This is a genomic window from Nocardia sp. NPDC004068, assembly GCF_042874315.1.
Classification (GTDB): domain Bacteria; phylum Actinomycetota; class Actinomycetes; order Mycobacteriales; family Mycobacteriaceae; genus Nocardia.
In genome coordinates, this window is sequence record NZ_JBIAMW010000005.1 from 385,160 (window position 1) to 565,058 (window position 179,899).

The 179,899-nt window shown below is 70.2% G+C and carries 175 protein-coding genes, 2 pseudogenes and 1 riboswitch (1 of these 178 only partly in view); of the genes and pseudogenes, 80 read left to right on the plus strand and 97 right to left on the minus strand.

Translation table 11 applies throughout. From position 1 onward, the window contains the following. From ACFYTQ_RS15290 to ACFYTQ_RS15305, 4 genes are all read right to left on the minus strand, one after another. Window positions 1–168: the 5' portion of a substrate-binding domain-containing protein gene (locus ACFYTQ_RS15290; RefSeq protein WP_387360950.1), read on the minus strand. Its footprint begins 1,494 nt before the window's first position; the window shows 168 of its 1,662 coding nt (coding positions 1–168); it begins with the start codon at window positions 166–168; the stop codon falls past the left edge of the window. Between the two features lie 19 nt (window positions 169–187). Beyond that, window positions 188–448, minus strand: a complete 261-nt coding sequence (locus ACFYTQ_RS15295) for a WhiB family transcriptional regulator (RefSeq protein WP_387360952.1) — start codon at window positions 446–448, stop codon at window positions 188–190. Window positions 449–473: 25 nt separating this feature from the next. After that, entirely contained in the window at window positions 474–1,007 is a 534-nt protein-coding gene (locus tag ACFYTQ_RS15300) for an HNH endonuclease (RefSeq protein WP_387360954.1), read from the minus strand. 334 nt (window positions 1,008–1,341) lie between these two features. Then, the gene (locus ACFYTQ_RS15305; RefSeq protein ID WP_387361312.1) at window positions 1,342–2,100 is read right to left on the minus strand and encodes an NAD(P)H-dependent oxidoreductase; all 759 of its coding nucleotides are present in this window, start codon (window positions 2,098–2,100) and stop codon (window positions 1,342–1,344) included. 106 nt (window positions 2,101–2,206) lie between these two features. Between ACFYTQ_RS15305 and ACFYTQ_RS15310 the strand changes: the two genes are divergently transcribed. Genes ACFYTQ_RS15310 through ACFYTQ_RS15320 form a run of 3 tightly spaced genes read left to right on the plus strand, consistent with a single transcriptional unit; the run spans window position 2,207 to window position 4,022 of the window. Then, window positions 2,207–3,400 carry an anion permease gene (locus ACFYTQ_RS15310; protein WP_387360956.1) on the plus strand — a complete coding sequence of 398 codons (1,194 nt, stop codon included), beginning with the start codon at window positions 2,207–2,209 and terminating at the stop codon, window positions 3,398–3,400. 8 nt (window positions 3,401–3,408) lie between these two features. Then, window positions 3,409–3,702, plus strand: a complete 294-nt coding sequence (locus ACFYTQ_RS15315; RefSeq protein ID WP_387360958.1) for a hypothetical protein — start codon at window positions 3,409–3,411, stop codon at window positions 3,700–3,702. Window positions 3,703–3,710: 8 nt separating this feature from the next. Next, window positions 3,711–4,022 (plus strand): DUF3349 domain-containing protein, encoded by a 312-nt coding sequence (locus tag ACFYTQ_RS15320; protein ID WP_387360960.1) that lies wholly within the window; start codon window positions 3,711–3,713, stop codon window positions 4,020–4,022. 29 nt (window positions 4,023–4,051) lie between these two features. On the opposite strand, the gene ACFYTQ_RS15325 is transcribed toward ACFYTQ_RS15320, so the two are convergent. The 4 genes from ACFYTQ_RS15325 to ACFYTQ_RS15340 form a co-directional block, all read right to left on the minus strand. Continuing rightward, window positions 4,052–4,981, minus strand: coding sequence for an aminoglycoside phosphotransferase family protein (locus ACFYTQ_RS15325; protein ID WP_387360962.1), 930 nt, complete (start codon window positions 4,979–4,981; stop codon window positions 4,052–4,054). Then, window positions 4,978–6,108, minus strand: coding sequence for an aminotransferase class V-fold PLP-dependent enzyme (locus ACFYTQ_RS15330; protein ID WP_387360964.1), 1,131 nt, complete (start codon window positions 6,106–6,108; stop codon window positions 4,978–4,980). The genes ACFYTQ_RS15325 and ACFYTQ_RS15330 overlap by 4 nt, the downstream gene beginning before the upstream one ends. Further along, window positions 6,105–8,507, minus strand: coding sequence for an AAA family ATPase (locus ACFYTQ_RS15335; protein WP_387360966.1), 2,403 nt, complete (start codon window positions 8,505–8,507; stop codon window positions 6,105–6,107). The genes ACFYTQ_RS15330 and ACFYTQ_RS15335 overlap by 4 nt, the downstream gene beginning before the upstream one ends. Window positions 8,508–8,645: 138 nt before the next feature. Beyond that, window positions 8,646–10,829, minus strand: a complete 2,184-nt coding sequence (locus ACFYTQ_RS15340) for a malate synthase G (RefSeq protein WP_387360968.1) — start codon at window positions 10,827–10,829, stop codon at window positions 8,646–8,648. A gap of 145 nt (window positions 10,830–10,974) precedes the next feature. Between ACFYTQ_RS15340 and ACFYTQ_RS15345 the strand changes: the two genes are divergently transcribed. Genes ACFYTQ_RS15345 through ACFYTQ_RS15355 form a run of 3 tightly spaced genes read left to right on the plus strand, consistent with a single transcriptional unit; the run spans window position 10,975 to window position 13,660 of the window. Beyond that, window positions 10,975–11,718: an SDR family NAD(P)-dependent oxidoreductase gene (locus tag ACFYTQ_RS15345; protein WP_387361313.1), complete on the plus strand. Its 744-nt coding sequence runs from the start codon at window positions 10,975–10,977 to the stop codon at window positions 11,716–11,718. Beyond that, complete coding sequence (locus tag ACFYTQ_RS15350) at window positions 11,715–12,368, plus strand: TetR/AcrR family transcriptional regulator (protein WP_387360970.1); 654 nt, start codon at window positions 11,715–11,717, stop codon at window positions 12,366–12,368. The genes ACFYTQ_RS15345 and ACFYTQ_RS15350 overlap by 4 nt, the downstream gene beginning before the upstream one ends. 2 nt (window positions 12,369–12,370) lie before the next feature. Further along, window positions 12,371–13,660: an acyl-CoA dehydrogenase family protein gene (locus ACFYTQ_RS15355; protein ID WP_387360972.1), complete on the plus strand. Its 1,290-nt coding sequence runs from the start codon at window positions 12,371–12,373 to the stop codon at window positions 13,658–13,660. Window positions 13,661–13,869: 209 nt separating this feature from the next. On the opposite strand, the gene ACFYTQ_RS15360 is transcribed toward ACFYTQ_RS15355, so the two are convergent. Continuing rightward, on the minus strand, window positions 13,870–14,085 hold the full coding sequence (locus tag ACFYTQ_RS15360) for a hypothetical protein (protein ID WP_387360974.1): 216 nt from the start codon (window positions 14,083–14,085) through the stop codon (window positions 13,870–13,872). A gap of 75 nt (window positions 14,086–14,160) precedes the next feature. Beyond that, the gene (locus ACFYTQ_RS15365; RefSeq protein WP_387360976.1) at window positions 14,161–14,730 is read right to left on the minus strand and encodes a dihydrofolate reductase family protein; all 570 of its coding nucleotides are present in this window, start codon (window positions 14,728–14,730) and stop codon (window positions 14,161–14,163) included. Window positions 14,731–14,828: 98 nt separating this feature from the next. Between ACFYTQ_RS15365 and ACFYTQ_RS15370 the strand changes: the two genes are divergently transcribed. Further along, window positions 14,829–15,281, plus strand: a complete 453-nt coding sequence (locus tag ACFYTQ_RS15370; RefSeq protein ID WP_387360978.1) for a MerR family transcriptional regulator — start codon at window positions 14,829–14,831, stop codon at window positions 15,279–15,281. Beyond that, entirely contained in the window at window positions 15,278–16,228 is a 951-nt protein-coding gene (locus tag ACFYTQ_RS15375) for an SDR family NAD(P)-dependent oxidoreductase (protein WP_387360980.1), read from the plus strand. Before ACFYTQ_RS15370 ends, ACFYTQ_RS15375 begins: the two co-directional genes overlap by 4 nt. Window positions 16,229–16,259: 31 nt before the next feature. Here the strand turns inward: ACFYTQ_RS15375 and ACFYTQ_RS15380 are convergent, their stop codons facing one another. The 3 genes from ACFYTQ_RS15380 to ACFYTQ_RS15390 form a co-directional block, all read right to left on the minus strand. Further along, window positions 16,260–17,144, minus strand: coding sequence for a Scr1 family TA system antitoxin-like transcriptional regulator (locus tag ACFYTQ_RS15380; protein WP_387360982.1), 885 nt, complete (start codon window positions 17,142–17,144; stop codon window positions 16,260–16,262). A 127-nt stretch (window positions 17,145–17,271) separates the two neighbouring features. Beyond that, on the minus strand, window positions 17,272–17,529 hold the full coding sequence (locus tag ACFYTQ_RS15385; protein WP_387360984.1) for a hypothetical protein: 258 nt from the start codon (window positions 17,527–17,529) through the stop codon (window positions 17,272–17,274). Window positions 17,530–17,616: 87 nt separating this feature from the next. Next, a complete protein-coding gene (locus ACFYTQ_RS15390) occupies window positions 17,617–18,072 on the minus strand; it encodes a hypothetical protein (RefSeq protein WP_387360986.1) in 456 nt (151 codons plus the stop codon). 62 nt (window positions 18,073–18,134) lie between these two features. Between ACFYTQ_RS15390 and ACFYTQ_RS15395 the strand changes: the two genes are divergently transcribed. Then, window positions 18,135–19,406 carry a hypothetical protein gene (locus ACFYTQ_RS15395; RefSeq protein ID WP_387360988.1) on the plus strand — a complete coding sequence of 424 codons (1,272 nt, stop codon included), beginning with the start codon at window positions 18,135–18,137 and terminating at the stop codon, window positions 19,404–19,406. On the opposite strand, the gene ACFYTQ_RS15400 is transcribed toward ACFYTQ_RS15395, so the two are convergent. The 14 genes from ACFYTQ_RS15400 to ACFYTQ_RS15465 form a co-directional block, all read right to left on the minus strand. Then, the gene (locus ACFYTQ_RS15400) at window positions 19,392–20,057 is read right to left on the minus strand and encodes an HAD family hydrolase (protein ID WP_387360990.1); all 666 of its coding nucleotides are present in this window, start codon (window positions 20,055–20,057) and stop codon (window positions 19,392–19,394) included. The genes ACFYTQ_RS15395 and ACFYTQ_RS15400 overlap by 15 nt on opposite strands. A gap of 178 nt (window positions 20,058–20,235) precedes the next feature. Beyond that, complete coding sequence (locus ACFYTQ_RS15405; RefSeq protein WP_387360992.1) at window positions 20,236–21,390, minus strand: helix-turn-helix domain-containing protein; 1,155 nt, start codon at window positions 21,388–21,390, stop codon at window positions 20,236–20,238. A 59-nt stretch (window positions 21,391–21,449) separates the two neighbouring features. Next, complete coding sequence (locus ACFYTQ_RS15410; RefSeq protein ID WP_387360994.1) at window positions 21,450–22,124, minus strand: HAD family hydrolase; 675 nt, start codon at window positions 22,122–22,124, stop codon at window positions 21,450–21,452. A 31-nt stretch (window positions 22,125–22,155) separates the two neighbouring features. Then, entirely contained in the window at window positions 22,156–22,869 is a 714-nt protein-coding gene (locus tag ACFYTQ_RS15415) for a PaaI family thioesterase (protein ID WP_387360996.1), read from the minus strand. Further along, the gene (locus ACFYTQ_RS15420) at window positions 22,866–23,633 is read right to left on the minus strand and encodes an SDR family NAD(P)-dependent oxidoreductase (protein WP_387360998.1); all 768 of its coding nucleotides are present in this window, start codon (window positions 23,631–23,633) and stop codon (window positions 22,866–22,868) included. Before ACFYTQ_RS15420 ends, ACFYTQ_RS15415 begins: the two co-directional genes overlap by 4 nt. Window positions 23,634–23,687: 54 nt before the next feature. Further along, a complete protein-coding gene (locus ACFYTQ_RS15425) occupies window positions 23,688–24,317 on the minus strand; it encodes a DUF305 domain-containing protein (protein ID WP_387361315.1) in 630 nt (209 codons plus the stop codon). Then, window positions 24,317–25,891, minus strand: a complete 1,575-nt coding sequence (locus tag ACFYTQ_RS15430) for an LVIVD repeat-containing protein (RefSeq protein ID WP_387361000.1) — start codon at window positions 25,889–25,891, stop codon at window positions 24,317–24,319. Before ACFYTQ_RS15430 ends, ACFYTQ_RS15425 begins: the two co-directional genes overlap by 1 nt. Window positions 25,892–26,012: 121 nt before the next feature. Next, a complete protein-coding gene (locus ACFYTQ_RS15435; RefSeq protein WP_387361001.1) occupies window positions 26,013–26,882 on the minus strand; it encodes a 3-methyladenine DNA glycosylase in 870 nt (289 codons plus the stop codon). Further along, window positions 26,879–27,943, minus strand: a complete 1,065-nt coding sequence (locus tag ACFYTQ_RS15440) for a hemolysin family protein (protein ID WP_387361003.1) — start codon at window positions 27,941–27,943, stop codon at window positions 26,879–26,881. Before ACFYTQ_RS15440 ends, ACFYTQ_RS15435 begins: the two co-directional genes overlap by 4 nt. After that, complete coding sequence (locus ACFYTQ_RS15445; protein ID WP_387361317.1) at window positions 27,936–29,318, minus strand: hemolysin family protein; 1,383 nt, start codon at window positions 29,316–29,318, stop codon at window positions 27,936–27,938. The genes ACFYTQ_RS15440 and ACFYTQ_RS15445 overlap by 8 nt, the downstream gene beginning before the upstream one ends. 219 nt (window positions 29,319–29,537) lie before the next feature. Then, window positions 29,538–30,974, minus strand: coding sequence for a GuaB1 family IMP dehydrogenase-related protein (locus tag ACFYTQ_RS15450; RefSeq protein ID WP_387361005.1), 1,437 nt, complete (start codon window positions 30,972–30,974; stop codon window positions 29,538–29,540). Window positions 30,975–31,046: 72 nt separating this feature from the next. Then, window positions 31,047–31,532 carry a DUF1992 domain-containing protein gene (locus tag ACFYTQ_RS15455; RefSeq protein WP_387361007.1) on the minus strand — a complete coding sequence of 162 codons (486 nt, stop codon included), beginning with the start codon at window positions 31,530–31,532 and terminating at the stop codon, window positions 31,047–31,049. 11 nt (window positions 31,533–31,543) lie between these two features. Next, window positions 31,544–32,494 (minus strand): M56 family metallopeptidase, encoded by a 951-nt coding sequence (locus ACFYTQ_RS15460; RefSeq protein WP_387361009.1) that lies wholly within the window; start codon window positions 32,492–32,494, stop codon window positions 31,544–31,546. A gap of 46 nt (window positions 32,495–32,540) precedes the next feature. Beyond that, window positions 32,541–32,960: a BlaI/MecI/CopY family transcriptional regulator gene (locus ACFYTQ_RS15465; RefSeq protein WP_387361011.1), complete on the minus strand. Its 420-nt coding sequence runs from the start codon at window positions 32,958–32,960 to the stop codon at window positions 32,541–32,543. 159 nt (window positions 32,961–33,119) lie between these two features. On the opposite strand from ACFYTQ_RS15465, the gene ACFYTQ_RS15470 reads away from it, so the two are divergent. Next, window positions 33,120–33,827: a hypothetical protein gene (locus ACFYTQ_RS15470; RefSeq protein ID WP_387361013.1), complete on the plus strand. Its 708-nt coding sequence runs from the start codon at window positions 33,120–33,122 to the stop codon at window positions 33,825–33,827. A 118-nt stretch (window positions 33,828–33,945) separates the two neighbouring features. Here ACFYTQ_RS15470 and ACFYTQ_RS15475 read toward each other — a convergent pair whose 3' ends face one another. Beyond that, entirely contained in the window at window positions 33,946–35,088 is a 1,143-nt protein-coding gene (locus ACFYTQ_RS15475; RefSeq protein WP_387361015.1) for a hypothetical protein, read from the minus strand. A gap of 141 nt (window positions 35,089–35,229) precedes the next feature. On the opposite strand from ACFYTQ_RS15475, the gene ACFYTQ_RS15480 reads away from it, so the two are divergent. From ACFYTQ_RS15480 to ACFYTQ_RS15500, 5 genes are all read left to right on the plus strand, one after another. Then, window positions 35,230–35,631 carry a PaaI family thioesterase gene (locus tag ACFYTQ_RS15480; RefSeq protein WP_387361319.1) on the plus strand — a complete coding sequence of 134 codons (402 nt, stop codon included), beginning with the start codon at window positions 35,230–35,232 and terminating at the stop codon, window positions 35,629–35,631. A 138-nt stretch (window positions 35,632–35,769) separates the two neighbouring features. Continuing rightward, the gene (locus ACFYTQ_RS15485; protein ID WP_387361017.1) at window positions 35,770–36,072 is read left to right on the plus strand and encodes an urease subunit gamma; all 303 of its coding nucleotides are present in this window, start codon (window positions 35,770–35,772) and stop codon (window positions 36,070–36,072) included. 9 nt (window positions 36,073–36,081) lie between these two features. Next, window positions 36,082–36,393, plus strand: coding sequence for an urease subunit beta (locus tag ACFYTQ_RS15490; RefSeq protein ID WP_387361019.1), 312 nt, complete (start codon window positions 36,082–36,084; stop codon window positions 36,391–36,393). Then, a complete protein-coding gene (locus ACFYTQ_RS15495) occupies window positions 36,393–38,114 on the plus strand; it encodes an urease subunit alpha (RefSeq protein ID WP_387361021.1) in 1,722 nt (573 codons plus the stop codon). Before ACFYTQ_RS15490 ends, ACFYTQ_RS15495 begins: the two co-directional genes overlap by 1 nt. Before the next feature lie 22 nt (window positions 38,115–38,136). Further along, window positions 38,137–38,799 (plus strand): O-methyltransferase, encoded by a 663-nt coding sequence (locus ACFYTQ_RS15500; protein ID WP_387361023.1) that lies wholly within the window; start codon window positions 38,137–38,139, stop codon window positions 38,797–38,799. A gap of 9 nt (window positions 38,800–38,808) precedes the next feature. Here the strand turns inward: ACFYTQ_RS15500 and ACFYTQ_RS15505 are convergent, their stop codons facing one another. Together ACFYTQ_RS15505 and ACFYTQ_RS15510 are read right to left on the minus strand one after the other, a co-directional pair. Beyond that, entirely contained in the window at window positions 38,809–39,591 is a 783-nt protein-coding gene (locus ACFYTQ_RS15505; protein ID WP_387361025.1) for a VOC family protein, read from the minus strand. A gap of 96 nt (window positions 39,592–39,687) precedes the next feature. Then, window positions 39,688–40,344 (minus strand): TetR/AcrR family transcriptional regulator, encoded by a 657-nt coding sequence (locus ACFYTQ_RS15510; RefSeq protein WP_387361027.1) that lies wholly within the window; start codon window positions 40,342–40,344, stop codon window positions 39,688–39,690. Window positions 40,345–40,437: 93 nt separating this feature from the next. Here ACFYTQ_RS15510 and ACFYTQ_RS15515 point away from each other — a divergent pair, with 93 nt between their 5' ends. The 4 genes from ACFYTQ_RS15515 to ACFYTQ_RS15530 are packed head-to-tail and all read left to right on the plus strand — an operon-like array spanning window position 40,438 to window position 43,960. After that, window positions 40,438–41,910 carry an MFS transporter gene (locus ACFYTQ_RS15515; protein WP_387361029.1) on the plus strand — a complete coding sequence of 491 codons (1,473 nt, stop codon included), beginning with the start codon at window positions 40,438–40,440 and terminating at the stop codon, window positions 41,908–41,910. Window positions 41,911–41,942: 32 nt separating this feature from the next. Continuing rightward, window positions 41,943–42,575, plus strand: coding sequence for an urease accessory protein UreF (locus tag ACFYTQ_RS15520; protein WP_387361321.1), 633 nt, complete (start codon window positions 41,943–41,945; stop codon window positions 42,573–42,575). Between the two features lie 22 nt (window positions 42,576–42,597). Beyond that, complete coding sequence (gene ureG, locus ACFYTQ_RS15525) at window positions 42,598–43,320, plus strand: urease accessory protein UreG (RefSeq protein ID WP_387361031.1); 723 nt, start codon at window positions 42,598–42,600, stop codon at window positions 43,318–43,320. Continuing rightward, the gene (locus ACFYTQ_RS15530; protein ID WP_387361033.1) at window positions 43,310–43,960 is read left to right on the plus strand and encodes an urease accessory protein UreD; all 651 of its coding nucleotides are present in this window, start codon (window positions 43,310–43,312) and stop codon (window positions 43,958–43,960) included. Before ureG ends, ACFYTQ_RS15530 begins: the two co-directional genes overlap by 11 nt. Before the next feature lie 70 nt (window positions 43,961–44,030). On the opposite strand, the gene ACFYTQ_RS15535 is transcribed toward ACFYTQ_RS15530, so the two are convergent. From ACFYTQ_RS15535 to ACFYTQ_RS15545, 3 genes are all read right to left on the minus strand, one after another. Further along, window positions 44,031–44,759 carry a hypothetical protein gene (locus ACFYTQ_RS15535; protein ID WP_387361035.1) on the minus strand — a complete coding sequence of 243 codons (729 nt, stop codon included), beginning with the start codon at window positions 44,757–44,759 and terminating at the stop codon, window positions 44,031–44,033. Window positions 44,760–44,994: 235 nt separating this feature from the next. Beyond that, window positions 44,995–46,443 (minus strand): NAD(P)/FAD-dependent oxidoreductase, encoded by a 1,449-nt coding sequence (locus ACFYTQ_RS15540; protein WP_387361037.1) that lies wholly within the window; start codon window positions 46,441–46,443, stop codon window positions 44,995–44,997. A 68-nt stretch (window positions 46,444–46,511) separates the two neighbouring features. Continuing rightward, entirely contained in the window at window positions 46,512–47,174 is a 663-nt protein-coding gene (locus ACFYTQ_RS15545) for a TetR/AcrR family transcriptional regulator (RefSeq protein WP_387361039.1), read from the minus strand. A gap of 55 nt (window positions 47,175–47,229) precedes the next feature. Between ACFYTQ_RS15545 and ACFYTQ_RS15550 the strand changes: the two genes are divergently transcribed. Then, on the plus strand, window positions 47,230–48,681 hold the full coding sequence (locus tag ACFYTQ_RS15550; protein ID WP_387361042.1) for a cytochrome P450: 1,452 nt from the start codon (window positions 47,230–47,232) through the stop codon (window positions 48,679–48,681). Window positions 48,682–48,734: 53 nt separating this feature from the next. Here ACFYTQ_RS15550 and ACFYTQ_RS15555 read toward each other — a convergent pair whose 3' ends face one another. After that, window positions 48,735–49,577, minus strand: coding sequence for a tat pathway signal sequence (locus ACFYTQ_RS15555; protein ID WP_387361323.1), 843 nt, complete (start codon window positions 49,575–49,577; stop codon window positions 48,735–48,737). 164 nt (window positions 49,578–49,741) lie between these two features. Beyond that, window positions 49,742–49,948, minus strand: coding sequence for a hypothetical protein (locus tag ACFYTQ_RS15560; protein ID WP_387361044.1), 207 nt, complete (start codon window positions 49,946–49,948; stop codon window positions 49,742–49,744). Window positions 49,949–50,312: 364 nt separating this feature from the next. Between ACFYTQ_RS15560 and recC the strand changes: the two genes are divergently transcribed. The 3 genes from recC to recD all read left to right on the plus strand — a co-directional run bounded on the left by recC (window position 50,313) and on the right by recD (window position 58,953). Beyond that, the gene (gene recC, locus ACFYTQ_RS15565; protein ID WP_387361046.1) at window positions 50,313–53,666 is read left to right on the plus strand and encodes an exodeoxyribonuclease V subunit gamma; all 3,354 of its coding nucleotides are present in this window, start codon (window positions 50,313–50,315) and stop codon (window positions 53,664–53,666) included. Window positions 53,667–53,770: 104 nt separating this feature from the next. Then, complete coding sequence (locus ACFYTQ_RS15570; protein WP_387361325.1) at window positions 53,771–57,076, plus strand: UvrD-helicase domain-containing protein; 3,306 nt, start codon at window positions 53,771–53,773, stop codon at window positions 57,074–57,076. Further along, on the plus strand, window positions 57,073–58,953 hold the full coding sequence (recD, locus tag ACFYTQ_RS15575) for an exodeoxyribonuclease V subunit alpha (protein ID WP_387361048.1): 1,881 nt from the start codon (window positions 57,073–57,075) through the stop codon (window positions 58,951–58,953). Before ACFYTQ_RS15570 ends, recD begins: the two co-directional genes overlap by 4 nt. 6 nt (window positions 58,954–58,959) lie before the next feature. Here the strand turns inward: recD and ACFYTQ_RS15580 are convergent, their stop codons facing one another. Next, on the minus strand, window positions 58,960–59,640 hold the full coding sequence (locus tag ACFYTQ_RS15580; RefSeq protein ID WP_387361050.1) for a TetR/AcrR family transcriptional regulator: 681 nt from the start codon (window positions 59,638–59,640) through the stop codon (window positions 58,960–58,962). A 120-nt stretch (window positions 59,641–59,760) separates the two neighbouring features. On the opposite strand from ACFYTQ_RS15580, the gene ACFYTQ_RS15585 reads away from it, so the two are divergent. The 3 genes from ACFYTQ_RS15585 to ACFYTQ_RS15595 all read left to right on the plus strand — a co-directional run bounded on the left by ACFYTQ_RS15585 (window position 59,761) and on the right by ACFYTQ_RS15595 (window position 62,954). Continuing rightward, on the plus strand, window positions 59,761–61,329 hold the full coding sequence (locus ACFYTQ_RS15585) for a succinic semialdehyde dehydrogenase (protein WP_387361052.1): 1,569 nt from the start codon (window positions 59,761–59,763) through the stop codon (window positions 61,327–61,329). A 17-nt stretch (window positions 61,330–61,346) separates the two neighbouring features. Next, complete coding sequence (locus ACFYTQ_RS15590) at window positions 61,347–62,168, plus strand: SDR family NAD(P)-dependent oxidoreductase (RefSeq protein WP_387361054.1); 822 nt, start codon at window positions 61,347–61,349, stop codon at window positions 62,166–62,168. An 84-nt stretch (window positions 62,169–62,252) separates the two neighbouring features. Further along, complete coding sequence (locus ACFYTQ_RS15595) at window positions 62,253–62,954, plus strand: GntR family transcriptional regulator (protein WP_387361056.1); 702 nt, start codon at window positions 62,253–62,255, stop codon at window positions 62,952–62,954. A gap of 9 nt (window positions 62,955–62,963) precedes the next feature. On the opposite strand, the gene ACFYTQ_RS15600 is transcribed toward ACFYTQ_RS15595, so the two are convergent. The 4 genes from ACFYTQ_RS15600 to ACFYTQ_RS15615 form a co-directional block, all read right to left on the minus strand. Beyond that, on the minus strand, window positions 62,964–64,514 hold the full coding sequence (locus ACFYTQ_RS15600; protein ID WP_387361058.1) for a bifunctional 3-(3-hydroxy-phenyl)propionate/3-hydroxycinnamic acid hydroxylase: 1,551 nt from the start codon (window positions 64,512–64,514) through the stop codon (window positions 62,964–62,966). An 11-nt stretch (window positions 64,515–64,525) separates the two neighbouring features. Then, window positions 64,526–65,449: a VOC family protein gene (locus ACFYTQ_RS15605; protein ID WP_387361060.1), complete on the minus strand. Its 924-nt coding sequence runs from the start codon at window positions 65,447–65,449 to the stop codon at window positions 64,526–64,528. Window positions 65,450–65,480: 31 nt separating this feature from the next. Further along, entirely contained in the window at window positions 65,481–66,335 is an 855-nt protein-coding gene (locus tag ACFYTQ_RS15610; protein ID WP_387361327.1) for a fumarylacetoacetate hydrolase family protein, read from the minus strand. Between the two features lie 140 nt (window positions 66,336–66,475). Beyond that, entirely contained in the window at window positions 66,476–66,844 is a 369-nt protein-coding gene (locus tag ACFYTQ_RS15615; protein ID WP_387361062.1) for an antibiotic biosynthesis monooxygenase family protein, read from the minus strand. A gap of 46 nt (window positions 66,845–66,890) precedes the next feature. On the opposite strand from ACFYTQ_RS15615, the gene ACFYTQ_RS15620 reads away from it, so the two are divergent. The 4 genes from ACFYTQ_RS15620 to ACFYTQ_RS15635 all read left to right on the plus strand — a co-directional run bounded on the left by ACFYTQ_RS15620 (window position 66,891) and on the right by ACFYTQ_RS15635 (window position 70,920). Next, window positions 66,891–67,424, plus strand: coding sequence for a MarR family winged helix-turn-helix transcriptional regulator (locus tag ACFYTQ_RS15620; RefSeq protein ID WP_387361064.1), 534 nt, complete (start codon window positions 66,891–66,893; stop codon window positions 67,422–67,424). Between the two features lie 95 nt (window positions 67,425–67,519). Next, entirely contained in the window at window positions 67,520–68,659 is a 1,140-nt protein-coding gene (locus ACFYTQ_RS15625; protein WP_387361066.1) for an SPFH domain-containing protein, read from the plus strand. Window positions 68,660–69,121: 462 nt separating this feature from the next. Next, window positions 69,122–70,366, plus strand: a complete 1,245-nt coding sequence (locus ACFYTQ_RS15630) for a hypothetical protein (RefSeq protein WP_387361068.1) — start codon at window positions 69,122–69,124, stop codon at window positions 70,364–70,366. 65 nt (window positions 70,367–70,431) lie between these two features. Next, a complete protein-coding gene (locus ACFYTQ_RS15635) occupies window positions 70,432–70,920 on the plus strand; it encodes a hypothetical protein (protein WP_387361070.1) in 489 nt (162 codons plus the stop codon). A gap of 221 nt (window positions 70,921–71,141) precedes the next feature. On the opposite strand, the gene ACFYTQ_RS15640 is transcribed toward ACFYTQ_RS15635, so the two are convergent. Beyond that, window positions 71,142–71,933 (minus strand): putative protein N(5)-glutamine methyltransferase, encoded by a 792-nt coding sequence (locus ACFYTQ_RS15640; RefSeq protein ID WP_387361072.1) that lies wholly within the window; start codon window positions 71,931–71,933, stop codon window positions 71,142–71,144. A gap of 39 nt (window positions 71,934–71,972) precedes the next feature. Next, window positions 71,973–72,842: a YdcF family protein gene (locus ACFYTQ_RS15645; RefSeq protein WP_387361074.1), complete on the minus strand. Its 870-nt coding sequence runs from the start codon at window positions 72,840–72,842 to the stop codon at window positions 71,973–71,975. Window positions 72,843–73,068: 226 nt separating this feature from the next. On the opposite strand from ACFYTQ_RS15645, the gene ACFYTQ_RS15650 reads away from it, so the two are divergent. Then, entirely contained in the window at window positions 73,069–73,920 is an 852-nt protein-coding gene (locus ACFYTQ_RS15650) for a bifunctional 5,10-methylenetetrahydrofolate dehydrogenase/5,10-methenyltetrahydrofolate cyclohydrolase (RefSeq protein ID WP_387361076.1), read from the plus strand. A 1-nt stretch (window position 73,921) separates the two neighbouring features. On the opposite strand, the pseudogene ACFYTQ_RS15655 reads toward ACFYTQ_RS15650, so the two are convergent. After that, window positions 73,922–74,284, minus strand: a pseudogene (locus ACFYTQ_RS15655) (L,D-transpeptidase); the annotation flags it as partial. A 586-nt stretch (window positions 74,285–74,870) separates the two neighbouring features. On the opposite strand from ACFYTQ_RS15655, the gene ACFYTQ_RS15660 reads away from it, so the two are divergent. Further along, window positions 74,871–76,061, plus strand: coding sequence for an alpha/beta hydrolase (locus ACFYTQ_RS15660; RefSeq protein ID WP_387361078.1), 1,191 nt, complete (start codon window positions 74,871–74,873; stop codon window positions 76,059–76,061). A gap of 8 nt (window positions 76,062–76,069) precedes the next feature. On the opposite strand, the gene ACFYTQ_RS15665 is transcribed toward ACFYTQ_RS15660, so the two are convergent. Next, the gene (locus ACFYTQ_RS15665) at window positions 76,070–76,693 is read right to left on the minus strand and encodes a cyclodeaminase/cyclohydrolase family protein (RefSeq protein WP_387361080.1); all 624 of its coding nucleotides are present in this window, start codon (window positions 76,691–76,693) and stop codon (window positions 76,070–76,072) included. 109 nt (window positions 76,694–76,802) lie between these two features. Here ACFYTQ_RS15665 and ACFYTQ_RS15670 point away from each other — a divergent pair, with 109 nt between their 5' ends. Continuing rightward, window positions 76,803–77,840: an LLM class F420-dependent oxidoreductase gene (locus tag ACFYTQ_RS15670; RefSeq protein WP_387361082.1), complete on the plus strand. Its 1,038-nt coding sequence runs from the start codon at window positions 76,803–76,805 to the stop codon at window positions 77,838–77,840. A 1-nt stretch (window position 77,841) separates the two neighbouring features. Here ACFYTQ_RS15670 and ACFYTQ_RS15675 read toward each other — a convergent pair whose 3' ends face one another. The 7 genes from ACFYTQ_RS15675 to ACFYTQ_RS15705 form a co-directional block, all read right to left on the minus strand. Further along, on the minus strand, window positions 77,842–78,177 hold the full coding sequence (locus ACFYTQ_RS15675) for an STAS domain-containing protein (RefSeq protein WP_387361329.1): 336 nt from the start codon (window positions 78,175–78,177) through the stop codon (window positions 77,842–77,844). 124 nt (window positions 78,178–78,301) lie between these two features. Continuing rightward, a complete protein-coding gene (locus ACFYTQ_RS15680) occupies window positions 78,302–80,527 on the minus strand; it encodes a SpoIIE family protein phosphatase (protein WP_387361084.1) in 2,226 nt (741 codons plus the stop codon). Further along, the gene (locus ACFYTQ_RS15685; protein WP_387361086.1) at window positions 80,524–81,165 is read right to left on the minus strand and encodes a SpoIIE family protein phosphatase; all 642 of its coding nucleotides are present in this window, start codon (window positions 81,163–81,165) and stop codon (window positions 80,524–80,526) included. The genes ACFYTQ_RS15680 and ACFYTQ_RS15685 overlap by 4 nt, the downstream gene beginning before the upstream one ends. Continuing rightward, the gene (locus ACFYTQ_RS15690; protein WP_387361331.1) at window positions 81,158–81,571 is read right to left on the minus strand and encodes an ATP-binding protein; all 414 of its coding nucleotides are present in this window, start codon (window positions 81,569–81,571) and stop codon (window positions 81,158–81,160) included. Before ACFYTQ_RS15690 ends, ACFYTQ_RS15685 begins: the two co-directional genes overlap by 8 nt. Continuing rightward, on the minus strand, window positions 81,561–81,950 hold the full coding sequence (locus tag ACFYTQ_RS15695) for an STAS domain-containing protein (protein ID WP_387361088.1): 390 nt from the start codon (window positions 81,948–81,950) through the stop codon (window positions 81,561–81,563). The genes ACFYTQ_RS15690 and ACFYTQ_RS15695 overlap by 11 nt, the downstream gene beginning before the upstream one ends. Before the next feature lie 14 nt (window positions 81,951–81,964). Further along, on the minus strand, window positions 81,965–82,858 hold the full coding sequence (locus ACFYTQ_RS15700) for an STAS domain-containing protein (protein WP_387361090.1): 894 nt from the start codon (window positions 82,856–82,858) through the stop codon (window positions 81,965–81,967). A gap of 135 nt (window positions 82,859–82,993) precedes the next feature. After that, window positions 82,994–83,488, minus strand: coding sequence for a MarR family winged helix-turn-helix transcriptional regulator (locus ACFYTQ_RS15705; RefSeq protein ID WP_387361092.1), 495 nt, complete (start codon window positions 83,486–83,488; stop codon window positions 82,994–82,996). A 207-nt stretch (window positions 83,489–83,695) separates the two neighbouring features. Between ACFYTQ_RS15705 and ACFYTQ_RS15710 the strand changes: the two genes are divergently transcribed. After that, complete coding sequence (locus tag ACFYTQ_RS15710; RefSeq protein ID WP_387361094.1) at window positions 83,696–85,372, plus strand: fumarate hydratase; 1,677 nt, start codon at window positions 83,696–83,698, stop codon at window positions 85,370–85,372. A gap of 1 nt (window position 85,373) precedes the next feature. Here ACFYTQ_RS15710 and ACFYTQ_RS15715 read toward each other — a convergent pair whose 3' ends face one another. The 4 genes from ACFYTQ_RS15715 to ACFYTQ_RS15730 all read right to left on the minus strand — a co-directional run bounded on the left by ACFYTQ_RS15715 (window position 85,374) and on the right by ACFYTQ_RS15730 (window position 88,782). Next, window positions 85,374–86,801 carry an FAD-binding oxidoreductase gene (locus ACFYTQ_RS15715; RefSeq protein ID WP_387361096.1) on the minus strand — a complete coding sequence of 476 codons (1,428 nt, stop codon included), beginning with the start codon at window positions 86,799–86,801 and terminating at the stop codon, window positions 85,374–85,376. A gap of 216 nt (window positions 86,802–87,017) precedes the next feature. Continuing rightward, window positions 87,018–87,872: a helix-turn-helix transcriptional regulator gene (locus ACFYTQ_RS15720; protein WP_387361098.1), complete on the minus strand. Its 855-nt coding sequence runs from the start codon at window positions 87,870–87,872 to the stop codon at window positions 87,018–87,020. Window positions 87,873–87,900: 28 nt separating this feature from the next. Beyond that, window positions 87,901–88,182 carry a hypothetical protein gene (locus ACFYTQ_RS15725; protein ID WP_387361100.1) on the minus strand — a complete coding sequence of 94 codons (282 nt, stop codon included), beginning with the start codon at window positions 88,180–88,182 and terminating at the stop codon, window positions 87,901–87,903. 102 nt (window positions 88,183–88,284) lie between these two features. After that, window positions 88,285–88,782, minus strand: a complete 498-nt coding sequence (locus ACFYTQ_RS15730; protein ID WP_387361102.1) for a phenolic acid decarboxylase — start codon at window positions 88,780–88,782, stop codon at window positions 88,285–88,287. A gap of 273 nt (window positions 88,783–89,055) precedes the next feature. Here ACFYTQ_RS15730 and ACFYTQ_RS15735 point away from each other — a divergent pair, with 273 nt between their 5' ends. Genes ACFYTQ_RS15735 through ACFYTQ_RS15755 form a run of 5 tightly spaced genes read left to right on the plus strand, consistent with a single transcriptional unit; the run spans window position 89,056 to window position 94,498 of the window. Further along, a complete protein-coding gene (locus ACFYTQ_RS15735) occupies window positions 89,056–90,084 on the plus strand; it encodes a BMP family ABC transporter substrate-binding protein (RefSeq protein ID WP_387361104.1) in 1,029 nt (342 codons plus the stop codon). Between the two features lie 10 nt (window positions 90,085–90,094). Next, window positions 90,095–91,612: an ABC transporter ATP-binding protein gene (locus tag ACFYTQ_RS15740; protein WP_387361106.1), complete on the plus strand. Its 1,518-nt coding sequence runs from the start codon at window positions 90,095–90,097 to the stop codon at window positions 91,610–91,612. Beyond that, window positions 91,609–92,760, plus strand: a complete 1,152-nt coding sequence (locus ACFYTQ_RS15745) for an ABC transporter permease (RefSeq protein ID WP_387361108.1) — start codon at window positions 91,609–91,611, stop codon at window positions 92,758–92,760. Before ACFYTQ_RS15740 ends, ACFYTQ_RS15745 begins: the two co-directional genes overlap by 4 nt. Next, a complete protein-coding gene (locus tag ACFYTQ_RS15750; RefSeq protein ID WP_387361110.1) occupies window positions 92,757–93,665 on the plus strand; it encodes a hypothetical protein in 909 nt (302 codons plus the stop codon). Before ACFYTQ_RS15745 ends, ACFYTQ_RS15750 begins: the two co-directional genes overlap by 4 nt. A 29-nt stretch (window positions 93,666–93,694) precedes the next feature. Next, window positions 93,695–94,498: an adenylate/guanylate cyclase domain-containing protein gene (locus ACFYTQ_RS15755; RefSeq protein ID WP_387361112.1), complete on the plus strand. Its 804-nt coding sequence runs from the start codon at window positions 93,695–93,697 to the stop codon at window positions 94,496–94,498. Here ACFYTQ_RS15755 and ACFYTQ_RS15760 read toward each other — a convergent pair. The 4 genes from ACFYTQ_RS15760 to ACFYTQ_RS15775 all read right to left on the minus strand — a co-directional run bounded on the left by ACFYTQ_RS15760 (window position 94,483) and on the right by ACFYTQ_RS15775 (window position 98,745). Beyond that, window positions 94,483–94,953, minus strand: a complete 471-nt coding sequence (locus ACFYTQ_RS15760) for a MarR family winged helix-turn-helix transcriptional regulator (RefSeq protein ID WP_387361114.1) — start codon at window positions 94,951–94,953, stop codon at window positions 94,483–94,485. The two genes, ACFYTQ_RS15755 and ACFYTQ_RS15760, sit on opposite strands and share 16 nt — an antisense overlap. Next, window positions 94,950–96,041, minus strand: a complete 1,092-nt coding sequence (locus ACFYTQ_RS15765; protein WP_387361116.1) for an LLM class flavin-dependent oxidoreductase — start codon at window positions 96,039–96,041, stop codon at window positions 94,950–94,952. The genes ACFYTQ_RS15760 and ACFYTQ_RS15765 overlap by 4 nt, the downstream gene beginning before the upstream one ends. Before the next feature lie 157 nt (window positions 96,042–96,198). Beyond that, entirely contained in the window at window positions 96,199–96,621 is a 423-nt protein-coding gene (locus ACFYTQ_RS15770; protein WP_387361118.1) for a hypothetical protein, read from the minus strand. A 9-nt stretch (window positions 96,622–96,630) separates the two neighbouring features. After that, window positions 96,631–98,745, minus strand: a complete 2,115-nt coding sequence (locus tag ACFYTQ_RS15775; RefSeq protein ID WP_387361120.1) for a hypothetical protein — start codon at window positions 98,743–98,745, stop codon at window positions 96,631–96,633. 480 nt (window positions 98,746–99,225) lie between these two features. Between ACFYTQ_RS15775 and ACFYTQ_RS15780 the strand changes: the two genes are divergently transcribed. Beyond that, window positions 99,226–99,705 (plus strand): Ltp family lipoprotein, encoded by a 480-nt coding sequence (locus ACFYTQ_RS15780; protein ID WP_387361122.1) that lies wholly within the window; start codon window positions 99,226–99,228, stop codon window positions 99,703–99,705. Here ACFYTQ_RS15780 and ACFYTQ_RS15785 read toward each other — a convergent pair. Continuing rightward, the gene (locus tag ACFYTQ_RS15785) at window positions 99,699–100,265 is read right to left on the minus strand and encodes a cupin domain-containing protein (protein ID WP_387361124.1); all 567 of its coding nucleotides are present in this window, start codon (window positions 100,263–100,265) and stop codon (window positions 99,699–99,701) included. The genes ACFYTQ_RS15780 and ACFYTQ_RS15785 overlap by 7 nt on opposite strands. A gap of 87 nt (window positions 100,266–100,352) precedes the next feature. Between ACFYTQ_RS15785 and ACFYTQ_RS15790 the strand changes: the two genes are divergently transcribed. From ACFYTQ_RS15790 to ACFYTQ_RS15810, 5 genes are all read left to right on the plus strand, one after another. Continuing rightward, on the plus strand, window positions 100,353–100,910 hold the full coding sequence (locus ACFYTQ_RS15790) for a TetR/AcrR family transcriptional regulator (protein WP_387361126.1): 558 nt from the start codon (window positions 100,353–100,355) through the stop codon (window positions 100,908–100,910). Window positions 100,911–100,983: 73 nt separating this feature from the next. Beyond that, window positions 100,984–102,351 carry an MFS transporter gene (locus tag ACFYTQ_RS15795; protein WP_387361128.1) on the plus strand — a complete coding sequence of 456 codons (1,368 nt, stop codon included), beginning with the start codon at window positions 100,984–100,986 and terminating at the stop codon, window positions 102,349–102,351. A 150-nt stretch (window positions 102,352–102,501) separates the two neighbouring features. Further along, the gene (locus tag ACFYTQ_RS15800; protein ID WP_387361130.1) at window positions 102,502–102,975 is read left to right on the plus strand and encodes a M15 family metallopeptidase; all 474 of its coding nucleotides are present in this window, start codon (window positions 102,502–102,504) and stop codon (window positions 102,973–102,975) included. Window positions 102,976–103,104: 129 nt separating this feature from the next. Next, window positions 103,105–103,365, plus strand: a complete 261-nt coding sequence (locus ACFYTQ_RS15805; RefSeq protein WP_387361132.1) for a hypothetical protein — start codon at window positions 103,105–103,107, stop codon at window positions 103,363–103,365. 66 nt (window positions 103,366–103,431) lie between these two features. After that, window positions 103,432–103,965, plus strand: coding sequence for a DUF2165 domain-containing protein (locus ACFYTQ_RS15810; protein WP_387361134.1), 534 nt, complete (start codon window positions 103,432–103,434; stop codon window positions 103,963–103,965). 104 nt (window positions 103,966–104,069) lie between these two features. Here the strand turns inward: ACFYTQ_RS15810 and ACFYTQ_RS15815 are convergent, their stop codons facing one another. The 7 genes from ACFYTQ_RS15815 to ACFYTQ_RS15845 form a co-directional block, all read right to left on the minus strand. After that, window positions 104,070–104,480: a hypothetical protein gene (locus ACFYTQ_RS15815; RefSeq protein ID WP_387361136.1), complete on the minus strand. Its 411-nt coding sequence runs from the start codon at window positions 104,478–104,480 to the stop codon at window positions 104,070–104,072. A gap of 20 nt (window positions 104,481–104,500) precedes the next feature. Continuing rightward, complete coding sequence (locus ACFYTQ_RS15820) at window positions 104,501–104,941, minus strand: hypothetical protein (protein WP_387361138.1); 441 nt, start codon at window positions 104,939–104,941, stop codon at window positions 104,501–104,503. Between the two features lie 176 nt (window positions 104,942–105,117). After that, entirely contained in the window at window positions 105,118–106,452 is a 1,335-nt protein-coding gene (locus ACFYTQ_RS15825) for an FAD-binding oxidoreductase (protein ID WP_387361140.1), read from the minus strand. After that, complete coding sequence (locus ACFYTQ_RS15830; protein ID WP_387361142.1) at window positions 106,449–107,453, minus strand: hypothetical protein; 1,005 nt, start codon at window positions 107,451–107,453, stop codon at window positions 106,449–106,451. The genes ACFYTQ_RS15825 and ACFYTQ_RS15830 overlap by 4 nt, the downstream gene beginning before the upstream one ends. Beyond that, window positions 107,450–107,815, minus strand: a complete 366-nt coding sequence (locus tag ACFYTQ_RS15835) for a RidA family protein (protein WP_387361144.1) — start codon at window positions 107,813–107,815, stop codon at window positions 107,450–107,452. The genes ACFYTQ_RS15830 and ACFYTQ_RS15835 overlap by 4 nt, the downstream gene beginning before the upstream one ends. 361 nt (window positions 107,816–108,176) lie before the next feature. Further along, entirely contained in the window at window positions 108,177–109,274 is a 1,098-nt protein-coding gene (locus ACFYTQ_RS15840) for an alpha-hydroxy acid oxidase (protein ID WP_387361146.1), read from the minus strand. Further along, the gene (locus tag ACFYTQ_RS15845) at window positions 109,271–110,638 is read right to left on the minus strand and encodes an amino acid permease (protein ID WP_387361148.1); all 1,368 of its coding nucleotides are present in this window, start codon (window positions 110,636–110,638) and stop codon (window positions 109,271–109,273) included. The genes ACFYTQ_RS15840 and ACFYTQ_RS15845 overlap by 4 nt, the downstream gene beginning before the upstream one ends. On the opposite strand from ACFYTQ_RS15845, the gene ACFYTQ_RS15850 reads away from it, so the two are divergent. Then, window positions 110,613–110,873 (plus strand): hypothetical protein, encoded by a 261-nt coding sequence (locus ACFYTQ_RS15850; protein WP_387361150.1) that lies wholly within the window; start codon window positions 110,613–110,615, stop codon window positions 110,871–110,873. The genes ACFYTQ_RS15845 and ACFYTQ_RS15850 overlap by 26 nt on opposite strands. A gap of 118 nt (window positions 110,874–110,991) precedes the next feature. On the opposite strand, the gene ACFYTQ_RS15855 is transcribed toward ACFYTQ_RS15850, so the two are convergent. Then, window positions 110,992–112,158 carry a hypothetical protein gene (locus ACFYTQ_RS15855; protein ID WP_387361152.1) on the minus strand — a complete coding sequence of 389 codons (1,167 nt, stop codon included), beginning with the start codon at window positions 112,156–112,158 and terminating at the stop codon, window positions 110,992–110,994. A 128-nt stretch (window positions 112,159–112,286) separates the two neighbouring features. Between ACFYTQ_RS15855 and ACFYTQ_RS15860 the strand changes: the two genes are divergently transcribed. Continuing rightward, window positions 112,287–112,868, plus strand: a complete 582-nt coding sequence (locus ACFYTQ_RS15860) for a TetR/AcrR family transcriptional regulator (RefSeq protein WP_387361154.1) — start codon at window positions 112,287–112,289, stop codon at window positions 112,866–112,868. A 339-nt stretch (window positions 112,869–113,207) separates the two neighbouring features. Here ACFYTQ_RS15860 and ACFYTQ_RS15865 read toward each other — a convergent pair whose 3' ends face one another. Beyond that, window positions 113,208–113,714, minus strand: coding sequence for a flavin reductase family protein (locus tag ACFYTQ_RS15865; protein ID WP_387361156.1), 507 nt, complete (start codon window positions 113,712–113,714; stop codon window positions 113,208–113,210). 149 nt (window positions 113,715–113,863) lie between these two features. On the opposite strand from ACFYTQ_RS15865, the gene ACFYTQ_RS15870 reads away from it, so the two are divergent. Together ACFYTQ_RS15870 and ACFYTQ_RS15875 are read left to right on the plus strand one after the other, a co-directional pair. Beyond that, window positions 113,864–114,877, plus strand: a complete 1,014-nt coding sequence (locus tag ACFYTQ_RS15870; protein ID WP_387361158.1) for a DNA topoisomerase IB — start codon at window positions 113,864–113,866, stop codon at window positions 114,875–114,877. A 205-nt stretch (window positions 114,878–115,082) separates the two neighbouring features. Then, on the plus strand, window positions 115,083–116,423 hold the full coding sequence (locus tag ACFYTQ_RS15875; protein ID WP_387361160.1) for an aldehyde dehydrogenase family protein: 1,341 nt from the start codon (window positions 115,083–115,085) through the stop codon (window positions 116,421–116,423). A gap of 26 nt (window positions 116,424–116,449) precedes the next feature. Here the strand turns inward: ACFYTQ_RS15875 and ACFYTQ_RS15880 are convergent, their stop codons facing one another. Beyond that, window positions 116,450–117,193: a S1 family peptidase gene (locus ACFYTQ_RS15880; RefSeq protein WP_387361162.1), complete on the minus strand. Its 744-nt coding sequence runs from the start codon at window positions 117,191–117,193 to the stop codon at window positions 116,450–116,452. A 43-nt stretch (window positions 117,194–117,236) separates the two neighbouring features. On the opposite strand from ACFYTQ_RS15880, the gene ACFYTQ_RS15885 reads away from it, so the two are divergent. Next, window positions 117,237–117,728, plus strand: coding sequence for a pyridoxamine 5'-phosphate oxidase family protein (locus tag ACFYTQ_RS15885; protein WP_387361164.1), 492 nt, complete (start codon window positions 117,237–117,239; stop codon window positions 117,726–117,728). Between the two features lie 427 nt (window positions 117,729–118,155). Here ACFYTQ_RS15885 and ACFYTQ_RS15890 read toward each other — a convergent pair whose 3' ends face one another. Together ACFYTQ_RS15890 and ACFYTQ_RS15895 are read right to left on the minus strand one after the other, a co-directional pair. Then, entirely contained in the window at window positions 118,156–118,962 is an 807-nt protein-coding gene (locus ACFYTQ_RS15890) for a hypothetical protein (protein WP_387361166.1), read from the minus strand. A 52-nt stretch (window positions 118,963–119,014) separates the two neighbouring features. Next, window positions 119,015–119,836 (minus strand): DUF3097 domain-containing protein, encoded by an 822-nt coding sequence (locus ACFYTQ_RS15895; protein ID WP_387361168.1) that lies wholly within the window; start codon window positions 119,834–119,836, stop codon window positions 119,015–119,017. Window positions 119,837–119,953: 117 nt separating this feature from the next. Between ACFYTQ_RS15895 and ACFYTQ_RS15900 the strand changes: the two genes are divergently transcribed. From ACFYTQ_RS15900 to ACFYTQ_RS15925, 6 genes and pseudogenes are all read left to right on the plus strand, one after another. Beyond that, a complete protein-coding gene (locus ACFYTQ_RS15900; RefSeq protein ID WP_387361170.1) occupies window positions 119,954–120,385 on the plus strand; it encodes an NfeD family protein in 432 nt (143 codons plus the stop codon). Next, window positions 120,385–121,692: an SPFH domain-containing protein gene (locus ACFYTQ_RS15905; RefSeq protein ID WP_387361172.1), complete on the plus strand. Its 1,308-nt coding sequence runs from the start codon at window positions 120,385–120,387 to the stop codon at window positions 121,690–121,692. The genes ACFYTQ_RS15900 and ACFYTQ_RS15905 overlap by 1 nt, the downstream gene beginning before the upstream one ends. Before the next feature lie 171 nt (window positions 121,693–121,863). Next, entirely contained in the window at window positions 121,864–123,237 is a 1,374-nt protein-coding gene (locus tag ACFYTQ_RS15910) for an ABC transporter substrate-binding protein (RefSeq protein WP_387361174.1), read from the plus strand. Further along, complete coding sequence (locus tag ACFYTQ_RS15915) at window positions 123,234–125,567, plus strand: hypothetical protein (RefSeq protein WP_387361176.1); 2,334 nt, start codon at window positions 123,234–123,236, stop codon at window positions 125,565–125,567. Before ACFYTQ_RS15910 ends, ACFYTQ_RS15915 begins: the two co-directional genes overlap by 4 nt. Further along, window positions 125,564–127,294, plus strand: a complete 1,731-nt coding sequence (locus ACFYTQ_RS15920) for a hypothetical protein (protein WP_387361178.1) — start codon at window positions 125,564–125,566, stop codon at window positions 127,292–127,294. Before ACFYTQ_RS15915 ends, ACFYTQ_RS15920 begins: the two co-directional genes overlap by 4 nt. 350 nt (window positions 127,295–127,644) lie before the next feature. Beyond that, window positions 127,645–127,977, plus strand: a pseudogene (locus ACFYTQ_RS15925) (transglycosylase family protein); the annotation flags it as partial. A 96-nt stretch (window positions 127,978–128,073) separates the two neighbouring features. Here ACFYTQ_RS15925 and ACFYTQ_RS15930 read toward each other — a convergent pair. Genes ACFYTQ_RS15930 through ACFYTQ_RS15945 form a run of 4 tightly spaced genes read right to left on the minus strand, consistent with a single transcriptional unit; the run spans window position 128,074 to window position 132,166 of the window. Continuing rightward, window positions 128,074–129,414, minus strand: a complete 1,341-nt coding sequence (locus ACFYTQ_RS15930) for an LLM class flavin-dependent oxidoreductase (protein ID WP_387361180.1) — start codon at window positions 129,412–129,414, stop codon at window positions 128,074–128,076. A 10-nt stretch (window positions 129,415–129,424) separates the two neighbouring features. Continuing rightward, the gene (locus ACFYTQ_RS15935; RefSeq protein ID WP_387361182.1) at window positions 129,425–130,267 is read right to left on the minus strand and encodes an ABC transporter permease; all 843 of its coding nucleotides are present in this window, start codon (window positions 130,265–130,267) and stop codon (window positions 129,425–129,427) included. Next, the gene (locus tag ACFYTQ_RS15940) at window positions 130,260–131,096 is read right to left on the minus strand and encodes an ABC transporter ATP-binding protein (protein ID WP_387361184.1); all 837 of its coding nucleotides are present in this window, start codon (window positions 131,094–131,096) and stop codon (window positions 130,260–130,262) included. The genes ACFYTQ_RS15935 and ACFYTQ_RS15940 overlap by 8 nt, the downstream gene beginning before the upstream one ends. Further along, complete coding sequence (locus ACFYTQ_RS15945; protein WP_387361186.1) at window positions 131,093–132,166, minus strand: ABC transporter substrate-binding protein; 1,074 nt, start codon at window positions 132,164–132,166, stop codon at window positions 131,093–131,095. The genes ACFYTQ_RS15940 and ACFYTQ_RS15945 overlap by 4 nt, the downstream gene beginning before the upstream one ends. Before the next feature lie 249 nt (window positions 132,167–132,415). After that, window positions 132,416–132,550: riboswitch (cobalamin riboswitch) on the plus strand. Between the two features lie 41 nt (window positions 132,551–132,591). Between ACFYTQ_RS15945 and ACFYTQ_RS15950 the strand changes: the two genes are divergently transcribed. From ACFYTQ_RS15950 to ACFYTQ_RS15965, 4 genes are all read left to right on the plus strand, one after another. After that, window positions 132,592–132,807 (plus strand): CbtB-domain containing protein, encoded by a 216-nt coding sequence (locus ACFYTQ_RS15950; RefSeq protein WP_387361188.1) that lies wholly within the window; start codon window positions 132,592–132,594, stop codon window positions 132,805–132,807. Window positions 132,808–132,829: 22 nt separating this feature from the next. Next, on the plus strand, window positions 132,830–133,675 hold the full coding sequence (locus ACFYTQ_RS15955) for a CbtA family protein (protein ID WP_387361190.1): 846 nt from the start codon (window positions 132,830–132,832) through the stop codon (window positions 133,673–133,675). Next, window positions 133,672–134,346 (plus strand): histidine phosphatase family protein, encoded by a 675-nt coding sequence (locus ACFYTQ_RS15960; RefSeq protein WP_387361192.1) that lies wholly within the window; start codon window positions 133,672–133,674, stop codon window positions 134,344–134,346. The genes ACFYTQ_RS15955 and ACFYTQ_RS15960 overlap by 4 nt, the downstream gene beginning before the upstream one ends. Window positions 134,347–134,436: 90 nt before the next feature. Then, window positions 134,437–135,282, plus strand: a complete 846-nt coding sequence (locus ACFYTQ_RS15965; RefSeq protein WP_387361194.1) for a hypothetical protein — start codon at window positions 134,437–134,439, stop codon at window positions 135,280–135,282. A gap of 112 nt (window positions 135,283–135,394) precedes the next feature. Here ACFYTQ_RS15965 and ACFYTQ_RS15970 read toward each other — a convergent pair whose 3' ends face one another. Further along, entirely contained in the window at window positions 135,395–136,111 is a 717-nt protein-coding gene (locus ACFYTQ_RS15970) for a TVP38/TMEM64 family protein (RefSeq protein WP_387361196.1), read from the minus strand. A gap of 297 nt (window positions 136,112–136,408) precedes the next feature. Between ACFYTQ_RS15970 and ACFYTQ_RS15975 the strand changes: the two genes are divergently transcribed. The 4 genes from ACFYTQ_RS15975 to ACFYTQ_RS15990 are packed head-to-tail and all read left to right on the plus strand — an operon-like array spanning window position 136,409 to window position 143,133. Continuing rightward, window positions 136,409–138,271 carry a methylmalonyl-CoA mutase family protein gene (locus tag ACFYTQ_RS15975; protein WP_387361198.1) on the plus strand — a complete coding sequence of 621 codons (1,863 nt, stop codon included), beginning with the start codon at window positions 136,409–136,411 and terminating at the stop codon, window positions 138,269–138,271. Next, complete coding sequence (gene scpA / locus ACFYTQ_RS15980; protein WP_387361200.1) at window positions 138,272–140,533, plus strand: methylmalonyl-CoA mutase; 2,262 nt, start codon at window positions 138,272–138,274, stop codon at window positions 140,531–140,533. Then, on the plus strand, window positions 140,530–141,540 hold the full coding sequence (gene meaB / locus ACFYTQ_RS15985; protein WP_387361202.1) for a methylmalonyl Co-A mutase-associated GTPase MeaB: 1,011 nt from the start codon (window positions 140,530–140,532) through the stop codon (window positions 141,538–141,540). The genes scpA and meaB overlap by 4 nt, the downstream gene beginning before the upstream one ends. 36 nt (window positions 141,541–141,576) lie before the next feature. Then, entirely contained in the window at window positions 141,577–143,133 is a 1,557-nt protein-coding gene (locus ACFYTQ_RS15990) for an adenylate/guanylate cyclase domain-containing protein (protein WP_387361204.1), read from the plus strand. A 15-nt stretch (window positions 143,134–143,148) separates the two neighbouring features. Here the strand turns inward: ACFYTQ_RS15990 and ACFYTQ_RS15995 are convergent, their stop codons facing one another. Genes ACFYTQ_RS15995 through ACFYTQ_RS16005 form a run of 3 tightly spaced genes read right to left on the minus strand, consistent with a single transcriptional unit; the run spans window position 143,149 to window position 146,363 of the window. Then, window positions 143,149–144,045 (minus strand): amidohydrolase family protein, encoded by an 897-nt coding sequence (locus ACFYTQ_RS15995; protein WP_387361332.1) that lies wholly within the window; start codon window positions 144,043–144,045, stop codon window positions 143,149–143,151. Between the two features lie 41 nt (window positions 144,046–144,086). Continuing rightward, window positions 144,087–145,115 (minus strand): nucleoside hydrolase, encoded by a 1,029-nt coding sequence (locus ACFYTQ_RS16000; protein ID WP_387361334.1) that lies wholly within the window; start codon window positions 145,113–145,115, stop codon window positions 144,087–144,089. 45 nt (window positions 145,116–145,160) lie between these two features. Next, window positions 145,161–146,363, minus strand: a complete 1,203-nt coding sequence (locus ACFYTQ_RS16005; RefSeq protein WP_387361206.1) for an FAD-dependent monooxygenase — start codon at window positions 146,361–146,363, stop codon at window positions 145,161–145,163. 101 nt (window positions 146,364–146,464) lie between these two features. On the opposite strand from ACFYTQ_RS16005, the gene ACFYTQ_RS16010 reads away from it, so the two are divergent. The 4 genes from ACFYTQ_RS16010 to ACFYTQ_RS16025 all read left to right on the plus strand — a co-directional run bounded on the left by ACFYTQ_RS16010 (window position 146,465) and on the right by ACFYTQ_RS16025 (window position 148,580). Then, window positions 146,465–147,037: a TetR/AcrR family transcriptional regulator gene (locus ACFYTQ_RS16010; protein WP_387361208.1), complete on the plus strand. Its 573-nt coding sequence runs from the start codon at window positions 146,465–146,467 to the stop codon at window positions 147,035–147,037. A gap of 35 nt (window positions 147,038–147,072) precedes the next feature. Beyond that, the gene (locus tag ACFYTQ_RS16015) at window positions 147,073–147,828 is read left to right on the plus strand and encodes a thioesterase II family protein (RefSeq protein WP_387361210.1); all 756 of its coding nucleotides are present in this window, start codon (window positions 147,073–147,075) and stop codon (window positions 147,826–147,828) included. Between the two features lie 147 nt (window positions 147,829–147,975). Beyond that, window positions 147,976–148,251, plus strand: a complete 276-nt coding sequence (locus ACFYTQ_RS16020) for a hypothetical protein (protein WP_387361212.1) — start codon at window positions 147,976–147,978, stop codon at window positions 148,249–148,251. Next, window positions 148,248–148,580 (plus strand): hypothetical protein, encoded by a 333-nt coding sequence (locus ACFYTQ_RS16025; RefSeq protein ID WP_387361214.1) that lies wholly within the window; start codon window positions 148,248–148,250, stop codon window positions 148,578–148,580. Before ACFYTQ_RS16020 ends, ACFYTQ_RS16025 begins: the two co-directional genes overlap by 4 nt. A 165-nt stretch (window positions 148,581–148,745) precedes the next feature. On the opposite strand, the gene ACFYTQ_RS16030 is transcribed toward ACFYTQ_RS16025, so the two are convergent. After that, window positions 148,746–150,203 carry an SDR family NAD(P)-dependent oxidoreductase gene (locus tag ACFYTQ_RS16030; RefSeq protein WP_387361336.1) on the minus strand — a complete coding sequence of 486 codons (1,458 nt, stop codon included), beginning with the start codon at window positions 150,201–150,203 and terminating at the stop codon, window positions 148,746–148,748. A 117-nt stretch (window positions 150,204–150,320) separates the two neighbouring features. On the opposite strand from ACFYTQ_RS16030, the gene ACFYTQ_RS16035 reads away from it, so the two are divergent. Next, on the plus strand, window positions 150,321–150,617 hold the full coding sequence (locus tag ACFYTQ_RS16035; RefSeq protein WP_387361216.1) for a putative quinol monooxygenase: 297 nt from the start codon (window positions 150,321–150,323) through the stop codon (window positions 150,615–150,617). A 9-nt stretch (window positions 150,618–150,626) separates the two neighbouring features. Here ACFYTQ_RS16035 and ACFYTQ_RS16040 read toward each other — a convergent pair whose 3' ends face one another. The 3 genes from ACFYTQ_RS16040 to ACFYTQ_RS16050 form a co-directional block, all read right to left on the minus strand. Then, complete coding sequence (locus ACFYTQ_RS16040) at window positions 150,627–152,573, minus strand: hypothetical protein (protein ID WP_387361218.1); 1,947 nt, start codon at window positions 152,571–152,573, stop codon at window positions 150,627–150,629. Continuing rightward, window positions 152,570–152,779: a hypothetical protein gene (locus ACFYTQ_RS16045; RefSeq protein ID WP_387361220.1), complete on the minus strand. Its 210-nt coding sequence runs from the start codon at window positions 152,777–152,779 to the stop codon at window positions 152,570–152,572. The genes ACFYTQ_RS16040 and ACFYTQ_RS16045 overlap by 4 nt, the downstream gene beginning before the upstream one ends. A gap of 173 nt (window positions 152,780–152,952) precedes the next feature. Then, the gene (locus tag ACFYTQ_RS16050) at window positions 152,953–153,789 is read right to left on the minus strand and encodes an alpha/beta fold hydrolase (RefSeq protein WP_387361222.1); all 837 of its coding nucleotides are present in this window, start codon (window positions 153,787–153,789) and stop codon (window positions 152,953–152,955) included. 236 nt (window positions 153,790–154,025) lie between these two features. Here ACFYTQ_RS16050 and ACFYTQ_RS16055 point away from each other — a divergent pair, with 236 nt between their 5' ends. From ACFYTQ_RS16055 to ACFYTQ_RS16065, 3 genes are all read left to right on the plus strand, one after another. Then, on the plus strand, window positions 154,026–154,709 hold the full coding sequence (locus tag ACFYTQ_RS16055) for a TetR/AcrR family transcriptional regulator (RefSeq protein ID WP_387361224.1): 684 nt from the start codon (window positions 154,026–154,028) through the stop codon (window positions 154,707–154,709). 79 nt (window positions 154,710–154,788) lie between these two features. Continuing rightward, the gene (locus tag ACFYTQ_RS16060; protein ID WP_387361226.1) at window positions 154,789–155,934 is read left to right on the plus strand and encodes an acyl-CoA dehydrogenase family protein; all 1,146 of its coding nucleotides are present in this window, start codon (window positions 154,789–154,791) and stop codon (window positions 155,932–155,934) included. Further along, on the plus strand, window positions 155,918–156,565 hold the full coding sequence (locus ACFYTQ_RS16065; RefSeq protein WP_387361228.1) for a TetR/AcrR family transcriptional regulator: 648 nt from the start codon (window positions 155,918–155,920) through the stop codon (window positions 156,563–156,565). Before ACFYTQ_RS16060 ends, ACFYTQ_RS16065 begins: the two co-directional genes overlap by 17 nt. Window position 156,566: 1 nt before the next feature. Here ACFYTQ_RS16065 and ACFYTQ_RS16070 read toward each other — a convergent pair whose 3' ends face one another. After that, window positions 156,567–158,162 carry a serine/threonine-protein kinase gene (locus ACFYTQ_RS16070; RefSeq protein WP_387361230.1) on the minus strand — a complete coding sequence of 532 codons (1,596 nt, stop codon included), beginning with the start codon at window positions 158,160–158,162 and terminating at the stop codon, window positions 156,567–156,569. Window positions 158,163–158,285: 123 nt separating this feature from the next. Here ACFYTQ_RS16070 and ACFYTQ_RS16075 point away from each other — a divergent pair, with 123 nt between their 5' ends. Next, complete coding sequence (locus ACFYTQ_RS16075) at window positions 158,286–159,638, plus strand: serine/threonine-protein kinase (RefSeq protein ID WP_387361232.1); 1,353 nt, start codon at window positions 158,286–158,288, stop codon at window positions 159,636–159,638. 9 nt (window positions 159,639–159,647) lie between these two features. Here the strand turns inward: ACFYTQ_RS16075 and ACFYTQ_RS16080 are convergent, their stop codons facing one another. The 5 genes from ACFYTQ_RS16080 to ACFYTQ_RS16100 form a co-directional block, all read right to left on the minus strand. Then, on the minus strand, window positions 159,648–160,703 hold the full coding sequence (locus tag ACFYTQ_RS16080; RefSeq protein ID WP_387361234.1) for a DNA polymerase domain-containing protein: 1,056 nt from the start codon (window positions 160,701–160,703) through the stop codon (window positions 159,648–159,650). After that, window positions 160,700–161,791, minus strand: coding sequence for an ATP-dependent DNA ligase (locus ACFYTQ_RS16085; RefSeq protein ID WP_387361236.1), 1,092 nt, complete (start codon window positions 161,789–161,791; stop codon window positions 160,700–160,702). Before ACFYTQ_RS16085 ends, ACFYTQ_RS16080 begins: the two co-directional genes overlap by 4 nt. A gap of 96 nt (window positions 161,792–161,887) precedes the next feature. Further along, a complete protein-coding gene (locus ACFYTQ_RS16090; RefSeq protein ID WP_387361238.1) occupies window positions 161,888–162,274 on the minus strand; it encodes a cold-shock protein in 387 nt (128 codons plus the stop codon). 25 nt (window positions 162,275–162,299) lie between these two features. Further along, complete coding sequence (locus ACFYTQ_RS16095; RefSeq protein ID WP_387361240.1) at window positions 162,300–163,421, minus strand: SPFH domain-containing protein; 1,122 nt, start codon at window positions 163,419–163,421, stop codon at window positions 162,300–162,302. An 11-nt stretch (window positions 163,422–163,432) separates the two neighbouring features. Next, on the minus strand, window positions 163,433–163,675 hold the full coding sequence (locus tag ACFYTQ_RS16100) for a hypothetical protein (protein ID WP_387361242.1): 243 nt from the start codon (window positions 163,673–163,675) through the stop codon (window positions 163,433–163,435). Window positions 163,676–163,787: 112 nt separating this feature from the next. On the opposite strand from ACFYTQ_RS16100, the gene ACFYTQ_RS16105 reads away from it, so the two are divergent. Together ACFYTQ_RS16105 and ACFYTQ_RS16110 are read left to right on the plus strand one after the other, a co-directional pair. Further along, the gene (locus tag ACFYTQ_RS16105; RefSeq protein WP_387361244.1) at window positions 163,788–165,320 is read left to right on the plus strand and encodes a DHA2 family efflux MFS transporter permease subunit; all 1,533 of its coding nucleotides are present in this window, start codon (window positions 163,788–163,790) and stop codon (window positions 165,318–165,320) included. Between the two features lie 33 nt (window positions 165,321–165,353). Continuing rightward, window positions 165,354–165,740, plus strand: coding sequence for an avidin/streptavidin family protein (locus ACFYTQ_RS16110; RefSeq protein WP_387361246.1), 387 nt, complete (start codon window positions 165,354–165,356; stop codon window positions 165,738–165,740). 4 nt (window positions 165,741–165,744) lie between these two features. On the opposite strand, the gene ACFYTQ_RS16115 is transcribed toward ACFYTQ_RS16110, so the two are convergent. Further along, window positions 165,745–167,217 carry an MFS transporter gene (locus ACFYTQ_RS16115; protein WP_387361248.1) on the minus strand — a complete coding sequence of 491 codons (1,473 nt, stop codon included), beginning with the start codon at window positions 167,215–167,217 and terminating at the stop codon, window positions 165,745–165,747. A gap of 54 nt (window positions 167,218–167,271) precedes the next feature. Here ACFYTQ_RS16115 and ACFYTQ_RS16120 point away from each other — a divergent pair, with 54 nt between their 5' ends. Then, window positions 167,272–168,027: a TetR/AcrR family transcriptional regulator gene (locus tag ACFYTQ_RS16120; RefSeq protein WP_387361250.1), complete on the plus strand. Its 756-nt coding sequence runs from the start codon at window positions 167,272–167,274 to the stop codon at window positions 168,025–168,027. A gap of 4 nt (window positions 168,028–168,031) precedes the next feature. Here ACFYTQ_RS16120 and ACFYTQ_RS16125 read toward each other — a convergent pair whose 3' ends face one another. Beyond that, window positions 168,032–168,655, minus strand: coding sequence for a TetR/AcrR family transcriptional regulator (locus tag ACFYTQ_RS16125; protein ID WP_387361252.1), 624 nt, complete (start codon window positions 168,653–168,655; stop codon window positions 168,032–168,034). Window positions 168,656–168,763: 108 nt separating this feature from the next. Between ACFYTQ_RS16125 and ACFYTQ_RS16130 the strand changes: the two genes are divergently transcribed. Further along, entirely contained in the window at window positions 168,764–168,937 is a 174-nt protein-coding gene (locus ACFYTQ_RS16130) for a hypothetical protein (protein WP_387361253.1), read from the plus strand. On the opposite strand, the gene ACFYTQ_RS16135 is transcribed toward ACFYTQ_RS16130, so the two are convergent. Next, entirely contained in the window at window positions 168,913–170,778 is a 1,866-nt protein-coding gene (locus ACFYTQ_RS16135; protein WP_387361255.1) for a Na+/H+ antiporter, read from the minus strand. The genes ACFYTQ_RS16130 and ACFYTQ_RS16135 overlap by 25 nt on opposite strands. A gap of 148 nt (window positions 170,779–170,926) precedes the next feature. Here ACFYTQ_RS16135 and ACFYTQ_RS16140 point away from each other — a divergent pair, with 148 nt between their 5' ends. Both ACFYTQ_RS16140 and ACFYTQ_RS16145 read left to right on the plus strand, forming a co-directional pair. Beyond that, window positions 170,927–171,187 carry a hypothetical protein gene (locus tag ACFYTQ_RS16140; RefSeq protein ID WP_387361257.1) on the plus strand — a complete coding sequence of 87 codons (261 nt, stop codon included), beginning with the start codon at window positions 170,927–170,929 and terminating at the stop codon, window positions 171,185–171,187. 13 nt (window positions 171,188–171,200) lie between these two features. Further along, the gene (locus tag ACFYTQ_RS16145; RefSeq protein WP_387361338.1) at window positions 171,201–172,676 is read left to right on the plus strand and encodes an FtsW/RodA/SpoVE family cell cycle protein; all 1,476 of its coding nucleotides are present in this window, start codon (window positions 171,201–171,203) and stop codon (window positions 172,674–172,676) included. 172 nt (window positions 172,677–172,848) lie between these two features. Here the strand turns inward: ACFYTQ_RS16145 and ACFYTQ_RS16150 are convergent, their stop codons facing one another. The 4 genes from ACFYTQ_RS16150 to ACFYTQ_RS16165 are packed head-to-tail and all read right to left on the minus strand — an operon-like array spanning window position 172,849 to window position 178,149. Next, window positions 172,849–174,168: a pyridoxal-phosphate dependent enzyme gene (locus tag ACFYTQ_RS16150; protein WP_387361259.1), complete on the minus strand. Its 1,320-nt coding sequence runs from the start codon at window positions 174,166–174,168 to the stop codon at window positions 172,849–172,851. Further along, the gene (locus ACFYTQ_RS16155) at window positions 174,168–175,583 is read right to left on the minus strand and encodes an alanine racemase (protein WP_387361261.1); all 1,416 of its coding nucleotides are present in this window, start codon (window positions 175,581–175,583) and stop codon (window positions 174,168–174,170) included. Before ACFYTQ_RS16155 ends, ACFYTQ_RS16150 begins: the two co-directional genes overlap by 1 nt. Beyond that, the gene (locus tag ACFYTQ_RS16160; RefSeq protein ID WP_387361263.1) at window positions 175,580–176,839 is read right to left on the minus strand and encodes a heavy-metal-associated domain-containing protein; all 1,260 of its coding nucleotides are present in this window, start codon (window positions 176,837–176,839) and stop codon (window positions 175,580–175,582) included. The genes ACFYTQ_RS16155 and ACFYTQ_RS16160 overlap by 4 nt, the downstream gene beginning before the upstream one ends. Further along, a complete protein-coding gene (locus ACFYTQ_RS16165; RefSeq protein WP_387361265.1) occupies window positions 176,836–178,149 on the minus strand; it encodes an aminotransferase class V-fold PLP-dependent enzyme in 1,314 nt (437 codons plus the stop codon). Before ACFYTQ_RS16165 ends, ACFYTQ_RS16160 begins: the two co-directional genes overlap by 4 nt. Window positions 178,150–178,524: 375 nt before the next feature. Here ACFYTQ_RS16165 and ACFYTQ_RS16170 point away from each other — a divergent pair, with 375 nt between their 5' ends. Then, a complete protein-coding gene (locus ACFYTQ_RS16170) occupies window positions 178,525–179,265 on the plus strand; it encodes a hypothetical protein (RefSeq protein WP_387361267.1) in 741 nt (246 codons plus the stop codon). The last annotated feature ends 634 nt before the right edge of the window (window positions 179,266–179,899 follow it).

A 179,899-nucleotide genomic window follows, 5' to 3' on the forward strand; every position in this document is an offset into this window, starting at 1 on the left:
CTCGCCCTCGACGCATTCGGCGGCCGCGCTGCGACTTTCGTCGGCGGATCGGTGACTGAGCCAGAACCAGCCACCGATCCCCGCGATCACCAGCAGCACGGCCGCCACGGATATCACCAGCCCCTTGCTGACACCCCGTGAACCGTCCGCACTGCGATGTGTACCCACGGGTTGCCAGTGTAGAGAGCTACTCCCGGACCAACCGTCCGCGGTCGTACTCGTGCCCGCCCCACACACCGGTCTGACCGGTGTCGGCCGCGAACTGCCCGCACTGGCGGCGGATCGGGCAGCTCGCGCAGACGCTCCGCGCGTACGCGAAGTCCTGCGACGGATACGGGAACCACGCCTCGTGATTCGGATCACCCTTGCACGCGGCCTGTTCCCAGCTCTGCGAATCCGAGAGCGGGAGCAGATCCACCAGGGTGAGCTCCTGTACTGCGTTCGTCATATCGGATCCCCTCCTTTCTCGGGGTCTATCGGGTGGCGGACAGGTCCTTCCAGATCCGCCGTTGTCTGCGGGCCAGCTCGTCGGGCGCCTTCGGCTCCCACAGCAGCCGCATCCCGGCCTCCTCGGGGGTGCGGTCGGCCTTGCGGGTGTTGCACGGCCCGCACGCGGCGACGAGGTTGTTCCAGGTGTTCGTCCCGCCCCGGCTGCGCGGGACTATGTGGTCGACGGTCCGCGCGGGGCCCGCGCAGTACCCGCACCGCTGACCGTCGCGCCGCAGCACGCCCGCGAGCGTGGCGCGGCTGTGGTCGTGCCGCGCCACCCCGTGTTCGAGATAGACATAACGCAGCAGACGAATCGTCTCGGGCAGCGCTATTTCCAGATGCCGCGAACGGATGGGGACGTAAGGCTCGCGATCGGCGATGGTCTCGGCCACGCCGGAGACGAGCAGCACGATCGCCCGGTCCGCGCCGATCTCGCACAACGCCTCGTAGGAGGCGTTGAGCAGCAGCACACCGGTGTGTATCCAATTGTCGGGCGCGTCGGGAGGATCGAACAGCATGGGAGCCACCATGTTTCGTGGAGAGCGGAAGGGGAGATCGACGGGGCGGGTCAGGCCCGGCTCTGGAGGCGGCCGGACTCGCGTCGCTGCTCGGGACTCGAAAGTCGTTGTTCGCCTGCGGGATTCATTACCTTGTCGGGCATCGGCCACCTCCTCCTTCCTGCTGTTCGTGGCTGCGTCCGGCCCCGCTGCGGGGCCGGAGGGAACATCGCCAATGGTGACACAGCGTTACGCCGTTGTCGGTTGATTTTTCTCCCGGTGAGACGCGCTGCGCCGCACGGGAACCCCCTCGTCTCGCTGTTCAACGAGGGGGCCGCCGGATTTGTTCCCCGGTTCAGGACGTGATGTGCACCGCGAAGCCGGTCCGGCCGTCGCGTTCCAGCCCGGGTCGCAGCCGCAGGCTCCGGTCGTAGTCGCCGCCGTCCTGCGGGCGGTAGCGGATCGGCTCGATCGTCTCCAGTTTCGCCAGCCGTTCCCGCAGGTCCGCGGCGATCTCGGCGAACCGCGTGTCGTTCACGCGCAGGCTGCCGTGCACCAGGAACGGCGGCAGCACGTCCATGCCGGGGTAGTAGAGGATGCCGTGGTGGATGGGGAACAGCAGATCCTCGATCGGGCCGTTCACGCCGCGGTCGGAGTAGCCCGGCTCGCGCCCGCCGATCGTCACCACCAGCATCGCGCGGCGGCCGCTGAGAATGCCCGCGCCGTAACGGGGTAGCGCGCGCGAGCCCACGCCGTAGGCGAATCCGCAGGTGAACACTCGGTCCACCCAGCCCTTGAGGATCGCGGGCATCGAGAACCACCACAGCGGGAAATGCAGCAGCACGGTGTCGGCCCACAGGAGTTTCTCCTGTTCGGCGCGAATATCGGGGGTGAGCGAGCCGTTGGCGTACGCCTCGCCGGACGCGAGCATGAAATTCGTTTCCGCGACGTCGCCGAAATCCGCGGCGTCGGCGTGCGCCTTCCAGCCCATCGCGTACAGGTCGCTCACCCGGACGTCGTGACCGTCCTGTCGAAGCTGTTGCACCGCAACATCTTTCAATGATCCTGTCAGCGAATCCGGTTCGGGGTGCGCGTATACGATCAAGATGTTCACCTCGGCCGGTAACGGGTTCATCGGTGTTCGTATTCCCGGGCTGAACTTTCGGTGAATTGCTCGCCACGGCCGGAACCAAGCGCGGCAACGGGGGAAGATCTACCTCGTGACCGCAGAACTCATTGTGCTCACGATTGTGATAGTCACCGCGCTTGCCTTCGATTTCACCAATGGTTTCCACGACACCGCCAACGCGATGGCGACGTCGATTGCCACGGGTGCGCTCGGACCTCGTGTGGCGGTTGCACTTTCGGCAGTACTGAACCTTGTCGGAGCGTTCCTGTCGGTGGAGGTCGCCAAGACCGTCTCCGGCGGGCTGCTCAAGATCAACGACGTCCATCACATGGACCTGTTGCACATCGTGTTCGCCGGACTGGTCGGCGGCATCCTGTGGAACCTGCTGACCTGGCTGCTCGGCCTGCCGTCGAGCTCCACGCACGCGCTGTTCGGCGGCCTCATCGGCGCCGCGATGGCCGCGCTCGGGGCGAGCGGGGTGATCTGGACCGGCGACAAGAGCACCGGCCTGATCAACAAGATCATCGTGCCCGCACTGCTGGCGCCGTTCGTGGCGGCGCTCATAGCGGCGTTGAGCACGTTCGTGATCTATCGCCTCACCCGCGCGGCGAACGAGGGCAAGGTGCGCACCGGCTTCCGCTGGGGGCAGATCGGCTCGGCCTCGCTGGTGTCGCTCGCGCACGGCACCAACGACGCGCAGAAGACGATGGGCGTCATCTTCATGGCCCTGGTCGCGCACGGCACCTACACCAACAGCGACAGCATCCCGCTGTGGGTGAAGGTGTGTTGCGCGCTGGCCATCGCGCTGGGCACCTACCTCGGTGGCTGGCGGATCATCCGCACGCTCGGCAAGGGCCTGGTCGAGATCGACTCGCCGCAGGGCTTCGCGGCCGAATCGGCGTCGGCGTCGATCATCCTGACCTCCGCGCAGTTCGGACTGCCGCTGTCGACCACGCACACCGCGACCGGTTCGATCCTCGGCACGGGCCTGGGCAAGCCGGGAGCCGAGGTGCGCTGGTCGGTCATGGGCCGCATGGTCGTCGCCTGGTGTCTCACGCTGCCGCTGGCGGCCGTGGTCGGCGCGCTGTGCTGGGGGATCGCGGACCTGTTCGGCGGGCTGGCCGGTGTGCTGGTCGACTTCGTGATCCTGCTCGCGGTCTCCGGGTACATGTTCCTGCGGGCGCGGCGCAATCCGGTCGGCACCCACAACGTCAACGACGAGTGGGAGGGCGGCCTCACCCCGCCGTCCAACGTGTCGACCCCCACCACCGGCGCGTCGGTCTAGGAGGCAGCGTGCACACCTTCGTCTCCATCGTGAAATCGCTCGGCGAGGTCGTGGCCATCGGCATCGTCCTCGGCGCGGGCCTGCCGATCCTGTTCGGCGTCGGCATCCGCTTCTGGTCCCTCGAGACCGTCGGCGCGGACGGCTCGGTCGCCCGCCGCAACCCGGTCTACCAGGCCGTCGCCTACATCTGCTTCGCGATCGTCCTCGCCGCCATCGTGGCCGGAATCCTCTACGTCGCAAAGGATTTCATCAGCCACACCTTCGACGTCCAGCTGTTCGGCGCCAAACCTCCCAAGAAGTGAGCTCCCCCATGACAACCGAACACCGGTCGATCCTCACCTGCGTCCTGGACTGGCTCCGCGCGGGCTACCCCCAGGGCGTCCCCCGCGAAGACTACGTCGCCCTGTTCGCGGTCCTGCACCGCAAACTCACCGAGGAAGAGATCGCCGAGGTCGTCGAACGCCTTCTCACCGACGGGCATGTCACCGACATCGACCGCGCGGATATCGAGGCGGCCATCACCGGGCTGGCCCATGAGAAGCCGAGCGCGGAGGATGTGAACCGGGTGGCGTCCCGGTTGGCGGCGGGCGGGTGGCCGTTGGCGCATCCGTCGGAAGGCTGAGTGGGGGAAGGGGATTCGGCACGACGACCTCAGACAGCGCCGAGTCGACGCGCACAATCCGCCACATCCACAGCCGAGACGAACGTCGCCATCCGCTCGGCGGACGCCGGAAGGTAACTTCGGTATTCGGCCACCGCGAAGACGTAAGTCCAAGCGTGCAAACGACTCTCGTCGAGCAGCGGATGCTCGTTCAGCTGCGTCAGCCGCTCGGCGATCGTTGTCGGACCGTCCTGAATCGCCACCCACAGGGCCGCCTCGGCGTTGATATCGCCCAGTGCCCCGAGCGGATCGATCGTGTACCAGTGATCGGGGCCCCGGAGGATATTCTTCGCCTGTAGATCCGCGTGCAGGACGTGGCGTCGCGGCGTCGTGCGGAGCAGCCGGTCGAGGATCCGCTCGGCCGCGGGGAGATGACGGTCCGCGCCGAACGCGGCCATCGCCACGGCATAGCGGGGGTCGGCGAAACGCTCTCTGGCCCAGGCGATTCGCATGGCCGCGACCTCGGCCAGATCCTTCAGGGCGGGCGGTGCGGGGAGGTCGGCGGCGTTGAGCCGGGACAGGAGCGCACCGAATCGTTCGGCGTCGGCAGGGCCGTCGGTGGGCCAGACGATATCGCCGGGCACGATTCGGGTCATCAGGAAGACGCCGGAGTCGTCGTGTTCCAGAACCGCGGGGGTGGCTCCGGTGGCCGACCAATGGTCGAGCAGACCGATTTCCGTCGCTCCGGACTCCTGATCCACCGGAAGCTTCAGCACCACCGCGGTGCCGGTGGCCGTGGTGGCGTAGACGCAGCACGACATCGCACCGCTGTCCGCGACACTGTCCAGGTCGAGCCGCCATGCCCGGGCGTAGCGTTCGATTCGATCCGGGAGGGCGTCGAGCCATCGTCGGCCCTCGTCTTCCCCGCGGAGGAACAGGATCGCCCGTTCGAGGCGTTCGGGGATGGCGGGCACGGTCATCGGGTGAGAACCTCCTTGATCGTGCGGGCGAGCGTTTCGAGGTCGGGTTCGTCGTTGTAGATGTGGGTGGCGAAGCGAAGCAGGCATTCACCGCGCGGACCGGGGCCTGCCCAGATCCGTAGCGGCACGGCGCGGGTGGCCTCCTTCACCTGCCGGACCGTCACACCCTCGAGGACGAATGCCCGCAATCGCGGTGGCAGGTACGCGGTTTCGGCCGTGGGGTGGGCGCCGCAGTCGGCGAGCAGGCGGGAACCGGTGTCGGCCAGGGCCTCGCATTCGGCAAGCAGGTGGCGTGCCCGCCACTCGGCCCATTGCGCGAGCGCGGTATCGATCGTCAACCGCGGTACCGGATCGAATGTGCCCGGCCAGGAGTATCTTTCGATCAGGTCCGGTGCGTCCCAGGTGAGTGATACCTCGGCCGGGCGGACCCGGTCGACGAGATCCGCGGCGAGCCAGAGGAGCCCGACGGCGCGCAGCGCCGGGAGCCATTTGTGCAGGGTGCCGAACATCGCGGCGGCACCCCATGTCGACGGAGTCATCGGGACGTGGCCGGGGCCGTGGGCCGCGTCGACAATCAACCGGCCGCCGCGATCGCGCACCCACTCGGCGACCCGCTCGACCGGCATTCGAATCGCGGCCGAGGAGCTGACCAGGCTCATCTGGAGGTAACGGACGGAGCCCGGAACCGCTGTGTCGAGCGCGTCGAGCAGTTGCTCCGCGCTGTGGAACGGCAAGGACACCGGCACGACAACGAGATTCGCCGACGCGCGGGCCGCGGCGAGTTCCCATGCCCGGATGATCGAGGAGTACTCCGTGTCGAGGACGACCACGGTGTCGGCTCCGGTGAGCGGCAGCGAGGCGATGACGGCGGCCGCGGCCGAGGTCGCGTTGGCGCAGAACGTAATCCGCTCGGGCTCGAGCGCGAACGCCTCGGCGACTCGCGCGGTCCGGTCTCGGAGAAGATCGACCAACTCGGCTCCGAGTCGAATGTTCGGATCGGCCTCGATCCGGTCTCGGGCCGATTCGGCGGCGCACATCACCCGGCGGGACGTGACGCCGTACGAGGCGTGGTTGAGCTGCACCACACCCGGCGCGAATGGAAAGTTCTCGTAGGCAAGGTCTTTCACGATCCCGCACCGTGTCCGAGGAGCGATCGCAGTTTCGTGAGACTGGGGACGTCGAATCGGAAGATGGCGTCGGCGGCGAGAGCGTCGTCGGATGCGACACCGAGCCGAGCGATGGCGAATTCGACGGGGTCGGCCCCCGGAGCGCGGCCGTCGAGGGTGTCGAGCAGTCGAATCAGCCGCTCCCGTCGGTCCGCGGCGAGCAGATCCCGGTCACACACGACCCGGAGCTGGGCCAGCAACTCCGCGCCGGATTCCCGGCCGCGCAGGCCGTCCAACTCGATCACCTGACAGGTGAGGGTCGTGGCCACCTTGTCGAGCCCGGGGGAGAGGCTGACGTCGAGGTACCGTGCGAACGCCTCCGCCGCGCCCGCGTGGTTCCCCCGCAAGCCGAGCACCCGGCTCGAGTCCCGCAGATGCGGCGGATTGTCGCTCGCGACACCGGATGTCCGCGACATCCGGCCCAATTCCTCCAGCAGCGCCCAGGAGCGTTCCAGTTCGAGGCAGGCCATCGTCTTCTTGCTCAGCCAGTGCAGTGCCTCGTATCTGGCGTATGGATGGCCGGAGTCCTCGGCCGCCTCGATGGACCGCGTCAGCCACCGATCGGCCTCGAGCGGTTCGTAGGCGGCGAGGTGCGCGAGACCTCGATGCCCGAAGGCCCGCGACCGCAGCTCCGCCGCGGCGGTCATCGACGCGACCGACTCGCACAGGTCGATACATCCGGCCGTGTCCTGCACCGGACCGCACAACGCGACCTCGGCCTTCAGGATCAACGCCTCGGCGCGGATCTCGCCGGAGGTCAGGTGCTGGGCGAGCAACTCGTCGAGTACGCGGTCCACGTCGTCCCACCGGCAGGTCATCCGCAGGTTCCGCGCCCACAGCAACCGCACACCGGCGACCTGATCGGGTTCGAGCGGTTCCGCTCCGCTCAACGCCAGCGCCGCCGCGCACGATCGGGTGCCCGCGCTGTGATCGCCACTGACCGTTTGGGATTCGGCGAGCAGTGACCACGAGTGGAACGACGGTGCGTGCTCGACCGCGATGTCCGCGAGTTCGCGTGCCTTGGATACCGCGCCCAGCGCGAGCTGGCGGCGGGCGGCCGCCAGCGAGAGGGGCCCCGCCTTGGCCCGATCGCGGGCCGCGACCGCGACCGCCGCCGCCCGCACCTGCGTTTCGTCGTCCCAGTGCGGCTCGGCCTCGAGGATCTCCAGGAATCGGGCGTGCTGGCGACGCCACCGCGGCGCGTTCTGGGCCCCGCGTTCCCGCAGGATCTCGGCGAACAGCGGATGATGGATCAGATACCGGTCGAGGTCGCCGCGGGGTTCGGCGGGCCGCACCAACGCGTACTCCTCGAACAGCACGTGCAGACGGTCGTAGACATCGTCGATATCCAGGCGCGCGAGTCGCGCGAGGTAGTCGACCTCGAAGCTGTAACCGATCAGCGCGGCGGTCTCAAGCAGCCGTTGATCCTCGAGGGTGAGGTACGACAGCCGCTCCTCGAGGACCGCCGTGATCTGTTGTGGCGCAACGCGATCCGTCTGGTCGCCCAATCGCGCGAGGGATTCGGCGAACAGCGGGTTGCCCGCGCTCAGCCGCACGATGCGCGACATCGAATGCGCCGGGAGCACAGCGCCTTTCGTCGCTCGGCGGACCAGCAGCTCGGTGTCGGCGCTCGACAACCGCGGCAGTTCCATCACCATGGTTCCCGGCCGATACCGGCACAGGCGATACACCGCGCGTTGCAGGGGATGTGTCTGATCCTGTCCGCGCAGCTGATCGGGGCGGAACGCCAGCACCAGGATGAGCGGGCCGTCGATCCGCAGGGCGATCGTGGTGAGCAGATCGATGGTGGCGGTGTCGGCCCAGTGCAGGTCGTCGAGGATCATCAACACCGGACCGTCGGCGAGCAGGTCCTCGATGAAACGCAGTAGCTGATCGAGCCGACTGTCGATCTCCGCCTGATCGTGACCGGACGCGGCGAAGGTCCGGCCCGTGCGCACTCCGGCCGCCAGCAACTGACCGACCACCGGAACGGATTCGATCCAATCCGGAGCATGTTCGCCGAACGAGCGGGCCAACCGCTCGAGCCTCGATCGAGAGCCCGATCGTTCGGCCCACGAGGTCAGCGACCGCAGGCATTCCCGCACCGCTTGAAAGGAGTCGGACGCCAGGGAATTCAGCATGGCCTGCCCGTACCCGGCCAGCAGGCCCCGGTCGGCGTGACGCTGAACGGCGTGGTGCGCCAACGTTTCCAGCAGACTGGTCTTTCCGACTCCGGCCTCGCCCTGGACGACGAGCACGTCTCCCGCGCCGGTTTCGACAACCCGCTCGATGCGGCCGAGCAGTTCGGCGAGCTCGTCGACACGGTCCACCAAGGGCGCGGGTTCCGCGAGTCGTGACAAGATTCCCCCTCCGGTTCAGCCGACCGTGATGACGGAGCAGTCTAGTCGACAACCTCGTTGCAGCCCTGGAGGTTTGGTGATCGGCGAACGACGAGGCCCCGGGCGCAATGCGCTCGGGGCCTCTCTCGCTGTGCCGACTCAGTTCTTGTCGGCCAGAGCCTTCGCCTCGCGGCGGCGGCGGTGGAGGATGGGTTCGGTGTAGCCGTTGGGTTGGCGGGTGCCTTCCAGGATGAGGTCCTTGGCGGCCTGGAAGGCGACGCTGGCGTCGAAGTCGGGGGCCATGGGGCGGTAGTTGGGGTCGTTGGCGTTCTGGCGGTCGACGACGGGGGCCATGCGTTCGAGGCTGGCGATCACCTGGTCGGTGGTGACGATGCCGTGGCGCAGCCAATTGGCCATGAGCTGGCTCGAAATGCGCAGGGTGGCACGGTCTTCCATGAGGGCGACGTCGTGGATGTCGGGGACCTTGGAGCAGCCGACGCCGTGATCGATCCAGCGGACCACGTAGCCGAGGATGGACTGGGCGTTGTTGTCCAGCTCGCCCTGGATCTCCTCCGGGGTCCAGTTGGTGTCGGCGGCCAGCGGGATCTCGAGCAGCTGGTCGACGCTCGCGCGCAGGCCGCCCTTGGCGATCTCGGCCTGCCGCTTGAACACGTCCACGAGGTGGTAATGCGTCGCGTGCAGGGTGGCGGCGGTCGGCGAGGGGACCCACGCGGTGGTGGCGCCCGCGCGCGGGTGGCCGATCTTCTGCTCGAGCATGGCCTTCATCAGATCGGGCATGGCCCACATGCCCTTACCGATCTGCGCCTTGTGCGGCAGGCCGGTGGCCAGGCCGGTGTCGACGTTCCAGTCCTCGTAGGCCAGGATCCACTGCTGGGACTTCATGTCGGCCTTGCGGACCATCGGCCCGGCCTCCATGGAGGTGTGGATCTCGTCGCCGGTGCGGTCGAGGAAGCCGGTGTTGATGAACACCACGCGGTCCTTGGCGGCGGCGATGCACGCCTTGAGGTTGACCGTGGTGCGGCGCTCCTCGTCCATGATGCCGACCTTGAGGGTGTTGGTGGGCAGGCCCAGCACCTCTTCGACGCGGCCGAACAGCTCGTCGGTGAAGGCGACCTCGTCGGGGCCGTGCATCTTCGGCTTCACGATGTAGACCGAGCCGGTGCGCGAGTTCTTGAGCTTCGCGTCGTCGCGCAGCGAGTGGGTGGCGATGAGCGAGGTGATCAGGGCGTCGAGGATGCCCTCGGGCACCTCGTTGCCGTCGGCGTCGAGGATGGCGTCGGAGGTCATCAGGTGGCCGACGTTGCGCACGAACAGCAGCGAACGACCGTGCAGCACCAGCTCGGAACCGTCGAGCGCGGTGTAGACCCGGTCCGGGTTCATGGTGCGGGTGAAGGTCTTGCCGCCCTTGGAAACCTCTTCGGCCAGATCGCCTTTCATCAGGCCGAGCCAGTTGTGGTAGCAGAGCACCTTGTCCTCGGCGTCGACCGCGGCGACCGAGTCCTCGAAGTCCATGATGGTGGTGACCGCGGACTCGAGCACGACGTCCTTGACGCCCGCGTCGTCGGTCTTGCCGATGGGCGATTCCGGATCGATCTGGATCTCGATGTGCAGGCCGTTGTGCTTGAGCAGCACCGCGGTCGGATTCTCCGGCTCGCCGCGGTAGCCGACCAGCGCCTGCGGATCGCCGAGGCCGATGGTGGTCTCGTCCTCGAGGGTGACCTCGAGTTCGCCGTCGACGATGGCGTACTTCTTCGAGCCGACGTGCGAGCCGGTGATCAGCGGAACCGCGTCGTCGAGGAAGTTGCGGGCCCACTCGATGACCTTGTCGCCGCGGACCTTGTTGTAGCCGCTGCCCTTCTCCGCGCCGCCGGTCTCGGGAATGGCGTCGGTGCCGTAGAGGGCGTCGTAGAGCGAACCCCAGCGGGCGTTGGCGGCGTTGATGGCGAAGCGGGCGTTCATCACCGGGACGACCAGCTGCGGACCGGCGGTGGTGGCGATCTCGTCGTCGACGTTCTCGGTGCCGATCCGGAAGTCGGCGGGCTCCTCGCGCAGGTAGCCGATCTCGCTGAGGAACCGCTTGTAGGCGGCCTTGTCGTAGCCCGCGCCCGGGTTCTCGGCGTGCCAGGCGTCGAGCTTGCCCTGGATCTCGTCGCGTTCGGCCAGCAGCGCCCGGTTGCGCGGCGCGAGGTCGCTGATGACCCGCTCGGCACCCGACCAGAACGCGGCGGAGTCGATGCCGGTGCCGGGGAGCGCCTCGTTCTCGACGAAGTCGTGGAGAACCTTCGCCACCTGAAGCTCGCCGACCTGAATCCGCTCTGTCATCTACTGCCTCATTTCGAGAAGCCGGATGGAAAAAGTACGCCTGTCATGTTACTCGGCGGTAGAAGCCGGACCTCACACCCCTTGATCGTATCGCGCGCTGCCTTTAATGTACTGGATGGAACATTACGACGGAAGGGGCGCGGGGATGGGACTCACCGACAAGGTCGCCGTGGTCACCGGCGGCAGTCGCGGGCTCGGCCGGGAGATGGTGCTGGCCTTCGCCGCGGCCGGCGCCGACGTGGTGATCGCCAGTCGCAAGTTCGACGCGTGCGCCGAGCTGGCGAAGCGGGTGGCCGACGAATTCGGCAGGCGCGCACTGCCGGTCGCGTGCAACGTGAGCGTGTGGTCGCAGTGCGACGAGCTGGTCGAGGCCGCCTACGCGGAGTTCGGCCGGGTCGACGTCCTGGTCAACAACGCCGGGCTCTCCCCGCTGTATCCCAGCCTCGATCAGGTCAGCGAGGCCCTGTTCGACAAGGTCATCGGCGTGAATCTCAAAGGGCCGTTTCGGCTTTCGGCGCTGATCGGGGCGCGCATGGCCGCGGCCGGGGGCGGCTCGATCATCAACGTCTCCTCCCTCGAGGCGGTGCGTCCCGAGCCGTTCGCGGTGCCGTATTCGGCGGCCAAGGCGGGCCTGAACGCGCTCACCCTGGGTGTGGCGCAGACCTACGGACCGTCGGTGCGGGTCAACACGATCCAGTGCGGCCCGTTCGCCACCGACATCTCGGCGTCGTGGCCGGAGGAGTTGCGCGCGGAGCTGAGCAGACACAATGCCGCGGGCCGGGTCGGCGAGGCCGCGGAAATCGTCGGCGCCGCACTGTATTTCGCGGATCGGGAGGCGTCTGGGTTCTGCTCCGGCGCGACGCTGGCGCTCGACGGGGGCTGGCGATGACCACCACCCCCGAGCGCCGCCGGGGCAGACCCCCGGCCGCCACCGCCGAGCAGACGCGCTGGCGGATCACGCGCGTGGCCGTGGACCTGTTCGCCACCAAGGGATTTCACGGCACCGGCGTCGCGGAGATCGGCGACCGCGCCGACGTGCAGCGGGGCGCGCTCTACTACCACATCGGCTCCAAGGAGGAGCTGCTGTTCCAGATCCTGCGCGGCTACACCGAGGTGATGCTCGCCGAGGCCAGCGAGATCGAGGCGAGCGACGCGGATCCGATCGCCAAGCTGCGCAAGCTGATCCACAGTCATGTGCGGCTCATCATCGAGCATCGGCAGGAGGTCGCCATCCAGCTGCGCGACGTCTCGGCGCTCACCGGCGAGCGCGCCGACGACCTCCAGGACCTGCGCGACCGGGTGCAGGAGCGCTGGCAGCGAGTGATCGACGCCGGGCACGGCGAGGGGCTGCTGCGCACGGCCGACCACGTGGTCACCAACAGCGTGCTGGGAATGCTGAATTCGGTGACCCTGTGGTATCGGCCCGGCGGCGGGCGCACCCCCGAGGAGATCGGCGACATCGTCGCCACCACGGTTCTGGACGGAATGACCGCGCCCGGTGTGGACCGGGCGACGGCTCTCACTCACACGAAAGGCTGATCATGTCCTGGGATTTCGAGACCGACCCGGAGTACCAGCGCAAGCTGGACTGGGTCGCCGACTTCGTCCGCACGGAGGTCGAGCCCCTCGACCTGATCGGACTCAACCCGTACAACCGCGCCGACCCGCAGGTGCGGGCGCTGCTGCGGCCGTTGCAGGAGCGCGTCAAGGAGCAAGGACTGTGGGCCTGTCACCTCGGGCCCGAGTTGGGCGGCCCCGGTTACGGGCAGCTCAAGCTCGCGTTGCTCAACGAGATGCTCGGCACGTCGATGTGGGCGCCGCTCGTCTTCGGCAACCAGGCCCCCGATTCGGGGAACGCGGAGATCCTCGCCCACTTCGGCACCCCCGAGCAGAAGGAGCGCTATCTCGGCCCGCTGCTCGCCGGTGAGATCGGATCCTGTTATGTGATGACCGAACCCACCGGCGGTTCGGATCCCACCTCGTTCCAGGCGCGCGCGGTGCGGGACGGTGATTCGTGGGTCATCAACGGCGAGAAGTGGTTCAACACCGCCGCCGAGCACGCCGCCTTCCACATCGTGATGGTGGTGACCGCTCCCGACGCCGCGCCGCACGAGCGGCTGTCGATGTTCATCGTGCCCGCCGAGACGCCGGGGCTCGAGATCGTGAAGAACTTCCGCGTCCCCGGTTTCAGCGACCACGAGGCGCATCTGCGGTTCACCGACGTCCGGGTGCCCGCCGATCATCTGCTCGGTGCGGAGGGCGCGGGCTTCCTCGTGGCCCAGACCCGGCTCGGCGGCGGGCGGGTGCATCACGCCATGCGCACGGTTGCCATGGTGCGCAAGGCATTCGACATGATGTGCGAGCGCGCGGTGTCGCGGCCGATGGGCCGTGGTGTGCTCGGCGGCAAGCAGATGGCGCAGGAGGCCATCGCCGATTCCTGGATCGAGATGGAGCAGTTCCGCCTGCTCGTGCTGCGCACCGCGTGGCGCATCGACAAGGAACAGAACTATCGCAACGTCCGCAAGGACATCGCCGCCATCAAGGTCGCCATGCCGAAGGTCATGCACGATGTGGCCCGCCGCGCCCTGCACCTGCACGGCGCTCTCGGCGTCAGCGACGATCTGCCCTTCATGGACATGCTGGCCTACGCCGAGGTGATGGGCCTGGCCGACGGCCCCACCGAGGTCCACAAGATCACCCTCGCCAAGGAGGTTCTCAAGAAGTACGCCCCCGCCGACCCGGTCTACCCCAGCGGCTATCGTCCCGCCCTGCGCGAGCAGGCCCGCGACCTGGTCGCCCGCAAACTCGAACACGCCGTGGGCAATCTCTGACCCCCGCTACCCTGGGCCCTGCAAGTCATCACCTGATGTAAGGAACCCCATGGGTAGCACGGTTATCGATCTCGCCAACGTCCTCATCGCGCATGCGACGGCATTCTGGACCTGGGCCAGCACGGGTTCGGCGGGTTTCCCGCCCCTGTGACGGCCCGCAGCGACGCCCGAATGCCACGTGAGTTCACGTGGCATTCGTCGTTTCGGGGTCAGGCGTCGCGCCAGCGCAGCTTGCCGTCCGTCGCGGTGGTCGCGCAGATCATGGGTTTGCCGGTTTTGGTGACTCCGCGTTGGTTGGGGATGTCGCAGAACGCACCCGGGGTCACGTCGGTTACCGGCGGTGCGGCCGCACTCACTGTCGTACCGGCGGCGACGAGGATCGTGGCCCAGAGGGCCAGGACGAGGGAGGCTGCTGAGGTGCGCACGGCCTTGCTCCTGTCGGCGAGTGCGGAATTCGGGGGTGTATGAGGTGATCCGACTCGCCGGGGAGCAGTGTTACCTCAGGGTCGTCCCGATTCGTCTCGATCGGTGCGGTAGCGCAGCAGGACCACGCCGGACCGGAACCGCTTGGTCTCGACGAGCCGCAGCCGGGGCAGCCCGGTCGTGAACAGCCGCGCGCCCTCGCCGAGAACCACCGGGTAGACGAACAGCCGATACTCGTCCACGAGATTCTCGGCGATGAGCGAGTGCACGAGCCGAATGCTGCCGGTGGTGACAATGTCCTTGCCCGGCAAGGCTTTCAGCGCGTTGATCTCCTCGGCCAGCGGCCCGCGCAACACGACGCTGTTCTCCCACCCCGGGTCATCCAGACTCCGGGAGACGACGTACTTGCGCATCGCGTTCAGTTCGGCGGTGATGCCGGTCTCGTCGTCGATCTGCCGCGGCCAGTAGCCGCGCATCTCCTCGAAGGTGACCCGCCCGAACACCACGGCGTCGCACCGCTCGGTGTGCCGCATGGTCTCGGCGAGCACATCCGAGGTGTCCTCCTCGGCCGTGACGGTGAACCACCCCGCCGACGCGTCGATCACCCCGTCCAGGGTGATGTTCTCGGTGACCACGAGATCCCGCATCCGCACTCCTCGCTCTCGAATTCTCCTTACCGGAACAGACGAGACGGAGTCGGGAAATTCATTGACTTGAAGCGGTTCAGGGCTTCGATACTCGGAGCGTGACCGAGCGACAGTGGACGATCGCGCAGGCATCCGCCCTGACGGGCCTGCCGGAGAGCACGCTGCGGTACTGGGAACGGATCGGGCTCGTTCGTCCCGTTGAGCGTGACCTCTCCAGCGGTCATCGCCGCTACAGCGAGGACGATATCGACACTCTCGACACGCTCGGCAATCTCCGCGCGGTCGGCATGTCGGTCGCGGACATGCGCCGCTACCTCACCGGTCGGCAGCGCGGCGACGATGCCGCGGGCGAACAGCGAGCCCTGTTCGAGGCCCACGCGCAGCGCCTGGCCGAGGAGATCGACACGCTCGAGCTGCGTCGCCGCTACCTCGAACTCAAGGTCCGGTACTGGGCCGCCCGCGAGCGGGGCGATCTCGATGAGGCCACCGAGATCGCCGCGCTGATCCGGCCCCTGATCGACCGCGTCAACCCGAAGGAGACGACCACATGACCACCACATCCGCATCGTCCCGATTCGACTGGCATTCGACCGCCGCCGAGGTCGTCGAGGGCGTCGACCTCACCGGGCGCCGAGCGTTGATCACGGGCGCGGCGAGCGGTATCGGCGTCGAAACCGCCCGCGCGCTGGCCGCCGCGGGCGCCGAAACCATCCTCGCCGCAAGGGATCTCACCGCTGCCGCCGCCGTCGCGGACGACATCCGCGCGAGCACCGGCAACGACGAGGTTCACATCGCCCACCTCGACCTCCTCGACCGCGCGTCGATCGACTCGCTCGCGGCCGCCAGCATCGGCAGACCGCTGCACATCCTCATCGACAACGCGGGTGTGATGGCCATCCCCGAACTGCGGCGCAGCCCCGAAGGCCACGAGCTGCAATTCGCCACCAACCACCTCGGACACTTCCGACTCGCCACCGCTCTCCTGCCCGCATTGCGGGCGGCCGACGGCGCCCGCGTGGTGTCGGTCAGCTCACGCGCACACCTGAACTCGAACGTGGACTTCGACGACGTCGACTTCCGAACGCGCGCTTACGATCCCGCCCTGGCCTATGCGCAATCCAAGACCGCCAATGTGCTCTTCGCCGTCGAGGCCGCACGCCGCTGGGCCGAGGACGGCATCGAGGCCAATGCCGTGCACCCCGGGGCCATCCTCGACTCCAACCTCGTGCGCCACTACGACCAGGCCACCGTGGACCAGTTCCGCAACTCGGGCCGCTACACCTTCAAATCCCTCGCCCAAGGCGCGGCCACCAGCGTCTACGTCGCGACCGCACCCGAACTAGCCGGAATGGTCGGCCGCTACTTCGAGAACTGCCGAGAAGCCGATCCCGACGATCCGACGGCCGCCGGAATCGATGCCGCCGGGGTCGCCGCCTACGCCTTGGACCCGGACAACGCCCGCCGTCTGTGGGAGATTTCGGAACAGATGAACAAATGAATTTCGCTGGACCGCAGCGGAATTCACCCCACTATTCGTCCGATACCGCCAGAATCCGTGCGGCGGAATCGCTTTCGCTCAACGCGACCCGGCGGAGTTCGGTCAACGCGGCTTTGTAGCGCCCGACCTCCTCGGAACGCTCGAGGTAGAGATTCCCGACGTATTCCTCGATGTAGACGAGTGGCGGTTCGACGAACTTCGAGTGGGGGAGGAGCGGGAACTCCAGCAGCGAGAAGGGGCCGACCAAGGCTCCGATGTGATTGCGGGTGTTGAAGGGAACGAGGCGGATCGAGACGTTGGGGCGTTGGGTGAGTTCGGCGAGATGGCGGCGCTGCTCCGCCATGACGCTCGGCCCGCCCCATTCCTCGCGAACCGCCGCCTCGGAAAGGAAGATTTCGGCATCGAAGTTCGAATCATTCAGCCGCTCACGTTGTTTCAGTGAACGTTCCACGCTCGCCTCGATCTGCTCGGTGGGCGCGTTGGGGTGCGCGGTCCACGCGACCGCGCGGCAGTAGTCGGGCGTCTGCGCGATCTTCGGGAGCAGAACGACCGACCATGCGGTCAACCTCTTGACGGCGTCTTCGACCGCTGAATAGGGGTCGAAGGCGTCGTTCCTGCGGTCCATGTGCGGCCGCCACCACCCGCCCCCGTGCCTGACGGCGGCCCGAACGTCATGCGCGAGAGCCAATATCGTACGCCGCATCCCATCGGAGACCCCGTAGTGGTCGCACAACGCGTTCATATACAGATCGCGTGCCGAGGGAGCCGACAGCCCATCCTCCAGCCGCCCCATCGTCTGCGGTGATATTCCCAGTACCCGGGCAGCCTGAAACTGGCTGATGCCCGCCCGTTTCCGCAACGCCTCGAGTTGCCGACCGAGCGCCCGTCGGGCAAGCGTCGAACCCTCTGCGACCATGATCTTTTCCCTCGCTATCTTGGATTGTCGTAACAACGCGTCGAGAACTGCTGATTGCGACCACGCTCGTTCGAGACGAGCAATTACCCGAAGACTGACCGGAGACCGTTCATTCGGGTCGATTCCTCTAGAATTCGTGCTCGGTCGGGACCGCCGGGCCGCGGGTCCAAAAGTCATGGCGCACCGCATCCCACAGCCGCGACAGCTGAGGCCAGCGTTCGCGCGCTTCCACCAAATCAGGCGGGTCGCCGGATCCGAGCACGGCGACTATTTCCGGCCCGTCCTCGAGTCGATCGATGGCCAGCACCGTGATCTGTTGCCGTTGGTGGTCACGTCGCCACCTGACCCGGAAACCATCGCACTCGGTGTGGTGCTCCATGGTCATCGCCGCCGAGACGCCGAAAGCGCTTGCGTCCCAAAGCGCCTCGTGTAATCCGAGTCCGACGGGCCGTCTTCGGCATCCGTCATGACGTCAGTCGTCTCCCGCACGTACGCCGGGAGTCGCATAGCCCACGAAGGGGACCGTTTCGGTCGGGGTGATCAGGGCCGCGGCCCCTGTCACCGCCCGCGTCATTCCGCTGACGTGGTTACTGTCGAGCGCCACCACCGCGTAGGCGCGATGCATGTGCACCATCGCGAGCAGACGGAAGATCCAGCCTCCCTCTCCGGGTGAGTAGATCACGGTATCCGCCAGCTCCAGGTTGTGCTGACGAGCAAGCGCCCGCAGTGCCTCCTCAGGGGCAGCGGTGTCGGTCGGCTGTGGCAGACACACCAATCCGACAGCCGTGTGCTCTCGTTGCGAATCTTCCACTAGTGCCCTCCCTGATGCTTTGGACTGATCGGCTCCGCCCCCGTCGGTGCGGCAGATGCCCAGCACCAGAAGCATCGCCGATCGGAAACGCCAAAAGAAGGCCAAAGAAGAGGACATGCGTGGGACATTTCACGAGGAGGCAAGGACAAATCAGACTGGACCGAAGGTAAACTGGGGCCATGACGCAGTCGGGAAACGCCGCGCTACGCGCCGCTCGCCAGGCGCTCGGCTATCGGTCCCAGTCCGCACTGGCCGATGCTTTGAACGAAACGGCGCGCGACATCGGCCTACGCGTATCAATCAACAGTCGGACAGTTCGGCGGTGGGAATCGGCCGACCCGCCCTGGCCGCATCCCGAACACGCGAAGGCGATCGAGGCGCTGTTCAAGAGACCGATTGCCGCCCTCGGATTCACCCCGCCATGGTCGGAGCCCGACACCCAGTTCGTCAGCAGTCCAGGAGCCGTGGACTCCGGAAGGCCTTGGCCTCCAAGATATCTCGGAGCGCTCGCAGGCACCGTGCCCGCGTCGGTGGCTACCGACGTCATGTCGATCACGGTTTCTCATCGGCGCATGTATTGGACGGTGGCGCCGACCTGGCTGCATCGTGCTGTCGCTGAACACGCCGCCCTGGGGTCGGAGCTGCTGACCCGAATCGAGCCCTCCGTCAAACCGCTTCTGGCGCGGGCGGTCTCGGAGTCCAGCTTGCTTGCGGGACGCCTGGAGTTCTTCGATCTGCAAAAGCCTGAACTGGCACAGCCGAGTCTGGTACTAGCCCTGCAATCGGCTGGTGAAGCAGACGATGCCCTATTGGGCGCTGCGGCATTGGCGCACATGGCTTTCGCGCCGGCCTTCTCCGGGGACGAGACCAGAGCGGAGGAGGCACGCGATCGCATGCGTGCGGCCCGGGCCTTCGCCCGCCGCGGGCGCGCCAGTGGAGAGATGCTCGCGTGGCTCGACGCGGTGGAGGCCGAGGTCGAAACCCGCTTCGGCGACACACGTCGGGCTCTGAGTCTGATACACCACGCTGAAGACGTCTACGACGCTCACGACCCGGAGACCGATCCTTCTCCGGCATGGCTCGATTGGTTTTCCCCTACACGGCTGGCCGGATTCAAGGGAAATACGTTGCTGGTAGCCGGGCGGGGCCGTGAAGCCCGCGAGGCGCTCGAACGTGCACTGGCAGGTCTGCCGGAAGACGCGATCAAGCAGCGCTCGGTCTATCTCGCCGATCTCGCGGCAGCGGCGGTACTCGAACGCGACCCCGAGAAGGCGTGTGAGCGGCTGGACGAAGCCCTGGACTTGCTGGCCCAGCACTGGTACGCCACCGGCATGGACCGCGTGAAAGCGGTGCGCCAGTCGCTACGCGAGTGGGACTCGGTGCCCGCGGTGCGATCGCTCGACGACCGCTTGTACGACTGGCACACCACGATCAAATCACTGCTCGGCTGACGGATTATTCTCCCGCGCAACGATTTCCGGCAGTTCGGTGAGCTCGTGGATCACCCAGTCGGACCGCTCGGCGACCTCTGGCTTGTCGCGGAGGATCCATCCCCAAGGCCCTCGCTGGATGTAGGCCGTGCGCATCCCGGCTTGTTTCGCCGGACTGACATCGTTGTCTATCCGATCCCCGACGTAGACGATCTCGTGTGCCGGGCAGGGAGCTATCTCCACGATCTTGGTGAAGAACTCTGGCGCCGGTTTAGCCACGCCCCAATCGTCGGAGGTCGCGATGAAATCGGTTGGCAATTCCAGGCTTCGGAGGATGCGTCCTGAGCGCACGGTCTGGTTGCCGACGATGCCGACCCAGACGCCGAGGCTCTGGAGTTTCGCCAGGGCGGGTCGTGCGTCCGGGTACAGGTCGTCCTCTCCGTAGGTTTCCGGCTGTCCGGCGACCACTCGAGCTTGCCGTTCGCGATCCAGATCGAAGCCGGGGCGGAATACATGGAACGCCTCCCGGTAGTCCAGTCCGGTCGCGATGATCGCGCCGAAGACCGCCGAGAACGTATGCCGTGGCACTCCCAGCCAGTCGGCCCAGGTTCCGTACTCGCGTGTCTCGTCCACAAGCGTCTCGCCGACGTCGAACACAACAGCCGAAATCATGGCTTCACAGTACTGAACGCGTACTCCGTGCCGTGCTCCGCGGTTGAGCACGCCAACAAGCTGAATCTCGCATCCGTTACCTCGTGTGCTCGGCGTAGCTTCCACGAGACGGAGACCGGTCGGGCCTACCGTCTAATTGGCCGTCGCGCTCGATATTCCGGTGTGAGTGGCGGATACGTTATCGGAAGTCGAGCCGCAGGGTGTCGGCCAGTTGCCGCATGTCCGGTGTGAGCGTGCGGCGCTCGGCGATGATCCGGCCGAGGAGGTCTCGTGCCGAACGCTGTTCGGCCAGCCATGGTCGGGCGTCGCGGGCGAGGGAGGTCAGGACGTCGAATGCCGCCTCCGGGTCGCCCAATTCGAGATGGGCGGCCGCGATATCGATTCGGTGCCGGTTTCGGTTGTCGGAGGTCGGGCGGGGGTCGGCGGGGATGTCGCGGGCGAGGCGCAGGGCCAGGTCGGGCCGATTGTCGACGACGAGATTCTCGACGCGTTTCATGGCGACGGTGGCGGGGTCGAATGTCGTCCAATAGTGGTGGTAGGGAATGGGTTCCGGGCGGAGCGCGGCCGCGGCTGTGGTGGCGAGGCGCATCATGTCCTCGGCCTCGTCGGGGCGGTTGTCGCGGGCCGCGGCGGCGGACCCGCGGAGCAGGAGCCAGCCCCAGGTGGAGATCTCGCGGGTGGTCGCGGTCGAGAGGCGGGGCTCGATGCGGTCGGCCCAGTGGGTGGCGAGGGTGCGGACCGTGTCGAATCGGCGTTCCACGATCAGGAGCCAGCACAGCGTGACGACCGTCGAGGCGGCGTCGAGGGTATCGCCGGTGGATTCCGCGTCGGCGAGGGCTCGGTGCAGTGCGCGGCGGGCGGGGGCGGGTTGGCGGGTCTGAACCATCACCGAACCCGCGAGTTGCAGTGTGCGCGAACGCAGAAGCGGTGCGGCCGACGCGGCCTCTTCGATCAGAAGGGGGAGCACGCGGGCCAATCGTTCGTACTCGTTGTCGTGGTACAGCCTGGTGGCGTCCGACAGGGCCGCCTCGAGGCCGGGGGTCGGGGCCGATGCGGGCGTGTCGGGGAGCGATTGCAGCGCCGCGCGGGCGGGTGCCCAGAGGGTACTGCCGTCGTTCGTGTCGGGCGGTGCGGGATTCGGGCTGAGCAGCGTGGTCAGGGGGCATCCGAGTGCGATGGCGAAGCGGCGCAGGGTCGTCAGGCCGATGTCCTCGCGTTCGCCTCGTTCGATCTCGCGGATCAGCGACGGCGCGACTCCCGAGGACTCCGCGAGTTCGCGCCGAGTCAGTCCTCGCCGTCTTCGGACGGATTGGAGCCGCTCCCCGAGGTCCATATGTTCAGGTTACGACTCCGGATGCCCGGCCCGTCCACGTCGTGACGTGCGGGGTGTCATCACTCGGCGGCGTCGGATGGTGACGAGTTGTTCTCCCGCGCAACGATTTCCGCCAACTCGGTGAGTTCATGGATAACCCAGTCCGACCGCTCGGCGACCTCCGGCTTGTCGCGGAGGATCCATCCCCAAGGCCCCCGCTGGATGTAGGCCGTGCGCATCCCCGCTTGTTTCGCCGGACTGACATCGTTGTCAATCCGATCCCCGACGTAGACGATCTCGTGCGCCGGGCAGGGAGCCACCTCCACGATCTTGGTGAAGAACTCCGGTGCGGGTTTCGCCACACCCCAATCGTCGGAGGTCGCGATGAAATCGGTTGGCAATTCCAGACTTCGGAGGATGCGTCCCGAGCGCACGGTCTGATTGCCGACAATGCCGACCCAGACCCCGAGGCTTCGCAGCTTCGCCAGCGCGGGCCGCGCGTCCGGGTACAGATCGTCCTCCCCGTAGGTCTCCGGCTGCCCGGCGTCCACCCGCGCCTGCCGTTCGCGATCCAGATCGAAACCGGGGCGGAACACCTGGAACGCCTCCCGGTAGTCCAAGCCGGTGGCGATGATCGCGCCGAAGACTGCCGAGAACGTGTGTCGCGGCACTCCGAGCCAATCCGCCCAGGTTCCGTACTCGCGTGTCTCGTCCACGAGTGTCTCACCGACGTCGAACACCACGGCCGAAATCATGCGTCCACGGTACTGAAGGGACGGCAAGGTCTCAGCCCCGCGGCTCGATCCACAACGCCTCCGCCGTCGCACACGGCATGCCGTCGGCCGTCGAAACAGCCACCCCCACAGTGTATTTGCGCCCATCCACCGAGATCGGCCAGGCGTGGACGAGATGTTCCTCCCCCGCGCTGACAGGCTGATGCACCGTGACCCGCATGGCCGCCGTGAGACCGCCCGGCCGCATGCCGGAGGCGAGGATGGCCACCCACCCGCCGGGGCAGTCGAGGGCGGACCAGACGTTGGGGGAGGTGAGGGTACCGGTGGGGGCGGCGAGTTCGGGGTCGGGGATCCAGGCGGCGATGACCTGGTTGCGGGCGCGGAGGCCCCAGGGGTGGAGGCGGAGGCCGCGGCCGGGGGTGTTGGTGGTGCCGCAGCCGTAGCAGTCGGCGACCGCGCGGTCGGCGGTGGCGGAGGTGGCGCTCGCGGCCTTGGCTTCGGCGAGGGTGGGCGGCGGGGGGATCGAGAGGGCCGCGTCCGTGTCGGGTCCGGCCTCGGCGAGGAGGTTGCCGTCGGTGTCGAGTAGGGAACAGCCGGAAGCGGTTTCGGCCAGCAGGACCGGGGTGTCCACCGGGACGGCGCGGCGGAAGTCCACGCGCACGGATGAGCCGGAGGTCCGCTCCGCGAGCAGTCCGGCGACGTAACCGCCGAACGCCACCCCGGGATAGCCGTGCGCGTAGCCGGGAATGGTGATCGTCGTGGTCATCCCAGGCTCCGTCCGCCGCCGTCGACGTAGATCCGCTGGCCGCTGAGGTACTCGCCGCGGTCGGAGACCAGGAAGCGCACCACGTTCGCGACGTCGTCGGGTCGGCAGACCCGGCCGAAGGGGGAGGTCGCGTCGAGGCGGTGGATGTCGTCTTGGCCGGTGACCGCGCGGGCCAGGCGGCGGCCCATCTCGGTGTCGACCAGGCTGGGTGCGACGATGTTCACCCGAATCCCGTGGGGGCGTTCCTCTTTCGCCAGGGTGTGGGCCAGGGCCTCGAGGGCGGCCTTGCCCATGGCGTAGGGGGCGCCGCCGGGGAGGTGGTCGGCGGTGGCGATGCTGGAGATCATGATCACGTCGCCGCGCGGGCGGGTGCGCATACCGGGCAGGACCAGGCGGGTGACGTGGTGGGCGCCGATGGCGTGGGTGCCGAGGACGCGCAGGAGTTCGGCGGGGTCGGTGTCGGCGACGAAGCGGCCGCGGCTGGCGATTCCGGCGTTGTTGACCAGGATGTCGATCGGGCCGAGTTCCTCGGTCACCCGGGCCACCATGGCCTCGTCGTCGGCGAGCGAATCCACCGACGCCCGCACCGCGAGAGCGCGGCGGCCCAATGCCTCGATGGCGGTGACGGTTTCGGCGGCCGCCGCGTCGTCGGCGCGGTAGTTCACCGCGACATCGGCCCCGTCCTCGGCCAGGGCGAGGGCGATGGCGCGCCCGATTCCTCGTCCGCCGCCGGTCACCAGCGCGATACGTCCTGCAAGGCTCATTGCGCCGACGCTACCGAATGAGTCGATGAGACAGAAGTGCTGAGACTCTCGCTCCTACGAGAGGGGTTGCGCGCCACGCTGATTCAGCATCAACGCCATCAGGCCCAGCTCCTGGCTCTGATCGGTGACCATCCCGCGCGCGGCCTCCTTCACCGCGCCCGAGGTCAACTCCTGATCCGCCGCGCGGGCCATGGTGACCCCGCCCTGATGATGGCGGTACATCAATTGCAGGAACAGGATCTCCGCGTCCACGCCGCGCGCGGCCGACAGCCGGTCGAGTTCGGCCATCGTGGCCATGCCGGGCATGGTCGCCGGGGCGGCGGCCGCCTGCGAATGATGATGCGCCGCAACGGCGTCCGTGTCGTGCATCCAGGCCATCGGCACGGTCGCCGTCGGTGAGGCGTTGGCCAGCCGCAGCCACCCGAGCAGGGTGCCGATCTCGGTGCGCTGGGACTGGTCGATCTGCTCGGCCAGCCGCAGCACCATCGGATCGACGCCGCGATCGAGCCGCGACACCATGAGGATCGCCTGCTGGTGGTGGGCGGTCATGTCCTGGGCGAAGCCGATTTCGACATCGCTGAGCACGCGGGGCGCGGGGGTGTGCTCGGGCAGCACCAGCGGGCGCAGGGCCGCGCCGATCACGAGCAGGATGAGCGCCCCGCACAGGTAGGCGAGGACGCGCATCACGACCCCACGATCGAACGCTGGTCCGGCGGAGCCGAATACACGTCGTTGTCGAGGCTCAGCACCATGAAACCGTTGTCGTTGCAGGTGGTCCACAGCTGGTTGCCGTGCCATTCCGGCGGCGCGAAACACCAGTCGGTGGACACGTCGCCGAAGGCGAGCATGCCGGTGCGCGGCGAGAACGCCTGCGCCGGATCGAACTGCCCGTTGAGGATCGCCCGCGCCATCGAGAAGCCCTGCATGACCGGCGGCCCGATCAGCGACCCCAGCGCGTGCGGGGAGTTCCAGAGATCCAGGTTCTGGCCGGTGCGCGCGGGCGGGTTGTAGTAGGCGATCTCGCGGACGTGGAACGGGTCGCGCACGTCGAATACGCGGATGCCCGAGGACTCCCAGCCGCACGCCAGCGCCGTCGGATCGGTGGGGCGGTCGGCCGCGCAGTAGTGCGGATCGTAGGAGAACACCGAACCGCCCATGGCCGAGGCCAATTGGCTGTCGAGATTGGCGGGCAGGTCGATCTCGAGCTTGAGTTTGGCCGCGACGCGCGGATTGTTCTCGTCGGAGACGTCGATGAGTTTCACCCCGCCGGAGCCGCCCTCGTCGACGGTGAACAGGTACGGCTTGCCGTCGTAGGTCACCGGAATGCTGTGCTGGGTGGCCCAGCCGTCGGTCCAGAACACCCGGCCGATGTGGTTGACCTGCGGGTTGGGGTCGCGCCGCTGCACCGCGGAGATGTCGAGCACGGTGAATCCGCCCAGCGCCGACAGATACATCCGGTTGCCGTCGGGGCTGATGCCGAAGCCGTGCGCCTCGATGCCGGTGAGGCCCTGCCAGACGACGTGCGGGTTGGCGGGATCGGTGAGATCGACCGCGCTGACGAACCCGGGGGCGATGCCGGAGGCCCAGTAGGTGCGCCCGTCGGGGGAGAAGCCGCCCTCGTGGGTGGTGATCGGCAGCGGCATCGCGAGATTGGTGCCGGGGCCGGGATTGAGCAGGCGCGGGTGCGCGCAGTCGGAGATGTCGTAGACCGACAGGAAGCCGACGCCGGTGCCGACCGGAACCCCGGTGCCCACCAACAGCTTTCGCTCGGCGTTGACCTTCAGGCTCTCCCACGTCCCGGCGAGCATGGCCGGTTCGGTGAGCGATCCGGTCAGCACCGGATGCGCGGGATCGGACACGTCGAGCACCTGCACGCCCTGCGCCGGGTTGAGCAGGTTGCCCGGGAAGAACGACCCCGTGTAGGAGCAGTGGTCGTAGGTGGTGGAGGTGATGCCGCCGCCGTGCCCGGTGAAGCCGCCGACGAACGACATGTTGCAGCGGTAGCCGCGGGTGCTGCGACCGGTGTCGCGGTCGGCCGCGGGCACATCGCCCTGCATCCCGCTCTCCGGCATCGAGCCCGGCCCGCAGTCGGCGCGCGGCAGCGACACCTGCCCGATGTCGAGGAACTGCCGCACCTGATCGTTGATGTCGGAGCCCAGATCCGCCGACGCGCCGAGCGGCAGCGCGGCCGAGGCCAGCAGCGCGACCGCGAGCACCGCGAGCGGTCTGGACCGCCGAATTCCGTTGAACCGCACCATTGCGGCACCCCCAACTGTCGAACCGGTTGCGTACCGGCGGTTACGCCGATACGTCGGAACGGTAACCCATGCCCACCCTCCACAGAGGGGTTTTCGAAAACCGCCGGTACGCGGAGTGGGTTCAGGCGGCGAGCAATTCCTCGGCGGCGGTCCGCAACCGGGTGCGCAGCGGGGTCGCCCGATCCGCCAGCCGCGCCTGTCCGCGCACGTATTCGGCACGTCCGGCGGGTGTCTCGATGGGGACGGGGGAGTAGCCGAAGGCGGTCAGATCGTACGGGCTGGCCCGCATGTCGAGTTCGCGGGCGGCGCAGGCGAGTTCGAAGCAGTCCAGCAGCAGGCCGGAATCGATCAAGGGGACGAGCTTGAACGCCCACTTGTACAAATCCATGTTCGCGTGCAGGCAACCCGGCTGTTCGCGGTGGAGCTGATCGTCGCGGGTGAGGGGTTCGGCGTTGCGGGGGACGGCCTCGGGGGTGAAGAAGCGGAACGCGTCGAAATGGGTGCAGCGCAACGGCATCGACTCCACCACCGCGTCGGTGCCGGAGTGCCCGAGCCGCAGCGGGACCTGCTGGTGGCGGACATCGTCGGTGCGGTACACCATCGCCCATTCGTGCAGCCCGAAACAGGCCAGGTGGGTGGGCCGGGATGCCGTGGCGCGCAACAGGTCCGCGATGTAGGCGACGGTGTCGCGGCGGCGGGCCAGGAACGCCGGATCCGCGGTCCAGGCGCGCTCGCCGATGCGGTGGTAGCCGCGCGCTCCGTCGTACTCCGCGGCGTTGTCGAGGGCGACGCCGTAGCCGGGATGCCAGCGGCGCAGCTGGGCCGGTTTGTGGCCGTAGTAGGTGAACAGGAAATCGAACACCGGATGCGTCGCCCCGTCCGCGCGCCGCCGCAGATACGGCCCGGCCAGATCGGCGACGCGCTGCCGATGCGCCGCCGCCCGCGCCCGCCAGCGGTGTTCGGGCAGCAGGCGAGTGGCGGCGGTCGTCATTCCGCGATCCGGTGCGTCGCGTCGCGGACGGTGCCCACGAACTCCTCGACCAGATCCTCGAGCGCGACGATGCCCACGGTGTTGCCGCGGGTGTCGACCACGCGGCCGAGATGGCTGCTGGTGCGGCGCAATCGGGCCAGCGCCTCGTAGAGGGTGGTGGCGGTGCCGACCGTGGGCAGCGGGCGGATATCGCTGCGCGGGATCGGGGTGGCCGGGCCCGCGCTCGCGTCGGCGACCTTGTCGAGCACATCCTTGACGTGCAGGTAGCCGACCAGCGACCCGTCGGAGGCGCGGACGGGATAGCGGGAGAACCCGGTCTCGGCGACCGCGGTCTCGATGTCGCCGAGCGTGGTGCCGTCGCCGCGCAACGGCACGCAGCGCGTGGTGGCCAGGGGCACCATCACGTCGGCGACGACGCGATCGGTGGTGCCCAGCGCCTGGGTGAGGCGGCGGTGCTCCTCCTCGTCGAGCAGGCCCTCGGAGCGGGATTCGCCGATCATCTCGGCCAGCTCCACCGAGGACACCGTGGCGTCGAGTTCGTCCTTGGGCTCGATCCGCAACGCGCGCAGGGTGAGATTCGCGGCCATGTTGTAGAGGGTGATCAGCGGGCGCGCCAGGCGCAGGAACAGCAGCAGCACCGGAACCAGCAGCAGCGCAACGCGTTCGGGGCCCGCGAGGGCGATGTTCTTCGGGATCATCTCGCCCAGCAGCATGTGCAGCATCACCACCAGCGCGAGCGCCAGCGCGAACGCGATCGGGTGTAGCAGCTCGTCGGGCACGCCGAGCAGATCGAACGGGCGCTCCAGCAGATGCGCCAGCGCCGGTTCGCCGATGCGGCCCAGCAGCAGCGAGCAGATCGTCACGCCCAACTGCGCGGCGGCCAGCATCATCGACAGGTGCTCGCCCGCGCGGATGACCGTGTCCGCGCCCCGTTTGCCTTGCGCCGCAAGGGCTTCCAGGCGGTCTCGGCGGGCGGTGATGAGCGCGAACTCCGCGCCGACGAAGAAGGCGTTGCCGCCGAGCAGCGCCAGCGCGAGCACGATACCGAGCAGATCACCCATGGCCGAACTCCCAGTGCCGCAACGATTCCGCGTCGACCGGGCGCAGCAGCACGCGGTCGATGCGGCGGCCGTCCATCCGTTCGACGCGGGCCAGCCAGCCGCCGGTGGTCTGCGGATGGTTCGAATAGTTCGTGCCCGTCCCGGGATCCGGCAGCAGCACCTCGTCCCCGGCGACCGGGATGCGGCCCAGGCGGGTCAGCACCAGGCCGCCGAGGGTCTCGTATTCGCCCTCGGGGGCGTCGTATCCGGTGGTGCGGGCGACCTCGTCGATGCGCAGCAGGCCCGAGCAGTTCCAGCCCGCGGCGGTGCGGCGGACGTCGAGCTCCTCCTCGTCGTGCTCGTCGCGGACGTCGCCGAGGATCTCCTCGATGATGTCCTCCATGGTGACCAGGCCCGCGGTGCCGCCGTACTCGTCGACGACGAGCGCGACCTGCATACCGTCGGCGCGGACGCGTTCGAGCACGCTGTCGCCGTCGAGGCTGGCGGGCACGATCGGCACCTGATGCGCGATCGAGCGCAGGCTCACCCGGTCGCGGCGGGCGTCGGGATGGCCGAACGCCTGTTTGATGTGCACGACGCCCAGGGTGTTGTCCAGGTCGCCGTCGATGACGGGGAAGCGGGAGAAGCCGGTGCGGCTCGCGGCGTCGATGAGGTCGGCGATGGTGTCGTCCTGGTCGAGGGTCTCGATCTTGACGCGGGGGGTCATGAGCTCCTCCGCGCTGCGGTCGCCGAATTCCAGCGAGCGGTCCACCACGAGCGCGGTGCGCTGATCGAGCACGCCGCGCTGGGCCGACGTGCGCACCAGCGAGCCGAGTTCCTGCGGGGAGCGGGCCGAGCGCAGTTCCTCGGCCGGTTCGATGCCCAGGCGGCGGACCACCCAGTTGGCGCTGCCGTTGAGGAAACGGATCAGCCACGAGAAGATCGCGGAGAACACGATCATCGGCGGGGCGGTCCAGCGCGCGGTGGTCAGCGGCGCGGAGATGGCGATGTTCTTGGGGACCAGTTCGCCGTAGGTCATCGACAGCGAGGTCGCCAGGATCAGCGCCACCGCGAGCGAAATGCCTTGTGCGGTGCCCTCACTCGCGCCGAGCGCGGTGCACAGCGGGGTGATCAGCCGGGCCAGCACGGGTTCGGCGATGTAGCCGGTGACCAGCGTGGTGATGGTGATGCCGAGCTGCGCGCCGGACAGCTGGAACGACAGCGTGCGGTGCGCCTGGCGGACCTGGCGGGCGCGCAGGTCACCGTCGCGGGCGTGCGCCTCGACGGTGCTGCGTTCCAGGGCGGTGAGGGAGAATTCGGCGGCGACGAACAACGCGGTGCCCGCGGTGAGCGCGACGAAGCCCACGAGGCTGAGCACGGTGAGCACGACCGACATCGTCAGCACCACCTCGGCGAGGTGAGCGGTGGTGCGGGGTCAGGGGCGCCGGGTTTGTCACCCGGCTCGGTAGAGGAGCCCTCCTGAGCGGCGCCCTGGGACGCGGGTGACAACTGGTTCCTTTCGCAAATGGCCGTGAGGTACGTGCCACTGTATGTTACCGAGTTCGCCGCACGCCGCACGCATCCGCGTGGGTCGTGGCGGGCGTGGGCGAGCGCACTACCAGCCCGAAGGCAGCGGCCGTCCCTCCGCGAACCCGGCCGCCGACTGCACGCCCAGCACGGCCTTCTCGTGCAGTTCGGCCACGGTCCGCGCGCCCGCGTAGGTGCACGCGCTGCGCACGCCGGAGCAGATGTGGTCGATCAGGTCCTCCACGCCGGGCCGTTCGGGGTCCAGGCGCATCCGCGAGGTGGAGATGCCCTCCTCGAACAGGGCCTTGCGGGCGCGGTCGAAGGCGCTGTCGGAGGCGGTGCGGGCGGCGACCGCGCGCTTGGACGCCATGCCGAAGCTCTCCTTGTAGGCGTTGCCGTCGCGGTCGACGCGCAGGTCGCCGGGGGATTCGTAGGTGCCCGCGAACCAGGAGCCGATCATCACGTTGGACGCGCCCGCCGCGAGGGCCAGGGCCACGTCGCGGGGATGCCGCACGCCGCCGTCGGCCCAGATGTGGACGCCGAGTTCCCTTGCGGCCGTGGCACATTCGGCGACGGCGGAGAACTGGGGGCGGCCCACGCCGGTCATCATGCGGGTGGTGCACATCGCGCCCGGACCCACCCCGACCTTGACGATGTCGGCCCCGGCCGCCGCCAGATCGCGGGTGCCCTGCGCGGAGACGACATTGCCCGCGACCAGCGGCACACCCAGTTTCAGGTCGGCCACCGAGCGCAGCGCCTCGAGCATCTTGCGCTGATGGCCGTGCGCGGTGTCGACGACCAGCACGTCGGCGCCCGCGTCGACCAGCGCCTTGGCCTTGGCCGGGATGTCGCCGTTGACGCCGACGGCGGCCGCGACCCGCAGCTTGCCCCGGGCGTCGACGGCGGGGGCGTAGATGCCCGCGCGGACCGCGCCCTTGCGGGTCATCACCCCGGCCAGGGTGCCGTCCGCCTCGGTCAGCACGACCAGCCCGTGATGCTGGGATTCGAGGATGTCGAACAGCTCGCGCGGGGACGTGTCGGCGGGCGCGGTGCGGAAGTCGGTGGCCGCGACGGTGTGCAGGCGGGCGAAGCGGTCGACGTCGGCGCAGGACTCCTCGGTGACGACACCGACGGGTTTGCCGTCCTGGATCACCACGACCGCGCGGTGGGCGCGCTTGTGGACCAGCGCCAGCGCCTCGGAGACCGAATGGTCCGGACCCAGCGTCACGGGCGTCTCGGCGGTGAGCGAGCGGCTCTTGACGTAGGAGATCGTGGTCGAGACCGCGCTCATCGGCAGATCCTGCGGCAGCACCACGAGACCGCCGCGCCGCGCGACCGTCTCGGCCATCCGCTTGCCCGCGACCGCCGTCATATTCGCCACGACGATCGGGATGGTCGTGCCCGACCCGTCGGTGGTCGACAGGTCGACGTCGAAACGCGACGCCACATCGGTCTGGTTCGGGACCAGGAAGATGTCGTCGTAGGTCAGGTCGTACGGCGGCGTATGGCCCGGAAGAAAATGCACTTCGGCAAGTCTACGGGATGGGTTTCGCGCGGTTCGCCGCCGCGCCCTTCCGGTCGGAAGCACTTGTCCCGCTCACGGTTCGCGGCGCGGCCGTCGCCACCGGCGGCGCGGCGAATCGGCCTCGGCGGCAACGGGTTTCGCGGGCGGAGCGGGCTTGGCGCGGGTTTCGCGCCAGCGGCGGACCACCTCGTCCACGTCCACCGGCTCCACGTGCACGTACGGTCCGTGCGGCATCCGCAGCCACGCGGTGATGCGGTCGTTGAGTTCGGTCGCGTATTCGCGCACGCGGGCCGCGGAGTTCATCCGGGCGACGGTCGCGGGCAGGCGTTCGAGGTCGCGGCGCAGGATCAGCGAGGGCGGGAGCAGGCCGTCGCCGCCGACGTTCTCGCGCCGCAGGTAGTTCGTCAGCCACCAGTTCTCGTCGTAGGGCTGGCCCGCGCCGGGCAGGGGTTTGCCCTTGCCGGGCAGGTCGTCGAAGTCGCCGCGTTCGGTGGCCTCGCGGATCTGGCGTTCGAGCCACCATTCGTGGCTGACGCCGGGCGGTTTGCGTTCGGTCATGCCATTCCCCCTCACGCGCCGAACAGCCGGCCCAACTCCACCAGCCACGGGATCGCCACCGCGAGGGTCGGCACCACCAGGATGGCGGCGGCGGCCGCGTAGGCCGCCCCGGCGACGCGCAGATCGCCGAGCGGTCCGGCGAGTCGTTGGATGCGGATCAGGGTGGTGGGCCCGCCGACGGCCATGGCCCCTTGCGGCGCGGTCGAATTCGAGCAGGCCACCAGGGCGCGGGCCAGCGGGGTGGGGCCGGTGACCTTCACCGCGGAGTCGTCGGCGAGCAGTTCGATGAGCAGTTTCACCGAATCCAGCGCCGACTTGCTGCGCACGAACCGCGGGAACGCCTCGTGCGCGGCGGTGAACGCCTCGAGCACCAGATCGTGGCGGGCGCGCAGATGCGAACGCTCGTGGCTCACGATCGCGGTCAGTTCCGCGTCCGACAGATTCGCGAAGGTGCCCTGGCTCAACACGACTCGACGCCGCAGGCCGGGCAGGCAGTAGGCGATCGGCTCGGTCGCGGCGAGCACCCGGATGTCGGCGCCCTTGGGGTCGGTGTCGCGGTACTCACCGCCCTGATCGAGCAGGTCCACCAGCATCCGGTGCCGGGCGCGGCGGCGGCGGGTGTGCACGCCGACGCGAATCGAGGCGTAGATCAACCGGCCGCCGACCAGCAGGGTGAGGGCGAACACGATCACGTACGCCAGCCACAGCGGCAGGCCCAGCGCGTCGATCTCCCGGGTCGGGGAGGTGGTGGGCCGGCCGTCGGGTCCGGGGACCAGCAGCTGGCTCGCGATCGCGAGTCCGGAGCCGAACGCGCTCAGCACCGCGGCCAGCGCCACGGCCTGCCACAGCACGAGCGCCGCGCGGGGGGTGCGATAGGGCCAGGTGGCGCGAGCGAGCAGAGACGGTACCGGTCCCGCGAGAAGCAAAGCGAGACCGGCGAATACCGGCGCGGTTGCGTTCATGCTCAGCTCACTGCGTTGTGGGGCCAGGGGCGCCCGAGTCCGCGCGCTACTGCGGCGGTGCGACTCCCTTGTCGTCGTCGGACGCGGCGCGTGCGGCCTCGGCGTCTTCGAGCTTAGCGAGTGCCTCGCGCAACGCGGCAGCCTCGTCCTTGCCGACCTGTTCGACGAAGTGCACGAGCGCGGCCCGGCGGCTGCCGACCTCGTCGGCCTGTTGCAGCGCGTCGACCATCAGGCTGGCGACGAGTTCGTCGCGGCTGTGCACGGGGGCGTAGCGGTGCGCGCGGTCGTCGCGCTGCTGCACGACCAGATTCTTCTTCGCCAGTCGTTGCAGCACGGTCATGACCGTGGTGTACGCGAGCTCGCGACGTGCCGCGAGGGCCTCGTGGACCTGCCGGACCGTCTGGGGTTCGTCGGCCGACCACAACTGGTCCATGACCGCTTTCTCGAGTTCACCAAGACCTGCCATCCCACCAGCTTACGGAGGCAACGACACATATGCGTACTACTGGATGTCGTAACCGGCCGGTAGCTGTGTGGGATTTTTCATACCGGCGCGCCCGCGCGATGTGGTAAGGCTTACCTAAGTTCGCATATCCGCAGCATCACCGATCGACGAGGAGGTTCGATGGCCGAACCGATGACCGCCTGCCCGGCCCGCCGCGCCGAGGCGGCCTTCGACGGGGTGAGCGCGACCCTGCGCGCGCTGCAACCGGGGCATCCGCGGGTCTACGCCGTGGCCGTTATGGCCGAGCAGGGACGCCGCCGCTGGTGGCGGGTGGCCGAGGGCGCGCGCGAGGGCCGCGTGGAGGTCATGTACCGCCGCCACGCCGCGGAGATGACCAGCGCCGGCATCGCCGCCGAGGTGGTGGCGACCGCGTTGATCCACGCGATCGTGGGACGCGTTGCGGCGCTGTGGGTTTCGCAAGGGCGCGCCTGGGATCCGGGGCTCGAGAATCTGTGGGTGCACACCGACAACGACGGTGGCATCGACTGGGCGGGCCTGTCGGACACCACGATTCGCGTGGTGGCGGGCGATCGGCTCGCCGGGCAGCCGGGCGTGGTCGTGCTGCCCTGCGAGCGCGCGATGGCGGTGTGGCTGGCGCATCGCTGCGCGGCCGCGCTGAGCCTGGTGCGGCACAGCGTGTCCCGCTGCGCGGCGCTGAGCGCGCGACGGTTCTGGCAATTGGTCGCCGAGGCCGTGACCGGGGCGGCGACCTATGTGCCGGAGCTGGCGGGCACCTCGACCGTCGCGGGCGCGGAGCGGGGGCGGGCGTTGCTGGCGGCGATGCACGACCTCGGCATGCCGGTCCGTCGCCCTTGCTTTGTCAGGTAAGGCTGCCCTAAACTGATCTCGGCGTTCGGATCGTGTCGAGTCCCGAGGGCTGCGGTCGACTCCCGATCCTGTGCCGCGGCGGGTTCCACCTTCGTGGTGGGGCCCGCCGCATCGTCTCTCACACCTCCGGCCCCCGGTACTCCCGGCCCTGCGCCGCCGCCAGCTGCCGCCCGGCGTTCGCCTGGAACGGGCTGATGCCGCCGCGATCCCACGGCCCGACACTGCCCGCGCGCACGGCCGTGGCGTCCTTGGGCGGCAACTCGACCTCGCCGCGCACCACGTCCACCGGCCGATCGGCCAGCGCGAACCAGTCCAGCGCGAGGAAGTCGATACTGCCCCGGCACAACGCCCCGCGCCGCAGCGCGTCGGCCATGCGCACGGTCATGCCCGGCTGCGACAGGTGGCCGCGGTCGGCCTGGAACAGGCCCGCACCCGTGGCCAGCTGTCCGGTCTCGAACAGCCCGATCACCATGGCCAGCAACGAGAACGCGGGCAGGTCGTCGTTGGCGCGCGCGATGAAGGCGAACACCTCGATCTCCGACTCCACCCGCGTGCCGTAGTCGGCGAGCACGTGCACCCAGTCGTGCTGGGCCAGCAGCGGCGGCGCGGACCCGGGCGCGCCCGGGAAGGCGAACCCGCGCGCCCGATAGAAGTCGTGCACGCCGCGACCGAGGGTGCCGGAGGGCAACGCGCCCAACGACTCCCAGCGCGCCGCGAGGGCGGGATCGTTCTCCACCGGGGACCACGGTTCGTTCAGCGCGCTCGACACGTGCAGGTGCGGGGCGGTCGCCGGATCGAAATCGCGCAGGTAGCCGTTGCGGTCGAAATCCATGCCGACCAGGCGCCGACCCGTCTCGACCTGTTCGGCCAGCACCGCCTCGAGGTCGTCGTGCACCGACAGCTCGGCCGCGAACCGGGCCACCTGCCGGGCCACCTCGGGCACGGGCGGGTCGAGCACCAACTGCGCGAGCACCATGATCTGCACCGTCCGGCCGCGGTAGGCGAGATCGCGGCGGGCCAGGCCGTGGGCGAACGCCTCGGGCGTGAGGGGCGCGCGGGCGAGATCGGCCTCGAGGGCGGGCACGTCGAGTTCGCGGCCGGTGAGCGAGCGGATGACCGCGGCGATCAGCAACCGTTGCAGCTGCGTGAGACCGCCGGGTCCGGTGACCGCGGCGATGATCCCGCGGGTGGTCCACTCGACCTCGGCGTCGTCGGGCGGCACTCGCAGGGCGTGGCGGTCGTCGGGGAGGGGTACGGCCATGCCGACATTCTGGGCCGAATCCGTCCCGGGCGCAGCGCGTTTCGCTACCGGAGGACACCCGGGCAGGGCCGCCGCGACCTGCTGTGCGACTGTCTTGTCATGACAGCGCACGATCGGCCCGAGGTCCGCTCGCTGGCGGATATGACGCCCGAGCTCATGACCCGTCTCTCCGAGGGCACCTTCACCGACCTCATCGGATTGAAGTTCACCGAGCTCGGCCCGGACCGGGTGGCGGCGCAGTGGGCGGTCTCGCCGCAGCAGCATCAGCCCGCCGGGATCGTCAACGGCGGGGTGTACTGCACGGTGGTGGAGACGCTCGCCAGCGTCGGCGCGGGCGCCTGGTACGGCGAGCGCGGCACCGTCGTCGGGGTCAACAACAACACCGACTTCCTGCGCGCGGTCCGCGAGGGCGTGCTGCGCGGCGTCGCCGAACCCGTGCACCGCGGCCGCTCCCAGCAGCTGTGGCAGGTGGTGATCACCGACGAGCAGGATCGCGTCGTGGCCCGCGGGCAGGTGCGGTTGCAGAATCTCGCCGCGGGCTGAGTGGAAAGCGGAACGCGGTCGCGGAATCTCGCCGCGGGCCGAGCGGCACGAGTGCCCCCTGAGCGCGCTCGTCGCGCCCCGCCGGTGCGCGCGTGCCAGAATGTCGCGCACACCATTGCGAGAGCGTGAGGAGCGTGGATGCGACTGTCGCCGCACGAACAGGAACGGCTGATGCTCAGCTACGCGGCCGAACTCGCGCGACGGCGGCGGGCCCGCGGGCTCAAGCTCAATCACCCCGAGGCGATCGCGCTCATCACCGATCACGTGCTCGAGGGCGCGCGCGACGGCCGCACCGTCGCCGAGCTCATGGCCTCGGGGCGCACGGTGCTCACTCGCGCCGACGTCATGGACGGCGTGCCGGAGATGATTCCCGACGTCCAGGTGGAGGCGACCTTCCCGGACGGCACCAAACTCGTCACCGTCCACCATCCGATCGGCTAGGGCGCGACCATGATTCCCGGTGAGTACCTCTGCGGCGACGACCCGATCGAGATCAACCCCGGCGCCGACCGCCTCGAACTGGACGTGGTCAACACCGGCGACCGGCCCGTGCAGGTCGGCAGCCACGTGCACTTCCCGCAGGCCAACGCGGCGCTGCGGTTCGACCGCGCCGCCGCCCACGGCCGCCGCCTCGACATCCCCGCGGGCACCGCGGTGCGCTTCGAACCCGGTCTGGGACAACGGGTTTCGCTGGTCCCGCTGCGCGGCGCCCGCGAGGTGCACGGCATCTCCCTCGACCCTCCCGGAAAGCTGGACGCCTGATGGCCGAACTCTCCCGCGCCCGCTACGCCGAGCTGTTCGGCCCCACCGCCGGGGACCGCATCCGCCTGGCCGACACCGATCTGATCGTCGAGATCACCGAGGACCGCAGCGGCGGACCGGGTCTGGCGGGCGACGAGGCGGTCTTCGGCGGCGGCAAGGTGCTGCGCGAATCCATGGGCCAGGCCCGCGCCACCCGCGCCGAGGGCACCCCGGACACCGTCATCACCGGCGCGGTGATCATCGATCACTGGGGAATCATCAAGGCGGACATCGGGATTCGCGACGGGCGCATCGTCGCCATCGGCAAGGCCGGTAATCCGGACATCATGGACGGCGTGCACCCGGATCTGGTGGTGGGCCCGTCGACGGAGATCATCTCCGGCAACGGGCGCATCGTCACCGCGGGCGGCATCGACACCCATGTGCACTTCATCTGCCCGCAGCTGCTCGACGAGGCGCTCGCCGGGGGCATCACGACCATGATCGGCGGCGGCACCGGACCCGCCGAGGGCAGTAAGGCCACCACCGTCACCCCGGGCGCGTGGCATCTGGGCCGGATGCTCGAGGCCACCGACGGCTGGCCGGTGAACATCCTGCTGCTGGGCAAGGGCAACACCGTGCGGTCCGAGGCGCTGTGGGAGCAGTTGCGCGGCGGCGCGGGCGGATTCAAGCTGCACGAGGACTGGGGCACCACCCCCGCCGCCATCGACGCCTGCCTCACCGTCGCCGACGCGTCCGGGGTGCAGGTGGCGTTGCACTCGGACACCCTCAACGAGGCCGGCTTCGTCGAGGACACCCTCGCCGCGATCGGCGGGCGGGCCATCCACTCGTATCACACCGAGGGCGCGGGCGGCGGGCACGCACCCGACATCATCACCGTCGCCGCGCACCCGAACGTGCTGCCCTCCTCGACGAATCCGACCCGGCCGCACACGGTCAACACCCTGGACGAGCATCTGGACATGCTCATGGTGTGCCATCACCTCAACCCCGCGATCCCGGAGGATCTGGCCTTCGCCGAGAGCCGCATCCGGCCCTCGACGATCGCGGCCGAGGATCTGCTGCACGATCTGGGCGCGATCTCCATGATCGGCTCGGACTCGCAGGCGATGGGCCGCATCGGCGAGGTGATCATGCGGACCTGGCAGACCGCGCACGTGATGAAACGCCGCCGGGGTGCGCTGCCCGGCGACGGCCCGGCCGACAACAACCGGGTGCGGCGCTACGTCGCGAAGTACACCATCTGCCCGGCCGTCACCCACGGGCTCGACCACGAGGTCGGCTCGGTCGAGGTGGGCAAGCTCGCCGATCTGGTGTTGTGGGAGCCCGCCTTCTTCGGCGTCCGCCCGCACGCGGTGCTCAAGGGCGGCGCGATCGCGTGGGCCGCGATGGGCGACGCGAACGCCTCCATCCCCACCCCGCAGCCGGTGCTGCCGCGCCCGATGTTCGGGGCCGCCCCCCTCGTGGCCGCCTACACCTCGGTCCACTTCGTGTCCGAGCACGCCCTGGTGGCGGGCCTGGCCGACCGACTGCGCGTGAACCGCCGACTCGTGCCCGTGGCGAACGTGCGCAAGCGCGGCAAGGCCGACCTCCCGCTCAACGACGCCATGCCCCGCATCGAGGTCGACCCCGACACCTTCACCGTCCGCGTCGACGGCGAGGTGTGGGCCGAGGAACCCGCGACCGAACTGCCGATGGCACAGCGGTACTTCCTGTTCTGAGCGGGGTGGCAGACTCGACGGTATGACTGATGCCGCATGGACCGAGGTCGACGACTATCTGGTGGACACCCTCATCGGGGACGCGGATTCCGATGTGTTCCAAGCGAATTCGGCGGCCGGGCTGCCGCACATCGACGTCTCGCCCGCGCAGGGGAAGTTCCTGTCGCTGCTCGCGCGCTCGATCCGGGCCCGGCGGGTGCTCGAGATCGGGACGCTCGGCGGGTACAGCACGCTGTGGCTGGCGCGGGCGGTCGGGCCCGAGGGGCGGGTGGTGACGCTCGAGTTCGCGCCGCGGCACGCGGAGGTCGCGCGGGCGAACCTGGACCGCAAGGGCGTCGGGGATCGGGTGGAGATCCGGGTGGGCGCGGCGCTGGACACCCTGCCGGTGCTCGCCGACGAGCGACCCGAACCGTTCGATCTGGTGTTCATCGACGCCGACAAGGTCAACAACTCGCACTACGTGCGCTGGGCGCTGCGGCTGACCCGCCCGGGTTCGGTGATCGTCGTCGACAATGTGGTGCGGCACGGCGCGCTCGTCGACACCGCGAGCGACGATGCCGCCGCTGCCGCCAGCCGCGAGGTACTCGAACTGCTCGCCGCCGAACCGCGCCTGGACGCGAGCGCGGTGCAGACCGTGGGCGCGAAGGGCTGGGACGGTTTCGCCTTCGCGCTGGTCACCGAGTGAGCGCGGCGGTCAGCCGCCGAAGGCCATGAGCGCGAACGACGCCCCGTTCGGATCGGCGAGCACCGCCAGCCGCGACGGGCCCGGATTGTCGTGCGGCGCTTGGACGATCGTGCCGCCGAGGTCGACGGCGCGGGCGGCGGTGGCGTCGCAGTCGGTGACGTGGAAGGTGACCGCCCAGGCCGGGGCCGGTTCGCCGGGCCGCGCGGCCGCCGCGCCGCCGAATTCGCGACCGCCCGCGCTCGTGGTCAGGGCCTGATACGGCTTGTCGACCGAGGTCTCCCATGCGGCGTCGCGGTGGATCCAGCCCAGCACCCGGGCGTAGTGGGCCATCGCGTCGGCGGGCGCCCCGGTCGCGGTGTACTGCACCCACACCGGATTGCCCGGCGCGCCGAAGCGCTCGGTGCCGGGATGGGCGTCCAGACGCGACAGGCCGTAGGCCGCGCCCGCGGGGTCGGCGAGGATCGCGAACTCCAGCTCGCCGGGGATCTCGACGCGCTCGGCGAGAACCGTTGCGCCGTCGGCCGTCGCGGCCGCCACGGTCGGCCCGAGATCGGCGACCGAGAAGTAGGGCAGCCACGCCGACGGCTTGACGCCGCCATCGGGTGCGGTCGCGCACGCGATGCCCGCGACCCGCGCGCCGTCCTGGGTCAGCACGGCGTAATTACCCTGCGCGGGATCCGCGAGCCGGGCCGACCAGCCGAACAATTCCCCGTAGAACGCGGCGGCCGCCTCGATATCGGGGGCGGTGACGTCGAACCAGCAGGGCGCGCCGACGGCGAAGGCGTGGGACATCCGGGCATCTCCTTCAGGACAGCGGGGCGTGCGTGCGCGCAGAGGATGCGACGCCGCACGCGGTGCATCTCTACAGACCGTGCGGGACGGCCGAATTCATCGCTCCCGCGCGAATCCGTCGCACAGCGCGGCCAATCCGGAGTAGAGCAGCTGTTCGGGATCGAGCAGATCGCCGCGCCCGCTGCCCTCGAGCGGCAGCAGGGATTCGGGGGTGGGGAAGCGCGGGCGGCCGTCGAGCAGGGCGCGGAAACTCGACTCCTCCTGCTCGCCGTCGCGGCGGGCCAGCAGCGCGGCGCTGACCTGTTGCAGCGCGATGCCCGCGATGTAACTCCACACCGACAGCGACATCCGGGTCGCCTCGCGCGGATCCGCGGTGACCTCGCCGAACCCCTCCACCAGCCAGGCCAGGCACGCCAGGCTCGACGGGCCGAAGTTGTAGCGCGGCACCGCGAAGGTGAACAGCACCCACGGATGATGTTGGTAGAGCATCCAATCGATCTCCGCGGCCACCCGCACCCGATCGCGCCACGTCCAGCCCGCCTCGGGCGCCGGATAGGGATGCCGCCGCGCGATCTCGTCGGTCATCTCCGCCAGCAGGGTGTCCTTGTTCGGGACGTGCCGGTACAGCGACATCGCGCCCACCCCCATCCGCTCCGCGATGCGGCGCATCGACAGCGCGTCCAGCCCGGCCTCGTCGGCCAGCGCGATCGCCGTGTCGACGATCGCCGCGCGGGTGAGCTTCGGCTCGGTCATTCGGAACAACTCGCTTTCGTTTTCCCGCCGGGGGTGCGTACGCTGTACGAGCCCATCGTGCGTACGTTGTACGCGACTCGGAAAGGATAGGTGATGACGGGCATCGATACCCGCGAGATCGCGGTCCCTCGGCGCGCCCGGCTCGGTCTGGCCGTGCTGATCCTGCCCGTGCTGCTGGTGTCGATGGACATGTCGGTGCTGTTCCTGGCCATGCCTACGCTGACCTCCGCGCTGGATCCCACGGCGACCGAACAACTCTGGATCCTCGACATCTACGGCTTCCTCATCGCGGGCCTGCTCATCACCATGGGCAATCTCGGTGACCGGATCGGGCGGCGGACCATCCTGCTCGCGGGCGCGTCGGTGTTCGGGGCGGCCTCGGTGCTGGCGGCGTTCGCGCCGAATCCGGCGGTGCTCATCGCGGCGCGGGCGCTGATGGGGGTGGGCGGGGCGACCTTGCTGCCGTCGAGCCTGTCGCTGGTGTCGGTGCTGTTCCCGGAGCCGCGGGCGCGCGGGACGGCGATCGGGATCTGGACGGCGTTCTTCGCCGGGGGTTCGGCGGTCGGGCCGATTCTGGGTGGGCTGCTGCTGCACCAATTCTGGTGGGGCGCGGTGTTTTTGATCAATACACCGGTGCTGCTGGTGTTGCTGGTGCTGGGGCCGTTCGTGCTGCCGGAGCAGCGCTCGGGGCGCGGGCCGCTGGATCTGCCGAGCGTGGCGCTGTCGATCGGCGGCATCCTGCCGGTGGTGTACGGGGTGAAGCGGGCGGCGGCCTCGGGCGTCGATGTCGCGGCGGTGCTGGCGGCCGTGGTCGGGGTGGTCGTGCTCGTGGCGTTCGTGCGGCGGCAGCGGGTGCTCGACGAGCCACTGGTTGATCTGTCGCTGTTCCGGCGCGGGCTGTTCTCGGTGGCGATCGGATCCTCGACCGTGGGGATGATGTCGCTCGCGGGGATGAGCTATCTCACCAGCGTGTATCTGCAATCGGTGACCGGGCGCGACGCGCTGGCCGCGGCGGTGCTCGGGATTCCGCAGGCGGCGGTGGTGTTCGCGTGCTCGATGAGCGGGGCGCGGGTGGCGCGGCGGCTGGGGGCGCGGGCGGCGTTCGTGCTGGCGCTGGGCGCGGCGGCGCTCGGCAACCTGCTGCTGCTGGGGCTCGGCGTGGACGGCGGCGTCGGCTGGTACGTGGCCGGTTCGACGATCGCGGGGCTCGGGTACGGGGTGATGTTCACGCTCGTGTCGGAGGTCTCGGTGTCCTCGGTGCCCCCGGAGCGGGCGGGTTCGGCGGTGGGGATCTCCGAAACCAGTTTCGAACTGGGCAATGCGCTGGGGTTGTCGCTGCTGGGTTCGCTTGCGGCGCTGGTGTTCCGGTCCGGCGGGGAGTTCGCCTCGACGCTGGGGGAGACCGTGGAGCGGGCCGGATCCGACACCGGGCTGGTGCGCGCGGCGCGCGAGGCGTTCGTCACCGGCATGCACGCGGCCACGACGGTGGGCGCGGGCCTGCTGGCCGTGATGGCGGTGGTGGCGCTGGTCGCGCCCCGCTCGGCCGATGTCCGCCGAGCCGCTTAGGATCGGGGCGTGGGTGATCGGGTGTGGCGGCGATGAGTCTGGCGGTGTTGCTGACGCTGGCCGATTCGCGGTTGCCGATCGGGGGGCATGTGCATTCGGGCGGGGTGGAGGAGGCGATCGCGTCGGGGGTGGTGCGGGACGCGGCGTCGGTGGAGCTGTACCTCGCGCGGCGGGTGCGCACCGCCGGATTGGTCGCGGCCTCGCTGGCGGCGGCGGTGTGCGCGGGCGAGTTGGCGTGCGGGCGGGCCGAATCGGAGGCCGACGCGCGCACGCCCGCCCCGGCCGCGCGGGCGGCGTCGCGGGCCCAGGGGCGCGGGCTGGTGCGGTTGGCGAAACACGTATGGCCACACCATGATTGGCGCGTAGTGGGGGCGCGGCCGCATCTGTCCACGGTGTTCGGGGCGGTGGGGCGGGTCGCGGACGCGACGCCGGAGCAGATCGCGGGGGTGGTCGTCTACACCACCATGACCGGGGCGGCCACGGCCGCGCAGCGGTTGCTGGCCTTGGATCCCGCGGCCGTGGCCGCGAGCACCGTGCGCTTGGCCCCGCTGTGCGACGAGACCGCCGCGCTGGCGGTGAAAGGGCTTGCGGCCCTGTCGGATCCGTTGCAGGACGTGCTCGCCGAGCGGCACGTGCGCCGGGACATGCCGCTGTTCGCCTCGTGACACCTCGGAGAAAGGAACCCCCATGCCCCCCCATCTGATCGACGGCGAGCCGCACGACCACGCCCACGATCGGCCCAAGCGCGAGCGCATCCCCGGCGAGCCGCTGCGGATCGGGATCGGCGGCCCGGTCGGCTCGGGCAAGACCGCGCTCGTCGCCGCGCTGTGCCGGCAGCTGCGCGAAGAGCTGTCGCTGGCCGTGCTGACCAACGACATCTACACCACCGAGGACGCCGACTTCCTGCGCCGCCACGCCGTGCTGCCGGACGAGCGCATCACCGCCGTGCAGACCGGCGGCTGCCCGCACACCGCGATCCGCGACGACATCACCGCCAATCTGGACGCCATCGACGATCTCGTCGAGGCCAATCCGCCGCTGGATCTCATCCTGGTCGAATCCGGCGGCGACAACCTGACCGCCACCTTCTCCTCGGGCCTGATCGACGTGCAGATCTTCGTGGTCGACGTGGCGGGCGGCGACAAGGTGCCGCGCAAGGGCGGGCCGGGCGTCACCTATTCGGATCTGCTGGTCATCAACAAGACGGATCTGGCCCCGCTGGTGGGCGCGGATCTGGCTGTGATGGACCGGGATTCGTCGGCGGTGCGCGAGGGCCGCCCGTTCGTGTTCACCTCCCTGACCGAGGATCCGGCCGCCACCCCCGTCCTGGAGTGGGTCCGCGACCAGCTGCGCGTGGTCGCCGAACGCGACGCCGCCGGACCCGACGCGAGCGTCGCGGTTGCGCACTGACCTCCGCATCCACGCCCGCCCCGGCCTGCTGCCCGACATTCACGCCGCGGGCGGCCTGGCGGCCCGGCGCACCGGACCCGACACGGTGCACCTGATCGGCACGGCCGCGACCCCGCTCGGCGGCGACGAGGTGTTCGTCACCGTCGTCGTCGAGCCCGGGGCGCGCCTGATCGTCCGCTCGGTCGCCGCCACCCTCGCCCTCCCGGGACGGATCACGCGGAAGTCCGTGGCGCACTGGACCTTCGAGATCGGCGGCGAACTGGATTTCGATCCGGAACCGACGGTGGTCGCGGGCGGCGCGGACCATGAGAGCCGCACCCGCCTGACCCTCGCCGACCGCGCCCGCGTGCGCCTGCGCGAACGCGTCCAGATCGGCCGTTCCGGCGAGGAATCCGGTTGCTGGACAGGCGAATTCACCGCCGACATCGGCGACGTCCCGCTGCTCCGCCATCGCCTCGAACTGGGCGCGGACACCGCGACCGACGACCCCCTCGCCGCCCCTCGCGCCCTGGAGAGCGAACTCCGCTACCCGGACGACCGTCCCGCCGAGACCACGGGCCTCACGGCGGCCCGCCTGCCCCTCGCCGCCGGGGGGAGCCTCTACACGAGGACGTCCACCGCCCTGACCCCCGTCGGTTGACCCTCGGTCCCGAACACACGAAAGGCGGGAGGCCGCCGGAAACGCCGCCTCCCGCCCGTTCGTGCGTCGATCAGTCCCCGACCACGCGCGGGGGAGCGTTGAACGCGTTGACCGCGCCGACCACCGCACCCGCGGCGGCGCCCACCGCGGCGGCCGGGACGGCGATCACGCTCGCGCCCATGGCGGCCCCGAGGACCGGGCCCGCGACGACGCCGACCGGCATGAACGGCAGGCCGACGACGAGGCCGACCACACCGCCGACGAGCGCGCTGGTGGCCGCGATCGGGGTCGACATGGCCGCGCCCGCGATCGCGCCCTGGGCGGCCGTGCCGACGGTCTGACCCGCGATCCGGTCGGAGCGGCTGCGCTCCATGCCCATCGAGTCCAGGAACGTCGCGAGGTTGGCCTCGGTCTGCGCGGCCTGATCGTTGATCTCGATGGCCTGTTCGCGGTCCATGCCCGCGGGCACGTCGACCTGGACGTCGCCGAAGCGGAACTTGTTGGGCGGCGGCGCGATCGGCGGCACCGGAGCGACGGGCCCCGGCGGGTGCAGCACCCCGACGGGCGCCAGATACGAACGACTCGGCATGGCCCGCGCCGTCTGGAGAGAGCTGTAGGTGTCGTCCGGGATGTTCAGGCCCTCGTACGGCTGGACGTTGGGCGCCTCGACGGCGGGCCACTGCGCCGGGGCGTCCTGCGCCGCCGCCGCGTTCGACTCGGCGGGGGCGGCCTGCGCCGTCCCGCTGCCGACGATGGCCAAAACCAGCGGAACCGCACCCGCCGCGACGGCGGTGCTCACCCGTTGCCGGTGTGGATTCGGGGCTCTGTGCTTACCTGCGGCCATAACGACCTTTCTTACTGGGATGTGTCGACGCCATGCATTCGGATCCGTGGGGGCTCCGGATGGGTGGAAAGCCGAACCGGTCGAAATGTCTTGGTATAGCTGGCAATTAGCCACTGTCGGCGAACCGGGACACGAGAAAGGCCGGAGCCCTGCCTCGGGACTCCGGCCTCGCTCGCTGATGCTCGGGAAGTCAGACCGCGCGTCGGCCCGCAGACGGACTCGGCGTCTGGTTGGCGGCGGATTTGCTTGCCTCCGTGGCCCCTTCGCCCAACTCGTCGCGCACCTCGCGCTGATCGGACTCGTTGCCGTTGAGGGCCTCGAGCGCCAACCGCGCGAACACCCACTGTTCGGTGGCGGCCATCTGCCCGCGATTGCGGCCGAGGAAGGCCACGAACCACTGGAACACCGTGACCACCCGGCTGCGGTAGCCGATCAGGTAGTACAGATGCAGCACCAGCCACATCAGCCACGCGATGAACCCGCCGAACTCGAGCTTGCCGACCTGCGCCACCGCGGAGAACCGCGAGATGGTGGCCATGCTGCCCTTGTTGAAGTAGTGGAACGGCTTGCGCTGCTGCGGCGTCTGCTTGCCCTCGACCTCGGCCTTGATCTGCTTGGCCGCGTACGTCGCGCCCTGGATCGCGCCCTGCGCCTGACCGGGCACGCCCGGCACGGACATGAGGTCGCCGACCACGAAGACGTTCGGCTGGCCCTTCACCGTGAGATCCGGTTCGACGATCACCCGCCCGGCCCGGTCCACCTCGGCGCCGTCGGACTGATCCGCGATCAGCTTGCCCAGTTCGCTGGCCTGCACGCCGGCCGACCACACCTTGCACGCGGCCTCGATGCGGCGCTGGCTGCCGTCCTTGTCCTTGACGACCACCCCGCGCGCGTCGACGTCGGTGACCATGGCGTTGAGCTGGATCTCCACGCCCATCTTCTCGAGCCGGCGTTGCGCGATCCCGCCGAGCTTGGGGCCCATCGGCGCGAGCACCGCGCCCGCGCCCTCGAGCAGCACCACCCGGGCGTCGCGCGGATCGATGTTGCGGAAGCAGCCCACCAGGGTGCGGTCGGCGAGTTCGGCGATCTGCCCGGCCAATTCGACGCCGGTGGGGCCCGCGCCCACGACCACGAAGGTCATGAACCGGTCGCGTTCCTCCTGCGTCTTGGCGACCTCGGCCTCCTCGAACGAGCCGAGGATGCGCGCGCGCAACTCCAGCGCGTCGTCGATGGTCTTCATGCCCGGCGCGTAGGTGGCGAAGCGGTCGTTGCCGAAATAGGACTGCTGCGCGCCCGTGGCGACGATGAGGCTGTCGAACGGGGTGACGGTGTCCTCGTTGAGCAGCCGCGAGGTGACGGTCTTGGCCGTCAGGTCGATGCCGTACACCTCGCCCAGGATCACCTGCGTGTTCTGCTGCTTGCGCAGCACGATCCGGGTGGCGGGCGCGATCTCGCCCGTGGACAGGATGCCGGTGGCGACCTGGTACAGCAGCGGCTGGAACAGGTGCGTGGAGGTCTTCGAGATCAGCACGACGTCGACATCCGCGTGCCGCAGATGCTTGCACGCGAACAAACCGCCGAAGCCGGATCCGATCACCACCACGCGATGGCGCCGGTTCTCGACAGTCTGTGTGGCCATCTTCGCTCCTCTGCCCCACCATTTCGTTCCAGGACTCGTCCAACGGTAGTCGGCATACCCACTTCGAGTCATTTCGATCGGGGATCGGCGAGTCCGCCGAGCGGTCCCACGAAACGATCCAGCCCGACCCCGGCCAGCGGCGGCCACAGGAACGCGGTGAGCCGGTCGACGAACTCCGCCCGATCGCGGTCGCGATGCCGCCCCCATTCCTCGGCGGACATGGTGATCGCGCCGACCGTCGCGGTCGCCCACACCCGCGCGGGCGCGGGATCGGCGTCGATCGCGCGCAGCATCCGGTCGAACACGCCGGTGGCCCAGTCCGCGGACCGGGCGAAGAACGGGCGGCCGTGGCCGTCGTCGGATTGCAGCCGCTGCATCAGCAGGTGATGCAGCCCGGGATTGCGGTCCACGAAGTCGGAGATCAGTTCGACCAAGGCGCGCAACAACTCCCGGCCCGGCAGCGGACGGGCGAGGATCGCGTCGGCGGCGGCGATGATCGCCTCCATGTGCCGTTCGGCCAGCCCGTCGACGAGCGCGGGCAGATCGGGGAAGACCGCGTACACGGCCGTGCGCGCGTACCCGGCCTCGGTCGCCACCTCCGCGATGGTCAGGGAGGTCCCGGTGCGGGCGACGACCCGTTCGGCGGCGTCGAGGATCTCCGCGCGCCGGACCGCCGGATCCCGGGGCGGGCCCGGGGGCCGGCCGCGCTGCCGCGTTGTGTTGCTTGTCACAGCCCTCACCCTACCGGTAATGTACAAGCTGTACTTTTGACGGAGGGTGTTGGTCATGGTCATCGTGGACCCCGGTGCCGACCGGGAGAACATCGATCTGTTCGAGATCCCCGACCGGCATCCGATCGATCGCCTCCTGCGCCGGGTCCCGGTCCGCGAGCGCACCCTCGCCGCGCCGCCGCCCGGCAGCGCGCTGCGCGTGGTCCGCGGCGACGACGGCCTGCCCGTCGTCGGCCGCACGCTGCACTATCTGCGCTGGGGTCCGGCCGAGATGGTGGACCGCTACCGCCGCTACGGCCCGGTGAGCGTGAGCCGCGCGCTCGGCGTCGACCACGTCTTCGTCACCGGGCCGGAGGCCGTCGACGAGGTGATCGGCAAGCGCCGCAACGACTTCGGGCAGGGCTGGGACTACTACATCGGCTCGTTCTTCGGCCGCGGCCTGCTGCTGCTCGAGTTCGACGAGCACATGTTCCATCGGCGGATCATGCAGCAGGCGTTCACCCGCGACCGCCTCGAGGCGCATCTGGCCCACCTCGCGCCGGTCGTCGACGCGGCCATCGCGCGCTGGGTGCCCGGCACCGAACGCACGGTCCGGCTGTATCCCACGATCAAGGATCTGACCCTCGAGATCGCCGCGGAGACGTTCATGGGCGTGCACGCGGGTCCGGAGCGCAAGCGGCTGGGCGCGGCGTTCCTCGACTGCACGCACGCGGCCCTGGCACTGATCCGCCGGCCGGTGCCGGGCAGTGCGTGGCGGGCGGGGCTGCGCGGGCGCGCGGTGCTCGAGGAGTACTTCACCCGCATGATCCCGGCCAAGCGCGCGTCGGACGGTTCGGACTTCTTCTCCGCGCTGTGCCACGCCCGCACCGAGGACGGCGCGGTGTTCTCCGACGCCGACGTGGTCAACCACATGATCTTCCTGATCATGGCCGCGCACGACACGACGACGACCACCGCCACCACGGTCGCCTACTATCTGGGCCGTCATCCGGACTGGCAGCGGCGGGTGCGGGCCGAGGCGCTCGCGCTGGCCGAGGCGACCGACGGCGCGCCGACCATTGCGGATCTGGATCGGCTGCGCGATCTGGATCTGGTGATCAAGGAGTGCCTGCGCCTGGTGCCGCCGGTGCCGGGCCTGGTGCGCCGGGCGGTGCGCGACACCGAGATCGCCGGACATTTCGTGCCCGCGGGCGTGCAGGTCGACGTCTCCTACGGCATGAACCACCTGCTGCCCGAATTGTGGACGCGCCCACAGCGTTTCGATCCCGAACGGTTCGCCGAGTCGCGCCGCGAGGACAAGTCGCACCGGCTGGCCTGGATGCCGTTCGGCGCGGGCGCGCACAAGTGCATCGGCATGCACTTCGGCATGTTCGAGGTGAAGGCCGTCATCGCCGCCATGGTCCGCGACTACGAGTGGCGCGTCCCCGACGACTACCTCATGCCGTGGGGATTCACCACCATCCCGTTCCCGCGCGACGGCGCGCCGATGTCGTTGCGCCGCCGCTGAATCCGCTCAGCGGCCGGAGAACAGGATTTCCGCCGTCACGCATCCTGCACGGATCAGCGGCCGGAGAACAGGATCTCGGCCACCCGGGTGGTGGTCTGCTCGCCGTCGGTGTACCCGCCCTGGTCGCCCAGGAAGTTCATGATGCCCAGGGTGTAGCGCTCGTCGGGGCCCGCGAAGCCGACCGAGTTGACCACCCAGCCGCCCTGCTCGTCGGACCAGCCGTTCTTCAGGCCGGGCCGCATGCCCGCGCCCGCGCCCCACACGCCCCAGTGCTGGTTGGTGTCGACGTGGCGCATCCGGTCGAGCAGGTAGGAGCGGTCGTCGGGGTGCATGCGGTCGAGCACATTGTTCATCAGCCGGTCCAGATCGGCCGGGGTGCACTGCTGGAAACCCCAGTCCGGGAACGCGCGGCCGTTGGCCGGGGGGAACGGCGTCAGCGAGGTCATGCCGTTGGCGCGGAAGGCGTTGTTGAACGCCTGGTGGTCCGGGCCGGAGAACTTGTTCCACAGCACGTCGGCCGCGTTGTCGTTCGAGGTGGCGAGCATGGACTCCATGAGCCCGCGATCCTCCGGGGTCAGCACGATCGCGCCGACGCGGGCGCGGTTGAGCAGATCCTCGGCGATGGCCAGTTTGATGGTCGAGGCCGTCCAGAACGGGGTGTCGGCGTTGCCGTTGCTGTGCACGGCCCCGGTGACGCGGTCGCGGACCACGTAGCCGACGACGCCGGGACGCCCGGACAGGTAGGCGTCGACCCGTTGGATGCGGCTGGTCATATCGCAGTCGAAGCCCTCGGCGCACCCCTCGGTCCGCATCGGGACCGCACCGGCCGGACCGGCCTGGAGGGCGGGCGCGCCCGCGAGGAAGACGACGGCGGCGGCGCAGGCGCCGGCGGCCATGCGCGTGGGTCGGGTGGCGCGCGCGGCGCCGCGTGGATAACGCACGAAAAGTGACAATAGCAAAGGTTCCGGACCCGCACGCCCCGCCCCCCGATCCGGGATGAACCAAAGTTTGTTGCGGCACAGCGGTTTTCGGCCATCGGGGGCGCGAGGCGAACGGAACCTCAGCGGAAGGCGGCCTGGAGTTCCTCGACGCTGCGGCCGTTGAGCCGGTAGCAGTGCTCGAACGCCTCCGTGTGCCGATCCCGGGGCCAGGCGTGCAGGACGACGGTGCGGCCGTAGTGGCGGGAGTTCACCAGCTCCCAGCGCTCGCCGACTCTGCGGACCGTGAACCCGGATCGGGGCATCAGGGGTGTCACCGTCGCTGTCATGAACCGAACCAGCCTTTCGAAAACGCTTCTCCCGTTGCCTCGCAGAGCACTGTGGCACACGCTCGCCCGGCATTCGGGCTGACACGCGGAGGCGAATCGCGGACGAGGGGATGCCCGGGAGGTTCGCGCGGATTCTGTTGTGTTGCTGAAAATTTGGTATTTGTCCAGCTGTGTCGGCAAAGCTCTGGTGAAGCCGTCTTGCGGAGCGGTTGCTCGTCTCGTACCACCTGGTATGTGGCCGAAAGTCCGAGTCGTGCCGGGGTCACGGCCCGTCGAGTTTGTAGGATCGGCCGACGACAGGCAACCACGGGGCATCCGGCGGGCGGGCGCGGGGGACGGCACCGGCGAAGCAGAGAGGCGGCCGATGGCGCTGCACATCCACCGAGCCGAGCGGGCGGCGACGCTCGCCGACGAGCTCGCGGCTGTGCTGTCGACCCCGCTCGACGATCCCTTCGCGGCCGAACTCGTCGCGGTGCCCGCCAAAGGCGTCGAGCGCTGGCTCACCCAGCGACTCTCCCGGGTGCTGGGGGCCGTTGCGGGAGACGGCGTTTCGGCGAACATCGCCTTCCCCACCCCGGCCGCGCTCGTCGCCGACGTGCTCGCCGAGGCCACCGGCGTCCCCGCCGACGAGGATCCCTGGGCCCCGCAGCGCCTGGTCTGGACATTGCTGCGCGTGATCGACGAGGCGCTGCCCGAACCGTGGGCGGCCCTGCTCGCCCGCCATCTCGGCGACGGGGACCGCCCCACCCATCGCGCGGGCCGCCGCTACGCCACGGCCGCCCGGATCGCCGCCCTCTTCGACTCCTACGCCACCCAGCGCCCGGCCCTGCTCACCGAGTGGACCTCCGGCCGCGACACCGACGGCCGCGGCCACCCGCTGCCCGAGGATCTGGCCTGGCAACCGGAGCTGTGGCGGCGCCTGCGCGCCACCATGACGACGCCAGGCCCCGCCGAACGTCTGGCCGCGGCGTGCGAAACCCTGTGCGCCCGGCCCGAATCCGTGAGCCTCCCGCCCCGGCTGTCGCTGTTCGGCCTGCCGCGTCCGAGCACCGACCAACTCGCCGTCCTCACCGCGCTGGCGGCGCATCGCGAGGTGCACCTGTGGCTTCCGCACCCGAGCCCGGCCCTGTGGACGAAACTCGCCGGGTCCGATGCCGTGCCCGAGGCGATCCCCCGGGCGGCCGACGACAGCGCGCTGCTCGTCGCGCATCCCTTGCTGGCGGCGCTGGGCCGGGACGTGCGGGAGCTGCAAGCGCGGCTGCGCGGGGTCGAGGCCGTCGATGTCCATCACCCCGGCGCGGACGAAAGCCGTTCCCGCACATTGCTTTCCGAGCTGCAAGCGTCGCTGGCCGAGGATCGCTGGCCGCCCGTGGCCGATCCGGTCCTCGTGGACGGGACCGTCCAGGTGCACGCCTGCCACGGCCCGGCCCGGCAGGTCGAGGTGCTGCGGGAGGTGCTGCTCGGGGTCTTCGCGGCCGATCCCACGCTGGAACCCCGGGACGTGGTGGTGCTCTGCCCGGACGTCGAGGGTTTCGCGCCGCTGGTGCGGGCGGCGTTCGGGCAGTGGCAGGGCGAGCCGGGCGCGGTGGCGCATCCCGCGCACGGGCTGCGGGTGCGATTGGCGGATCGGTCCTCGGGCGAGGGCAACCCGGTGGCGGCGGTGCTCGAGGATCTGCTCGGGCTGGCCGACGGCCGGGTGACGGTCACCCAGGTCCTCGACCTGGCGGCCGCGGAACCGGTGCGCCTCCGGTGCGGCTTCGACGACGACGATATCGAGCGGCTGCGGGAGTGGGCGGCCGAGACCGGCGCGCGGTGGGGGATCGGGCAGCGACAGCGGCACGCGTTCGGGCTCGGGGAGTTCGCGCAGAACACGCTGAACGCGGCCGTCGACCGCATCCTGCTCGGCGTCGCGGCGGGCGAATCCTCCGAGGACTGGCTCGATCTGGCGTTGCCGCTCGAGGACGTCGACTCCGCGGACGTCGATCTGGCCGGGCGGTTCGCGGAGTTCACCGACCGGCTCGCGGTGTGCGTGCGGGACCTGCGCGGGCCCACGCCCGCCGAACCCGCGGGCTCCGCGCGGCCCGCGCACGAATGGGCCCAGGTGCTCGCCCGCGCGCTGGACCTGCTCACCGACACCACCTACGCGCAGTCGTGGCAGGGCGTGGAGGCCCGCCGGGAGGTCGCGACCGCGCTCGAGCACGCCGGTGCGGTGCCGCTGCGCCTGCCCGATATCGCGGCGCTGCTGCGCGACCGGCTCGCCGGGCGCGGGACGCGCACCAACTTCCGCACCGGGGAGCTGACGGTGTGCGCGCTGTCGCCGTTGCGCTGGGTGCCGCATCGGGTGGTGGTGCTGCTCGGGCTCGACGACGAGGTCTTCCCCCGGCAGGGCGGCGTGGACGGCGACGACGTACTGTCGCGCGAACCCCTTGTGGGCGAACGGGATCCGCGCGGCGAGGACCGGCAGCTGCTGCTCGACGCCGTCATGGCGGCGCGCGAGCGGCTGATCGTGCTGCACACCGGCGCGGACCCGGTGAGCGGAGCGCACCGGCCCCCGGCCATCCCGGTCGCCGAACTCCTCGACACACTGTCGGCCCTGACGGGTACGCTCGACGGGGTGGTGACGCGACATCCGTTGCAGCCCTTCGACATTCGCGACTTCGCGGCGGACCGGCCGTTCAGCTTCGACACCGTCGCCCTCGCGGGCGCCCGCGCGGCCACCGCCCCCGTACAACCCGAACGCGCCTTCCTGCCCGGCCCGCTCGCCGCGCCCGCGCGCTCGGATGTCGAACTGGCCGAACTGGTCTCGTTCGCCGAACATCCCGTGCGCGCGTTCCTCTGGCAGCGGCTCGGCATCCGCGTGCCCGAGGAAGAGGAGGAGATCGACGAGCGGCTGCCCATCGAACTCGACGGCCTCACCAAATGGAATATGGGCGAGCGCATGCTGTCGGCGCGGCTCAACGGCGCGGACCCGGCGGCGCTGCGCGCGGCCGAGTGGCGGCGCGGCACCCTGCCCCCGTTCGGACTCGGCGCGGCGGTGCTCGGCGAGGTCGAGGACACCGTGGACCGGCTGGTCCGGGTGGCGCGCCCGATCCACGAGATCCCCGCCCGCACGGTCGATGTGCTGGTCGATCTCGGCGACGGCCGGCTGCTCAGCGGGACCGTCCCCGACGTGCACGACGACGCGGTGGTGCGCACCACCTTCTCCCGCCTCGCCCCCAAACACCGCCTCGCCGCGTGGGTGCGCCTGCTGGCCCTGGCCGCCACCGAACGCGACCGGAGCTGGCGCGCGCTCACCATCGGCCGCGGCCGCTTCCACCGCCCCGCCTGGCGTTCCACCCTCACCGCCCCGAATGCCGCGGCGGCGCAGGCGATCCTGCGCGATCTGGCCGATCTGCGCGACGAGGGCCTGACCGAGCCGCTGCCGATCACCCCCACCGCGTCGGCGGTGTACGCGGAGCGCCGCTGCCAGGGCGCGAGCGTCGAGGACGCCCGCCTCGCCGCCGAACAGGAATTCCTCGGCGGGCCCAACGGCCCCAAACCCTTCGGCGACCACACCGACCGCTACCTGCGCTACGTCTGGGGGCCCGCCCCCCGCCTCGACCAGTTCGACGCGCCGCTGACCGCGCCCGACCCGCACGGCGAGACCACCCGCTTCGCCGCCCTGGCCCGCCGGGTCTGGAATCCCTTGCTGGCCAACGAGTCCCAGGGGGCCCCGTGACCGAGGAACTGTTCTCCGTCAGCGATATCGAGGCGCCCCGTCCCCGCCGTCGCCCGACCCATCGCCACCCCGTGTCGAAACCGGAGACGGTGGAACTGTTCCCGGTGGCCGAGGAACCGGCACCGAGCGGTGCCACGTTCGAACTCTGCGGCGAACTACCCACCGGCACAACGGTTCTGGAGGCCAGCGCGGGGACCGGCAAGACCTATGCCATCGTCGGGCTCGCCGTGCGGTTCGTCGCCGAGGCGGGGATCGACATCTCCGAACTGCTGCTGGTGACGTTCAGCCGGGCCGCCACCCAGGAACTGCGGGAACGGACCCGCGACCGGTTCGTGGCGGTCGCGGCGGGGCTGGCCGACCCGGACGCCGCGCGGGACAGCGCCGACGAGCTGATCCGGCATCTGGCGCAGGGGGATTCGGACCGGGTGGCCCGGCGACGCGCCCGGCTGCTGGCCGCGCTGTCGGACTTCGACTCCGGGACCATCGTGACCACGCACAGCTTCTGCCAGCGCATGCTCGACGAACTGGGGCTGGCGGGGGAGCACGATCCCGGGGTGCGGCTCGTGGACGGGATCGAGGATCTCGTGGCGAACGTGGTGGAGGATCTGTACCTGGCTCGCTACGCGCGCGGCGGGGCCCCGTTCACGGTGAAGGAGGCGCATCAGCTGGCGACCGCGGCCGTGGGGGACCGGCACGCGCGGCTGGTGCCCGACGAGGAGATCGGGGACCATCCGGCCGCGGAGCGGGTGGCGTTCGCCACCGCGGTACGCGCGGAAACCGAACGGCGCAAACGGCTCTCGGGCATCCGCGATTTCGACGATCTGCTGGTGCTGCTGCACGACGTGCTCGCCGATCCGGCGCACGGCGACCGCGCCTGCCGCCGCATCCGCGACCGCTACCGGGTGGCGCTGGTCGACGAGTTCCAGGACACCGACCCGCTGCAATGGGACATCCTGCGCCGCGCCTTCCACGGCCACACCACCCTCGTCCTGGTCGGCGACCCCAAACAGGCCATCTACGCCTTCCGCGGCGCCGAGGTGCTCAGCTATCTCGACGCCGTCGCGCACGCCGACGCCCGCCGCGAACTGACCACCAACCGGCGCAGCGACGCCGGACTGCTCACCGCCCTCGAGCACGTCATGGGCGGTGCGGCGCTGGGCCACAAGGAGATCACCGTCCACCCGGTGGACGCCGTCCGCCCGGCGACCCGGCTGCACGGCCCGGAACCCACGATTCCCCTGCGGCTCAGGTACTTTCGCCGCAGCGGCGGCGGGCCGCTCAACGGCGCGGGCTTCCCCACGGTCGGGCGGCAGCGGTCGCGCGTCGCCGAGGACCTGGCCGCCGAGATCGTCCGCCTGCTCGACTCCGGCACCCGCATCGACGACCGTCCGCTGGGCCCCGGCGATATCGCGGTCCTGGTCCGCACCCGCTCCCAGATCGATGTCGTGCGCGCGGCCCTGGACGGCGTCGGCGTGGCCTCGGTGCTGGCGGGCGGTGCGAGCGTCTTCGCCACCCGCAGCGCCACCGACTGGCTGTGGCTGCTGCGCGCCCTCGAACAGCCGCATCGCGCCGACCGCGTCCGCCTGGCCGCGGGCACCCCGCTGCTCGGACTGGCCGCCGACGAGATCGACGGCGGCGGAGCCGATCTCGTCGGGCGGCTCAGCGCCCAGTTGCGCGACGCGGCCCGGCTGTTCACCCGCGCGGGATTCGCCGCCGTCTACGAGAAGCTCGCCGCCGAAACACGTTTGGCGCCCCGGCTGCTCGCCGTCGCGGGCGGCGAACGCCGCCTCACCGACCTGCGGCACATCGCCCAGCTGCTCGACCGGGTGGCGTTGCGCGAATCGCTGGGACTGACCGCCCTCACCCGCTGGCTCGCCGATCGGGTGCGCGACCCCGCCTCGGGGGCCGTCGCCGACCGCAGCCGCCGCCTCGATCGCGACGCGGCCGCCGTGCAGATCGCGACCGTGCACGCCAGCAAGGGCCTGGAATTCCCGGTGGTCTACCTGCCGTTCGCCTGGGACAGCGCCAAGAACCCCAATCCGGCGACGCTGCTGTTCCACGACGGCCCCGACCGCGCCCTCGACGTCGGCGGACCCGAGGCCCCCGGCTACGCCGACCGCAAACGGCGCTGCGAGACCGAGGAGGCGGGTGAGGAACTGCGCCTGCTGTACGTGGCGCTGACCCGTGCGCAATGCCAGGTCGTCGCCTGGTGGGCCCCCGCCTACGGCACCACCTTCGCGCCCCTGCACCGGATGATCCTGGGCCGTTCGCCCGGCGCGGCCGAGGTGCCGGGCCGGGTCGAGGTGCCGCTGGACGACATTGTGGCCGAACAGCTCTCGGACTGGGCGGCCGCCGCGCACGGCGTGGTCGCGGTCGAACAGGTTCGTAAGATCCCGCCCGTGCGGCCGCGCTGGGACCGCGAACAGGCCGAGGTCGGCGCGCTGGCCGCGGCCGTGTTCGACCGGCCGATCGATCACGACTGGCGGCGCACCTCCTACTCCGCGCTCACCGCCGCCGCCCACGACATCCACCCCCGTGAGGCCGACGAGACCCCCGGCGGCTCCGACGAACCCGCCGCCCCCGCCGCCGACACCGTCGACGTCGGCGAGTTCGCCGGTGCCGCACCGTCGTTGATGAACGCCCTGCCCTACGGCGCGGACTTCGGCACCCTCGTGCACGGCGTCCTCGAGCACGTGAACAGCGACGCCCCCGACCTCGCCGCGGAGGTCCGCGCCCGCTGCGACCATGCCGTGGCCGAACTCCTCGCCGACATCGACACCGAGATCCTGAGCTCAGCCCTGCTGGCCGTCCTGCACACTCCGCTGGGCGTGGGCCGCCTCGCCGACATCGCCACCCGCGACCGCCTCAACGAACTCGATTTCGAACTCCCCCTCGCGGGCGGCGACACCCCCACCGCCGAGCGAATCACGCTGCGGCGCATCGCCGATCTGCTGGCCGCCCACCTCGCCCCCGGCGACCCCTTCGCCGACTACGCCCGCCGCCTCGCCACCCTCGACGACGTCCCGCTGCGCGGCTACCTCACCGGCAGCATCGACGCCGTGCTCCGCGTCGACGGGCCCCGGTTCGTCGTCGTCGACTACAAGACCAACCGCCTCGGCACCGGCGACCTCACCGTCGCCCACTACACCCGGGACCGCATGGCCGAGGAGATGATGCGCTCCCACTACCCGTTGCAGGCCATCCTCTATTCCGTTGCCCTGCATCGCTTCCTGCGCTGGCGGCTGCCCGCCTACGACCCCGCCCGCCACCTCGGCGGCATCCGCTACCTGTTCGTGCGCGGCATGATCGGCCCCGAAACCCCGCCTGGCTGCGGCGTTTTCGACTGGGATCCGCCGGTGGCCCTCATCGAGGAGTTGTCGGAGCTGCTGGCGGGACGGGTGACGCGATGACCGCGATCCAGTTGGCGCAGCGGGCCTCGGGGCTGTTGCGGGTGTTCAACGCGGCCGGGGTGTTGTCGGCCGCCGATGTGCACGTCGCGGTGCGGCTCGGGCGGCTGGGGCGGGAGGAGCGGGAGACGGTGCTGCTGGCGGCGGCGCTGGCGGTGCGGGCGGTGCGGTCGGGGTCGGTGTGCCTGGAGCTGCCGCGCATGCGCGAGATCGGCGTGGACGGTGAGGGATTCGACGCCGACGATCCCGACGCCATCGATCCCGCGACGCTGCCGTGGCCCGAGGTGGACGACGTGCTCGCGGCCCTGCGGACCAGTCCGCTCGTGCAGGGCGGTCCCGCCGGGCCGCTGCGCCCGTTGCGGCTGGTCGAACCCGACGCCGGGGGCGCGCTGCTGTACCTGGACCGGTACTTCCGGCAGGAGCAGACCATTCGCGAGGCGCTCACCGCCCGCGCGACCGGGCATCCGCTCATCGACCCGGAAACCGTTCGGCGACAACTGGATCGATTGTTCCCCGACTCGCATCGCCCCGGCGAGCCGCCGGATCGGCAGCGCGTCGCCGCCACGCTGGCCGCCACGCACTGGACCACCGTCGTGGCGGGCGGACCGGGCACCGGCAAGACCCACACCATCGCCCGCATCCTGGCCCTGCTCGTGGCCTTGCAGCGCGCGATCCCGGGCGCGCCCGCGCCCCGCATCGCGCTGGCCGCCCCGACCGGCAAGGCCGCGGCCCGGTTGCAGGAATCGGTCCGCGAACAGGCCGGGGATCTGGACCTGCCGGAGCTGACCGCCGCCACCCTGCACCGGCTGCTGGGCTGGCAGCGCGGCGGCGCGACCCGGTTCCGGCATCACGAGTTCAACCGGCTCCCTTACGATGTCATCGTCGTCGACGAGACCTCGATGGTGTCGCTCACCATGATGAGCCGCCTGCTGCCCGCCGTCCGGCCCGATACCCGGCTGGCGCTCGTGGGCGATCCCGATCAGCTCGCCTCCGTCGACGCGGGCGCGGTCCTGGCCGATCTGGTCGCGGGACCCGTTGTCGCGCAACCCAATCCGGTGCTGGACCGGATCCTCGGCGCGGAGGAGGACATCGCCCATCCCGACGCGCTGACCCGGCGCGAACGGGATCGCCTGCGCGGCGGCATCATTCGCCTCACCCGGGGCCGCCGCTTCGGCGGCCGCATCGCCGACCTCGCGGTCGCCGTGCGCGCGGGTGACGCCGACACCGCCGTGGCCCTGCTCGCCGAGGGCGGCGACGACCTGGCCCTGTGCGATCCCGACGAGATCACCGACGTGCGCGCCGATGTCATCGATACCGCCCGCGCCGCGACCGCCGCCGCCGAACGCGGTGACGCGGCCGCCGCGCTGGCCGCCATGGAATCGCACCGCCTGCTGTGCGCGCATCGCCAGGGCCGCTACGGCGTCGAACACTGGGACCGCCTCGCCGCGGGCTGGGTCGCCGCCGCGGGCATCGGCGCGGAAAGCACCGCCGCCCAATGGTTTCCGGGTCAACCCCTACTGGTCACCGCCAACGATCACGAGGCCCGCATCTACAACGGCGACACCGGCGTCATCGTGCGCGCCCCCGACGGCACGCTGCGCGCCGCCCTGCAACGCGGCAGCGAACCGTATCTCGTGCACCCCACCCAATTCCCCGGCGTCACAACGGTGTACGCCATGACCATCCACCGCAGCCAGGGCAGCCAGTACGGGACGGTCTCGGTGGTCCTGCCCGGGCCGGAATCGACCCTGCTCACCCGGGAGCTCCTCTATACCGCCATCACCCGCGCCCGGCATCGCGTCCGGATCATCGGTTCCGAGGAGGCGATCCGCGCCGGTATCGGGCGTCGGGTGCTGCGCGCGAGCGGGCTGCGGTCCTGACGCGAATCACTCTGCGCCGTCGAAGATTCCGGGCAGGGTCAGCGCCAGCTCCACATCCGCGCGGCGGCCGAGGGTGACCAGCACGCTGCGAATCATGGTCAGCCGGGCGGCCGCCAGCTCCTCGGGGCTCGGGTCGGTGATCGAGAGCCGGTAGACCACGAACTCGCACACCTGCAACGCCGTGTCCAGATCCAGCGGCGTCGGGAGCGGACGCCCGAGCTCGGTGAGCTTCTTGCGCACCAGCGCCCGGATGTCGTCGAACGCCTCCTCCCGGTAGGCCGAGACCGGCGACCCCGGATCGTGCAGTTCCGCGAACACCGGCCGCAACATGGGCCCGTGCCCGCGCGCCCAGTCCAGATAGGCGTCGATGATGCCGATACCCAGGCGCACCGGCTCGGGGGAACCCGCCAGCGCCGCGCCGATCCCCCCGACCAGCCCCTCGTTCGAGGCGGTGAGCAGCGCGTGCAACGGCTCCTCCGCGTTACCGAAGTAGCGGTAGAACGTGGGCCGGGAGATGCCCGCCCGCTCGATGATCCGCGCCACGCTCAACCCGCGCGACCCGTGTTCGGTGAACACCGCCGCCGCGGCCAGCACGATCCGCGCCCGCACCTCGTCGGCCTGCTCGGGCGTCTGCGGCGGCCGGCCCCGGCGCGGACTGTGAGAGGTGACCACCGTGTCGTCGGGCATCTGTGGTTCCTCCTCGACGGCTTGACAACACGCCTGTGACGCCTATTAATTTAACAGCAGTGTTAGGCTAACACCGATGTTCAATTAATTGGATGCCCAGGAAAGCGAGAGGGCCGACCCTTGACCACCGCCCCCGAAGTGGCCGCCGCGACATTGCCGTCCGCGCTGGTCGAGTCCCTGCTCGCGCACGCGGTCGCCGGGGACGCGCCCGCGGTCGAGATCGCCGCCCCCGCGACCGGCCGCACCCTCGTCGAGCTCCCGCAGTCCTCGCCCGCCGATATCGAGCGGGCCTTCGTCACCGCGCGGGCGGCCCAGCGCGAGTGGGCGCGGGTTCCGGTGCGCGAGCGGGTGGCCGTGCTGCGGCGCTTCCACGACCTGGTGCTCGCCGAACAAGACACGATCCTCGACATCGTGCAGCTCAAGACCGGCAAATCGCGCCCGCACGCCTTCGACGAGGTCGGCGATGTCGCGGTCAACACCCGCTACTACGCCGCGGTCGCGGAGAAGCTGCTGGCTCCCCGCTCGCCGCGCGGGGTGCTGCCGGTGCTGACCCGGGTGCAGGTGCGGCATCGGCCCAAGGGCGTGGTCGCGGTCATCTCGCCGTGGAACTATCCGCTCGCGCTGGCCGCCTCCGACGCCCTGCCCGCCCTGGTCGCCGGGAACGCCGTGGTCGCGCGGCCGGACAATCAGACCGCGCTGACCGCGCTGTGGGCCATCGACGTCGCCGAGCGCGCGGGCCTGCCGAAGGGGCTGTGGCAGGCGGTGCTCGGGCGCGGCTCGGTGATCGGCGGCGAGGTCATCGCCCGCGCCGACTACGTGGACTACACCGGGTCCAGCGCGACCGGACGCACCATCGCCCGGCAGGCGGGGGAGCGGTTGATCGGCTACTCCCTCGAGCTGGGCGGCAAGAATCCGCTGCTGGTGCTGTCGGACGCCGATGTGTCCGCGGCGGCGCGCATCGCGGTCCGGGCCTGTTTCGCCTCGGCCGGGCAGCTGTGCGAATCGATCGAGCGAATCTATGTGCACGACAGCGTGTACGACCGGTTCGTGCGCGAATTCGTCACCCGCACACAGGCTTTGCGGCTCGGTTCGACCCTGGACTACTCCTACGAGATGGGGTCGCTGACCTTCCCGCGGCAACTCGACACCGTGCGCGCGCACGTCGAGGACGCGGTGGCCAAGGGCGCGACCGTCCTCGCCGGGGGCCGCCCGCGCCCCGACCTCGGACCCTACTTCTACGAGCCGACCGTGCTCGAGGGCGTGCGCGCGGGCATGACCGTGCACCGCGAGGAGACCTTCGGTCCGGTGGTGTCGGTGTATCGGGTGTACAGCGACGACGAGGCCGTCGAACAGGCCAACGACAGCGCCTACGGGCTCAATGCCAGTGTGTGGAGCCGGGATACGGCCCGCGCCCGGGGGGTCGCGGCGCGGATCCGGGCCGGTTCGGTCAATGTCAACGAGGGCTTCATCGCCGCCTGGGGCAGCGTGGCCGCGCCCTCGGGCGGGCTCGGCATCTCCGGCAACGGCCGCCGCCACGGACCCGAGGGCCTGCTCAAATACGTCGACACCCAGACCATCGCCGTGCAGCGGGCCGTGCCGATCGCGCCGCTGCCCGGCATGTCGGAGGCGTTGTGGGCGAAGACGATGACACTGTACTTCGGCGCGATGAAGGCGTTGCGGCAGAAATGACCGGGAAGGATTCGGATATGGAGTCGGTAGCCGGGCGGACGGTGCTGGTCACCGGCGCGGCCATGGGTCTGGGCAAGTCGTTCGCCGAACGCGCCGTGCGCGAGGGCGCCTCCGACGTCGTGCTGTGGGACGTCAACGAGCAGGCGCTGAAGGAGACCGCCGCCGAGCTGACCGCGTTGGGCCGCACCACGATTCACTCCGCGGTGGTCGACGTGTCCGATCGCGACGCCATCGCCGAGGCCGCCGCCGCGGCCCGCGCCGCCGTCGGCGTGCTGGACGTGCTGATCAACAACGCGGGCATCGTGCGGGGCAACCGCTACTTCTGGGAGACCACCGAGCGCGCCGACATCGACAAGACCGTCGCGATCAACTCGCTCGCGCCGATGTACATCACGCTCGAGTTCCTGCCGGACATGGTGGCCCGGCGCGCCCCGGCCCGGGTGCTCACTATCGCGTCCTCGGCGGCCCTGGTGTCCAACCCGCGCATGAGCGTCTACGCGGCCTCCAAGTGGGCGGCCCTGGGCTGGTCGGACTCGGTGCGGCTCGAGCTCGAACAGTCCGGCAACGGACATGTGAAGGTCACCACGTTCTGCCCGACCTACATCGATACCGGAATGTTCAAGGGCGCCAAGGGTTTCTGGTTCACCCCGATCATCGATCAGGACGACGCGGTGGAGACGGCCTGGTCGGGAATGAAGAAGGGCAGGCCACTGGTGGTCATGCCGTGGACGTCGCGGATGAACCGGGCGATCACCGGACTGCTGCCGCTGAAGGTGCGCGACTTCTATCTCAACCTCGTCGGCGTCTACCACTCGATGGACGACTTCACCGGTCGGTAGACGCGGCCCGCGAGCGGCACTTTCGAAAGTGTCGGTGAAGTTTCGATAATGCCATACGGTTTCGTATGGTGCTACGGTGATCGTATGGCGAAGAGCGGCGGTACGACCCGCACGGACGGCATCTACCAGGCCATGCGCGCCGATATCCTCGGCGGCCGTCTGGTTCCCGGGTCGCGGCTGAAGTTCCCGGAGCTGTCGGAGCGGTACAAGGTCAGCGTGGGCGCGACCCGCGAGGCGTTGACCCGGCTGGCGGCCGAGGGGCTCGTGACCGCCAAGGCGCACCAGGGGTATCTGGTGCGCTCGCTCTCGCACGAGGACCTCGCGGATCTGACGCAGGCGCGGGTGGAGGTCGAGTCGCTGGTGCTGAAGCTGTCCGTGCTCGACGGTGATGTGCGCTGGGAAGCGGACGCCATTGCGGCGCACCACTTCCTGGAGCGCACCACCTACCGCGATCCCGCCGACCCCGCCCACCCGACCGACGAGTGGTCGGCGGCGCATCGGGCCTTCCACCGGGCCCTGCTGGCCGGATGCCGCAACCGGCGGCTGCTGGACACCGCGCTGGCCCTGCGTCAGGAGGCCGAACTGTATCTGCAATGGTCGGTGTCGTTCGGCAACGAGCCCGATCGCGACCTGCCCGGCGAGCACCGCGCCCTGCTCGCGGCCGCGGTCGCCCGGGACGCGGTCCGCGCGCAGGAGCTGTTGCGCGATCACATCGCGCACACCGCGCAGTTGTTGATCAGTTGCGCACCGGACGAACCGAATTCGGCGGCGGCCGATCTCGGATAGCCGCACCGGTCAGCGCAGCCGGTCCCGCAGTTGATCGATGAGGTCGGCGAGCTCGGCGGCGTCGTGGGCGGCGCCGAACAGGTAGAAGTCCGGCCGGATGATCGCGGCGAGGTGCCGGTGTTCGCGCATGTGCGGGAGGTAGCCGTTCTCGACGTCGGCGTAGCCGTGGTCGGTCGGTTCGGGGGTCAGCTCGATCACCGTCGCATCGATCTCGTCCAGGAACCGGCGGTGCTCGGGCGCGAGCAGGTCCGTGGCGGGTCCGTCGACCAAGACGGTGAATCCGAATCCGGTGAACGTGTCGAGCAACGCGGTCGTGCCGTCGCGGCACAGGCGGTACTGCGGCGTGAGGTGACCGACCGACGGCGCTGTCCGTCCGTCCGGAAGCCGTTGCAGCACACCGTCTACCAGAACGGGCGGCGCTCCGGCGGGCAGAACCCGCGCCGGATCCGCCCCGCCCGCGATCATGCGTCGATCCCGTTGCGCCGCGACGTCTTCGTCGAGGACGCAGATGACCTCGCCCAGCGCGATGGACATGTCGATCGCGTGGCGCACGTGCGCGCCGCGTTCGGTGCCGTAGGTGTCGAGCAGCGCGGCACTCGCGGTGCCGCGCAACACCAGATCCAGCTTCCAGGCCAGGTTCAGCGCGTCACGCAGCCCCGAGCACATGCCCTGCCCCGCGAACGGTGGCATGAGATGGGCGGCGTCACCGGCCAGCAGGAGCCGACCGGAGCGCCAGGTGTCGACCCAGCGCGCCTGGAAGGTGTAGACGGTGTGCCGTTCGATGGTCGTATTGCCGGGATGGCGGCCCCACGGTTCGAGCAGCCGCCACGCCGTGTCCACGGTGTCGAGTTCGGCGATGGTCTCGCCGGGCAGCCGCATGAATTCCCAACGGCGCCTGCCGGGTCCGCCCGACACGATGGTGGTGGGCCGGGCGGGGTCGCACAGCTGCCAGTTCATCGGAGACCAGGTCCGCCGCTCGTGCGGGACGGTGTCGACGATGAGCCAGTCGAAGAAGAAGCCGAGATCGGTGGCGGCGGCGGACATATGGCGGCGCACGAGGCTGTTCGCCCCGTCGGCCCCGATCACCCAGCGAGCGGCGACGGGCGCGCCGTCGGTGGTGGTGAGTTCGACGTGGTCGGGGTGTTCGGACAGGTCGCCGACCTCGGCTCCGCGCCGCACGCTCACCGTGGGCAGGGCCTCGGCCGCCTTGGCCAGCACCCGCTCGAGCTCGGGCTGGGAGAAGAAATTCGCTGTCGGCCAACCGCTTTCGCCGATACCGCTCCAGTCGATGCGGACCAGGGGGGTGCCGTCGCGATTGCGCCACTCGTAGAAGTCCGGCACCGGATCGGTGATGGCCATGACCTCGTCGGACACCCCGGCCGCCTGGAAGACGCGCCCGATCTCGTGATCGAAATGCACCGCGCGCGGCTTGTCGTAGGGTTGCGGCCAGCGCTCGAGCACCAGCACATCGTGTCCGCGGCGGCCGAGCAGAATCGCCAGCAGCTGCCCGACGGGACCGAATCCGACGATCGCCACGTCGTGAATCTTGTTCGCTGTCACCGTATCTCCCGCTACCCGGCGTGGTGCGCGCCGGTCATCAGCGCGGCGAGGTCTTCGGGATGCAGGAACGACGGCGGGGGTGGCGGCCCCCAGTTGAACAGACCGCGCGCGCCCTCGAGCGCCTCCGGGGTCCAGAGCTGGTCGTCGACAATGCAATCCATATCGGAGTAGTACTCGGAGAAGTTGCCCGCCGGATCCTTCAGATACCAGAAGAAGTTGGAACCGGCGTGGTGGCGGCCGAGTCCCCAGACATGGCGCTCCGGATTACCCGCGAGCATGGCGGTCGCGCCGCGGCCCACCTCATCGATGTCGTCGACCTGCCACGAGGTGTGGTGCAGGAAGTTCACCGGGGCCCGCAACACCAGGACGTTGTGGTGGTCGGTGGAGCAGCGCAGGAACGCGCCGTGACCGACGATCTCGTCGGAGAGCTTGAAACCCAGTCCCTCGGTGAAGAATCGGCGGGTCGCGTCGAGATCCACGGTGCCCACCACGGCGTGCCCGAGTTTGCGCGGACGCACCGGGTCGGTGCGCAGGATGCCCGGGGCTCGCACGTCTCGGCGTTCCACCCGGCCGGGACCGTTGTAGCTCATGGACGGCGCGATGGGTTGGTGGATGCGGTCCGCGACGCGCACGACCGCGCGGAATCCGGCGATCGGCTCGTGGGCCGCGACGGCGTCGGCGGTGCGGATCACCGGGACATCGAGCGCGGTCAGCCGGGCCTGCACGGCGTCGAGATCGTCGGGATCGTCCGCGCCGATCACGATTTCGACCAGTCGCCGGGACGGCGCGGAGACCACCCGGAGCTGATTCCCGCCGTCGGTGGTCGCCAGCCAGCCGTCGGCGGCGGGGGAGAGCCCGAATTCGGTGTAGTAGTCGCGCGTCGCGGTCGGGTCGGGCACCCCGATCGTGACCGAGGACAGTCGGTGCAGCGCCATTGCGGCTCCTCCTCGAAACTCTCTGTGGGACTCAGTGATCGGTGACCATGAGGTGGCGCATCTCCCCGATGCCGCGGACATAGCTGACGAGTTCGTCGCCGGGGGAGAGGAAGCGCTGCGGGGTGCGGCCGATGCCGACGCCCTCGGGGGTGCCGGTGAAGAGGACGTCGCCGGGCAGCAAGGGGGTGATCGCCGAGAGCCGGGCGATGAGTTCGGGGACCGGGAAGATCATGTCCGCGGTCTTGCCCTTCTGCATCTGCTCGCCGTTGACCAGGCAGCCCAGTTCGAGATCGTCCGGGTCGTCGAACTCGTCGGGGGTGACCAGCAGCGGGCCGATCGGGCCGAAGCCGGGGAACGACTTGCCCATGCTGAACTGCGGGGCCGGGCCGACCCGCTGGCGGTCACGCTCGGAAAGGTCCTGTCCCACAGCGAGTCCGGCGACATGGCCCCACGCGTGCTCCGCCGCGATGCGGTGACCGCCGCGACCGATCACCACGACCAGTTCGACCTCCCAATCCACATGGCCCGGCGGCAGGACGACCGTGCCGTAGGGCTTGCCCAGCGAGGTCGCGAACTTGGTGAAGACCGGCGGCTCCTCGGGCACGGCGAAATTCGATTCGGCCGCGTGATCGGCGTAGTTCAGCCCGATGGCGAAGATCTGGCGGGGCCGCGGCGCCGGATTCCCGAAGTCCTCCGGGGCGATGTCGGCGAGCGGTGTGCCCGGGGAGTCCAGCAGAGTCGAGGCCAGGGAACGTAATTCGTCCCATCGCTCGTACGCGTCCTGGACCCGCGCGCCGAACGCGCCCGCACTGGCTCGCTCGACATCGACCGCCACGTCGGAGGGGGTGATGAGGGTGAGACGGTCGGAGATGTTGGCGAAGCGCACGATGCGTACTCCCGGAGTGAGGGCCGGGTCGTAACCCGGTGTGTTGTGGAACACTTTCGAAAGTAGCGATGCAGTTTCGATAACACAAGGGGCTTTCGTAATGTGAACGCCCCGACCCCCTCCGAGTCCGGGCGGTCGTGTCAGGGCAGCTCGTCGCCCGGCGCGACGTCGATCGCGGTCCGGTAGACCATGGGGCGCGCGGTGACATCGAGGTCGGGGTCCTCGATCAACCGTCGAATCGATTGCTGCCATTCCGGATTCGTCCGGGCCGCGTCCAGCGCTGTGCCGCTTCGCCATTCGGCCACGTTGACGAAGGTCAGCTCGGCCTTGTCGCTGACGGCTTGCAGCATCCGGGCCTGGATGAATCCCGGCGCGGACGCCATCAAGCGCGCGTTGTCCTTCCAGCGGCTCAGGAACCGATCCTTCTGCGACGTGGGCACCGAGAAGGCGTTGATCAGGGTGACGGGCTGGTCGGTGGCGGCCACCGTATGTCCGGTAGGCAGAGTCATATTGTCATGTTAGATGACAATCTTGCTGAGTTGCTATCGTGGAATCGTGCCGAACCAGCCCCTGGACGATCGAGGCGTCTTCCTGTTGTCCCAGATCGGTCACCACGTCTCGCTCCGATTCACCGCGCGGCTCGCCTCGCTCGGGCTGGAGCCTGCCCATTTCGGCATCCTCACCCACCTCGCGAGCGCCGACGGCCGCAGCCAGCAGGAACTCGCGGACGCGATGAACGTCCACCGCAACGCGATGGTCGGCCTCATCGACGAATTGGAGGATCTCCGGCTGGTGCGGCGCTACCCGCATCCGGACGATCGCCGCGCCCACGCGGTCCACCTGACCGACCTCGCCCACGACCTGCTTCCCGCGGCCACCGCCGAGGCCGACGCCGTCGAGGAGGAGATCCTCGCGCCCCTCGACGCCGACGAACGCGCCCAACTGATCCGGTTGCTGCGCCGCGCGTCCGCGCACGCCGGGCTACCGCCGGGCGTCCATCCCGGCTTGCAACGACGGCGCCGCGCCCCGCGCACGACTTCGAACCCCGGCGAGCGCGTCGTCCTCGATCGTCCCCGTGCCCAATCCTGAAGGCCGCGAATGCGACCCGCCCGGCAAACCCATTAACGTCCGTCGCGACCGGTCCGATATGCCCTTCGCACGACTACGGAGGGTGGAAACCGGGCATGGGCCTGATGGATATGATTCGCGGCGAGTTCGTCGACATCATCGAGTGGCTCGATGACACGAACACGACGCTGGCGTGGCGCTTCCCGCGGCACGAGAACGAGATCAAGAACGGCGCCGAGCTGATCGTGCGCGAGGGCCAGCGGGCGATGTTCGTCTACCGCGGCCAGCTCGCCGATCAGTACGAGCCGGGGCATTACACGCTCACCAGCGAGAACATGCCCCTGATGTCGACGCTACAGGGCTGGAAGTACGGGTTCGACAGCCCGTTCCGGTCCGAGGTGTACTACATCAACACCCGGCCGGTGACCGATGTGCGGTGGGGGACACCGCAACCGGTCACGGTGCGCGACCCCGACTTCCGCATGGTTCAGGTCCGGGCCAACGGAACCTCGATCGTGCGGGTCGTCGATCCCGCGGTGTTCCTGCGGCAGGTGATCGGCACCGAGAGCGTCGTGGACACCGAGCAGATCGTGGACCTGTTGCGCCGCAATATCGCGCTGGCGTTCTCGGACATGGTGCTCGCCTCCGGGCTGGGGGCCATCGATCTGCAAGGCCGTCAGGTCGAATTGTCCGAGCGGCTGCGCGAATTCGTGGCCCAGCGGGTGCAGTCGTTCGGCCTGGGCGTGGACGCGGTCACCATGACCATCTCCCTGCCCGAGGAGATCCAGCAGGCCATGACCCGCGGCGTCGCCCGCGGTGTCGAGGCGGGCGGCTTCCTCAGCAATGTCGGCGACCTCAACCGGTATCAGCAGGCCCAGGCCGCCGACGCCATGCTCGCCGCGGCCGAGAACCCCAACGGCGGCGGCGCATTCGGCGCCGCTCTGCAAGCGGGCATGGGCGTGGCCCTCGGCGGTCAGATGGCCGGATCCTTCACCGCCCCCCAACCGGCCCCCGCCGCCGCACCCCCACCCCTGCCCACCCAGGCGCAGTTCCACATCGAACTGAACGGCCAAGCCGCGGGGCCCTTCTCGACCGACCAGCTCCGCCAGTACGCCACCACGGGCCAACTCACCCCCCACACCAACGTCTGGACCACCGGCATGCCCGCCTGGGCCGCCGCCAACACCATCCCGACCCTCCAGTCCCTCTTCAGCACCCCGCCGCCCCTCCCCACCACCCCACCCCCGGCCGAGTAGACAGGCCCGCCATTGAACAACCCCGAACCCGACCGCGCGCAGCGGCCGGGCAACCCAGGCACGCCACCACCCGCCGCTCGGCCCTCGGGGCCACCGCCCCTGCCGGGCCGCGAGCCCGTCCCGCCCGCCCCGCCGTTCCCGACACCGCCTCCGCTGCCGGGCCGGGGTCCCGCCCCCTCCGTGCCGCTGCCGAATCGCGTTCCCGCGCAACCTGATACGCGAGTCCCGGCGGGTGGCGGAGTCCCCTCGCCGGGCGCGTCGGTTCCGCCGCCGCTGCCGGGGCGTGCCTCGGGGCCGCCGCCATTGCCGGGACGCGGCCCTGTATCGCCGGTGGCCCCGCCGCCACTTCCCGGTGCTCCCGTCCCTCCGCCGTTGCCGGGACGTGGACCCGTACCGCCCGTGGCCCCGCCGCCGCTGCCCGGTGCTCCGGTACCTCCGCCGTTGCCGAATGCCCTTGCGGCCGTGGCGGGTTCGATCGCCCTCGGTGCGGCGGGAGTGGACGGTGCGGAACAGGTGCGGGGGGAGGTGCGCGAGCGGGGGCCGGTGGATCGGGCGATGCTGCATCGGACCGAGGGGACTCGGACGTATCCGTGTGGCGCCTGTGGGGGACAGCTGAACTTCGATATCGCCAGTCAGAAACTGCGGTGCCCCAGTTGCGGGGTGTACGAGGAGATCCATGCCGCGCGCGAGGCCGTGGTGGCGCGGGATCTGGTGGAGGAGATGGGGAGGTTGCGGGCCCGGCAGGAGAGTGCGTCGGGGCCGGTGATCACGGGCGAGTGGGAGGTCAAGTGCCAGAGCTGCGGGGGTGAGACGGCGTTCGTCGGGACGTTGACCGCCACGCGGTGTCCCTACTGCGCTACCCCGGTACAGCGCGACGACGTGCACAACGCGCCCGCGCGATTGCCGGTGGACGGTGTGGTGCCGTTCCGGGTGGACGAGAAGCGGGCACGGGAGCTGGTCGAGAAGTGGGTCGCGGGACGATGGTTCGCGCCCAACGACTTCAAGAAGTACAAGCGGACCGGGTCGTTCGCGCCCGTGTATCACGCCTACTTCACCTACGACGCGCAGACCTACAGCTGGTACGAGGGCGAACGCGGCATCGAGTACACCGAGAGCTACCGCGACGACGACGGCAACACCCAGACGGTCACGCGCGTGCGGTGGTATCCGGTGGCCGGTGAGGTCGCGCGGGATTTCGTCGACGTCCCGGTGCTCGCCAACGACACCGTCGACCGATCGCGCATCAAGGCGCTGGAGCCGTGGCCGGTCGCCGACGCCACCGGCTATTCGCCGGAATACCTTGCCGGACATCTGGCCCGGACCTACGACCGCGACGTCGAGGAGCTGCTGCCCGAGGCCCAGGCGACCATGACCGAGGTCATCGAGGACACCGTCCGCGCCGATATCGGCGGCGACCAGCAGCGCATCCACTCCCTGCGCTCGAACTGGAACGCCTTGGCGTACAAGCACCTCCTGCTGCCGATCTGGCTGCTCACGGTGATCTACGCCGACAAGCCCTTCCAGGTCTACATCAACGGCCTCACCGGAGAGGTCTCCGGCGCCCGCCCCTGGAGCAAGATCAAGATCGCGTTCGCGATCGCCGCCGCTGTCCTGGCCGTGATCCTCGCCCTGGTGATCTACTCGGCCCTGCACCGTCACGGCGCACACCACACCAGCGTGCGCACTCCACCCAGTCGACGGAGGTAAGGCGTGATCCCCGATCACTGTGGCGCACTCGGCAATACGAACACCCGACCCACGGAGGTGACCCCGTGATCCTCGCCCTGATCCTCCTGGCCGCCCTGATCATGGCCGCCGGAGCGATAGCCGTCCTCGTCGTCATCGCCCGGCACCAGCACCGCCGCATGGAACTCGACAACGAGCTGATCCCCGGCGTCCCCACCCGCGCCCCCGCCGACTGGTCACGCTCCCACGACCCGGCCCCCCGCCTGCACCGCCGCCTCCGCGACGCCATGCGCACCCTCCACTCCGCCCCCGCCTACCCCACCGCCGCCAGCGTCGACCTACGCACCAGCCTCGAACAATCCGCCCTGGCCCTCGACGACCACCTCTCGGCCCTCGCCAACCTCCCACCCACCCACAGCGCCTCCCACCTCGCGGAAGCCACCCGAGCGGTCGAAGCCATCGAACAAGCCGTCACCGACTACGCCACCGCCACAACCAAACCCGACCTCACCGCCCTGCGAGCCAGCCTCCCCACCCCCCTCCCCGAAACCCCGAACCCCCAAAACCCCACCTGACCCAACCACACCTCCAAGAGCACGGCCCCCAACGCCATACCTCCAGAGAAAGCACGGCAACCCAGCCGCACCCCTTATTCGAATCCGCACCCGTTACAAGGCCATACAACGTGTGCGGATCCAAATAAGGGGTGCGGCTTGTACTGCCGTACCCCCTCGAGAGCGTGGCCCGTGCAGCAGTTCCTTCGAGGAAGGCTGGGTTGAGGGGCTCGGGGGTGGGGTCAGGGGGTGGGGGTTGCGGTGACGATGGTGGCGGTTTCGGAGTGGGTGATGTGGGGGGTCAGGGTGTGGGCGGTGAGGATTTGGGCCGCCAAAGGTGCTTGGCGGGTGCTGGTTTCGACGAAGAGGTGGCCTCGGGGGGAGAGCCAGGGGCGGGCGGAGGCGGCTACTCGGCGCAGGATGTCCAGGCCGTCGGGGCCGCCGTCGAGGGCGGTGCGGGGTTCGTGGTCGCGGGCCTCGGGGGGCATGTGGGCGACTTCGGCGGTGGGGACGTAGGGGGTGTTGGCGAGGAGGAGGTCCACTCGGCCCGCCAAGGTGGTGGGGAAGGGGGTGAAGAGGTCGCCCTCGAAGACGGATGCGGTGACATTCGCGAGGTTGGCGCGGGTGCAGGCGACGGCGGTGGGGTCGATATCGCTCGCGGTGAGTTCGACCGTGGCGCCCGCGGCGGTGAGTTCCGTGGCGACGGCGAGGCCGAGAGCGCCTGTGCCGCAGCACAAGTCGAGGACGACCACATGGGAGAGTCCGGCCGCCAGCGCGACGGCGCGATCGACCAGGAACTCCGTCCGCCGCCGCGGCACGAACACCCCGGGCGCCACCCGCACCCGCAACCCGTGGAACTCCGCCCACCCCAGCACATACTCCAGCGGAACCCCGGAAACCCGCTGCGCCACAAGGTCTTCCAACTCACCCGGCGAGGAGGCCGCCCCCGCCAGCAACTCCGCCTCCTCCTCCGCGAAAACGCAACCAGCCGCCCGCAACCGGGCGGCCAGCGCGTCGATATCCAGTGCGATCACCGGCTCATTCTCCGGACCCTCGCCCACCGAGCCAAGCGGTTATCGCTCCGACGGCAACAGAAACGTCCGCGTCGCATCCAGGTAAATCCCCCGCTGCCCCGCCCGATTCGGCGGCGGCAACTGCGACACCAGCTGATCCAACGACGTCATCGCCCCGACCACCCGAGTCCCCGCCACCATGAAGTCCGCGACCGCCCGCCGAATATGATTCGGCGAGGTCACCACCACCGCGCTCGTCGCCCCGGCGTCGCGCAGCAGCCGCGTGCTGTACAGCGCGTTCTGCACCGTCGACCCCGCCCGATCCTCGACCAGCACCCGGTCGGCCGGAATGCCGTGCGCCACAAGCCAACCCGCCATCGCCGCGCCCTCGGCGACCCCGTTCTGCGGGTTGCCTCCGGTCACCACGATCGGGGCCCACGGCGCGGCGATCGCCTGGATCCACGCCGCGGTGAGCCGGTTGACCAGCTCCGGCCGCATCGTGCCGTCCGGCAGCAGACCGTAGCCCAGGACCGCGATGCCGGTGCCCGGTCCGATGAGCGCGGGCAGCGGATTGGGCAGCGTGCCGACCGCGGCGCCGATGGCGCCCAACACGTTTCGCGTACCCTGAGCCAGTCCGGCGTCCACGGCGTTGAGGCGGCTCAAGGCCAGTTCGCGGGTGATCAGATCGCCGGTGTAGTCCGACCAGATGGCCTGCAACGCCAGGGCCTGCGCGTCGTCGGGATGTTCGAGCAGCAGCTGGGCCAGATCGGCCAGCCCGGCCGACTCGTTGCCGTTGAGGAAGTTGGTCTGGGCCGAATTGTAGAGCGGCATATCCGGTTCGGCGGTCGCCGCGGGAGCCAGGGGCCCGGCGGCGACGAGGACCGCGGCCGAGGCCGCGAGCAGATATTTCATGCGCCATGCGATCTTCACAGCAGTCGACACCTTTCCCGCAGACGGGTTCGTACGTGTTGCTGAAAATTGGCTCGGGAATGATCGAACCCACGATACGACCGACCGGCGTGCCGATCCAGGATTTGTGCCCGGCGTCTTCGGGCGACGTAGCGGTGAAACGGCGAACCCCGCCGTTAGCGGCCGAATAGCGGCAAGCACGCGCCGACCGCCGCCCCGACCGGCGCGCCCGATAAGCTGAATCCCCGTGGACACGACCTCGCTGACCGGCAAGCAACTCGCCGCCGACCTCAACGCCGCTACCGCCGACCGGGCCGCCGCCCTCACCGCCTCGGGCGCCGCGCCGCGGCTGGTGCTGGTGGTGGCCAACGACGATCCGGCCAGCGGGTGGTACGTGAAGTCGCTGCAACGCGCCGCGGGTAAACTCGGAATCGCCTGCGACACAGTCGATCTCGGCGCCGACGCGAGCGCCGACGCGATCCGCGCGACGCTGGCGGAACTCAGCGGGGACCCGGCCGTGGACGCCGTCATGTTGCAGACCCCGCTGCCCGCGGGCGTCGCCCTGGCCGACGTCAGCTCAGCGATCACCGCCGCCAAGGACGTCGACGGCGTGAGCCCGCACTCGCTGGGCCTGCTCGCGACCGGCCTGCCGGGCTTCCCGCCCGCGACCGCGCAGGCCGTGGTCGAACTCGCGAAGTTTCACGACATCCCGCTGAGCGGCAGGCACGTCGCCGTGGTCGGCCGCTCGAACGTGGTCGGCAAACCGCTCGCGCAGCTGTTGCTGGCCGAGAACGCGACCGTCACCGTGTGCCACTCCCGCACCACCGACCTGCCCGCGGTCACCTCGGCCGCCGATATCGTGGTCGCCGCGGCGGGCCGCGCGGGCCTGATCACCGGCGAGCACGTGCGGGCGGGCGCGGTGGTCATCGACGTCGGCACGAACGAGGGACCGGACGGCGGCATCGTGGGCGATGTGGACGCCGAGTCGGTACAGGGCAGGGCGGCCGCGCTGAGCCCGGTACCCGGTGGGGTGGGGCCCGTCACGACCGCCCTGCTGATGGCGCACGTGGTGCGGGCCGCCGAGGCGGCCCGCGGCTGACTCACCAGTGAATGGTCACCGGATCGCCGACGTGGACGACGTTGTAGTACCACTCGGCGTCGTCCGGCGCGAGATTGACGCACCCGTGGCTGACATTGGCATTGCCCTGCTGATCGACCGACCACGGCGCGGAGTGCACGAACACGCCGCCCGAGGTGAGCCGCTCGGCGAACTCACCGGTGAGGTAGTAGCCCTCCGGTGAGCTGAGCGGGATGCCGATCGTGCGGGAGTCGAAGATGATGGTCCGGTCCTTCTCCATGATGGGGAAGGTCCCGACCGGCGTCTCGCGGCCCGGCTTGCCGAACGACGCGGGCATCACCCGCGGCGGCTGGCCGGGCACGAACACCGTGAAGGTGTGCGCCGACATGTCACCCTCGGCGGTGACCGCGTCGGCCCGGTAATCGGTGCGAGCCCCCGAATTGTGCTGTGGTGTTCCGTTGAGCGCTGTCGCTGTGCCCGAGGTGAGCGCCGCCAGTCCGGCGATCACGAGCACCAGGAACACATGCCGAATCATGTTCCGCATGGCTTCCACCCCTTCGAGTGGTGTGAGTTCGAAGATTGTTCAAATGTCAGGATCGGTCCGCCGCACGAAAACGTATCGACTTCGTGATCCATCCGTCGCGTGTCCCGTGGCCGATAGCAACGATGCATCTGCTATGGCCCTACCCCTTGTCATGCACATTAACCCGACCTACCGGACATACGGCCAGTGGGGTGGGGCACGCAGCGGCCGGAGCATGGGAGCGCGTATCAAACCCCGCCGTGCCCGGGGCATGGGGACGTGTGCCGAATCCCGCCGCGGCCGGAGCACGGGGGCGCGTGCCGAGCCCCGCGGCCGGAGCATGGGGGCGCGTGCCGAGCCCCGCCGCGCCCGGAGAACGGGGACGCGTACCGAATCCCGCCGCGCCCGTAGCATCGGGAGGTCGGGGACAGAGCCAGGGAGGGTGCCTGTGATCGGTCGAATCGCACGGATCGTCGCGCTGGTAGTGGCCGCGGTCCTGGCGCTCGGGCTGGTGCTCGCGCAAGCGCTGGCCCTCCTGCCGGTGCCCTGGATCGCACCCCTGTTGCGGGTGGCGGTGCCGCAGGCGTCGATCATGGCCCTCGGCTGGATCCGCTCGATGTGGGATTCGTGGCTGCTCGCCGTGGCCGTCGTCGCGGTGGCGCTGGCGCTGCTCGCCCGCCGCGGCCGCCGGAGCGGGACGGCCGGAACCGTGACCGCGCTGGCGGTCCTCGGACTCGTGCTGACGCTGATCACCTCGATCGGCTCGGTGCTGGCGGCGCATCGCGAGACCGGCCGCTGGATCCTGGCCGGTCCGCCGCTCCCGCAGGTGGTCGGCGGACGAGGCCCAGATGAGACAGTAGCCTATGCGAGCCTCGACGGCGAGCCGATGCGCGCGGATCTGTATCTGCCGCAAGGGGTTCCGGGTCCCGTCCCGGTGGTCGTGCGGATCCACGGCGGTGGTTTCGTCGCGGGCGCGCGCGGGCCGACGCCCTACAACAGCTGGCTCGCCGATCGCGGCTACGCCGTCGTCGATGTCGACTACCGGCTCTCCAGTGGCGACGACCTGCGCTGGGACACCGAGGACGCCGATGTCGGCTGCGCGCTCACCTGGGTGACGGCCCATGCGCGGCAATACAATTGGAATACCGACCGCCTGGCCACCTTCGGCGACTCGGCGGGCGGCAACCTCGCGATCAATGTCGCCTACAAGATCGCCCGCAAGGCGCTGAACCCCTCCTGCGGCACCCCCGACGACCTACCCCGGGTGCGCGCGGTACTGGCCGACTACCCGGCCGTCGACCTCACCGGCTCCGAGACCGACACCGCCGAGGGCCACCGGGTCGGCCGCGAGTACCTCGGCGGCCCCGCGTCGCGCTACCCCGAGCGCTACGCCGCCACCGACTCCGCCCCGTGGATCGGCCCGGACTCCCCACCCACCCTGCTGCTGCAAGGCGCGGCGGATCATCTCGTCTTCGCCTCGCGCACAAGCGCTTTCGCGGACGAGCTGACCGCCGCCGGGGTCGAGAACCGGTACGTGCGGCTGCCGTTCTACGACCACGGATTCGACGGCGTGCCCAATATCGGCGCGCAGGTGAACCGGGACGTCATGCTGGACTGGCTGCGCCGCCACGACGCCTGAGGAGGGACTCAGCGGGCGATGGCGGAGACCACGTCGGCGTGCAGGGCGTCGGCGCGGGCCAGGATCTCCTCGATCCGGCGCAGCACCGGCTCGAACTCCGAGGCGTGATGATCGGCCAGCGAGGCCACGTTGATGGCGATGTTGAGCCGCGAACTGGCCGCGGCCGACCGCGCGGCGTCGGCGGCCGCGCCGATGTCGGTGACCACGTTCGGATTGCCGATAGGCAGTAGATCCGTTGCGAGCGAGACGATCTCGTCGGCCTCGGCCACCACCGCGGCGGGCACGCGGGCCGCCTCGAGCAGCGCCGCCTCGATCGCGCGGTCGCGGGCGGCGGTCTCCTCGTCGGTGGTCCTGGGCAGCTTGTAGGCCGCGCCCACGGCGGTGAAGGCGTCGGCGTCGGCGTCGGCCAGCGCCAGCGCGCGGGCGCGGGCGGCGTCGGCGGCGGCGATGATCCGATCGATGGCCGGGCGGTTGTCGGCGTCCTTCGCTCGCGTCGTGTAGCGGGCGACCATGGCCACCAGCGCCGCGGCCTGGGCGGCGTGCAGGGCCGCGACCGCGCCGCCGCCGGGGGCGGGGATCTTGGCCGCGAGATCGTCGAGATAGCCGCCGATCGTCGAGGTGGCGAAGGACATGATGAGGGGCCTCCCGGGGGCGGTGAACGGCATGGGGTCCGCGGCCCACCGTACCGGCCGCCCGGCCCTCGTCGAGCACCGGACCGGCGGGGTGAGTAGGTTCGGGACCATGCGTATCGGATTGGGCATCAACTATGCGGGCGGTTTCAAAGAGGTGGCCGCGGAGGTCGCCGACCTGGAACGGGCCGGGCTGGACATCGTCTTCGTGCCCGAGGCCTACTCGTTCGACGCGGTGAGCGCCCTGGGCTATCTGGCCGCCAAAACCGAACGCGTGCAACTGGCCTCGGGCATCCTCCAGCTGTACACCCGCACGCCCACGCTGACCGCCATGACCGCGGCGGGCTTGGACTACGTCTCCGACGGCCGCTACATCCTCGGGCTCGGCGCGTCCGGCCCGCAGGTCATCGAGGGCTTCCACGGCGTGCCCTACGACGCGCCCATCGGCCGCACCCGCGAGATCGTCGAGATCTGCCGCAAGGTGTGGCGGCGCGAGCGGCTCGAATTCGAGGGCAGGTACTACACGCTGCCGCTGCCCGCCGAGCGGGGGACCGGGCTGGGCAAGGCGCTCAAGCTCATCAATCATCCGGTGCGCGAACGCATTCCGGTGCTGCTGGCCGCGCTCGGGCCCAAGAACGTGGAGCTGGCCGCCGAGATCGCCGAGGGCTGGCAGCCGATCTTCTTCCTGCCGGAGAAGGCGGACGACGTATGGGGCGACTCCCTGGCCGCGGGCAGGGCGCGCCGCGATCCGGCCCTCGGCGACCTCGAGGTCTACGCCGGACCCACGCTGGCCATCGGCGAGGACGTGGAGCCGCTGCGCGAGTTCGTCAAACCGCATCTGGCGCTCTACATCGGCGGCATGGGCGCCAAGGGCAAGAACTTCTACCACGCCCTCGCCACCAAGTACGGCTACGGCGCGGCCGCCGACCGCATCCAGGAACTGTATCTGGCGGGCAAGAAGGACGAGGCCGCCAAGGCCGTCCCCGACGAGCTGGTCCGCGACATCTCGCTGATCGGACCGGCCGGATTCGTCGCCGAACGGGTGGCGGCCTTCCGGGAGGCCGGGGTGACGGTGCTCAACGTGGTGCCGCTGGCCGCCACCGCCGCCGAACGCGTGAAGCTGATCGAACAGCTGCGCGAGCTGGTCTGAATCAGCCGCGCAGCGCCGCCAGCGCCTCCTCGAGGGTCGGGTGCAGGGCGAAGACCTGATCCAGGTTGGTCATCTTGAGCTGACGGCCGGTGGCCGGGCCGTCGGCGACCACCGCGATCCGGGTCGCCGCCCCGGCCCGCCGGTGCGCCGCCACCAGCGCGGCCATACCGGCCGAGGCGAGGAAGGTCACCTGCGACAGATCGATGATCAGGGCGGCGGGCGTGCCGCCGAGCGCCGCCTCGATCGCGTTCTCCAGCGCGGGCGCGGTCGCCAGGTCGACCTCGCCGACCACGGTGAGCACCGTCGCTTCGTCGTGCACCGCGACCGAGGTGGTCATCGTGTCGGCGAGGGGGTATGCGTCTCCGGGAGTATTGGTCACATCGAAACAATCTGCCATGAACCGGCCCCGAACGCCGCATCCTGGCCCGGATTGATGAGCGATCGGCCCCGATTCGGCACCATCACGGAACCCGGCTCGCGGCGGCCACCGAGACCGCGGGGAGGCGGGCGACCATGCGGACGCGGGTGCCGATGCCGACGTGATCGATGGTCAACTCGTCGCTGAGCGCGCGCATCATGGCGATGCCGCGGCCGCGATGGCCGGGATCCTCCGGCTGCGGCCGCCACACCCCGCTGTCGGCCACCTCGATCACCACATTGTCCATCGTGCAGTCGGCGGTGAGCACGACGCGGCCGGGGGCGCTGCCCAGATACGCGTGCTCGATGCTGTTGCTGCACGCCTCGTTGGCGGCGGCGACGAGATCGGCGGCGAGTTCGTGCGGGACGGCCGCGGCGGCAAGCCAATTCGTCAGCTCGCGGCGCATGCCGGACAGGCGCAGCGGTTCGGCGGGGACGTCGACGTGCAGCGGGCGCGGCGGCTGCCGGTAGACGACCATGGCGACGTCGTCGTCGTACCCGCCGCTGGGGCGCAGCCGCGACAGCACCGCGTCGGCCACCTCGCGCGGGAGATCTCTTGTGGCGCCGGACAATTCGTCGGCCAGCTCGTCGAACCGCATATCGATGTCGACGCCGCGCTGTTCGACCAGGCCGTCGGTGAACAGCACCAGCGTGGAACCGGGCGCGAGCGCGGTGGTGGCCTCGGGCCGCCGGGGCGTGTCGAAGGTGGCCAGCGGCACCGCGCGACCGCCCTCGAGCAGCCGGCCCTTGGCGTCGGGTTCGGCCAGCACCGGCGGCATGTGCCCGGCGTTGGAGTAGCGGATCAACCCACGCGCGGGATCGAGCACGGCCGCGCACACCGTCGTGCACATCGCGCCGGGAATCTGATCGGCGACCGTGTCCAGTTCCGCGAGCAGCTGCGCCGGTCCCGCGCCGCGCAACAGCAGAGCCCGTGCGGCCGTACGCAATTGGCCCATCACCACCGCCGCGGACAGGCCGCGGCCGACGCAGTCCCCGACGACCACGCCGATGGTCCCGTCGCGCAACTGCACCACGTCGTACCAGTCGCCGCCGATCTCGAGCGGCGGCAGCGCCGGTTCGTAGTGCACCGAGAACCGCGGCGGCAACTCGATCGGGCCGAGCATGGCCCGCTGCAACGTCAGCGATGTGGCGCGGGCCTGATCGAAGTTGCGCGCCCGCTGCACCGCGAGGCTGAGATGCCCGACCAGCAGCGAGAACAACGCCCGATCGGCGACGGTGATCACCCGCGGGGCGGCGAAGCGCAGCCACAGCGCCGCGTCCCCGGCCTCGCCCAGCGGCGCCACGACGCCCTCCGAACTCGCCCCGCCCTCGGGGATCACGAACACCGAGCGGGAGGGCTGGGTGCGCACGCGATCCAGCAGCGCCCGCGCCCGCGCGTCGAGCACCTGCCGCGACACCGCCTCGTCGCCGGTGTCCGAAACCGGCCCGGAGACATACTGTTCCGGCGGTCCCTGCCGATTCGGCCACACCGACACCACCGCGGTCTCCGCGTCGGTGGCCCGCCGCAACTCCTCGAGCCCGACCGAGAGCACCTCGGCCACACTGGTCGCCGGGCCGACCGCGGTCGCCAGCCGCGACACCGCCTGATCGCGGGCCTGCGCGTCGTGTTCGGCGGTGACGTCGCGGATGGTCCCGACGTAGACGCGTTCCTCGTTCTCCGGTTTGATCACCGACGAGGTGCTCACCGCCAGCCACAGCCGCCGCCCGTCCCGATGCCGGATGGGCAGCACGAAACGGGCGGCCTCGGTGCCCAGATTCGGATAGCGCTCGTGTTCGGGCACCGCCCACGGATGCGGCAGCTTGTACGGAAGTCCCTCGGCCCCATAGCCGGTCAGCGCCCCGAACGCCGAATTGACCTCGGTGACGGTGCCGCTCGCGTCGGCGACGAAGAACCCGTCCTGCAACGACTCCACCAGCGCGGTGCGGAACGCGTCGCGGTCGGCGAGATCCTCCGCGCGCAGCCGCTGCAACTCGTAACTGCGTGTGCTGTCGAGGAATCCGCGGGTGGCCACGTCGAGGGCGGCGAGGGTCTGCAACAGGAACTCGAGCGCCGACTCGGTGTCGTCGATGCCCGCGCGGGCCAGCAGCCGGAAGTGGTGTTCGGTGAGATCGAGGATGCTCACGCCCTCGACCAGGGCGCGCCGCCCGAGTTCGTACCCGTCGGCGAGGGTGGTCTGGCTGGGCGAATCCAGATGCAGCCGAAGCGCGTTCGCGTACGCCTCGCGGAACGCCGCCAGCACCGCGCTCATGTCCGCGCCGCCTCACCGGGACTGTGGCCGCGATGGCGCGCCGCGAGTACCAGCGCGTCGTCGGTGTCCTTGACGTGGTGGGCCAGGATGTCGGCGGTGATGTCCGCGGTCGGTTTGCTCAGATCGATGTCGTCGACGAAATCGCTCACGATGCCGTCGGTGGACATCAGCAGCAGATCGCCCGGCCGCACGACGACCGTCTGCGTCTGAATATTGGGCGGCAGCAGATAACCGACGATGCCGCCGGTGAGCAGTGCGGTGGCGCGGACCACGGGTTTGACGGTACCCGCCGCGACGACCCGGGAGTCGACATTGCCCACCCCCAGCCAGTGCAGCCGGTCCGCGGCGTCGAACAACGCCAGCGACACCGCCGCCCCGCGGGTGTCGGCCATCGCCCGATGACACAGCAGCATCAGCACGTCGAGCGGTTCGGCCCGGTTCTCCGAAAGCACCTGTGCCGCACGGTCGGCCGCGCCCGCCGCCGCGTCCCCGTGCCCGAGCCCGTCGAGCACCGCGAACAGCGCCGACCCGCCGCCCGCGTCCAGCACGATGGACCGATCACCCGACACCCGCTGCCCCGGCAGCGCCCGGCCCGCGACCGCCCATTCGATCGCGCCGATGTGCCCGTCCTCACGCACCGGCGGGCACCCACTTCCACATCTCCACCAAAGTTCCCTGCCCGGGCGCGGATTCGACGAGCAGCCGATCCATCAGCCGCCGCGCGCCCGGTAGTCCCAGCCCGAGCCCGCGCCCGGTCGAATAGCCGTCCTCGAGCGCCCGCGCGATGTCGGGGATGCCCGGACCCTGATCCTGCGCCTGCACGACGAGCGCGCGTCGGCCCTCGCGATCCTCCACCGTCACCCGGATCTCGCCGGTGCCCGCGTAACTGGTGATGTTGCGGGCCACCTCGGAGATCGCCGTGGAGATCATGGTGATGTCGGTGAGCGTGAACCCGAACTTCGCCGCGAGTTCCCGCCCGGCCTGACGCGCGGTCACGATGTCGTTGGACGTCTTCACCGCGATCACCACGTTGTCAGCGGCCACTGTCACGACCGTCTCGCTGGCGGCGGGCGGGGAGCTGTCTGTTGAGCCAGGCCAAACCTTCCTCGAGATCCAGGGCCGTGTGCATGTCCTCGAAGGTGAGACCGAGCTGGACCATGGCAAAGGCCACCTCGGGCTGCAGGCCGACGATGACCGTCTCGGCGCCCCGCAGCTTGGTCATGTGGGCGATGGTACGCAGCGAGCGGGCGGCGAAGGAGTCCATCACATCGATCGCGGTGACGTCGACGATGATCCCTTGTGCGCGATATTTGCTCACGTACTTCATCAGGTCGTCCTGTAACCGCTCGGTGTCGGCGTCGGTGAGCGCCGACTGCACGGACGCGATCAGGTACGTGCCCTGTTTGAGAATCGGTACCGGCATGGGCCCGCCCCGGCTCAGCGACCGTCGCGTTCGGTGACGCGCGTGACCTCGTAGCCGAGCAGTCGTTCCGCTTCCTCGATGCCGCCCTGGAGGTCGCCGACCGCGTTCATCTTCGACAGGTCCAGGCCGATGGTCACCAGCGTCAGCGCGATCTCCGAGGACAGGCCGGTGATGATGACGTTCGCGCCCATCAGACCCGACGCGTCGACCGTCTGCACCAGGTGGTTGGCGACCGTGGAGTCGATCGCGGGGACACCGGTGATGTCGATGACGACGACCTTGGCGCGATTGGCGCGGATCGCGCGCAGCAGCTGTTCGGTGAGCTGGCGGGCGCGCTGGGAGTCGAGCACGCCGATGATGGGCAGGATGAGCAACTGTTCGCGCACCTGCAACACCGGCGTCGACAGCTCGCGGATGGCCTCCTGCTGCTGGCGGATGACGCGCTCGCGCTCCTGCACGAAGGACACGGCCACGGTGTTGGCGATGCGGTTGGCGGCGGGCTCGTAGGCGTCGAGCACCCGCTTGAGCAGATCGAAGTTGGACTGGTACTTCTCGAACAGGCTGCGCGCCAACACATCTCGCAGCAGCAGCACGATCCCGATGACCTCGTCGGTCTCGACGCCGCGGGGGATGATGCGTTCGGACAGATCGCGCGCGTAGGCCTGCAACGCCTCGACGCTACCGGTCTCGAGCACCTCGACGTAGTTGTCGAAGATCGAGGTCGCCTCGGAGAAGATCTCCTCCGGGGTCATGGCGGTCAGCAGCGCGGCGTCGGTGATGCGACGAGCCCATTCCTCCCGCAACTCGGTGCGATTCTGACGCAGGTGTTCGACCAGCTCCGGAAGGAGGTTGTCGACCGGGCCGGCCGGCCGTGAATCCGGCGACAGGCCGATGGACACGTCGGACATTGGAATCTCCTGCCCCTTTCGTTAAGGGTAGGTCGGTTGCTCGTCAGGTGGCTCGCCCGCGGCTGCTCATCGCTTGCCGCTGTCGAGCCTAGTCTTACCCCTTACCCGACGGGAGACAAACCAAAACCTGTCCGATCAGCCCTGTCGGCGCATTTCGGACATCGGTGCCCGATCGTCGCCGCGGTGATGGGCCAGCAGCGTGTCGTAAATGTCGGCGAGCGCGGCCAATTGGTCCCGATCGAGCACATCGATCATGTGGCGTCGGACACTGTCGACGTGCGCGGGCGCCGCGGTGGCCAGCACCTCGGACCCCTTCGCGGTGAGCACGGCCGCGGTGCGGCGGGCGTCGTCCGGAACCGCTTCGCGCGCAACGAGTCCGCGCTTCTCCATCCGGGTGATCTGATGGGACAACCGGCTCTGGGACCATTCGAGCACCGCGGCCAGCTCGGCGAAACTGCGCCGCTGCTGGGGCGCGTCGGCGAGGCGGGCCAGCACCGTGTACTCGACGTAGGTGAGATTGGAGGCGCGCAGCGAGTCCCGGCCGACCGCGGCGGCGATCAGGTCGCGGGTGAACACGAAGCCCAGCCAGGCGCGCTTCTCGAGGTCGTCGAGCCAACGGGGTTCGGTCACGATCACTCTCCAGGTCCCTGATTCGTCAATGCTGTCGCCTCCCGTCGTCGGGGCACCGTTCACACGACAGGTACACCCCGTGGGTTGAAGGTGCAACCTCTCCGCGCGCGACGATGATTAGGCTTGCCTCAGATCGCCCGCCCGGCGGGGCCTGGCTACAGTCTCCAGTCGAGCTCGACCCCGTGAACCGCCCAGAGGAGTGCGATCGTGACCGCCCCGGAATTCCGCTACTCGGACCTGCTGCCGATCGGTGCCGACGAGACGCCGTACCGGCTGCTCACCACCGAGGGCGTGCGCACGATCGAGGCGGGCGGGCGGCGGTTCCTCGAGGTCGATCCCGAGGTGCTGCGGCTGCTGACCGCCGAGGCGATGCACGACATCAGCCACTATCTGCGCCCGGCGCATCTGGCCCAGTTGCGCCGCATCATCGACGATCCCGAGTCCTCGGGCAACGACCGGTTCGTGGCCCTGGATCTGCTCAAGAACGTCAACATCTCCGCGGGCGGCGTGCTGCCCATGTGCCAGGACACCGGCACCGCGATCGTGATGGGCAAGAAGTCCGAGGGCGTGCTCACCGGCGCCGACGACGCCGAATGGATCAGCCGCGGCGTGTTCGACGCCTACACGAAGCTGAACCTGCGCTATTCGCAGCTGGCCCCGATCACCATGTGGGACGAGAAGAACACCGGCTCGAACCTGCCCGCGCAGGTCGAATTGTATTCCGCGCCGGACGATCCCGCGCACCCGTCCTACAAGTTCCTGTTCATGGCCAAGGGCGGCGGATCGGCGAACAAGTCGTTCCTGTACCAGGAGACCAAGGCGATCCTCAATCCCGAGCGGATGCTGGAGTTCCTGGACGAGAAGATCCGCTCGCTCGGCACCGCGGCCTGCCCGCCCTACCATCTGGCGGTCGTGATCGGCGGCACCTCGGCCGAATTCGCCTTGAAGACGGCCAAATACGCCTCCGCCCACTACCTGGACAACCTGCCGACCGAGGGGTCCATGGCCGCGCACGGCTTCCGCGATCTCGAACTCGAGCAGCGGGTGTTCGAACTCACCCAGTCCTTCGGCATCGGGGCGCAGTTCGGCGGCAAGTACTTCTGCCACGATGTGCGCGTCATCCGCCTGCCCCGGCACGGCGCGAGCTGCCCGGTCGCGCTTGCGGTCTCGTGTTCGGCGGACCGGCAGGCGCTGGCCAAGATCACCGCCGAGGGCGTGTTCCTCGAGCAGCTGGAACGCGAACCGGCGCAATACCTTCCCGAGCAGACCGACGAGATCCTCGGCGGCGACGTGGTGCGCATCGACCTGAACCGGCCGATGTCGGAGATCCGGGCCGAGCTGTCGAAGTACCCGGTGAAGACCCGGCTGTCGCTGACCGGGCCGCTGGTGGTGGCCCGCGACATCGCGCACGCCAAGATCAAGGAGCGGCTCGACGCGGGCGAGGAGATGCCGAGCTACCTGCGCGAGATGGCCGTCTACTACGCCGGTCCCGCCAAGACCCCCGAGGGGTACGCCTCCGGCTCGTTCGGGCCGACCACCGCGGGCCGCATGGACTCCTATGTCGACCAGTTCCAGGCCGCGGGCGGTTCGTTCGTCATGCTGGCCAAGGGGAATCGGTCGGCGCAGGTGACGCGGGCGTGCCAGGAGCACGGCGGGTTCTACCTCGGGTCGATCGGCGGTCCCGCGGCGCGGCTGGCGCTGGACTGCATCAAATCCGTCGAGGTGCTCGAGTACCCCGAACTCGGCATGGAGGCGGTGTGGAAGATCGAGGTCGAGGACTTCCCGGCGTTCATCGTGGTCGACGACAAGGGCAACGACTTCTTCGCCGATACGCAGAAGCCGATCGCGCTGCGGGTGCGGACGCGGTCGAAGGAACGGGTCTGAGTCACAGGCCGATTCCGGGCCGCAGGAGGCGGCCGGGGTCGGCGGCGGCGGTGAGGCGGCGCAGGCGGTCGAGGTTGGGACCGTAGTAGCGGGCCGGGTCCGGGTCGGGTTCGAGGTAGTTGACGTAGGCGGCCGTCGCGCCCACCGCGCGGTGGGCGTCGGTGATCCACGCGCGGGCGGCGGCCGGATCGTCCGGTTCGTCGACGATCCATTGCAGGGTCGCGGCGTGGGCGCGCCAGGGGAACGCGGTGGCGTCGGGGGCGGTGTCGTGGACCGCGCCGTCGAGGGGGTCGACGAGGACGTAACCCCTTGCGCCGCTACGGGATCGGGCCGCGACGGTGTCGGTGATGCGCTGGGCGATGTCGGGGGAGAGGGCGGCGAGGACGTCGGAGCCCGCGATCTTGTTCGAGCGGGGCGTGCTGGCGCCGCCGCCGAGGGCGCGGACGGCGTCGAGGTGGGGGAGGGTGCGCTGGTCGACGGAGGTGGGGGCGGTGTGGGCGGCGGCGGCCAGGTCGGCTGCGGCGGCCGGGCCCTGGCCCGCGGGGCAGACGATCTTCGCCGCGCAGCCGAGTCCGCTTGCGGTGGCGGAGATCTCGAGATTGGACCAGACGGCGCGGTCGACGGTCGTGAGCCACCGCGCCCAGCCGGTGATGACGTCCACGGTCGCGATGCCCGGGAAGCCCAGGCGCACAATGTCCTCGGATTCGGCCGGGCAGGTGCGGTAGGTCAGGTCGGTGACGACGCCGACCGCCGCGCCCGCGCCGCGCAGCGCCCAGAACAGCTCGGGCATCCGGTCGGCCGCCACGTCGGCGACCGCGCCGGTGGGCAGGACCACTCGGGCGGAGACGAGCCGGTCGCAGGTCAAACCGTAACGGCGGGACAGGGTTCCGAGGCCGCCGCCGAGGGTGAGGCCCGCCACGCCGACGGTGGGGCACGTGCCCAGGGGGAGGGTGCGGTCGGCGGGGGCGAGGGCCTCCTGGACGGCGTAAGCGGTCGCGCCCGCGCCGACGGTGACGAGGTCGCCGTCGACGGTGATCGCGGTCAGATCGCGCAGGTCGACGACGAGCGCGCCCGGGGTGGCCGAGGCGCCGACGTAGGAATGGCCCCCGGCGCGGGCGGTGAGGGGGAGGTCGTGGTCGCGGGCGAAGCGGACGGCCGTGCGGACGTCGTCGGGGTCGGCGGGGCGGGTGACGGCGAGCGGGGTCGCGGTGTCGAAACGCGGCTCGTAGAGGGCGGCGCGGGCGGCGAAGTCGTCGTCGCCCGGGCGGGTGACGGTGCCGCGCAGGCGGTTCCGGAGGTCGTTCCACGCGTCCGGTCCGGGCTCGTCGGCGTGTGCGGGTCCGGCCGGGAACGCTTGTGTCGCAACGGCTCCGGCCGCCCCGGCCAGCAGGGCTCGGCGCGAGAATCGCGGGGGTCTCGCCGGTCCCATCGATCCTCGCTTCCGTAACCGTGCCGGTGTCATCTCCGGGGCGGAGCGTACGCCGTGAGCGTCACCAGCGCCGCCACGCCGAGGACGGCGGCCAGGGGAATCAGTGCGGTGGTGCGGATCCGAAGAGCCATGACACCCTCCTCGGCGCGAGGACGCGCGCCCCGCGCCCGGGCTCACGGTAACCGGAGATTCGCCCGACGCCCCGCGGACACGCGGTCACGCCTCCTCGGACACCGCCTCCCGCGCCGACATCTCCAACAGCACCATCGCGTCGTGATCCGGCGTCCCCGGTTCGGCGAGGTACACCACCAACCGCTGCCCGTCGCTGTCGATCAACGGCAGATTCTCGAACTCCAGCCGCATCCGCCCGACGGTCGGATGGTTGTACACCTTGGTCCCCGTGCCCCGCGGCCGCACATCGTACCGATTCCACATCCGGGCGAATTCCGGACTCTTACAACACAATTCGCCCACCAGCGCGGCCAGCTCGGGATCGTCGGGATCGGTCCCCGCCATGGCCCGCAGATGCGCCACACTCCCGGCCACCAGCGTCTCCCAGTCCACCCACAACTCCCGCGCCGCCGGATGCAGGAAGTGATACCGGATCAGATTCCGCCGCTCCGGCGGATAGTCCGTGATGCCCGGATACAACGCCAGCCCACCGGGATTCGCGGCCAGCATGTCGTTGATGTGATTGACCACGAACGCGGGATTGGGACGCACGGAGTCCAGCAACAGCAACGCGGTCGGGCGGACGGTCCGCGCGGGCACTCGCCGCACGGGCCGCACCCCCGCATTGTGCGCCGCGAGCGTCAACAGATGATCGGTCTCCGCCTCACTCAACCGCAACGCCTCCGCCAGCCGATACACCACGGCCGCACTGGGATTGGTCTCCTTCCCCCGCTCCAGCCGAACGTAGTAGTCCACACTGACCCCCGCGAGCGTCGCCAGCTCCTCCCGCCGCAACCCCGGCGTCCGCCGCACCCCCGCCACCGGCAACCCCACCTCCCGCGGCCCCACCCGCTCCCGCCGAGCCCGCAGAAACCTCCCCAACTCGCCTCGATCGGTCATTGGTTCAGTGTAGGAAGGTGATCGCCGCTCAGCGCGTCGGTGTGTGCTCGGAGTGCCGCAGGACCGCCACGGTCGCGACGGCGCACAGCACGGCCATTCCGATGAGCGCTATGTCGTAGAGGACGTTCATCGGCGCGGAGTCCTTGCTGACGGCGGGAATCGCGATGGCCAGCAGTGCCGATCCGACGCCGGCGAGGATGAGCCCCGCCAGCAGGGTCGTCGTCGCCCGTCGATGTCCCGAGCGGGACACGAAGACGGCGACGGCGCCGGGGAGCCAGAGGGTGAAGCCGATCATGAACAGTGTGGTCACATCTCCTGCCTTCTGCCTACTCGGGCTGTTCGCCGCTGCCGGTGCTCCGGGCATGTGTTCACGCCCGACAGAAGGGTAGCGCGCCCGGGCGGACCGTTCGGCTCAACCGCGATCGGTGGCGTCGGCGAATCCCGCGGGCAATTCCGAAGGGGCGCAGGCGATCACCGTCTCGTCGTCCTCGCCGATCCAGTCCAGCCGGGTGATGGTCGCGAATTCACTCACCACGTGGATGGGGTAGGTCGGGCCGCTGTCGCGGTAGGCGGCCATCCGCTCGAGGTGGTCGTTCTGGAACAGCACGGTGCGCCGCGGGTGGTCGTGCACCCAGCGCGGGAAGAAGATCACCCCGTGCAGCCGGCGCAGCTCGGGCAGGATGTCCACCGCCACCGACGTCCCCGTCGGCTCGGTCCAGGAGACCTTGAAATGCCCCTCGGTCAGCCGCGCGAGGTCCACCCGCTGATCCTTGACCCAGCGGCCGCCGACCATGCCGGAGTGGATGCGGTAGTCGATCGTGTGCGCGTTCTTGACATACATCTCGTACCGCCAGCCGTTGGCGTAGGTGTAGATCAGCCGGTACCCCACCAGACCACTCGATTCGCTCATCGGACCTCCTCGACGCAAGTACTTTTGTTACAAAAGTATGTGCGCCGGGCGCGGACCGCAAGGTTCACGGTTTGCGCCACACGCGCACAGCGCTCTCGACCAGGGACCGATGAGCATCCCGGAGTGCGCACGCCCGGCCGCGAAACCCATGACAGGACAACAGCTTTCCCGGCAATAGGTTCACGCTGGTCGCAATGATGGGCGCGAGCGCCCGGCGGGCGGAGGATGTGACCCGCCCCGAGCTCGCTCGAGAGTCACCGTAGGAGAAGACCGATGCCGACATCGCCGCGCCCGTTCCGAACGCTCGCCCGCGGGCTCGTCGCGCTGCTGGCGGTGACGGCGGCGGGTTGTGGGGGCGGGTCCACCGGGTCCGGTTCGGAGATCGTCTACGTCACCGACGCGCCTATCGGACAGAACCAGTTCCTGCAATTGGGCCGGATCGGGACTGAGCAGGCGGCGCGGGCGCTGGGCGCGTCCGCGCGGACCTACGAGAGCGCCGACGAGCAGTCGCGCCGGTCCAATCTCGAGGCGGCGGTGCAGCGGCGGCCGCTGGCCGTGGTGCTGATCACCTACGAATTCGACGATCTGGCAGTGGAATTCGCCGAGAAGTATCCGGATCAGCAGTTCGTGTTGGTGGATTCGTGCCCGGGCCGGATCCCGGCGAACCTGCGATGCGGCACCTTCAAGGAGTACGAGCCGTCGTATCTGCTCGGCGTCGAGGCCGGATTGCTCAGTCGCAGTGGGCATGTCGGCACCGTCGCCGCCCGGGACTCGGCGTTCTTCCATCGCTGGTCGGACGCGTTCGCGCTGGGCGCGCGCAGCGTGAACCCGGGCGCGAGCGACAGTCAGGTGTTCGTCGGTGGAGACAACGCGGTGGGAGATCCGGCGCGCGCGAAGGAGTTGGCGCTCACCGCCGTTCAGTCGGGGGTGGACCAGATCTACGGGGTGACCGGCGGCGGCAACGGCGGGGTGTTCGAGGCGGCCGCGCAGAGCCGGGTGCTCGCCTACGGCGTTGACGTCAACCAGTGCCCGCAGGCGCCGGGCGTCGTGGTGGACAACGCCGTCAAACGCGTCGACAAGGTGGTGGCGGACCTGCTCAGCCAGGTCCACGACGGGAAACCCGGCGGCACCTCGACGGCGTTCGGCCTGGCCGAGGACGGCTCCACCATCACCAGCCTCACCGCCGACGCGGCCGCCAGCGGCTGTGTGGTGCTGGGACATCCGGAGGTGCTGGAGCGCGTACGGCAGACCCGCGACGACATCCTCGCCGGGCGGGTCACCGTCCCGCACGCCGACAAGTGACGGGCCCGCGATGCGCACCCTCACCCTGGAGGCGATCACCAAACGGTTCGGCGCGGTCCTGGCCGACGACGCGGTCTCGCTGACCGTGCGCGGCGGCACGGTGCTGGGACTGATCGGCGAGAACGGCGCGGGCAAGTCCACCCTCGTCTCGATCCTCTACGGGATCCACCGGCCCGATTCCGGCCGCATCCTGATCGACGGCCGCGAGGTGGTGTTCCGGACACCGGGCGACGCCATCGCGCACGGACTGGGCATGGTGTTCCAGCACTTTCAGCTGTTCGCGGACATGTCGGTACTCGAGAACGTGGTGTACGGCGCCGAGCCGGGCCGCTGGGGTGTACTGGACCGGCGCGGTGCCGCGCGCCGGGTCGCCGCCCTCGCCGCGGAATACGGCCTGGACGTGCCGCTCGACGAACCGGTCGGATCGCTGCCGGTCGGGGTGGCGCAGCGGGTGGAGATCCTCAAGGCGCTCTATCGGCGGGCCGAACTGCTGATCCTGGACGAGCCGACCGGGGTGCTAACCCCCGCCGAGGCGCGGGCGTTGTTCCGGGTCCTGCGCCGCCTCGCCGAGCAGGGGCACGCTGTGCTGCTGATCACCCACAAACTCGACGAGATCGCCGCCGTCGCGGACGACGTCGTGGTGTTGCGCGACGGCCGCCGAGTGTTCGGCGCGCGGGTCGCCGAGACTACGACCGCCGAGCTGGCCCGGCACCTGACCGGACGGGAGATCGATCTGCGGCCCAGGCGCGCGAGCGCGCCGCCGGGCGATCCCGTGCTCGTCGTCGACCGCCTGACCACGGCGGGCATCGGCCGGTCCGCGCTGGCGGGGGTGTCACTGACCGTGCGGGCCGGGGAGATCGTCGGGGTGGCGGGCGTGGCGGGCAACGGACAGGAAACCCTCGCCGCGGTGATCGCCGGACACCGAATCCCGAACGGCGGCAAGGTCATCCTGGCCGGAACCGACATCACGACCCGGGACAACGCGCGCCGGCGCGCGGCGGGACTGGCCCACATCCCCGAGGACCGCAACGGCACGGGGGTCGCGCCGGTCGGCAGCGTGATCGTCAACCTCGCCGCGGGCTTCCAGCGGCGTCGCCCGCTCGGCGGCCGGTTCCGGCTGCGACCGGCGGCGCTGCGCGCGCACGCGCGAGAGCTCGTGGCGCGCTTCGGAATTCGGGTCGCCGACCCGGCGGTCGCGGTGCGCACCCTGTCCGGCGGCAATGTGCAGAAGCTGGTGGTGGCGCGGGAGCTGGCGCACCGCTCGCCGTTCCTGCTGGCCGAACAGCCCACCCGCGGCATCGATCTGGGCGCGATCGAATTCGTCTACGAGCAACTCGACGAGTACCGGGCGGCCGGGGGAGCGGTCCTGCTGATCTCGAGCGAACTCGGCGAACTGCTCGCCCTCGCCGACCGGATCGTGGTGATCGCCGACGGCCGCCTCGTCGGCGAATTCGACTCCGGTGCGGCCGATCCCGAGACCCTCGGCGCGCTCATGGCCCGGTCCGCCGCCGCGCGGGAGCCGGTATGAGCAGCGGCACCGACGCCGCGCGCCGCCGGCGCGGATTCGCCGGAGCGGGGCAGGCCGTCGCGGATCGGCTACCGGCCGTGGCGGTGACCGTGGTGCTCACCGGCGTGCTGTTCGCGCTGGCCGGTCGCGATCCGATCGCGGTGTACGCCGGCATGTTCCGCGGCGCGCTGGTGGGGCCGGGTCTGGTGACGTCGATCCAGCAGGCGGTCGCGGTGGTGGGGCTGGGTCTGGGCCTGTCGTTCGCGTTCCGGGCCGGTCAATTCGATCTCGGGGCGAGCGGGCAGTTCGTCGGCGGGGGTGTGGCGGGCGCGGTGGTCGCGCTGTATTGCCCTGGGCCCGGCTGGTTTTCGGTGCTCGCCGCGCTGGTCGCGGCGCTCGTGGTGGGCGGGCTGCTCGCCGCGATCGTCGGGGTGCTGTACACCTGGCTGCGCGCGCCCGTGTTCGCGACCTCGCTGTTGTTGAACTATCCCGTCCTGTCGCTCGCGTCGTATCTGATCACCACCCGGTGGAAGGATCCGGCGTCGGATCGGGAGGCGTCGCGGCTGATCCCGGTCGATCGCCGCATTCCCGCGCTGGCCCCGGCGCATTCGGCGCCGGGCCGAATACTGGAGTCGGTGTTCGGCCGCGATCACGTGCTGACCCTGCTGGGCGCGGGACTGAACTGGTCACTGCCGGTGGTGGCGGTCGTCTTCGCGGCCGTGCTGCTCATCGAAACCCGCTCGCCGCTGGGTTTCGACACCGGGCTGATCGGGCTCAATCCGAAAATGGCCGCGGCGGTGGGCGTTCGGACCGGGCGCGCGATCGTCGCCGCGCTCGCCCTCGGCGGGGCCGTCGCGGGACTGACGGGGGCGCTGGTGATTCTGGGCTCGCACCACCGGCTCATCGACGGCGCCCTGGACGGCACCGGCTACCCGATCACCGCCCTGCTCGTGGTCATGTTGGCCCGCAACAGTCCGGTCGCGGTGGTGTGGATCGGCTTCGTGTTCACCGCGATCGGAGTGGGCGGCCAGGAGGTCGAACGCGAGTACGGCCTGTCGTCGTACGTGTCGACGGTGATCCAGGCGCTGGTCGTGTTCCTGGTGTCGATGCGGATGACGATCCGGATCCCGCGCCGCGGTGTGCCGCGCGCGGACGGGACGGCGTCGTGAGCCATCTCGAATTGGTCTGTTCCCCAGCGGTTCTCGCGGCGGTGGTGCGCGGGCTGGTGCCGCTGACGCTGCTCGGGCTGGGCGGGCTGGTGTGCCAGCGGGCCGGTGTGTTCAACGTCGCGCTCGAGGGGTTGATGCTCACCGGCTGCTTCGGCGCGGTGGCCGCCAGCGCGTGGTCGGGCAGCGCGGTGGTCGGCGTCGCCGCCGCGGCCGCGGCGGGAGCGCTGGTGGCGTTCGCCCTGGCGGCCGGGTCGATCCGGCGGCGCGCCGACCCGCTCGTGCTGGGCACCGCGCTCAACATCGCGGTGGCGGGCACGACGACCTTCCTGCTCCAGGCGCTCTTTCATGTCCGCGGCACGTATCAGCGCCCGGATCTGGCTCGGCTGCCGCACTGGTTCGCCGGGAACACGCTGCCCTGGATCGGCCCGGCCCTGGCGGCGTTGAGCCCGCTGGGCCTGCTGGCGGTGGCGGCCGCTCCCGCGCTGCACGGTTTCCTCGAACACACCGTTCCGGGGATGCGGCTGCGCGGCGTCGGCGCCGATCCGACCGCGGCGGCGTCGCTGGGTGTGCGCCCGGACCGCTACCGTTTCGCGGCGCTGCTGGTCGCGGGGGTGCTCGGCGGCTTGGCGGGCGCCGAACTGTCGCTGGGATCGGTGGCCCTGTTCACCGAGAACATGTCGGCCGGCCGCGGCTGGGTGATCGTGCTCGTGCTGCTCCTCAGCGGCGGCCGGCTGCCCGCGCTGCTGCTCGCGCTGCTCGTCTACGCGTACGCCCAAGCCGTCGGCTTCCGCCTGCAAACCGTCGGCCTGCCGATGCAATTGTCCGACGCCGCACCGTATCTCGCGACGCTGGCGGTGCTGATCCACACCGGACTGCGCGCCCGGCGCCGCGGCCTCGCCCCCTGAGCGGGCCCGCCGTGGTTTATCGTCGCCCCATGACCACCGCGATCATGATCCTGCTGGCGGTGATCGCCGTGGCCGAGGCGGTGGCCTTGGTCGTGGTCGGGATCCTGCTGGCGCACGCGCGCCGCCGGTTGCGGTCGCTGCGGCGGCGGACCGATCCGGGACGGGTGCTCGTCGCGCGCGGACGGCAGGCGGTCAAGACGGTCTGGGAGACCGCGAACCTGGTGCGCGAGAAGGGGTTTCGCGGCGCGGTGCTCACCTCGGTGGAGGAACTCGCCGCCTGGGCCCGGGTGGAACGGCCCGATCTGGCACGGCTCGCGCCCGACGGGAACGTCGTGATCGTCTTCTCCGACATCGAGGGTTCCACCGCCCTGAACGAGCAACTCGGCGACCGCGCCTGGGTCAAACTGCTCACCCGCCACGACCGCCTCGTGCACGGTCTGGTCGACACCCACCACGGCCACATCGTGAAGAGTCAGGGCGACGGCTTCATGATCGCCTTCGGCGAACCCCGGCACGCGGTCGAGTGCTGCCTCGACATCCAGGACGCGCTCGCCCGCGACGACCGCTCACCGACCGTCCTGGTCCGGATCGGCGTCCACATGGGCCCCTCGGTCCGCCGCGGCGACGACCTCTACGGCCGCAACGTCGCCCTGGCCGCCCGCGTCGCCGCCCGCGCCGCCGGGGGCGAGGTCCTGGTCAGCGAAACCGTCCGCGACGCGCTGTCCGACGACCCCGCGATCACCTTCGGCCCCGATCGGGAGGTCGAACTCAAGGGCTTCGAGGGCACCCATCACCTCTACCCGGCCGAACGCGACGCTCACGTCCCGAGCTGACGAAGGTGCGCGCGCACCTTCTCCGCGAGACGCACCAGGGTGTCGACCTCGTCGGGCGTGAGCGGATCGAGGAGGGCCTCGCGGATGTGGCGGGCCCGGTGGTGCTGGGCGCGCCGGAACCGGGTCAGGCCCTCGGGGGTGAGGCTCACGACGGTGCCGCGGCCGTCGTCGGGGGCGGGTTCGCGGTGCAGGAGACCGCGGCCGACCATGCGGGTGACGTGCTGGTGCAGGCGGCTCTTGCCGAACGCGATGCGGGCGGCGAGTTCGTGGGCGCGCAGGCGGTGGCCCGCAGTGTTGCCCAGGGCGTCGAGGACGCGCCAATCCGCTTCGGACAGTTCGGCATCCGCGCGCAGGCGCCGGCCGAGCCATTGCCACAGTTCGGCCTCCATCGGGAAGAAGGAGTGCCACAGCGCCCGCTCGCGCGGGGTGGGCCGGGGCGGGCGGACGTCGTTCACGGGGCGACCGGCGCCGCGCACGGTTCGGGCCGCGCGTCCCAGACCGTCGTGGGTATCTCGGCGCGCAGCACCGGGGCGACCTCGGCGAAGAACCGTTCGAGGTAGCCCTTCGTGGTCGCGATGTCGGTGGTGTAGGTGGAGAAGAAGCCCTCCACACCGACTCCGAAGACCTGATTGCCGAACCGCGCGTGCAGGTCCAGGAGCTTCTCGACGATCTGGCCGGGCGTGCCGACCAGAGCCGAACCGTGGGCGAGGAAATCCTCCAGCGAGTCGAAGGGGAACCGCCCCCGGTCCGGAAAGTGTTGTCGCACCGAGGCTTCGAAGATGGGCCGGGCGATGGCCAGCGCGTCCTGGGAGCGATCGGTGATGATCGGGGAGTGCACGCCGACCGCGACGAGCGCCGCGTCCGCGTCGTGCCCGTGGTGGGCGAGCCGTTCGCGGTAGTGGCGCACCAGGTCGAGATAGCTCTCGGTGCGCCCGAGGCCGTTGGCCGAGTAGAGCGGATCGCCCCAGCGGGCCGCCAATTCGGTGGACCGGCGGCTGGTGGCCGACCCGTGCCAGACCCGCGGCGCGGGTTGTTGCAGCGGATGCGGCTCGATCGTGGCGTCGGTCAGCGGCGGCCGGAACCGGCCCCGCCAGTTCACCCGCTCCTCCCGCCACAACCGGCGGATGAGCTCGTAGCCTTCCTCGAGCCGATCCCACAGCTGTTCCTCCGCCACCCCGAACACCGACGGGGCGATCGCGTCGCCGCCTTTGCCGATGATCAGATCGAGGCGTCCGTCGCTGAGATGGTCGAGGGTGGCGTAGTCCTCGGCGGCCCGCACCGGATCGGTCAGCGACAGCACCGCGACCGTGGTCACCAGCCGGATGCGGCGGGTCCGTGCCGCGAGGTGGGACAGGATCACCGCGGGCGAGGACGACAGCAGCGACGGATTGTGCCGCTCCCCGACGCCGAACGCGTCGTAGCCGACGTCCTCGGCCCAGCGGGCCAGGGCGACGAGTTCGGCGAACCGGTCGCGCTGACTCAACGGCCGCCGATCGAGCCCGGTGCTGTGTTTGGGAACGAGCGTGCTCGCGAGAAATCTCATGCCCGCCTCATCCCGCCGAGTTGGTAAACATGTGAACCATAGTGGCGCGCCGCCGCGACGCCGTCAATCCCGCGCGGGAACGGGCGCTGGCGCAGGCGATTCGGTGTCTCGTGCCGGAACGGATTGCGCCGCCGCGGAATCGGCGCCCGCCCCTCGGTCAGCTGGTGCCGAAGCGGCGCTGGAAGTCGGCGGCGAGCGTGGTTCCGGCCGCGTCGACGAGGCGACCGACGATCGGGTGGACGATGAGGGTGGTGACCGCGCCCGCCAGCCGGGGGAGTTTGCGGGCGAACCACTTTCGGACATAGTCCATCGTGGACGGGTCGGGTTCCGGCCCGGTGATGGTCTCCTCGAGTTCGTCGAGGCGCTCGCGGGCCTGCTCGGCGATCGCGCCCTCGGTGGGCAGCTGGGCGCGCAAACGGTCGAATTCCGCACGGAGGGAGGCGATTTCGTGTTCGGTCACCGCTCCGGCGTCGCGTCCGGCCTGCACCCGGCTCACGGTGTTGGCGTGGCCGATCGTCACCTGTCCGTCGACGCTGCCGCCGATGTGCACGTTGTAGCGGTCTGCCGGTGTCTCGGTCATGGGGCTTCCTCAGGAGGTGGGCGGTGCGGTGGTGGCGGGCGGGGTGCTCGTCGGGGGTGGGGTGCTGTTGCGGATCGTCGTCGTCGGCACCGGCATCGTGGTGGACGAACTCTGCGGGGTGCTCGACGTCGACGAGCCCGCGGCCGTGCCGGACAGGGCGATGGTCACGTCCTTCTTGTTGCCGTAGACGTCGGGGACGACCAGCGTCGCGGTGTGCGAGCCCGGTGTGGTCGGCGTGAAAGTCACTCGGAACACGCAGGTTCCGTCGCTGCCCGGCGGACAGGAGGTACGCACGGCGGTGAACGCGGGATCGCCCTGGACGGCGGCCGCGGTCACGTCGTCGCACGCGAGCTGGAGGAACGACGCGTCCTGCCCGACGGCCGTCCCGACGGTCACGGTGCCGAAGTCGAGGCTGTCGGAGATCGGCGGGCAGGCGCCCGCGGGATCGGTGCCGTCACCGGGTATCGGCGGATGCCGCGGCTTCGACACCGGCGAGGTCGGCGGCGTGGTGTGGTCGGGGGTGGTGGTCGGCTGGCCGACCGTCGTCGTCTGGAAGGTCACCGTTTCCGGGGCAGCGATCCGGGTGAGCGGCGACTGCGATCCGACCGGGGCGGGCTGGCCCGTCATGAGGGTGGCCCCCGCGACCCCGGCCGCCACGACGGCGGCCGCGGCCGCTCCGATGGCGACCGGGTGCGAGGACAGCATCCCTCGCGCGGTGTGGCGGGCGGTGTGCGCGGCGACGGCGTGTCCGGCGGCCAGTCCGCCGCCGACCCCGGCGCTTCCCGCGGCCAGCGTGGTCGCGGCCGACAACGCGCGCCCGCGAATGCGCTCCTCGTGTTCGAAATAGGCGCGGTCCCCGGCGGATCCGATGGCGAGGGCGGCCTGCTCGCCGAGTTTCAGGACGCTGCGCCAGCTTCCCCAGCGCAGCGCCGTGGCGAGGACGGGCGAAACCTTGCGTGCCAGAGCGCATGCCGTCGTGTGGTGACCGGTCTCGACGGCGGCGTGCAGCACCCGGACCAGGACCGGCGCGGCGGCGGCGAGTTCGCCCGGTGTCGCGGTCCGGGTCACCCAGTCCAACAACGGTTCGGCGTACCCGGCGGGGTGCGGCACGGGCTCGCCCCATGCGCCGGTCACGGCGTCCGGGTCGGCGGCCAGCCGCCAGTCGCTGCCCGAATTGTCGACCAGCCCTAGCTCGTTCAGCGTCTCCAGCGCCGTCCGCACGTCCGGATCGGCGGTGAGCACCCGGCACAGGCCGATCGGAACCGCGATCCCCGACAGCGCGGTCAGCACCGTCAGGGCCTGTCGCGGCCGGGCGTCGAGCCCCGCGATGAGCGCCCGCTGGAGTACCGCGGGATCGGCCACCGCCGCGGCGGCCCCGCCGGTACGCAACCAGGACGCGGCCTGCACGAGGGCGCGCGGGTGCCCGGCCGCCGCCCGGCACAGCTCGCGCGCCACCGCTTCGTCGGCCCCGAGTCGGCGACCGAGTTCCCGTGTGAGCAGCGCGAGGGCCGCGGGCTCGTCCAATCCGCGCAAGTGCAGCGAACGCGCTTGGCTCCCAGCGATTCTGCGGGTCGTGGACACCACCAGATCGCTCGACGGCACCGCGTCGGCCAGCGTGGTCAGATCCGCCGCCGAACCCTCGAAGTCGTCCACCACGATCAGCGCCTGGATCGACCCCATCAGGCAGCGCAGCCGCACCGGTTCCGGCAGGTAACCGGGCGCGTCGTAACACGCCTCGAACAACTCCTGGATCACATCGGCGACCGCCAGCCCCGCCGCGTGCAGGAACACGACATCCCGCCCCGCCCGCGCCCGATCCGCGGCGAACCGCCGCAGCAACGCCGACTTCCCCACCCCCGGCGACCCGCAGACCTCGACCGGCACCCCCTCCTCCACCCACTGCCCCACCAACGCCGATTCCGTTGCCCGGCCGAACAATTCACCCCCCGCCCGCGGCAACGGCCGCCCCACCGGCCGAACCCGCCGCGTCACCGCCGGAGGCGGCCCCTCCCGCACGACGACATGCGAACCGTGCGCATTGATGACCACATTGTGATCACCCACGACCACCTGCCCGAACACATCCCCACCGACGTGCGACGAAATCCCGGATCCCCCGTCCATGCTGCCTCCCCTCGGCGACGCAGCGAGTATATCGAGGGGGTGGTGTTTATCGAAGGGAATGTGCGGAATGGTTATCGGCGCCTAGGGGGTCGTGTTCGTTTGTTTCGGTCGCGAAACGCATTGCGCGCGTAGGGGCTGACCGTCCTCTGTGGGGTGCGTGATGATAGGGGGAGAAGGTTTGCGGACCTAGGGGTATGAACCCCGAATTCGCCGCGCCTGTGATTGTTTCGGCCTGGGAATCCGTGCCATTTTCACGTTGGCAGCTTTCGTCTATTGCAACAACTTCCACATGAAGTATTTCCGGATAGAGAATGACGACTAGTCGGTTATTTTCTGAACCCCGACATTACTTTCGAGTAGATGCTGCGGAGCATCCGATCCCGTTGTAGCGTGTGCTTCGATTCGACGGGACAACCCTGTTCTGCTCTCGCATTTGCGAGACGCGTCGGCAACGACGCACTTTTATTCAAGGAGTACGAGATGACCGAGCCGTCCCCCGCCTCGCAGCAGCGCCACCCGTCGACCGCGACGAAGACGCAGAAGAAATGGACTCGACTGCTCGGCATCTCGATACTGGCTCTCGCCGTGGTGACACCCGTCTGCAACAGCGCTCTGGCGGCGGCCGACGTCGCTCGGCCGGAGACGGTCGAATTCTCCCAAGCCAAGCGAGACATCACTCCCAGCCAGCGCAACGCCATCCAATCCGCCCAGCAATACCTCAGTTTCAGTGCCTTCTCCCGCAGCGGCCTGATTCATCAGTTGGAGTACGAGAAATTCTCCACCGCAGATGCCACGTTCGCGGTGGACAGTCTGAATGTGGACTGGAACGAACAGGCGGTACGCTGCGCCAAGCAGTACCTCGATTACACCTCGTTCTCTCGGTCCGGATTGATCGATCAGCTGGTGTACGAAGGGTTCACCCGGGCGCAGGCCGAGTACGGAGCCAACGCCGCCTATTGATCGGTCATCGGTGTCGGCGCGCCCACCCGCTCCGCGCCCACCGCGACCCCCACGATCACACAAGGCTCCGTCCCATGATTCCGCCACCCATGCCGCGTCCCGTTCTGAACAACCACATCCCCCGCACGCAGAACCGTCCGCTCACCGTCGTCGAGTTCGAGGGTGACCTCGCCGGAGACCACCATGACGTAATCGATCGTGTCGGTGGTGTGCATGCCGTCGCCGCCCGGCTCCTGAACGGCCATGGCGCCCGGCATCTTTCGCTCGAGGTCGGCCAGGGCCGCGGGGAGGTCGAGGTCGGCGTGTGGGGTCGGGGTGCCCGGGGGGATCTCGTTGATCATGAAGCGGGAGCCGTTGCGCGGGGGGAACCAGGTGGGGGCGGGGCGGGGTGAGCCGTCGTCGGGGAAGGTCGGGTGGTCGTCGCGGCCCCAGAGGCGGTAGGCGGCGACGCCGGGGATCAGGTCGGTTGTGAGGGGCTCGACCATGGCGTCGTCGACCACGCGCGCCTTGCCCTCGGCGTCGTGGCCGGTCACCACGCGGCGAATCCTGGTGTGTGCCATGGGATTTCCTTGATACGGTAGCGTATGGATACGCTACCGTATCTCGCGCTTCTCGGCGCAGTCAATACCCTGACGTATCCTCCTTGCGTGGCCACCGAGTCGATCCGTCTGTCCGCCCGAGACTGGGCGCTCGCCGCGCTGCGAGCCATCGCGGACGGGGGACTGGCCGCGGTCGCGGTCGAACCGCTCGCCCGCACCCTCGGCGTGACCAAGGGCAGCTTCTACGCGCACTACCGCACCCGGGACGAACTCATCGACGCCGCCCTCGCGGAGTGGGTGCGCACGCACGGGGACGGCGGCCTCGCCGAGTTCGCGGCGATCGCGGACCCCGAACGACGACTGCGCGAATTGCTCACCACCGTCGTGGAATCCGTGCGGCCGCTCGCGCCGTCGGTGCATCTGAGCCTGCTCGGCGACCGCAACGACGCCCGCGTCGCCGACGCGGTACGCGAGGTGAACCGCGCCCGGCTGGAATTCCTCACCCGCACCTACCGCGACCTCGGACTGCCCCCGGACCGCGCCGAACAGCGGGCCCACATCGCCTACGCGGCCATCCTCGGCCTGCTGCACCTGGCGCAGACCGACGACGAATCCCGCCGCCCCGCAACGCTTTCCGACGAGGCGATCGCTGTCTTCCTGCCGTGACCGAAAGGGGGTGTGCCGCACCCCCGAATCCCGCGCCCTGCCACCGCGCCGCGCACGCGCCCACACTCGACCCATGCTGACCACTTCGATCCCCACGCCGGTCACCCCCGCGCACCGGACCTCGACGGTGCTGATCCCCGCGCTGTTCGGCAGTTTCCTGATCATCCTCGACGCCTCGGTCGTGAACGTCGCCCTGCCGGACCTCGGGCGGCAACTGGGCGCGAATATGGCCGGGCTGCAATGGGTCGTCGACGGCTACACGCTGATGTTCGCGGCGCTGCTGTTGTCGGCGGGCGCGCTGGCCGACCGGATCGGGGCCGGGCGCGCGTTCTGCCTCGGCCTCGGCGGATTCGCGCTGGCCTCGGCGGCGTGCGGGGCCGCGCCGACGCTGGGATTGCTCGTGGCCGCCCGGTTCGCCCAGGGCGTGACGGCCGCGCTGGTGTTGCCGTCCTCGCTGGCGCTGGTCCGCCAGGGCTACGACGATCCCGCGAAAAGGGCGTGGGCCGTGTCGATCTGGGCCGTCGCGGGGTCGTCGGCGATCGCGGCCGGGCCGGTGCTCGGCGGGCTGCTGACGGCGTGGAGCTGGCGGACCATCTTCCTGATCAACGTCCCCGTCGCGGCCGTGGCGCTGTGGCGGGCGCGCCGCCTCGCGCCATCGCCGCGGCGGGCCACGCCCCTGGACCCGGCGGGGCAGATCACCGCCGTGCTGGCCCTGGCGGGGCTGACCTTCGCGTTGATCGAGGGCGGCCGGATCGGCTACGCGGCGTGGCCCGTGCTGATCGCGTTCGGCGTGGCCGTGCTCGCCGGGACGGCGTTCGCCGTCATCGAAGCGCGGGTGCGCCGCCCGATCGTGCCGCCCGGACTCGTCGGGCAGCGCACGGTCGCCATCATCCTGGGCGTCGGGTTCACCTTCAACGCCGCCTTCTACGGCATCGTGTTCGTGCTCAGCCTGTATCTGCAACAGACACGCCAGCTTTCGCCCCTCGCCACCGGCCTCGTCTTCGCCCCGACCATGCTGCTCATCATCGTCGCCAACCTCGCCTCCCCCCGCCTCGCCGCACGATTCGGTCCCCGCGTGCCGATCGTGGTCGGTCAGCTGATCGTCGTCACCGGCCTGCTCCTGCTGCTGGCCGTCGGCCCCGCCACGCCCGCCCCGCTGATCGCCGCGCTCGCCATCCCGATCGGCCTCGGCGGCGGCATCGCCGTCCCCACCCTGATGACCGTCCTCCTCGACAGCGTCGCCCCCGAACGCGCGGGCATGGCCGGCGGCATCTTCAACGCCGTCCGCCAGGTCGGCGGCGCCACCGCCGTCGCCATCTTCGGCTCCCTCCTCGCGGGCACAACCGCCCCCCGCTCCGGCATGACCTCGAGCCTGCTGGTCGCGGCCGTCCCACTGCTCGTCACCGCGGGCGTGTCCATGGGGCTACGCCGCACGCGGTGATCCGCGACGCCGGGGGCTGCCGCTCATCCCTCCCATGAACACGCCGGTGACACGAGGAGGCCGCTCCTCCCGGCCCACGGGTACGTCGGTGACACGCGGCCTGGCGGTGGCCCGGGAACATGCGCGCGGCGGCTGCCCTAGGATCGCGTCGTGCTGAGAGAACTCGCGGGGTCTGCCGCCGTCCTGGGTGTCGCGCTGTACGGTCCGGCCGTGGCCGGTCCGGCGCACGCCGTCGAATCCGCTTCCGGCACAGCGGGATTGGATCCCGCGTTGGCCGCCGCCTACACCCTCGCCGAGCAGGAGGCGCACGCGCAGGGGGTGCCGCTGTCGATCACCTCGGGGTACCGCACCCCGGCCGAGCAGCAGCGGCTGTGGGAGGACGGGATCGCCGAGTACGGCAGCCCGGAGGCCGCGCGGCGATGGGTGCTGCCGCCGGAGGAGTCGACCCACGTGCAGGGCAAGGCGGTCGACGTCGGACCGGAGGAGGGGGCGCACTGGCTCGAGGTGAACGGGAACCGGTGGGGGCTGTGCCGGACCTTCGACAACGAGTACTGGCATTTCGAAATGACCACCACCCCCGGCGGTGTGTGCCCGCCGCGGGTGGCCGACGCCAGCGAGCGCTGACCTTCCAGCAAACTCGGGCGGACAGCGCATTGTCCGCCCGATTCGCGTGCGCGCGATCGCGCCGTTCGGCATCCTGTCGAACTGGCGGTGCTCGGCGAACGGCCGGGCGAGACGAAGATGGAGGGTCGAGTGGGACGGCGGATCTCGGGGGCGACCGAATGGTCGGTGCCGATGGACACGACGCGCGCGCAGCGCACGCGCAAACCGGCGGCGACCGGATGGGGCTCGTACTGTCCGCCGGTCTGGCTGCTGGTGGAACTACCCACCGCGCTGCTGCTGGCCGTCTTCGTCGGCACCGGCTGGCTCGGCTACGCGGGGACAGGTGATCCCGCACCCGTTCCCGCGGAGGTCGTGGTGGCGCCCGCCGACGCTCCCCACGGACCGCGCTGAGCGACCGCGCAAATCGGATGTGCCACAATCGCTTCCGTACCCCAGCCCCTCGTGGAACGGAGCCCCATGCGTGTCGGCGGATTTCTCGATGTGGTCGGCAGTCGCCGGATGGCCGTCACGGTGCTCGCGGCGATCACGGGCCTGTACTACCTGATCGTCGCGATCACCAATTGCACCGACACCGACACGAACCGGCGCGGTGTGGACGCCGTGCTATCGATGCGGCGCACCATCCATCACGGTTCGACCGACTGGCACGCGATCACCAACAGCACCGTGATCCTCATCGTCTACATCCTCATCGTCGCCTGGGAATTCCTCATCGCGCTGGTGCTGCTGTCGGCGACGGTCGCGTGGATCCGCACCCTGCTCGGCCGCCCCGCCCAGGCACTGGCCATGAAACTGGCCACCCTCGGCTGGACCATGGTGGTGCTGCTGTTCCTCGGGGGCTTCCTCACCATCGCGGGCGAATGGTTCCGGATGTGGGCCAACAAGGAGGTCAACGCGTCGTCCGCGGCCTTGCAGAACTTCCTCGTCGCCGCCGTCGGCCTCATCCTGGTCCACCTGCCCGACCGCGACCTTCCCCCGCCGCCGAACTGAGCGCGTCCATGGGGGGATCGGTCCTGTTGCCATGGCACGGCACGATGGCCGCACGATCGCGCTCGAACTGATCGCTCTCGCCGGACGTCAGCCCGAAGTGGTCCTCAATCCGAAACGTTCCAACCGGGAATCGGGATATCGATATACTCTCGCCCCGGTACCTTCGTGCTGAGAATGCCTCCGTCGTAATGAAGCGTATATCTCAGTATCGGCGATCCGAACGCCTCCCGGGGCACGCTGACGAGAAGACCCTTTTCAACCAGCGCCCGAAGCGGAACCGCGATGTCCTCGAATTCGAACGGATCGTCGATCGGAATCGCTAGCACAAGTCCGAGTCCGAGGTGGACCAGAATCGCGTCGTCCTCCTCCGTCAGGGTCAGCAGAGGAGCGGTGGTGTCTGCCGGGAGCCCGATGATTGTTCCGGATTCCTCGTCGAGTATGAAGCGCCCACGGGCCGAGAACTCCGCTCGGAGCCATCGGTGCAAATCATTCAAGACTTTGCCATGCTCGTGCATCAGTCGACGACCTCTCTCTTTCAACACTTGACAGAAGACAGGGGTCCGTAACCATTCTGGTAATTCTTCCAGGTTCGGCCGCCGACAGTAATGTACCCCTCCGCGATGCCTATGTAGTCACCGGGTACGCACGGAGTGCCCTGGGCCGACATGACGGTATATTTCTTCCCAGTCTCCGGGCTCTGGACGGTGCGCTGCGCGATGCTGGAATCGACCTGTGTCACCTTGTCTCCATCTATCTTTGCGAAATAGATGATGACGTCAGCCCGGTCGATCGTACCCTGGCAGATCATTGTTCCCTTGACGTCCATCAGCTGAGGCGAACCTTTCGACTGATGCACGTTGTGCACCTGCACATCGCACGATCCCCCAGGGTCCGCGCTGGCTTGGCCGGGCCACAGTGGCGCTGAAACAATCTCGAGCGAGATAATCAAAGCGCCAGCGAAAGGCAACACCTTCATCTGATCCCCCCATTAACACCGGCTCGACCGGAATGCTCGTCAGCCGCATCGAGCGACTGTGCTCGTAGACTACCTCGAGAACGAAACCCTCGCCAGCGCTTATCACGCCGAGTATTCAGCTCCCGACTCTGATGGAAGGCTGGGAGCCGGGAGGTAGTGTAAAAGAGTCCGCCCGCTCAGATATCGACCACCTTCCCAGGATTCAACAGATTCCCGGGATCCAACGCCCGCTTGATCACTTTCATGATCTCCGCGGCCGTCCCGTGCTCCTCGGCAAGATATCGCTTCTTGGCCAGCCCGATCCCGTGCTCACCCGTCGCCGTCCCCCCGACATCGAGCGCGTGCCGCACCACCAGATCCGAGAACCGTTGCGCCGCTTCGGCTGTCGCGTCGCGATACGGGACCACGACATGGACGTTGCCGTCGCCGATGTGCCCGGCCACGCTCACCGCGAGCCCGAGTTCGGCGCCGAATCCGGTGGCGGCGGCGACCGCGCCCGGGATCCGCGACAGCGGGACGGCGGTGTCGGTGACCAGGAAGCGGTTGCCGGGGTGGGCCGCCTTCAGCGCGAAGAACAGCGTGTGCCGGTCCTCCCAGAGGCCGTGGCGCGCGGAATGGTCACGGGCCGTGGCGATGTCGAGGGCGTCGTGGGCCCGGCACACCCGCAGGATCTCGGACTCGTCGGCGCTCGCGGCGGCCCCCGACGCCGCCTCGAGGTCGATGAACAGCGCGGGCGACACCGGATACGACGTGCCCCGGAACGCGTTGATCGCGCCCATGCTCGCGGCGTCGACGAGTTCCAGGCGGCTCACCGGCAGCGCCAGCCCCAGCATGTCCACGGCCGCCGCCACGGCGGCGGTGATCGTCGGGAACGAGATCCGCAGCGCGCGAAGCCATTCCGGAATCGGATGCAGGCGCACGGTCAGTTCGGTGATGACGCCGAGCGTCCCGGCCGAGCCGATGAGCAGATCCCGCAGATCGTATCCGCTGGCCGACTTGCGCACCGCCCGCCCCAGCCGCGCCACCGAACCGTCGGCGAAAACCGCTTGCAGCGCAAGCACATTCGAGCGCATTCCGCCGTACCGCACCGAGGTGGTGCCGCTGGCGTTGGTGGCCGCCATCCCGCCGAGCGACGCGTCCGCGCCGGGATCGACCGTGAACTGCAAACCGTGCTCGGCCGCGGCGGCATTGAGCCGGGTCCGGGTGACCCCCGGCTGCACGGTCGCGGTGAAATCCCCGGGCGCGAGGTCGAGAATCCGGTCGGCGGGGGAGAGGTCCACCACCAGCTCGTCCCCGCGAGCCAGCAGATGCCCCTCCAGACTCGTTCCCGCCCCGCGCGGAATCAGTGGCGTTCCCGTATCGCGCGCCCACTCCACGATCGCGCGCACCTCCTCGACACCGGCCGCCGCGGCGACGCCCACCGGGCGGCGACCCGAGCGGCCGGTCTCGTCGAGCAGATACTGGTCGAGTACCGCGCCGCGGGTGTCGACCGGGACCGGCACGGTCCTCACTCGCGCTCCAGGATGGTGGTGACCAACATGGTGTGGTCCTCCATCCGCCGCGCCACGCTCCACCCGAGATCGGCGAAGGCGCCCTCGTACTCCTCCCGCGTCCACAGCCGCACCCCGGTGATGGAGTGGTAGATCTCGTAGGTCGGGGAGAACCACGGCTGCCCGGTCCAGTGCGGCGCCTCGAGCAGGTACCCGTCGCCGATCACCAGGCGGCGCACATTCGGGAACCAGTCCATCCAGCCGCGCAGCACGGCCGCGATGCCCTCCCCGTCGCTGGCGAGCTGATGCAGCAGGAAGAACGACATGGCCGTGGTCACCGACTCCCGGTCGACCGCGCTCAGCCACGCGGGCGGCTCGGCCTCCGGCTGCACCGATCCGGCCAGCAGCGTGACCCGGTCGGACAGCCCCATGCGCGCGAATTCCGCTGTGGCCGTGTCGATCACCTCCGCCTCGATGTCCACGCCGACGAATGTCTCCTCCGGCGCGGACTCGGTCAGCGCCATGATGCGCCCGGCGTCGGCGCACCCCAGATCGATGGTGCGGCCCGGGGTGTCCGCCGCGATCGTGCGGCCGATGGCCGCGAAGATCTCCGGCCGCCGCCGCGCGATATCGGTGCAGCCGCGCGCGACCTCCCCGGGTTCGGTCGCGGCGGGGATGTATTCGCGATGGGCGCTGTCGGACAGCTGCCGGAACGTCGGCTCCCAGCCGCGCACCGCGACCCGGACGAAGCCGCGGTTCTTGCCGACGTCGTGGCCGGTGTGGGTGAGGTGGTAGCGGTGTCCGCGCCGGGTGAGGAAGCCCGCGCGGACCAGCCCGTCGGCGACGGTCTGCTGGATGCCGGTGGTGGGCGCGATGGTGTCGCCGCCCAGAAGCGTTGTCCACCAGCCCCAGTCGTCGGCTGCGACGATGAGTTGCCCGGCGGTCTGACCCTCGATGACATCCCGGATGGTGAAGTCGCCGACGGCCGAGGAATGCTGGAAAAGCGGAGTCGCTGCGGTCATGATCGTTCTTCCTGATGCGGGGCGAGCGCGATCGCCTTGATTTCGATGAGCAGCCCGTCGATGGGCAGGGTCACGACGGTGGTCGTCCGCGCCGGTGCGGCCGTCGTGAAGAAGGCGGCGAACGCGGCATTCCATTCGGAAAACCAGCGCCGCTCGGCGAGAAAGCAATCCAGAGCGAGCACATCGGCCCGCGAAGCACCCGCATCCGCGAGCACCTTGTCCAACTGCCCCAACACGGCCTCGACCTGTTCGCCGAAGCTCCGCGCGGAGACGGTGAGCGTATCCGGATCAATGGCCGCGAGCCCGGAGGTGAACACCAACCCCCCGCCCACCCGCGCCGCGGGGAACGGTGCGCCGCTCACGATTCGGCCCTCGTATCCCGCGCCACCCGCGTCCTAGGAGGCCGCCCCCTCACGATCACGGCCTCGTGCGTCGTGTGGCGTCGGTCGGGGTGTCCGCTCGTGATCGGGCCCTCGTGTATTGCACGGCGTCGGTCCGGGTCGGAGGGTCCGCTCGTGATTAGGCCCTCGTGTGCCGCGCGGCGTCGGTCCGGGTCGGGGTGGCCGCTCATGATCGGGCCCTCGTGTCCCGCGCGGCGTCGCTTCGGGTCGGGGTGGCCGCTCATGGTCAGGCCCACGTGTGCCGCGTGGTGTCGGTCGCTATGGCCGCTCATAGTTCGGCCGTCGTCTGCCGCGTGGCGTCGCGCTGGGTGGGAGAGCCCCCTCATGACTCGGCCCTCGTCACCCGTGCGGCATCGATGTCGGCGATGGTGTTCGCCCCGGCGAGGATCATGAGCGTGCGCAGTTCCTCGGTGAGCAGCTCCAGGACGCGGGATACGCCGGACTCCCCGGCGGCGGCGAGGCCGTAGATGGCGGAGCGGCCGATGATCACCGCGTCCGCGCCCAAGGCCAGGGCGAGGAAGATGTCGGCTCCCGTACGGATCCCGCTGTCGAGCAGTATCGGCAGTTCCGGGCCGACCGCGGCGCGGATGCGGGGGAGCATGTCCAGGCTCGCGGGGGCCGGATCCAGTTGGCGGCCACCGTGATTGGAGACCACCAGGGCCGAAGCGCCGACGGAGACGGCGCGTTCGGCGGCGGTGGGGGTGAGCACGCCCTTGGCGATCCACGGCAATCCGAAACCGGTGGCGGCCTCGGCCAGCGCCGACCAATCCCACACGGTGCCGCCGTGTTTGAGCAACTGCCCGAACACCTCCGCGACGCCGGGCGCCCCGTTCTCTCCGGTCAGATTGCCCGCGAAGTGCCGCAGATCCGGATCGAACCGGTTGGCCATATTGCGGGTGCGGAACCCGCCGACCGGACAGTCCACGGTCACGCACAGCGCCTCGAACCCGCGCTGGGCCAGCCGCCGCGCGATCGCCCCGGCATGCGCGAACGGATGCAGCTGCGCGATGCGGGCGGCGCGCGGGGCGGCCGCGCGGACCCGATCGTAGGAGTACGCGCCCGCCTCCGGCACGATCGCCAGCGCCCCGTGCCGCTCCGCGGCCCGCGCGACGGCCTGATGCCCCTCGGGATGGAACAGCGTGTCCCCGCCGAACGGCGCGGTGAGAATCGGTGTGGCCAAGGGCATTCCGAGGAATTCGGTGCCGGTATCGGGAGCCCCGACCCCGCTCATCGGCTCGGGCAGGATACGCCAGCGGCCGAACGCCGCCCGATTGCCGCGCAGGGTCACCTCCTGGCCCGCGCCGCCCTCGAGGAAGTCGAACACGTCGGTGGGCAGGGCGGCGGCCGCGGCGCGATGGATCTCGTCGAGCGTGCCGTAGTCGACGCGGGTGGGGTAGAAGCTGTCGAGCTGGGCGGTCATGCGACGACACCTCCGGTCGGAACGACACGATGACGACGGCCGTAGCCGAGATACAGCGCCGCGCCCGCCGCGCTCCAGATCACGAACCGCAACCAGGTCAGCGCCTCGAAAGTGGTCGCCAGCCAGGCACATCCGGCGATCGCGAGCACCGGTACGACCGGCACCAGCGGAACGCGGAACGGCCGCGGCCGGGCCGGATCGGTGCGGCGCAGCACCAGCACGCCCAGCGCCACCACGACGAACGCGAACAGCGCGCCGATATTCACCAGTTCGGCGACGGTGTCGATCGGCAGCAGCCCCGCCACGACCGCGATGACCGCGCCCATGAGCAGGCTCAGCCGCACCGGCACCCCGCGAGAGGTGAGCTGGCACAACGACTTCGGCATCAGTCCGTCGCGGCTCATGGCGAACACCAGCCGCGTCTGCCCGTAGCAGACCATGAGCAGACCCTTGGTCAGGGCCACGACCGAGGCGACCAGGATGACCTTGCCGGTCCAGCCCGCGCCGATGGCCGCCAGCGCCGTCGCGACGGGCGCGGCATTGTTCAACTCGGCGTACGGCGATACGCCCGTGAGCACGGCGCTCACCGCGACGTAGAGGGCGGTCGCGATGACGACCGAACCGATGATGCCCCAGGGCAGATCGCGGCGCGGTTCGCGGGTCTCCTCGGCCGAGGTGGCGACGATGTCGAAGCCGAGGTAGGCGAAGAAGGCGAGCGCCGCGCCCGCCGCGATGCCGTTGACGCCGAACGGCATGAACGGCGTCCAATTATGGGCCTGAATATGGGGTGACCCGATGGCGATGACGAGCACGAGAACACCGATGGTCAAGGCGACGAGCGTTTTCACCACGCGCGCGGCTATTTTCACCTCGAATACCAGCACGCCCACCAGGGCGACGACGATCAGCACCGCGGGCAGATTCACCACCCCGCCCGCGCTCGGCCCGGCGGTGATGGCGGTCGGAAGGGTCACCCCGAACAGCGAATTCAGGGTCGCGCCGAACAGTCCCGACCAGCCGATGGCGATGGCCGCGGCGGCGACCGCGTATTCGAGGAGGAGATTCCAGCCCACGAAGAATGCGGGCGCCTCGCCGAGTGTGGCGGCCGTATAGGTATAAGCACTGCCCGATTGCGGTGTCATGGAAGCCAATTCGCTGTAACACAGCGCGACCAGGACGCAGATGGCCCCGGCCAGCACGAACGACAGCATGATGGCGGGTCCGGCCTTGGTGGCCGCGGCGATGCCGGTGGTGACGAAAATGCCCGCGCCGACGATGGCGCCGACGCCCATCGCGATCAGGTCGACGCGGCCGAGGCTGCGTTCGAGACCGCGGGATGTGGCGACCGATGTGGTTGTTGCCATGGGAGGAATCCATTCGCTGGGAATGTATTTCGGGTGGTTCGTATTCAGTGAACCAATCGCAGTTTGTGAAAGGATGAACTCAAGTAACGGCTTCGTTTCGTATTCCAATGTGGCGCAATGGATTTTGAAAAAGGGCAGGCTCGAATTCCGGCGGCCGGTGTATCGGATGCCGGAATTCGAGCCTGAATATCGTGTTGCGGCTGGTGCTGCGCCGGTCGGAAAGCTGATTACGTGATGAGGGCCTTCGGCGTTGGAACGTGAATTCGAATCGGGCTGCCCTCGGGCAGTGACCGATGTGCGCAGAACAGAATGAGTTTCGCTGTCGTGGAGCCGATTTCGGAACGAGTCGCTGATTACATGGTGCTGACCTTCGAGACGGCGGAATCGACAGAACGGTGCCCGGCGGGCGAGCGCCGAGCCAGCGCGGTCGCCACGGCCAGGGCGAGCAGCACCGCCGCCGCGGCCACGACCGCGTCGCGCATGGACGCGGCGGTGGCGATGACGCCGAGCCCGATGGTGCCGATCGCGGCGCACAGGTAGGCGAGCGCGGCGAACCGGGCCGAGACCCGGGCGTGCTGATCGGGAGGCGTCGCGGCGCTGACGATCCGCAGCCCCGCGCGATACGCGATGCCCTGCCCGAACCCCGCGATCGCGCCGCCCAGCAACAGCAGCGGCAGGCTCGGCCACCACGACACCGCGGCGGCGACCCCGACCCCGGCAATGATGATCAGTTGCGCCGAAACCGGTTCGGCCGCAAGCCTGTTCGGGGCGAGCACGCGCTGCGCGGCCCACGCGGAGATCAGATACAACGTCACCGGCGCGGCCAGCAACGCGAGGTTGGTCGTGGCCAGCAGCTCCGCGCCGTAGGACGGCAGCAGCGCCACCACGAGCCCCGCCGACATCCACGCGGCGATCCCGCTCAGATAGCCCGCGAGCGGCGACTCCGGGCGCGATACGGGGACGGTACGGGCCGACGCCGCGGCCGCCGGGCGGACCGCGCGATCGGCCACCACGATCGCGGCGACGGCCCCGAGCAGTGTCGCGTGCACGACATACACCGTCACCCCGGGCGCGGGCAGGTACTGCGCGATCGCCGCCGCCGCGAGCGTGCCCAGCGCCGAACCCGATACGGTCGCGCTGGCCATGGCGGTGCGGCCCCCTTCGCCGCGCCGCTCCAGGATCAACCCGGCCAGCGACCCGGTCACCAGCCCGACCGACAGTCCCGCGCAGATCCGCGCCACGCACGCGAGCCACGCCGAATCCGCTTGCGCCATACAGACATCCGCGGCCACCCCGAACAGACTCCCCACCCCGATCCGCCACCACCACGCCGCGCGCGAGCCGGGCGTGCCCACCAGCACCAGGGCCGGGGTCAGGGCGAACAGGTACGCGGCGAAGATGACGGTGACCGCCAGCGGCGCCAGCGCCCAGGCATGCCGATAGAACGGCATCATGCCGGTCGCCAGATTGGGCTGCGCCATGATCAGTACCAGAAGCGCACCCGGGGCCGCTGTCCGCATCCGTCCCCCTAACCGAGGAGATCTTCTCGACTGAGCATAAGCAATTGAGAAGAAGTTCTCTACTCGAACACGGTCTCGGCCCTCTCGCTCCGCGAACGCCGTCGTTTATGCAGGATGGAGTGGTGCCCGTGAACACCCGCAGTGACGCGCAGCGCAGCCGGATGCTGTTGGTAGACGCGGTCGGCAGCCTGTTGCGCGCCGGCCGCGTCGGATTCTCGATTCCGGAACTGGCCGCCGAGGCCGGGGTCGGTGTCGCGACCGCCTACCGACATTTCGGCACCCCGCAGGACGCCATGCAGGCCTTCCACCGCCGCGCGATCGAGCGACTGCTCGAGGCGTTCGGCACGGTCGCGGTCGATCTGGACCCGGTCGAGCGCTTCCACCGCTTCTGCCGCGTGTGGGTCGAGGACGCCATGCAGTGGGGCCCGGCCGTCCGCTACATCCGCAGCAGCAAGGGCTTCATCGAACGCCTCACCACCGGCGACGAATTCATCACCGCCCTGCACGACATCCTCGCCGACGTCCTCACCGCCCTCGCCCGCGCGGGCAAATCCGCCGAGGGCGACACCACCTACGCCGTCCTCATGTGGATCACGGTCTTCGACGAACGCGTCGTCTACGACCTCACGGAACATCGCGGCTGGTCGGCGGCTGAAACCACGGACCACCTCACGCGCGCGGTGGCGGGGGCTTTGGGTATCTCGGTGTGAAAGACTCGCCCCGCGAGCGGGCGGAGTGGGTGCCTGTTGGGCGGTCGTCCTGGCTGGGGGTGAAAGGCGTTGCTGCTCAGGCGGAATGGGCCGATGAGAGGCGGGCAGGCGCGCTCGGCCAGACGGCGTGAAAGGCGGTGCCGCGCTCAGCGTCATTCGTCGTGTCAAGTGGGCCAAAGCGCTGGGCGCGGCGGCGCTTTCGGCGCTCGGGCGGGCCGTGCCGGTGCGAAATGGACGACCGCGCTAAGTATCTCGGTGTCGATGGCGTTGTCGCTCGGACGGAGGCCCCGCCCGAGATAGCGGTGACATTGACCATGTCGACGTGAACGGCGTTGCCGCTCAGGCCGAATGACCCGGGTCCAAGTGGGCGACCGCGGCGAAGCGCAGGACCCCGCCGCTCTCGGCGCGCATGTGTCCGGCCGTCGGTTCGAGGACCACGCCGACGTGGTCGCCGAGGTCGTGGCGGTCGATGATGCGGCCGGTGAACCAGCCCGGGGTCGCGGCCAGGATGGGTAGGCCGTCGGGGCCGGAGTACCACTCGCAGTGCGCGAATTTGTCGATGCGGTCGCCGCTTTCAGAACCGAACAGCCGCGCCAGCGGCAGTTGCTGGGCGCCGAGCAGATGCACCGCGAGCCCCTCGGCCTCGGCCGCGACCCGGAAGGTGTTGTTGGTCTTGGACAATCCCACCAGGAAGCGGCGCGGGTTGATGCTCACCTGCGTGGTGAAACCGACCAGGCACCCCGCTCGCCGTCCGGCCGCCTCCGTGGTGACCACGACCATGGGGTTGTCCGCGGTCGCGACGAACTCGTCGAAGTACGCGTGGATCGTGTCGGTATCGCCGGACATCACTTCTCCTGCGGGGTTCGGTGCGAGTCTGCCGACGGGCAACCCGCATCATGATGCCCGGTTTGCCCGGCGGGGGAAAGCCGACGGCCGCCTCGCATGGACGCGACCTTCCGGGGTATGTCGCGACCTGCGAGGAGAGGAGTACACCGATGCGACTGCGGCGTGTCACACCCTACGGCTGCGGCCTGAGCCGGGTACGGCGGGGACGCGGGTTTTCCTACGTCGACGACGCGGGCGATCCGATCACCGATGATGAAGTCACACAGCGCATTCATGATCTGGCCATACCCCCGGCGTGGCGAAAAGTGTGGATCTGCCCGCATTCCAACGGACACATCCAGGCCGTGGGCGTCGACGCCGCCGGGCGACGCCAGTACCTGTACCACGAGCAGTGGCGACGCGACCGCGACGAGGAGAAATTCGACCGCGTCCTCGAGGTCGCCGCGAAGTTACCGGCGCTGCGCGAACAGGTGTGCCGGGACCTGAGCCGCCCCGGCCTGGACCGCCGGCGCGTGGAGGCGGTCGCGCTGGGCCTGCTCGATCGCGGCGTGTTCCGCGTCGGCGGCGAGGAGTACGCCGAGGAGCACGGGACCCGCGGCGTGGCCACCCTGCTGCGCGAACAGGTCCGCGTCTCCGGCGACGAGATGCTGTTCGACTACGTCGCCAAGGGCGGCATCCGCCGCCGCGTCCGCATCGCCGAACCCGAACTGGCCCGCGCCGTGCGCGCCCTGCGCCGCAACCGCCACCCCAGCGGCCGCCTGCTGATCTACGGCAAGGGCGAGGACCTGCACGAACTGCATTCCGGCGACATCAACACCCGCTTCAAGGAACTCGTGGGAGAAGACCACAGCGCCAAGGACTTCCGCACCTGGCAGGCCACCGTCCTCGCCGCCGCGGGCCTGGCCGCCGTCGACTGCCCGCCGTCCCAACGCCGCCGCAACAGCACCATCCGCCAGGTCATGGTCGAGGTCTCCGACGCCCTCGGCAACACCCCGACCGTCGCCCGCAACTCCTACGTCGACCCCCGAGTCATCGAGGCCTGGGAACACGGCGACACCATCGAACCCGCCCTCCGCCGAGCCCGCCGCGCCCCCACCGACGACGACCGCCAAGCCATCATCGAACGCGCCGTCCTCCGCCTCCTCCGCCCCAAGTCCCGCTGACACCCCAAGTCGGGCGAACGCCCCCAGGCCCACGAACCCAGCCGCACCCTTTATTCGAATCCGCACCCCTTGTATGGCCCTTCAACGGGTGCGGATTCGAATAAAGGGTGCGACTGAGGTGGCCGAGCAAGGGGTGCGGATCCCAACAAAGGGTGCGGCTGGGGCCGGGGACGTTTGGGGCAAGGTGCCCGGGTAATCAGGGACCATGACCGAGATCGACAACGCACCCCGGACCGAGGGCGGCTCGGTGACCGGAGACGCCGATTTGGTGGACATCCTGAGCAATGCGCGTGCGGCGCAGGCGGGGTGGGCGCGGACGCCCGCCGCCGAGCGGGCCGCGGCGCTGCACGCGGCGGCGGAGACGCTGCGGGAGCGTGCGGGGGAACTCGCGGCCGTGCTGGAGAACGAGACCGGGAAACCGGCCGAATCGGGCCGGGAGGGGGTGCTGGCCGGGGCGGGGACGTTCGATCAGTACGCCGAACTCGGCCCGGTGCACGGCGGTCGGACGTTGCAAGGCGCTTGGGGCGCAACCGATTTCATGATCCCGCAGCCCCGGGGCGTGGTGGTGGCGCTGACGCCGTGGAACGACCCGGTCGCGATCGCGGCGGGCCTGGTGGGCGCGGCGCTCGTCACGGGGAACACGGTGGTGCACAAGCCGAGCGAGCGGTGTCCGCGCACGGGCGAGTTGCTGGGTCGGCTGCTCGCCGAGCACGTTCCGACGGGCGTGGTGCAGACCGTCTCCGGTGACGGCCGGGTGGGCGCGGCGCTGGCCGGATCGTCGGATGTGGACGTGATCGCGCACGTCGGCGGTTCGGCGACCGGACGCGCCATCGCGGCCGCCGCCGCGCGAACCGGCGCGAAGGTGCTGCTGGAGAACGGCGGAAACGACCCACTGCTCGTCGACGCCGACGTCGATCCGGTATGGGCGGCCGAGCAGGCCGCGATCGGGGCGTTCGCCAACGCCGGGCAGATCTGTGTGTCGGTGGAGCGCGTGTACGTCCATCGCGAGGTGGCCGAGGAATTCACCCGAGCCCTGTGCGAGCAGGCCGAGCGCTGGAATCGCGACCCGCAGCCGCTGGTCGACGAGCGGCTGCGGCAGGAGGTCCACGCCCAGGTGAGCGAGGCCGTGGCGGATGGCGCGAAATCCGTTGTGGGCGGGGTCATCTCGGGAAGCGCGCCGATCTATCCGGCCACCGTCCTCACCGGCTGCACACCCGCCATGCGGATCATGCGTGAGGAGACGTTCGGGCCGATCGCCCCGGTGCGGGTGGTGGACGACTTCGAGTCCGGGCTCGACGAGGCGTGTGCCGACGAATACGGTTTGGCCGCAACGGTTCTCACCAACTCCATGGAACACGCCCAGGAAGCCTGGCGGGCACTGCCGGTAGGTACGGTGAAGATCAACGCGGTCTTCGGCGGCGCGCCGGGCGGCGCCGCGCAGCCTCGGCGCAATTCCGGCAGCGGATACGGGTACGGGCCCGAACTGCTCGACGAGATGACGACCACCAAGGTGGTCCACTGGGAGCCCGCGCCGGGCCGACGCTGATCGGCGGGCGCCCTCCTCGGCGTCGCTCAGAAGTCGAGCGAGGGCACCCGCGCGTACACGCCGGGGTACCCTTCCCGTGCGGCTCCCTTACCCCACGAGGTGAGACCCGCGATCTTACCGTCGATCAAAAGCGGTCCGCCGCTGTCGAATTCGGCGCTGTCGGCGGCGGGGGAGCCCGCGCAGAACGCCTCGGCGGGGTCGTAGGCCGAGTCGTAGGCCGCGGCGCAGTCGGCGTCGGAGCGGAGCGGAATGGTGGCCCGGCGCAGGACCGCGTTGGACCAGTCGTCCTCCTGGGTGACGCCCCAGCCCACCACCGTGCCCGAATCCCCGTGCGGCGTGGTCAATTCGGCGGTCGGCAGGTCGACCGGGTGGGTCAGCGTGAGGAGGGCGACGTCGTGATGGTTGGCCATATCGCCCTCGAACAGCGTGATGCCGAAATCGGGATGCAGATGCACCGACCGCACCCCGACCGTGGTCCCCTCCCCGGTCCGAAGATCGGTGCGCCCGAACGTGACCCGCATGGCGGACGGGGCCACCCCCGCGACGACCGCGCAGTGCCCGGCCGTCAACACCTGGTCCGGCGCGACGAGCGCACCCGCACAGAACTGTCCCCCGGGCCGTAGCGGGAACGCCGGGGAGCCGATGGCGGCCAGCCACGGGTACGCCGACGCCGACGTCTCGGTCCCGCCGACCACGCCCTCGGCGGGCGACGCCACACCGAGGGCGACGAACAGGGCCGCCGCCACGGCGGCAATACGACGCGGATGCATGATCTCGGCCTCTCTGTCGATGCTCCGCCTTACGGTACGACACATGACCACCTGGACCGAGTTCGCGGCGGCGGCCCCGCGCATCGCCGCCACCTTCCTCCGCCGCCACGCCGCCACCACCGGCCTGTGCCTGCTGGCCACCACCCGCGCCGACGGCTACCCCCGCATCTGCCCCCTCGAACCCCGCGTCTTCGAGGGCGAACTCTGGATCGGCGGCATGCCCGGCACCCGAAAATTCGCCGACCTCGCCCGCGACCCCCGCTTCTGCCTCCACACCGCCACCGTCGACACCCACGTCACCGACGGCGACGCCAAACTCTGGGGCGCCGTCCACCACGTCCCCGACCCCGCCCTCCACCAGCGCTACGCCGAATGGCTCTACGCCACAACAGGTTTCGACCTCCGAGGCCGGACCTTCGACACGTTCTACGCCGCCGACATAACCTCCGCCTCCGCCGTCGAGATCAACGAGGGCCACATGGACGTCGTCATCTGGAAGCCCAGCAAGGGCGAGTACGTCGTGCGGAAGCATTGAGGCCCCACCACTTCTCTCCGCCGAGTCGCCGGACCGCAAGACCTCGACCCGGCGCTGGCGCGCCGGGTCGAGGTACAGGGGAGGGTGACGCCGGGCCGGGTGCAGTGGGCTGATGCTGGGCCGGGGTGCGGGTGCAGTGGTGCCGGGGCGGGGTGTGGGTGGGCTGATGTCGGACGGCGGCGCGGGTGGGGCGATGCCGAACCAGGGGTGCGGTGAATGATTCCGGGCCGCAATGTGCGTGGGCTGATGTCAAGCCGGGTGCGGGTGGAGTGTGCGGGGTCGGGTGCGGGTGGGCTGGCGCTGGGCCGGGGTGTGGATGGGTTAACGCCGGGCCGGGGTAGGGGGTGAGGTCCCCGCCGAGCGGCCTCCACCCTGTCCCCGCCGACCGGCCTCCCCCCTGTCCCCGCCGAGCGAAGCGAGGCTGGGGTCACACGCTGGCCGCGTGCGCAGCCGCCAACCGCGCCGTCCGAATCGCGTTCCACAACGGCCGGAACAATGTCTCCTGAGCCTGCATCGCGCTCGCCGACGCCGGTGAGGACGTCGGCGTCTGCTGCGCGACGGTGAGAATGGCCGCCACATGATCGGCCGAGTCGAGGATCCGCCGGGCGCGCAGGGGAGCCGAATCGGGGTACTGGTGGCGGGAGTACGCGGCCAGTTCGTCCTCGATCAACTCCCGCGGGTCGTCGTCGCCCGTGCCGATGCCGGTGGTCTGGAGGCGCATGAGGGCGTCGGCGGCGTCGCGGACGGCCTCGCGCATGGCGTATTCGGCCTCGCCGAGGGCGACGTCGGGGACGGGGGTGGGGATCGCGGTGCGGTAGACGGTCCATTGGAGGGTGTCCTCGTCGACCCACTGTGGGACCAGGCCGGTGCCGTCGGAGCCGGGTGCGCCGATGAGGATGCCCTCCTCGGCTTCCATTGCCGCCGTGGCGAATTCGGAGCCGACGGGCAGGCCGCGGGGGTCGCCGGGGACCGGGAGCACCAGGCGCAGATGCGCGCCGGGCGCGCGCACGGCCTCACGGATCACCTTGAGCAGCACCATGATTCCCGAACCGGCGTCGAGCGGTTCGGCGGCGGGCCAGGGCAGGCCGGTGTGGCCGCCGGTCACCGGATCGCCCGCCGCGAGGCTCTGCCGGGAGGCCCACGCCCGCAGCGCGTCCAGCACGTCGTCGGGCGCGCTGCGGCCCGCGAGCCACGAGCCCGCCCACAACGTCAGCGTCGCACTGGGGGAACACATGTGTTCGAGCATAACTGGGTCGTTGCGTACGCACCCGCCGTGGCGAACCCGGCTACCGCGGCTCGGTGACGAAATCGATCAGCCGTTCCACCGCCCCGATGAGCGGCGATTCCAGATCCCGGAACGAGTCGACCGCTTCGTAGACCCGCCGCCACCCGTCGCGCGGCGTCCCCCAGCCCAGCCGCGCGCACACCCCGGTCTTCCAGTCCTCCCCGCGCGGCACCTCGGGCCACGCCGCGATGCCGACGGCCGCGGGTCGCACCGCCTGCCACACATCGATGTAGGGATGTCCGGTCACCAGCACATGCGGGCCGAGCCCGGTGGTGAGCGAGGTCTCCTTCGATCCGCTGACCAGATGATCGACCAGCACCCCCACTCGCTGCCCGGGACCCGGCTCGAACTCGGTGAGCCGTTCGGCCAGATTGTCCAGTCCCTCCAGATGTTCCACGACCACGCCCTCCACCCGAAGGTCGTGTCCCCATACGCGTTCCACCAGCGCCGCGTCGTGCACGCCCTCCACCCAGATCCGGCTCGCCCGCGCCACCCGCGCCCGCAGTCCCTCGACGCGCGTCGATCCGGAGGCCGAACGGGTGGGCTGGCGTGGCGCGGCAACCTTCGGGCGGACCAGTGTCACGGGCCGCCCGTCGATCAGAAACGCCGCCTCCCGCAACGCGAACAGCCGCACGGCGCCGTGCCGGTCCTCGAGTTTGACGAACTCCCCGTCGTAGGTGCGCTCGAAACCGACCACGGCGCCGCAGAACCCGCTCGCCGCGTCCTCGGCCACCACCTCCGCGGTCGCCTCCACCTGTGGCACCGCCCGTTTGCGGGTCCTGGCGTGTCCCGAAAAGATGTCTCCGTACTCGCGCGCACTCACCCGCACGAAAATACCTGGGGTCGTGTGTTTCCCGCCGGTCACGACACGGACACCGGCGCGCGCAACACGGCAGCGACACGGCCGCCGAATTCGGGCGAAGCGGGTACGGTAAGGGGCGTGGCCGCAATCGTGTGGCTGGTCGCGGGGATCCTGCTCGCGGCGGCCGAGATGCTCACCGGTGACTTCACGCTGCTCATGCTGGGCGGCGCCGCGCTGGTGACGGCGGGTGTCGCCGGGGTGGCGCACACCTCGCTGCTGATCGACGCCGTCGTGTTCGGGGTGTCCGCGCTCGGCCTGATCCTGCTCGTGCGGCCGATGTTGTTGCGCCGCTTCGCGACTCCGCCGCCCACGCTCACCAATGTGCACGCGCTGCCCGGCAAGACGGCCAAGGTGCTCGAGACGATCGACGGGGACCAGGGCCGGGTGAAGATCGACGGCGAGGTGTGGAGCGCTCGCCCGTTCGACCCGACGGAGGTGTACCCGGCGGGAGAGACCGTCTACATCATGAAGATCGACGGCGCGCACGCCGTCGTGTGGAAGGGACCGTAATGGCCGTACTGATCGTCGCCGTCGTCCTCATCCTGTTGGTCGCGGTGGTGGTGTTCAAGTCGATCGCGCTGGTGCCGCAGGCCGAGGCGGCGGTCATCGAACGCCTGGGCCGGTACTCGCGCACCGTGTCCGGGCAGCTGACGTTCCTGGTGCCGTTCGCCGACAGAGTGCGCGCCAAGGTCGATCTGCGCGAGCGGGTGGTGTCGTTCCCGCCGCAGCCGGTGATCACCCAGGACAACCTCACCGTGCAGATCGACTCGGTGGTGTACTTCCAGGTCACCAGCCCGCAGGCCGCGGTCTACGAGATCAGCAACTACATCGCCGCGGTCGAGCAGCTCACCATCACCACACTGCGCAACGTGGTCGGCGGCATGACCCTGGAGGAGACGCTGACCTCCCGCGACCAGATCAACTCGCAGCTGCGCGGCGTGCTCGACGAGGCGACCGGCCGTTGGGGACTGCGGGTTTCGCGCGTCGAACTCAAGGCCATCGATCCGCCGCCGTCGATCCAGGAGTCGATGGAGAAGCAGATGAAGGCCGACCGCGAGAAGCGCGCGATGATCCTCACCGCCGAGGGTCAGCGCGAGGCGCAGATCAAGAGCGCCGAGGGCGCCAAGCAGGCGTCGATCCTGTCGGCCGAGGGTTCCAAGCAGTCGGCGATCCTGTCCGCGGAAGGTGAACGCCAGAGCCGCATCCTGCGCGCCCAGGGTGAACGCGCCGCCGCCTACCTCCAGGCCCAGGGCCAGGCCAAGGCCATCGAAAAGGTCTTCGCCGCAATCAAATCCGGCAAACCGACCCCCGAACTGCTGGCGTACCAGTACATGCAGACCCTCCCACAGGTCGCCAAGGGCGACGCCAACAAGGTCTGGGTGGTGCCCAGCGATTTCGGCAAGGCCCTCGAGGGTTTCGCCAAGCAGTTCGGCGAGCGCGGCGACGACGGGGTGTTCCGCTACGAGTCGGCCCCCGACGGCGAGGTCGACTCCCGCCCCGAGGACGACTCGGACGAGGTCGCCGACTGGTTCGACGTCAAGACCGACCCCGCCGCCGAACGCGCCGTCCGCGCCGCCGAGGCCGCCGCCGCCACCCCCGTGGAATCCCCCCTCACCGCCCCCATCGTCCCGCGAAACCTGGCCGGCCAGACCGGAATCGCCCAAGCCCAGCCCCCGCAGTACCAACCCCCCCAGCCCCCCTTCCAACAACAACCCGACCCCCAACCCCGCCCCGAACCCCAACAGCCCCCCCAACAACAACCCCGCAGCGACGTCGAGGGCCGCCCCTGGCAACCCCCGGAGTTCCCCCGCCGCTGACCACCCCCGGCCCCACCAACCCAGCCGCACCCCTTATTCGGATCCGCACACGTTGTATTGCCCTGTAGGGGGTGCGGATTCGAACAAGGGGTGCGGCTGTGTTCGTGCACGGGGGGAGGCGGTTCGGGGGTGGTGGGGTGGGGGGATGGGTGATGATGGGGGGTGATGGGGATGACGACGACGCGACGGGCGGTGCTGCGAGCGGGGGTGCTGCTGCCGGTGACGGCGGCGTGTGCGACGGGGACGGTCGGGCGGGGGGATCCGTTGCGGGTTGCCGTGTCCTGGAGCGGGTCTGAACTGGCGGCGTTTCGGGCGGTGCTCGCGGGGGTGCGGGCGCCGGGGGCGGGGGTGCCGGGGTACGCGGATCCGGTGGAGGTCGTGCCATTGGGGGACGATATCGATATCGCGTTGAACGCGCGGGGGCGCAACGCGCCCGACATCGTGATGCTGCCCGACGCGGGGCGGGTGCAGGAGCTGGCGGGGACGAAGCTGCGGGCGGTCGGGGATTCGCTGTGGGAGTGGCAGGGGCGGCCGCGGTATCCCGGGCCGTGGTGGGATCTGTTGCGGCACGGCGCGTTCGGCGCGGTCAGCCAGTACGGGGTGCCGTTCAAGTCCGCCAACAAGTCCCTGGTCTGGTACGACCGCACCGCCTTCCTGGACGCGCGGACCGATCTCGGCCGCACCGATCCCGCGACCGATCCGCCCCGCTCCTGGACCCTCGACGAATGGCCCACGCGCATGCGCGAATTCGCCACCGACGAGCGGCGGCTGCTCGCGCTGGGCGCCGCGGACGGCTGGGTGCTGGCCGACATGTTCGCCAACGTGCTGCGCTCGGTCACCCCGGGCGACTACGAGGAGCTGGCCCGCCCGCCCGGAAACGATTCCGCCGCAGGCGTTCTCCGCCGCGACTGGCATCGCGACGGCGTCCGCGACGCGCTGACCGTGCTCGGCGAACTCTGGGGCGAGCCGACCGCGTTCCCCGGCGGCGTCGCCGCGACCCTGCGCTCCCAGCTCGCCGACTCCGTGCGCGAGGTGTTCCAGCACCGCCGTGCCATGCTGGTGGTCGCCCCGGACTTCGCGGAACCCATTGTGCGCCGGTGTCTTCGCGCGACCGGCCGCTCCGACGTGACCGTGGGCGTCATGCCCTTCCCGGCCGTGGACCGCGGCTACCGGGCGCCCAATATCGGCGGCGGCGACGTCATGGTGATCACCGCCGCCGCCAGCGAACGCGCCGAACGGCTGGTCGCCGCGCTCGCCGAGCCGACCGCGCCGCTGCCGTGGACGACCCGCTACGGCGGCTTCGTCGCCCCCAGCGACCAGACCCCGCGCCCGGCCTCCTACCAGGGCGTCTTCCGAACCGTGGCCGACCGGCTGAACGCCTGGGACATCTTCGATTTCGCCGATCTCATCGGACCCATCGGCCGGCGCAACGGCCTGTGGCGGGTGCTCACCGACTTCCTCGTCGACGTCGGCTACCGCCGCCGCGGCCGGGTCGCCGAATCCGTGGACCTGGCCTTGGCCGCGCTGGATCGGAGCGCGTCGTGAAACCCTGGCACCTCGAGGCGGACGGCCTCACCCTGGAACTTGCCCCGCGCCGCCCGGCGGGCCCGCTCGTGCGCGGCTGGTACCTGAACCGGCTGGCCGCCGCCGCGCTGCAACTGCCCGCCGCCGTGCTCATCACCCTGCTGCTCGTCGCTCCCGGCGCGGCGACGATCGTCGTCGCGGCCCGAAACCGTTCGGGCGCGGTGCTGCTGCTGTCGTGCGCGATCGTGCTCGCCGCCGGGGCGGTGATCGACGGACTGCGCCGACGCGGCTGGAAACCCGGCCGGGCCGGGCGCTGGGCCCCGGTCCCGCTGCTCGCGGCGGCCGCGGCGACGGTCCTGCTCATCGGATATCCGCCCGGGGTGAACGGGCCCGGCGAGTGGTCCCCGCCCACGGCCTGGGCGGCGGCCGCGATCCTGGTGGCCGCGGCCGTGCTCGGCCCGCGCTGGTCCCGGGTGCCGTCGCAGTGGCGGCTGCCGGTCGCCGCCGTGCTGCTGGTGGTGCCGATGGAGTTGCTGTTCACGGCCCGACACCGGCCGGGGATCATGGCCGCGATGACCGTATTGCTCTGTGCCGCCGTGCTTTTCGCGTGGCTGTGGCGGCGGATCGCGCCGAGCCGGTCCGAACTCCCGCTCGCCGCGGTCCCGGCCCTCGCGGCGGCGCTCGCCGCGGTCGGAGTGGTGGCCGTGGTGCTCGACGACGCGGGGCGACAGGCCTACGCGGTCACGATCGTGTGGGTCCTGGTGGCGCTGGGAGTGATTCTGCCCGCGGCGGTCTGGGCCGCGCGCGGGGTGGGGAAGCGGCGCTGGTGGCCGTGGTGGCCGCTGGTCGTCCCGTTCGGGATCTCGGCGTTCGTGGCGGGTCTGGCGTTCCGGCTGATCTTCGAACCGCCCGTGCACGCCGCGGGCGACGTGCGCGTGCAGGTGCTGCTGTACGCGGCGATGCTCGCGGCGGCGTTCGTGTGGACCTGGTTCGGCGCGCTGTTCGTCCTGCTGCGCGCGGCCGTCGACAGCATCGAGGCGGATCCGGTCCGCAGCGCCTACCTGCACGACGCGGACGACGCGCGAATGTGGTTGCGGCTCATCCGTTTACTGAATCCGGTGCTGCTCACCCTCGGGCTCGTGGTGGCGGTCGCCGCGGCCCGCGTCTTCGACGTGATCCTGGTCGCGGTTCCCGGACCGCAGCAGTACGTGCTCGACAGCGCGACCGTGCACTGGTGGCAGCTGACCACCGATCCGGGCGGCAGCCCGGTCGGGCCGGAGGCGTACGCCCTGCCCTTGGCGGTCGTCGTCGGCCTCGGCGCGTGGCTGCTGCAATCGGGCACCCCGTGGCATCGCACCCGCTGGCCGCGACCCGACCCGCAGCCGGTCCCGGTGCGCCTGCGGCTGTTGCGCCCGGACTGGGCGGACGAGCGCGCGGCCCGCCGCCGCGCCGAGCGGTCGAGCGAGGTTGTCGAACGGCGCGCCCGCGTGCTCGGCGCGACGTCCGCCGCCCGGCTCGGGCGGGCGACGCGCTGGCTGATCACCCGCGGGCTCACCCCGCTCGCTCTCGCCGTCCGCGCCGGGGGATTGTGGGCGCGCGTGGGAGTCGTTGCGCTGCTGATGCTTTCGCCGCTGCTGGTGCTGGCGGGGGTGAGCAGGCTCGGCCTGGACGACACGATCCTGTCCGGAACCCAGTCGGTGTGGCAGGACGGCGAACTGTGGCACGCGCTGCTGCAGACGGCGTGGGTCGCGGGCCTGTCGACGGTGCTGACGCTCACCGCCGCCCTGCCGCCCGCCTACTACGCCGCCGCGCTGGAACCCGACAGCCGCCGGTCGCGGGTGCTCGTGGTGTCGCTGGTGGTGCTGGCCGTCATGCCCGCGCAGATGTACGTCGGCCGCCTCCGCGCGGTCATCGACCACTACAGCCTCGCCGGATCGTCCTGGCCGCTGGTGCTCACCCACGCCGCGCTCGGGCTGCCGATCGCGATCCTCATCCTGCGCGGCGCGCTGCTGGCCCCGGCCGACGCGCCGACCGCCGACGCCGGGCGCGGCCCGATCGATCTGCCGCTGGCGCTGCGGCGCACGGCGGCGGCCGCCGGACCGGCCCTGGTCACCGTCGCGGTTCTGCAACTGGTGCAGGTGTGGAACGACTTCTTCGTCGGCCTGCTCGTCAGCGGTGCCGACGCGAGTCCGTGGTCGCTGCTGCTGTGGAGCGAGGCCCGCCAATTGCACGAGAACATCGGCCATCTCGCGGCCGGGGCGCTGCTGTCGGCGATTCCGCCGGTGGTGCTGCTGCTGGCGACCTGGCGGCGTTTCCTGGTGCCCGGCCTGACCGGGGGAGTGTTGCGATGACGGAGCCGAATCGGAGCGGCGAGCCCGACGCCGGGTCGGCGCTGGACGTCGTCGCGAAATCCTCGGCGTGGCAAGGCTTTCTGAGCGGCGCGTCGGTCATCGCCACCTCACTGCTGCTCGAGATCGTCAGCAAACTGCTCGAGAGCTGGGTCGGCGAGAGTCAGGTGCTGTCGTCGCTGTCGTACTGGCTGAGCCGGATCGCCGCGCTGGTCGTACTGGCCGCCGCCGGATACGTGCTGTGGCGCAGGCTCGCCGCCGTGCGCGACCGGGCCCGTGCCGAACGACGACTGCGGTTGATGGCGGAGCTGATCCCACCCGGCCCGCGAACCGAACTCGGCGACGAGACCGAACCCGTTGCGCCGCAGGTCGATTCGAGCCTCGACGGGAACATGGTGGCCGCGATCCTGCGCGATCTGCCGTTCCGCCGCTACGAGGCCGCGGCCCTGTACGAGATGGTCACGGCCGTGCTCGCGGCGCGGCGGCGCGTGCCCGACCTCGAACGCCCCCGGCAGGAGCGCGCCACGGCCGCGGTCCTCGACGAGCTGCGCGCCGCCGGAGTGCTCGATTTCGGGCGGCAGGACCGCCGGGTGCTGGTCCGCGTCCCGGAGATCCCCGCGCCGGACACCGTGCGCGTGAGCCTGGAATGGGAGGCGGCGCTCCCGGCCCTGCTCCGCCATCACGCCGACCGCGCGACGCGCTGGGCGGCGGCCCTCGATTCCCCGTCCCTGGCGTCGGGCGCGCGCCGCTGGTTCGAACAGGAACAGACGTATCTGCGCGAACTGATCATCCGAACCGCCGAACACCGGGCCGACTTCGGCCCCTCGGACGACACGACCGCCGCCCCGCGCGCCGTGCTCGACGCGGCCGTCCCCGAACTCGTCCGCATCGCCGAGGCGCTCGACCTCTGGTCCGCCCGCGACGATCATCCCGACGCGAATACGCCTGTGTTCCGAGCGATCTCCGAGCTCACCTCGCCCGGCCGCTATCCCGTCGAACACGAACTGGCCCGCATCCGATCCGGCCGCGTCCCGCACCGGTCGGAGATCTCGTGGCTGCACCCCTACAAGGCCGCCCTCGTCGCGCGCGCCGACATCCACCGGGCGCTCGCGCTGGCGTCCGGGCGGGCGACGAGGAGGCGCTCGCGGGCCGCCGCGTGGCTGCTGGAACGGGCGTGGCGGCGGCTGCCGCGCAAGGACGTCGCCGGGGAAGTGGCCGCGCTGATAGATCTCGGTTTGGTGTACGTGCGGGAGGGGCGGCTCGAGGCCGCGCGCGAACGCCTGGACGCCGCCCGGTCCCTGGCCGACTCCGGACGCGATCCCGCCGGTGCCGCCCACGCGATCGAGAGCCTCGGCGTGCTGTGGTGGGCGCGCGGGGAACGCCGCCGCGCGCTGCGGTCGTGGCAGCGCGCGCTCGGCCGATATCACGATTTGGATCACCATCGCGGCGTCGCGCGCTGTCTGCAACATCTCGGTTCGGCCATGGTGGTCGCCCCCGAGTACGGCGGCCAGCTGCTGCCCGAGGCGTTCGACGCCGACGAGGTCCGCGCCCAGGCCGCGGGCTGGCTCGCCGAGGCCGAGCGGCTGCGCGGCCATTCGCTCGACCACGCCACGCCCGCCTGCCTGGCCACCCACTACCGCGACCGGGCGCGTGCCGCGCTGCCGGAACGGCCGCTACCAGCCGAGATCGACCGTTGGCCGGTGTCCGCTCCCGCGGATCGACACGCCTGACGGGGGCACAGGTACCCGGATTCGTGCGACGCGAATCACTATATATCAGTGATCTCGGCCACATAACGAACCTATAACTACAATTATGTAGTCCGCGTTTCCTCCCGTACGAACTGCGCAAACGGTGACACTCTCAGCTATCGGTCGAGGATGAGCAAAAGTTATCACCACGTGATCTGTCGTGATTCTTTCGTTACCGTCGTCTCCGGCGCCGCAGAAGCGGGCCGCGCCTCGAATCGCTGAACACCGGCAACCCTGTCCCACGATTCGAGTTCGACCCCGACACACCTGGGGACAGGGACCCGAGCGAATCTCTCGCCGGGCCGTGTGGGCGCAGGCAGGAATCGCATATGTCTCGCAACCGCAAGTTCAGCACCCGCGCATTCGGATTCGCCGCTGTCGCCAGCGCGCTCGTCGCCGTTCCGTTCGGTCTGTCGGCCACCGCCTCGGCCGAGGGCGGCCACGACTGGGACGCCGTCGCGCAGTGCGAGTCCAGCGGCAACTGGGGTGCCAACACCGGCAACGGCTTCTACGGCGGCCTGCAGTTCACCCAGAGCACCTGGAACGCCTACGGCGGCTCCGGCAACGCCGCCGACGCCAGCCGCTCCGAGCAGATCCGCGTCGCGGAGAACGTGCTCGCGGGCCAGGGCGCGGGCGCGTGGCCGGTCTGCGGCGCGTACCTGTAAGGACCGCCGCCCGGCCCGATGACGGGCCGACCACGGACGTGACGGGCCGCCCCGAACAGGGGCGGCCCGTAACCTATTCTCCGGCGGCCGAATTCAGGCGCTCACCGCCGAATTCGATGCCGCGAACCGGCTTTCCACCGGCTCGAGGCCGTAATGGCCGCGCAGCGTGTCGGCGGTGTACTCGGTCCGGAACAGGCCCCGCTCCTGGAGGATCGGCACCACGCGATCGACGAAATCCGTCAGCCCGCCCGGCAGATACGGCGGCATGATGTTGAACCCGTCGGCCGCACCCGCCTCGAACCAGGTCTGCAATTCATCGGCTACCTGTTCCGGCGTACCCGCGAACGTCCGATGTCCGCGTCCGCCACCGAGTTTGGCGATCAGCCCGCGAACCGTCAGGTTCTCCTGTTCGGCCAATTCCTTCACCAGCGTGAAGCGGCTCTTGCCGCCCTGGATCTCGTGTTCGGCGGGCAGCGGCGGCAGGGGCGCGTCGAGGGCGTGCTCGGTGAGATCCACCCCCAGCATCGACGACAGCTGGCGCAGCGCGTAGTCGGGGGAGATCAGCTCGGTGAACTCCCGCTCCAGCGCCCGCGCCTGCTCGGGCGTGTCGGCGATGAACGGCACCAGCCCCGGCAGCACCTTGAGCTCGTCGGCCGCGCGACCGTAGCCCGCCAGCCGCGCCTTCAGATCGCGATAGAACCGCTGTCCCTCGGCGAGCGTGCGCTGCGCGGTGAACACCGCCTCGGCGTAGCGCGCCGCGAACTCCTTGCCGCTCTCCGAGGATCCGGCCTGCACCAGCAGCGGCCGCCCCTGCGGGCTGCGCGGGGAGTTCAACGGCCCGCGCACCTTGAACCGCTCGCCGTGATGGTCGAGGGTGTGCACCTTGGCCGGATCGGCGAAGGTGCCCCGCTCGGTGTCGAGCACGATCGCCGAGGACTCCCAGGTGTCCCACAAGCCGAGCGCGACCTGCACGAACTCCGTGGCCCGCTCGTAGCGGCGCGCGTGTTCGGGGATGGCGTCGTAGCCGAAGTTGAACGCCTCGTCCTCGTTGCCCGAGGTGACGATGTTCCACCCGGCCCGCCCGCCGCTGATGTGATCGAGCGAGGCGAATTTGCGGGCGAGGTTGAACGGCTCGTTGTAGGTGGTCGACGCGGTCGCGATGAGCCCGACGTGCTCGGTGACCGCCGCGATCGCGCTGAGCAGCGTGACCGGTTCGAACACCGCGAGGGTGTTGCGTTCGATGCGCGGTCCCACCGCCAGGTTGTCGGCGAAGAACACCGAATCGAGCTTGCCGCGTTCGGCGATGCGGCCCAACTCCTGAAAGTGCCTGACGTCGAGCACATTCCGTTCATCGGTGCGGGGATGCCGCCACGCCGCCTCGTGATGCCCCACGCCCATCAGGAACGCGTTGAGGTGAAAGGTTCTGCGAGACATGGCTTTCCTTCTACTGCGCGCGCCAGCGCGACAGCCGTCGTTCGGCGGTGACGAGCACCCCGTTGAACACGAGCCCGACCAGCGAGATGGCGACGATGCCCGCGTACATGTCCGGGATGGCGAAGTTCTGCTGCGCGGCGGTGATCAGATAGCCCAAACCCGCACGCGCGCCGACCATTTCGGCGGCGATGAGCACCAGGATCGAGGCCGAGGCCGCCATCCGCAGGCCGGTGAAGATCGACGGCACCGCGGCGGGCAGCACCACCTTCTGGAACAGCCGCACCGGCGAGAATCCCAGGGAGGTGGCCGATTTGATCAGCAGCGGATCGACCGTGCGGACGCCGGTGATGGTGTTGAGCAGGATCGGAAAGAAGCTCGCGTACACCACCAGCGAGATCTTGGAGGTCTCGCCGATGCCCAGGATCAGGATGAACACCGGCAGCAGGGCCAGCGCCGCGGTATTGCGGAACAACTCCAGGATCGGGCTGAGGAATTCGGCGACCGGCCGGTACCAGGCGATGGCCACACCCACCGGCACCGCGGCCACCAGCGCGATCACGAAACCGACCAGCGAGCGGGTCAGGCTGGTGGAGACGTGCTCCCACATCTGGCCGTTGCGGATCAGCTCCACGCCCGCCTGGAACACGGTGGAGAACGGCGGCAGGAAGACCTCGTCGACCAGCCCGACCCGCGGCGCGATCTCCCACAGCGCCAGGAACAACGCGATCGCGACGGTGGGTTTGAACACGCGCCACGCGATCCAGCCGGCGCCCCGCAGCACCCGCAACGGCAGATCCGTTGCGGCGGGGGCGAATCGGACGCGGTCGGCGGCGACCTGCACTGCGCTAGCCATGGCTGGACCTCCTGTCGGTGGCGGCGAGGGCGGCCTGTTCGAGGGTCTGCGCCCGCTCGACCTCGTCGTGCAGCAGCGACCAGATGTGGTGGCGCAGTTCGCGGAACGGCTCGCTGGATCGGATGTCGGCGGCGGTGTGCCGGTCGAGGTCGATGTCCACCACGGCCTTGACCCGGCCCGGCCGCGAGGTGAGCACCGCGACCCGCTGCCCGAGATAGACGGCCTCGTCGATGCCGTGGGTGATGAACAGGATCGTCTTGCGGGTGGCCTCCCAGATGCGCAGCAGCTCGTCCTGCAACGACTCGCGGGTCTGGGCGTCGAGCGCGGCGAACGGCTCGTCCATCAGCAGCACCTCCGGATCGAAGGCGAGGCTGCGGGCGATGGCCACGCGCTGCTTCATCCCGCCGGACAGCTCGTGCGGATACCGGTCGCCGAATCCGCCCAGCCCGACCAGGTCGAGGTAGTCGTCGGCCAGCCGCCGCCGCTCCCGGCGCTTGACTCCCTTTGCCTCCAAACCGAATTCGATATTGCCGCGCGCGGTGCGCCACGGCAGCAGCGCGTACTGCTGGAAGACGATCCCGCGGTCCAGGCCGGGTCCGGTGATGGGGGCGCCGTCGAGCAGCAGCTGTCCGCCGCTCGGCCGTTCGAGGCCGCCCAGCAGATCCAGCAGCGTGGACTTGCCCGAACCGCTGGGGCCGACCAGGACCAGGAACTCGCCGTCGCGCACGTCGACGGTGACGTCCTCGAGGGCGGTGAACGACTCGCGTTCCCCGCGCACCCGGAACTCCTTGCGCACGCCCGACAGGGACAGTTTCACCGGTGTGCTCATTTGTTCACCGCCTCGCCGTTGGGCCCGCTCGTCGCGGGATAGGTACCGTTCGCGTACGGGTTGTCCTTGTTGGTGAAGACGTCCTTGGCGACGACCTTGCCCGCGGGCAGTTCGCCGTTGCGGACCAGCCAGTCGATCCAGATCTGCAATTCGCGCTCCTCGATCGCGGCGCCGGGGACCGGAATGCCCGAACTGCGGTAGTAGGCGAGCAGATTCGTGTTCTCGTTGCGGCCGCGCTTGGCGATGATGTCGGCGAACCGGGCCACCACCTGATCGCGCGGGGTCACCTGCAACCATCGGGTGGCGCGGGCCGTGCCCTGCACGAAGTCGGCCACCGCGTCGCCGTGCTGCTTGATGTAGTCGTTGCGGAAAACGTATGTGCCGTAATCGAATTGGCCGAACAGGTCCTTGTCGGTGTACAGCGGATGCAGGCCGCCGCGGGCGAGCGCGGTGTCGCGGAACACCCCGCCCAGGGCCGCCACATCGATCTGCGCGTTGCGCAACGCGTCCTCGGTGCTGGCCGGGGGCAGCACGACCAGCTGCACCTGCTTGATCTCCGCGTCGGACAGGCCCTGCCGGTGCAGCCACTCGCGGGTCACGAATTCGTGGTGTGCGCCCAGGGTGTTGACGCCGACCTTCTTGCCGATCAGGTCGCGCGCTGACTTGATGGGCGCGTCGTCGCGGACGTAGTACCCGGTGAACGACTGCTCGTCGGCGCCGTAGGAGCTGAGCACCGAGGTCACGGGCGCGCCCCCGGCGATCAGTTTGATCACGGCCCCGTTGAACGCGCTGCCGAATTCGATCTGTTTGGTCGCCGCGGCCTGGATATTGGCCGGGCCGCTGGTGGTGTCGCCCTCCCAATGGAGTTGGACCTTGGTGAAATAGCCGAGATCCGCGGCCAATTCGACGGGCGTGACCTGACCGGTCTGGCCCTGGTAACGCAGCACGGTCTTACCGTCCGCGGTGGTGCCCGGCTGGGAGGAGCCGCACGCGGCCACGAGCGTCGCGGCGAGGGGTACGGCGAGAGCGACGGCGACGCGGGGCAGCCGCCGTCGGAGATACGACAACATTCTGGTGGAACTTTCGCTGATGACACGGAAGAGGGGCGCGGCGGCCGGTCGCCGGACCGGCGGTCAGGCGCGACAGATGCCGTGCGGGACGCGCATGAGGTCGACCGTGCGGCGGCGCGTCAACGGGCGGGGACTGATCATGTCGGGGCCTTGCGTCGGTGGAGCGGGCGGTGACCAATGTTCCCCGGGGCGCGAGCCTTTCCCCAGGGTGCGAATCAGCGTGATCCGAATACCGCCCCGACCGGGCCGATTGACCGATATGTCGGCGAACTCGTATGGTGATGAGGCGATGAGCAGAGGAATCCGGTGAGAATCCGGAGCGGTCGCGCCACTGTGATCACCCCGCGGGGTGTGAGTCAGACCCTCGCATCGCACTGTTCTGTAGCCGACGGGGACGCGAAATCCCCCCGCAGATAGGAGTTCTCGTGGCCACGTCCTACGCTCCGCGCTCCGGCGCCCGCGCCGTCTCGCTGTCGATTCCGAGCACCGCGCTGTGGCTGGTCGGCACGACCGTGCTGGCGCTGCTGGCCCTGTATTTCATCGGTATCGATCAGGGTGCGGTGTCGGTGTTCGGCAGCGATATGCACGTCCACGAGTTCGTGCACGACGGGCGGCACTTCCTCGGCTTCCCCTGCCACTGAGCACGGAAATCCCACGCGCACAATGGAAAAGCGAATCATCGGGCTCGGCGTGCTGTTCGGCGCGCTGGGCGGACTGCTGGCGTTCCTGTTCGCCCGCGTACTGGCCGAACCGATCATCGATCGGGCCATCGACTACGAGGAGGCCCGCGGGCACGCCGAGGCCGAACTCGACCGCGCCGCCGGGCATTCGGTGCCGCACGTGCACGACGCGGAGCTGTTCACCCGGTCCGTGCAGGCCAATACGGGTCTGGGGTTCGGCGTGATCGTGTTCGGCGCGGCCATGGGCGCGTTGTTCGCGGTCGTGTACGCGCTCGCGGTGGGGCGGGTCGGCAGGCTCGCGCCGCGGCCGCTGGCGCTGCTGGTGGCCGGGGGGATGTTCCTGGTCGTGTACGCGGTGCCGTTCCTGAAGTATCCGGCCAACCCGCCCTCGGTCGGCAACGCGGACACCATCGAGGAGCGCACCGGGCTGTATCTCGGGACGGTCGTCCTCACGGCCGTGCTGCTGTTCGCCGCGATCTGGCTGGGGCGCAAGCTGTCCGCCCGCTTGGGCGCGTGGTCCGCGACCGTCGCCGCGGGCGCGGCCTTCGTCGTCGTGACCGGCATCGCGCTGGCCCTGCTGCCCGCCCTCGGCGACCTGTCGGCCAACGCCGCCACCGGCACCGAGACCCCCCAGCCCCTCACCGACCCCACGGGCCGCATCGTCTTCCCCGGCTTCCCCGCCGACGACCTCTACCACTTCCGCCTGTATTCCCTTGCCGCACAAGCGATCCTGTGGACGATCATCGGCGTCGGCGTAGCCTCGGCGACCACCCGCCTGTTCGGCCGCGAGGCCGCCCGCGGCGACACCACCCCCGCCCCCCTCGTATGACCGACACCACCCGCCTCACCCTGATCACCCACGCCCTCACCCCCGCCGTCCGAGCCGCCCGCTTCCCCCGAGACGAACCCCTCGACCCCCACGGCGAGCGCACGCTCACCACCGTCCGCCCCATCCCTGCCGACCTCATCCTCACCGCTCCAGAACTCCGCACCCGCCAGACGGCCGCGGCCTTCGCCCTCGGCCGCGCGCCCGCCGATTGCGGGCCTACCGCGATCACGGGTCCCGCCCCCGCTGATCGCGCGCCCGCCGGTTCGAATCAGGGCCTCGCGAATTCCGGGCTCGCTGATTCGGCGTCCGGCGCACTCGTCGATCCCGCCCTCGCTGACCTGAACCACGGGGACTGGGCCGGAAAGACGATGGATGAGCTTCCGCCCGACGCGCTCATGGCCTGGCTCACCGATCCGACCTTCGAACCGCCTGGCGGCGAATCCATTACGGCCCTCCTCGACCGCGTGGCCGCGTGGCTCGTGACCCGCGCCGCGACCCCGCAACGCGTCATCTCGGTCACGCACCCCGCCGTCGTCCGCGCCGTCGTCCTCCGCACCCTCGACGCCCCACCGAAATCCTTCTGGCGCATCGACATTCCGCCCGCCACCGCGACCACTCTCCACGCCCGAGCCGCGACCTGGACCCTGCGCAGCACCGCCGTCCCCCTGTGAGAGCCCGCCGTACGGTACGGTGAGCCGGGGTGCGTCGGGATCCGTGGCCTTCGTGTCGCGTCGTCTCTCTCCCGATGTCGAATGATGGTCGTGCCGTCCGGTGACACCGAAGTGATTCATGTTTCCGTCTCGTCGTGGGAGTACGGGTGTTGTGGGGAGGTTCCGCGTGTCGGCGGGGTGCTGCGGGCGCGGGTGAGCGCGTTCCCGGCGGAGGAGGGGGAGACGTTCGCCGCGCCGCCGGTGCTCGAGTGGGATCGGGAGCTGGAGGTGGTGCGGTTCGGGGTGGTGTCGGCGCGGTGGACGGGTGAATTCGGTGATCCCGAGGGACGAGCGGTGCGATTGGTCGCGTCGTGGCACGACGAGGGGCCGGTGGCTCCGGATGTCGTCGCCGATATCGTCGAGGTGTATCGGGAGTCGGTGCTGTATCGGCTTTCCGACGGCGCCTGGCGTCCGATCGGTGGGACGGCGGAGCACACGAGAGTGCCTGTGATGGAACGCTTCTCGGAATCGGGTGCCTTCGACCAGCCGGGCGACGGGCCGGTACGGCAGGTGTGCGGTGTCGTCCTGGGCCTGCGGGTGCGGTCGTGTGCGGAGGCGTCGGCCGCGGTCGTCGCCGAGTATCGCGACCGGCGGGAGCGGGACGCTCGAACCGTGCATCTCACCGGTCCCGCCCCGACCTTCGGGCCCCTGATTCCCGGGCGCGGCGAGCGGCTCACCATCGATCTGTCGGATCCTCGAATCAGCTTGTCCGGCAGGGCGATCCCCCGGCCCGGGGTGGTGAGCGGCGAGGTCGGTCAGGTCAGCGTCGTGTCCGACAGCGGGCGCAGCTGGACCACCCTGGGCGACATCGCCCCCGGCACCCCGGCCGACACGGTCGACGCACCACTGTTCGTCGCCCTCATCCTCGAACCCGATGACCTGCACCACCCCCTCTGACCGGATCCCAAGGTGAACCACCCCAGCCGCACCCTTTGTTCGCCGTCGCACCCTTTGCAGGGTGTGCGGATTCCGATAAGGGGTGCGGCTGGGTTGCCGTACCTGGGGGTTGTCAGGAGGCCAGGGGGTCGGCGGGTTCGGGGGAGTCGGGGTCCAGGAGGGGTTCGGGGAGGAGGGGGTCGGCGAATTCCGGTGCGGCCCAGCGGGCGTCGATGATGAGGCCCAGGATGCCTAGGGTGATGCAGATGCCGGAGAGGGCGAGGAGGGCGGGGTTGGTGCGGCCGGTGAGGGCGTCGCCGAGGACGACTATGCCGATGGTGCCGGGGATGACACCGATGAGGGTGGCCAGGGCGTAGGGGAGCAGGCGGACCGAGGACAGGCCCGCGCAGTAGTTGATGACCGAGAAGGGGACGGGGGCGATCAGGCGCAGCGAGCCGACCGCGAGCCAGCCGCGCTTCTCCAAGCGGCGGTTCACCGCGCGCACCGCGGGATGGGTGAGCCGGGCCGCGATCTGTTCGCGATCCAGCGCGCGGACCAGCAGCAGCGCCAGCAGCGCGCTGACCGTCGTCGCGGCGACCGCGAGACCGATGCCGAGCACCGGGCCGAACAACAGCCCCGCGCTGAGCGTGAACACGGTTCGCGGGAACGGCGCGACCGTCACGATCGTGTGCACGAGGAAGAACACCACCGGGAACAGCGGCCCCACCGACTGCGCCCAGTCGCGGATCTGCTGCGGGGTGGGATGGGGTGCCAGCGCCGCCACCACGATCAAGATCACTGCGAGCGCGAGCAACCCCAGCACGCGCGGATCGCGGAATCTCCTCAGCACGGCCCCGAGGCTACCGGGACCGGCCCGCGAGCAGGGAACGGCGTTCGGAACATCCATCGAACTCCCCGCGAAACACCCACCCTGCCACCCGAACCGCCGCTGTGGTGTGCGTAACATCGAGGGACGAGAGCGAATGAACGTTCACTTAGAGCGGGTCCGACCTGCTCGAACACCTCCGTCGCCCCGCTGTGAACGACTCGCACAGCGGACTGCGAAGTCGCTGCGAAGGGTTGGGGGTGGGCGCGGGTATCCGGTAGAGCTGGAATATCGGACACAGGAGAAGAGGTAACAGCAGCGATGCCGAACGATTCGGATCCGGGCGCGGACTCCGTTCCCGGGTACGCCGCGTGGCGCCAGAGCGTGGCCGGGGTGCTGGCCAAGTCTCGCAAGGTGGAACCGGCCGAACTCGGTGACGAGCCGGAGCGGCTGCTCGCGGCCACGACCTACGACGGCCTGACCGTCGCCCCGCTCTACACCCGCCGCGACGAACTCCCCGAACAGCCGTTGCCCGGCGAGTTTCCGTTCGTGCGAGGCACCGACGCCACCCGCGACGTGCACCGCGGCTGGCACGTGAGCGCCCGCTTCGGCGGCCGCGACGCCGCCGAGACCAACCGCGAGATCCTCGCCGCCCTGGAGAACGGCGTGAGCGCGGTATGGCTCACCGCCGGACCGCACGGCGTCCCCGTGGCCGACCTCCCCGCCGCGCTGCGCGGACTGCTGTTCGAACTGGCCCCGCTGACCGTGGAGGCCGGAACCGAGACCGCGGCCGCCGCCGAGCGGGTGTTCGCGGCCCTCGACGGCTACGACGCCGCCGCCCGCCGCGCCGACATCCACGTCGTGCTCGGCGCGGCCCCCCTGACCAACCGCTTCGCGCACGTCGACGACATCGACCTCGACGCCACCGTCGAGCTCGCCCGCACCGCCGCGCGGCGCGCGGAAACCGTTCGCGCCGTGGTGGTTTCGGGCGACGTGTTCCACAACGCCGGAGCCTCGGACGCGCAGGAACTGGGCGCGTCGATCGCCGCGGGCCTCGAGTACCTGCGGGCGCTGACCGCCGCCGGAGTGGACGCGCCGACCGCGTTGCGGCAGTTGGCCTTCCGCTTCGCCGCCACCGACGACCAGTTCGCCACCATCGCGAAATTCCGTGCGGCCCGGCGCTTGTGGGCCCGCGTCGCGCACGAGCTGGGCGCGCCCTCGCTGGGCAACGCGCCGCAGCACGCGGTCACCTCGGCGGCCATGATCAGCCAGCGCGACCCGTGGGTGAACATGCTGCGCACCACCCTCGCCGCCTTCGGCGCGGGCGTCGGCGGGGCGGATCAGGTGACGGTGCTGCCGTTCGACGCGGCGCTGCCGCCCGGCGAACTCGGTGTCTCCCAAGCCTTCTCGGAGCGCATGGCGCGCAACACCCAGCTGCTGCTGCTCGAGGAGTCGCATCTGGGCTTCGTGCAGGACCCGGCCGCGGGCTCCTGGTACGTCGAGAGCCACACCGACGCGCTGGCCGCCGCGGGCTGGGCGTTCATGCAGGACCTCGAGCGCGCGGGCGGATATCTCGCCGCGCTGGAATCGGGTCTGCTCGCCGAGCGCGTCGCCGCCACCAAGGCGCGGCGCGATTCCGATGTGGCGCACCGCAAGACAGCGGTCACCGGTGTCAACGAATTCCCCAATCTGGCCGAGAAGCCGTTGTCCGCGGCCGCCCGCACCCCGGGCGACGTGGCCCGCTACGGGGCGGCCTTCGAAGCGCTGCGGGACCGTAGCGATGTGTACCTCGAGCAGCACGGCGCCCGGCCCGAGGCGTTGCTGGTGCCGCTCGGCCCGATCGCCGAACACAATGTGCGGGTCACCTTCGCGGCCAACCTGCTCGCCTCCGGCGGCATCCACACCACCAACCCGGGCGCGGCCACCGTCGAGGCCATCGCCGCGACCGCCCGCGAGAGCGGGGTGCGCATGGCGGTGCTGTGCGGCACCGACGCCCGCTACGCCGCGGAAGCCGGTGCGGCCGTGGAACTTCTGCGTGCCGCCGGGGTCACCACGGTGCTGCTGGCCGGTCCGGAGAAGGCGGTCGCCGAACTCACCGGCACGCAACGCCCGGACGGATTCCTCACCCTGCGCATGGACGCGGTCGCGGCCCTGTCCGATCTGCTCGAGAAACTGGGAGCATAGATGACGACACGCGAATTCCGGCATGTCATCGGCAGTTTCGCCGAGGTGCCGCTGGACCGTCCCCGGCCCGCGGACGTCGACGCCGACCGGGTCGAGGCGCACCTGCGCGCCGCCGCCGAGGCGAATCACTACGCCCCCGAGGAACTGCTGTGGTCCACGCCCGAGGGCATCGACGTGCGGCCGGTGTTCACCAAGGCCGACCGCGACGCCGTGGCGGCCGAGGGCTATCCGCTCGACAGCCTGCCCGGTCTCGCGCCGTTCGTGCGCGGACCGTACCCGACCATGTACGTGAACCAGCCGTGGACGATCCGCCAGTACGCGGGCTTCTCCACCGCCGCGGACTCCAACGCCTTCTACCGCCGCAACCTCGCCGCGGGCCAGAAGGGCCTGTCGGTGGCGTTCGACCTGGCCACCCACCGCGGCTACGACTCCGATCACCCGCGCGTCACCGGTGACGTCGGCATGGCCGGGGTGGCCATCGACTCCATCCTCGACATGCGGGAGCTGTTCGATCAGATTCCGCTGGACCAGGTTTCGGTGTCGATGACCATGAACGGCGCGGTGCTGCCGATCCTGGCGCTGTACGTGGTCGCCGCCGAGGAGCAGGGCGTCAAGCCCGAGCAGCTGGCCGGAACGATTCAGAACGACATTCTGAAGGAGTTCATGGTCCGCAACACCTACATCTACCCGCCCAAGCCCTCGATGCGGATCATCTCCGACATCTTCGCCTACACCTCCGCGAAGATGCCGAAGTTCAACTCGATCTCCATCTCCGGCTACCACATCCAGGAGGCGGGCGCGACCGCCGATCTGGAACTGGCCTACACCCTCGCCGACGGCGTGGAGTACATCAAGGCGGGCCTGGACGCGGGCATGGAGGTGGACCGGTTCGCGCCCCGGCTGTCGTTCTTCTGGGCGATCGGGATGAACTTCTTCATGGAGGTCGCCAAGCTGCGCGCCGGGCGGCTGCTGTGGAGCGAGCTGGTCGCGAAGTTCGATCCCAAGAGCCCGAAATCCCTTGCGCTGCGGACGCATTCGCAGACCTCGGGCTGGTCGCTGACCGCGCAGGACGTGTTCAACAATGTCGCGCGCACCTGCGTGGAGGCCATGGCCGCCACCCAGGGCCACACCCAGTCGCTGCACACCAACGCCCTCGACGAGGCGCTGGCGCTGCCCACCGACTTCTCCGCCCGCATCGCGCGCAACACCCAGCTGCTGATCCAGCAGGAGTCGGCCACCACCCGCCCCGCCGATCCGTGGGGCGGCAGCTACTACGTGGAGTGGCTCACCCATCAACTGGCCCAGCGCGCCCGCGCGCACATCGCCGAGGTGGAGGCGCACGGCGGGATGGCGCAGGCGATCTCCGAGGGCATTCCGAAACTGCGCATCGAGGAGGCCGCGGCCCGTACCCAGGCCCGTATCGACACCGGACAGCAGCCGGTGATCGGGGTCAACAAGTACCAGGTCGACGAGGATCAGCAGATCGAGGTCCTCAAGGTCGAGAACTCGCGGGTGCGCGCCGAGCAGGCCGAGAAGCTGCGCCGGTTGCGCGCCGAGCGGGACCCGGCCGAGGTCGAACGCGCGCTGGCCGAATTGACCAGGGCCGCCGCGTCTTCCGGGGGCGGCATGGCCGACAACCTGCTGGCGCTGGCCATCGACGCCGCGCGCGCCAAGGCGACCGTCGGGGAGATCTCCGACGCGCTGGAGAAGGTGTACGGGCGGCATCAGGCCGAGATCCGCACGCTGTCCGGTGTCTACCGCGAGGAGGCCGGGAAGGTGACCAACATCAGCCGGGCGATCGATCTGGTCGAGGAGTTCGCCGAGGCCGAGGGGCGGCGGCCCCGCATCCTGATCGCCAAGATGGGCCAGGACGGCCACGACCGCGGCCAGAAGGTGATCGCCACCGCCTTCGCCGACCTCGGCTTCGACGTCGACGTGGGCCCGCTGTTCCAGACCCCGGAGGAGGTGGCGCAGCAGGCCGCCGACAACGATGTGCACGTCGTGGGCGTGTCGTCGCTGGCGGCGGGCCACCTCACGCTGGTGCCCGCGCTGCGGCAGGCACTGGCCGAGGTCGGACGGCCCGACATCATGGTCATCGTCGGCGGCGTCATCCCGCCCGGCGACTTCGAGGAGTTGCGCGCGGCGGGTGCGGCGGCCATCTTCCCGCCGGGCACCGTCATCGCCGACGCGGCGCTGGACCTGTTGCGCAAGCTCGGCGCCGAACTCGGTCACGACCTCGGCGCCGCGCACGACGCCGAATGAGCGGGGGCGCGGCGAATCGCCGGGCAGTGGACGTCGACGATCTGGCCGAGCGGGTCCGCAAGGGGGAGCGGGCCGCGCTCGCGCGGGCCATCACGCTGGTGGAGTCGACGCGGGCCGATCATCGCGAGGCGGCGCAGCGGCTGCTGCTGGCGGTGACGCCGGACTCCGAGGCGGTCGACTCGAATCGGGTGGGCATCACCGGCGTTCCGGGCGTGGGCAAGTCGACGTTCATCGACGCGCTCGGCATGTATCTGATCGGGCAGGGTCATCGGGTGGCGGTTCTGGCGGTGGACCCGTCCTCCACCCGTACCGGCGGCTCGATCCTCGGCGACAAGACCCGCATGGCCCGGCTGTCGGTGGAACGCGACGCCTACATCCGGCCCTCGCCCACCGCGGGCACGCTCGGCGGCGTCGCCAAGGCCACCCGGGAGACGATCGTGCTGCTCGAGGCCGCCGGATACGACGTCATCCTGGTGGAGACCGTCGGCGTCGGCCAATCGGAGGTGACCGTTGCCAACATGGTCGACGTGTTCTGCTTCCTCACCCTGGCCCGCACCGGCGACCAGTTGCAGGGCATCAAGAAGGGCGTGCTGGAGCTGGCGGATCTGGTCGCGGTCAACAAGGCCGACGGCCGCCACGAGGTCGAGGCCCGCTCGGCCGCCCGCGAACTCCAGGGCGCGATGCGGCTCATCCATCCGCGCGAATCCCTCTGGCGCCCACCGGTTCTCACCATGAGCGGCCTGAACGGCACCGGCCTGGACACGTTCTGGGACACCGTCCTCGAACACCGCCGAGTCCTCACCGAGGCAGGCGAATTCGCCGAGAAACGCCGCCGCCAGCAGGTCGACTGGACCTGGACGATGGTGCACGACCAGCTGCTGCGCCGCCTCGCCGAGAACACCCGCGTCAAATCCCTGCGCGCGGACGTGGAGTCGCGGGTGCGCGACGGTTCGCTCACCCCGGCGCTGGCCGCCGAGGAGATCCTGCGCGCGTTCGACGAACGCTGACGACCGCCGCGGCGGCGCACCACATACGCTGCACCCATGGTCGACGATGAGGTGACGCCCGAGGCGCTGGGTCCGGTGCCGTGGGGATCGCGGTTGCTGGGCCCCGCGGACGAGGGGTCGTTGCGGCGGCGAATCCGGGTGCAGGCGTTGCTGACCGCGCCGTTGATCCTGGGCAATGTGGTGGGGATCGCGGTGGCGATCGTGTTGATCGCGTTCGTGCTGCCGGGGCCGTCGGTGCTCACCTGGAAACTGGCGTTGCTGAATTTCGTGGCCGCGCCGGTGTACATCGCGCTGGCGTTGGTGGCGGGGCTGGTGTGGGGCACGACGTGGGGGTTGCGCACGCTGCGGTGGGCGATCGATCCCGATCATGTGCCCACCGAGCGGGAGCAGATCGCGGCGACGGCGGTGCCGCGGCGGCTGGTGGTGCAGCAGGCGGTGCTGTGGCTGGGCGGGATGGCGCTGCTGACGCCGCTGTACGCGAGCATCGATCCGGCGTTCGTGCCGAAGTTCGTGCTGGGCGGGGCGTTCAGCGCGATCGTGGTGTGCGCCAACAGTTATCTGATCGCGGAGTTCGCGCTGCGGGTGGTGACCGCGCGGGTGCTCGACGCCGCGCCCTCCCGGCGGCGGCGCGGCATCGGCGTGTTCGGGCGGTCGGCGCTGATGTGGGTGGTGGGGTCGGCAACCCCGATCGCGCTGCTGATGGTGGTGGCGGTGCTGGCCCTGTCCGGGATGGATGTCAGCACGGCGCGGCTGGCGGTGTGCGTGCTGTCGCTGGGCGGGGCCACGCTGGTGTTCGGGTCGCTGCTGATGGCGCAGGCGCTCTCGGCCACGGTCGCCCCGATCCGCGGGGTGCGCGGCGCGTTGCGGCGGGTCGAGGACGGCGCGCTGGACGTGGCGGTCCCGGTGTACGACGGCACCGAATTGGGTGAGCTGCAAAGCGGTTTCAACCGGATGGTGGCGGGTCTGCGCGAGCGCGAACAGCTGCGTGACCTGTTCGGCCGCCACGTCGGCCGGGATGTGGCGGCCGCGGCCCTGGCTCGCAATCCGGGCCTGGGCGGTGAGGAACTCGAGGCCGCGGCGCTGTTCATCGACATCATCGGCTCGACCACCATGGCCGCCACCCGGCCGGCCCCCGAGATCGTGGCGATCCTCAATCGCTTCTTCGCCATCGTCGTCGACGAGGTCGAACGGCACGGCGGCCTGGTCAACAAGTTCGAGGGCGACGCGGCCCTGGCCGTGTTCGGCGCACCCGCCCCCATCGCCGATCCCGCCGCCGCGGCGCTGGCCGCCGCCCGCGCCATCCGCGAACGCGTCCGCGCCACAACGGAATTCGACGCGGGCATCGGCGTCGCGGCGGGGCGCGTGGTCGCGGGCAATGTCGGCGCGCACCGCCGCTACGAGTTCACCGTCATCGGCGACGCCGTCAACGAGGCCGCCCGCCTCTGCGAACTCGCCAAACAGGATTCGGCGCGCCTGCTCGCCTCGGCCGGCACGGTCGCGGCCGCGAATCCGGAGGAGGGCGAGCTCTGGACGGTGGGGGAGGCGGTGACGCTGCGCGGCCGGGTGGAGCCCACGCGCCTGGCGCGACCGTGAGCGCGGAGACCTCGTTCACCCCAGGCCGAACAACCGAACGGCATTGTCGTGACAGACCTTTCGCAACCACTCGGGGCCGAGCTCGAGGCGTTCGAGGGCGTGCAGGGCGTGCGGGTACGGGTAGGGGATGTTGGGGAAGTCGCTGCCGAACAGGACGCGGTCGCCCAGGGCGGCGAGGCGGGGGAAGGCCGAGCGGGGGAAGGGGGCGTCGGATTCGAAGAAGTCCGTGAAGTTCATCGTGGTGTCGAGGTGGACACCATCGTATTCGTCTGCCAGAGCGAGGAATTCGGTGTATTCGGGCGCGCCCAGATGCGCGACGATCGGGCGCAGGCGCGGGAAGCGGCGCAGGACCTCGCGCAGAGGTTCCGGCCCGGTGTGACGGCCGGGTACGGGGCCGGAGCCGCAGTGGATCACGGCCGGAATCCCGTTGTCGGACAACATGTCCCAGACCGGGTCGAGCCGCGGATCGGCCGGATCGAAGCCGCCGACCTGGACGTGCACCTTGAACACCCGCGCCCCGGCCTCGATCGCGCCCGCCACGTACTTCTCCACCTCCGGCTCCGGAAAGAACGTCGCGGTGTGCAGGCAGTCCGGCGTGCGCCCCGCGAACTCCGCCGCCCACCCGTTCAGCCACGCCGCCATCCCCGGCTTGTGCGGATACAGCAGCCCCGTGAACGCGCGAACCCCGAACGCGCGCAACGTATCCAGCCGCACCCGCTCCTCGTCCCGATAGACGATCGGCCACGGTCGCCGAGTGAGCGGCCCCGCCGAATCGAAGTACGCCCACACCTTGCGCAGCACCCGCTCCGGCATGAAATGCGTGTGCACATCGACCAGCCCCGGCAACCCGACCCGTTCCCGGAACGCGGCCACCTCTTCGGCCTCGGCGTTCCGTGTATCCGGCGCGCTCATCGCGCCACCGCCTCGGCCTTGGCCTTCCGCGCGTGCGGCGCTCATCGCGCCTCCCCCTCGTACACGGCCCGCGCGTAGTCGCCCACGCGGTCGACGAGCCGGTCGAAGAAGTAGGCCGGGTCGGTCGCGATCACGATGTCCGCGTTGGGTTCTCGGCCCCACATGCCCGCCCAGTCGGCGACCGTTGTGCCGCGGGTGATGGTGCCGGTGAGTTCCACGTCCACCGTGGCGGGCCGGGTGGTGGCGAGGGCCGGGTCGAGCGCGACCGCCGCCGCGAACGGGTCGTGCATGTGCGCCAGATAGCCCTGATCCCAGGTTCGGTGGAACTCGAAGTAGAACCGGACCGCGTCGGTCACGAACCGGACGATCGGATTGCTGGCCCGTGATCGGACACCCGGCGGGTCGTCCGCCGAAACCTCCAGTGCCGGAACGCTGTTCGCCCGCTCGGCCAGCCGGACCAGATGCTCGGGCCGCATCTCGATCGTCTCGGTGACGTCCAGTCCGCACACCAGCGGCCGCCGATCCGGCGGGGCCGCGGCGAAGGCGTCGGCGACCTCCTTCCACGCCTCCGGGTCGACGTGCACGTTCCACTCGGTGGTGGGGGTGGTGTTGCCCGGATGGTTGAACGCCCCGCCCATGACCACCAGCCGTCGAAGCAGCCGCGGCAACCGCGGTTCGAGGCGAAGCGCCAGCGCGAGATTCGTCAGTGGCCCGGTGCACAGCCCCACGATCTCGCCCGGATGCGCGCGCGCCGACTCCACCCACAACTCCGCCGCCGAACGCTCCGACAGCGCCCGCGCCGACGGCGGCAGTTCGGCGTAGCCGACCCCCTGCGGCCCGTGGGTGTCCTCGGTGGTTCGCAACGGAATCGCCAGCGGCGCGGCCGAACCCAGCGCCACCTCGATCTCCGGCGCCCGGCACAGATCCAGCAGCGCCAGATTGTTCGCGGCGACCCGCGCGGCCGGGACGTTGCCCGCGGTGGCGGCGATCCCCACGATCTCCGCCTCCGGACTGGCCAACAGATAGAGCAGGGCCAGCGCGTCGTCGATCCCGGTATCGACATCGGTCATGATCTTCTGCCGCACCGCACGAGCCTAGCGAGCCTTCGGTGCGGGTCAGTAGCTCGGCAGTACGAAATCGTCGGTCTGGCCCGCGACCATCTTCTCCATCAGCGGCCGGAACGCGCGAGAGGTCATGAGCCGCATGCTCACCCGGCCCAGCCGCACCCCCGTCTTCGACTTCGGGCACATCATCTTGATGCCGCCGCCGGGCAGCTCCTTGGCCTTGTCCAGGAACGGGGTGATCCTCTCCTCGTAGCGGGCCAGCGCGCCGGGCACATCGCCCGGGGTGGTCGCGAGCTCACCGGCGAGCACGTACGCGCCGACGATGGCCATGGCCGTGCCCATGCCGGTCATCGGGGAACCGCAGAAGCCGGCATCACCGAGCAGCGTCACCCGGCCCGCCGACAGCGACGGCATATCGATGCGGGCGAGTTCGTCGAAGTAGAAGTCCGGCGCGTGATCCATCGCCGCCACGATGTCATCGGCCTTCCACGGCGCGCCCGTCAACCGCTCCCGGATGAACCGCTGCTGCGCGGCGGTGTCGCGGTACAGCGCCGGATCGGCGTCCGCGCGCAGCGTGATGATCGCCTTGGCGCTGGCCGGATCCCGATCGGGCCGAATCCCGAAGAACCCGCTGGGAATTCCGACCCCGGACATCCAGCCCGGTTCCAGATCCGCCGGGGTGGGCAACGTGAAGAAGGCCATGTACCCGCCGAGATGGGTGGCGAACCGGTCCTCGGGACCGAACACCAGCCGCCGTGTCGCCGAGTGCACGCCGTCCGCCCCGACCAGCATGTCGAACCGCTCGGTGCGCCCGGACGCGAAGGTGACGTCGACGCCGTCGGCGTCCTGCGCGATCGCCTCGATCCACTCGCCGTAGCGGTAGTCCAGCTCGCCGCCCTGCTCGCGCAGCAACTCGAGCAGCACGTCGTTGAGGTCGCCGCGCTGGATCTCGATCTCCGCGGCCGGGCCCTCGCCGCCGAACATCTCCGCGCTCATCCGGGCGTAGGTCCGGCCCTTGTCGTCGAGGTACTTCCAGCCCACCTCGTGCAGTTGCAGCTTGCGGATGCCCGGCATCAGACCCATCCGCTCGGCGACCTCGCGGCTCGGCCCCCGCAGATCCACCGCCTGCCCTCCCGGGCGCGGGGTGGCGGCCCGCTCGACCACGGTGACCCGGATACCGGCCCGAAGCAGTTGCAGCGCAAGGGAATTCCCGGCGATGCCGCCACCGGAGATCAGCACGTGCGTGGTGTTCATGATGTGTCCTGTCTTGGTTCGAATGTCTTAGACAAATGTGTAACACACGGCTGGCACGAGTGTCTAGAACAAATGTCTAAGACGCTGGTAGGGTGGTGGACATGGGAAACCGAGAAGACCTTCTGGCCGGGGCCCGCAAGGCGGTGCTCGAGCGCGGGCTCGCCAAGGTGACCGCCCGGGACATCGCCACCGCCGCCGGTGTCAGCCTCGCCGCCATCGGCTATCACTTCGGCTCGAAGGACCGGTTGATCGCCGAGGCCGTCACCGAGGCGACCGGCACCACGATCGGCGACGCCATGGAGGCGGCCATGCGCGACGCGGGGGAGGGGCGGTCGCTGTGGGAGGCGCTCGCCCCGACCTGGTACGGGATGCTCGACGTGGTGCAGAACCACCGCGAGGAGCTGCTGCTCAGTTTCGAGAACAGCGCCAATGTGATTCGTTCCCCGGAGTTGCAGACCTATCTCGCCGAGGCGAGCGACGGCGCCTACGCCGATCTGGCCGCGATCCTGCGCGAGACCCACCCCGACCTGTCCGCCGCCGAGGCGCGCGCGGTGGCCAAGTTCTATTTCGTGCTGTTCCAGGGCTATGCCATGATGTGGCTGCTCGCGCCCGCCTCGGAGCTGCTGACCGGTGACGATGTGGCGCTGGCGGTGAAGACGTTGCGCGGCAAGTGAATTCGCGCGGCAGGCGACGGACGGGAGGCGCGACGATGGTGGCCGAGAGCAGCGGAACGACCTGGCTGCGCGAACTGCGCGGCGCGCCCGCGCCCCGGGCGATCCTGATCTGCTTCCCGCCCGGCGGTGGTTCGGCCGCGGCCTACCGCGCCCTCGCCCAGCACATCGACCCCGCTATCGCCGTGCACGCCGTGCAGTACCCCGGCCGCCAGGACCGCCTCGGCGACCCGCTGATCCCCGACCTGCCCCGCATGGCCGACCTCATCGCCGCCGACCTCCCGACCTGGCCGCCGTCGGCGCGCATCGCCCTGTTCGGCCACAGCATGGGCGCCACCGTCGCCTTCGAAACCGCCCGCCGCCGGGCCGCGTCCGGCCGCACCCCCGACCACCTGTTCGTCTCCGGCCGCGTCGCCCCCGACGCCCCCTACGAGGGCGCCCTCCACAAGGGCCCCGACGAGGCCCTCATCGCCGAACTCCAACGCCTCGCCAACGACCCCGCCTCGGTCGAAATCCTCCGCACCGAACCCAGCCTCGCCGAACTGGTCCTCCCCGCCGTCCGCAGCGACTACGAGGCCGTCGAAACCTACACCTACACCCCCGCCGACCCATTGACCTGCCCGATCTCCGCCCTCCTCGGCGACGACGACCCCACGGTGAACGCCGACGACATGCGCCGCTGGCACTCCCACACCACCGCCCCCTTCGACCTCACCACCTTCCCCGGCCGCCACTTCTACCTCGACGAAACCCCCACGGCGGTAGCCCACCTCATCTCCACCCGCCTGGCCTGACCCCAACGCCAGGCAACCCAGCCGCACCCCTTATTCGAATCCGCACCCCTTGCAAGGCCCTGAAACGGGTGCGGATTCGAACAAAGGGTGCGGCTGGGTTGCCTCAGCCCTGTGGGCCTGCTGTTACTACACGCGTATTATGCGAGGGTGGGGTTCGAGTGGCCGGACTGGGCGTTGGCGCATCTGACCGGTGTCGAACCCTGGGAGGTCCGCCAGGTTCTCGGGGCCGAGCGGCGCTGGCCCCGGCTTGCCGATGACGGCAGCGTGGTCGCGTTGTCGATCTGGGGACGCACGAGTGGTGGGCGTCCGCTGATCGTGGTCACGCGACGGTTCGATCAGTGGACCTGGATGATCCTCGGCGCGCGTGCGATGCGGGCCGACGAGCTGACGATCTTCGAGCAGTGGGAGCAGGAGAACCGATGAGCGACAAGGACTTTCCCTCCGAACCGGAGGAAGTGGGCGCCTTCCTGGACCGGTTGACCTTCCGCGACGATCCGGTCCCCGCCGACCAGATTCCGCCTCGCCTGCAACCCGGCGACGACATCATGGTCACCACCTCCATCCGGCTGCCGATGCGCCTGCACAGCCGCATCAAGGAACTCGCCGACGAACGCGGGGTGGGGGTGTCGACCCTGGTGCGGGAGTGGGCTGAGGCGGCCGTCGCCGATCTGGACGACCGCGACGAACTCATCTCCCGTGCGGACGCCATGCGTGCGCTGGCGCGCATCCACACTGTCCGTCACGCCAGCTGAATCGTCCTGGGGCACAGGCGGATCGGCGTCGGTCTATCTTTATTCATCCCTTTACGACGATATGCGCATCTATGCATTAAAAGCCGCACGTGTCGTACCCGAGAGAACCGCAAGCGTCACCTCACGAACAGCAAAGAGGGAGAGGGCGACCCAAGCCCCGCCCCGTCACCAGTCGGCAGGCGCGTAATCCTTGAGGAAGCACCCGAACACATCGTCCCCACTCTCACCCCGCACGATCGGGTCGTACACCCGAGCCGCCCCGTCGACAAGATCGAGCGGAGCGTGAAAGCCCTCCTCGGCCAAGCGCAGTTTGGTGAAATGCGGCCGTTCGTCGGTGATCCATCCGGTGTCGACGGAGGTCATGAGAATGCCGTCGCTGTCGAACATCTCGCGGGCGCTGGTACGGGTGAGCATGTTGAGTGCGGCCTTGGCCATATTCGTGTGCGGGTGGCCGGGGCCCTTGTAGCCGCGGGCGAACACGCCTTCCATGGCGGAGACGTTGACGACGTACTTGCGGCGGGCGGGGGAGGCGGCGAGGGCGGGGCGCAGCCGGGAGATGAGGATGAACGGGGCGACCGAATTGCAGAGCTGGACCTCGAGCAGTTCGGTGGCGTCGACCTCGCCGACGGTCTGCACCCAGCTGTTGGTGTGCGCGATATCGGGCACCAGGCCGCCCGCGTCGATGGCGACGCCGCGCGAAAGTCGTTCGGGGGTGGCCGAACCCGCGACGAGGGCGAGTTCGGTGACGTCGGCGGCGGACAGGGTGGGGGTGAGCGAGGCGGTCAGCGCGGTCGGGTGGGCCTGCATGGTCTTGCCGAAGCTGACGGTGTCGGGGAGTTCGCCCGCGGGCAGCGGGCCGTGTTCGGCCTCGACGAGCGCGCTGTAGGCGCCGGGGGAGCGCCGCACGGTCTGGGCGGCGTTGTTGATGAGGATGTCGAGCGGGCCCGCGGCGGCGACGTCGTCGGCGAGGGCGACGACCTGGGCCGGGTCGCGCAGATCGATGCCGACGATGCGCAGCCGGTGAATCCAGTCGGCGCTGTCGGGCTGGGCGACGAAGCGGCGGATGGCGTCGTTGGGGAAGCGGGTGGTGACCGTGGTGTGGGCACCGTCGCGCAGCAGGCGCAGCGCGATGTACATGCCGATCTTGGCGCGGCCGCCGGTGAGCAGCGCGCGGCGGCCGGTGAGGTCGGTGCGGGCGTCGCGTTTGGCGTGGTTCTGGGCGGCGCAGTCGGGGCACAGCTGGTGGTAGAAGGCGTCGACGCGGGTGTAGCGCTGTTTGCAGATGTAGCACGGCCGGGCCCGCAGCAGGCTGCCCGCGCTGGCCCCGGAGGCGTTGGAGGACAACGGGATTCCGGCGGTCTCGTCGTCGATGCGGTTCGGGGAGCCGGTGGCGGTGGCGGCGACGACGGCCTTGTCGGCGGCGGAGATCGCGTCGCGTGCCTCGGCCCGCTTGCGCTTCTTGAGCTTCTTGAACATGTGCCCGACCGCGCGTTGCACCGCGATCGAGTCGGGATGCTCCTTGTCCAACCGCCCGGCCTGGTCCAGGACCCGCAGACACACCTCGAGGTCGGCGCGGTCGATGACCGGCTCCGGTGCGATGGTCGTCGAATCGTGGTCGGACATGGCTGTGCGCTGCGGTCTTTCGGGAGTCGGGTCGTTTGCAGCGCTCATTGTCGCATCACCCTTCCTGTGACCCCGCCCACGCCGTACGGTGGGGCGAGCGATCGGAGGATGCGGGCCATGGCCATTCGCCACATCATCACCATTCGCGTCGCGCCCGGGCGCGCGGCGGAGTTCGAGGCCGCGTTCGCGGCGCTGGCGGAGGTCGTGCGCCGGGAGCCGGGGTGCGAGCAGTACGAATGGTTCCGGGGCACAGGCGATCCCGACACGTTCGTGATGCTCGAGCGGTGGACGAACCGGGACCTGCTCGCCGCCCATCAGCGCGTCGAGCGGGCGGACAATGCCCCGCTCGTCGAGGCGCTCATGGCGCTGTGGGCACCGGGGTCGACGCCGACCGTCGAAGCCTACGAGAGCTGATCGGTCCGCCTAGCTCGATCCGGCGAGCCCGTCCGCGTGCTCGGGTCGATCGAGTCGGCGGGCACGGTCGGCGAGGCGGGTGCGGAGCGGGTGCGGGATCTCCGCGCGGACCTCGACCAAGGCGTCCCAGACGACATCGGGGGTCTCCGGGGTGAGGGCGGTGAGGAAGTCGTCGAGATCGTCCATGGCACAAATAATTTCGAGGACTCGGGCGCGACCGGGTGGGTCCTGGGCGAGGGCGATCTCGACGAGGACGGGCAGGTCGGCGCTTCGGGCGGTGGTTCGGACGGCCGAGAGGAGTTGGGCGCGGTCGAGGTCGCCGAGGCAGGAGGCGATCGTGGGTTTCGCCGCGTCGGGCAGGGCGTGGACCAGGGGGAGGACCTCGGCCCACAGGTCGTGGGCGGCGGCGGTGTCGATGACCGCGCGCAGGATGTCGCGGTCGGCGAAGACGGGCAGACCCGCGAGGCGGCGGCGGTCGGGGTCGGACATGGCGAGGGCGATCGGGATGAGCGCGTGCCACAGGCGGGCGGCGTCGGCCTCGCGGACGAGGGCGGTGAGCTGTTCGTCGGTGCGTCCGGCGATCCGCGTGGCGACGAATCGCATTCGCGCCGAGGGCAATTCGGCGGTGAGGGGGAGCAGGTCGAGCCAGAGACCCTCGTCGACGGCGAGGTCGACCAGGACGCCGAAGTCGTCGCTGTCGGCGGCGGCGAGGACCGCGGCGCGGCGTTGCTCGTCGGTGAGTTCGGCGAGGCAGAGCCCGAGGGTGTGTTTGGCGCGGTCGGGCAGGGCATCGACCAACGGCAGGACCTGCGACCACAGCTCGTGCCGGGCGCAGGTGGCGGTGAGGGCGCGCAGCACCGCGGGTTCGGCCATGACGGGCAGGCCCGCCATGCGGCGGCGGTCGGGGTCGGACATGGCCAGCGCCACGGGGATCATGGCGTCCCACTGCTCGGCCGCGTCGGCGGCGTGGACGAGGTCGGCCAGTTCGGCGTCGGGCTTGGCGGCGACGCGGGCGGCGATGAAGGCCAGGGGCTCGGCGGGGAGGTGGGGCGCGAGGGGCAGGAGGTCGAGCCAGAGGCCGTGGTCGAGGGCGACGTCCATGATCGCGCTGAGGACGGGTTCGGTGTGCACGGTCGGGCGCGCCGCGAACAGGGCGAGGCTGTCGGGGCTCATGGTGGCGGTGACGGGGAGCAGGGTGGTCCACGCGTCGAGTTCGTGGGCGGCGCGGACCAGGCCGTCGAGGATCTCGCCGCCGGAGCGCGCCGCGAGATCTCCGATGCGGGAACGGTTTTCGGGGCTGACGGTGGCGAGCAGGTCGATGCCCTCGGCCCACATGCCGTGTTCGTGGGCCGCGCGCACCACGCCGGGCAGCCGGTCGGCGACGAGTTCGAGCAGGGCGTCCATCGCGGACTTGTCCTCGATCAGGTACCCGACCCGTAGCAGATCCGCATCCGACATGGTGTGCGCGACCGCCCGCATCATCTCCCCCGATGCGACGCCCACGAACCGTCCCAGCGTGACGTGCTCACCCCTCGAGAGCAGTTCACGCGCGACGGCCACGACCAGGGGCACGGGCACCCGGGGAATGATGTCGGCGGTGCGGCGCGGATCCAGCCGGATGGTCGCCTCGGCCAGGAACGGCGCGGGCAGGGCCTTGGCGATGTCGATCGCGCGGGCTGGCTCGACCTGGGCGGCCACCGCCGCGCACAGATCCGGGCCGAAGGCGTGTTCGGCGGCCTTGGCGGCGATGGGCGTCGGCACCAGCTTCGCGGCCTGGGCCACGCGGCGCAGTTTCGCGGCATCGGCGTCGAACAGGGCGTCGGTGGCGCGTTCGCGGAAGGCGCGGATCGCCTCGGGCGGGAGCTCGGTGAGGAAGTCCAGCGCCGACGGGTCCGGAATATCCAGCAGCCGAGCGAGTTTGGTTGTCTCGGCGTGGGCGAGCAGGCGATCGGTCACAGGCCCAGCGCCTTGCGCAGGGTGGGGCGCAGCAGGCGCGGGACGTAGCGCATCGACGAATCCACCGCCTCGGCAAGGTGTTTCGCGCGGCGGGTGCGGGCCGCGCGCAGCAGGCGGTCCAGTTCGCCCAGTTCGGTATCGGACAGCCGGGTGAACTCCTCGGGCAGCGGCGCGCCGAGGGTGTCGGTGAGCGGATAGGCGGACATGATGCCTCCGGGCGGTCGGGCGGTCGGGCGGTCGGGCGGTCGGGCGGTCGGGCGGTCGGGCGGTCGGGCGGTCGGGCGGTCGGGCGAGCGGGCGAGCGGGCGAGCGGGCGAGCGGGCGAGCGGGCGGACGGACGGGCGAGCGGACGGACGGACGGGCGAGAGGGCGGGCGCGGTCAGCGCGGGGAGTACTCGAGGGGGCGGTTGTCGGCGCGCAGGTCGTCGACGAAGTTGGCGATGGCCTCCACGACCAGTAGCGGTTCGGTGACGGGTAGCGCGTAGTCGGCGGGCAGGCGGTAGCACCACAGCCGGTCGGTCGCGTGGCGGACGTGGCGGTCGGCGGCGGGCAGTGCGGCCGCGTCGGCGCGGTCGACGATCAGCTGCACCGGGACGGTGACGTGGTGATCGCACGGATGACGCAGGCGCGGAACGAGATTCGCGGACAGGATGCGCGCGGCCGCGCGCAGGTCGGCCGGGGTGACGCGCAGTGCCGAGCGCGGGGCGCGGCGCAGTCGGGGCCAGCGCAGCAGGCGGCGCCCGAGGACCAGCCAGCCCAGGCCGGGTAGCCGCCACCACCGGATACGGGGCGGGTGCGGATCGCGTACGGCCGCGAGCAGGGGATCGAGGCCGGGGACGCCGAGCGCGGTGATCGAGGCGATGCGGGTGGCGGCGCGCGGATCGGCGGCGGCCTCCCACGCCTGGATCGCGCCCCAGCCGTGCCCGGCCAGGTGCGCGGGACGGCCGGGACTGGTCGCGTCGAGGATCGCGTAGAGGTCCTCGACGAGCGCGGCGAGCCGATAATGTTGCCGCCCAGCGGGTTTCGCGGAGCGGCCGTGGCCGCGCACATCGTAGGCGACGACGTGGAAGCCGTCGGCGAGCAGCGGCGCGACCCGCTCCCACACGCGGTGGGTGTCGGTGAGGCCGTGCACGAGCACGAGGGTGTCGGCGGCGGGATCGCCGTACTCGCGGACGGCCAGGCCCCGCACGCGGCGGCGGGTGGGCAGTGGGGTCATGGGGTTCACCTCGGGGTGCGTGGTCCGCACCGAACGTACCGGCAGTACGAATAGTGATACTGGCAGTACGTCCGTCGGAAGGCAATGCCCGCGCGACCGGAAGGTCTGTGCGCTAGCTCACAGAAATGGCGGCAGCGGTGCGATCGATGTTTCCGGTAGGCGAGCGCATGCCGTGCCGTACCAGCGGTACAGGTATCCTCGCGGGAACCACGCAACCCGTATCGGAGTCGAATCCCGTGCCCCGTGCCACCAGCAGGACCACTGCGCGGATCACGCGCGACGACATCGTCGACGCCGCGTTCCGGGTGATCGATCGCGCGGGCCCGCGCCCCAGCATGGACGACATCGCCCGCGAGGCCGGGATCACCAAGCCGCGGCTGTATCGGCAGTTCGCCGACAAGGCGGATCTCTACACCGAGATCGCGAATCGGGTGTCGCGCAACGCTTTCGCCGCGACCGGTGAGGACATGACGCTCATGCTGCACCCGCCGCGGGCGGCGCTGCGGCGGGTGTTCGCGGGGTACGCCGAGGGAATCCTGGCCCATCCCAACGTGTTTCGGTTCCTGGCGCAGGCGCCGGTGGCGCAGGGCGCCGACGACCAGGTGTTGCAGTTCGATCTGGGGCGCGAGGCCGCGCGGCGGTTCACCAAGCTCGCCCGGTCGGTCGCCGAGGCGGTGCCGCTCGACACCGCGGGGATCGACTACCTGTCGCGCGCGGTCGTCGGGGTGGTGGTGGCCATCACCGATCTGTGGCTCGAGGGCGCGCCCGCCCCGGCGGCCGACGAATTCGTCGACCGGGCCACCGAACTGGTCTGGGGGCTGATCGACGGATTCCTGCGGCGGCAGGGCATCGACGCCGATCCCGAACTGCCGATCTTCACCACATTGGCCGAGGTCAACCAGGCGCGCGGCGCCGACTGACCGATGTTGTTGACATTACGCCAATAGGGCTGCCACGCTGGTGCTCACGAAGTCGGGCACGAGACGAAGGATGCAGACGATGGCGCGCGCCGCGTGGAGCGATGACGAGGTCGAGGCCGTACGGGAACTGGCGAGGAACTTCTTCGACAAGGAGGTCGTCCCGCACGAGGAGAGGTTCGTCGCCCAGGGTCATCCGGATCGCGGACTGTACAACCGGGCCGGGGAACTCGGGCTGCTGTGCGCCTCGATCCCCACCGAATACGGCGGCGGCGGTGGCACTTTCGCGCACGAGGCCGCCATCATCGAGGAGCAGACCTTCGCGGGCGACGGCTCGCTGGGCATGTCGGTGCACTCGTCGATCATCGCGCCCTACCTCCACCACTTCGGCTCCGAGGAGCTCAAGCGCCGCGTGCTGCCCAAGGCAGCCAGCGGTGAGATGGTGCTGTCGATCGGCATGACCGAGCCCGGCACCGGATCGGACCTGCAGAACATCAAGACCCGCGCGGTGCGTGAGGGCGACGAGTACGTCATCACCGGTTCGAAGATCTTCATCTCCAACGGCTGGCTGTGCGACGGCATCATCATCGCCGCCAAGACCGATCCGACCAAGGGCGCGGCGGGCGTGTCGCTGATCTTCGCCGAAGTCTCCGACGACACACCGGGATTCACGCGCGGCCGCATCCTGTCCAAGATCGGCGGCAAGGGTCAGGACACCGCGGAGCTGTTCTTCGACGGCCTGCGGGTGCCCGCGTCGAATCTGCTGGGCGAGGCCGAGGGGCAGGGCTTCTACCAGATGATGCAGCTGCTCGCCCAGGAGCGGCTGGTCACCGCGATCCTGGCGGTGGCGATGATGGAGAAGGCGGTCGAGATCACCGTCGAGTACACCAAGGGCCGCGAGGCGTTCGGCAAACCGTTGTTCGCGATGCAGAACACCAAGTTCGAACTGGCCGAGTGCGCGACGATCACGCGGGTGAGCCGGACCTTCCTCGACGACGCGATCGCCAAGCATCTGCGCGGCGAACTCGACATCCCGACCGCGGCCATGTCGAAATACTGGCTCACCGATCAGTTGGGTATCGTGGTGGATCGTTGTCTGCAACTCTTCGGTGGTTATGGATACATGACGGAATACCCGATCTCCCAGCTGTACACGGGCGCGCGCGTGCTGCGCATCCTGGCCGGGTCGAACGAGGTGATGAAGGATCTCATTGCCCGCTCACTCTGACACCGCGCTGACCGACGCCGACGCCTCCGCGCGCCGGCGTCGGCTCGAACCCGACGAACGGCGCGCGCAGATCCTCGACTGCGCCATCGCCATGTTCGGCGAACGCCCCTACGCCGCGGTCTCCACCGCCGAACTGGCCCAGCGCGCGGGCGTCGCCCGCGGCCTGATCAACCACTACTTCGGCAACAAACGCGACCTCTACCTGGCCGTCGTCCGCCGCATGGTCACCCTCCCCAGACCTGACCACATGACCACCCCCACCGGCACCGTCCGCGAACGCGTCGACGCCAGCGTCGCCTGGCTGCTCGACACCATCGGCGAACACGGCAGCACGTGGGTCAAGGTCACCGGCCACGAGGGCATCGGCGACGACCCGGAGGTCCAGCGCATCCTCGACGAGGCCGACGACGCCGCCGCCGACCGGCTGCTGCACATGGTCGGCCTGGGCGGCTCGAAGCACGGCGACGAACTGCGGGCGCTGGTCCGGGCGTACGGGGGGTTGGTGAAAGCGGCTGGGCGGGAATGGATTACGCGCGGGTCGCTCGATCGCGATCAGGTGCACGCGTTGCTGGCCGACATGCTGTTGACGCTGGTGACCACGGCGTTCCCGAAGATTGAGCGGGGGACCTGACTCAGCCGATCGGGGCGCTGTTCCACCACGCGTGCAGTCGCTCGGCGGCGCCGTCGGCGCTGCTCATCGGGCGGGCGATCAGCAGGAACGTCGCGCGGTCCGGGTCGTCGAGGAAGGTGGTCACCCGGGAGACGAACGGCTTCTGGTAGATCGAGCGGGCGTCGTGCCAGAACTCGTAGTTGGTGTAAGCAACGCCGTTGTTCACCTCGACCGTCCGGGTGTGCGGTGGCAGACCCGCCACGACCGCCCGGACATCGTCGGGCGAGCGGTAGGCGTAGATGCTGAACGTCACCACCTCGGCGCCCAGGCATTGCCAGGCGCCGATATAGGTCTTGAAGTCGATGGTGTCGAATTCGGGATCGAAGGCCCGGAAGCCGGGCACCCCCTCGCAGCTCGAATGCCCGTATCCGGATCTGGTCGTTCCCACGGTCCGCTCCGCCGGAACCATCTTCGGGAACGCGATACTCGCCGCCCGCAACGCGGCGACGTATTCCTCTCCTTGCCGCTCCTGCTCGGGATCCGGGGTCCGGGTCGGCCGGGCCGCCACGGGCGCGGCTCCGGAGCTGTTGCTGAGAACGCTTGCGGCGACACCGATTCCGGCTCCGGCGGCGACGAGCACGGCGATCGCGGTGGGAATGACGACCTTTCGCCATCGGGAGCGGCCCTCGTTCACCGAGGCGGGCAATGCGGGTGGCGGGCTGTCGGGCGCGGGGGCGAGGACCGGCGCGGGTCGCGGCTGGGTCGCCGCCGGAGCGAGCCGAAAATCGTTCTGCGTCAACGCATACCACGCCGCGGTCGCGAACTCGGTGCACGAGGCGAACCGGTCGTCGGGATGCTTGGCCAACGCCCGCGCGAGCACCGCGTCCATCGCGGGCGGCACCCCGGCCCGCGCCGCGCTCACCGCCGGGGGACTGTGCTGGAGATGGCCTTTCACGACCGCGGCGGCATTGGGCGACTCGAACGGCGAGCGGCCGGTCAGCAGCCGGAACAACGTGCAGGCCAGCGAATACTGGTCGGAGCGGGCGGTGGACGCGACCCCGGTGAGCTGTTCGGGCGAGGCGTACCCGAGGGTGCCGTTCACGGTCCCGGTGCGGGTCAGGTGACGCGTCTCGTCGAGCAGGCGGGCGATTCCGAAGTCGGTGAGGACGATTCGCTCGTCGCGCTGCCCGGGGCGCGCGAGGAGAATGTTGGCGGGTTTGACGTCGCGGTGCAGGATGCCGTGTCCGTGCGCGTAATCCAGGGCCTGCGCGACGTAGCCGACGATTCGGACGGCGTGCTCGGGCGCCAGGCGCGCGGGATCCAGTGCCGCCGCGGTGATTCCCTCGACGTACTGCATGGCGATCCACTGCTGATCGCCGTCGATCCCCCGGTCGTGGACGGCGACGATGCCCGGATGGTCCAGCCGGGCGACGAGTTCGGCCTCCCGCTCGAAGCGCGCGCGAATGGCGTTGTCGGTGAACAGTTCTCGATTCAGCACCTTCAACGCGACGGACCGGGGCAGGCGCGGGTGGCGGGCGAGGTAGACGGTGCCCATCCCGCCCCGCCCGAGCACGCGCTCGATGCGATACCCCGCGAACGATGCGCCGATGTCCGGCATCGAATATCCCCCCGTGCAATCGATTCCATCCGTGTGCCGTTCAGGATCGTACCCATCGGCGGCTCGACGCCGCGCGGGTGCAGTAGGGTGAGCGCGCGGAGAAGGGTGGGAGGTGAGACCGGGGTGGCGCAATCGTTGACCCACGGCCAGGTTTTCGCGGGATATCGGATCGAGCGGCTGCTCGGCGTCGGCGGCATGGGCGAGGTCTATCTCGCGCACGATCGCGATCTGCCGCGCTGGGTGGCGTTGAAGATCCTGCATCCCGCGGTCGGCGACGACGCGACCATCCGGGCGCGCTTCCTGCACGAGGCCGACACCGCGGCCCGGCTCGCGCATCCGAACATCGTCACCGTCTACGCGCGCGGGCAGGAGGGCGGGCGGCTCTGGATCGCGATGCAGTACGTCGACGGCGTGGACGCGGCGGCGGCCGTGCGCGGCGGCGGCCCGATCCCGGCCGAGCACGCCGTGCACATCGTCACCGAGGTCGCCAAGGCCCTCGATCACGCCCACGCCGCCGGTGTCCTGCATCGGGACGTGAAACCCGCCAATATCCTGCTGTCGAGCGGACCCGCGCAGCAGGTGTTCCTCGCCGACTTCGGCATCGCCAAGGCACTCGACCAGGCCGATCAGTTCACCCGGGCCGGGGAGTTGTTCGCGAGTTTCCAGTACGCGGCGCCCGAGCAGTTCGACACCCGCGCCGACGTCGATCGCCGCGCCGACGTGTACGCCCTTGGCTGCACGCTGTATTTCCTGCTCACCGGGGCGCTGCCCTATCCCGGCACGACGACCGGTCAGCTCATCCACGGTCACCTGAACCTGCCCGCGCCTCGCCCGACTCGTGAGAACCCGGTTGTACCAAGCGGTTTCGATGCCGTGATCGCTCGGCCGCTGGCGAAGAATCGCGACGACCGGTACGCAGGATGCGGTGAGCTCGCCGCGGCCGCGCGGCGAGCGCTGCCCGCGTCGGCGCCGCCCCGGCGACGCGCCGCGCGGATCGCTCTGGTCCTCGTCGGCGCCGTCGTGCTCGTCGCGGCGACAGCCGCGGGCGCCTTCGCCGCCCACAGCACGTGGACCCGCAGCCGGGTCGACAGCGCGCGGGACGCGGCGCGGCAGGCCGGATGCGAGTACGCCCGCCTCCTGGCGACCTACGACTACGACAAGCTGGACGGCTGGGAGACCGCGGTACTCGACCGGTCCTCCGGCGACCTGCACGCGAGCCTGGTCTCGACCCTGCCCGACAACACCAGGGCCATCGCGACCTCGCACGGGCACTCGCACGTCACCGATAGCACCTGCACCGCGCAATCGGCCGACCTGTCCAGCGCCGAGATCACCGTGGTCCTCACCCAGGTCTATCGCAACGACACCGTCAACCAGCGGGAAACGACCAAACCCCAACAGTTTCGGCTGGTGATGGAGCGGCTCGACGGTCGCTGGTTGTGCCGGGAGACCACGATCATCGGCGGCACCAACTAGGCCCGGCCGTCATGCCTTGCGCGCCTTGCTCGGTTGCACCCGCGGCGGCTCGTTGGGCATCTTCGGGTACACCGGTGGCCAGGGCGCGTCCATCAGCCCCGCGTCCATGTCGCGCTGGGACATCTCCAGCAGCGGGTCGATGGATTGGGGGGTGCGGTCGGCCCAGGGGTCGCCCAGTTTTTCCACTCGGGCGGGGACCGTGGAGAGGGTGAGCTCGTCGGGGACGATGGCGCCCAAATCGTCCCAGGAGACCGGGGTCGAGACCTGGCCGCCTACCTTCGGGCGGACGCACCACGCGCCGAAAACCGTTCGGTGCGGGGCGTTCTGGTTGTAGTCGATGAAGACGCGGCGGCCGCGTTCCTCCTTCCACCAGGAGGCGGTGAGGAGGTCGGGGTGGCGGCGTTCGAGTTCGCGGGCCAGGGCTATCGAGGCGGCGCGGACCTGGTAGCCGTCCCAGCGGGGTTCGAGCAGGACGTAGATGTGCAGGCCGCGGGAGCCGGAGGTCTTCACGCGGGCGTCGATGCCCAACTCGGAGAACAGGTTTCGGGTGCGGACGGCGGCCTCGCGGAGGTCGTCGAAGGTGATGCCGGGGGAGGGGTCGAGATCGATGCGCAGTTCGTCGGTGACGCCGGTGGGCGGCAGCGGGTTGCCCGCGGCGTCGTAAACGACGGGGGCGGTGCTGGCCTCGGCGGCGCCCGCGTGGGTGGGCCAGACGTGAAAACCCAAGCAGCCCAGGTTGACCGCCCACAGGATGTGGGCGAGGTCCGCGGCGACCAACGCGTCGCTGGTGGTGCCGTTGGGGGTTTCCACGGTGGTGGTCCGCAACCAGTCGGGTACGGATTTCGGAACGCGCTTCTGGAACCAGGACTTGCCGCCCGCGCCGTCCGGATATCGTTCCAGCAGTACGGGTCTCGCGCCCATCGTGCGCAGGATCGGCTCGGCCACCGCCTGGTAGTAGCGGACCAGGTCGAGCTTGGTCTCGCCGCGGGTGGGGAAGTACACCTTGTCGGGATTGCTGATCGAGACGACCTTGCCGTCGGTCTCGATCTCGATGGCCTTGCTCACCGCGCCGCGCCCTTCGCCTCGGCGAAGATGTCGGCCAGCTCGGCGGGGGCGACCTCGTCGAGCTGGGCGTAGGTGCACGATTCGGGGGTGCGGTCGTCGCGGAAGCGAACCAGCCTGCCGCCGTGGCGTAATCGGCCCGCCATCACATGCTCGTAGCGCACCTCGGCCACGAGCTCCGGGCGCAGCGCCTCCCACGACAGATCCTTGCCGCCGGTCCAGCGGCTCACCCCGCCGGGCATCTTGCCCTCGCTCTGGGCCTGCGCGGCGGCGTCGGCCCACTCCCGCCACGGATGGTTCTCGAGGGCGTTCTTCCGCAGCGGGGCCAGCTCCTCGACCAGCTCCCCGCGCCGGGCCGCGGTGAAACTGCTCGCCACCCCGACGTGATGCAACCGGCCCGCGTCGTCGTAGAGCCCCAGCAGCAGCGATCCCACGCCCTGCCCGTCCTTGTGCCAGCGGAACCCGGCGACGACGCAGTCCGCGGTGCGCTCGTGCTTGACCTTGATCATCACCCGCTTGTCCTGGAGATAGGGCAGGTCGGTGGCCTTGACCATGACCCCGTCGAAGCCCGCGCCCTCGAATCGGGTGAACCAGTCCTGCGCCACGTCCGGATCCGAGGTCAGCGGCGTGCGATGCAGCCGCGGCACCGAGTTGTCGACCACCGTCTCGAGCAGCCGCCGCCGCTCGGCGAACGGTTCCTCGGTCAGATCGCGGTCGTCCAGCGCCAGCAGGTCGAACGCCACGAAGCTGGCCGGGGTCTCCCCGGCCAGCTTGGTGACCCGCGACGCCGCCGGGTGCAGCCGCTGCTGCAACGTGTCGAAATCCAGGCCGTGCTCGGTGACGACCACGATCTCCCCGTCGATCACGCACCGCGGCGGCAGCGTCGCGCGCAGCAACTCCACCAATTCCGGGAAGTACCGGGTCAGCGGGCGATCGTTGCGCGAACCCAGCTCCACCTCGTCCCCGTCGCGGAACACGATGCAGCGGAAGCCGTCCCATTTCGGTTCGTAGTACAGCTGCGGATCGCGCGGCAGCGCCGACGCCGATTTCGCCAGCATCGGTTTCACGGGCGGCATGACGGGCAGGTCCACACGATCCTCCTCGGGTCTCACCGATGCCGACGGCGCGGGCCGGCGAAATTCATCGCCCGCTGTCGGCAAGATCGTATTCCGGCCCGCCCGTCCCCGTCAGCTGTCGAGCCAGCCGTGTTGATCGGCGAACTCGGTCAACCGCTCGCGGATGGTGAGAATCTCCCCGGCCGTGAGCGCCGGACTCGCGTCCAACAGCAACTCGGTGATCAGCCGCTTGTGCTCGGCCGCGGTGAGCTGACCCGAACCGCGCCCGCCCCGATGCGGGCGCGGGGCGGGCGCCCCGCCGACCGCGGTCAGATTCACCGCCTTGGGCCCCCGGTCGCCCTCGGTCACCTCGAATTCGAACACCCGCCCCTGACGCAGCTCGTCCTCGTCCAATCCGATGTCGTTCACGTGCACGAAAACATCCGGGCCACCGTCTTCCGGGCGGATGAAACCGAACCCCCGAGAACTGTCGAAGGACACCAATTTCCCGATCGACACCTACACCCGCTCCTCGTCGCCGTCCCTATTCCTGCACTCTATCGACCGCTGTCGCGGCCCGTTCGGTGTTGACCGAAAGAGCCTTCCGCAGCGAATCGAACACCGTGAGCCCCTGTCCGACCATGCCGTTGACCACCTCGCTCACTCCGTCGGGCCCGTTGAGCACGGTCAGATTCGCCCCCGCCAGCCCGCGCGAGGCCTGCGCCACGATCTCGGGCAACTGCTCGATGAGCAGCTGATCGAGCGCGATCCGATTGTTCGACGCCGCCGCCTCGGCCTGGATGCGGGTGCGGTCGGCCTCGGCCTGGGCGAGGATGCGCACCCGCTCGGCCTCGGCCTGCGCGGGCTTGACCACCTCGGCCTGCAACTGCTGCTCGCGCAGCTCGGCCTGCTTGCGGGCCTGCACCGCCTGCGCGGTGAGCACCTCCTGCAACGCGTTGGCCTGAGCGAGCGGACCCGATTGCGCCGCTTCGGCATTGGCCTTGTCGATGTCGCGCTGGTACTGCGCGCGCAGAATCGCCGTCTCGCGCTGATACTCGGCCTGTTTGCGCTGCGATTCCTGTTCGGCCTTCGCGGCCTCCTGCGCGGCCTGGGACTGGGCGATCTGCGCGTCGCGCTGCACCGCGGCGTTGTGCGGGGCCGCCAGCGCCGCGATGTAGCCGAGGTTGCCGTCATCGATGGACTGGATCTGGAACGAGTCCACCCACAGCCCGATATTGCTCATCTCCACCTTCGAGGCCATCAGCACCTCGTCGGCGAGTTTCTGCCGCTCCCGGATGATCTCCTCGACCGTCATCGACCCGACGATCGAACGCAGATGCCCGGAGAAGATGCGCCCGGTCAGCACGCTCATCTCCCGTTCCTGCTCGGACAGGAACCGTTGCGCCGCATTGACGATCGAGGCGGTGTCGTTGGCGACCTTGAACGCGATCACCGCGCGCACATCCAGCTGGATGCCCTGCTTGGTGACGCAGCGCTCGCCGATCTCGGATTCGAACATCGCCAGCGACAGATACCGGACCTTGCGGAACAGCGGAACCACGAAGGCGCCGTGCCCGATCACCACCCGGAACGGCGCATTGTCCTTGCCGCGCCCGCCGCTGACCAGCATGGCCTCGTCGGGATCGGGCACGTGGTACCCCAGCACTGTTGTCTCCCTTACTCTTTCGGAAATTCCCCACCCGGTCCGAAGTCGAGCGGTATCCAGGGCACTACGTCCACGATCCGGCCCGGGTTCACGCCCACGACGAGCACGGTGGTGCCCGCGGCGAGCGGTTCGGTGGCTCGTGCCAGGTAGATTTCTGTGCCCCCTCGGATCGCGACCAGGACCTCCCCGAGCGTGTCCGCGCCTCGGATCGGCGATGTGAGCGTACCGGTCAATCCGTGCACCGGGTCGGTCATCGCGACGATCTCCTTGCCCACCCTCGGGATACCGGGGAAACCTCAGCCTACTCGTCCGAAGCCCCCGAAAAATGTGCTGGTCAATCGCTCGGCGACCTGGCAGGCTGAAGCGGTGACACAACCTCCGGATATCCGGGCGCCACAGCCCGATTCGGCGTCGGACAAGCTCGACGCCGCAGTGTTCAAGGTGGCCGGCGTCGTCGTGCTCGGCGCGATCATGTCGATCCTCGACATCACCGTCGTCACGATCGCGCTGCCCGAGTTCCAGCGGCAGTTCGGGGCGAGCTACGCGGTGGCCGCGTGGTCGATGACCGGCTACACCCTCGCGCTGGCCAGCGTCATCCCGTTGACCGGCTGGGCGGCCGACCGGTTCGGCACCAAACGCCTCTACATGCTCGCGCTGACGCTGTTCGTGCTGGGGTCGGCGCTGTGCGCGACGTCGTGGAACATCGAGTCGCTCATCGCCTTTCGCATCGTGCAGGGCCTCGGCGGCGGCATGCTGATGCCGCTGGGCATGACGATCATGACCCACGCGGCGGGGCCACAGCGGGTGGGCCGGGTGATGGCGGTGCTCGGCGTGCCGATGCTGCTGGGCCCGATCATGGGTCCGATCCTCGGCGGCTGGCTGATCGGGTTCCACTGGCAGTGGATCTTCCTGATCAACGTGCCCATCGGCATCGTCGCGCTGGCGCTGGCGTACATCGTGTTCCCCTCGGACAACCCGCAGCCCTCGGAGAGTTTCGACTTCCTCGGAATGCTGTTGGCCTCACCGGGTTTGGCGCTGTTCCTGTTCGGTGTGTCCTCGATTCCGGAGAAGCACACCGTCCTCGCCGCCCGGGTGCTGGTGCCCGCGGCGATCGGTGTGGTGCTGCTGGTGGCGTTCGTGTTGCACGCGTTGCGCACCCGGCATCCGCTGATCGATGTGCATCTGTTCCGCAACCGGTCGCTGACCTTCGCCGTGCTGACCATGCTGTTGTTCGCGGTGGCGTTCTTCGGTGCGGGTCTGCTGCTGCCCACCTATCTGCAATCGGTGCGCGGTGAGTCGGCGCTGACCGCGGGTCTGCTGCTGGCCCCGCAGGGGCTCGGCGCGATGGTGACGATGCCGATCGCGGGCCGGTTGGTCGACAAGATCGGTCCGGGCAAGATCGTGCTGACCGGTGTCGCGGTCATCGCGGTGTCGATGCTGTTCTTCGTCCAATTGCAGAGCGACACTTCGTATCTGCTGCTGGGCATCGCGTTGTTCGTGATGGGCCTGGGCATGGGCTGCACCATGATGCCGACCATGACCGCCGCCATCCAGACGCTGACCCACGAGCAGGTCGCCCGCGGCACGACGCTGATGAACATCGTCAACCAGGCCGCCGCCTCGGTGGGCACCGCGATCATGTCGGTGGTGCTGACCAACCTGCTCAACAGCCACGAGCTGGCGGGCGCGGCGATCGCCTCGCACGAGCATCCCGAGATCGCGGACAAGCTCCCCCCGGGCGCGCTGGACACCGGATTCTCCGACGCCGCAGCGGCTTTCGCGCACACCTACATCGTCGCGGTGGTCCTGGTCCTGCTCACCCTGATCCCCGCCGCGTTCCTGCCCCGCCGCAAACCCGCCCTGCCCGCGGGCGCCGACGCCGCGATGATGACGCACTGACGGCCACGGCCCCGGATGGGTACCGTCGTCGGCATGGCAACCACATCGGACCGAAACTGGACAGGCCGGTGGCGCAACGAGTACGGCTCGCTGCTGGTGATCACCGACGACAGCGACAACCTCCTGCGGGGGAGTTTCGAAACGGCCCTCGGCGACAGCGCGTTCGCCGGGGCGTCGGTCCCCATCCAGGGCCTGCACCGGGGGCCGTGCGCGCACTTCGCGTTCACCGCCCCCGGCGACATCGCGAGCATCTGCTCGTTCACCGGCCTGCTGCGTGACGGGCGGCTGCACGCCGCCTGGCACGTGGTCTCCGACGAGGCGGTCAAGCCGCCCCACCCGGGAGCCCCGGCGGAGCGGCTGACCTTACCGTGGGCGCACGCGGTGCTGACCAACAGCGACACCTTCGTGCGCGAGGAGTGACCCGTCAGGGTAGGGGTGCCGTCTCCGGTTGCGGCGCAACGGGTTTGCGGTCGCGGAGGAGGATCAGGCCCAGGCAGGCGGCGGCGAAGGCGAAACCGGCGCTGATCCAGGAGCCGTGGGACATGGCGGTGGTGAAGGCGGTCTTGGCGGCGTCGGCGTAGCCGAGTTGGAAGGCGGCGCCGATCGAATCGCGGGCCGCCTCGGGGGCATTCGCGGGCATGTTGTCGGTGAACACGCCCGCCAGGACGCTGCCGAGGACCGCGATGGAGATGGCCATGCCGACCTGCTGGAGGGTGTCGTTCATGGCCGAGCCGACCCCGGCGTGCTCGAGCGGGATGGCGCTCATGATCGCCGCGTAGGCCGCCGGGCCCGCGAGGCCGCCGCCCATGCCCATCACCAGCATCGCGGCCAGCACCCAGCCGTAGCCGTCGGCCTGGGCGAGGATCGCGAAGGCCGCGGCCATCACCACCAGACCGGTCACGATGAGGGTCTTGTTGCTGAGCTTCTTGCCCAGCGTCGCGCCGAGCCCGTTGCACACCGCCGAGGACACCGCGTACGGCAGCAGCGCCAAGCCCGCGCGCATGGGCCCGAAGCCGAGCACGAACTGGAGATACTGGGTGAGCATCAGCATCACCGCACCCATGCCGAACACCATGAGCAGCAACGTCAGACACGTACCGGTGAAGTCGCGGCTGCGAAACACCCCCAGCGGCAACATCGGATGCGCCGAGCGCGCCTCCCACGCCGTGAACGCCACCGCCCCGGCCACCGCGAGCGCGATCACCCCGATGTTCCACTCCCGCTCGATGATCACGTACACCGTCGCGGTCAGCGTCACGATCGACAACACCACGCCCACCGGATCCACCGGCCGCTGATCACCGGTCGTCTCCCGCATCAGCACCAGCGCCGCGCCGATCGCGAGCACCGCGACCGGGATGTTGATCAGGAACACCGACCCCCACCAGAAGTGTTGCAGCAGAAAGCCACCCAGCGTCGGGCCGAGCACGATCGACACCATCGACGTCGTCGCCCACGCGGCCATCGCCGTGCGGCGCTCGTCCTCGGCGAAGGTCGTCATCATGATCGACAGCGTCGAGGGCATGAGGATCGACCCGCCCACACCCATCGCCGCGCGCGCCGCGATCAGCTGCCACGGTTCGGTCGCCAGCACCGCGAACAGCGACGCCGCCCCGAACACCGCCAATCCCGTGATGAGCGCGCGGCGGCGGCCGAACCGATCCGACAGGCTGCCCGCGGTGAGCAGCAGCCCGGCGAAGACCAGGACGTAGGCGTCGAGGATCCACTGCACGTCGGCGGGCGTGGCGTGCAGATCCCGGATCAGCGACGGGATGGCCAGATTGAGCACGGTGCTGTCGATCCCGATGACCAGCACCGCCAACGACAGCACCACCAGGACCCACCAGCGGCGAGGATCGCGCACGACCGCCTCGCCCTCCATTGCGTTCGAAGTCACTCGAACAGCGTACGAGAAACTGGAACAGTGTGCGAGTGAATTATCGTGAAGGCTGTGAGCAAACCCTTCGCCTCGGTATGGCTGCGCCCGCAACGCCAGCCCCGGACCTCGGGCCTGCGCCGCGAGCAGATCGTGGCCGCGGCCGTCGAACTGCTCGACGCCGAAGGGCTCGACGCGCTGAGCATGCGCAAGCTCGGCGCGAAACTGGGCGCGGGCGCGACCAGCCTGTACTGGTATGTCGCCAACAAGGACGAACTGCTCGAACTCGCGCTGGACGAGGCGTGGGGCGAGGTCGGCGTGCCCGACCCCGCTCAGGCGTCGTGGCGGGAGGTGGCCACGACGATGGCCTACCGGCTGCGCGCGACCATGCTCGCGCATCCGTGGATGATCGCGCTGATCGGCCGGTTGCCGAGCGTGGGCCCGCACTCGTTCGCCCTCGCCGACGGCATGCGCCGCACCTTCCTGCGCGCCGGGTTCACCGGGATGGACGTGCACTTCGCCAACAGCGCGCTGATCAGTTACGTACTGGGACAGGTGGTTCCGGATGTCGCGCTGACCCAGGCGGGCGGGCGCATCGAGGACTACGACTTCGACACCGTGAAGGGCGCGCTCACCGAACTGGCCGGGGCGGACTATCCGGATCTGGTGGCCGAATACGACGCCGCCGGATCCCGCGATCCGGCCACCGCGCGGGCGCTGGCGTTCGACTTCGGATTGATCTGTGTCCTGGACGGATTGAACGCCCGGTTGGCGGGCGACCCGAAAACGCCTGGCCCCCTGCCGGATTCGGTGCGCGAGTCGGCGAGCTGACCGGTCAACGGTAGATGGTGCGGTAGGCCGTGGTGATCGCGACGATGTGATCGACGATCTGCTCCCGGCTCGCCCGCAGCGAACCGTTCAGCCACGCCGAGAACATTCCGGCGTTGCCCGAGGCCATCGTCACCGCCGCCAGCCGCCGCCGATCGGGATCGTCGATGTAGGCGAACAGATGGTCCTGGATGAGCCGGGTGAATGCGGGCATCACCGCGATCGTGGTCTGGCCCAGGCCGGTGCTCGAATACGGTTCGACGAGGAACAGCCGCGATTTGCGCGGATCCTCGAGCACCTTGTCGACCAGCGCCCGGGCCAGCTCGCGGTCGTGTTCGGGGTCGTCGGCCGCGGCGAAGGCGGTCATCGGCGCCAGGAACTCGTCGGCCACCTGCCGGTAGAGGGTGTCGAGCAGGTGATCGCGGCTGGTGAAACTCTCGTAGAAGTACCGATCGGTCAACCCGGCCGTGCGGCACACCGCGCGCATGGTCACCGCCCCCGCCCCGGCCTCGCCGATCAGATCCAGCGCGGCCTCGAGCAACGCCGCCCGCCGCGCCTCCCGGCGCTCGGTGAGAGTGGTCCCACCCCAGATGCGGGGCTCGCCACCGGCGACATTCTGACCTTCGGACACTCAGCCACAGTAAATCCCCGGGGGCGGCGGGTGCTGTGGGGGGTTCGCGCGACCGATACGACGGCGCTCTGCCCCACCCTGCTTGCCGCCGCTGGGTAGCGTGGAGGCATGGGTTTCATCGGTGAACTGTTTCCGGGCAACAAACTCGCCGACGAGGGCAGCGAGGACAGTGACGGGCAGACGCACCGCCCGCGCTTGGACCTCGATCTCGACGCGGGCGTCGTCCGGCTGACCAAGCCGTCCGGGGAAGCGGGCGATCAGCCCAGGATCTCGTCCACGTAGCACCAGCGCCACTTCTCGCCGGGCTCGACGCTGCGCATCACCGGGTGGCCGGTGGCGTGGTAGTGGCGGGTGGCGTGATTGCCGACCGAGGAGTCGCAGCACCCAACGTTGCCGCAGCTCAGACACATTCGCAGATGCACCCACGTCAGGCCCTCGGCGACGCATTCCGCGCACACCTCGGGCAGTTCGGTGAGCGCCACCCGCGGCGCGTCGGCCAGATGCTCGCAGCCCGCCGTGCCCATCGCGCGCAACGGCTCGCCCGGCTGATCGTCGGCCTCGGCGACCCGGTCGATGGTCGACTCCTCGAGGTCGAGCGAGGCCATCACGTGTTCGAGGACCTCGTGGTCGATCGTTCCGGAATCCCGTGCGCGCAGGACGGTTTCGCGTTCGGCGCCCAGCATCACCAGCCGCAGCCGCCGGTACTCGCCGCTGGGGGTGATGCGCACCGACTCGGCCCGGCCCAGCTGTTCCCAGGCGGCGTTGGCGCGGCGAGCCACCCGCTCGCGCAGCGCGGTGACGATCTCCTCCGGCGTCTCCGGCGCGATCTCCGCCTCCAGCGCGGCCAGACCCGCCGCGGTGGCCTGTTGCAGCAGATTCGCCTCCTGCAACGCGTCCTCGGCGCGGCTGGGCCCGCGCAGGCGCAGCGCGCGGATCAGCCATGGCAGCGAAAACCCTTGCAGCAGAAGGGTTCCGCCCACCACGACCAGGGCCAGCAGTTTGAGCGTCGCCAATTGCGGTGTGTCCGAGGGCAACAGCAGCGCACCGGCGAGGGTGACCACCCCGCGCATGCCCGCCCACGACACCACCGCCGGGCTCGTCCACGCCGGGCGCGGTTTGCCGCGCGGGCGGCTCTCCACGAACCAGGCGAAATAGGTGGCCGGGAACACCCAGATCGGGCGCACCACGACGACGGTCGCGAGGACCGCCGCGCACGCCAGCAGCAGCGTGGTGTGGTCGAGCCCGCTCGACCAGGCGTCGTCGACGATGTGGCGCACCTGCAACCCCATGATGAGGAACACCGCGTTCTCCAGGATGAACTGGATCGTGCGCCAATTGGTGCGCTCGGCGATCCGCGAGGCCGCGCTCTGCCACACGGGCGCGCCCTGCCCCAGGATCAGCCCGCACACCACGACCGAGATGACCCCCGACGCGTGCGCGGCCTCGGCGGGCAGATACGCCGCGAACGGCGCGAGGAACGACAGACTGGTGTCGAGCACCGGATCGGTGATGCGGCGGCGCAGCAACGCCAGCACCCCCGCGGCCACGACGCCGATGACCGTGCCGCCGACCGCGGCCATGGCGAAGTCCGCGCCCGCCTGCCAGACGCTGAACGCCCCCGTCAGCGCGACGATCGCGGTGCGCAGGGTGACCAGCGCGGTCGCGTCGTTGAACAGCGCCTCACCCTCGAGCAGCGTCACGATCCGCCGCGGCATGCCCACCCGCCGCGCGATCGAGGTGGCCGCCACCGCGTCCGGCGGCGAGACGACCGCGCCGATCGCGACCGCCGCGGCGAACGGCACGTCGAGCAGCCGCCACACCACCAACGCGACCGCGAACGTGGTGAACAACACCAACCCCACCGACAGCAACGCGATCGACAACTTCTTCGGCCGGAACTCCACCAGCGAGGTACTGATCGCGGCCGTGTACACCAACGGCGGCAGCAGCCCCAGCAACACCACCTCGGGATCGAGATCGACCGCCGGCACGAACGGCACATACGACGCCGCGATCCCCGCGACGGTCAGAAACAGCGGCTCGGCCATCCCCACCCGCCGCGCCAGCGCGGCCAGCGCGACCGCCGCGGCGACCAACACCACCAGCCCGACTGCGATATGCACCCGGTCATCCTGCCAGTTCCGGACGGAACCAGCGCGACCGGTTCGCTGTGAGCCGACAAGTGGTGGCATCGGGATGCGCGGCCCGACACGCTGTGCACCTCGGCAGTCGATGCTGCGAGGGTGCGGCGGGCGCGGATAAGATCGCGCAATGCCTGCCACGCCGCCCGAACTCGATGCCCGCGTCGCCGCGTTGGAGGACGAGGACGCGGCGACGCGCGCGCGGACGGACGCGATCGTGCGCGCGGTGAATTCGCTCGGACAACAGACCCGCGAGCGGTTCGACGCGGTGGAGGCGCGATTCGAGCGGCTCGGCCGCAAACTCGACGAGACCGACGCCCGGGTGCGCTCGATCGAGGAGAGCGTGGCGGAGTTGAAGGACCTCCTCGTCCGGGCGCTCGGAAACCGATGAGTCCGGCCCCCGCATACTGGTTGCCGTGAGCGCGTCTCGGGAACCCTTCTCGTCCGGGCCGATCGGCACCTCCTCGGGTCCGATCGGCCTACCCAGACCGCGGCGCACCGAGCTGGTGCTGTGCGTCGCCGCGGTGGCCCTCGTCGCCGTGGCCGGTGTCGCCGTGGCGAGCGCGACCGGCGGCGACCACACCCAATTACAGTGGCCGCTGGCCGTATTCGCGGGCCTGACCCTGTTGGCGCATCTCGCGGTGCGGGTGCTGGCGCCCAAGGCCGATCCGGTGATCCTGCCGTGCGTGATCCTGCTCAACGGGCTCGGCCTGGTCCTCATCGAACGGCTCGACCGCGCCGAGGCGGCCACCGCGGCCGCGCTCGGCAAGGCCGCGCCCTCCTCCGACGCCGCGCACCAATTGATCTGGACCGCCGCGGGAATCGCGCTGTTCGCGTTGCTGCTGGCGCTGGTCCGCAACCACGGCCAGCCCGCGAAATACGCCTACACCTGCGGGCTGGCGGGTCTGGTGGCGTTGCTGGTGCCCGCGGTCCTGCCGTCGCGGTTCAGCGAGGTCAACGGCGGTAAGAGCTGGATCATGTTGAGCGGCTTCTCGATTCAGCCCGGTGAGTTCGCCAAGGTGCTGCTGCTGATCTTCATCGCGGCGTTCCTGGTCGACAACCGGGACCTGTTCGGGGCGGCCGGGTCTCGTGTGCTCGGGTTCACCGTGCCGCGGCTGCGTGATCTGGGGCCGCTGCTGCTGGTGACGTTCGTGTCGGTGCTGGTGCTGGTGTACGAGAAGAATCTGGGCTTCTCGCTGCTGGTGTTCGGGACGGTGCTGGCGATGGTGTACATCGCGACGCGGCGAGCGTCGTGGCTGTTCATCGGGATCGCCATGTTCGCCGTCGGCGCGATCATCGCCTACCAGTTGTTCGGGCATGTGCGGGTGCGCGTGCAGGTGTGGCAGGACCCGTTCGCGACCTACTACACCAACGGTTATCAGATCGCCCAGGGACTGTTCGGTCTCGGCACGGGCGGGCTGTGGGGCGCGGGCCTGGGCGGTGGCCGCCCGCAAGAGGTTCCGTTCGCCAAGACGGACTTCATCATCGCGACCATCGGCGAGGAACTGGGCCTGTTCGGCCTGACCGCGATCCTGCTGCTGTTCACCGTCATCACCGTGCGCGGCTTCACCGCCGCCCTCGCCACCCGCGACGCCTTCGGCAAACTCCTCGGCGGCGGCCTCGCCTTCTCCCTGGGCTGGCAGCTGTTCGTCGTGGTCGGCGGCGTCACCAAACTGATCCCCCTGACCGGCCTCACCACCCCCTTCATGTCCTACGGCGGCTCCTCCCTGCTCGCCAACTACATCATCATCGCCCTCATCATGCGCATCTCCCACGACGCCCGCACCGTAGCCACCCCCGCCGCCCCACCCCCCGCCCCCATCGCCGAGGCCATGACCGAACACATCCGCCACCCCGGCCCAGCCCGCCGCCCCAGATAACCCACCCCAGCCGCACCCTTTACCCGTATCCGCACCCCTTGCATGGCCTTACAACGGGTGCGGGTCCGAATAAAGGGTGCGGCTGGGTTGCCGTGCCTGTCTCTTGCGGCCCATTCCAAAGTACGTCCCTCCTTGTCCCTGCCCGGTGCCCGCCAGGGCGCCGGGCAGGGCCTCAGACGGGCCGAGAGTTATTGGACTCCAACGGCTTTCCCGCATCCCGCCACGCCACGATCCCCCCGTCCAAACTGCGCGCATCGTGCCCCGCACGCCGCGCCAGCGCCGCGAACCGGCGGGACAGCTCGCCGACCGGGCACACGAACACCAGCGGTTTGCTGCGAGGGAAGGGGATGCCCTGGGTCAACATGTCGTCGAGTTGGTCGTCGCGGATGTTGATGGCGCCGGGAACGTGCCCGATGCGGTAGGCCATCGCGCCGCGGGTGTCGACGACGATGGGGGAGTCGAGGGCGGCGAGGTCGTCGGGGGTGACCGGGGGGACGGCGGCCAGCTCGTCGGCGGTGGGCGGGATGGTGCGAGACGCGTTGCGGCCGAACAACTCCGGACGGCGCTGCTTGATGTAGGACAGGTACGGCTCGAGGCGGTCGCACACGATGAACACCGCCACGATCGGCTCCCCGGGCTCCCGGGCGGCGAGCGTATCCAACGCGGCCGCGTAGGACGCCCCACTCGTCGGCCCGGCCAGAACACCGTGCCGCAACGCCAGTTCCATCGTCGCGTCGATCGCGCGCCCGGAGTCGACCGGCACGATCGCATCGTAGAAGTCCGGCTGGAACAACCCCACATCCCACATCTCGGTCTCCGACCGGATACCGGGAATGAAGTCCGACCGCTCCGACACCACCGCGATCGTGCGCAGATCCGGATGATGCTTGCGCAGATAGGTCGCCGCCCCGCGCGTCGAACCCGTGGTCCCCAGCCCGCCGATCAGATAGTCGACCCGGGTGATCCCGTCGCGGAACAGATCCTCGTGGATTTCGCGCCCGGTCCCGTGATGATGCGCCTCGATGTTCTTCTCGTTCGTGTACTGCGACGCGTGATGAAAGGCCCCGGGCCGCTTGGCCATCGCCGCCTCGATGACCGAGTACACGTCGTTGGGCGTCGTCGGATCCGGACATTCCGACAATCCGGGCAGCTCCTCGATCTCGGTGCCGAGCAGCTCGAGCAGGTCGCGCACCTCGGCCACCTTCATGCGATTGGTGACCGCCCGCAACCCGATCCCGCGCATCGCGCCGAGAATCCGCAGCGCCTTGGCGGTGTTGCCGCTGGACGCCTCGATGAATCGCTGTCCCCGCGCGGCGATCTCGTCGATCTCGTCGCGGATCATGCCCCACGCCACCCGGTCCTTGACCGACCCGAACGGATTGAAGAACTCCAATTTGGCGTACAGCTCGACGTCGGCCAGCCCGTGCACGGCCGGATCCAACCGCAGCAGCGGCGTGTCGCCGATGAGTTCGGTGATGTGGTCGTAGCGCATCAGGACCTCACCAGCGCCGGTTCGTACTCTCCGTCCGGGCACATCCGAAACCCGTTGTCGGCCCGCACCACCGCCACCTTGGGTGGCAGCGGATGCATCGACGCACCGGCTGCCGACAGGTCGGTGTGGTAGGCGGCCGTGTTCACGAACACCACATGATCACCCGGCCGGGGGCGTCGCGGGAACCACACCTTGTGATTGCTGATCATGTCGCGTTCCAGGCACAGCCGCCCCGCGAGGAACACCCCCACCGGCCCGCCGTCCGGCCCGTCCTCGCCCACCAGCACCGGATCCATCATCACCTCCTGATCGGCGGGAGTGACCGTATCGCGCCCGATGTCCAGATTCACCAGCACACTCCCGTCGGCGGCGCGCTTGACGAATTCGACCGTGGCGACGGTGATTCCGGCCTGATCGACCAGGGCCTTGCCCGGTTCCAGCCACAGCTCGAGCAGATTCTCCGCGGCCACCTGCGCGAGACCCCGCCCGGCGTGCGCGTCCAGCGGCGCGGCGAGCAGATCGTCGAGCATGGCGGTCGCGGGCACGGCGTTGGCGTATTTGTGGAACACCGGCGTCCCGTGCACGCCGGTGTCATCCATGTGGAAACCGAAGGTGTTCCCGCCCCACGCCATCGGCTCGCCCCGGCCCAGCAGCGCGGCCCGCAACCGCGCCACGTACGCGTCGAACCGGTCCGGGTCGGCGGTGAAGACCTGCCGCAGCCCGCCGCCGAGGTCGAGGACGGTGGGCGCGAGCCCGTGGGTGTAGGCGCGTTCGATCAGCCCCAGGCACTCCTGCGCCGCCCGTACCCGTTCCGCGGTCGCCCCGGAGTCGAGGTGGAAGGCGAAGCCCCGCAGGTTGATTCGGTCCCGATGCGCGGCAGCAATGGCCAGCGCGTCGTCCATCTCGGCCAGCGCGATTCCGAACCGGCTCACCGCGCTGCCCGGAAAACCCGACACCCGCACCAGGACCGGAACTCCGTCGCCCAGCGCCGCGAGCCGCTCGAGCTCCCACAGATTGTCGACATTGACCGTCACCCCCGACCCGATCAGCGCGCGCAGGAAACGCTCGCCCTTGGGCCCGGTCACCTCGATCCGCGCGGGATCGAAGCCCGCTTCCCGGGCCGCCGCCCACTCCTGCTCCGACGCCACGTCCACCGCGAGCCCCGACGCCTCGGCGGTGCGCAGGAACGCGCGCGATCGATTCACCTTGAACGCGTAGCAGATTCGGTAGTCGATCCGATGCCGGTCGAGCACGTCCCGCAACCTGCCCAGATTGTCCAGATACACCTGCGGGAACAGCAGATGCGCGGGCGACCCGAACCGCTCCACCGCCGCCTCGACCGCGCCCGGCGTGTTGAGGAACGCGCGGACCAGCGGTGGGACGGCGGCGGGCAGCGCGGGCGGCGCGCCGGTCATACGGCGGTTTCCGTCGGCTGGGCGGCGTCGGGCACCGGCCGCGCCGACACCGGGTTGTAGCCCCCGTCGCGCAGCGCCTCGAAGGCGCGGTGCCGATTGCGCGGACTGCGGAACTCCGCCACCACGCGTTTGCTGATCAGATCGATGTCGTGCACCCGGATGCGCATGGACTCGAGCACGCCGGTGATGGTGCGCACGCAGTGCTTGCAGTTCATGTCCGGTACGTAGAAGATCCGGTCCTCGGGGGCGAAATCGCCTGTGTCGCCGGATATCTCGCCGTCCACCTCGTCGACGGTGAGCCGCTCGACGGTCGCGACGAACTCCTCGACGAACCGCTCGGCGATCACCGGCAACAGGCTGTAGTGCCCGCCGTCGACGCGATGCGCCGTCGCCGCCAGGCAGGCCGGGCGCGTCCCGGGCGGCAACAGCGCGTACTGCCGCGAGATGAGATCGAGCTCGTCGTGGTATTTCGCGAGGGCCGCCGGAACCGACAACCCCTCGACGGTGGTCGCCCGGTGCATGACCGCGTGCGCGTCGGCGATGGTGGCGTCCTTCATCGCGCGCAGCGTGGCGACCGTCTCGGCGGTGTAGCGCACGGTCCGATCCGGCTGGACGTCGAAGGCGACCGGGATCATGCCGCGCCGATACGTCGACGCCTGCAACTCCCAGTACCAGCGCGTGGCCACCGCCGCGAAGATCCCGGAATCGCGCATGCCGCAAGCGAATTCGGCCGGGCTGCGATACGGCGTCGTGTGCGCCAGCAGGGCGTGCTGGGCCAGGGCGCGTCCGCACGCCTCGATGCCGACGCGGAAGATGTCGATCGGCTCGTGATCGGTGGTCGTCGCGGCCAGCACCGCCCGATCGTTCGCGCTGAGTTCCAAAACACGTTGCGCGAGAGCGTGATTGTCTTCGAGCGCGTGCCACAGCGTCAGGACGGTTTCGCGCACGGCGATGGGGACGATCGCCCCGAGGCCGTCGGAATGCACGAATCCGGTGTTGGGCACGCCGTCGCCGTCGGTCCACGCGAGCCGGTGGGTGGCGCTGGTGACCTGATCGGGGCGGCAGGGCCGCATGAATCGCTCGAGATACAGCCGCTGCGACAGCGTCAGATGGCTGTCCTGCTCGAAAGTCAGTGGGGTGCGCACGAATTCGACGCGTCCGGGCCGCGCCGTGGGAGTATCGGCGAACAGGCCCGGACGGGCGAGCCCGGCCAGCACCCGGGAGGCGGCGCGACGGTCGTAGCCGGATGTGCTCATCGGACCTCCGAGGCGATCGTGGCGACACACCGAACGAACCGGTCGATGTCGTCGCCGGTGGTGTAGACGTGCGTACTCACCCGCACCGAATCCGCGTCCGCGAGCCCATTCGGGCCCCCGGCATCGACCGGCTGGACTCGTTCGGCACCCGCGTCGGCGGGAACGCAGTGGGCCCCGGTGCGGACCAGGAACCCGAGCTCGGCGACCACGAAACCGAGGTCGGTGGCGCCGATGCCGTCGAGGGTGAACGAGACGATCCCGTAACCGTTTTCGCACGGGGCGTGTGCGGGACCGGGCAGGAACCGCAGCCCCGGCACCGGCCGCAGGCCGTCGATCAGGCGGCGGGTCAGTACTCGATTGTGCTCGGCCACCCGCGGCAGGCCCATGTCGGTGAGCACCTCGAGGGCCGCGCCGAGGGCGAGGATGCCGGGGATGTTGGGGGTGCCGCCCTCGAGCCGGCGAGGCATCTCGGCCGGTTGCAGCATCGAATCGGCCACGCGCACAGCGGAATTGCCGCCGGGCAGGAACGCGGTCAGCCGATCGTGCACCCGCCGCGCGCAGTACAGCACTCCCGTGCCGGTGGTGCCGAACATCTTGTGCGCGGACAGCACCGCGAAATCCGCACCCAGCGCCCGCACATCGATCGGCAGGTGTCCACCGCTCTGGCTACAGTCGAAGCACCACAACACCCGCGGATCCACCCGGTCGCGCAGCTCCTCGAGGGTGGTGAGCGCGCCGAAGACGTGATGCAGATGGCTGACGGTGATCAAGCGGGTGCGTGGGGTGACGCGTGCGGCGAGGTCATCGATATCGGCCTCGCCCAACGCGGTCACCCGGTAGGGGACCAAGCGGATGTGCCGGCCGAAGCGGGCCAGGGTGGTGCGCAACTGCACCCACGGGTACACGTTCGCGGCGTGATCGCGTGGGCTGTAGAGGATTTCGTCGCCGTCGTCGAGTTCGGCCAGCCCCCACGCGAGGGCGACCGCGTTCAGGCCCGCGGTCGCGCCCGGGGTGAACACGATCTCGTCCGGCCGCGCGCCCAGGAAGTCCGCCGTCCGCGCGCGGATCGACTCGATCTCGCGTTCGAGGACAGTGGCCCATCGGTAGGTGCCGCGCCCGGCGTTGGCGGTGTGGCGGCGGTGGTAGCCCTCCACCGCCTCGATCACCGGCAGCGGTTTCTGGGTGGTGGAGGCGCTGTCGAGATACACCTCGTCGGCCTCGGCCAGCGCGGGGAACAACGCGCGCACGCGGGCCGCGTCGAAGCCGGGCGCGGGCTGAACAGGACTGTGCCAAGGCGCTGGTGACCGCAACGCGACGCTCCCTCCGGCTCGTACGCTCCGACCTATCAACGATACGCATAAATCGCGGCACGGTCCGAACGTTGTCGCGGGCAACGGGTTTGGCACGGTCGCGTCGGCGGGCCGGGCGTGTCCGCCGCGAATTCGACACGCCCAGGCGCGGGTTCACGCGGATGCGACGTCTGGGTGCACTCGGTACCGTCATGCCGGTGAGCGCGGGGCGGGGCGGAGTGCGGGCGGCGCTCGGCGACCCGCGCCGCGGTGTGCCCGCCACCGCGGTCGACGACGCCGTGACCGCGCTCGCCGCGGTGTGGCTCGTCGCGGGCCTGATGCTCGACGTGTGGGGGCGGTCCTCGACGCCCGAGCCCGGCGCTTTCGCCTGGCGTGGTGTTCGGCAGTGGGTTTCTCGCGCTCGCGGGGTGGATGTTGTGTCTGGTGTGGCGGCGCGTGCGCGAGGGGCTGCGCGGATTCGCGGCGGTGCCGTGGGGATACCGGTCGGCGGTGGTCGCGGTCGGCGGATTCGTGGTGTCGGGACTCGCCGACATCGTGTGGCACGCGCGGTTCGGAGAGGCGCGCGGCATCGCGATCGTGTTCGCCCCCGGGCATCTCGGGTTGACGGTGTCGATGCTGGTTCTGGCCACCGCGCCTCTCCGCTCCGCGGTCGCCCGGACCGATATCGGCGACGCCCCGCCGCTGCGCCTACTGTGGCCCGCCCTGCTGACCACCGGCCTCGCCGCGTCCCTCGTCATGGTGGTCCTCGACTACGGCAACGCGATCACCTACTCCGCCAACCGAATCGTCGACGCCCTCTCCGCCACCGACGACGACGCCCCCGTCCGCGAACTCGCCGCCGTCCTCATCACCGCCACCATCCTGCTGTTCCTGGCCCGCCGCTGGCGCGCCTCCCCTTCGGCGCCGCCGCCCTCACCACCCTCCCCGTGGTCGCCCTCTCCGCCACGCAAACCCACGCCCACAACCGCGCCGTCCTCCTGCCCTTCACCCTCGCCGCCCCCGCCCTCGACCTCCTCATCCTCATCCCCACCCGCCCCACCGCCTACCGCACCTTCGCCCTCACCGCCGCCCTCACCACCTGGTCCCTCTACATCGCCATCACCTCCGCCGCCGTAGGCCACCTCCCTACGACCCCCGAACTCTGGACCGGCCTCCCCCTGACGACCGCCGTCACAGCCTGGCACCTCACCGTCGTTCTACTTCCGCTGAGCCAGCCCTCGAATTCGCCTTGAGTCCCAGCACGTTCGGCATGCTCGAAGGCCCCGAAACGTTCGGCACCCTCGAGACACGGCGGCCTCCAAGACGTACGCCGCCCATAGGTGCAACGCCCAAGATGACGCCACTGCGGAAGGTCCGTCCCCAAGATGACGCCACGCCCGAAGGCCCAGCGTCCCGCCACCACCAAAGGCGCAACGCCCGAAGGCGATATCACCCCCGAAGGTACGGCGGTCTCTAAGACGTGCGCGCTCGAAGGCGCGGCGTCTCTCGAGACGAGCGCGTCCCCCAGAGGCGCGGCACCCGAAGAGGTACGCCGCCCCAAAAGGCTCGGCGCCCCAAGCGGTACGCCAACCCAGCCGCACCCTTTATTCGGATTCGCACCCCTTCCAGGGCTATACAGCGGGTGCGGATCCAAATAAGGGGTGCGGCTGGGCTGGTGGGAGTGTCGGAATTTTTGTGGGCAGAACGGTGAATTGTCCTGCTAGTTTCCGGTTATCCGCTCACCATAGTGCAGGGCGAGCGTGTTGAGTAT

Coding starts and splice junctions, on each gene's coding strand:
- ACFYTQ_RS15295 (WP_387360952.1), bottom strand. CDS start 448: ATGACGAACGCAGTACAGGAGCTCACCCTGGTGGATCTGCTCCCGCTC.
- ACFYTQ_RS15300 (WP_387360954.1), bottom strand. CDS start 1,007: ATGCTGTTCGATCCTCCCGACGCGCCCGACAATTGGATACACACCGGT.
- ACFYTQ_RS15320 (WP_387360960.1), top strand. CDS start 3,711: ATGACAACCGAACACCGGTCGATCCTCACCTGCGTCCTGGACTGGCTC.
- ACFYTQ_RS15325 (WP_387360962.1), bottom strand. CDS start 4,981: ATGACCGTGCCCGCCATCCCCGAACGCCTCGAACGGGCGATCCTGTTC.
- ACFYTQ_RS15340 (WP_387360968.1), bottom strand. CDS start 10,829: ATGACAGAGCGGATTCAGGTCGGCGAGCTTCAGGTGGCGAAGGTTCTC.
- ACFYTQ_RS15345 (WP_387361313.1), top strand. CDS start 10,975: ATGGGACTCACCGACAAGGTCGCCGTGGTCACCGGCGGCAGTCGCGGG.
- ACFYTQ_RS15350 (WP_387360970.1), top strand. CDS start 11,715: ATGACCACCACCCCCGAGCGCCGCCGGGGCAGACCCCCGGCCGCCACC.
- ACFYTQ_RS15355 (WP_387360972.1), top strand. CDS start 12,371: ATGTCCTGGGATTTCGAGACCGACCCGGAGTACCAGCGCAAGCTGGAC.
- ACFYTQ_RS15365 (WP_387360976.1), bottom strand. CDS start 14,730: ATGCGGGATCTCGTGGTCACCGAGAACATCACCCTGGACGGGGTGATC.
- ACFYTQ_RS15375 (WP_387360980.1), top strand. CDS start 15,278: ATGACCACCACATCCGCATCGTCCCGATTCGACTGGCATTCGACCGCC.
- ACFYTQ_RS15380 (WP_387360982.1), bottom strand. CDS start 17,144: ATGGTCGCAGAGGGTTCGACGCTTGCCCGACGGGCGCTCGGTCGGCAA.
- ACFYTQ_RS15385 (WP_387360984.1), bottom strand. CDS start 17,529: ATGACCATGGAGCACCACACCGAGTGCGATGGTTTCCGGGTCAGGTGG.
- ACFYTQ_RS15390 (WP_387360986.1), bottom strand. CDS start 18,072: ATGTCCTCTTCTTTGGCCTTCTTTTGGCGTTTCCGATCGGCGATGCTT.
- ACFYTQ_RS15395 (WP_387360988.1), top strand. CDS start 18,135: ATGACGCAGTCGGGAAACGCCGCGCTACGCGCCGCTCGCCAGGCGCTC.
- ACFYTQ_RS15400 (WP_387360990.1), bottom strand. CDS start 20,057: ATGATTTCGGCTGTTGTGTTCGACGTCGGCGAGACGCTTGTGGACGAG.
- ACFYTQ_RS15405 (WP_387360992.1), bottom strand. CDS start 21,390: ATGGACCTCGGGGAGCGGCTCCAATCCGTCCGAAGACGGCGAGGACTG.
- ACFYTQ_RS15410 (WP_387360994.1), bottom strand. CDS start 22,124: ATGATTTCGGCCGTGGTGTTCGACGTCGGTGAGACACTCGTGGACGAG.
- ACFYTQ_RS15415 (WP_387360996.1), bottom strand. CDS start 22,869: ATGACCACGACGATCACCATTCCCGGCTACGCGCACGGCTATCCCGGG.
- ACFYTQ_RS15420 (WP_387360998.1), bottom strand. CDS start 23,633: ATGAGCCTTGCAGGACGTATCGCGCTGGTGACCGGCGGCGGACGAGGA.
- ACFYTQ_RS15425 (WP_387361315.1), bottom strand. CDS start 24,317: ATGCGCGTCCTCGCCTACCTGTGCGGGGCGCTCATCCTGCTCGTGATC.
- ACFYTQ_RS15430 (WP_387361000.1), bottom strand. CDS start 25,891: ATGGTGCGGTTCAACGGAATTCGGCGGTCCAGACCGCTCGCGGTGCTC.
- ACFYTQ_RS15435 (WP_387361001.1), bottom strand. CDS start 26,882: ATGACGACCGCCGCCACTCGCCTGCTGCCCGAACACCGCTGGCGGGCG.
- ACFYTQ_RS15440 (WP_387361003.1), bottom strand. CDS start 27,943: ATGGGTGATCTGCTCGGTATCGTGCTCGCGCTGGCGCTGCTCGGCGGC.
- ACFYTQ_RS15445 (WP_387361317.1), bottom strand. CDS start 29,318: ATGTCGGTCGTGCTCACCGTGCTCAGCCTCGTGGGCTTCGTCGCGCTC.
- ACFYTQ_RS15455 (WP_387361007.1), bottom strand. CDS start 31,532: ATGACCGAACGCAAACCGCCCGGCGTCAGCCACGAATGGTGGCTCGAA.
- ACFYTQ_RS15460 (WP_387361009.1), bottom strand. CDS start 32,494: ATGAACGCAACCGCGCCGGTATTCGCCGGTCTCGCTTTGCTTCTCGCG.
- ACFYTQ_RS15465 (WP_387361011.1), bottom strand. CDS start 32,960: ATGGCAGGTCTTGGTGAACTCGAGAAAGCGGTCATGGACCAGTTGTGG.
- ACFYTQ_RS15470 (WP_387361013.1), top strand. CDS start 33,120: ATGGCCGAACCGATGACCGCCTGCCCGGCCCGCCGCGCCGAGGCGGCC.
- ACFYTQ_RS15475 (WP_387361015.1), bottom strand. CDS start 35,088: ATGGCCGTACCCCTCCCCGACGACCGCCACGCCCTGCGAGTGCCGCCC.
- ACFYTQ_RS15480 (WP_387361319.1), top strand. CDS start 35,230: ATGACGCCCGAGCTCATGACCCGTCTCTCCGAGGGCACCTTCACCGAC.
- ACFYTQ_RS15485 (WP_387361017.1), top strand. CDS start 35,770: ATGCGACTGTCGCCGCACGAACAGGAACGGCTGATGCTCAGCTACGCG.
- ACFYTQ_RS15490 (WP_387361019.1), top strand. CDS start 36,082: ATGATTCCCGGTGAGTACCTCTGCGGCGACGACCCGATCGAGATCAAC.
- ACFYTQ_RS15495 (WP_387361021.1), top strand. CDS start 36,393: ATGGCCGAACTCTCCCGCGCCCGCTACGCCGAGCTGTTCGGCCCCACC.
- ACFYTQ_RS15500 (WP_387361023.1), top strand. CDS start 38,137: ATGACTGATGCCGCATGGACCGAGGTCGACGACTATCTGGTGGACACC.
- ACFYTQ_RS15505 (WP_387361025.1), bottom strand. CDS start 39,591: ATGTCCCACGCCTTCGCCGTCGGCGCGCCCTGCTGGTTCGACGTCACC.
- ACFYTQ_RS15510 (WP_387361027.1), bottom strand. CDS start 40,344: ATGACCGAGCCGAAGCTCACCCGCGCGGCGATCGTCGACACGGCGATC.
- ACFYTQ_RS15515 (WP_387361029.1), top strand. CDS start 40,438: ATGACGGGCATCGATACCCGCGAGATCGCGGTCCCTCGGCGCGCCCGG.
- ACFYTQ_RS15520 (WP_387361321.1), top strand. CDS start 41,943: ATGAGTCTGGCGGTGTTGCTGACGCTGGCCGATTCGCGGTTGCCGATC.
- ureG (WP_387361031.1), top strand. CDS start 42,598: ATGCCCCCCCATCTGATCGACGGCGAGCCGCACGACCACGCCCACGAT.
- ACFYTQ_RS15540 (WP_387361037.1), bottom strand. CDS start 46,443: ATGGCCACACAGACTGTCGAGAACCGGCGCCATCGCGTGGTGGTGATC.
- ACFYTQ_RS15550 (WP_387361042.1), top strand. CDS start 47,230: ATGGTCATCGTGGACCCCGGTGCCGACCGGGAGAACATCGATCTGTTC.
- ACFYTQ_RS15555 (WP_387361323.1), bottom strand. CDS start 49,577: ATGGCCGCCGGCGCCTGCGCCGCCGCCGTCGTCTTCCTCGCGGGCGCG.
- ACFYTQ_RS15560 (WP_387361044.1), bottom strand. CDS start 49,948: ATGACAGCGACGGTGACACCCCTGATGCCCCGATCCGGGTTCACGGTC.
- recC (WP_387361046.1), top strand. CDS start 50,313: ATGGCGCTGCACATCCACCGAGCCGAGCGGGCGGCGACGCTCGCCGAC.
- recD (WP_387361048.1), top strand. CDS start 57,073: ATGACCGCGATCCAGTTGGCGCAGCGGGCCTCGGGGCTGTTGCGGGTG.
- ACFYTQ_RS15580 (WP_387361050.1), bottom strand. CDS start 59,640: ATGCCCGACGACACGGTGGTCACCTCTCACAGTCCGCGCCGGGGCCGG.
- ACFYTQ_RS15590 (WP_387361054.1), top strand. CDS start 61,347: ATGGAGTCGGTAGCCGGGCGGACGGTGCTGGTCACCGGCGCGGCCATG.
- ACFYTQ_RS15595 (WP_387361056.1), top strand. CDS start 62,253: ATGGCGAAGAGCGGCGGTACGACCCGCACGGACGGCATCTACCAGGCC.
- ACFYTQ_RS15605 (WP_387361060.1), bottom strand. CDS start 65,449: ATGGCGCTGCACCGACTGTCCTCGGTCACGATCGGGGTGCCCGACCCG.
- ACFYTQ_RS15615 (WP_387361062.1), bottom strand. CDS start 66,844: ATGACTCTGCCTACCGGACATACGGTGGCCGCCACCGACCAGCCCGTC.
- ACFYTQ_RS15625 (WP_387361066.1), top strand. CDS start 67,520: ATGGGCCTGATGGATATGATTCGCGGCGAGTTCGTCGACATCATCGAG.
- ACFYTQ_RS15665 (WP_387361080.1), bottom strand. CDS start 76,693: ATGTCCTTCGCCACCTCGACGATCGGCGGCTATCTCGACGATCTCGCG.
- ACFYTQ_RS15670 (WP_387361082.1), top strand. CDS start 76,803: ATGCGTATCGGATTGGGCATCAACTATGCGGGCGGTTTCAAAGAGGTG.
- ACFYTQ_RS15675 (WP_387361329.1), bottom strand. CDS start 78,177: ATGACCACCTCGGTCGCGGTGCACGACGAAGCGACGGTGCTCACCGTG.
- ACFYTQ_RS15680 (WP_387361084.1), bottom strand. CDS start 80,527: ATGAGCGCGGTGCTGGCGGCGTTCCGCGAGGCGTACGCGAACGCGCTT.
- ACFYTQ_RS15695 (WP_387361088.1), bottom strand. CDS start 81,950: ATGCCGGTACCGATTCTCAAACAGGGCACGTACCTGATCGCGTCCGTG.
- ACFYTQ_RS15700 (WP_387361090.1), bottom strand. CDS start 82,858: ATGTCCGACGTGTCCATCGGCCTGTCGCCGGATTCACGGCCGGCCGGC.
- ACFYTQ_RS15715 (WP_387361096.1), bottom strand. CDS start 86,801: ATGGGACCGGCGAGACCCCCGCGATTCTCGCGCCGAGCCCTGCTGGCC.
- ACFYTQ_RS15720 (WP_387361098.1), bottom strand. CDS start 87,872: ATGACCGATCGAGGCGAGTTGGGGAGGTTTCTGCGGGCTCGGCGGGAG.
- ACFYTQ_RS15730 (WP_387361102.1), bottom strand. CDS start 88,782: ATGAGCGAATCGAGTGGTCTGGTGGGGTACCGGCTGATCTACACCTAC.
- ACFYTQ_RS15735 (WP_387361104.1), top strand. CDS start 89,056: ATGCCGACATCGCCGCGCCCGTTCCGAACGCTCGCCCGCGGGCTCGTC.
- ACFYTQ_RS15740 (WP_387361106.1), top strand. CDS start 90,095: ATGCGCACCCTCACCCTGGAGGCGATCACCAAACGGTTCGGCGCGGTC.
- ACFYTQ_RS15745 (WP_387361108.1), top strand. CDS start 91,609: ATGAGCAGCGGCACCGACGCCGCGCGCCGCCGGCGCGGATTCGCCGGA.
- ACFYTQ_RS15755 (WP_387361112.1), top strand. CDS start 93,695: ATGACCACCGCGATCATGATCCTGCTGGCGGTGATCGCCGTGGCCGAG.
- ACFYTQ_RS15765 (WP_387361116.1), bottom strand. CDS start 96,041: ATGAGATTTCTCGCGAGCACGCTCGTTCCCAAACACAGCACCGGGCTC.
- ACFYTQ_RS15770 (WP_387361118.1), bottom strand. CDS start 96,621: ATGACCGAGACACCGGCAGACCGCTACAACGTGCACATCGGCGGCAGC.
- ACFYTQ_RS15775 (WP_387361120.1), bottom strand. CDS start 98,745: ATGGACGGGGGATCCGGGATTTCGTCGCACGTCGGTGGGGATGTGTTC.
- ACFYTQ_RS15780 (WP_387361122.1), top strand. CDS start 99,226: ATGACCGAGCCGTCCCCCGCCTCGCAGCAGCGCCACCCGTCGACCGCG.
- ACFYTQ_RS15785 (WP_387361124.1), bottom strand. CDS start 100,265: ATGGCACACACCAGGATTCGCCGCGTGGTGACCGGCCACGACGCCGAG.
- ACFYTQ_RS15795 (WP_387361128.1), top strand. CDS start 100,984: ATGCTGACCACTTCGATCCCCACGCCGGTCACCCCCGCGCACCGGACC.
- ACFYTQ_RS15810 (WP_387361134.1), top strand. CDS start 103,432: ATGCGTGTCGGCGGATTTCTCGATGTGGTCGGCAGTCGCCGGATGGCC.
- ACFYTQ_RS15815 (WP_387361136.1), bottom strand. CDS start 104,480: ATGCACGAGCATGGCAAAGTCTTGAATGATTTGCACCGATGGCTCCGA.
- ACFYTQ_RS15820 (WP_387361138.1), bottom strand. CDS start 104,941: ATGAAGGTGTTGCCTTTCGCTGGCGCTTTGATTATCTCGCTCGAGATT.
- ACFYTQ_RS15830 (WP_387361142.1), bottom strand. CDS start 107,453: ATGACCGCAGCGACTCCGCTTTTCCAGCATTCCTCGGCCGTCGGCGAC.
- ACFYTQ_RS15840 (WP_387361146.1), bottom strand. CDS start 109,274: ATGACCGCCCAGCTCGACAGCTTCTACCCCACCCGCGTCGACTACGGC.
- ACFYTQ_RS15845 (WP_387361148.1), bottom strand. CDS start 110,638: ATGGCAACAACCACATCGGTCGCCACATCCCGCGGTCTCGAACGCAGC.
- ACFYTQ_RS15855 (WP_387361152.1), bottom strand. CDS start 112,158: ATGCGGACAGCGGCCCCGGGTGCGCTTCTGGTACTGATCATGGCGCAG.
- ACFYTQ_RS15865 (WP_387361156.1), bottom strand. CDS start 113,714: ATGTCCGGCGATACCGACACGATCCACGCGTACTTCGACGAGTTCGTC.
- ACFYTQ_RS15870 (WP_387361158.1), top strand. CDS start 113,864: ATGCGACTGCGGCGTGTCACACCCTACGGCTGCGGCCTGAGCCGGGTA.
- ACFYTQ_RS15875 (WP_387361160.1), top strand. CDS start 115,083: ATGACCGAGATCGACAACGCACCCCGGACCGAGGGCGGCTCGGTGACC.
- ACFYTQ_RS15880 (WP_387361162.1), bottom strand. CDS start 117,193: ATGCATCCGCGTCGTATTGCCGCCGTGGCGGCGGCCCTGTTCGTCGCC.
- ACFYTQ_RS15885 (WP_387361164.1), top strand. CDS start 117,237: ATGACCACCTGGACCGAGTTCGCGGCGGCGGCCCCGCGCATCGCCGCC.
- ACFYTQ_RS15890 (WP_387361166.1), bottom strand. CDS start 118,962: ATGTGTTCCCCCAGTGCGACGCTGACGTTGTGGGCGGGCTCGTGGCTC.
- ACFYTQ_RS15905 (WP_387361172.1), top strand. CDS start 120,385: ATGGCCGTACTGATCGTCGCCGTCGTCCTCATCCTGTTGGTCGCGGTG.
- ACFYTQ_RS15910 (WP_387361174.1), top strand. CDS start 121,864: ATGACGACGACGCGACGGGCGGTGCTGCGAGCGGGGGTGCTGCTGCCG.
- ACFYTQ_RS15920 (WP_387361178.1), top strand. CDS start 125,564: ATGACGGAGCCGAATCGGAGCGGCGAGCCCGACGCCGGGTCGGCGCTG.
- ACFYTQ_RS15930 (WP_387361180.1), bottom strand. CDS start 129,414: ATGTCTCGCAGAACCTTTCACCTCAACGCGTTCCTGATGGGCGTGGGG.
- ACFYTQ_RS15935 (WP_387361182.1), bottom strand. CDS start 130,267: ATGGCTAGCGCAGTGCAGGTCGCCGCCGACCGCGTCCGATTCGCCCCC.
- ACFYTQ_RS15940 (WP_387361184.1), bottom strand. CDS start 131,096: ATGAGCACACCGGTGAAACTGTCCCTGTCGGGCGTGCGCAAGGAGTTC.
- ACFYTQ_RS15945 (WP_387361186.1), bottom strand. CDS start 132,166: ATGTTGTCGTATCTCCGACGGCGGCTGCCCCGCGTCGCCGTCGCTCTC.
- ACFYTQ_RS15955 (WP_387361190.1), top strand. CDS start 132,830: ATGGAAAAGCGAATCATCGGGCTCGGCGTGCTGTTCGGCGCGCTGGGC.
- ACFYTQ_RS15960 (WP_387361192.1), top strand. CDS start 133,672: ATGACCGACACCACCCGCCTCACCCTGATCACCCACGCCCTCACCCCC.
- ACFYTQ_RS15975 (WP_387361198.1), top strand. CDS start 136,409: ATGCCGAACGATTCGGATCCGGGCGCGGACTCCGTTCCCGGGTACGCC.
- scpA (WP_387361200.1), top strand. CDS start 138,272: ATGACGACACGCGAATTCCGGCATGTCATCGGCAGTTTCGCCGAGGTG.
- meaB (WP_387361202.1), top strand. CDS start 140,530: ATGAGCGGGGGCGCGGCGAATCGCCGGGCAGTGGACGTCGACGATCTG.
- ACFYTQ_RS15990 (WP_387361204.1), top strand. CDS start 141,577: ATGGTCGACGATGAGGTGACGCCCGAGGCGCTGGGTCCGGTGCCGTGG.
- ACFYTQ_RS15995 (WP_387361332.1), bottom strand. CDS start 144,045: ATGAGCGCGCCGGATACACGGAACGCCGAGGCCGAAGAGGTGGCCGCG.
- ACFYTQ_RS16000 (WP_387361334.1), bottom strand. CDS start 145,115: ATGACCGATGTCGATACCGGGATCGACGACGCGCTGGCCCTGCTCTAT.
- ACFYTQ_RS16005 (WP_387361206.1), bottom strand. CDS start 146,363: ATGAACACCACGCACGTGCTGATCTCCGGTGGCGGCATCGCCGGGAAT.
- ACFYTQ_RS16010 (WP_387361208.1), top strand. CDS start 146,465: ATGGGAAACCGAGAAGACCTTCTGGCCGGGGCCCGCAAGGCGGTGCTC.
- ACFYTQ_RS16015 (WP_387361210.1), top strand. CDS start 147,073: ATGGTGGCCGAGAGCAGCGGAACGACCTGGCTGCGCGAACTGCGCGGC.
- ACFYTQ_RS16025 (WP_387361214.1), top strand. CDS start 148,248: ATGAGCGACAAGGACTTTCCCTCCGAACCGGAGGAAGTGGGCGCCTTC.
- ACFYTQ_RS16030 (WP_387361336.1), bottom strand. CDS start 150,203: ATGTCCGACCACGATTCGACGACCATCGCACCGGAGCCGGTCATCGAC.
- ACFYTQ_RS16035 (WP_387361216.1), top strand. CDS start 150,321: ATGGCCATTCGCCACATCATCACCATTCGCGTCGCGCCCGGGCGCGCG.
- ACFYTQ_RS16045 (WP_387361220.1), bottom strand. CDS start 152,779: ATGTCCGCCTATCCGCTCACCGACACCCTCGGCGCGCCGCTGCCCGAG.
- ACFYTQ_RS16050 (WP_387361222.1), bottom strand. CDS start 153,789: ATGACCCCACTGCCCACCCGCCGCCGCGTGCGGGGCCTGGCCGTCCGC.
- ACFYTQ_RS16060 (WP_387361226.1), top strand. CDS start 154,789: ATGGCGCGCGCCGCGTGGAGCGATGACGAGGTCGAGGCCGTACGGGAA.
- ACFYTQ_RS16070 (WP_387361230.1), bottom strand. CDS start 158,162: ATGCCGGACATCGGCGCATCGTTCGCGGGGTATCGCATCGAGCGCGTG.
- ACFYTQ_RS16100 (WP_387361242.1), bottom strand. CDS start 163,675: ATGACCGACCCGGTGCACGGATTGACCGGTACGCTCACATCGCCGATC.
- ACFYTQ_RS16110 (WP_387361246.1), top strand. CDS start 165,354: ATGGCAACCACATCGGACCGAAACTGGACAGGCCGGTGGCGCAACGAG.
- ACFYTQ_RS16130 (WP_387361253.1), top strand. CDS start 168,764: ATGGGTTTCATCGGTGAACTGTTTCCGGGCAACAAACTCGCCGACGAG.
- ACFYTQ_RS16140 (WP_387361257.1), top strand. CDS start 170,927: ATGCCTGCCACGCCGCCCGAACTCGATGCCCGCGTCGCCGCGTTGGAG.
- ACFYTQ_RS16150 (WP_387361259.1), bottom strand. CDS start 174,168: ATGCGCTACGACCACATCACCGAACTCATCGGCGACACGCCGCTGCTG.
- ACFYTQ_RS16155 (WP_387361261.1), bottom strand. CDS start 175,583: ATGACCGGCGCGCCGCCCGCGCTGCCCGCCGCCGTCCCACCGCTGGTC.
- ACFYTQ_RS16160 (WP_387361263.1), bottom strand. CDS start 176,839: ATGAGCACATCCGGCTACGACCGTCGCGCCGCCTCCCGGGTGCTGGCC.